General features: G+C 61.1%; 210 protein-coding genes and 17 pseudogenes (2 of these 227 running past the window's edge). 98 read left to right on the plus strand and 129 right to left on the minus strand.

Annotation, left to right across the window (positions count from 1 at the left end):
• From MKZ91_RS11655 to MKZ91_RS11730, 16 genes and pseudogenes are all read left to right on the plus strand, one after another.
• Positions 1-223, plus strand: the 3' portion of a protein-coding gene (locus MKZ91_RS11655) for a BMP family protein (protein ID WP_336171049.1). The gene continues 803 nt to the left of window position 1, outside the view; 223 of the gene's 1,026 nt are visible here — the last part of the coding sequence; the start codon falls outside the window, past its left edge; it ends in the stop codon at positions 221-223.
• Between the two features lie 130 nt (positions 224-353).
• Positions 354-1,883, plus strand: coding sequence for an ABC transporter ATP-binding protein (locus MKZ91_RS11660; RefSeq protein WP_336171050.1), 1,530 nt, complete (start codon positions 354-356; stop codon positions 1,881-1,883).
• Positions 1,873-2,922, plus strand: a complete 1,050-nt coding sequence (locus MKZ91_RS11665; RefSeq protein ID WP_336171051.1) for an ABC transporter permease — start codon at positions 1,873-1,875, stop codon at positions 2,920-2,922. Before MKZ91_RS11660 ends, MKZ91_RS11665 begins: the two co-directional genes overlap by 11 nt.
• A 1-nt stretch (position 2,923) precedes the next feature.
• Positions 2,924-3,865, plus strand: a complete 942-nt coding sequence (locus MKZ91_RS11670) for an ABC transporter permease (RefSeq protein ID WP_336171052.1) — start codon at positions 2,924-2,926, stop codon at positions 3,863-3,865.
• Positions 3,866-3,894: 29 nt separating this feature from the next.
• Positions 3,895-4,277, plus strand: a pseudogene (locus MKZ91_RS11675) (amidohydrolase family protein); the annotation flags it as partial.
• 519 nt (positions 4,278-4,796) lie between these two features.
• Positions 4,797-5,045 carry a hypothetical protein gene (locus MKZ91_RS11680; RefSeq protein WP_336171053.1) on the plus strand — a complete coding sequence of 83 codons (249 nt, stop codon included), beginning with the start codon at positions 4,797-4,799 and terminating at the stop codon, positions 5,043-5,045.
• A gap of 200 nt (positions 5,046-5,245) precedes the next feature.
• Positions 5,246-6,286 carry an ABC transporter substrate-binding protein gene (locus MKZ91_RS11685; RefSeq protein WP_442892254.1) on the plus strand — a complete coding sequence of 347 codons (1,041 nt, stop codon included), beginning with the start codon at positions 5,246-5,248 and terminating at the stop codon, positions 6,284-6,286.
• Positions 6,287-6,298: 12 nt separating this feature from the next.
• The gene (locus MKZ91_RS11690) at positions 6,299-7,177 is read left to right on the plus strand and encodes an ABC transporter permease (protein WP_442892255.1); all 879 of its coding nucleotides are present in this window, start codon (positions 6,299-6,301) and stop codon (positions 7,175-7,177) included.
• 15 nt (positions 7,178-7,192) lie between these two features.
• Positions 7,193-7,996, plus strand: coding sequence for an ABC transporter permease (locus tag MKZ91_RS11695; RefSeq protein ID WP_336171054.1), 804 nt, complete (start codon positions 7,193-7,195; stop codon positions 7,994-7,996).
• Positions 7,993-9,081 (plus strand): ABC transporter ATP-binding protein, encoded by a 1,089-nt coding sequence (locus MKZ91_RS11700; protein WP_336171055.1) that lies wholly within the window; start codon positions 7,993-7,995, stop codon positions 9,079-9,081. The genes MKZ91_RS11695 and MKZ91_RS11700 overlap by 4 nt, the downstream gene beginning before the upstream one ends.
• Positions 9,082-9,205: 124 nt before the next feature.
• On the plus strand, positions 9,206-10,066 hold the full coding sequence (locus tag MKZ91_RS11705; RefSeq protein WP_336171056.1) for a TauD/TfdA dioxygenase family protein: 861 nt from the start codon (positions 9,206-9,208) through the stop codon (positions 10,064-10,066).
• A gap of 34 nt (positions 10,067-10,100) precedes the next feature.
• Positions 10,101-10,748, plus strand: a complete 648-nt coding sequence (locus tag MKZ91_RS11710) for an RraA family protein (RefSeq protein WP_336171057.1) — start codon at positions 10,101-10,103, stop codon at positions 10,746-10,748.
• Complete coding sequence (locus tag MKZ91_RS11715) at positions 10,748-11,722, plus strand: carbon-nitrogen hydrolase family protein (RefSeq protein WP_336171058.1); 975 nt, start codon at positions 10,748-10,750, stop codon at positions 11,720-11,722. Before MKZ91_RS11710 ends, MKZ91_RS11715 begins: the two co-directional genes overlap by 1 nt.
• A 13-nt stretch (positions 11,723-11,735) precedes the next feature.
• Positions 11,736-12,647, plus strand: a complete 912-nt coding sequence (locus MKZ91_RS11720; protein ID WP_336171059.1) for an MmgE/PrpD family protein — start codon at positions 11,736-11,738, stop codon at positions 12,645-12,647.
• Entirely contained in the window at positions 12,599-13,105 is a 507-nt protein-coding gene (locus tag MKZ91_RS11725; RefSeq protein ID WP_336171060.1) for a hypothetical protein, read from the plus strand. The genes MKZ91_RS11720 and MKZ91_RS11725 overlap by 49 nt, the downstream gene beginning before the upstream one ends.
• A 96-nt stretch (positions 13,106-13,201) precedes the next feature.
• Positions 13,202-13,409: pseudogene (locus MKZ91_RS11730) on the plus strand (integrase); the annotation flags it as partial.
• Positions 13,410-13,414: 5 nt separating this feature from the next.
• Here the strand turns inward: MKZ91_RS11730 and MKZ91_RS11735 are convergent.
• A pseudogene (locus MKZ91_RS11735) lies at positions 13,415-13,637 on the minus strand (type II toxin-antitoxin system RelE/ParE family toxin); the annotation flags it as partial.
• Positions 13,638-13,890: 253 nt separating this feature from the next.
• On the opposite strand from MKZ91_RS11735, the gene MKZ91_RS11740 reads away from it, so the two are divergent.
• On the plus strand, positions 13,891-14,964 hold the full coding sequence (locus tag MKZ91_RS11740) for an ornithine cyclodeaminase (RefSeq protein ID WP_336171061.1): 1,074 nt from the start codon (positions 13,891-13,893) through the stop codon (positions 14,962-14,964).
• A gap of 33 nt (positions 14,965-14,997) precedes the next feature.
• A complete protein-coding gene (locus tag MKZ91_RS11745; RefSeq protein ID WP_336171062.1) occupies positions 14,998-16,347 on the plus strand; it encodes an MmgE/PrpD family protein in 1,350 nt (449 codons plus the stop codon).
• A 183-nt stretch (positions 16,348-16,530) separates the two neighbouring features.
• On the opposite strand, the gene MKZ91_RS11750 is transcribed toward MKZ91_RS11745, so the two are convergent.
• The 4 genes from MKZ91_RS11750 to traI all read right to left on the minus strand — a co-directional run bounded on the left by MKZ91_RS11750 (position 16,531) and on the right by traI (position 19,839).
• A complete protein-coding gene (locus tag MKZ91_RS11750; protein ID WP_336171063.1) occupies positions 16,531-16,800 on the minus strand; it encodes a hypothetical protein in 270 nt (89 codons plus the stop codon).
• A gap of 118 nt (positions 16,801-16,918) precedes the next feature.
• Positions 16,919-18,274 carry an amidohydrolase family protein gene (locus MKZ91_RS11755; protein WP_336171064.1) on the minus strand — a complete coding sequence of 452 codons (1,356 nt, stop codon included), beginning with the start codon at positions 18,272-18,274 and terminating at the stop codon, positions 16,919-16,921.
• A gap of 35 nt (positions 18,275-18,309) precedes the next feature.
• The gene (locus MKZ91_RS11760) at positions 18,310-19,071 is read right to left on the minus strand and encodes a winged helix-turn-helix transcriptional regulator (RefSeq protein WP_336171065.1); all 762 of its coding nucleotides are present in this window, start codon (positions 19,069-19,071) and stop codon (positions 18,310-18,312) included.
• Positions 19,072-19,212: 141 nt separating this feature from the next.
• The gene (gene traI / locus MKZ91_RS11765; RefSeq protein WP_336171066.1) at positions 19,213-19,839 is read right to left on the minus strand and encodes an acyl-homoserine-lactone synthase TraI; all 627 of its coding nucleotides are present in this window, start codon (positions 19,837-19,839) and stop codon (positions 19,213-19,215) included.
• 253 nt (positions 19,840-20,092) lie between these two features.
• Between traI and rctB the strand changes: the two genes are divergently transcribed.
• The 3 genes from rctB (at position 20,093) to MKZ91_RS11780 (ending at position 21,431) form a co-directional block, all read left to right on the plus strand.
• On the plus strand, positions 20,093-20,410 hold the full coding sequence (gene rctB, locus MKZ91_RS11770; protein ID WP_336171067.1) for an SMa0974 family conjugal transfer regulator: 318 nt from the start codon (positions 20,093-20,095) through the stop codon (positions 20,408-20,410).
• A gap of 401 nt (positions 20,411-20,811) precedes the next feature.
• The gene (locus MKZ91_RS11775) at positions 20,812-21,045 is read left to right on the plus strand and encodes a type II toxin-antitoxin system Phd/YefM family antitoxin (RefSeq protein ID WP_336171068.1); all 234 of its coding nucleotides are present in this window, start codon (positions 20,812-20,814) and stop codon (positions 21,043-21,045) included.
• On the plus strand, positions 21,042-21,431 hold the full coding sequence (locus MKZ91_RS11780; protein WP_336171069.1) for a type II toxin-antitoxin system VapC family toxin: 390 nt from the start codon (positions 21,042-21,044) through the stop codon (positions 21,429-21,431). The genes MKZ91_RS11775 and MKZ91_RS11780 overlap by 4 nt, the downstream gene beginning before the upstream one ends.
• Before the next feature lie 137 nt (positions 21,432-21,568).
• On the opposite strand, the gene traA is transcribed toward MKZ91_RS11780, so the two are convergent.
• Positions 21,569-26,191 (minus strand): Ti-type conjugative transfer relaxase TraA, encoded by a 4,623-nt coding sequence (gene traA, locus MKZ91_RS11785; RefSeq protein WP_336171070.1) that lies wholly within the window; start codon positions 26,189-26,191, stop codon positions 21,569-21,571.
• Between the two features lie 222 nt (positions 26,192-26,413).
• Here traA and MKZ91_RS11790 point away from each other — a divergent pair, with 222 nt between their 5' ends.
• From MKZ91_RS11790 to traG, 3 genes are read left to right on the plus strand one after another with little or no spacing between them, the layout of a single operon-like run.
• Positions 26,414-26,701, plus strand: a complete 288-nt coding sequence (locus MKZ91_RS11790; protein ID WP_336171071.1) for a TraC family protein — start codon at positions 26,414-26,416, stop codon at positions 26,699-26,701.
• Entirely contained in the window at positions 26,691-26,930 is a 240-nt protein-coding gene (locus tag MKZ91_RS11795) for a conjugal transfer protein TraD (protein ID WP_336171072.1), read from the plus strand. Before MKZ91_RS11790 ends, MKZ91_RS11795 begins: the two co-directional genes overlap by 11 nt.
• Positions 26,921-28,840 carry a Ti-type conjugative transfer system protein TraG gene (traG, locus tag MKZ91_RS11800; protein ID WP_336171073.1) on the plus strand — a complete coding sequence of 640 codons (1,920 nt, stop codon included), beginning with the start codon at positions 26,921-26,923 and terminating at the stop codon, positions 28,838-28,840. Before MKZ91_RS11795 ends, traG begins: the two co-directional genes overlap by 10 nt.
• A gap of 34 nt (positions 28,841-28,874) precedes the next feature.
• Here traG and MKZ91_RS11805 read toward each other — a convergent pair whose 3' ends face one another.
• The 3 genes from MKZ91_RS11805 to MKZ91_RS11815 all read right to left on the minus strand — a co-directional run bounded on the left by MKZ91_RS11805 (position 28,875) and on the right by MKZ91_RS11815 (position 30,012).
• Entirely contained in the window at positions 28,875-29,084 is a 210-nt protein-coding gene (locus MKZ91_RS11805; RefSeq protein WP_336171074.1) for a hypothetical protein, read from the minus strand.
• Positions 29,085-29,172: 88 nt separating this feature from the next.
• The gene (locus MKZ91_RS11810) at positions 29,173-29,340 is read right to left on the minus strand and encodes a hypothetical protein (protein ID WP_336171256.1); all 168 of its coding nucleotides are present in this window, start codon (positions 29,338-29,340) and stop codon (positions 29,173-29,175) included.
• 348 nt (positions 29,341-29,688) lie between these two features.
• Complete coding sequence (locus MKZ91_RS11815; RefSeq protein ID WP_336171075.1) at positions 29,689-30,012, minus strand: DUF736 domain-containing protein; 324 nt, start codon at positions 30,010-30,012, stop codon at positions 29,689-29,691.
• A 665-nt stretch (positions 30,013-30,677) separates the two neighbouring features.
• On the opposite strand from MKZ91_RS11815, the gene MKZ91_RS11820 reads away from it, so the two are divergent.
• Together MKZ91_RS11820 and MKZ91_RS11825 are read left to right on the plus strand one after the other, a co-directional pair.
• Positions 30,678-31,163: a DUF2384 domain-containing protein gene (locus MKZ91_RS11820; protein ID WP_336171076.1), complete on the plus strand. Its 486-nt coding sequence runs from the start codon at positions 30,678-30,680 to the stop codon at positions 31,161-31,163.
• Positions 31,160-31,668 (plus strand): annotated as a pseudogene (locus tag MKZ91_RS11825) (RES family NAD+ phosphorylase). Before MKZ91_RS11820 ends, MKZ91_RS11825 begins: the two are co-directional and overlap by 4 nt.
• 106 nt (positions 31,669-31,774) lie before the next feature.
• Here the strand turns inward: MKZ91_RS11825 and MKZ91_RS11830 are convergent.
• The 5 genes and pseudogenes from MKZ91_RS11830 to MKZ91_RS11850 all read right to left on the minus strand — a co-directional run.
• Positions 31,775-31,996 (minus strand): annotated as a pseudogene (locus tag MKZ91_RS11830) (type II toxin-antitoxin system prevent-host-death family antitoxin); the annotation flags it as partial.
• Between the two features lie 151 nt (positions 31,997-32,147).
• Entirely contained in the window at positions 32,148-32,777 is a 630-nt protein-coding gene (locus tag MKZ91_RS11835; RefSeq protein ID WP_336171077.1) for a plasmid pRiA4b ORF-3 family protein, read from the minus strand.
• A 101-nt stretch (positions 32,778-32,878) separates the two neighbouring features.
• Positions 32,879-33,820, minus strand: a complete 942-nt coding sequence (locus tag MKZ91_RS11840; protein WP_336171078.1) for a DUF2493 domain-containing protein — start codon at positions 33,818-33,820, stop codon at positions 32,879-32,881.
• Positions 33,821-34,197: 377 nt separating this feature from the next.
• Entirely contained in the window at positions 34,198-35,241 is a 1,044-nt protein-coding gene (locus tag MKZ91_RS11845) for a DUF7146 domain-containing protein (RefSeq protein WP_336171247.1), read from the minus strand.
• Positions 35,242-35,246: 5 nt separating this feature from the next.
• On the minus strand, positions 35,247-36,053 hold the full coding sequence (locus tag MKZ91_RS11850) for a hypothetical protein (protein WP_336171079.1): 807 nt from the start codon (positions 36,051-36,053) through the stop codon (positions 35,247-35,249).
• Between the two features lie 569 nt (positions 36,054-36,622).
• Here MKZ91_RS11850 and MKZ91_RS11855 point away from each other — a divergent pair.
• Positions 36,623-37,813, plus strand: coding sequence for a DUF1173 domain-containing protein (locus tag MKZ91_RS11855; protein ID WP_336171080.1), 1,191 nt, complete (start codon positions 36,623-36,625; stop codon positions 37,811-37,813).
• Positions 37,814-37,959: 146 nt separating this feature from the next.
• Here the strand turns inward: MKZ91_RS11855 and MKZ91_RS11860 are convergent, their stop codons facing one another.
• The 3 genes and pseudogenes from MKZ91_RS11860 to MKZ91_RS11870 all read right to left on the minus strand — a co-directional run.
• Positions 37,960-38,577 carry a PIN domain-containing protein gene (locus MKZ91_RS11860; RefSeq protein WP_336171081.1) on the minus strand — a complete coding sequence of 206 codons (618 nt, stop codon included), beginning with the start codon at positions 38,575-38,577 and terminating at the stop codon, positions 37,960-37,962.
• Entirely contained in the window at positions 38,578-38,934 is a 357-nt protein-coding gene (locus MKZ91_RS11865) for a hypothetical protein (RefSeq protein ID WP_336171082.1), read from the minus strand.
• 57 nt (positions 38,935-38,991) lie between these two features.
• Positions 38,992-39,492 (minus strand): annotated as a pseudogene (locus MKZ91_RS11870) (DUF932 domain-containing protein); the annotation flags it as partial.
• 210 nt (positions 39,493-39,702) lie between these two features.
• On the opposite strand from MKZ91_RS11870, the gene MKZ91_RS11875 reads away from it, so the two are divergent.
• Entirely contained in the window at positions 39,703-40,158 is a 456-nt protein-coding gene (locus MKZ91_RS11875) for an NUDIX hydrolase (protein ID WP_336171083.1), read from the plus strand.
• Positions 40,159-40,393: 235 nt separating this feature from the next.
• Here MKZ91_RS11875 and MKZ91_RS11880 read toward each other — a convergent pair whose 3' ends face one another.
• The 10 genes from MKZ91_RS11880 to MKZ91_RS11925 all read right to left on the minus strand — a co-directional run bounded on the left by MKZ91_RS11880 (position 40,394) and on the right by MKZ91_RS11925 (position 46,202).
• The gene (locus MKZ91_RS11880; RefSeq protein ID WP_336171084.1) at positions 40,394-41,317 is read right to left on the minus strand and encodes an ArdC family protein; all 924 of its coding nucleotides are present in this window, start codon (positions 41,315-41,317) and stop codon (positions 40,394-40,396) included.
• Positions 41,318-41,530: 213 nt separating this feature from the next.
• The gene (locus tag MKZ91_RS11885; RefSeq protein WP_336171085.1) at positions 41,531-41,971 is read right to left on the minus strand and encodes a hypothetical protein; all 441 of its coding nucleotides are present in this window, start codon (positions 41,969-41,971) and stop codon (positions 41,531-41,533) included.
• Entirely contained in the window at positions 41,968-42,282 is a 315-nt protein-coding gene (locus MKZ91_RS11890) for a hypothetical protein (RefSeq protein WP_336171086.1), read from the minus strand. Before MKZ91_RS11890 ends, MKZ91_RS11885 begins: the two co-directional genes overlap by 4 nt.
• 202 nt (positions 42,283-42,484) lie before the next feature.
• Positions 42,485-42,700, minus strand: a complete 216-nt coding sequence (locus tag MKZ91_RS11895) for a DUF3991 domain-containing protein (protein ID WP_336171087.1) — start codon at positions 42,698-42,700, stop codon at positions 42,485-42,487.
• Entirely contained in the window at positions 42,667-42,855 is a 189-nt protein-coding gene (locus MKZ91_RS11900) for a hypothetical protein (protein ID WP_336171257.1), read from the minus strand. The genes MKZ91_RS11895 and MKZ91_RS11900 overlap by 34 nt, the downstream gene beginning before the upstream one ends.
• A gap of 134 nt (positions 42,856-42,989) precedes the next feature.
• Positions 42,990-43,172 carry a hypothetical protein gene (locus MKZ91_RS11905; protein ID WP_336171088.1) on the minus strand — a complete coding sequence of 61 codons (183 nt, stop codon included), beginning with the start codon at positions 43,170-43,172 and terminating at the stop codon, positions 42,990-42,992.
• Between the two features lie 363 nt (positions 43,173-43,535).
• Entirely contained in the window at positions 43,536-43,961 is a 426-nt protein-coding gene (locus tag MKZ91_RS11910) for a hypothetical protein (RefSeq protein WP_336171089.1), read from the minus strand.
• A gap of 117 nt (positions 43,962-44,078) precedes the next feature.
• Entirely contained in the window at positions 44,079-44,525 is a 447-nt protein-coding gene (locus MKZ91_RS11915) for a universal stress protein (protein ID WP_336171090.1), read from the minus strand.
• Between the two features lie 182 nt (positions 44,526-44,707).
• Positions 44,708-45,025, minus strand: coding sequence for a hypothetical protein (locus MKZ91_RS11920; RefSeq protein WP_336171091.1), 318 nt, complete (start codon positions 45,023-45,025; stop codon positions 44,708-44,710).
• A gap of 73 nt (positions 45,026-45,098) precedes the next feature.
• A complete protein-coding gene (locus MKZ91_RS11925; protein WP_336171092.1) occupies positions 45,099-46,202 on the minus strand; it encodes a DUF475 domain-containing protein in 1,104 nt (367 codons plus the stop codon).
• A gap of 456 nt (positions 46,203-46,658) precedes the next feature.
• Here MKZ91_RS11925 and MKZ91_RS11930 point away from each other — a divergent pair, with 456 nt between their 5' ends.
• On the plus strand, positions 46,659-47,567 hold the full coding sequence (locus MKZ91_RS11930) for a DMT family transporter (RefSeq protein ID WP_336171093.1): 909 nt from the start codon (positions 46,659-46,661) through the stop codon (positions 47,565-47,567).
• Positions 47,568-47,651: 84 nt separating this feature from the next.
• Positions 47,652-47,982, plus strand: a pseudogene (locus MKZ91_RS11935) (VOC family protein).
• 683 nt (positions 47,983-48,665) lie between these two features.
• Here the strand turns inward: MKZ91_RS11935 and MKZ91_RS11940 are convergent.
• Positions 48,666-49,157: pseudogene (locus MKZ91_RS11940) on the minus strand (IS5 family transposase); the annotation flags it as partial.
• A 297-nt stretch (positions 49,158-49,454) separates the two neighbouring features.
• On the opposite strand from MKZ91_RS11940, the gene MKZ91_RS11945 reads away from it, so the two are divergent.
• From MKZ91_RS11945 to MKZ91_RS11955, 3 genes are all read left to right on the plus strand, one after another.
• Positions 49,455-49,724 carry a hypothetical protein gene (locus MKZ91_RS11945; RefSeq protein WP_336171094.1) on the plus strand — a complete coding sequence of 90 codons (270 nt, stop codon included), beginning with the start codon at positions 49,455-49,457 and terminating at the stop codon, positions 49,722-49,724.
• Entirely contained in the window at positions 49,725-49,919 is a 195-nt protein-coding gene (locus tag MKZ91_RS11950; RefSeq protein ID WP_336171095.1) for a nucleotidyl transferase AbiEii/AbiGii toxin family protein, read from the plus strand. It begins immediately after the preceding gene.
• Between the two features lie 156 nt (positions 49,920-50,075).
• Positions 50,076-50,405, plus strand: a complete 330-nt coding sequence (locus MKZ91_RS11955; protein WP_336171096.1) for a hypothetical protein — start codon at positions 50,076-50,078, stop codon at positions 50,403-50,405.
• A 24-nt stretch (positions 50,406-50,429) separates the two neighbouring features.
• Here MKZ91_RS11955 and repC (MKZ91_RS31590) read toward each other — a convergent pair whose 3' ends face one another.
• The gene (gene repC / locus MKZ91_RS31590; RefSeq protein WP_442892266.1) at positions 50,430-50,654 is read right to left on the minus strand and encodes a replication initiation protein RepC; all 225 of its coding nucleotides are present in this window, start codon (positions 50,652-50,654) and stop codon (positions 50,430-50,432) included.
• Positions 50,648-50,836 carry a hypothetical protein gene (locus MKZ91_RS31595; RefSeq protein ID WP_442892269.1) on the minus strand — a complete coding sequence of 63 codons (189 nt, stop codon included), beginning with the start codon at positions 50,834-50,836 and terminating at the stop codon, positions 50,648-50,650. The genes repC (MKZ91_RS31590) and MKZ91_RS31595 overlap by 7 nt, the downstream gene beginning before the upstream one ends.
• Positions 50,837-51,263: 427 nt before the next feature.
• On the opposite strand from MKZ91_RS31595, the pseudogene MKZ91_RS11965 reads away from it, so the two are divergent.
• Positions 51,264-51,611 (plus strand): annotated as a pseudogene (locus tag MKZ91_RS11965) (transposase); the annotation flags it as partial.
• A 722-nt stretch (positions 51,612-52,333) separates the two neighbouring features.
• Here MKZ91_RS11965 and MKZ91_RS11970 read toward each other — a convergent pair.
• Complete coding sequence (locus MKZ91_RS11970; RefSeq protein ID WP_336171248.1) at positions 52,334-52,828, minus strand: YciE/YciF ferroxidase family protein; 495 nt, start codon at positions 52,826-52,828, stop codon at positions 52,334-52,336.
• A 962-nt stretch (positions 52,829-53,790) separates the two neighbouring features.
• Between MKZ91_RS11970 and MKZ91_RS11975 the strand changes: the two are divergent.
• From MKZ91_RS11975 to MKZ91_RS11985, 3 genes and pseudogenes are all read left to right on the plus strand, one after another.
• Positions 53,791-53,919, plus strand: a pseudogene (locus tag MKZ91_RS11975) (VOC family protein); the annotation flags it as partial.
• 129 nt (positions 53,920-54,048) lie between these two features.
• Positions 54,049-54,828 (plus strand): ABC transporter substrate-binding protein, encoded by a 780-nt coding sequence (locus MKZ91_RS11980; RefSeq protein ID WP_336171097.1) that lies wholly within the window; start codon positions 54,049-54,051, stop codon positions 54,826-54,828.
• Between the two features lie 199 nt (positions 54,829-55,027).
• On the plus strand, positions 55,028-55,777 hold the full coding sequence (locus MKZ91_RS11985) for an SDR family oxidoreductase (protein ID WP_336171098.1): 750 nt from the start codon (positions 55,028-55,030) through the stop codon (positions 55,775-55,777).
• A 15-nt stretch (positions 55,778-55,792) separates the two neighbouring features.
• Here MKZ91_RS11985 and MKZ91_RS11990 read toward each other — a convergent pair whose 3' ends face one another.
• On the minus strand, positions 55,793-56,656 hold the full coding sequence (locus MKZ91_RS11990) for a LysR substrate-binding domain-containing protein (protein WP_336171099.1): 864 nt from the start codon (positions 56,654-56,656) through the stop codon (positions 55,793-55,795).
• 111 nt (positions 56,657-56,767) lie between these two features.
• Here MKZ91_RS11990 and MKZ91_RS11995 point away from each other — a divergent pair, with 111 nt between their 5' ends.
• Positions 56,768-57,178, plus strand: a complete 411-nt coding sequence (locus MKZ91_RS11995; protein WP_336171100.1) for a tautomerase family protein — start codon at positions 56,768-56,770, stop codon at positions 57,176-57,178.
• A gap of 105 nt (positions 57,179-57,283) precedes the next feature.
• Here MKZ91_RS11995 and MKZ91_RS12000 read toward each other — a convergent pair whose 3' ends face one another.
• Entirely contained in the window at positions 57,284-58,294 is a 1,011-nt protein-coding gene (locus tag MKZ91_RS12000) for a PAS domain S-box protein (RefSeq protein WP_336171101.1), read from the minus strand.
• A 480-nt stretch (positions 58,295-58,774) separates the two neighbouring features.
• On the opposite strand from MKZ91_RS12000, the gene MKZ91_RS12005 reads away from it, so the two are divergent.
• Positions 58,775-59,044, plus strand: coding sequence for a hypothetical protein (locus tag MKZ91_RS12005; RefSeq protein ID WP_336171102.1), 270 nt, complete (start codon positions 58,775-58,777; stop codon positions 59,042-59,044).
• 271 nt (positions 59,045-59,315) lie between these two features.
• Here the strand turns inward: MKZ91_RS12005 and MKZ91_RS12010 are convergent, their stop codons facing one another.
• From MKZ91_RS12010 to MKZ91_RS12025, 4 genes are all read right to left on the minus strand, one after another.
• Positions 59,316-59,504 carry a hypothetical protein gene (locus MKZ91_RS12010; RefSeq protein ID WP_336171103.1) on the minus strand — a complete coding sequence of 63 codons (189 nt, stop codon included), beginning with the start codon at positions 59,502-59,504 and terminating at the stop codon, positions 59,316-59,318.
• Between the two features lie 221 nt (positions 59,505-59,725).
• Entirely contained in the window at positions 59,726-60,529 is an 804-nt protein-coding gene (locus MKZ91_RS12015) for a polysaccharide deacetylase family protein (RefSeq protein ID WP_336171104.1), read from the minus strand.
• Between the two features lie 2 nt (positions 60,530-60,531).
• Entirely contained in the window at positions 60,532-62,700 is a 2,169-nt protein-coding gene (locus MKZ91_RS12020) for a glycosyltransferase (RefSeq protein ID WP_336171105.1), read from the minus strand.
• 8 nt (positions 62,701-62,708) lie between these two features.
• Positions 62,709-63,503 (minus strand): glycosyltransferase family 2 protein, encoded by a 795-nt coding sequence (locus MKZ91_RS12025; protein ID WP_336171106.1) that lies wholly within the window; start codon positions 63,501-63,503, stop codon positions 62,709-62,711.
• Between the two features lie 770 nt (positions 63,504-64,273).
• On the opposite strand from MKZ91_RS12025, the gene MKZ91_RS12030 reads away from it, so the two are divergent.
• The gene (locus MKZ91_RS12030; protein ID WP_336171107.1) at positions 64,274-64,573 is read left to right on the plus strand and encodes a hypothetical protein; all 300 of its coding nucleotides are present in this window, start codon (positions 64,274-64,276) and stop codon (positions 64,571-64,573) included.
• 49 nt (positions 64,574-64,622) lie between these two features.
• Here the strand turns inward: MKZ91_RS12030 and MKZ91_RS12035 are convergent, their stop codons facing one another.
• Together MKZ91_RS12035 and MKZ91_RS12040 are read right to left on the minus strand one after the other, a co-directional pair.
• Positions 64,623-65,534 (minus strand): NAD-dependent epimerase/dehydratase family protein, encoded by a 912-nt coding sequence (locus tag MKZ91_RS12035; RefSeq protein WP_336171108.1) that lies wholly within the window; start codon positions 65,532-65,534, stop codon positions 64,623-64,625.
• 220 nt (positions 65,535-65,754) lie between these two features.
• Positions 65,755-66,774 (minus strand): 2-dehydropantoate 2-reductase, encoded by a 1,020-nt coding sequence (locus MKZ91_RS12040; protein ID WP_336171109.1) that lies wholly within the window; start codon positions 66,772-66,774, stop codon positions 65,755-65,757.
• 314 nt (positions 66,775-67,088) lie between these two features.
• Between MKZ91_RS12040 and MKZ91_RS12045 the strand changes: the two genes are divergently transcribed.
• Positions 67,089-68,204, plus strand: a complete 1,116-nt coding sequence (locus tag MKZ91_RS12045; protein ID WP_336171110.1) for a hypothetical protein — start codon at positions 67,089-67,091, stop codon at positions 68,202-68,204.
• A gap of 196 nt (positions 68,205-68,400) precedes the next feature.
• Here the strand turns inward: MKZ91_RS12045 and MKZ91_RS12050 are convergent, their stop codons facing one another.
• From MKZ91_RS12050 to MKZ91_RS12095, 10 genes are all read right to left on the minus strand, one after another.
• On the minus strand, positions 68,401-70,710 hold the full coding sequence (locus MKZ91_RS12050; protein ID WP_336171111.1) for a tetratricopeptide repeat protein: 2,310 nt from the start codon (positions 70,708-70,710) through the stop codon (positions 68,401-68,403).
• 56 nt (positions 70,711-70,766) lie between these two features.
• Entirely contained in the window at positions 70,767-72,935 is a 2,169-nt protein-coding gene (locus tag MKZ91_RS12055) for a tetratricopeptide repeat protein (RefSeq protein ID WP_336171112.1), read from the minus strand.
• A 158-nt stretch (positions 72,936-73,093) separates the two neighbouring features.
• On the minus strand, positions 73,094-74,767 hold the full coding sequence (locus MKZ91_RS12060) for a hypothetical protein (RefSeq protein WP_336171113.1): 1,674 nt from the start codon (positions 74,765-74,767) through the stop codon (positions 73,094-73,096).
• Between the two features lie 209 nt (positions 74,768-74,976).
• Complete coding sequence (locus MKZ91_RS12065) at positions 74,977-77,433, minus strand: phosphotransferase (protein WP_336171249.1); 2,457 nt, start codon at positions 77,431-77,433, stop codon at positions 74,977-74,979.
• Entirely contained in the window at positions 77,430-78,263 is an 834-nt protein-coding gene (locus MKZ91_RS12070; RefSeq protein WP_336171114.1) for a glycoside hydrolase family 16 protein, read from the minus strand. The genes MKZ91_RS12065 and MKZ91_RS12070 overlap by 4 nt, the downstream gene beginning before the upstream one ends.
• A gap of 541 nt (positions 78,264-78,804) precedes the next feature.
• The gene (locus MKZ91_RS12075; protein WP_336171115.1) at positions 78,805-79,854 is read right to left on the minus strand and encodes a hypothetical protein; all 1,050 of its coding nucleotides are present in this window, start codon (positions 79,852-79,854) and stop codon (positions 78,805-78,807) included.
• A gap of 792 nt (positions 79,855-80,646) precedes the next feature.
• Positions 80,647-81,381, minus strand: coding sequence for an aspartate/glutamate racemase family protein (locus MKZ91_RS12080; RefSeq protein WP_336171250.1), 735 nt, complete (start codon positions 81,379-81,381; stop codon positions 80,647-80,649).
• Complete coding sequence (locus MKZ91_RS12085) at positions 81,381-82,037, minus strand: flavin reductase family protein (protein WP_336171116.1); 657 nt, start codon at positions 82,035-82,037, stop codon at positions 81,381-81,383. Before MKZ91_RS12085 ends, MKZ91_RS12080 begins: the two co-directional genes overlap by 1 nt.
• 585 nt (positions 82,038-82,622) lie before the next feature.
• On the minus strand, positions 82,623-83,819 hold the full coding sequence (locus MKZ91_RS12090) for an amidohydrolase (RefSeq protein WP_336171117.1): 1,197 nt from the start codon (positions 83,817-83,819) through the stop codon (positions 82,623-82,625).
• 25 nt (positions 83,820-83,844) lie between these two features.
• Positions 83,845-85,221 (minus strand): amidohydrolase family protein, encoded by a 1,377-nt coding sequence (locus MKZ91_RS12095; RefSeq protein ID WP_336171118.1) that lies wholly within the window; start codon positions 85,219-85,221, stop codon positions 83,845-83,847.
• Positions 85,222-85,387: 166 nt separating this feature from the next.
• On the opposite strand from MKZ91_RS12095, the gene MKZ91_RS12100 reads away from it, so the two are divergent.
• From MKZ91_RS12100 to MKZ91_RS12125, 6 genes are all read left to right on the plus strand, one after another.
• Complete coding sequence (locus tag MKZ91_RS12100) at positions 85,388-86,962, plus strand: ABC transporter substrate-binding protein (protein ID WP_336171119.1); 1,575 nt, start codon at positions 85,388-85,390, stop codon at positions 86,960-86,962.
• A 162-nt stretch (positions 86,963-87,124) separates the two neighbouring features.
• A complete protein-coding gene (locus MKZ91_RS12105) occupies positions 87,125-88,090 on the plus strand; it encodes an ABC transporter permease (RefSeq protein WP_336171120.1) in 966 nt (321 codons plus the stop codon).
• Positions 88,090-88,986: an ABC transporter permease gene (locus tag MKZ91_RS12110; protein ID WP_336171121.1), complete on the plus strand. Its 897-nt coding sequence runs from the start codon at positions 88,090-88,092 to the stop codon at positions 88,984-88,986. Before MKZ91_RS12105 ends, MKZ91_RS12110 begins: the two co-directional genes overlap by 1 nt.
• Position 88,987: 1 nt before the next feature.
• Positions 88,988-90,706 carry an ABC transporter ATP-binding protein gene (locus tag MKZ91_RS12115; RefSeq protein ID WP_336171122.1) on the plus strand — a complete coding sequence of 573 codons (1,719 nt, stop codon included), beginning with the start codon at positions 88,988-88,990 and terminating at the stop codon, positions 90,704-90,706.
• A 342-nt stretch (positions 90,707-91,048) separates the two neighbouring features.
• Positions 91,049-92,245 carry a cyanate transporter gene (locus MKZ91_RS12120; RefSeq protein ID WP_336171123.1) on the plus strand — a complete coding sequence of 399 codons (1,197 nt, stop codon included), beginning with the start codon at positions 91,049-91,051 and terminating at the stop codon, positions 92,243-92,245.
• Positions 92,246-92,471: 226 nt separating this feature from the next.
• Positions 92,472-93,176 (plus strand): GntR family transcriptional regulator, encoded by a 705-nt coding sequence (locus MKZ91_RS12125; protein WP_336171124.1) that lies wholly within the window; start codon positions 92,472-92,474, stop codon positions 93,174-93,176.
• A gap of 177 nt (positions 93,177-93,353) precedes the next feature.
• On the opposite strand, the gene MKZ91_RS12130 is transcribed toward MKZ91_RS12125, so the two are convergent.
• The 3 genes from MKZ91_RS12130 to MKZ91_RS12140 all read right to left on the minus strand — a co-directional run bounded on the left by MKZ91_RS12130 (position 93,354) and on the right by MKZ91_RS12140 (position 96,800).
• Positions 93,354-94,751, minus strand: coding sequence for an amidohydrolase family protein (locus MKZ91_RS12130; protein ID WP_336171125.1), 1,398 nt, complete (start codon positions 94,749-94,751; stop codon positions 93,354-93,356).
• Positions 94,752-94,901: 150 nt separating this feature from the next.
• Entirely contained in the window at positions 94,902-95,759 is an 858-nt protein-coding gene (locus MKZ91_RS12135; protein ID WP_336171126.1) for a LysR family transcriptional regulator, read from the minus strand.
• A gap of 591 nt (positions 95,760-96,350) precedes the next feature.
• Positions 96,351-96,800 carry an Rrf2 family transcriptional regulator gene (locus MKZ91_RS12140; RefSeq protein WP_336171127.1) on the minus strand — a complete coding sequence of 150 codons (450 nt, stop codon included), beginning with the start codon at positions 96,798-96,800 and terminating at the stop codon, positions 96,351-96,353.
• A 105-nt stretch (positions 96,801-96,905) separates the two neighbouring features.
• Between MKZ91_RS12140 and MKZ91_RS12145 the strand changes: the two genes are divergently transcribed.
• Together MKZ91_RS12145 and hmpA are read left to right on the plus strand one after the other, a co-directional pair.
• Positions 96,906-97,571: a DUF1971 domain-containing protein gene (locus MKZ91_RS12145; protein ID WP_336171128.1), complete on the plus strand. Its 666-nt coding sequence runs from the start codon at positions 96,906-96,908 to the stop codon at positions 97,569-97,571.
• Positions 97,572-97,595: 24 nt separating this feature from the next.
• Positions 97,596-98,810 carry an NO-inducible flavohemoprotein gene (gene hmpA, locus MKZ91_RS12150; protein ID WP_336171129.1) on the plus strand — a complete coding sequence of 405 codons (1,215 nt, stop codon included), beginning with the start codon at positions 97,596-97,598 and terminating at the stop codon, positions 98,808-98,810.
• Here the strand turns inward: hmpA and MKZ91_RS31600 are convergent.
• On the minus strand, positions 98,751-99,092 hold the full coding sequence (locus MKZ91_RS31600; RefSeq protein WP_442892256.1) for a hypothetical protein: 342 nt from the start codon (positions 99,090-99,092) through the stop codon (positions 98,751-98,753). The two genes, hmpA and MKZ91_RS31600, sit on opposite strands and share 60 nt — an antisense overlap.
• Before the next feature lie 89 nt (positions 99,093-99,181).
• On the opposite strand from MKZ91_RS31600, the pseudogene MKZ91_RS12155 reads away from it, so the two are divergent.
• The 3 genes and pseudogenes from MKZ91_RS12155 to MKZ91_RS12165 form a co-directional block, all read left to right on the plus strand.
• A pseudogene (locus MKZ91_RS12155) lies at positions 99,182-99,382 on the plus strand (DUF433 domain-containing protein); the annotation flags it as partial.
• The gene (locus MKZ91_RS12160) at positions 99,379-99,600 is read left to right on the plus strand and encodes a hypothetical protein (RefSeq protein ID WP_336171130.1); all 222 of its coding nucleotides are present in this window, start codon (positions 99,379-99,381) and stop codon (positions 99,598-99,600) included. The pseudogene MKZ91_RS12155 and the gene MKZ91_RS12160, both read left to right, overlap by 4 nt.
• An 800-nt stretch (positions 99,601-100,400) precedes the next feature.
• Positions 100,401-100,736: a hypothetical protein gene (locus MKZ91_RS12165; RefSeq protein ID WP_336171131.1), complete on the plus strand. Its 336-nt coding sequence runs from the start codon at positions 100,401-100,403 to the stop codon at positions 100,734-100,736.
• A 220-nt stretch (positions 100,737-100,956) separates the two neighbouring features.
• Here MKZ91_RS12165 and MKZ91_RS12170 read toward each other — a convergent pair whose 3' ends face one another.
• From MKZ91_RS12170 to MKZ91_RS12180, 3 genes are all read right to left on the minus strand, one after another.
• A complete protein-coding gene (locus tag MKZ91_RS12170) occupies positions 100,957-101,223 on the minus strand; it encodes a hypothetical protein (protein ID WP_336171132.1) in 267 nt (88 codons plus the stop codon).
• A gap of 296 nt (positions 101,224-101,519) precedes the next feature.
• Positions 101,520-101,732, minus strand: a complete 213-nt coding sequence (locus tag MKZ91_RS12175; RefSeq protein ID WP_336171133.1) for a hypothetical protein — start codon at positions 101,730-101,732, stop codon at positions 101,520-101,522.
• A gap of 1,552 nt (positions 101,733-103,284) precedes the next feature.
• Positions 103,285-103,485, minus strand: coding sequence for a hypothetical protein (locus MKZ91_RS12180; protein ID WP_336171134.1), 201 nt, complete (start codon positions 103,483-103,485; stop codon positions 103,285-103,287).
• A 493-nt stretch (positions 103,486-103,978) separates the two neighbouring features.
• Between MKZ91_RS12180 and MKZ91_RS12185 the strand changes: the two are divergent.
• Together MKZ91_RS12185 and MKZ91_RS12190 are read left to right on the plus strand one after the other, a co-directional pair.
• A pseudogene (locus tag MKZ91_RS12185) lies at positions 103,979-104,104 on the plus strand (integrase); the annotation flags it as partial.
• A gap of 100 nt (positions 104,105-104,204) precedes the next feature.
• Positions 104,205-105,371 carry an ATP-binding protein gene (locus tag MKZ91_RS12190; protein ID WP_336171135.1) on the plus strand — a complete coding sequence of 389 codons (1,167 nt, stop codon included), beginning with the start codon at positions 104,205-104,207 and terminating at the stop codon, positions 105,369-105,371.
• A 101-nt stretch (positions 105,372-105,472) separates the two neighbouring features.
• On the opposite strand, the gene repC (MKZ91_RS12195) is transcribed toward MKZ91_RS12190, so the two are convergent.
• The 10 genes from repC (MKZ91_RS12195) to MKZ91_RS12240 form a co-directional block, all read right to left on the minus strand.
• Positions 105,473-105,997, minus strand: a complete 525-nt coding sequence (gene repC / locus MKZ91_RS12195) for a plasmid replication protein RepC (RefSeq protein WP_336171136.1) — start codon at positions 105,995-105,997, stop codon at positions 105,473-105,475.
• Positions 105,998-106,410: 413 nt separating this feature from the next.
• On the minus strand, positions 106,411-106,833 hold the full coding sequence (locus MKZ91_RS12200; protein ID WP_336171137.1) for a hypothetical protein: 423 nt from the start codon (positions 106,831-106,833) through the stop codon (positions 106,411-106,413).
• Between the two features lie 237 nt (positions 106,834-107,070).
• On the minus strand, positions 107,071-108,063 hold the full coding sequence (locus MKZ91_RS12205; RefSeq protein ID WP_336171138.1) for a HupE/UreJ family protein: 993 nt from the start codon (positions 108,061-108,063) through the stop codon (positions 107,071-107,073).
• Positions 108,060-108,950 carry a peptidylprolyl isomerase gene (locus tag MKZ91_RS12210; protein WP_336171139.1) on the minus strand — a complete coding sequence of 297 codons (891 nt, stop codon included), beginning with the start codon at positions 108,948-108,950 and terminating at the stop codon, positions 108,060-108,062. The genes MKZ91_RS12205 and MKZ91_RS12210 overlap by 4 nt, the downstream gene beginning before the upstream one ends.
• Positions 108,947-109,552 carry a HupE/UreJ family protein gene (locus tag MKZ91_RS12215; protein ID WP_336171140.1) on the minus strand — a complete coding sequence of 202 codons (606 nt, stop codon included), beginning with the start codon at positions 109,550-109,552 and terminating at the stop codon, positions 108,947-108,949. Before MKZ91_RS12215 ends, MKZ91_RS12210 begins: the two co-directional genes overlap by 4 nt.
• Positions 109,549-110,166, minus strand: coding sequence for a HupE/UreJ family protein (locus tag MKZ91_RS12220; RefSeq protein ID WP_336171141.1), 618 nt, complete (start codon positions 110,164-110,166; stop codon positions 109,549-109,551). The genes MKZ91_RS12215 and MKZ91_RS12220 overlap by 4 nt, the downstream gene beginning before the upstream one ends.
• A 9-nt stretch (positions 110,167-110,175) precedes the next feature.
• Complete coding sequence (locus MKZ91_RS12225; RefSeq protein WP_336171142.1) at positions 110,176-110,370, minus strand: hypothetical protein; 195 nt, start codon at positions 110,368-110,370, stop codon at positions 110,176-110,178.
• A 75-nt stretch (positions 110,371-110,445) separates the two neighbouring features.
• A complete protein-coding gene (locus MKZ91_RS12230) occupies positions 110,446-110,811 on the minus strand; it encodes a hypothetical protein (protein ID WP_336171143.1) in 366 nt (121 codons plus the stop codon).
• A 16-nt stretch (positions 110,812-110,827) separates the two neighbouring features.
• Complete coding sequence (locus MKZ91_RS12235) at positions 110,828-112,771, minus strand: DUF3604 domain-containing protein (RefSeq protein WP_336171144.1); 1,944 nt, start codon at positions 112,769-112,771, stop codon at positions 110,828-110,830.
• A 493-nt stretch (positions 112,772-113,264) separates the two neighbouring features.
• Complete coding sequence (locus tag MKZ91_RS12240) at positions 113,265-115,352, minus strand: carboxy terminal-processing peptidase (RefSeq protein ID WP_336171145.1); 2,088 nt, start codon at positions 115,350-115,352, stop codon at positions 113,265-113,267.
• Between the two features lie 348 nt (positions 115,353-115,700).
• On the opposite strand from MKZ91_RS12240, the gene MKZ91_RS31605 reads away from it, so the two are divergent.
• Complete coding sequence (locus tag MKZ91_RS31605; RefSeq protein ID WP_442892257.1) at positions 115,701-117,551, plus strand: flagellin N-terminal helical domain-containing protein; 1,851 nt, start codon at positions 115,701-115,703, stop codon at positions 117,549-117,551.
• Between the two features lie 63 nt (positions 117,552-117,614).
• Here MKZ91_RS31605 and MKZ91_RS12255 read toward each other — a convergent pair whose 3' ends face one another.
• Positions 117,615-118,295: a helix-turn-helix transcriptional regulator gene (locus tag MKZ91_RS12255; RefSeq protein ID WP_336171146.1), complete on the minus strand. Its 681-nt coding sequence runs from the start codon at positions 118,293-118,295 to the stop codon at positions 117,615-117,617.
• Positions 118,296-118,584: 289 nt separating this feature from the next.
• Between MKZ91_RS12255 and MKZ91_RS12260 the strand changes: the two genes are divergently transcribed.
• Positions 118,585-119,583, plus strand: coding sequence for a GlxA family transcriptional regulator (locus tag MKZ91_RS12260; RefSeq protein ID WP_336171147.1), 999 nt, complete (start codon positions 118,585-118,587; stop codon positions 119,581-119,583).
• Between the two features lie 126 nt (positions 119,584-119,709).
• Here the strand turns inward: MKZ91_RS12260 and MKZ91_RS12265 are convergent, their stop codons facing one another.
• The 10 genes from MKZ91_RS12265 to MKZ91_RS12310 form a co-directional block, all read right to left on the minus strand.
• Positions 119,710-120,648 (minus strand): XdhC family protein, encoded by a 939-nt coding sequence (locus MKZ91_RS12265; RefSeq protein ID WP_336171148.1) that lies wholly within the window; start codon positions 120,646-120,648, stop codon positions 119,710-119,712.
• Positions 120,649-121,230 (minus strand): UbiX family flavin prenyltransferase, encoded by a 582-nt coding sequence (locus tag MKZ91_RS12270; RefSeq protein WP_336171149.1) that lies wholly within the window; start codon positions 121,228-121,230, stop codon positions 120,649-120,651.
• Between the two features lie 3 nt (positions 121,231-121,233).
• Positions 121,234-122,607: a UbiD family decarboxylase gene (locus MKZ91_RS12275; protein WP_336171150.1), complete on the minus strand. Its 1,374-nt coding sequence runs from the start codon at positions 122,605-122,607 to the stop codon at positions 121,234-121,236.
• 60 nt (positions 122,608-122,667) lie between these two features.
• On the minus strand, positions 122,668-123,612 hold the full coding sequence (locus MKZ91_RS12280) for an amidohydrolase family protein (protein WP_336171151.1): 945 nt from the start codon (positions 123,610-123,612) through the stop codon (positions 122,668-122,670).
• 18 nt (positions 123,613-123,630) lie between these two features.
• Positions 123,631-124,554 (minus strand): amidohydrolase family protein, encoded by a 924-nt coding sequence (locus tag MKZ91_RS12285; RefSeq protein ID WP_104663760.1) that lies wholly within the window; start codon positions 124,552-124,554, stop codon positions 123,631-123,633.
• Between the two features lie 400 nt (positions 124,555-124,954).
• Complete coding sequence (locus MKZ91_RS12290) at positions 124,955-126,085, minus strand: CobW family GTP-binding protein (protein ID WP_442892267.1); 1,131 nt, start codon at positions 126,083-126,085, stop codon at positions 124,955-124,957.
• 2 nt (positions 126,086-126,087) lie between these two features.
• A complete protein-coding gene (locus tag MKZ91_RS12295; RefSeq protein WP_336171153.1) occupies positions 126,088-128,394 on the minus strand; it encodes a xanthine dehydrogenase family protein molybdopterin-binding subunit in 2,307 nt (768 codons plus the stop codon).
• Positions 128,391-128,873, minus strand: coding sequence for a (2Fe-2S)-binding protein (locus tag MKZ91_RS12300; RefSeq protein ID WP_336171154.1), 483 nt, complete (start codon positions 128,871-128,873; stop codon positions 128,391-128,393). Before MKZ91_RS12300 ends, MKZ91_RS12295 begins: the two co-directional genes overlap by 4 nt.
• Positions 128,870-129,733 carry an FAD binding domain-containing protein gene (locus MKZ91_RS12305; RefSeq protein WP_336171155.1) on the minus strand — a complete coding sequence of 288 codons (864 nt, stop codon included), beginning with the start codon at positions 129,731-129,733 and terminating at the stop codon, positions 128,870-128,872. Before MKZ91_RS12305 ends, MKZ91_RS12300 begins: the two co-directional genes overlap by 4 nt.
• 63 nt (positions 129,734-129,796) lie before the next feature.
• Positions 129,797-131,188, minus strand: a complete 1,392-nt coding sequence (locus tag MKZ91_RS12310; protein WP_336171156.1) for a nucleobase:cation symporter-2 family protein — start codon at positions 131,186-131,188, stop codon at positions 129,797-129,799.
• Positions 131,189-131,348: 160 nt separating this feature from the next.
• Between MKZ91_RS12310 and MKZ91_RS12315 the strand changes: the two genes are divergently transcribed.
• The 8 genes from MKZ91_RS12315 (at position 131,349) to MKZ91_RS12350 (ending at position 140,462) form a co-directional block, all read left to right on the plus strand.
• The gene (locus tag MKZ91_RS12315; protein ID WP_336171157.1) at positions 131,349-132,245 is read left to right on the plus strand and encodes a LysR family transcriptional regulator; all 897 of its coding nucleotides are present in this window, start codon (positions 131,349-131,351) and stop codon (positions 132,243-132,245) included.
• A 196-nt stretch (positions 132,246-132,441) separates the two neighbouring features.
• Positions 132,442-133,230, plus strand: coding sequence for an aldolase (locus MKZ91_RS12320; RefSeq protein ID WP_336171158.1), 789 nt, complete (start codon positions 132,442-132,444; stop codon positions 133,228-133,230).
• A 220-nt stretch (positions 133,231-133,450) separates the two neighbouring features.
• Positions 133,451-134,746, plus strand: a complete 1,296-nt coding sequence (locus tag MKZ91_RS12325; RefSeq protein ID WP_336171159.1) for an amidohydrolase family protein — start codon at positions 133,451-133,453, stop codon at positions 134,744-134,746.
• A 55-nt stretch (positions 134,747-134,801) separates the two neighbouring features.
• A complete protein-coding gene (locus MKZ91_RS12330) occupies positions 134,802-135,791 on the plus strand; it encodes a BMP family protein (protein ID WP_336171160.1) in 990 nt (329 codons plus the stop codon).
• Positions 135,792-135,860: 69 nt separating this feature from the next.
• Positions 135,861-136,955, plus strand: a complete 1,095-nt coding sequence (locus MKZ91_RS12335; protein WP_336171161.1) for an ABC transporter permease — start codon at positions 135,861-135,863, stop codon at positions 136,953-136,955.
• A gap of 82 nt (positions 136,956-137,037) precedes the next feature.
• Positions 137,038-137,970 (plus strand): ABC transporter permease, encoded by a 933-nt coding sequence (locus tag MKZ91_RS12340; RefSeq protein ID WP_336171162.1) that lies wholly within the window; start codon positions 137,038-137,040, stop codon positions 137,968-137,970.
• 5 nt (positions 137,971-137,975) lie between these two features.
• Entirely contained in the window at positions 137,976-139,508 is a 1,533-nt protein-coding gene (locus MKZ91_RS12345) for an ABC transporter ATP-binding protein (protein WP_336171163.1), read from the plus strand.
• 57 nt (positions 139,509-139,565) lie between these two features.
• Positions 139,566-140,462 (plus strand): LysR family transcriptional regulator, encoded by an 897-nt coding sequence (locus tag MKZ91_RS12350; RefSeq protein ID WP_336171164.1) that lies wholly within the window; start codon positions 139,566-139,568, stop codon positions 140,460-140,462.
• A gap of 108 nt (positions 140,463-140,570) precedes the next feature.
• Here the strand turns inward: MKZ91_RS12350 and dtd are convergent, their stop codons facing one another.
• From dtd to MKZ91_RS12365, 3 genes are all read right to left on the minus strand, one after another.
• The gene (gene dtd, locus MKZ91_RS12355) at positions 140,571-141,014 is read right to left on the minus strand and encodes a D-aminoacyl-tRNA deacylase (protein ID WP_336171165.1); all 444 of its coding nucleotides are present in this window, start codon (positions 141,012-141,014) and stop codon (positions 140,571-140,573) included.
• A 163-nt stretch (positions 141,015-141,177) separates the two neighbouring features.
• A complete protein-coding gene (locus MKZ91_RS12360) occupies positions 141,178-141,780 on the minus strand; it encodes an AbrB family transcriptional regulator (protein WP_336171252.1) in 603 nt (200 codons plus the stop codon).
• A 336-nt stretch (positions 141,781-142,116) separates the two neighbouring features.
• A complete protein-coding gene (locus MKZ91_RS12365) occupies positions 142,117-142,419 on the minus strand; it encodes an alkylphosphonate utilization protein (protein WP_336171166.1) in 303 nt (100 codons plus the stop codon).
• Positions 142,420-142,900: 481 nt separating this feature from the next.
• On the opposite strand from MKZ91_RS12365, the gene MKZ91_RS12370 reads away from it, so the two are divergent.
• The 3 genes and pseudogenes from MKZ91_RS12370 to MKZ91_RS12380 all read left to right on the plus strand — a co-directional run.
• Complete coding sequence (locus tag MKZ91_RS12370; RefSeq protein ID WP_336171167.1) at positions 142,901-143,173, plus strand: helix-turn-helix domain-containing protein; 273 nt, start codon at positions 142,901-142,903, stop codon at positions 143,171-143,173.
• Positions 143,174-143,251: 78 nt separating this feature from the next.
• Positions 143,252-145,030, plus strand: coding sequence for a SulP family inorganic anion transporter (locus MKZ91_RS12375; RefSeq protein WP_336171168.1), 1,779 nt, complete (start codon positions 143,252-143,254; stop codon positions 145,028-145,030).
• Positions 145,031-145,348: 318 nt separating this feature from the next.
• A pseudogene (locus tag MKZ91_RS12380) lies at positions 145,349-145,731 on the plus strand (IS110 family transposase); the annotation flags it as partial.
• A 398-nt stretch (positions 145,732-146,129) separates the two neighbouring features.
• On the opposite strand, the gene gndA reads toward MKZ91_RS12380, so the two are convergent.
• From gndA to MKZ91_RS12435, 11 genes are all read right to left on the minus strand, one after another.
• On the minus strand, positions 146,130-147,554 hold the full coding sequence (gndA, locus tag MKZ91_RS12385) for an NADP-dependent phosphogluconate dehydrogenase (RefSeq protein WP_336171169.1): 1,425 nt from the start codon (positions 147,552-147,554) through the stop codon (positions 146,130-146,132).
• 114 nt (positions 147,555-147,668) lie between these two features.
• A complete protein-coding gene (locus tag MKZ91_RS12390; RefSeq protein ID WP_336171170.1) occupies positions 147,669-148,700 on the minus strand; it encodes an L-idonate 5-dehydrogenase in 1,032 nt (343 codons plus the stop codon).
• 9 nt (positions 148,701-148,709) lie between these two features.
• Positions 148,710-149,657 (minus strand): 2-hydroxyacid dehydrogenase, encoded by a 948-nt coding sequence (locus MKZ91_RS12395; RefSeq protein ID WP_336171171.1) that lies wholly within the window; start codon positions 149,655-149,657, stop codon positions 148,710-148,712.
• The gene (locus tag MKZ91_RS12400) at positions 149,657-150,232 is read right to left on the minus strand and encodes a gluconokinase (RefSeq protein WP_442892258.1); all 576 of its coding nucleotides are present in this window, start codon (positions 150,230-150,232) and stop codon (positions 149,657-149,659) included. The genes MKZ91_RS12395 and MKZ91_RS12400 overlap by 1 nt, the downstream gene beginning before the upstream one ends.
• Positions 150,201-150,968, minus strand: a complete 768-nt coding sequence (locus MKZ91_RS12405) for an SDR family oxidoreductase (protein WP_336171172.1) — start codon at positions 150,966-150,968, stop codon at positions 150,201-150,203. The genes MKZ91_RS12400 and MKZ91_RS12405 overlap by 32 nt, the downstream gene beginning before the upstream one ends.
• Positions 150,969-151,021: 53 nt before the next feature.
• Positions 151,022-151,696, minus strand: a complete 675-nt coding sequence (locus tag MKZ91_RS12410) for a 4-carboxy-4-hydroxy-2-oxoadipate aldolase/oxaloacetate decarboxylase (protein ID WP_336171173.1) — start codon at positions 151,694-151,696, stop codon at positions 151,022-151,024.
• Positions 151,697-151,796: 100 nt separating this feature from the next.
• Entirely contained in the window at positions 151,797-152,633 is an 837-nt protein-coding gene (locus MKZ91_RS12415; protein WP_336171174.1) for an ABC transporter substrate-binding protein, read from the minus strand.
• A 133-nt stretch (positions 152,634-152,766) separates the two neighbouring features.
• A complete protein-coding gene (locus MKZ91_RS12420) occupies positions 152,767-153,534 on the minus strand; it encodes an amino acid ABC transporter ATP-binding protein (RefSeq protein ID WP_336171175.1) in 768 nt (255 codons plus the stop codon).
• Positions 153,531-154,295 (minus strand): amino acid ABC transporter permease, encoded by a 765-nt coding sequence (locus MKZ91_RS12425; protein WP_060583873.1) that lies wholly within the window; start codon positions 154,293-154,295, stop codon positions 153,531-153,533. Before MKZ91_RS12425 ends, MKZ91_RS12420 begins: the two co-directional genes overlap by 4 nt.
• A complete protein-coding gene (locus tag MKZ91_RS12430; RefSeq protein WP_336171176.1) occupies positions 154,292-154,999 on the minus strand; it encodes an amino acid ABC transporter permease in 708 nt (235 codons plus the stop codon). The genes MKZ91_RS12425 and MKZ91_RS12430 overlap by 4 nt, the downstream gene beginning before the upstream one ends.
• Positions 154,996-155,766: an SDR family oxidoreductase gene (locus MKZ91_RS12435; protein ID WP_336171177.1), complete on the minus strand. Its 771-nt coding sequence runs from the start codon at positions 155,764-155,766 to the stop codon at positions 154,996-154,998. Before MKZ91_RS12435 ends, MKZ91_RS12430 begins: the two co-directional genes overlap by 4 nt.
• A 146-nt stretch (positions 155,767-155,912) precedes the next feature.
• Here MKZ91_RS12435 and nac point away from each other — a divergent pair, with 146 nt between their 5' ends.
• The 3 genes from nac to MKZ91_RS12450 all read left to right on the plus strand — a co-directional run bounded on the left by nac (position 155,913) and on the right by MKZ91_RS12450 (position 157,372).
• Positions 155,913-156,821 carry a nitrogen assimilation transcriptional regulator NAC gene (gene nac, locus MKZ91_RS12440; RefSeq protein ID WP_336171178.1) on the plus strand — a complete coding sequence of 303 codons (909 nt, stop codon included), beginning with the start codon at positions 155,913-155,915 and terminating at the stop codon, positions 156,819-156,821.
• A gap of 70 nt (positions 156,822-156,891) precedes the next feature.
• Positions 156,892-157,149: a type II toxin-antitoxin system ParD family antitoxin gene (locus MKZ91_RS12445; RefSeq protein WP_336171179.1), complete on the plus strand. Its 258-nt coding sequence runs from the start codon at positions 156,892-156,894 to the stop codon at positions 157,147-157,149.
• Positions 157,142-157,372, plus strand: a complete 231-nt coding sequence (locus tag MKZ91_RS12450; protein WP_336171180.1) for a type II toxin-antitoxin system RelE/ParE family toxin — start codon at positions 157,142-157,144, stop codon at positions 157,370-157,372. The genes MKZ91_RS12445 and MKZ91_RS12450 overlap by 8 nt, the downstream gene beginning before the upstream one ends.
• Positions 157,373-157,452: 80 nt before the next feature.
• On the opposite strand, the gene MKZ91_RS12455 is transcribed toward MKZ91_RS12450, so the two are convergent.
• The 9 genes from MKZ91_RS12455 to MKZ91_RS12495 all read right to left on the minus strand — a co-directional run bounded on the left by MKZ91_RS12455 (position 157,453) and on the right by MKZ91_RS12495 (position 166,358).
• Positions 157,453-158,655 carry a pyridoxal phosphate-dependent aminotransferase gene (locus MKZ91_RS12455; protein ID WP_336171181.1) on the minus strand — a complete coding sequence of 401 codons (1,203 nt, stop codon included), beginning with the start codon at positions 158,653-158,655 and terminating at the stop codon, positions 157,453-157,455.
• Positions 158,656-158,704: 49 nt separating this feature from the next.
• Positions 158,705-159,472 (minus strand): LamB/YcsF family protein, encoded by a 768-nt coding sequence (locus MKZ91_RS12460; protein WP_336171182.1) that lies wholly within the window; start codon positions 159,470-159,472, stop codon positions 158,705-158,707.
• A 9-nt stretch (positions 159,473-159,481) separates the two neighbouring features.
• Positions 159,482-160,474 (minus strand): biotin-dependent carboxyltransferase family protein, encoded by a 993-nt coding sequence (locus MKZ91_RS12465; RefSeq protein ID WP_336171183.1) that lies wholly within the window; start codon positions 160,472-160,474, stop codon positions 159,482-159,484.
• Positions 160,471-161,181: a 5-oxoprolinase subunit PxpB gene (gene pxpB / locus MKZ91_RS12470; RefSeq protein ID WP_336171184.1), complete on the minus strand. Its 711-nt coding sequence runs from the start codon at positions 161,179-161,181 to the stop codon at positions 160,471-160,473. Before pxpB ends, MKZ91_RS12465 begins: the two co-directional genes overlap by 4 nt.
• Positions 161,178-161,645: an acetyl-CoA carboxylase biotin carboxyl carrier protein gene (locus MKZ91_RS12475; RefSeq protein ID WP_336171185.1), complete on the minus strand. Its 468-nt coding sequence runs from the start codon at positions 161,643-161,645 to the stop codon at positions 161,178-161,180. Before MKZ91_RS12475 ends, pxpB begins: the two co-directional genes overlap by 4 nt.
• On the minus strand, positions 161,632-163,029 hold the full coding sequence (locus MKZ91_RS12480; protein WP_336171186.1) for an acetyl-CoA carboxylase biotin carboxylase subunit: 1,398 nt from the start codon (positions 163,027-163,029) through the stop codon (positions 161,632-161,634). Before MKZ91_RS12480 ends, MKZ91_RS12475 begins: the two co-directional genes overlap by 14 nt.
• The gene (locus tag MKZ91_RS12485) at positions 163,029-163,616 is read right to left on the minus strand and encodes an acetyl-CoA carboxylase biotin carboxyl carrier protein (RefSeq protein WP_336171187.1); all 588 of its coding nucleotides are present in this window, start codon (positions 163,614-163,616) and stop codon (positions 163,029-163,031) included. Before MKZ91_RS12485 ends, MKZ91_RS12480 begins: the two co-directional genes overlap by 1 nt.
• 139 nt (positions 163,617-163,755) lie before the next feature.
• A complete protein-coding gene (locus MKZ91_RS12490) occupies positions 163,756-165,258 on the minus strand; it encodes a pyridoxal phosphate-dependent decarboxylase family protein (RefSeq protein WP_442892261.1) in 1,503 nt (500 codons plus the stop codon).
• A gap of 11 nt (positions 165,259-165,269) precedes the next feature.
• The gene (locus tag MKZ91_RS12495) at positions 165,270-166,358 is read right to left on the minus strand and encodes a PLP-dependent cysteine synthase family protein (protein WP_336171188.1); all 1,089 of its coding nucleotides are present in this window, start codon (positions 166,356-166,358) and stop codon (positions 165,270-165,272) included.
• 79 nt (positions 166,359-166,437) lie between these two features.
• Between MKZ91_RS12495 and MKZ91_RS12500 the strand changes: the two genes are divergently transcribed.
• Both MKZ91_RS12500 and MKZ91_RS12505 read left to right on the plus strand, forming a co-directional pair.
• Complete coding sequence (locus tag MKZ91_RS12500) at positions 166,438-168,453, plus strand: transcriptional regulator (RefSeq protein ID WP_336171189.1); 2,016 nt, start codon at positions 166,438-166,440, stop codon at positions 168,451-168,453.
• Between the two features lie 125 nt (positions 168,454-168,578).
• Positions 168,579-169,022: an MEKHLA domain-containing protein gene (locus tag MKZ91_RS12505; RefSeq protein WP_336171190.1), complete on the plus strand. Its 444-nt coding sequence runs from the start codon at positions 168,579-168,581 to the stop codon at positions 169,020-169,022.
• 162 nt (positions 169,023-169,184) lie between these two features.
• On the opposite strand, the gene MKZ91_RS12510 is transcribed toward MKZ91_RS12505, so the two are convergent.
• The 6 genes from MKZ91_RS12510 to MKZ91_RS12535 form a co-directional block, all read right to left on the minus strand.
• On the minus strand, positions 169,185-170,066 hold the full coding sequence (locus MKZ91_RS12510) for a dihydrodipicolinate synthase family protein (RefSeq protein WP_336171191.1): 882 nt from the start codon (positions 170,064-170,066) through the stop codon (positions 169,185-169,187).
• A gap of 28 nt (positions 170,067-170,094) precedes the next feature.
• On the minus strand, positions 170,095-171,714 hold the full coding sequence (locus tag MKZ91_RS12515) for an ABC transporter ATP-binding protein (protein WP_336171192.1): 1,620 nt from the start codon (positions 171,712-171,714) through the stop codon (positions 170,095-170,097).
• A complete protein-coding gene (locus MKZ91_RS12520; protein WP_336171193.1) occupies positions 171,707-172,630 on the minus strand; it encodes an ABC transporter permease in 924 nt (307 codons plus the stop codon). The genes MKZ91_RS12515 and MKZ91_RS12520 overlap by 8 nt, the downstream gene beginning before the upstream one ends.
• An 11-nt stretch (positions 172,631-172,641) precedes the next feature.
• Positions 172,642-173,556 carry an ABC transporter permease gene (locus MKZ91_RS12525; protein WP_336171194.1) on the minus strand — a complete coding sequence of 305 codons (915 nt, stop codon included), beginning with the start codon at positions 173,554-173,556 and terminating at the stop codon, positions 172,642-172,644.
• 99 nt (positions 173,557-173,655) lie between these two features.
• On the minus strand, positions 173,656-175,125 hold the full coding sequence (locus tag MKZ91_RS12530) for an ABC transporter substrate-binding protein (RefSeq protein ID WP_442892268.1): 1,470 nt from the start codon (positions 175,123-175,125) through the stop codon (positions 173,656-173,658).
• 57 nt (positions 175,126-175,182) lie between these two features.
• Complete coding sequence (locus MKZ91_RS12535) at positions 175,183-176,055, minus strand: DMT family transporter (RefSeq protein WP_336171196.1); 873 nt, start codon at positions 176,053-176,055, stop codon at positions 175,183-175,185.
• A gap of 232 nt (positions 176,056-176,287) precedes the next feature.
• Here MKZ91_RS12535 and MKZ91_RS12540 point away from each other — a divergent pair, with 232 nt between their 5' ends.
• From MKZ91_RS12540 to MKZ91_RS12550, 3 genes are read left to right on the plus strand one after another with little or no spacing between them, the layout of a single operon-like run.
• Complete coding sequence (locus MKZ91_RS12540; RefSeq protein ID WP_336171197.1) at positions 176,288-177,484, plus strand: sialidase family protein; 1,197 nt, start codon at positions 176,288-176,290, stop codon at positions 177,482-177,484.
• On the plus strand, positions 177,481-178,437 hold the full coding sequence (gene pdxA / locus MKZ91_RS12545) for a 4-hydroxythreonine-4-phosphate dehydrogenase PdxA (RefSeq protein WP_336171198.1): 957 nt from the start codon (positions 177,481-177,483) through the stop codon (positions 178,435-178,437). Before MKZ91_RS12540 ends, pdxA begins: the two co-directional genes overlap by 4 nt.
• 4 nt (positions 178,438-178,441) lie before the next feature.
• Entirely contained in the window at positions 178,442-179,560 is a 1,119-nt protein-coding gene (locus MKZ91_RS12550) for an iron-containing alcohol dehydrogenase (protein ID WP_336171199.1), read from the plus strand.
• Positions 179,561-179,617: 57 nt separating this feature from the next.
• Here MKZ91_RS12550 and MKZ91_RS12555 read toward each other — a convergent pair whose 3' ends face one another.
• Together MKZ91_RS12555 and MKZ91_RS12560 are read right to left on the minus strand one after the other, a co-directional pair.
• On the minus strand, positions 179,618-180,319 hold the full coding sequence (locus MKZ91_RS12555) for a FadR/GntR family transcriptional regulator (RefSeq protein ID WP_336171200.1): 702 nt from the start codon (positions 180,317-180,319) through the stop codon (positions 179,618-179,620).
• Positions 180,320-181,351, minus strand: a complete 1,032-nt coding sequence (locus MKZ91_RS12560) for a four-carbon acid sugar kinase family protein (RefSeq protein WP_336171201.1) — start codon at positions 181,349-181,351, stop codon at positions 180,320-180,322.
• A 325-nt stretch (positions 181,352-181,676) separates the two neighbouring features.
• Between MKZ91_RS12560 and MKZ91_RS12565 the strand changes: the two genes are divergently transcribed.
• Positions 181,677-184,577, plus strand: a complete 2,901-nt coding sequence (locus MKZ91_RS12565; protein WP_336171202.1) for an ATP-binding protein — start codon at positions 181,677-181,679, stop codon at positions 184,575-184,577.
• Here the strand turns inward: MKZ91_RS12565 and MKZ91_RS12570 are convergent.
• The gene (locus MKZ91_RS12570) at positions 184,574-185,716 is read right to left on the minus strand and encodes an MFS transporter (protein ID WP_336171203.1); all 1,143 of its coding nucleotides are present in this window, start codon (positions 185,714-185,716) and stop codon (positions 184,574-184,576) included. The genes MKZ91_RS12565 and MKZ91_RS12570 overlap by 4 nt on opposite strands.
• A gap of 216 nt (positions 185,717-185,932) precedes the next feature.
• Here MKZ91_RS12570 and MKZ91_RS12575 point away from each other — a divergent pair, with 216 nt between their 5' ends.
• The 6 genes and pseudogenes from MKZ91_RS12575 (at position 185,933) to MKZ91_RS12600 (ending at position 190,447) form a co-directional block, all read left to right on the plus strand.
• On the plus strand, positions 185,933-186,787 hold the full coding sequence (locus tag MKZ91_RS12575) for a VOC family protein (RefSeq protein WP_336171204.1): 855 nt from the start codon (positions 185,933-185,935) through the stop codon (positions 186,785-186,787).
• A gap of 89 nt (positions 186,788-186,876) precedes the next feature.
• The gene (locus tag MKZ91_RS12580) at positions 186,877-187,305 is read left to right on the plus strand and encodes a putative quinol monooxygenase (RefSeq protein WP_336171205.1); all 429 of its coding nucleotides are present in this window, start codon (positions 186,877-186,879) and stop codon (positions 187,303-187,305) included.
• 97 nt (positions 187,306-187,402) lie between these two features.
• The gene (locus MKZ91_RS12585; RefSeq protein WP_336171206.1) at positions 187,403-188,122 is read left to right on the plus strand and encodes an SDR family NAD(P)-dependent oxidoreductase; all 720 of its coding nucleotides are present in this window, start codon (positions 187,403-187,405) and stop codon (positions 188,120-188,122) included.
• A 233-nt stretch (positions 188,123-188,355) separates the two neighbouring features.
• Positions 188,356-188,868 (plus strand): annotated as a pseudogene (locus MKZ91_RS12590) (GAF domain-containing protein); the annotation flags it as partial.
• An 887-nt stretch (positions 188,869-189,755) separates the two neighbouring features.
• Complete coding sequence (locus MKZ91_RS12595) at positions 189,756-190,052, plus strand: type II toxin-antitoxin system HigB family toxin (protein WP_336171207.1); 297 nt, start codon at positions 189,756-189,758, stop codon at positions 190,050-190,052.
• Positions 190,052-190,447, plus strand: a complete 396-nt coding sequence (locus MKZ91_RS12600) for a helix-turn-helix domain-containing protein (protein WP_057210918.1) — start codon at positions 190,052-190,054, stop codon at positions 190,445-190,447. The genes MKZ91_RS12595 and MKZ91_RS12600 overlap by 1 nt, the downstream gene beginning before the upstream one ends.
• A 187-nt stretch (positions 190,448-190,634) precedes the next feature.
• Here MKZ91_RS12600 and MKZ91_RS12605 read toward each other — a convergent pair whose 3' ends face one another.
• Entirely contained in the window at positions 190,635-190,703 is a 69-nt protein-coding gene (locus MKZ91_RS12605) for a WGR domain-containing protein (RefSeq protein ID WP_336171254.1), read from the minus strand.
• Between the two features lie 74 nt (positions 190,704-190,777).
• Positions 190,778-190,960 (minus strand): annotated as a pseudogene (locus MKZ91_RS12610) (transposase domain-containing protein); the annotation flags it as partial.
• A 3-nt stretch (positions 190,961-190,963) separates the two neighbouring features.
• On the opposite strand from MKZ91_RS12610, the gene MKZ91_RS12615 reads away from it, so the two are divergent.
• Positions 190,964-191,740: an NAD(P)/FAD-dependent oxidoreductase gene (locus MKZ91_RS12615; RefSeq protein ID WP_336171208.1), complete on the plus strand. Its 777-nt coding sequence runs from the start codon at positions 190,964-190,966 to the stop codon at positions 191,738-191,740.
• Positions 191,741-191,940: 200 nt separating this feature from the next.
• Here MKZ91_RS12615 and MKZ91_RS12620 read toward each other — a convergent pair whose 3' ends face one another.
• Together MKZ91_RS12620 and MKZ91_RS12625 are read right to left on the minus strand one after the other, a co-directional pair.
• Entirely contained in the window at positions 191,941-192,267 is a 327-nt protein-coding gene (locus tag MKZ91_RS12620; RefSeq protein ID WP_336171209.1) for a hypothetical protein, read from the minus strand.
• A complete protein-coding gene (locus MKZ91_RS12625) occupies positions 192,264-194,558 on the minus strand; it encodes an FdhF/YdeP family oxidoreductase (RefSeq protein ID WP_336171210.1) in 2,295 nt (764 codons plus the stop codon). Before MKZ91_RS12625 ends, MKZ91_RS12620 begins: the two co-directional genes overlap by 4 nt.
• A gap of 92 nt (positions 194,559-194,650) precedes the next feature.
• Here MKZ91_RS12625 and MKZ91_RS12630 point away from each other — a divergent pair, with 92 nt between their 5' ends.
• From MKZ91_RS12630 to MKZ91_RS12645, 4 genes are all read left to right on the plus strand, one after another.
• Positions 194,651-194,776: a hypothetical protein gene (locus MKZ91_RS12630; protein ID WP_336171211.1), complete on the plus strand. Its 126-nt coding sequence runs from the start codon at positions 194,651-194,653 to the stop codon at positions 194,774-194,776.
• Positions 194,777-194,987: 211 nt separating this feature from the next.
• Positions 194,988-195,464 carry a hypothetical protein gene (locus tag MKZ91_RS12635; RefSeq protein ID WP_336171212.1) on the plus strand — a complete coding sequence of 159 codons (477 nt, stop codon included), beginning with the start codon at positions 194,988-194,990 and terminating at the stop codon, positions 195,462-195,464.
• A 613-nt stretch (positions 195,465-196,077) separates the two neighbouring features.
• On the plus strand, positions 196,078-197,976 hold the full coding sequence (locus MKZ91_RS12640; protein WP_336171213.1) for a potassium transporter Kup: 1,899 nt from the start codon (positions 196,078-196,080) through the stop codon (positions 197,974-197,976).
• A gap of 49 nt (positions 197,977-198,025) precedes the next feature.
• Complete coding sequence (locus MKZ91_RS12645; protein WP_336171214.1) at positions 198,026-198,991, plus strand: magnesium and cobalt transport protein CorA; 966 nt, start codon at positions 198,026-198,028, stop codon at positions 198,989-198,991.
• 34 nt (positions 198,992-199,025) lie between these two features.
• Here MKZ91_RS12645 and MKZ91_RS12650 read toward each other — a convergent pair whose 3' ends face one another.
• From MKZ91_RS12650 to tauA, 11 genes and pseudogenes are all read right to left on the minus strand, one after another.
• Complete coding sequence (locus tag MKZ91_RS12650; RefSeq protein WP_336171215.1) at positions 199,026-199,877, minus strand: DUF4118 domain-containing protein; 852 nt, start codon at positions 199,875-199,877, stop codon at positions 199,026-199,028.
• Positions 199,878-200,422: 545 nt separating this feature from the next.
• Complete coding sequence (gene dapA, locus MKZ91_RS12655) at positions 200,423-201,349, minus strand: 4-hydroxy-tetrahydrodipicolinate synthase (RefSeq protein ID WP_336171216.1); 927 nt, start codon at positions 201,347-201,349, stop codon at positions 200,423-200,425.
• Positions 201,350-201,673: 324 nt separating this feature from the next.
• Positions 201,674-202,018 (minus strand): annotated as a pseudogene (locus MKZ91_RS12660) (SDR family oxidoreductase); the annotation flags it as partial.
• An 83-nt stretch (positions 202,019-202,101) separates the two neighbouring features.
• Entirely contained in the window at positions 202,102-203,112 is a 1,011-nt protein-coding gene (pta, locus tag MKZ91_RS12665) for a phosphate acetyltransferase (RefSeq protein WP_336171217.1), read from the minus strand.
• On the minus strand, positions 203,112-204,149 hold the full coding sequence (locus MKZ91_RS12670; protein ID WP_336171218.1) for a YeiH family protein: 1,038 nt from the start codon (positions 204,147-204,149) through the stop codon (positions 203,112-203,114). The genes pta and MKZ91_RS12670 overlap by 1 nt, the downstream gene beginning before the upstream one ends.
• A gap of 74 nt (positions 204,150-204,223) precedes the next feature.
• Complete coding sequence (gene xsc / locus MKZ91_RS12675; protein ID WP_336171219.1) at positions 204,224-205,999, minus strand: sulfoacetaldehyde acetyltransferase; 1,776 nt, start codon at positions 205,997-205,999, stop codon at positions 204,224-204,226.
• Between the two features lie 35 nt (positions 206,000-206,034).
• Complete coding sequence (locus tag MKZ91_RS12680; RefSeq protein ID WP_336171220.1) at positions 206,035-207,435, minus strand: NAD(P)/FAD-dependent oxidoreductase; 1,401 nt, start codon at positions 207,433-207,435, stop codon at positions 206,035-206,037.
• A 17-nt stretch (positions 207,436-207,452) separates the two neighbouring features.
• Positions 207,453-207,839 (minus strand): nuclear transport factor 2 family protein, encoded by a 387-nt coding sequence (locus MKZ91_RS12685; RefSeq protein WP_336171221.1) that lies wholly within the window; start codon positions 207,837-207,839, stop codon positions 207,453-207,455.
• Between the two features lie 111 nt (positions 207,840-207,950).
• Positions 207,951-208,778: an ABC transporter permease subunit gene (locus MKZ91_RS12690; RefSeq protein WP_336171222.1), complete on the minus strand. Its 828-nt coding sequence runs from the start codon at positions 208,776-208,778 to the stop codon at positions 207,951-207,953.
• The gene (locus tag MKZ91_RS12695; RefSeq protein WP_336171223.1) at positions 208,771-209,583 is read right to left on the minus strand and encodes a taurine ABC transporter ATP-binding protein; all 813 of its coding nucleotides are present in this window, start codon (positions 209,581-209,583) and stop codon (positions 208,771-208,773) included. The genes MKZ91_RS12690 and MKZ91_RS12695 overlap by 8 nt, the downstream gene beginning before the upstream one ends.
• Positions 209,584-209,667: 84 nt before the next feature.
• The gene (gene tauA, locus MKZ91_RS12700; protein WP_336171224.1) at positions 209,668-210,684 is read right to left on the minus strand and encodes a taurine ABC transporter substrate-binding protein; all 1,017 of its coding nucleotides are present in this window, start codon (positions 210,682-210,684) and stop codon (positions 209,668-209,670) included.
• Between the two features lie 156 nt (positions 210,685-210,840).
• On the opposite strand from tauA, the gene pdxR reads away from it, so the two are divergent.
• From pdxR to MKZ91_RS12740, 8 genes and pseudogenes are all read left to right on the plus strand, one after another.
• Positions 210,841-212,340, plus strand: coding sequence for a MocR-like pyridoxine biosynthesis transcription factor PdxR (gene pdxR / locus MKZ91_RS12705; RefSeq protein ID WP_336171225.1), 1,500 nt, complete (start codon positions 210,841-210,843; stop codon positions 212,338-212,340).
• A 748-nt stretch (positions 212,341-213,088) separates the two neighbouring features.
• A complete protein-coding gene (locus tag MKZ91_RS12710; RefSeq protein ID WP_336171226.1) occupies positions 213,089-214,648 on the plus strand; it encodes an ABC transporter substrate-binding protein in 1,560 nt (519 codons plus the stop codon).
• A 429-nt stretch (positions 214,649-215,077) separates the two neighbouring features.
• Positions 215,078-215,524 carry a hypothetical protein gene (locus tag MKZ91_RS12715; RefSeq protein ID WP_336171227.1) on the plus strand — a complete coding sequence of 149 codons (447 nt, stop codon included), beginning with the start codon at positions 215,078-215,080 and terminating at the stop codon, positions 215,522-215,524.
• A 42-nt stretch (positions 215,525-215,566) separates the two neighbouring features.
• Positions 215,567-215,908: pseudogene (locus tag MKZ91_RS12720) on the plus strand (efflux RND transporter permease subunit); the annotation flags it as partial.
• A gap of 356 nt (positions 215,909-216,264) precedes the next feature.
• On the plus strand, positions 216,265-216,654 hold the full coding sequence (locus MKZ91_RS12725) for a hypothetical protein (protein WP_336171228.1): 390 nt from the start codon (positions 216,265-216,267) through the stop codon (positions 216,652-216,654).
• A gap of 72 nt (positions 216,655-216,726) precedes the next feature.
• Positions 216,727-217,230: a DUF3833 family protein gene (locus tag MKZ91_RS12730; RefSeq protein ID WP_336171229.1), complete on the plus strand. Its 504-nt coding sequence runs from the start codon at positions 216,727-216,729 to the stop codon at positions 217,228-217,230.
• Positions 217,231-217,242: 12 nt separating this feature from the next.
• Complete coding sequence (locus MKZ91_RS12735) at positions 217,243-218,562, plus strand: MFS transporter (RefSeq protein ID WP_336171230.1); 1,320 nt, start codon at positions 217,243-217,245, stop codon at positions 218,560-218,562.
• Positions 218,563-218,653: 91 nt separating this feature from the next.
• Entirely contained in the window at positions 218,654-219,439 is a 786-nt protein-coding gene (locus tag MKZ91_RS12740) for an SDR family NAD(P)-dependent oxidoreductase (RefSeq protein WP_336171231.1), read from the plus strand.
• A gap of 6 nt (positions 219,440-219,445) precedes the next feature.
• Here MKZ91_RS12740 and MKZ91_RS12745 read toward each other — a convergent pair whose 3' ends face one another.
• The 3 genes from MKZ91_RS12745 to MKZ91_RS12755 are packed head-to-tail and all read right to left on the minus strand — an operon-like array spanning position 219,446 to position 222,814.
• Positions 219,446-220,663, minus strand: a complete 1,218-nt coding sequence (locus MKZ91_RS12745; RefSeq protein ID WP_336171232.1) for a cyclopropane-fatty-acyl-phospholipid synthase family protein — start codon at positions 220,661-220,663, stop codon at positions 219,446-219,448.
• 13 nt (positions 220,664-220,676) lie between these two features.
• On the minus strand, positions 220,677-221,459 hold the full coding sequence (locus MKZ91_RS12750; protein WP_336171233.1) for a DUF1365 domain-containing protein: 783 nt from the start codon (positions 221,457-221,459) through the stop codon (positions 220,677-220,679).
• Entirely contained in the window at positions 221,456-222,814 is a 1,359-nt protein-coding gene (locus tag MKZ91_RS12755) for an NAD(P)/FAD-dependent oxidoreductase (protein WP_336171234.1), read from the minus strand. The genes MKZ91_RS12750 and MKZ91_RS12755 overlap by 4 nt, the downstream gene beginning before the upstream one ends.
• Before the next feature lie 89 nt (positions 222,815-222,903).
• Between MKZ91_RS12755 and MKZ91_RS12760 the strand changes: the two genes are divergently transcribed.
• Genes MKZ91_RS12760 through MKZ91_RS12770 form a run of 3 tightly spaced genes read left to right on the plus strand, consistent with a single transcriptional unit; the run spans position 222,904 to position 224,712 of the window.
• Positions 222,904-223,617 (plus strand): sigma-70 family RNA polymerase sigma factor, encoded by a 714-nt coding sequence (locus MKZ91_RS12760; RefSeq protein ID WP_336171235.1) that lies wholly within the window; start codon positions 222,904-222,906, stop codon positions 223,615-223,617.
• Positions 223,614-224,285 carry a ChrR family anti-sigma-E factor gene (locus MKZ91_RS12765; RefSeq protein WP_336171236.1) on the plus strand — a complete coding sequence of 224 codons (672 nt, stop codon included), beginning with the start codon at positions 223,614-223,616 and terminating at the stop codon, positions 224,283-224,285. The genes MKZ91_RS12760 and MKZ91_RS12765 overlap by 4 nt, the downstream gene beginning before the upstream one ends.
• Before the next feature lie 22 nt (positions 224,286-224,307).
• Positions 224,308-224,712, plus strand: coding sequence for a DUF2177 family protein (locus tag MKZ91_RS12770; RefSeq protein ID WP_336171237.1), 405 nt, complete (start codon positions 224,308-224,310; stop codon positions 224,710-224,712).
• Positions 224,713-224,755: 43 nt separating this feature from the next.
• On the opposite strand, the gene MKZ91_RS12775 is transcribed toward MKZ91_RS12770, so the two are convergent.
• Positions 224,756-225,526 carry an ABC transporter ATP-binding protein gene (locus MKZ91_RS12775; RefSeq protein ID WP_336171238.1) on the minus strand — a complete coding sequence of 257 codons (771 nt, stop codon included), beginning with the start codon at positions 225,524-225,526 and terminating at the stop codon, positions 224,756-224,758.
• A gap of 23 nt (positions 225,527-225,549) precedes the next feature.
• Positions 225,550-226,241 carry the 3' portion of a succinylglutamate desuccinylase/aspartoacylase family protein gene (locus MKZ91_RS12780; RefSeq protein ID WP_336171239.1) on the minus strand. 427 nt of this gene lie beyond the right edge of the window, so 692 of the gene's 1,119 nt are visible here — the last part of the coding sequence; its start codon lies off the right edge, out of view; the stop codon is at positions 225,550-225,552.

Consider the following 226,241-nt stretch of genomic DNA (forward strand, 5'->3'; position numbering starts at 1 on the left):
GCTCGACAAGGCGATCAGCGAAGTGAAGGCAGGCACCTTCAAAGCCTCCGACTACGGCATCTATTCCTTCATGAAGAACGGCGGCTGTTCGCTGGCGCCTTTCGGCACTTTCGATAGCAAGGTTCCGGACGCCATCAAGGCCAAGGTCTCGGAAAAGGAAAAAATGATCAAGGACGGCTCGTTCATCGTCGAGATCAACGACGCCGAGCCGAAGTCGACCTGACCTCCTTCCTCGCGTCCATGGGAGAGATGTTCGGCAGTGCCGGACGAAGGGCTACGCTTCGCCAACAGCGACCCTTCTCTCCTTGGACGGGAAAGGACGCTCTCCCGCAACGCCACTTCCGGTCGCCGACGTGTCAAGCAAACCCGCCCTTCGTCTTTCCGGCATCAGCAAGCGTTTCGGCCCGCTCAGGGCCAACGAGGCCATTTCCTTCGAGCTGAAGCCGGGCGAAGTCATGGCGCTTCTCGGGGAGAATGGTGCCGGCAAGACGACGTTGATGAACATTCTCTTCGGCCACTACGTCGCCGACGAGGGAACCGTCGAGGCCTTTGGCAAGCCACTTCCGCCAGGAGATCCGCGCGCAGCCATTGATGCCGGCATCGGCATGGTCCATCAGCACTTTACCCTCGCAGACAACATGACGGTGCAGGAAAACATAGCCCTTGGCACGCAAAGCCTTTGGCGCCTGCGGCTCGACCGGGCCTCAGCACGGCAACGCATCGAGCAATTGTCCGCCGATTTTGGTCTGGCCGTCGATCCCGGTGCCACCATTTCCAGCCTGTCAGTCGGTGAGCGCCAGCGGGTCGAGATCCTGAAGGCCCTTTATCGCGAAGCCCGTATCCTGATCCTGGACGAGCCGACGGCGGTTCTAACGCCGGCCGAGACCGACGCACTGTTCCGGACGCTGAAGCTGCTCGTCGCCAAAGGCCTGTCGATCATCTTCATCTCCCACAAGCTGCACGAGGTGATGGCCGTCAGCGATCGTGTGCTGGTGCTGCGCTCCGGCCAGCTCGTCGGCGAACGTGAAACAGCCTCGACCGATCGCAAAGAACTGGCGGCCCTCATGGTCGGCCACGAGGTCAACCCGGCGGAGGTCAGCCCGGCGAAGCTAGGAGCGCCGCTGCTGTCACTCGAACGCGTCTCGACTTCACCGTATAACGGGGCCGGCCTCGATAGCGTGTCGCTCACGCTCACAGCCGGTGAAATCACCGGCCTTGCTGGCGTTGCCGGCAACGGCCAGGCTGTCCTTGCAGCCCTCATCGCCGGCATCCGGCATCCGACCAGCGGAAGCATGTCCATCGCCGGCCGGGAAATCGCCGAGTGGTCACCGCGCGCCGCACTCGCCCATGGCGTGGCCCGGATTCCGGAGGATCGACACGCGATCGGCAGCATCGGCGACATGAGCGTGACGGAGAATGTCATCGCCGAACGCTACCGAAGCCCGCTGTTCAGCCGCATGGGCTTCCTGAACTGGAAGGCCGCCGGACGCTTCGCCGAGAAAATCATTGCCGACTACGATGTCAAATGCCCCTCGCCCGGGGCCTGCATACGACTGCTCTCGGGTGGCAACATGCAGAAGCTTATCCTCGGGCGGGCCCTTGATCCCGACCCGGCGGTCATCCTTGCAAGCCAGCCGACCCGCGGCCTCGATGTCGGCGCCGTCGCCTATGTTCACCGCATGCTGCTTGAAGCGCGAGACAGGGGCGCAGCGATATTACTGATTTCAGAGGACCTCGAGGAAGTCCTGAGCTTGTCCGACCGCATCATCGTCATATCCAAGGGGCGCCTTTCGACATCGTCTTCCCGCGGCGAGCGCAGCATTCGGGAGTTGGGAGAGCTGATGGCTGGCCACGGCGGGGAGCACGGCAATCATGCGGCTTGAGCCGAAGCCCGCCCCTTCCCTCGCGGCCACCTTGCTGTTTCCGCTGGCAGCCATCGCCGCGACGCTGATGCTGACGTCGATCCTGGTTCTCGCCGCTGGCGCTTCGCCACTCTCCGTCTTCTATCTGGTGGCCAAGGGTGCCGCCGGCTCGCAGTTCGCGTTGCTGGAAACCTTGACCCGCGCGACGCCGCTGATCTTCACGGGCCTGGCGATCGCCGTCGCCTTTCGGGCCAAGCTCTGGAACATCGGCGCGGAAGCCCAGCTCTACATCGGCGGCGTCGTCACCGTGGTGCTTGGAACCGGCGCACTACCACTACCTTCGGTCATTCTGATCCCGGTAATGATGGTCGCCGTCATGGCCGCAGGCGCTTTGCTTCTGCTCGGCCCCGCCGTTCTGAAGACCCGCTTCGGCGTCGATGAGGTGGTGACCACGCTGCTGCTCAACTTCATCGTCCTGTTGTTCGTGTCGATGCTGCTCGAAGGTGTGCTCAAGGATCCGATGGGGCTCGGCTGGCCGCAATCGCAGAAGGTCGTGGCCGAAGCGCAACTACCGCGCCTCATCCAGGGCAAGCGCATGCACTACGGCTTCGTCATCGCCCTTGCTTCGGCCATTCTCGTGTGGCTCGTCATGAAGAAGACGGTCCTTGGCTACGAAATGCGCGCCGTCGGCCATAACCCGGAAGGCGCGCGGTTCGTCGGCATCCTGGTCAACCGCACGCTGATGAAGACGGCGTTGCTTTCGGGCGGTCTGGCGGCACTCGCCGGTTTTTCCGAAGTCTCGGGGCTCAAGGGCAACCTGACGCTCGACCTGTCTCCGGGCTACGGCTACACCGGCATCGTCGTCGCGATGCTCGCCATGCTCAATCCGCTCGCCGTCATCGCATCGGCCATCTTTGTCGCCGGCATCTTCGTCGGCGCCGATGCCATGAGCCGAGCGGCAAAGGTGCCGAGCTACATAGCGGACGTCATGGTCGCCACCTCGCTTCTGACGATGGTTGTCGCGATCCTTCTGACGCGTTTCCGGATCAGATGGAGGTGACATGGACGCGCTCGAAATCCTCTTCACCGCCTCCTTCTGGGTTGCCGCCATCCGCATAGCGTCCCCCCTGATCTTTGCGACCATGGGCGAATTGATCTGCGAGCGCGCCGGCGTTCTCAACCTCGGCATCGAGGGGATCATGACAGCAGGCGCTTTCGCCGGCTGGTTCACCGTCTACTCCGGCGGCGACCTTTGGGCAGGTGTGCTGGTCGCGGCTCTTGTCGGCGCCCTGTTCGGGCTCTTGCACGCCACGCTCACTGTGCCGCTCGGCCTGTCACAACACGTTGTCGGCATCGGCGTCACGCTGCTTGCCACGAGCCTGACCTATTTCACCTATCGGCTCGTCTTGCCCGAGGTGACCTCGCCTCCAAAGATCGAGCCGTTCCAGCCCCTGCCGATCCCGGGCCTGTCCGGCATTCCCATCGTTGGCGAGGCGCTGTTTGCCCAGACGCCGCTGACTTATCTTGCATTCGTGTCGGTCGCAGCTGTTGCGTGGATCCTCTATCGCACGCCTGTCGGCCTTGCCGTTCGCGCTGCCGGCGAAAACCCATCAGCGGTTGAGGCGCAGGGCATTTCAGTCACTGGCATCCGCATGGGCGCGGTCGTCGTCGGCAGCGCGCTGATGGCGGTCGGCGGCGCTTTTCTCACCACCTCGGCTTTCAACTCATTCTTCTTCCAGATGATCAACGGACGCGGCTGGATTTGCATAGCACTGGTCGTCTTCGGCTCCTGGCGGCCAGGAAAGGCGTTGATCGGCGCCATCCTCTTTGCCGCCTTCGATGCCTATCAGGTTCGTCTGCAGCAAATATCGGGTGGCATCGTGCCCTATCAGGTTTTCCTGATGATGCCCTATGCGCTGTCGATCCTGGCGCTGATCCTGGTCGCACGCCGCGCCACCTATCCCAAAGCTTTGATGATCCCGTACCAGAAAGGCGAAAGATGAGTTTCGACCTGATCTAAAGAGGCGGCACGTTGCCCGACGGAACCGTTGCCGATGTGGGCATCAAGGGCGATAGGATCGCCGCGATCGAGGTCAGCATCGATGCCGAGGCCGGTCGCGTCGTCGATGTCTCAGGCAAATCTCGTCAGTCAGTCTTTTGTCGATCCACATTTCCATACGGACGCAACAACTGTCTTATGGCCTGCCGCATATCAATGCCTCGGGCACGCTCCTCAAGCGCATTGCGCTGTGGGGCGAACTCAAACGGGCTCCTGCCCCGAGGCCGTCCAGCAGCGGGCGTTAGCCTATTGCGACTGGGCAGTATCGATGGGCCTCGGCGTCATCCACACCCATGTTGATACCTGCGATGACCGCCTCCTTGCGGGAAGCGCTGCTGGAGAAGATCGCGCCCTATGGTGCAATGGGAATACGGCGGCACCGAACGAACGATTCCAGCGCGCAAGCTACAGGACGCGTTCCACTACTTATGCCTTCCTGACCCAAAACATCCTTGCATTTCTGGAAACAAAATCCATGAACCCGAGCATGATCAGTCAGCAGCATCGTTTTCCCGCCTGATTGTAAATTGCTTTCGTCCGTATCGGCGATCGCTTTTGATCTTGCCGCTCGCATCGAACTTTCAGTCGCTCGGCATGGACTTCCTGTGGCAAACGCAAGTGGCCGACCTCCACTTGCCCCCACTCGCTCCATGTAATCTTGATGATTTCCCGATGCGAGACTGTCATTTCTCCCTCCAAAGATGATGCAAAGAGATCGCACTGATGTCGGCTCAGAATTTTCGACTTCACCTAGAGCGGGAATTCAGTTAAGATTCAACCTATTCGACATGACCGTGTGTTTCCGGATGACGCGACCTTCGCTCTGAGACCGTCCGGCCACACTTCTTCCGCCGGACTCTCAAAGGAGAGTCACCATGTCGAAGCCATTGAAGAATGTACTGCAACCGTCAAACGAGGCGGATGCGCAACATGACGTCGCGGTGGCAGCGGCTGTGGAACTTGCAATGGAGTTTTACGGCTGCGACGCCGTGACCGCCGCGGCCAAGCGCGCGTTCGAGGCCAGGGACCTCAATCGTGAAAGCCATTACCGGTTCTGGCTTCATATCTTCAAATCCCTGAAATCCAATCCAACGCTGATCAACGAAATCTGCCGGCCGGGGTGATCCAGCGGCTGCCTGTGGCAGCGCGCATAAATCCAATGCTCGGGATCTAAAACCGAATCCGATGCAAGCCGTCCGCCAGTTCAGCGAGTGCGACACAATTGATATGATTTCCGTATGAATACGAGGAAATCAATATTGGAGATCGCAACACTGGCGGGCGCAATGTCACCGAACCGACAACACCAACAAAGGGGATCGTCATGAGGTACACCGCGCTGTGCGCACCCGCGATCGCATCAATGGTTTGGGCTGCAAACGGCAACGCCGAAACGCTCATCGTCAACAGCTATGGCGGGCCGTACGAAACCATCATTCGGGAGCGGATCATTGAGCCTTTCGAGAGCAAATTCGGGATCAAGGTGATCTATGACGCCGTCGGTTCGGCCTCTCAGGATTATGCCAAGATCAAGGCCACCAACGGCCGCCCCGGCTTCGACGTCGTCGTAATGACCGCTTCTCAATCGCTCGAAGGATGCAAGGAGGGCCTGCTTGATGAACTCTCGCCAAAGGAGGTTCCCAATCTGGCGCATCTGTCATCGGTGATTGCCGGCGTTGCTGGTCCCTGCGGCGCGGTTCACGAAGTGCAGTACCTCTCGCTTCTTTACCGGACGGACAAGCTGGCAGAGCGTCCGAATTCCTGGAACGCACTCTTGGATGATGGCCTCAAGGGCAAGATCATCCTGCCGACATTTCAGAACGTGATGGCCGCCTACCTGCTGGAGATCTACTCGGTCGCCCATGGTGGCGATCTGCTCGAGAACGTCGATCCCGGATTTGCCGCCGTGGCCAAGCTCGCCGAGCAGTCGATCGGGTTTGAGCAATCATCCTCCGTCATGGAAACGTACATCAAAGGAGGCGACGTCTGGGCCATGCCCTTCTGGAACGGGCGCGCACAGTTGCTCGTCGATGGCGGTCTGCCGGTCGACTATGTCCTGCCGAAGGAAGGCTCGATCCCCTTGGTTGCAACCCTAAACGTGCCGAAGCACGCAGCGAACCGAGACGCAGCTCTCAAGTTTGTCAACTTCTTTCTGGAGAAGACCAGTCAGGAGGCGTGGGTCACAGGCTACAAGGTCGGCAGCGGTAGGATCGACATCGAGGTGCCCGCCGATATTCGCGCCAAACAAATCACCACCGAGGCGGACCTGAAGGCCCTTCTTTTGCCTGATCTCGCTGCGGTCGCGACGCGGCTCTCCGCCTGGGGAGAACGATGGGAACGTGATGTCGTCGCGGCGGCCAGGTGAGGAAGAACGATCATGGCCGTCATAACTTGTTCCACTCCGACAAAGCCCCTGCGCGCTGTGCCCGCCGGGGGACTTCTGCCTCTGATCGCTCCGTCGATCGTCCTGGCGCTCTTCTTCGCGATACCGATGGGCATGATGATCGGCATCAGCTTCCAAAGCCAATCTGCGGGCGGACTGACGTTTGCGAGCTACAGCCGCTTCTTTGGCAACGACCTGGTGCTTGCCGGCCTGGTTCGAACCGTCATAATGTCGGGCCTGGTTGCGGTCTGCGTGACCGTCCTAGCCTATCCCCTCGCCTATTATCTGGCACGCGCCACATCGCGCTGGCGAACAGTCATCTTCGCGCTTGCTATTGCGCCGGAATTGGCCGGTGTCGTGCTCCGGACCTATGGTTGGCTGATCATTCTCGAAGATCGCGGCTTTATCAATTCCGCGCTGATGTGGACCGGACTAATCTCGGAACCTTTGCCGTTGTCGAAGAACCTCTTCGGCGTGGTGGTCGGGCTTACTCACGTCATCCTCCCGTTCGGCGTGCTGTCGCTTCTGACGAGCCTCCAAAGTATCAACCCCAATCTTGAAAGGTCTGCGCAGATCCTCGGTGCATCGCGCTTGGCCGTCATACGCCACATCATCCTGCCGCTCTCAGTGCCGGGAATCGTTAGCTCGCTCTTGATCGGTTTCACCATGGCCGCAAGCGCTTATGCAACCCCTGCCCTCCTCGGCGGCGCCGGCTTCAAGGTCATGGCCACCATGGTCTACGAACAGGTGCTTTTCTATCTCGACTGGCCCTTCGCGGCGGTCATGGCGAACGTTCTCCTCGTTCTGATGCTGGCCGCCGGCTTCGTCGGCTCCAGGCTGGAGTCGCGCCTTCACCAGAAACTACACATCTAGTATCGGGAGGCTCCCATGAACCGACTGCTCACGTACCTGTTCAGGGTGGCGCTTGCTGCCATTCTTGCCTTCATCACCCTTCCGCTCGTGGTCGTTTTCGCGGCCTCCTTCAGCCCAACGTCCGCCGTCACGCTCCTGCCAAGCGAATGGACCTTGAAATGGTATGCGGCGCTTTGGGACAGGCGCTGGCTCGATCCGTTTCTGCTCAGCGTCGAGCTGGCCGTCATCGTGTCGCTCGCCAGCGGACTGCTCGGCGTCCTTGGGGCATACAGCGTCGCCTATGCGAAATGTCCGGGGCACACTGCCATAATGGCGTTCCTCTTGTCGCCCATGTCGGTCCCGCAGATCGTCAAAGGCGTAGCGATCGTCCTGTTGTTGTCCTCGGCGGGACTTTACGACCTGCTCGGAACGCCCGGGCTTGTCATGGCTCACGTCATCCTGACATTGCCTTACGTCGTTCGCATGGCGGCGACAGCGATGTTCGGCTTCGACAAACGCCTTGACCGCGCCGCACGCATACTTGGAGCCAGTGTCGCGCAGAGGATCAGGTATGTGCTCTTGCCGCTGATACGCGCCGGCCTCTTCTCTGGGATGACCTTCGCCTTCATCATTTCCTTCAACAACATCCCTCTATCCGTCTTCCTGGTCAGACCCGGCCAGACGACGCTCCCTATCACCGTCATCAACCATCTTGAATACAGCCTGGATCCGGTGCTTGCGGCAGTGAACGTCGCGTCACTCATCTTCATCCTCGGCGCAATCGTCCTTTTCGAAAAGATCGGCGGCTTCTCCGCCCAGATCCACGGAGGCAGCAAATGACCACCATCGACATCGAACTTCTTTCGGTCAGCAAGCAATTTGGTTCAAGCCACATCGTCGACGATATCAGCCTTGCCATCCCGAAGGGAAAATTCGTCAGCATTCTTGGCCCCTCCGGATGTGGTAAAACGACGACACTCAACATGATCGCTGGTTTCGAAGCGCCCTCGAGCGGACTGATCCGAATTCGCGGCCGCGATCAGACGGGCGTCCCGCCCGAAGCCCGGAAGATCGGGCTGGTCTTCCAGAACTACGCACTCTTTCCGCACATGACAGTCGCCCAGAACGTCGGGTTTGGCCTGCGGATGCAGGGTCGCCGGCGCGAGGACATCGCCGAGGGCGTGTCACGGGCCTTGAAGAGTGTTCACCTGGAAGGCTTTGAGGATCGATATCCGAAGGCCCTGTCGGGAGGGCAACAGCAACGGGTTGCAGTAGCCCGAGCTATTGCGCCCTCCCCGTCCGTCCTGCTTCTCGACGAACCGCTCTCGAACCTTGACCTCAAGCTCCGAGAAACGATGCGCGTCGAGTTGAAGGAGATCCAGGAGGATCTCGGCATGACTTTCGTCTATGTGACACACGATCAGGAAGAGGCGATGGCCATGTCCGATCGGATTATCGTCATGCAAGGCGGGGTGGTGGCACAGGAAGGATCGCCGGCGGACATTTACGGCAGACCGAGAACTTCTTTCGTCGCGGACTTCATCGGCAAGTCCAATATCCTGCCGATATCCGCAGTGGCCGAACCCGATCGGAGCCTGAGGGTGTACGTAGGCGCGGCAAAGGTGGCGATGAAGGCCGTGGCGGTAAATAACCTCGCGCCTGAGAACGCGCGCTTCTGCTGCATCCGGCCGGAGGCCGTTAGGCTGGCCGATGCAGCAGGGGCACTCGATGAGCCCGTAAACCGAATGACCGGCACCGTCCAGAAGGTCGTCAACCTGGGTGCCTATCTCGAAGCCTGGATGCTCATTGATGGCGACATCATTTTGAAGTCCATGATCCGCTCGACCCGCATCGATAAGCTCACGGCCGGCTGCCGCGTAGAGCTCGCCGTCGCCCATTCCGCTGTTCAGCTGCTGGAGCAATAGCCTGGATTAATCCATCCCCAATATCAATCTCGAAAAATTGATATTGGATATCGGATTTATCACTCCACTAAGCTTGATCCGATCCCAAAGCCGGGATCTTCCCACACGGAGGCGAAAGACACACATGAAAACAAAAGTTTCGGCAATCCAGAACGACAGCAACGTTTGCGCAGACATCGTCGGGTTCGATTTCACCGGGTACGACGACGCTGACGTTGCCGCAGTTCGGTCCTACTGGCTGCAGTACGGTGTCATCCGCTTTCGGGCGACCGAAATCACCGACCAGCAGCAGGTCGACTTCTCCCGTCACTTCGGTGATTTCGTCATCCATCCCAAGCAATTGCAGGAAGGTGGACACCCCACCCACCGCGAAATCCTGGTGATCAGCAATGTGATGAAGGACGGCAAGCCGAGCGGCGCGCTCGGCAACAGCGAAGCGACGTGGCACACAGACACCTGGTTCTACGAGCGCCCGCCTGCCGGCGCCATCCTCAAGGCGATCGCGGTTCCCCCTTCCGGCGGCGACACGTATTTTCTGTCAACCTACCAGGCTTTCGACACGCTCCCCGCGGAGCTGCGCAGGGCCGTTGAGGGGCGGCAGATCTTCTTCCAGAATGTCTACGACAAGACGGGCAAGTTGCGCCTCGGGAAAGGCGAACCGACGAGCACGGATTTTCGCGAGTGGAGCGGTGTCGTTCACCCGCTGGTCAGAACCCATGGCGAAACGGGTCGCAAGGCGCTTTATATCGGCGGGACGTCGGAAGGGTCGTGGATCGTCGGCATGCCGCTCGATGAAAGCAACGATCTGATCACACGGCTTTGGGAGCACACTACCAACACGCCTGAAGTCTTCGTTCAGAAATGGGGCGTGGGCGACATCGTGATGTGGGACAATCGTTGCACGATGCACCGGCGCGATTCATTCGACCCGAACACGATCCGGATTATGCATCGAACGACCACATCCGGCGAGCGCCCGGTCTGATTTGTGAACAAGAGGACAGATCGGAGTGTCGTCGATGACCCAGCCTTACAAGATTGAGAAACTACCGGAAGCGATCCCGGACGCACTGCGAACCCTGCTCAAGGGTGTCGAAACCGCAACCATAGGTCACTTCGAATATCTTGGATTTGCTGGCGCAGGAATTGTGCCGGTCTTTCCGGCCAAGGCAATTGGAACGGCTGTCACGGTCGCCGCGCCCGGCCGCGATGGAGCCGTCATCTATACGGCAATCGATCTGCTCCGCCCGGGAGATGTTCTCGTCATCTCCCGGGTCGACCGGGACGACGTTGCCTGCGTCGGAGGGGGTGTCGTTGCTGCTGTCCGTGCGCGTGGCGCTGTCGCCATTATCGTCGACGGTCCTTGCACCGATATCGAGGAGATCCGCGCCAGCCGCTTCCCCGTCTGGTGTCGCGGGGTCTCGTCCAAGACGACCAGCCGTCGACACCAGATCGGCGGCGCCATCAATGTCCCGATCGCCTGCGGCGGGGCGGCCGTGCTGCCCGGGCACGCAATCCTTGCAGATACAGAGGGTGTCTTTGCTGCCGATCCCTCCGATATGCGCTGCATCGCCGACACTGCCCTCGAGCGCCAACAGCGCTCCCTTAAGCTGCGGCCCTACCTTGAGGCCGGCCATTCCATCTTCGAATTGGATCGGATCGTATGATGAAGATTTCCCTCGTCCAGATGAACTCCCAGCCCGACCGCGACAGCAACTTGCGCGTGGCCGAGAGCCTGATGCTGCAGGCAGTCGCGCGCGATACACCCGACTTCATCGTTCTTCCGGAACATTTCGACTGGTCCGGCGGCACGGTAGCGGAAAAACTGGCGGCAGCCGATCATATGCCGGGCGGCGACGCCTATCGCATGTTGCAGGCGTTCGCCGCCCGGCAAAAGGTCTGGATCCACGGCGGCAGCTTGCTCGAAAGGATCGACGGAAGTTCGAAAATCTACAACACAACGGTCGTCTTTGACCCAGAGGGAAACGAGGTCGGCCGCTACCGCAAAGTTCACCTCTTCGACATCGAGGCGCCAGATGGCAAGATCTATCGGGAATCCGCCACCGTGGCGCCTGGAGAAAACCTGCTCGTCTACGAAGCCGGCGGTTTCAGGATCGGCTGTGCCATTTGCTATGATCTTCGCTTCCCCCGGCTCTTTGACGCGCTCGCAAGCGCCAGCGTCGATGTCGTCATTCTACCCGCCGCTTTCACGTTACAGACCGGCAAGGACCACTGGGAAGTGCTCTGCCGGGCACGCGCGATCGAACACCAGATCTATTTCGTCGCCTGCGGTCAGTGGGGAGGCTACACTGCCGCAGAAGGAGATCGCCGCTTCACCTACGGCAACTCTCTCGTCTGCGATCCGTGGGGGCAGGTCATAGCCCGCGCCGTCGATGAGGTCGGCGTGGTTTCCGCACACCTCGATCTCGATCGTGTGGCAGCAGTTCGCAAGCTCATTCCCGCCGCGTCGCATAAGGTTTCGTTTGTCGATAAGGCACGCGCCTACCGAGGTTGCAGCCACGGCGAGCGCTGCAATTCCTCCTGCAGCTCGCCTGTGCAGACCTTCGGGGCACCAACTTCTTCTAGTAGCACGCAACCAAAGCAACCTGAAAATGGACCTTCAATCTCCATCCTCGGGTAATCGGACGCCAGATATGACCGCTTTTATCACGCAAACGCTGGGCAGCTATATCGCCGAGGAAGCACTCGCTCGTGTTCCCGGCGACGTCATCGACAAGGCCAAGCTCTGCTTTCTGGACTCGCTTAGCTGCCTGTTCGGAGGGCTTCAGCTGCCGCTGGCTGGCATGCTGGAGCTACTGCGAATGGACAGCCAGGTCGCCCCTGCCTGCGTCGGGTCCGTCAACGCCCGCAGGGGGTCGGCGACAGCTGCCTTCGCCAGGGCGACCCTCATCAACGCGCTTGACTTCGACGACATATATGAGAAGGGCCACCCGGGAGCCACCGTTGTTGCTGCAGCCTTGTCGGTCGCTGAACACACGAGGTGTTCGGGCAGAGAATTGCTCGAGGCCGTGATCACCGGCTACGAGGTGAGTTGCCGCGTTGGCCTCTCGCTGGCTCACGTCCAACCCAGAAAGGCCATTCACGGCCATGGGACTTGGCAGATATTCGGTGCAGCAGCCGCGGCCGCGAAACTCATGCGTCTCGACGCCGGGCAAGCGGCGCATGCAGTGGCGATTGCCGCTGCGAATGCGCCAGTCGCCTCCGTCATGAAGACCGTCTACGGAGACACGCCATCGATGGCGAAGAACAACTTCGGCATGGCCGCGCAAATGGGCGTCTTGGCCGCGCGCCTTGCCGCTGCCGGCTACGAGGGCCCCTTGGATGTCTTCGAGGGAGAGACAGGGTTCTGGCGGATGGCGGGCGCCGACGAGTGCCGTTTCGATAGACTGACCAAAGGCTTGGGTGGCGCCTACGAAATTCTCCGGGTTGGTTTCAAGCCTTTCAGTGCTGTCGGCTCATCCAAAGCAGTGTCCAAGCCAGCCGCGACGTCGTCCGCATGGCCGGCATTGATCCCGCCGACGGCTTGCACGCCAAGCTGGTCGTGACCGCCCCCCCGATCGTGTGCGAACCGCCATTTAGCAAAGCGCGCCCGCGGCACATGTGGGCAGCGCAGTTCAGCGCACCGCACGCCATCGCCATGGCCGTATTCGGCGTTGAGCCGGGTCCCGACTGGTTCTTGGATCATTGGCTTGGTGACGAGATCGCCGGGCGGTTTCAAGACAGTATCGAGCTAGTGCCACATACCATCCACGCCTCAACTCGGGGCACTCACGCCGCAAGCGCTTGGTTAAAGCTGCGCAACGGGCAGACCTTCGAAAGGCGTGTAGACGTTGCGGAGGGAGAGGCGAGCAATCCCATGCAGAAATCATCTCTCGAGGGTAAATTCTTACGACTCGCGGGCCCTCTCGTCGGAGACAGCGGTGCTTGCGAAGCCATTGAACACGTGTACGCACTGGACAGAGAGGAATCGCTCCGGCCGCTCCTCCGCTTATTGGCCAGTTGATACCGACTTACTCCTGTATGACGGCATTTTACTCGCAAGCCCAGCCCGCAACCGCAAATCCACGCTGTGGGCACCGAGTTTCCCCACAGTCCTCCCGCTGACCCGCATGGCGACCTCAGCGAAAACGGGCGGGCAGCAGATGCTCCAATCATTTCGGTGCGCGCCGGCCTGACCTCCTTGGCCGAAGTCGACGAGCGGCACGTGCAACAAGCAGCTTGGCCATTCGAGTGCCGAAATGAACCGCAGGTACCACCGCCGACGCGACCGATTTAGGGTCAATCTGACGAAAGCCTCGGGGCTGTAGGCAACTTAGTCCGCCAACATACGTGCGAGCATATTTCTGATGTGGTCCAACGCGCCGTAGAAAATTGCCGCGATAACGATTGCGCGGCTATGCTCCACCGGAATAAGCCCAACAGCTGCCGTGTCGAAGACACCGGATCCTGGGATGAACATCGATGCGCAGAGGCCCGAGATAGGGCGTCTCGTCGAGACGATGATCCGCCAGGCCAACAAAGACGCGCAGTCGGCGCGGATCATCTCAAGGACCAGAACGTAGGGCACTTATCGAGCGACCTATCTCACCAATGCGTTGGTTTTTTTGCGCCCATCCTTTGCTCGCGGCGCAAAATCGCCAGTCCACGATCCAAGGCCCGGCTCTCAGCAGCAGGGATCGTTCATTTAAAGACAACAAAAATGTATCCGAACCTTTCCTTTAATCCCCCCTCTCGGAATGCGAAATTGCTTCCCGTCGCATGATGTCGGCAATTCCACGGAGAACGGCGATGGAGAGTACACCCAGATACATTTCGCTCGCGGAAATGAAGCGCCACGGCGTCCGCCTCGAGGCATCCGCGCTTCATAATGCTGCAAGGGCTGCATGGTCCGATATCCGTTTGGGCCGGGCACATGGCTTGAAATCTGTCCTGTCCTTTCCAGAGGCCGCCCTGTGGGACCAACCCCAGTTTGAGGCTTACCGAGATGCGTTGCAAGGCGAACGACTAGGTTGGAAGCTTTCCGCGCTCTCCAGCGTCGGAACCAGATACGCAGCCGTCAAGGTGGTCGGTGCCAATGCGATCAACCGTCGACTGGGCCAGCCCCGTTCGACCTCCACGATCCTGCTGCTCGACAACTTCACACTGCGCCCGCTTTGCTTGATGGACGGGACCGATATCTCTGCAGCAAGAACGGCAACCTATGCCTCAATGGCCCTTGAACTTTTCTTTCCCAAAACAGAAGAACTCTCCGTCTTCCTCTTTGGAGCGGGCCCCATTGGCGAGCAGATTGTCAGAGTGCTCAGTCATTTTGGAGCCGGTATCATCTCAAGAATCTTCGTACGTAGCCGCTCAGGCACTTCCGCGCACCAACTCGTCATAAGGCACGAACAGTCACGTGGAACCCGGCTTGAAGCTGTCGCAGATAATCAGAGGCTGCGTGATTGCCGCTTTGTCATCACCGCTTCCAACGCCAGCGCACCGGTGTTTGATAGCACAGAGATCTGCTCTAACGCCGTTGTCCTGCATCTCGGCGGAGACGAGACACCGTCCGGCTATATCCAGAACGTTCTTCGGTCCGGTCTGGCGCTCTGTGACGACATTTCCATGGTGTCGCGACGAAACTCGCAAAGCCTGGCGCTTCACTTCTCACGCAAAGGAACGACGCTGGAGCAGCTTGGGCCGGTGCTCGGTATCTTGAACTTAAAGGACTTCTGCGACGCAGGCGGCGGATCGGAATTCCCGATCCTCATCACATGTGTTGGTCTGCCTATGCTGGACCTTTATGTCGCCGCTCATGTTTACGAAACCTGGTTCTCGCCAGATGGCACGGCGACATCCGTCCAGTCATCCAGCACGAACTGACGCCCGGGGGGCCAGACTTTACGGAGGGTGCGGATGTATGCCACCGAAATCCTCGCAGAGTATGTGGCGAACTATCCTTCCAATGCTCTGCCGCCCGATGTCAGGTTAAGTGCCACCTGCTGTATTGTGGATGCAGTCACTGCCTATGTCGTCGGCTGCGATGTGCCAAGTGCGCACGCAGCCCGTGCGGTCGCCCGGCACGATTTTGGAACTGGCCGAGCTCCGGTCTGGTTGACGGGGGAATGTCTCGGAGTCACTGCTGCGGCTTTCTGTAACGCTGCGTCAGCCTCCGCACTCGATTTCGACGACGGCCACCGCGGCGCGCGCGGTCATCCCGGTGCGGCTGTGATACCCGTAGCACTCTCCGTGGCATCTTCGATCGGCGCGTCCACCGACGACCTCCTGACTGCAATCGCTCTTGGATACGAGATCGGAATTCGCGTAGCCGTCGCGCAGAACCCGCAGGCGATCAAAAGTCGGCAATCGGGACGCTGGACTGGCTATGCTGCTGTGGCCACGGCCGGCCGCCTCTACAGAACCGATCCCCCTGCACTCGCACACGCACTCGCTGTAGCCGGAGTGCTGGCACCAAACCAGGAGGCAAATGGCAGCTCCGGCTATGCCAACCTCACGGGGAACGACGTCAAGGAGGGTATTCCCTGGAGTGTCATGACGGGCCTGACCGCATTGCGCCTGACGGAGCAGGGATTTACCGGACCTCAAGATTTGCTCGATCATGCGTCGCACTTCGACTGGCAGAGCATCACCGCGGACATGGGTCATCCAACTGAGATCTCGAGGGTCTATTTCAAACCCTATTCCTGCTGCCGCTACATCCACCCCGCTCTTGATGCCTTTGCGGCGCTTTCGGAGGTCGCGGACATCAGAATCGAACAAATCGCATCAATCGAAGTTCAAACCTTTCATTGGGCCCTTCGACTCTCAAACAGCTTGTCTCCCAGGACATTGACGGAGGTCCAATACAGTCTGCCCTATTGCATGGCGATTGCCGTTGTCGATGGGCTTGCGGCCCTGGCGCCAGTCGGTCATGCGCAGCTGGGTAGGCACGACCTCCACGAATTCGCCCGCAAGGTTCGTCTCTCGGTCAGTCCTGAGATCGACGCACGGTTTCCGACAGAGACCCTTGCGCAGGTATGCCTGCAAATGATTGACGGCAGATTGATCACCTCGAAGGTGACCTCGCCGCGCGGGGACAGGCCGCACCCACTAGACTGGGAAGATCTCATCAATAAGTTCTTGGCAGCGACGGGGGGTAAGCTTTCCCCCAAGGCACAAAATACTGTCCTGCAGGCTTTTGAGGCACTGAGAAATGGTGATGCTGTTCCCCTCCTCCAGCGCCTAAGGATGCGATTGATCGACTGACATGTCCGCAATTAGGTGGCAACTGCCACCAACGAAATCACCTACCCGCGACATTTTTCTTGGGGCGACCACCCTTTAAGCCATTGAGTCTCGATGAAGCGGCCTTCGCGCCGGATTTTGCTTTCCCACCAGTGGCCCCCAATTGCGCTGCCATCCACTTTTTGGACCCCAAAATTCCGTCCATCAGAGCTGGAACATAGAGATCGCCATCGATATCCGGCCAGTGAAGCCCAAGACCCTTGGCCTCGACAACGACGTTGTCAATTGCGAAGCGTTAGCACCTTGAAGCCCTTGCAGTTTCTCGACGGGAAAACCGATGAAAGAGCCGTTGTTAAGCACCACAACGATGGCGTCGTGCTCTTCGTCGTAGCGGGCCGACGTGGCGTATGGCCCCAACTGCGGCTTCATTCCGCGCATGTTGGCCATGTCGAATTCAAGATCAGAAATCTCCATGGATGCGGTCCTCCACTGCTCCATGCGTCAGTCGGATCCCGTCCGAGACAAGATCGCTTAATTCCGGTCACGGCTGAACATTGGCTTCGGCGCGAGAGACGGTCTCCAGCTGAAGGCGTCAGACAAGCCGGCCATTCCTGACGACGATACAACCTGCGATCACGACATGCCTGACGCGGCTCAGATTTACGTGGTCGACAACGATCAGGTCTGCACGCTTGCCTTTTTCAATCAGCCCGCGGTCACCAGCCATTTGGGTGAAGACACGTGCGACATTCCCGGTCGCAAGGGCAACGGCCTCCGCCGCAGACAATTGTTTCTTTCTGACCATCCGCTGGATCGCTTCAAGAATTCCATCCCAATGGCCGCCGGCAAAATCGGTCGATATCGTATCGACACAGCCCGCATCGATCAGTGCGTCGAGGTTGGCGGGATCATTGCGCCAGCGCGTCCCGATACAATCCAATGTCGAAACATCGATGATAGCCCCCTTTCGTCTCAGATTCCGGGCAATCGAGACTGCCTCGTTCGGGAGGAAGCTTGGGTGATTGCTATGGCCTGCGACGAAACGTGCCTTCGGGTGCTTCTCGACCACCGCAATCAAACGCTTCGCAGATGGCGCCGCGTTGTGGAAGATCGCGGGATATTCGACCCGCTCGGCTTCGCGGGCGATTTCATCGAATCCGGCCAGCGAGAGGGCAACCGAAGGCATCACCGATCGCGTAATGATGTCGCGAACGCGATCCGCTTCGGTGATCTCGGAAAGACCGCAACGCTCCAGCTCGTCGGTCAGTTTCAAATTCGACAGGCCCTCTGCCGGATCGAGATAGCGGCCAAGGACGGCGTTCTTCAAGCGCCTCGCGGCTGCAGGCGTCACCTCGACCCCGAGTTCCTGCAGTAGCGCTTGCGGGATGAACCTGTATTCTTGTGCGCCACCACCCAGTGTCTGCCCGCCGCCTGCCTCGCCAAGCGCTATCGCGCCGGAGGCCAAAAGTTCATCTATCGTCGCGCTCAAGTGCCTTATTGAAAGTCCCGTGCCATCGACCGCAAGCGCCGCGTCTATGTTTTTCGGAGTGTGAGCCGTGGAAATCCGGATATCCATGGGGTGAGGTGCTGCCTCGCCGATATCTACTTCGTCGGCCATCGCCAGGCCGCAGACGTTGAGAAGGGTCGTTGTTCCCTGAAGAAGATGGCGATTTCGGAAATAGGCAACATCTTCACCTTCAAATGGCCTCGAGCCGCTGGGCATGGAAGGCCCTCGAATACAGCCATGCGCATGCGCATTGATGAGACCTGGCATAACGACGCCGCCGGTCGCATCGATGGTTTCTCGCGCCGCGATTTCGGCGCCTGCGGTGGCCTCTGCGGCTTCCACACCGGCGATCCTTCCCTTCCGGACATACACGGCAGCCTGCTTATGAAACGTCTTGCCGTCGCCGGTAATGAGGCCTCCATTTCGAATTACCAGATCCATGATAGCTGCTCCTTCTCGGCAACCGGGATGCTGTCCTAGTCGTCCGTCTCTTCGCCCGGCCGGACAGGTTCGTGCTGCGATCGCTCCTGGCTGGAACCATCGAGCATGTAGCCGGACGATCGAACCGTTCGGATGAGATCAGGGCCACCGGCCAGGCTCAGCGCCTTGCGCAGTCGACCGATATGGACATTGACCGTCTTGGCGTCGACGAAACGGCGCTCGGGCCAACCAGCTTCGATGAGTTGTGCGCGACTGCACGCCTGCTCGCGGTTCTCCATCAGGAACTGGAGCAACCGGAATTCGATCGGTCCGAGATGGACGTTGATGCCGAAATGCCTGACGCTATGCCTGTTGGTATCCAGCTCCATTCCTGCATAGGCGATGATATGACCGTCGCTCGCCATTGGACCGGACGCGTGCGGAAGGATGATACGGTCGCGAAGGAAGCTGAGCAGCTTGGAAGGAGCGATCGGTCTTACGAAATTCTCGTCAATACCCGCCTTCAGCAGACCGATAAACCGACTTTCCGCACCAGGTCCAATCAACCCAACCGTCGTGATCCCGAATGTCCGCGGCTCCTGCTTTAGCTTTGCGCAGGCTGCGGGGGCCCAATCTTCTCCCGACCGACAATCAAGAAGGATGGCGCCGACATCGTACTCGCCTGCAAAATGGACGATCTCCTCCACCCCGGAACCAAGAATGACCTGATACCCCTCTGATTCCAGAATATGGACGAGAAGGAGATAGTAATCTGCATCGGTCGAACCAATCAGGATCTGGGGGCTCGCGGAATTCAAAGTCCTCTCCTCTTCGGCGCGGCGTCTGTTTTGTTCTGATCCCTGGTGAGGACTTGCTTCGTTCTCAATGGGCGGCGCAGCCGATTGCGCTCGATTGATGGAAGATGCTGTTCACGACCTCTCCCGGCACCGGATTCCGCCTCAAGCAGCGGTGTTGTGCTGCATGCGAGACCCCGGCCGATTGAACGCAGCGCATATTCGATCAAGGCTCGCGACGTCGGCAGGAAGAACGCCAGCGACAGCCATGGTGCTGCCAATCGGGCACGGCCGGCCAAGGCGCTGCATCGGCCAGCCGGCGCGTTTCAGAATGCGCTCGAAGCGCAGGTCAGTTGCCGTGGCAATCTCGTAGTAGCCGTTCGCCATCGACCACTCGATAATGCCTGCGAACATCTTAAGCGTCGTCCCATGAAGAAGCCCCCGAGACCTGCCCCCGTCGAGCGAGGTGTCGACGCAAAAGCGCGAGCTTTCAATCATGCCCGCGTGAGCATCCAACCGCCCCGATGAGAGGAGCTGAGGGAAGGTGTTGGCGAGCATCGTCGGCCCGGCAGCAGGGAGAAGCCGCGCGCAGCCCGCCACCGCATGCGTGGCCGTGACAGCCAGGATATAGGTCGGATTGAAATGATCGTAAGCATCGGCTTCAAGACCCTCCCTTATGTCTACGTCCCAGCCCAGCCTGCCGCCAAAGACGCGGGCTCGCAGCCGATGCATCTTATCGATCAGGTCCGCAAATTCTCCGCGCGCTGCGGCCGATACAGCGAGTATCTCCATCTCCGTTCTCCGAAGAAATCCTGCTTCAGACCACTGGACACGAGTTTCGCCGCTCGGGCGACTAATAGAATTAGTAGTCGAACGCTCGACCAAAGCGTGCATAGGTATTTCATGCTTGAGTTGTACGATGTCGAGCGAAGTGTCGCGAACGCCGGAATAGAGACGGATCCACGAGCATGGAGCAACAAGGCGCGGAACCGGGGATGGACCAATTCCGGGCTTTGATGGCGCTGATTGGAGGCCATGTATTTCAATGTACAAGCACACGGCCGAAGCCTGCATACCGGTCCCGCACCCGGAACGGGTCGCGAAAAAGCTCTGCGCGCGTTCCGCAGACTATTGCCGCTCGATCGACGATATGGGCGCCGACAAATTGCTCGACTTTGGCGACGCGCGTGCGCTCCTAAGGCTGACGGATGATGGTCTGCGCCTCCAAGTGGACGCTCAGGACACCATCACCTTCTATGGTATCAGGACACTTCTGCTGGGAATCCTGTGCGCCGTCGCGAAGTTCTCAGGTGAGCACGCTGAGTGGCACTCGGCCGGCAGCGAGCCTGTCGGCTCGATGTAAGGATGCCTCTGAAGCAGTGGCCCGCCCTGGACCTTGCGGATACCTTTCAGTCGCTCAGCATGGTTGTCAAACTGTTCTTCGCGCACGGGTTCGCAGTTCTGGCAAAGGGGCCCTTTCCCGAATGGTCCGGTTTTGGATGCGCGACCACCGACGATATCCTCGCTACCGTAGGGCAGTTCTGCGGCCGTAGAACTAAGAGGGATGGTGCTAATATTAAGCTACGATCGCCTCACGCTGATGTAATGTGCAACTCGATGAGAAAGGGCTTGGCTGCCAGTAGCGCGCACGGCATCGGGTTCCAATGAATTCGTAGCCTCACTCGCCCCAGGCGCTGAGACTGGATTCTTGGAGGGAAATGCATTACGTATAGCCAATAGCCAAGTTAGCTAAGCGGGACGCCCATGCAGGTTACTATCCATAACGCCAAAACGAATCTGTCCAAACTCATCGAGGCAGCAAAGGCTGGCGAAGAAGTTGTCATCGCGAAGGGCAAGACCCCTGTTGCCCGGATCGTTGCTATTCCACAAAGCAAGTTCACAATTGGGCTGCTGAAGGGCAAGGTCACAGGGCAGGGACCGGATTTCTTCGAGCCGATGAGTGAAGATGAACTCGCCCTTTGGGAAGGCGCAGTGTGACAGCTGTACTTCTAGATACCCATGCTTGGGCATGGTCACTAACGGGCGATATGCGCCTGTCCACCAAGGCAACCACTCTCATCACTGAGGCTGATAGCGTTTTTGTCAGTCCCATCAGTTTCTTCGAGATCGGGCAGAAAGTCCGCATCGGCAAGTGGCCGGAGATGGAACCGTTCGTCAATGACTTGCCGAGCTTGCTGGCTGAACAGGGTGGCAGAGTTGCGGCATTGGCGCCGGAAGTGTGCTTGAAAGGGGCAACCCTCGCCTGGGAACATCGCGACCCATTCGACCGATTGCTGGCGGCGACCACGCTCGCTCTTGGAATGCCCCTGATTTCAGCGGACGAGATTTTCGACACCCTGCCGGACATTAGCCGTTTGTGGTGACTTCTGCCTTGGACGTCTCTTGTCCGATGGTACGCCTCCAAACATGATCACATCTGACCCTTGATGACCGCTCGGTGGCGATCCCAGTGCGGACGATCACTGATAGGAGGGTTCATGTTCAGCCTTGCGCTTCTACTTCAATGCGCTCCAGTGATTCCGCGGGCGCGGTCGATGACGCGCCGCTCACGCTTTGAAATGATCTCCTGACTGCTCTGCACGCGAACCGTCTGCTGCAAGACCTGCAGCCGTTCCCGCATCGCCTCCAGCGCGCGGCGCTGCGCTGGCGACACGTAGTTGGTGACGTCCTTGTCCCCGCGTAGGAACGCATTGCGGCCGAAGCGCTCGTCCAGCGCGCGACTGACGGCGACGAATTCTTCGGCGACGCGCGGATCGATCAGACCCATCGCAACGTCGAGCTTACCCTTCTTCTTCATCTCCCTCGTCAACTCCCGCAGCGCATCCTCAGCCTTCTGCGATAGACCGGGAATGGCGACCGCCATCCGCCGTCTCTCTCCGTCGACAACCTGGGTTTCGGCCTCCAACGCGGCGGCATAAGACGCGCCGAGAGAACGGATGCGGCTTGTCGCTTCCAGCAGAGCCTGAAGCGCCGCCTTCCGCTCCCGGCCGACAGCAAGCAACTTGTCCATGAGGCGGTCGGAGCCACGCAGCGCGCCATAGGCGGCCGGATCGTTGCTGACCGCGGCAGCAATTCGATCGCTGGCAAAGCCCTTCGCGACAAGCTCCTCGATCTGGGCGACCGCACCGGCCGGATCGCGCCAAATGCGTGTCGCCGCCTGCACGAGGGCGGCGCGATGATGATTGTAATGAGGTACGGCAAGCGCCCTTTCCCGCGCTTCATCGGCGATTGGTGTCTTGAACTCCGTGACGGCGGCAAGCATGGGCAACATGGGCGCAGCCTCCTTTTCGAACTCGATGCACGCTCCGGCAACGATTTTTGACCGGTCCTGTCTTTCTGCGAGATGCTGCTCATCGCTGAAACGCCTGATCACCTCGAACAGGCGAGCCAGCTTTTCACGCTGGTCGGTGGCGAGATTTTCCGGCATGCGCTCGGCAACATTTCGCTCGGCGATCGGATCGGCCTTCGCGGTGAAGGCAGACCAGCCGAAGCGTGCAGTTAACGCCTCGTTGACGGCCTTGACCTCCTGAACCAACGAACGGTCCTCGGCTGCATAGGCGAAGGCCGTCTTGTAGGCATCGGCCCCGCCACGCTCCCGGACCGTCTCGACTTCGACGAGACGCGCCATCGCCTGTTTCGAAAGCGCGGGGATGGACAATGACATGTAAGCTCGCCGCTGCCGCTCGCGAATGGCGAAGCGCTCCGCCTGCCTGCGGAACTCGGTTGCATGCGCGCGCGCCAACGGCGGCAGTTCCCGTAAGGCGGCCATGGCAGCGTTGCGCACGTCGAGGGCGGCGCGGCCATCGACTATGAGACCAGAGCCGCGCAATCGGCCAAGACGTTCGGGCGCAAGGCCGAGATCTGCGGCAATCTTGCGCGGCTCGACGCCTGCACTTGATGCCAGAGCGTTGAGCGCCGAAAGAGCGCCATCCGGGTCGCGGTAGATTTTCTGCAGCAATGCTCGGATTATTTCCTCCCGCGCCTTCCACGGTTCCGAGGCGATCTGCGCGATGCGCGCATCCTCTTCAACGCTGCGGGTGAACTCGGTCGCGGGCGGGATCAAATAGCTTCCTCCCACTGGGATGCCGCCAAAAAAGGATTCTTGGCGTTCCTCGCGGTACGAAGCGCTCCGTTCCCGTTCGATCGCAAAATCGAGTGAAATGCTCGCCCGCTCCCAGAGCTTGGCCAACTGCGATCGCTTTTCCGCAAGCCACGCCAGCCGTCGCGCCACGCCCTCCTCCAATTCCATGGTGACCCGGGCGAGCGTGTCGATGCCGCGCCGTTGGGCAAAATCACGGGCATGCTCCCGATAGCCTTCCTCGCTTTCGAAATCGAGCGTCGTCGTCTTGGCGCCGGACCGCCCAAGGCGCTCAACAAGCTGTTTGAACACAAGCGGCCGATGGCTTTCCTGCTCGATCCTCGCCTTGCGCGCATCAGCAGTTTCGACTTGGGTACCGGTCCAGACGTTGCGCTCGACCTGACGTTCCTCGAGGCGCTTCTTGCCGGTCTTTTCATTCCTGACGGGCACCTTTACCGTGACCGTTTCGACGCCATCCTTGCGGAGCGTCACAGTATCTCCTGTCGATATGCCACCCTCCACAAGTGCCTTCGGCAAGCTCACGCCCCAAAGTCGATGAACGGATCCGTCGTCGGTCCGCACATCGGCGTAGGGGCTTTCCTTGGCATCATCATCCTGCGGCCGGAAATTGGCCCACCCGGTGCCCACCAATTCACCGGTGACGCCGACTGCATGGTCGACACGCGCCCTGCGCCCCCATTCCGGCTTCGGTTCAAAACTCTCCCGCGCAGCGTAAAGATCGGCGCGGTCACGATGCCTGGTCATCGCCACATAAGTCAGATGCTGATCCATCATTCCGGTGGCGAGCACGAAGGTCCGGTCGATGGTCGAGCCTTGAGATTTGTGGATGGTCGCGGCATAACCGTGGTCGACATTGTTGTAGATGTCCTCGCTGATCACGACGTCGCGGCCATTGTCGAGATGCACCGTTAGCAGCGCGTTTGCCCGCTTGTCGCCGGATGAAACGACCGTGCCAAGCATGCCGTTCTTCACATATTGGGGACCAAGCCGCCTTGCCCGCGGCTCAAGGAAGCGGGCATTTTTAAGGAAGATGATCCGGTCTCCAGCGGCGAAATCACGAAGCCCGCGTGCCGTGCGGAATTGACGCGCACCTGTCAGCGCGCCCTCGTCAATCATGACCTTGCGCAGGGCCTCGTTCAGCTTCCAAACGTCATCATTGGTGTGGGCAAGCACAAGCAGTTCGTCGCCGCGAAGACGTCCCGAATGCTCGCCGCCGGCAGGTTTCTGAAGCAGGTCACGACGGGCATCGGCCCAATCGGCGACAATGCGGTCGATGATCTCGGCTCGGGTTTGGGTCTCGACAATGCGGCCCTTCTGCGCATAGGCACTAAGGCCCTCTTCGACCTTGCCCCGCGCGAAGAGACGGGATGCATCGCGCGCCCACGCATCACGCTGTCGCCGCACGCCGGCAAGTTCCGCGAAGCCGATCCGCTCGGCAATTGCCCGGAACGCCGCACCCGCCTGGATCGGCTGCAGCTGCATCGCGTCACCGACCAGAACGGCTTTTGCGCCTGCGTCCTCCACCGCTTTGAGGGCGCGCGCCAACTGCTGCGAGGAGATCATGCCGGCCTCGTCGATCACCAGGACATCGCCGCGACCCAACTGTTCTCGCCCGCCGGCCCAGGCGAGCTCCCAGGAGGCCAGCGTGCGCGACCGGATGCCGGAACTGTCTTCCAACCCTTCCGCCGCCTTGCCGGCCAGGGCCGCGCCAATCACCCGCCGCCCGGCGCTTTCCCAGGCAATACGCGCGGCAGAAAGCAGCGTCGACTTGCCCGCCCCCGCAAGACCAACGACGGCGGCGATGGCATTGTCGCCCGTCAGGTGACGTACCGCATCAACCTGTTCCGGATCGAGCCTGAAGGACTTTTCCGGATCGGCCGTTTCGACGCTTCGGACGGCGGCGGCGCCCCTGGCGCCGGAGACGCCGAAGCCCTTTCGCATCGACAGAACCTCGGCTGACTGCGCCATGTCATATTCGATACGCAGGATTTGCCGCGTCGTGAACACCGCCGGCTCTGTCGTCTTTCCCGTTTGGGTATCGGCCTGCTGCGGTTTTAGCAGCACGAGATCATCCGAAGCCATAAGCCGCGCACGGATATTGGCGAAGTCCGCTGGATCATCGACATAGCGGTGCAGCGCCTTTGCGATATCGCGCTCGTCAAAGGTGGAGCGTTCGTTGCCGAGCTGCTTGAGGAGAAGCTCCGGATTGGCAAGCAGCCGGTCTGCCATCTCCTGCCGCCGCGCCAGATCGGCCGGCGTGAAATACAATTCGCCCCCCTTGCGCGCGAGCGCCGCCTTCTCCGGGCCAAGGTGTTTCTGTGCGATCCCATCTCGGCCTTGCTCAACATAGGAGCGGCCGTCGAGACGGATCTCATGGCCTGCCAGCGCCAGGTATCGGTTGACCGTTTCCGCCCACGCGACCTTCCATGCCTTCATGGTTTCCTTGTCACCGGCCCAAAGCTTGTAAACGATTTTGCCATTCGGTCGGTCCGGCGTAGCCACACGCAACGCCCCCCCGTCTTCGCCAAGCACCGGAACCTTCTTCGGCCCGAACCCGTCCTCCGTCACGGGCCTCAATGTGGTCATCAGGTGGATATGGGGATTGCCGTCCTTGTCGTGATAGACCCAGTCGGCGACCATGCCTATGGACGTAAAATTGACGCGAACGAATTCGCGGACCAACGCGATGTTTTCCGTCCGGGTAAGCTCTTCCGGCAAGGCGATGATCAATTCGCGGGCAAGCTGTGCGTCCGCCCGTGTCTCGAAAGCGTCAACCGCGTTCCAGAGCGCCTCGCTCGCGCTGGCGACAGACTTGCCGTCGACGGCCGCCCTCAGCCATGTCGGAATATGGTCGGGCAGCGCCAGCTCCTCATGCACCAGTTCCGACGCTCCGCCGCGATAGCTGAAAGACGTCCCGGCCTGCTCGTCCATCATCCGCGCGCGATGGCGGTAGGCGGCGGCCGAAACGATGCTGCGTCCCGCTCCCCTGCTGATCACCTGCGCTCTGACGAACATGATCGCCACGACCGTTTCCAAACCTTCCCGAGCACGTCGCGCCAGCGACGTATATTGCGCCCTCAAACCAATCGGACCGCAGGGCCGATGCCGCTTTTCCGGAAGGCGGCCCACGGCCGGAATTCCGGCTGCGACGTTTTCGGGATAATGCACACTAGTCTAGTTTACTATCATTTTATAGATAGTATAATTGACCCAGCGCAGATCACTCAAACGACAAAGGATACAGGGATGGCCCCAAAAACATCGATCTCAGACATCGATGCCCAGATCGAGAAGCTGCGCGAGCGCCGACGATCACTGATAGTAAAATCAGCTGAGCGGTTTGCGCGCGCCGCGACCAAATCGGGTCTGGCGGAGATGGAGATTACCGAGGAGGAACTCGACCGGATCTTCGAAGAAATCGCCGTGCGATTTCGCAAAGAGGAAAGAAGGGGCACTGCTGGTGCAGTTGCTTCGTCGCGTCGACGCCCAAGCGGCGGGTCTGGAACGCCGCAGGAGGTTTCTCATGACGGCTGACCGCAAGCGCGAGGCGCGGGAGAAATTCCTGCTCGGCGGCATCGTCGTCAAGGCAGGCCTGTCGAAGGTGGACCGGGCGTTCTTGCTTGGCGGCCTCCTCGAACTGGCGAAGATCACGCCGGGCACTGCCGAGCATCGGCGCCTGCGCGACATTGGCGAGGAGGCCTTCAAGGCTGCCCCCCTGGATGGCGGACCGACGGGCATGGCGGAGACAGCGGAATGGTACTGAAGGCAAAACCGCATCCGAGCCTGTTGCTCATTTTCTTGCCCGTCGCCGCCACCGCGTTTGCTATCTATGTCGTTGGCTGGCGCTGGCCGGGGCTCGCTGCCGGCATGTCGGGCAAGACGGCATACTGGTTCCTTCGGGCTTCGCCCGTGCCAGCACTCTTGTTCGGGCCGCTCGCCGGCCTGTTGACCGTTTGGGCTTTGCCGTTGCACCGGCGAAGGCCCGTCGCAATAGTGAGCCTTGGCTGTTTTCTGACGGTCACCGGGTTCTACGCGCTCCGTGAATTCGGCCGACTGTCCCCTTCCGTGGAAAGCGGCGCACTATCATGGGACCGGGCGCTGTCCTTTCTCGACATGGTCGCTGTCGTCGGCGCGGTCGGCGGCTTCATGGCGGTGGCGGTAGCAGCGCGCATCTCCACCGTCGTGCCCGAACAGGTGAAGCGCGCCAGTCGCGGAACCTTCGGGGACGCCAACTGGCTGCCGATGTCGGCGGCGGGAAGATTGTTTCCGCCGGACGGCGAGATCGTGGTTGGCGAGCGCTACCGCGTCGACAAGGACATCGTCCATGAAATGCCCTTTGACCCGAACGATGCCGGCACCTGGGGGCATGGGGGCAAGGCCGCGTTGCTGACTTATCGCCAAGATTTCGATTCCACGCATATGCTGTTTTTTGCCGGGTCGGGTGGATACAAGACGACGAGCAATGTGGTGCCGACGGCGCTTCGCTACACCGGGCCGCTGATCTGCCTCGATCCTTCCACCGAGGTCGCGCCCATGGTGGTCGAGCACCGCAGCCGCGAGCTCGGCCGCGAGGTGATGGTGCTCGATCCGACGAACCCGATCATGGGCTTCAACGTGCTGGACGGGATCGAGGCGTCACGGCAAAAGGAAGAGGACATCGTCGGCATAGCCCACATGCTGCTGTCTGATAGCCTACGCATCGAAAGCTCGACGGGCTCCTACTTCCAGAACCAGGCGCACAATCTCCTGACCGGACTGCTCGCGCATGTGATGCTGTCGCCCGAATATGCAGGACGGCGAACCTTACGCAGTCTTCGCCAGATTGTCTCAGAGCCTGAGCCGTCAGTACTCGCCGTGCTGCGCGATATTCAGCAGCACTCGCAATCGGCCTTCATCCGCGAAACGCTGGGTGTCTTCACAAACATGACCGAACAGACCTTCAGCGGCGTCTATTCGACCGCTTCGAAAGACACTCAGTGGCTGTCTCTCGACAGCTACGCGGCGCTCGTCTGCGGCAGTGCCTTCAAGTCGAGCGACATCGTGACGGCCAGGAAGGACGTCTTCCTCAATATCCCGGCATCGATCCTGCGCTCCTATCCAGGCATCGGCCGCGTGATCATCGGTTCGCTGATCAATGCCATGATCCAGGCCGACGGCGGCTTCAAGCGCCGGGCGCTGTTCATGCTCGATGAGGTCGATCTCCTCGGCTACATGCGCGTCCTGGAGGAAGCGCGCGATCGCGGCCGCAAGTACGGCATCAGCATGATGCTCATGTACCAGTCCGTCGGCCAGTTGGAGCGGCATTTCGGGAGGGACGGCGCAACGTCCTGGATCGACGGTTGCGCCTTCGCTTCTTATGCCGCGATCAAGGCGCTCGACACGGCGCGCAATGTTTCGGCGCAATGCGGAGAAATGACGGTAGAAGTAAAAGGAAGCTCCCGAAATGTCGGCTCGGATACGAAGAACAGCGGACCGCGCAAATCCGAGAGCGTGAGTTTCCAGCGCCGACCGCTGATCTTGCCGCACGAAATCACCCAATCGATGCGAAAGGACGAGCAGATCATCATCGTCCAGGGGCGCGGCCCGATCCGCTGCGGCAGGGCCATCTACTTCCGGCGGAAAGACATGAACAAGGCTGCAAAGGCCAATCGTTTCGTCAAGCCGATCCGGTGAAGGCCGCTAGCGTCACGCGGTGAAAAATTGCCTATCAATCGAAACGGCGATACCGGTCAAACGGGTCTTCAGCCCCAGGCGGCGTGAACCAGTCGAGGAAAATCGTATAGCCGATCGCCAGGGCAACAAGCCCCAGCGCCATCAGAGCGAACGCCCAGAAGGGTATGCCGTTCGCCGCGTCTGGATGGGCGTAGACCACAATCGAGATTGGCACCATGCCCGCAGCGCGCATGTTCTGAGCCATGGCGGTGATCGTTGACAGCAAGCGGGGCTTTGGGTCGACGCGACCGGTCGATCCGGGGCATCGACCCATGCTAGAGGGCAATGCGCCCTCAGAAGGGCGGCGCGGCGTCGAAGGTGCCGTCCTGTTCAGCAATCGCTACCGCCAGTTCGGCCTCAGCCAGATCCAGCTCAGCTTCGATCTGGCGGCGTTCGGCCGGATCGGCATTGGCCAATTCGCGACGCAGTTCGTCAACCTGAATTTCGAGTGCAATCGTCATCGTCGTCATCTCCTTTTTGGTGTGAAAGACGACGCCCGGGGTCGTGAGGATCGGGCCGGGTCAAGGATCGCGTCAGCGACCGCCGGAGGCGGCGAGCGGAGGAGCCGATTTTCTGACGGTGCCCTTCAGGGCAGCGGCTGAAAATTGGAGGGGCCGCGATGTCCTTGAGGCGGCGCGATCCTCACGGCAGACTTGGCGATCTAAGCAGACAGGCTTTTGTCTCGTGTGGCACGGCAGGAGGAGCAAATGCGGGCTCGATGCCCGTATTTGCTCCCAATCCTGCGCGAAACGATCAACTCCATGAACGACGAAGCCGGCCCCGATTGCTCGGGGCCGGCCGCTTACTGTTCAGTTCGGATTGTTCCAGAGGATCACCTTCTTGCTCGGATCGCCGCCGGGTGCTGGTGCGAGGTTGCCGAAGATCACGCCGATCTCGGGGGCCTCCAGCTTGACAGAAAGGTATTCCTCGCCGGTTTGGCGGGCGACGCGGTGCCAGGCTGCGCCGATCTCGAAGCCGGTCTTGCGGTGGATGACGCGGTAGTCAGGCGCTTCTTCGCTTGCCTTGCCGGCGTTCGGGACGATGGCGATCGGGGCGTTGACCCGGATGGTGGCGAAGACGCCTTCGAGGATGCCGTCGGTCTTCTGCGTCAGAGTTGCGATCGTGGTGGCCATGTGACTTACTCCTTCGGTTGCTCGGGACCATTCCCGATGGCGCACGAAGAGACGGCCGGCCTGCTGCGGTCAGCTCGGCCGAAATTTTTGCAAAATTCTATTTTCCGCCAGATCAGAAGAACCGAAATCGAATTTTGCAAAAACTTCGGGCGGGTCTTACCCCCTCAGGGGTTGGCCGCGAAAGCAGGCGGTCGTCTATACGACGACATAAAACGGGAATGGTTCGGGGCAACCGAAGACGGGGCAGACCATCCTGGCCGCCCGGTCCAACACTGCGGGGTATCCGCCGCGCAATCCTGGAGCGCTTCGCCGCCACGCCGGTCAGTGCCATGCTTCTTGCTCGCGCCCCGCTGCCGAAACGGTGAACGTCACCCGCTGCTCGCACAATCCGTCGTCGGTTGTGAAGTTGATGCGGCGACAGTCTTGCCGCCTGCCGACCCCGCGGCGCTACCATGTGCGGGGTTTTCCGCCGGGACCGCGCGACCTTTGGCCCACCCGCTCGCCACCCGTCGGCCATCCGGGCCGTCGGTGTTGGTCAGGCACACCGCCGTTGGCGCGCGCGGCTAGGAAGCAATCGCGCCGACTTCGTCAGAGAAATTCCTGACCTTGAACGCAGTTGCGACAAGCGGCATATTCTGAGCGGCAGATGACGCAGGAGCGGGATATTGGCCGCCGCAGTAAAAGCACCATCGTCACCAGCAAGCCATGGTGAACTGCAAAAAATCGTAGCATTGCTCGGCGGCTCGCGCATCCTAACGCGGCGCCTGACCAATGCGCTCGACGCCCATGAACTGCTTTTGCATGGCCTGCCCGCATCGGCGCTGGACCACCTTGTCGGTAATCTCGTCTTCATTCGCAAGAACGAGTCGCTCGAAAAGGCCGTCGGAATGAGTCTCAGGACGTGGCAGCGGCGGAAGGACACACCCTCCAAACCGCTCAGCCTGGAACAAAGCGGTCGTGCGTGGAAATTCGCCGAGATCCTCGCAAAGGCGACTGACATTTTCGGATCGCAGGCGGAGGCTGAACAATGGCTGGAGCGGCCGGCAGTCGGACTTGACCAGCGCCGTCCCATCGATCTTCTCGGGACGCCCGCCGGTGTCGAACTGGTCGAGGATCATCTTGAACGCTTGGAATACGGCGTCTACGCATGACCTTCCTGCCAATCGCGCTCGGCGGGACCGAGTTGCTTGCGTGGCGGCTCGGTCAAGCCATCCATGCGCCGACTTGGGATAGCGGCGAAGGTTCTTATCGCGTGGGCGGCCGCTGGAATAGTAAGGGGGTCCGCGCGGTCTATTGCTCGCTCGACCCTGCGACGGCAATCCTTGAAGTCGCGGTCCATAAGGGCTTTCGGGCGCTCGACACAGTGGCGCATATGATGACGGCGGCCGTGATTGCCGATGTCGGCGATATCCATGTGGTCTCCCCAGAAACGGTCCCCAATCCTAACTGGCTACGCCCGGGTATTCCCGGCGCGGGACAGCAAGCCTTCGGGGATGATCTGCTTCAGCCGCACCGTTTCGTTGCGGTTCCAAGCACGGTCTCGCGGCATAGCTGGAACCTGATCTTTCTCGCGAGCCGCGCGGCCAGCGCTTATGCTCTGAAGTTTCAGCAGAGTTTCGCGTTGGACACGCGGCTGCATATCCACCCACGGCATGATGCCCGCATCGCGTCACCGCGAACTGCGCGTGGGTGTGATCAGAAACCACGCTGCAGCTGCCATGTCCAAAGGCATGGATATGCAATGGCAGGAAATTGACGACCTATCGTCATATCCCTCGCCGCGCGCCAACTGATCGATTTCCTCCCCGAAGAGTGCCTTGTGTTCTTCCGGCATCTCGGAAACACGATGGCCGCGTCGAGGATCTCCACCGGCTCGCATTCGCTCGTAATGCTCGTAGCTCATCAGCACGAACCGAGATTTCCCATGCCGGGTGAGCACGACGGGAGGGCAAGCGAAAGCCCGTGGATTGACACTCGGTACCAAGCCGGCAAGTTCAACCGGGTTGAAAACCTGCAGGTCGAGGACTGGTCGCTCTGAACCTGGCTGCTTCGGGGCTACTCAGCGACTTTGTCCTTGATCGTCAAGATTGAAAGCCAACGGCGGAGTGATGTGGCCGACCGTGGCAATGCAATGCTTATGCTGTCGTCGGTTCGCCACGCTTCGGCTTCGGCTGATAAAGCCGACGCCTCACGTTCGGGCGCAGTGCATTGCGGACATCCTTGTCCGTGATCGCGAGATCGAACCATTCGGGATCGAAATGCCCGCCACACCACCGTTTGGTGTCAGCGTGTTCGAGGTCCTCTCTGTCCGAGATGATTTCGAGGAACCGTTCGTAACCGGGTACGCCGCCCACGTCCTCGGGCGGTCTGGCGCGAGCACCATCCACGCAAGTCCCGGTCTTGGGAATGGTATCCAAGGCCGTGAATTCCTCGATCTCGACGGAATGGCGCCAACTATCGCCGAAGTCATAGAGGTAGTTGAACATGGCTCCCTGCTCGAAGTCGCGAAGGCGAACCTCACGAAAATCGAAGACGCGAGGATCCCCGTCGAAGGCATCCTCGGTCAACAGTTCCACGTCGCCGTAGCGCAAGCCGCCGATATCGAATTCATGGAGGTGGTAGTTCCACCAGTTGAAGGCGGCCTGAATGGCAAGATGCAGCTGCTCAAGATTCCAGTGCGCCGGCAAAACCAGTCGACGCCAGACCTCCGGCTCGATCTCATCGAGTGACACACGAATCTGTACTGCGTTGATGGGTTTGAACATGCCGCAACTCAACAGGGTGAAGCGGCAAAGATCAAGTGACGTTGCTGGGGTTCCATGTCAAAGGCCATGCGGCAAAGCCGCATGGCCTTTGGATAGGACCTTCAAGCGCCATCCCCCGCCGCCTGCCAGACCGGGATGCCGAGCCGGCGGGCCTTGTCGGCAAGATTGTCGGTGATGCCGGAGCCGGGAAAGATGATGACGCCGGTCGGCATGACCGACAGCACATCGTCGTTGCGGCGGAAGGGTGCCGCCTTGGCGTGCTTCGTCCAGGCCGGCTTAAAGGCGATTTGGGTCACTTTGCGCGCCTCGGCCCAGCAGGCGGCGATACGTTCGGCTCCCTTCGTCGCGCCGCCGTGCAGGAGGACCACGTCGGGGTACTTGGCGAGAGCCTGATCGAGTTTTACCCAGATCCGTTCGTGATCGTTGTAGTCGATGCCACCGCCGAAGGCGATCTTGGTGCCGGCCGGGATCAAGACCTCGGTCTCGGCGCGGCGGCGGGCGGACAGGAAATCTCTTGAATCGATCATCGCCGCAGTCATGTTGGCATGGCTGACCTTGGAGCCGGTGCGCGGCCGCCAGGCGGATCCGGTCTGCGCGTCGAAGAGGTCGGCTGCGTAGTCTCGCATGAACTCAAAGGCATTACGGCGCTCGAGAAGCGTAATGCCTTCGGCGATGTGACGCTCCAGTTCGACACTCTTGGCCTCGGAGCCGTCTTGCTCACGCTGGCCGGCGCGCTGGGCGTCCTCGTTGCGCTGAAGCTCGCGCTGGATGCGCTCGCCGGCACGGTGGAAGAGATTGACCGTCGACCAGAGCAGGTCCTCGAGATCGGGCTCCAGCCGCGTGGCGCCGAGCATCTCGAACATGGCGTCGAACATTGCCCTCAGCGCCGACTGGACCACTGGCTCTCCAGGCAGTGGGCGCGGGTCCGGCTCATCCTGGAAGGGGCGATGGCCGTAGAGCTGCATCTCGTAAATGAAGCGGTCGGTCGGGGAAGAGGCGTGGTGCGGCTCGAAGGCGTCGTCGATGGGAAGGGGCAGGGTCATGATGGTCTCCGTCTGTTTGGGCCGCGCCTCTCGCGGCCTGACGGCGATCCCTCTCCATGCGGTGACGGGCCGGAACCGCGGCGCATGAGCGCCGCGGCCCAGCGCAGCGCCGGGCCGCTGAGGGAGGGTATCTTGGCTCGCGAGAGCGCCGGCCTCAGCATCGGCCCGAAAAGCGGGAACCGGTTTTCGGAACAGCCGATGCCTCAAGGAAGTGCCGGCGCAGGGAAGAAACCCGACCGACCCGCTGAAGGGCCCGACGGCCGCATGGTAAGGATCGCCTTTCGGCAGGCCCGCGGGCGCGCCTAACGAGAACAGCGACCGGCAGGTCCCGGCCCTCCTGCCAAGCCGCGCCCGCTCCGCCTTCCCGTCCAGCCACATCAGGTGGGCAGGAAGGCCTGGGCGTCTTCCGGCGCGAGTTGGGCTCTCAGATGCACAGTGAGCCGTTCGGGTCCGAGCCGGCGCAGATCCTCGTTGAAGTCGCCGAGTTCGGGTGCAAGCACGAGCGGCAGGATCCCGAGCGACTGCGCACGGCGGCTCAATACCTCGCTACTATGCCGACCAGCCGCATCCGCGTCGGCGGCGATGTAGAGCCGCTGACAGCCATCGGGCAGCCGAAAAGCGGCGAGGTGATTGGCCGTCAGCGCCGCGACCATAGGCATGCCGGGCATCACGTGTGCGAGCGACAAGATGCTTTCCAGCCCCTCGCCCGCGACTGTCACGGGCACGGGCGCATGCGCAAGTGCATTATGGGGAAAACGAAAGCGCACCGCGTTTCCGAGCAGCCTGCCGAGCGCGCGGCGGGGATCGTCCACCTTTGCCTTTCCGTCGCCCCCTGGATCGAGCCAGGTGCGATGCACGCCGGTGATGGCGCCGGAGGGATCGGTCACGGCTGCGATCAAGGCGGGATAGCGATGCGTCCGACCCGTCGCGAGATCCCGATAGTAGCAGGACGGATGGAAGCGGAGCGCGGGATGCAAGGGAGCCCGCAGGACGCCCCGCTCGCGCAAATAGCTGTCGGCCAATGTGCCAATGAGCGGCTGCGTCATGCGGAACAGGCGTCTTGCGCGTACGCCTGCCGGCCTACCGACCGGCGGGTCGGTGTCAGCATCGCCCGTGCGGGCCGACGCCGGGTTGGGAAGGCTTAGGAAACGGCGCACCTCATCTGCGACATCACGGAAGTCCACCAACCCGCAGGCCTCTCGAACGAGGTCGAGCAGATCGCCATATTGAGAGGTTGCTGCATCTGTCCAGCGCCCCGCACGCGGGCCGGAGAGATGGACATAGAGGGACTTGCCCTTGCTGTTGGCGACGTCGCCGACGATCCAGTAGTTGCCGGCGCGATGGCCGGCTGAGAGGTAATGACGGCACACTGCCTCTGCGTCGCGTGCGAGACGATCAGCCAACTGAGAAGCGGACAGCATGGTGATCACGCCTGTCCAGTGACATCAACAATCGGATGCCGGCGAGAGAGGATCACCGATCCTTCCTCGGATGCCGGAATGAACAACCTGACCTTCCAGGCGATCATCTCGGAAAACAGACCCATGGATTTGAGCCCGCCCTGCGCATGCGCGAGTTCGGCAAAGATCGCCAAAAGGCCGGTCCCGGCGGACGGTTCGAGCACGGTATCGTCCGCCTTGGGGCCGGCGGCACGTGCGGCGACATCGGCAAACGGTATCAGCGTGGAAAACTGCTGAAGTTGCTCGCTTTCCTGCGAGCGGCGCGTATGGGTCGGAATAAGCGACGCGACCTTGGTCAGCGCCGCCTGCGTCGCCTGCCGCGCGTTCGCGCGAGCGGAAATCGCCGCGCCGAACTGGCGCTGGAACAAGTGCTGCGCAACCACGGTTGCCTCATAGGCGCCTTTCCATGCCCAAAAACCTTCGGCGTCGTAACCGCCGAAGATGTCCGTGAGGATGGCGCGCAGATCGGCTGCGCCCATCGCTTGGCCGCGTTCGAGGAACCGCAAAAGCAAATCGCCGGCGTGGAGAATTTTTCCTGCACGGTCGGCGGGAGCGATCAACGTAGCGATTGCGTTCGGGGCGCGAAAAGAGGTCATGTTCATGGGAAATCCTGTCGAGAGCGGATAAGACCGGCCCGACCGAACGCTCTCCAACCCCGGCAGGCCGCTCCTCTCCGGCCCCTCTCTGCCTCCCGGGCGGGGCAGCCTGCGCGCAGCTTTCAGCCGGGTGCGAGCCTCACCTTGACGAACGCCGTAGCGCCGGCGACCGACCACTCATGCAGAACGGCCTTGCCGCCAGCGGCAATCCAGTCTGCCGCCTCTTCTGCGCCAAGCTGATGGACGTGGACGAAGTGGCGCTCGGCATTTGCGCGCTATCGCTGAAAAGAGCTCCTGGTCCGCGAAGGCGTAGAGCGTATCGCCCGGGCCGCCCCAATAGACGCGCGCAGAGCGGACAGGCCTTACGACCTTAGAGCGGAAGTTAAAGAAGACCGGCGCGGCGGCGCAGTGTCGATTAAATGCGGGCGCAGTGAAGTTCTCTCCTCAAAATGCGGAAAGGCCGGGCGCCCCGTTTCGAGCACCGGACCTGACTGGGCAAGATGAAGTCAGATTGGCGGGGTGTGGACTGGGGTATCGGGGCGAGCACCGAACGCCTCTCCTTCGCTGCCAATCTACCGTCCCCTCGCGCCCCGTCTCTTCCGTGGCGCTGTGCGCGGGCATCCGTGGAGAAGATGTCGACTGCTCAACTGCTGAACGGACCGACACCAATGCCTTTACTGTCTTTTTTTCGATAGTAAAGGCAACACCACCCGTGTAATGTTCAACCACTCAAGAGGGGGACAGGCGTGCAAAACATCACGATCGGCGGTCGGACAGTGGATGCGTCTTCGCCCGAGCTTCGGGCGCTGCTTCCGCGCGCCTATGAGCAAAAGCTTCGTCCGATGTGCATGTGCAAAGAGCCGGCGGTCCCGATGTACATTGCGCGCCTGGACGATCAGCATCTCATCAAACGCATGCCGCTTTCGGGGCGCGACCACGATCCTGCATGCCCTTCCTATGAACCGCCCTACGAGCTATCCGGCCTCGGTCCCCTAATCGGCAACGCGATCCAGATCGATGCCACCGGAAAAGCCGACCTGAAGCTGGACTTTTCCCTGACAAAACGCGGGACACGTTCCTTTCGGGGCGCACCGGCGGAAGGAGCGGAGCCGGGCATCCGCAGCGAGCCCAAAAAGCTGTCGCTCAGGGCGATGCTGCATTATCTCTGGGAGGCTGGCGAACTGACGGAATGGTGCTCAGCATGGGCGGGCCGACGGGGCTGGGGCCGGGTGCGCACGAGCCTCATCAACGCTGCCTCGCAGATGACGGCAAGGGGCGGTCCGTTGAGCGACATGCTCTTTGTTCCTGAGGTGTTTCACGCCGACGACAAGGACGGCATCGCTGCCCGGCGCGCCGCCGCGCTCAAGGGTGTGCACGCAACAGGTTCGGGGCCGCGCAAGTTGATGATGATCGTGGCCGAGGTGAAAGAATTTTCCGCGGTCCGCGCGGACTACAAGATTGTCGTCCGGCACCTGCCCTTCCCGCTGATGATCGAGGATGGCGTATGGCGGCGTCTCGCAACCCGATATGAGACCGAACTGGAACTGTGGCGCTCGAGCGAGGCGTTCCATCTGATCGTCATCGCCACTTTCGGTATCTCGACCGCCGGCATCGCGTCGGTCGAAGAGGTCGCCTTGATGGTGGTCAACGAGCATTGGCTGCCTTTCGAGGATACCCACGAGCTACGGCTCTTGGAAAAGCTCAGCCACCTCAAGCGAAAGAGCGTCAAGGGCCTGCGTTTCAACCTGCCTCGCGATGTGCCGATCATAACAGCTACATTGCCGGAACAGAAACCCGTCCCCGTCGCGATGTTCATCGTGCCAGCGAGCGCCGGAGATGAATACGAGCAGGCACTCGCCAATGTGATAGACGCAACACCGGAGATCACGCCTTGGATCTGGAGGGTGGCCGAGGGCGAGATGCCGCGACTGCCTTGACAAGGGAATACAGAACTGTGTGGGCGTTGACAGGGCGAGACGAATAAGAACGCCTGCGGCATTGATATCTATCGTTTTTTTGAGTTTGGCCATCGGCTGGCCGATAACGTTCCTTATCGGCTAGAGGGTATCGGCTAGAGGGAACGTCATGGCTTTGGCGGAGCGGGCTGGTCCTGGATGGAACTCCAGAGTTTGTCAGGAGTGAAATCAAGGCCGAGCCGCATCCAGTTCATAACGTCGAATGGATGAGCGACGATGAGCTCTGTGCCTGCCAGCGAATATCTCAGTGCCATCAGCGTTCGATCACCTGAAGCGGTGGTTGATATGACTTGCGTCTCGATGACATCAGCCTCTTTCGTTACGAAATCTCGAAGATTGTCCGTAACGATTATATCAGCGCGACCTCCGACTGCTGTGGCCAAGACACCCGCATCTTCCGTGTCCGACATCGGGAAACGTTCCTCGCCACCTAAAATCAGATACGGGTCAAGCGCCTCTGGACCATACCGCATGAAATCCATGATGGATTCGCAGTAGGCGGCGATGCGGTCAGGTTGCACTCCGCGGCGGCGGAGAACCGTCTCGAGTGTGTTTATCATCTCAAACGAGACGATCAACTGCGACTTGTCACTGATACCCCATCTTTTGTTGCTTACCATGGAGACGAGCGTCTGGCTTGCTGTACCCTTACAGGCGCGGTCGGTGGCCAAGACATTGCTGACCCAGATGTTGACATCGAGCAGAACCCGCAGAGGCCGATCCATCTACGACCGCCCAAGCGCTGATCGCGTCAGGGCGGTGGCTTCTTCCATTAGATCGATTTCGCTCGACTGGGCGGCTGGGCCACCAAAGCGCTGTTCCGAGGCAATGTCCGCAGTAGCCTTTTCAAAACGGACCCGCGCGGCGGCTGCCATCATTTCCCGACCCAGTTTGTTGATTGTTTCCTCATCGTTCTGGGCATTCAACTCGAGGAGAAAATCGCGCACACCTTTCGGCAAGCCGACGAATACCGTGATCGCGCTCGAGACTGCGTTCGATACAGACCTGTTCTCAAGCGATGCCACTACCTTCAGTTTCATCGCTGTGCCGTTATCGACATTGGCTGAAATCGTGGAAGCCATTGCGAACTCCTATAGAAATACCGTGTTTCTATATAGCGCATATCGAGGTTTTTAACAAACGGCCGGGGTGGCTTCATGGGCAAAACGCTGCGCCGCGAACTTCGAGTGCCGGATCGTGATTTCCTCGAAATTTTCGGTGCCCCACAAATTTCGATTGGCACAAACCGCCCGCAGATAGAAGGACGCGATGCCGAGCGTCTTGGATCCGACCGCGGAGTTCCAGGCATAAAACCCGCGGAAGTAGAGATCCGGCTCGCCGTTCGGCAGCCGACCAGCCTCGATCGGGTGCGTGTCGTCGACGATGAAAAGAAACACATCGCGATCGCTGGCATAGAGGGTGGTCGTATCCTGCGTGATATCGATGAACGGATTGTGGGTCATCGTCGACCAGTCGAGCACGCCCGGCACCTTCCAGATCGTGTCGCCGGTTCCGTTGCCGGCGATGCTCATCACGGCGGCAACCAGATCTTTATCCCAAATGCGCCCATATTCGGGGCCGGTGACCGCCCGGAGCTCAAGGCGGCCGTCATCCATCTCCAGTGTTTTGACCAGTTCGGCAACTTATCTGAACAGTCAAGCTGTCTCACGAACGTGCCGCAACTGAGAACGTGCTGATTCCTCGCGCTATTTCCATGGCACATTGCCCTGAGACAGTTTCGACGCTTGAGCGCTGAGTCATTTGGTGGATCATCTGCGCTGACCAGGATTGTGCGGCATTTCCGGCCGTCGAGATTTGTCGAACCTGAGCAACAGCGCTAAAACCAAGCGATGATAGCAAAGATCAAGAAATCCGATGCTACAATTGAGCCAGCTCTTCGACTGCAAGTCGCAGCGCTGCCTTATCGCATTGCGGTGTCAGGCGCCGTCGAAATTCTGATGATCACGTCGCGCGACACAGGTCGCTTTATCATACCGAAGGGCTGGCCAAAGAAAGGCTACAAGAAGCCGGAAGCGGCCGCCATGGAAGCCTATGAGGAGGCGGGGGTCGCCGGCAAAGTGAGCAAAAAGCAAGTCGGCCGCTATACGTATTGGAAGCGTGGTGTGGGCGAATTTGAACGCCTACAGGTAGTTGTCTACCCGCTTCAGGTTACCAAGCAACGCACAGATTGGCCCGAGAAAGGGCAGCGAAAAATGGCGTGGCTGTCGGTTGAAGATGCGGCACTGCTCGTTGATGAGCCCGAACTTGCTTCTCTCATCCGCGACTTCTCAGGCGTTCCACATTGACGGCCAGCGGCCGGGGTGGTTTTACGCTGGCGCGCAGCGGCCTTATCACACCGATCTCGCAACCTGCGGGTCGGTGAAGACGATGACAGGCACGGCGCTATTGTCATAGCGCCGGCTATCGTCGTTGAGGCGCATTCTGGGCCGCGAGTTCAGCGGGCGACGACACGTTCCCGATTGCGCGCTGAGCGAAACGCTGCTCCCGGAGCGATCTGTCTACTGATCGGGTTGACGGGGCCTATGCGGCACCCCGGACCTCGTGCTGCAGACCGCCGGTCTGCTGCGCGTGCATCCAGTCGGCAATCTGCTGCGCCTTGCTCGCGGCGGTGAAGATGGCGCGCGGGTCGGAACGCAGCACCTCGAGCCAGGAGGCGATGTAGCGGGCATGGTCGGGTCGCGGCTCGACGCTGAGATTGAGATCGGCGCAGATCATCGCGCTCAAGAGTTCGACCGTGCATTCCTCCATCGCGTAGGCGGCCGAACCGAACCGTCCGGAAAGATCGCGGTCGAGGCGATGCTTGGCGCCGGAAGCGTGGCCGCATTCATGGAGCAGCACGGCGTAGTAGGCGACAGCGTCGCGGAAGCAAGCAAACTCCGGCATCTGCACATGGTCGGTCGATGGGCGGTAGTAGGCCTGTGATCCGCCGTGGCGGATGTCGATACCAAGGGCCGCGCAGAAGCGTTCGGCCTGCTCGATCCGCTCGGCCTCGGGCAGCGCTGGCATCTCCGGCGGCGTGTAGCCGTCAACCTGGGCGCAATTGAATACGGTGTAGCCGCGGGCGAACATACGGCAGGCGGGCTCGTCACGATCCTCGTCGCCGTGTTGGGCATCCGCCGCGTCACGATCGATAGTCTTCCAGAACACGACCAGATGGCCGTGTTCGCCCTTGCGAACCTGGGCGCCGAGCGCCTGCCATTGGCGGTAGGTGCCCCAAATGCCGGCAGGATAGCCGGCCGCGTGCGCCGCAACCCAGAGTGAGAGGATGTTGACGCCGCGATAAGCCTTGCTTGAGGCGACGTTGACGGGCGTGGTGATGGCCGATCCGTCGTGATGCCAGGGCATGCGGTAGTCGCCGGCGCCGGCCTCGATGGCGGCGATGATCTGGCTGGTGACGCGTTCGTAGATATCGGTCGGGGTCTGGCGGTTGCGATCTGTGGTCATGGGTGCCTCCTTGAGCTCGCCCTCTCCGTCGAGGGCGAGGCGGCAGGGGCAGACGCGGGAGGCCGGCCCGTCACACCCTGTTCTCGGTGCTGGTGCGGAACAGGGTTGACGGGCTGGCAGCGTCTGCCACACCCGAGCCCTGCCTCGACGGGCGAGCTGAAGGAGGCGCCGAGCATGATCGGCGCGCCCGGAGCGGCCCGGATGATGCGCGCTTCAGCCGGTGTCGTCTCGCGGCGAGCGCTTCAGGGGAACAACCCGGGCGTTACCAGATCGGTCCAGTTCCTGCTGCAGACCCTCGATGACGGCATCCCGCTCGGCGACCTGCAACGTCAGCACCTGGTTGTGCTGGGCGAGCGTGCGGACAAGGCCGCGCAGTTCTGCGGTCTCGGCGCCGCGCACGGCGCGCAGCTCGGCTTCGAGTGCACGGACGCGCTCCTTGAGGGCCCTCGGGGAGGATCGCCGGTGACGCGCTTCGGCCACCCGGAACTCGGCGAGAAGATCGGCCGCACGGTTCGCCGTCGCCCGGCTGACGCCGGCCTCGCGCTCCAGATTGGAGACGGTGAGCGCGCCATCGGTGCGCTCGGGGCGGCCGTGGAGCAGCCGCGCCATCGCCGCCCGCAACGCCGCCTCGCTCTTGGCGCCGAGCGCGCTCATACTCCGCCCTCTAACTGGGAAGCGATGAGCCGGCGCTTGCGTTCGTTGTCGCGCGTGATGGCTTCGCGTTGCAACGGCGACAGGCGACCTCCAGCAAGCAGCGCGTCGCCCTCGGCGATCGAATCCTGCCACGGCTCGCGATGCCGGGTGGTCAGACAGGTGTTCGGGCAGCGATCGGGACTGCATCGCGACAGGACCGGCGCCGTTCGCACGGCGCCCGGCGCGTCGTTGAGGCAGAGGGCGGTCGCAGCATCAAAGAGGCAGTCGTTGAGGAAGCCGACGTGCAGCGTCCGTCCGAGATGGGCAAGCATGGTGCGCAACCGCCTGCGGTCCATGATCCGGCCGGGAGGATCGCCGAGCTCGTCCTAGTCACAGTCCCCGATCTCGGTGATGCCTCGCAGCCGATCCGCGAACGCTTCCCCCCTGCTCGTTGTCATCCCTGGCGGCGACGTGTTGAGCCCCGGGACGTCCGGCGAGGGCGCGCAACGCCGCCTCGGTCGTCGGAGGCCCGCCTCACCCGGTTCTGAGATAGAGGCTTCCTTCTCGTAGGCCCTCCAGCGCGGCAAGGTCACGGCGTCGATCGCCGCCTCGGTGACGCACAATTCGCAAGGCCTCCGACCGCCCCAACCGGAACAGGACCTGCGAACCGCCCGTCGAAAAGCGGCGCCGGTCCGGTCCCTGCTCCTCCCAACCCGTCACGACACCACGGTCATCGACAGCGGCGCCCACATGCCGCCGCGCGGTCCTTCGCGCAGCACGTCCTGTCGCTTCGTTGCATGGAAGACGACATCGGCAAGGGAACGCCCGTTGCTCAGGTAACGCCAGGGCTTGCGCCGGGCGTGTCCTGTCCGTTTCCTCTTTTCCCACAGTTTGCGGGGCCGCATTCGGAAAGCCCAGAAGAGCAGAGGAGGCAAGGGCGGGCCGGCCAGGTGCATATCTGCACCTTGTCGAACTGGCCGTGCCAGCGGCGACGAAGCTTCCCTTGCCGCCTGCCGCTCGCGAGCGGCATAAAGCCGGCTCAACGAGCCGGCCCGATTTCGAAGGGATCGAATTCGGCAATGGTCTCGACCTCGCCGTCATCGAGTTCGTCGCTCGGCAGGACGCAGAACTCGTCGCCCGACCTGAAGAGCGTGACCGGAACCATGAGGGTCCGGGCGAGTGCTAAAGCGTGGCGTTGAGCGAGTGCCAGATCCTGTGCCATGTGAGAAACCTCCGTTCTCCGGAGCGGGCCTATCCCGCTCGATGGCTCCTCGAAGGATCAGGGACTGTCGCGATCACCGCGTGGGCAAAGCCAAGCGGCCGCAGCTTGCTAGCGGACCCTCAACGGGTTGATCGGCGGAGACCCGGACCTGGTCCAGGACGCCATCCATAAAGAGCGGGATTGGTTTGCCTGGCGGGCGACCGGTTTTTCGGCACATACCTTCCAGCTTGGCCACAACGGCAGCTTCGCCCTGCTTCTGCCGCCATGCGCCATTCAGGAGTTGGCAGCGACCGAGAGCCAGAGCTCCGACTAAACAGTCGAAGCGACTTTGCCCTGTGGGCAATCGAGCGAGCGCTGCAAGTCCTAACGTCCGAGCTCTTTTGCGATGGCGGCTTGCGATATGGACGAGACGGCGCGTGCGAGTACGGCTGTTCGGCAAGGCAACCAGCGATGCGATGTTGGAAGAGTTTGACGGCCTGATAGGTGAGCAACGCCTGGTGGTGCGAAGCTCGACCGTTCGGCGAAATTGCTTGACGTTCTTGCCGAACATTGCGGGCAATGGGTCAACCATAGCAGCTTTGGTGCAGCGCTCGGATTAGCTAAGCTAGCGCTATGGCCCAGAAACTTGTGGCGATTGGAGCAAGCTTGCATTTCGTCGATGGCGCGGTCGGCGCACCGAATGAATTCGGTCGGGTCGGATTTCGCGTCGCGCGGTGTAACCGCGTCATCGAGCGTGATGTGGTTACGATGGGCATCCGCAAACTGACGGGCAAGCGTCGTTTTGCCCACCTGACGCGGACCCGATATGAGAACAACACGCGTGTCCGCTAGCGCCGTTTCCGTCCGGCCTGATCAAGGACGGACGGATTCGTGCGATTTGCCAAAGACGCGTAGGCCCTCGATGCTTCATGTCTTCGCGCGATAGATCAATACCGGTATCGTCGAATGCGCCAACACCTTGGCAGCCACGCTGCCGAGCATCAGGGTTCCAACGCCACTTCGACCGTGCGACGCCATGATGATGAGGTCGGAACCTTTCTGTGTGGCCATGTCGATGATTGCGCGATAGACCTCGTGGTTGCTGACCTGCTCCGTTTGGCACGCCACACCTCCTTCCCGTGCCTTGCGCGCAAGGGAAGCGAGCATATCGGCAGCGTGCTTGCGGGCGAGCGCCTCATAGTCGCTGCGCGTTCCCGCCAGTTGTTCGGCATCGACGGTAAAGATGTGGTATGGCTCGGTGACAGCAAGAATGGTCACATTCGCACCGACCTCCTTCGCGAAGGTTACGCCAGCATCGACGGCGATCGTTGCCAAGGGTGAGCCGTCGGTGGGTATAAGAATGTTGCGAAACACGGGGATCCTCCTCTTCCACGTTTCAGGTCGAGCCTAGCGCAAGTTGCGACTTCTTCCTTGATCCCGATCAACGTTCTTCAATCCAGCGCAGACGCCTTCATGCTTGAGGCGCGCCTCGTGATCTCCGGCATGAAACGGCCCGCGATCGCGAGAGCGCCTTGCCGTTGTGTCGTTGGGATCGCTCAGTGATCTCTGCTGAAGAAAAGCAGGTCCCGCAGGCGTCTGCGTAAAATGTACGACCAGGGCACGTCCGCATCGATTGCCTGGTAGCCGGCCTGCGTCAGCGAGAATTCGACCTGGCCGCCGCCGACTTCTCGTCGTGTGATGTATTGCATGTTGAGTGCACGGAAGACTGCCGCATGCAGTTCCTTTGGCCAATGAACCTGATCGGCCGGCACCCGATAGGCGCCCGCCTCATAAAGCTCTTCAAGCACAGTTTTCAGATCGCCGGCCAGCATTGGACGTTTATCCGGTGCGGCGCGCGATTTGGCAATGCGCAACGACCGCCTCGCTCAACGAAAACGGCCCGGCGTGGCCGCCGGGCCGTTTTCAGATTGTTAAGGAGTTCGCCGCTCAGGCTTCGGCGCGAACCCGTTCGCCTGCGTGCACCTCGGCGTCTTCCTCCGCACGTTCACGCTTGTTGTAGCGGATCGACGACCACAGCGAGATACCGATCAGCGCCGCACCACCGAGACCGGTGATCACTTCCGGAATGTGAACCAGCGTCTGGAAGTACATGACCACAGACAGGATCAGGATCGCGTAGAACGCGCCGTGTTCCAGGTAGCGGTACTCGGCGAGCGTTCCCTTCTCCACCAGCATGATCGTCATCGAGCGCACGTACATCGCGCCGATACCGAGGCCGATCGCAATGATGAAGAGGTTCTGCGTCAGGGCGAAGGCGCCGATGACGCCGTCGAACGAGAAGCTGGCATCAAGCACTTCGAGGTAGAGGAAGGCACCAAAGCCGCCCTTTGCCGCCGCGCTCATCGTTTCCTGCGAGGCATCGAGCAGACCGCCGACCACCTCAACCACGAGGAAGGTCAACAGGCCGTAGATCCCCGAATAGACGAAGGTATGCGCCTCGGCCGGGTCAAGCAGCCTCGAGAAGGCAAGGATGAGGATCAGAACGAAGGCAATTTCGATGCCCTTGATGGTCGCAAAACGCGCCATCTTGCTCTCGACCCACTGGATCCAGTGCACATCCTTCTCATGATCGAAGAAGTAGGTCAGGCCGACCATCATCAGGAAGGTACCGCCGAAGGCGGCGATCGGCAGGTGCGCGTCGTTCATGATGCGCGCGTATTCCTCGGGCTTGCTTGCCGCCAGAACGACCGCTTCGATCGGCCCGATATTCGCGGCGATGACAACGATCAAAAGCGGGAAGACGATGCGCATGCCGAAAACGGCGATGATGATGCCCCAGGTCAGGAAGCGATGTTGCCACTCGGGCGTCATGTCCTTGAGCTTGTTGGCATTGACGATGGCATTGTCGAAGGACAGCGAGATTTCGAGCACCGCAAGCACGGTGCAGATGAAGAAGACCGAGGCCATTCCACCGATGGTTCCGGTCGACTGCCAGCCAAGCCACGCGCCGAGCACAAGGCCCACCGCCGTGACAATGAAGGCCCATTTGAAATAGCCGAGCGCGCTTGCGTGCGATTGAGGCTGGCTCATCGACGGGCCTCCTTCGCTCGGATCACACCGGATTCAGTGAAGAAATGTGGTTTCAAAACGGAAATGCGCACGGCCGTAGGGGCACATGCGTGAGGCATGAGATCAGTTTTCATTGGAGCTAATCCGCCGGCTAATTTGCTGGCGGTACCGACATCACGAGAGCGCCGTAAAAACTCTCGCCAGAGGGGCCCGGCACCAGTGTTCATCCCGCGGTCCGATGTCTGAAGGGCGGGAGCGACTTTCTAATTAGCACCGTGCTGCAGAACGTCAAGGGGCAGTTGCACGCTTTGATCGGGGTTCGCCGCACATGCTCTTCCCGCGCCCAGGCGGGCCGCGACGCGGCGCCTGACGCCGCACAATTCATTCGTAAAACTTATGGTTCCATGCGCATACAGCGATGGATCGACAGGATGGAATGTGGCATGGGATCGCGCAACGCACCAAAGGCCTCCGCACATGACTGTCATTACCTCCCCGATTACCGCTCCGAATGCCGCCCGGACCGGTGTCCTCATCATGCTGCTTGGCATGTTGATGTTTTCCTTGAACGACGTCATGGGCAAATGGCTGGTGGCGACCTATTCGGTCAGCCAGTTGATGGTGATCCGCAGCGTTGCGGCCCTTTTGTTCCTGTCGCCCTTCATCCTCAAGCGTGGGCTCAGCTCGATGTTCAAGGTGGAGCGGCCGTGGCTGCAGGCGCTTCGTTCGCTGCTCTTTGCGATCGATGCCTCCGCCTTCTACTTCGCCGTCGCCTATATGCCGCTCGCAGACACCATGACCTATTGGCTGGCAGCGCCGATCTACGTTGCAGCCGCTTCGCCGTTCCTGCTTGGCGAAAAGGTTGGCTGGCGGCGGTGGACGGCAATCCTCATCGGGTTCGCCGGTGTCTTGATTGCTCTTGAACCCTCTAAGGAAAGCCTGGGTCTGCCGGCGCTGATTGCGCTTGTCGGCAGCACTGCGTTTGCCTTCGCGCTGATGCTTGGGCGCACGCTGCGCTCCACCCCGGACACCACACTTGTCTTCTGGCAGATCATCGGCGCACTGATCTTTTCGCTGGTCGGCGTCGCGGCCAACCCGTTCGGTTGGGCACCGGTCAATGGCGAGGCGCTGCTACAACTCGGCATGCTCGGTATCGTCGCCATGTTGGCGCATATCCTTGTCAATCGCGCGCTGAAACTGGCCGATGCGGCTACCGTCGTGCCGCTGCAATACACGCTGTTGTTCTGGGCCGTCGTCTTCGGTTGGTTCTTCTTTGGCGACACGCCCCGTCCGACAGTCATCATCGGTGCGGCATTGATCGTCGCCTCGGGCCTTTTCATCTTCTTCCGCGAGCAGCAGTTGAAGAAGCGTCAGGCGAAAGCCTGACCGGGGCTGCCAGTGGAATGCAGGGTTTCATTGGCCGCCACTCTCTGCTAACCCGCTGGCGCCAAACGACGAAAGGAAGGGCAGATGGCCAAGGCGATCCACTCGATGATCCGGGTTCTCGACGAGAAACGATCCGCCGATTTCTATCGTCTTGCTCTGCGGCTCGAAGTTGCCGAGCGGCTGGATTTCGAGACCTTCTCAGCAATGCTGCAAGCGAATTCGAGCTCGAACTGACGGTCAACAAGGACGCACCGAACCCTAAGTGCTCGGCGACGGTTACGGCCACCTGGCGCTCTCGGTCGACGATCTTGAGGCGGAGTATCAGCGGCTCACCGAAGCCGGACTATCCCCGGGCAGTTGCGCGAAAAATTTTTCGACTCAACGACTTAATCGCAGGTCTTACCTTGGTACGTGAGGTTGCTCCCTGATTTCGCACACCTGGGATGGCCCGACGCGCACATTTGATCTTTAGCCATTCCAGCCGTCGGCCGGAGTGATAGGGCCTGTCCCGTCTCTTGGCGACAATGACTTCGAGGCCGAGCTCGCACGCCGCCCGGAAGAACTCGGCGCCATCGGCGTTTCTCTTGCGAGAACAGTATAGCGCCAGGCGTGCCCGAGCTCTCGCGGCTCGGCGGACGATCGGCCCGAACTTCTTTGTCCAGTCATAGCCGCCGCGCGTGACCGTCCCACCTCTCCTGCATCGACATGGACAGCCAGCCGGTACCCATTTCACCTCGAAAGCCCACTCCGTACCTTTTGGCGGCGCGCCGACGAGCGTAACGACGCATGGCTCGACGCGGCGCGGCATCGGATCTGCCAGCGGTGCTGGTTTCTCTCGTGGTGTTTGAGCTATCGCGCAATAGCGCCTGAAACTGCAAACTCAAAAAAAATTGAGGAACCTTTCGAGCTTCTCGCTGTTCTTACCGTTCCGGTGATCCCAGCCCCCGCGGATCCGAGGACAGGCCCACCTCCCCCGCGGTGCGGTCTGATGCAACTGACCCCGCCGGAAACGACGGGGTCATTTTTCCACCGGAGGAACATCTTTGCACCCGCCGGGAGATCAGCAGAATTGCCTCGACTTGCAGATAGAGGCCGTCGCGCGAAGGAGCCCTGGCGATTACTCTTCAGCGGGATGTTGGCCCAGGCCTTTCGCTCGGCGGCCTTAGCCCAGCCCGAATGGCATTCGTGTCATAACCCTTGTCGGCCAGCAGGATGTCCCCCTCGCCAAGCTCCTCCGTCAGCGCGTCAGCTTCGGCACAGTCGGCGATCTGTCCACCAGTCAGACGCAGATTGACCGGGCGACCGTCGGCATCGACAAGCGCGTGGATTTTGCTCGTAAGCCCGCCGCGGTAACGTCCCATGCCACCATCGTCTCCACCGCTTTTTTCCCGTGGCCGCATGTTGGTGAACGCGGACACAGGTCGAGTCGATCATGACAATGTCGCCATCGTAGGCCTTGAACACCGCTTCAAGAAGCCGATCCCATGCCCCGGTTTTGCGCCAGCGGACGAAGCGGTTGTAACAGGTCGTCGGCGGGCCATAGCGTTCCGGAACTTCCGCCCGAGGCGAGCCCATTCGAAACCGCCAGAGGTCACTGTCTTCACTTGTCGAGCGAAAGCACCCCTGTTGCGGTAAACCCCACAACACGCCTCTGCGCAATGACTGACACTAGCGCTTCCTATGGATCGAAGGCGGCAAACTGTGTCGATGAAATCGCAATTCATCGACAGATTTCGGCAACATCTCGTCGGCAGCGACATAACGGCAAGTAAGTTGAACCGGTGTCGCAGCACACCGCTGTGGCGCATCCGGGAGCGTCGATCCTTGTTTCGCCGACCTCATCGGGATATATAAAGACTTTGAGAGTTCTGCGGTCTAGCTAGGAAGATGACGATCGTTTCAGTGAAGGTTTTGTCGACTGTCAACGCCCCTTATGGGACGGCCCTGTCGGCTGAGCAACTGGCGTCCAAGATATCAGACCCTGCCAGCGCTCTTTCCTTCGATGCCTCTGCATTTTCCTTCTTTTCCGAGGTAGACGAGAAGCTTCAGGTCTCTTTCCTGGACGAGATGCACGTTGATCCGGCGATCGCCTCGGATTTAGCACGGAAGTTCTCGGCCCTTGCGGGCTATCCCCTTCCGTTGGCGCGGGCGGCGTAGTTGGACGACCTTCCAGCCAGCAAATGGGCTGACCTGTTTGATCAGGCTTGTCGCATCATCGATCAGGCGAACTCCTCACTCACATTGATTGACACCTGGACCTTTGGGGGCGGTACGGCCCTGATGCTTCAGATCGATCACCGTGAAAGCTTTGACGTCGATATCTTTCTCGACGATCCGCAGCTTCTGCCATAACTGAACCCGCGGACCCAGGGCTACGAGCTCGATATAGAGCCTGACGGCTATGAGACCGACGGATCGAGGACGCTGAAGATCGTCTTCGAGAATGTCGGCGAGATCGATTTCATTTGCGCGCCCAAACTGACCGCCAGTCCGACACTGAAAGCACAAGTGCGCGGTCGAGGGGTTCTGCTTGAGACTCCTGCGGAAATCATCGCAAAGAAGATCTACTATCGCGGCGCCGCGATGCAGCCACGTGATATGTTCGACATCGCCTGCGTTGTAAGGACCCATGGCCTGGAATATCTCAATGCGGCGCTCACGCCCTTCCGCGGTAAATGCGAGGCCGCTTTAAAAGTCGCTCGTCAAATGAATCCGCAGCTCGCGGAGACCATCATGGCGAAACTGCTGTACCGAGCTGGTTTTTCCGATATTCGGCGCCTGGCCCAATCGATGACGATCGAGGCCCTGGATTCCATCTGCACAGACGCAAAGACCTAACATGTGAACCCCCATTCCTTAACGCTACGAAGCTGCTCCCCGGCAGCCGTTCGCCCGCATCAATGACATCACCATCGGCTCAAGTGAAAATTCCCTACGCTCGGCCTCTCGCTTCAGAACGCGCAGGTAGCCGCCGGCCGAATTGATGTGCCCTGCCCTTTCGAGAATGCATGCCTCACGGCGGCGGCATTCTCCGCCCCCGGAATTCCGCAGGGCATCCTCATAGGCGCTCGGACTGAGCCCTAGCATCGATTGAACCACGACGGCGCCGACAAAAGGTCGCGCCAGCTCTCGACCACACCGTTCGGATCGTAATTGCGGATCTTCGGGCAGGCCTGCAGCACCGTACCCAAAGGAAGCGCCTCTATCGGCTCCTGGCGATTGTCGATCATCTTGCCGGTCGCCTGACGCCGACGCGTCGAGGACGGCATTCATGCCGCCGATCCGGGATTGGGTCAGGCGGCCGCCAAAAGGCGCGCCTCACATAGGCGGGGAACGTCGTTTCGTTCATCGTTATATTCTTGTTTTCTAAAGATATTTAAGATTCTAGGGGTGGTGTAAGAGCGCCACGCCGCGAAAGGCGGACGCGCGAGCGCGTTAGGAGCCTACTGTGAGTGACGGATCAGATTTCGAATTCGCAGACGAAGGCGAGCTCCTACAATCTAACCTGCATTCCGGGTCGGACGAGCGCGGTTAAGGCTCGCGCTGCCGCACGATCGTGAACGTCTGCTCGAAGTTCACACCGTCGCTTTCCGAAGCCCATGCAAGACCTACGCGACCGCAGCGTATTGATGGTCGGCGATCTTCGCAGAGAGGATCCATGCCGGCGCGAATTGCTGAAAGAGTACGTACCGCGACACAGCCGTCGATGCGCCGGAGCGCTTCCGCTCCTCGCGCGCCGTGGGGCCGCACTTCGGATTGACGCCGAAGCAATATCAATCGGGCGAGACCGATCATAGCAGTCGCATCTCGAAGATCGGCGATGGGAGCGTGCGCACCGCGCTCTACGAGGCGGCCAACGTCATCCTGACGCGACCGGTCAAAGGTTCCGATCTGAAGTGCTGGGCACTGGCGGTCGCCAGACGTGCGGGTCCCAAAAAGGCGCGTGACGCGCTGGCCCGCAAGCTGGCGGTGGTGTTGCATCGCATGCTCAGGGACGGAACCAATTTCATTCCTCGTAAGGTAGCGCCAGCCATGGCGGCTTGATGGGAGGAGACAACAAGACAAGTTTCGGGCGGGCACTACCATCAGCCCACCGGAGCAAAGTCCCTTCGCCGGGACGATGGAGCGGATAGGCCGCTGAAGCGCAAGCAGCACAACGGTGACTGCGCACCCTTAGATTGGCCAGCCGGTCCTCAGCAGACCCCATAGAGCAGCGGCAAAGCTCCAACTGCGGACAGAAGCAAGCACTCGGCGAGGGGATTAAGCTCAAAAGGGATTGACTCGGGAAGGCCCGTTACAGAAGACCTTCAAAGGTTATCGGGAACACGTCCAGAACATCCACAGGACATATGGAGTTCTTCTAATCCGGGTTAACTCGGAATAGCCACGAACGAATTGCAACCAACTTGTTGGAGTTGCCCGGCTTCCCTCCCGGCTGACAGCTGGACCTTGGCGGCGTCACCCTTGGGTGACCATGGCTCCTGATGGTTCAGGGCTGCAGCGGGTTCTCCTCGTCTCCCGAACTGGCTGTCGGATTCATTCACCTCTCCGGCGAGAGGCAAAGGTCGCCATTGGCCAGGCACTGGGTACGGTCGGCAAGAGCAGTTGCCTACTGGCGCGACGCTTGACGCCGCTTCTAATCCTTAGCCTTACTAACATCGTCAGGCTATGCATCCAGTTGAGGGCGACCACCCTAGGCAAAGACGGCGGTCCTCGGATGGTCACCGAAAACAAAAAATGGGCGGCAGATACCGCCCTTTTTGTAGCTATGCCGCCTTTGCACGCGTAGAAGTCTTGTTGATCGTGGTGACGGCTAAGTTGGTGAGCTTGTTGTTGGTCGCCTTTTCCTGGTCGAGGATTTCGCTCAAAAGCTTGTGTGCCTCATAGTGACCAAGGTCTTTTGCCCATTCACGAAGCGAGCCATAACGAGCGATCTCGTAATGCTCGACAGCCTGGCAAGCGGCCAGAAGACCGGCGTCAAGCGCCGTTCCTTGAGCTTCTTTCATCAGCCCATCGGCCTCTTTGATCAGGCCCTCGATGGCGTCGCACTTTTCGCCAGATGCCGTCTTTCCGATCGACTTGAATACCTGGTCCAACTTCTTGATCTGCTCTTTGGTTTCCGACAGATGATCCTCGGCCGCCTTTTTCAGGTCAGCGTTTTTCGCAGCGTTGGCCACCTTTGGAAGCGCCTTGGTGAGGGCGTTCTCTGCGAAATAGACATCCTGCAGTGTGTGCTCGAAAATATCAGACAGCGATTTCATAAAGATTTCTCCATTTGCGTATGAATGCAGAGGAGAAAGCGCCCAACGGCAGATTCGTTCCAGTTGGCAACGAAATACCGGCCTATCAATCGGGCACACCACTCAAAAATGGGTAGTATTTTTGCTATCGGGGGAGACGGTTTAAGCCCCCCAGCGCCCAGCGAGTACTCCCTCTAATCGAGGTATGCGTTCAGGACGACCTGGATATCACCAAACGATGCAATGATTCTAAGCAATTTTCTCGATTAGATCAGGCGGTAGATCGACATGAACGAGCCCACAAAGCATCTCGACCACCGCTTTGACCGTGTTGCGCGGGTGACGTCGAGGAACGTTGTCAGCATGCCGCCGCCCATGCGGTGTTCCGGCACGATCCGGACCCTCATGTCTTCCGGAAACTCCTCCTATGCTGCTTCTTTCGGGCGTCGCGCTCGCGCTGCAGCCGGCCATAGCCTCGGCGTCGCGAATGCTTTCCACGTCGAAATCGGAGATCCCGGTCGGATATCCGAAATCTAGGGCCACGCTCAAAGGTCGTGGTTTTGCGAGCACGCGGTCCCCAGAGAGGAATGGGGAGGCGGACATATGAACCTGTCCAACCTCCCTGCAGGCCCGCCGCCTGTGTCGCTCATTGTGACGCCGTCATCGGCTACCTCAAGGTGGAAGATGCCCACTCCGTGGTTAGGCACAGCGATTCCAGAAGCGGTGAGGGATTTCTGCGACACTCGCGCCGTTGGGTCGCGCTGAACCCATCTCGTCGCAAAGGCTTATCACCGGTCCCCGCCCGGCTCAAGGAGGAGAAGAATGACGGCAAGAGCAGCACTCAAGGCGGCCGACCTCCAGTCTTCAAGCAACTGGGAACCGGTCGAAGAAACGCCGCCCGGAGATCTAGCGTTTCTGATCACCTCTACCCCGTTTAGCTCAGCAGCGTCATTCGGGACTCGGTTCGCGAAGCAGTGCAAGGTGGGCAGCCTGCCGGACGTTTGCAGAGCGCACGGGAGCGCAATGGCGCCCTCATTGCCCGCTTCTTTTTCCTCATCGATCCCGACGGCTACAAGATCGAGGTCTTGCAACGTTACGGCCGCTACAAGTGACGGCCGGCTGCCTCACCGCAATCAATCAGAACAATAGCGATTATCGCGCCTATCTATTTCGCTTATAGGCTCGCGCGACTTAGTCTTCCCTGGAAGCATCAAGAATGATGCACAACAAGGGGAACGCAAATGAAGAGACAGATTGCAGCAGCTATGCTTGCCATCCTGGCATCAACCGCTTCGGCAGCACACGCCGCTGACAAGATCAAGATCGGCACTGAAGGCGCCTATCCGCCCTTCAACTTCATGGACCCTTCCGGAAAAATCGCAGGCTTCGACGTCGATATCGGTCTTGCGCTTTGCGAACGCATGAAAGTCGAATGCGAAGTGGTCGCTCAGGATTGGGACGGCATTATTCCCGGTCTGCTTGCCAAGAAATACGACCTGATCATCGCCTCGATGTTCATCACCGAAGAGCGCAAGAAGCAGGTCGCCTTCACCAATCCCTACTATCTGGCCGCCATGACCCATGCCGCACCGAAGGGCGCAGGGATAACGGTGTTCACCAATGAAGCGCTCAAGGGCAAGGTGATCGGTGCACAGTCCGGCACAACGCAGGCCGACTACATCACTGCCACCTATCCCGACGCCGAGATCAAGCTTTATCCGACCCAGGACGAGGCAAACCTCGACATGGTCAATGGCCGCCTCGACCTCCAGGTTGGAGACATGCTGCCGCTGCTTGACTGGGTGACGAAGAACGCGGATGGCAAAGGCTGCTGCGAACTGATCGGCGAGCCGATCACCGACAAGAAGTTCGTCGGCGAAGGCGTCGGCATCGCGGTGCGCCAGGAGGACAACGATCTGCGTGAGAAATTGAACAAGGCGCTCGAAGAAATCCGCGCCGACGGCACCTACAAGAAGATCAACGACAAGTACTTCACGATCGACGTCTACACGATGAAGTGAGACGCCCGCGCGTCGAGCTGGATCAACGTTTTGACGTGCTAGCATCGGCCGCGCCCGAGCGCGCGGTCGCTTTCTTGCATGGTGACCGTCCGTGAGCCTCACAACATTCGCAGTTGGCGGGCGAAGAGGCACGCGCTAGATCCTCTAGTCAGATTTTGAGGCGGTATCGGCAAGAAAACAGCGAGGCATCGGTAGGCAAATGTTCGATCTCAGCGGAAAGACGGCCTTGGTTACCGGCGGCGGTCGTGGGCTCGGCCTTGAAATGGCGAAAGCGCTTGCCAACGCCGGCGCCGCGGTCGTGATCAACGGTCGCAATCGCCAGGCGCTCGAGGCAGTCCGCGCGCAAAGCAGCGATACTGGCAGCGCGCTCCGTATTGCCCCGGGCGACGTTTCCACCGAAGCCGAGCAGATCGTCGCATCCGTCGTCGAGCAGACCGAGCAACTCGATATCCTGATCCACGCGGTCGGGGAACGCGACCGCCGCGGCACCGATGACATGGACCCTGTGGCCTTTGCCGCGCTTGTCCACACCGATCTCAATGCCGCCTATGGGATGGTCAAAGCAGCCCTTCCCCATCTCCGACGCTCATCCTCCGGGCGACTGATCTTTGTGACGTCTATCGCCGCCTTTGCTGCCCGCGCCGGCGATCCGGCCTATACGGCGGCCAAAGGCGGCCTTGACGCCCTCACGCGCTCGCTGGCGGTCGAACTCGGATCTGACACAATGACTGTCAACGCCATTGCACCCGGCTGGTTTGCGACCGAAACGAATGCTGCACTTGCAGCTGATCCTGCTCTCCAGGCGTTCGTTGATGTGCGGATCCCCTTGAAGCGTTGGGGCAGGCCGGAGGAAATCGCACCGGCCGCCGTGTTTCTGGCCTCGCCGGCTGCCAGTTTCGTCAACGGTATTACGCTCACCGTCGACGGTGGCATGACCGTGCAGATGTAATCGCATAAAGAAATCTCAGAGCCAGTCTGCCCTGGCCGGCAAACCCAAGGCGAGAAGGTCCGCCAGGCTTACGGCCGCCTTGTCCGCCGCGGGCCTGAGGCGCAGGCTGAACTCAGCATTCGGCAGCGCTGGCAGCGCGAGCGCCTGCGGCGCAAGCACTACGCCCTGCCCCATGAACCGAGCGGTCCGCGCTGTCACGGCAATGCCGCTGCGGACCGCTGCCCGCAAGCCCGAAAGACTGGGGCTCGTCGCGGCGATGCGGTAGGCGCGTCCCGTGTGGTCGAGGGCTGCAGTTGCCGCCGAACGAAAGCCACAGGGTGGATCGAGCACTGCGATCGGCAGTTCACCATCGACCGCGGCCGGCGTGTCGGCAGCTGCCAACCAGAGCATCGGCTCGCTCAGCACGGCAACCTCATCCGGCGGCGTTCCCTCCCGCATCACAATCAGCACATCGATTGCCCCCTGATCGTAGCCCGTGGTCAACTCCCGAGACCGCCCAACCCTCAAGTCCAGCCGCACGCGCGGATGGGTGCGTGCAAACAGGCGCAAGAGGTCTGGCAAATTGCTGTCGGCAAAGTCCTGGGTGCAGCCAAGCGCCAGACGGCCATCGGCCTTCGCACCTTTCAGGCTCAGCCAGGCGTCTCGGTTGACCTCGAGAATACGCCGCGCATGGACGACCAGTTCCTCTCCGGCCGGTGTCAGAACCCGCCCTCTTCCCGATGGCGCGAGAAGCGGTTCGCCAATGATCGCCTCGAGACGCTGCATCTGCGCCGTCACCGCCGAAGGCGTGCGACCGACCGTTACAGCCGCATGCGCAAGCGATCCGCCTTCGGCAAAAGCGAGAAAGGTGCGCAGGAGATCTGGATCGAAAGCTTCCATATATTCAATGTAATCGAATTATTAATATCAAACAATTCGATTTTACAGCACCTTTTGATGTGGCAGATTGACCTCAACAGGAAGACAAAAACACCCAAAAGGAGCGTTCACATGCCTATCATCAACGTCACGGTCAGCGGCAAAGCCGACGCAACCTTTTCCGCCCGGGTTGCCGCTGCAGTCAGTGAACTGACAGCCCAGCACCTGCGCAAGGATCCGACGATCACCGCCATTGTCGTCACCTATGTCGATCCTGCCCATTGGTTCGCCGGCGGCAAGTCTTTGGCAGAGCAGGACCTGAACAGCTTCTGGCTCGACATCAAGGTCGTCGACGGGACCAACACCAAGCCGGAAATGGCCGCCTACCTGGAAGCCATCTATGGCCGCTTCGAACAGCTTCTCGGCAGACTGCACTCGGAAAGCTACATCCTCGTTCACGAAGTTCCCGCAGCAGCCTATGGCTATGGGGGCAAGACACAGGAGTTCCGCTACATCAGCGGCAAACTCGAGCCCAGCGTCTAAGGGAGCTCGCCTTCCTCCGTCAGCACCGGCACAAAGCGTCTCTATGGCGCCGCCCCACGCCGGGGCGGCTTGCAAGTTGCACGCGCACTGAGAAGCACGAGGCGATCAAACGTCATCGAAAGCGTGCATCGCCACTTCGTTCTGACGCGGCTCGAGGAAACGGTCGGCGGGGCCTGTCAACTTCCAGCGCAGCATCCCGTTGCCGCGCGCGATCTCCACGGTCGCCCCCAAAGCCTGCGCCACCGTTCGCCCCAGCACGACGGCGCCAAAGCCGGAGCGTGGAAACCGTGGACCTCTGCCCCCGTCGAGCGCCCGCTCTTCCCAGATGATCGAGAAGCCACCCGTCGACGCCTGTTCGACGAGCGCCCACCGAACTGAAATCGCTCCCGCGCCACCCTTCAAAACACCGTTCCGCAAGGAATTCAGCGCCAGTTCGTGGATTGCCATGCCAAGATTCTCGATCGCCACCGGCGCAAGGGCCAGCGTGGGACCTGCAATCTGGCAGATATCGCCGGGATGAAAGGGGGCCATCTGCGTTTCGATCAGGCCACCGAGGTCAGCGCCCCGCCAATCGGCAGACGCAATCAGGTCATGGGAGGCCGCAAGCGCCCAGATGCGCTCCTCTATGCGCTTTTGAAACGTCGCCGCGGTCAAGGATTCGCTGCGGCTCTGCCGGATCATCGCGAGGATGATGGCATACTGGTTTCGGACCCGGTGATTGACTTCGCGCAGTAGCAGGCGAATTCGCCGTTCCTTCTCCTTGGCCGGAGTAATGTCGCGGGCGACCTTGGAAGCGCCAACAATCTTGCCCGCAGCGTTTCGGATGGGCGAGATCGTCAGCGAAATCGTGACATAGCTTCCGTCCTTGTGTTGCCGCACGGTCTCGAAGGGTTCGATGCGTTCACCTTGGCTGAGCCGGGCAAGCAACCTCACCTCTTCTTCATGCAGGTGCGGCGGGATGATGGTGAAAATCGACTGCCCCACCATATCCTCGGCGGTGTAACCGAAGAGGCGCTCCGCCGCCCCGTTCCAACTGCGCACCGTCCCATCCAGGCTCTTGCTGACGATGGCATCAAACGAGGATTCAACGATCGCGGCCAGGTGGGCCCGCAGCACATCCTCGGCGATCGCCTCCGTGTCGTACTTGCGTGACGGCATTGGTCTGCTTGCTCCGGCCAGGTCACCCCACAGAGATTTGTTTCTGCCTGACAAGCTACTACGTCCCGACGACGGAAAATGTTCCGTCCCTGGGCATAGCCGGGCGTAAAACCATCGGGCCGACGCAGAAGGTTGCGCGCCAATCCCGCACAAAACAAAGGAACCCAATCAGCAGCCACGTTCCGCCGTCATCAGGCCCAGATCACGCTCAATGGCGGGCACCACTGGCCTAATCTGAAGAAGAGGTATAGATTGCGTGGCCCGGTCCTTGGCCCAAGCGCCGACCACCGGAAACGACTGCAAGGACGGCCGGGCGAGAGAGCCCGGACCATCCGACGAAGTCCGCAAGGCCGAAGCTGGCTTCAGCGACGTCTTGCGCGAAACTGACAGGGTCAACTGGACGATGGGCCGAGCATCGCGGCCGCCAGGGAGTTTTCAATGCAGTGGGCAGTCAATGATCCCAATGGGCAGTGGAATTCAACCGAGCTCGAAATGCTTCAGCGGACCTTCGACAGGGTCTGCCTGTGGCAGAACATACCACCGAACAGCCTGCGTGCAGGACGATTGGTTCGCTACCTGTCCGATCAGCTTCGCGGCGGCATTTGCGACGAGGGCACCTTGTTTGAAAATGCAATGATGCTGGAGCGTTCGCGTTCGGAGGGGACATCCTTCCCGCGGCGCGGCGCACCGATGCGTGTGCTTAACTAACAACCGTCGATAAACCGGACCAGAACGTCCTAAAGCGCCGCGCGTCTTACCAGGCGCGCAACGCTTTTTGCGGCACTTTGAATGATTGCATGTTCCGTCGTTTGATCGGTGACGGTCGAAGGAAACAGGCGGCATGTGGTCGGGTGCCGCGTGCTGCGCGCACGCTAGGCTCTATCTGCCGATGATGTGTGGCAACCAGGCCGGTATTGGGCGAGATCGGAAACGGTTCGTCGCGGTATCGTCGCATACCGCGGCCCTCATTCGTCCGCCTTCAGCGCACGCGCGTTTGCGCGCGCACGATGTTGATCTGAAGTTCGTGGCTCGTGGCATACTTGCCGAGCACTTTGATCAGACGCTGCTCTTCGGCCTTGTGAACGCCGCTTCGCCGGCAATAATCCGCAACGTCCCAGACGTGCTTGGTGCGGGCGCTATCGACCGATCGAATATCCGTGTGTTTCATTCTGCACCTCCCCTTGCCGTAAGCGTTAAGTCCCAAGAGCCGCATGCCCAAAAAATGTTGGTTTCTGATAACGTCGGGGGTCGGGTCCGGTTCCATCCTTTCGGGAGACCCAATCGCCCGGAGCAAATCAACCGCAATCCCCGGCGACGATCATCATCGACGGCCAAAGACAGTCCATTTGCGATACCGGCACTCAATCCGCCACCGAACCGGCCTGCCGCTCAGTGCCTGCCAAAAACCGAGCGGTGCAGCGCCCGCATGCGTCGCGCGGCTCGCCACCCGGTGGCGATCAACCGGTCGGCCGGCGGTGCGACGGGCAATTGCGGCCCCTCGATCAGGTCCACGAGCATCTCCGGTGTCACCTCGCTGGTGATCACGATCCGCGAGAGCGCAAAGAGGTTCTCTGTTTCGTCACTGAGTGCATGGCGTACGCGGCAGGCTGCCAGATATCCGGCATCCTCGGCGATCCGGCGGGTCGTGCGGGACGCATAACCGTGCGGATAGGCAAAGGTCGTGACCGCACGACCCAGACCGTCTTCCAGCCTCTTCTTGCTGTCGCCAAGCTCATGTGTCGCGTTCGCCCACGACAGTGTGTCGAGCTCTGGGTGACTGACCGAATGCGCACCGATGTCCACGCCCGCCTGCTGCAGGTCGCGCAATGCGGCCCAGTCGAGCATCGGCCGATCGCCCTCGCCAAGATCGGCTAGCCACCGGGCAGTCGCCCCGACAAGGCCGGAGACGACATAAAGGGTCGGGCTCACACCGCGAGCGGCCAGCACCGGCATGGCGCCATCGGCGAAGTCACGAAGGCCATCGTCGAAGGTGATGACGCATGTGCGTGGTGGTACCCGCTGCCCGCTGCGGCGCAGGAAAGCCAGATCGCCAGCCGTGATCGAGCGGTAACCGCGCTCGGAGAGTATCTGGAGATGCGCGTCCAGTTCCCTCTGCGTGACCAACCAGCGCCTGTAGTCTGGAGCGCAATCCGCGCCGACGCTATGATAGACCAGAATGGGGATCGATTGCATGGTCAGACCTCTCCCTCGGCATGACGCCTTGCAGCAAGACCGCCTTGCGGCCGGTCATCGCGCCGGCGTTTGGCCAGACTGCGCAAGTAACCCGGCACGCCCGCAAGGATGCCCAGGCGCTCCATCCAGATGAGCCGGCGCGGATAATCGGAAGGAAGCCGCGCGGTCTTCTCGGATGTTGGCCCGGCCATGTGCAAAATGCCGGCGGGAAACGCCGCGGCGAGTTGCAAGGCCCGGCGTGGCTCGTCGACAACAATTTTCGTCAGATAGGCGCCAAGGCCCATGCCATAACAATAGGCTTGGCGGCGCATGCCCTCTTCGCCACGACGGTGATAGTGCCAGATGATGCCCTCGGGCTGATAGACCAGCCGGTAGCCACCGGCAACAATCGCAAAGAATGCGGCAAGATCGTCGCCGCCGCGCGCCAGTGTTCCCGCACCCAATGCCGAGTCGAAACCGCCGACCCGCCGCAGGGCGCTGGCGCGAAACGCCATGTTGGCCCCGGAGCCGAACTGGCCGGCCGTGAAGGGAAAGAGCACGCTCTTTGGCCGATTGGCGTTGAGATCGTAGACCCGGCGCTGCAGCCCCTTGCCGAAACCGCCATGTCGCTCCGTCCAGACCTGCGCCCGTGTTTCCAGTTCTGCCGGCAGGATCAGGCCGGTGACACAGCCGACCGCGCTGTCCTCCTCCATCGGCGCTGCCATCGCAGCGACCCAATGCCGATCGAGCACGACGTCGTCATCGGTGAAGAGGACGATATCGCTCGAGACATGACGCAGGCCCGTGTTGTGGGCCCGGCCCAGGCCAGGCGTTGGCTCAAACGCGTATTTGACACGGCCGCGATACTGCGTCGAAATCAGCTCGGCCGTCTCGGTCGTGGCCGGCGCATTGTCGACGACGACGACCTCATCCGGCACACGTGTCTGATCGAAAAGCGAAGTCAGGCAGCGGTTCAGACTGTCGGCTCGATCGCGCGTGGCGATCACCACCGCGACCGTCTCCTTCGGGCCTTCCCGAACCGCCGTCACCGGCGGCAACGACCGGAGAGATGCGATCTTGGCGAGCAAATCCGCCGGGTCGACCACCGGTCCGGCATGTTCGAGTTCGACGATCGCGAGTGGCCGCACCCCGGAGCGCACGAGGCAGAACAGGCTGCCATAGGAAACGTCGCCCGGCCGGGTGAGGTCGATGGGCGGAACCGGCTTTGCCTGATCGAGACTGACGATCTTGATGGGGCGGAATGCAGGCGGGCTCCTGGAGAACTTCGCCGCGACATAGCTTGTCACGGTGTAGGCGAGACCGGCGACAATCGCGCCTGCGCGCATCGGGCCACCAACATCCATCCGGATTACCATGTCGAGCAGGCCGCGGGCGACGCCTACCGGCAGCGTCCGGGCCACATAGGCCCGCTCGGATCCCAGCTTGTTGGTCGCGCCGATGGCCTTGACCACGGCATTCTTGGAGCGACCTTCCGCGCGGCAGCGCCGGCGGAAATAGTCCCACCGCGTCCGCTCGGGTGTCACCTGATGGTGCACCATTGCCTCCGGATCATAGAGGATTATCGAATCCGGATAGCGCTGGCGCGCGCGGATGCACCATTCTGTCTCTTCGCAGCCGGCTGCGTCCTGGCCACTACGGCCCATACCTTCGCGAAAACCGCCCACGGCGTCGAAGACAGACCGCCTGAAGGACATGTTGCAGCCAATCGGATTGCGGACCGGACCCAGCGTCTCAGGCATGCCCCGATAGCTGCAGCCGACGACCCATTGGAATTCTTCCGGGAACCACCGTGGACGCCCACCCTGCCAGAGCGGCAGCACCTTGCCGCCAACCCCGATGACCCTTGGATCGGCATAGTGGCTCGCCAACCGCGCAAGCCAGTCGGGCTCGGCAACGGCGTCATCATCCAGAAAGGCGATGACATCCGCCGATTTTGCGGCGCGCACGCCTGTATTGCGCGCGCCGGACAGGCCCTGTGCCGCGTCATTGGCAATCACATCGGCTCCTGGAAAGGAAGCCTGAATTGCGCGCAGCAGGCCCTCGTTGTGATCGATGACGACGACGACCCGATCGGGGCGCCGCGTCTGGTTCAGGACGGATCCGATAGCCGCACCAAGCTGCTGGCGGCGCTCATCGGAATAAGCGCAGATAACAACCGCAATCGAAGACATGACGGGCCTCAACCCATCCGCTGGGGTCGGTTCCTCACGATCGCAGGTGCAGGACCACCGCGCCAACTCATGCCAAGACGCGTGATTGTCTTGAGCACGCGCCATCCATCGGGGAAAGTGCGAAGATTGCTGACACCGTGGATGCGAGCATACTCGCGGCTTGGCAGTTCGGCGATGGTCAGGCCGGCCTGAAGGGCACGGACGTTCATCTGCGTCTCGATCTCGAAGCCCGTGGCGGACTCGACCCTCAGATGCGGCAGCACATCGCGCCAGAAGGCGTTGTAGCCGTAGCAAAGGTCGCTGTAGCGGCCGCCGAAACGAAGGCGAACCAGTTGCAGCAGTCCCCAGTTCCCGAGGCGTCGATACCATTCCATGTCATGCGTATCGCCGCCTTGCAGGAAGCGCGAGCCCTTCACGAAATCTGCGCCCGCAAGCAGTGCGCCGACAAATCCGGCCATTTCAGCAGGGTCGGCCGAGCCGTCGGCATCGAGGGTCACGAGGATATCGCCACGTGCCGCCGCAAATCCGACGGCCAGCGCAGCCCCTTTCCCGAGACGGGGCTGTTCGATGACGACAATATCCGGCATGAGCTCTCGTGCGATCGCAACCGTCCCATCGGATGAATTTCCATCGACGAGGACGACTTCGTCGACCCAGGCAGGAATGCGCGGCAGGACGTGTGGCAGGTTCTTGGCCTCGTTCACCGTCGGCACGATAACACTAACACGCGGAACGGAAATTGCTCGGCCCATGGCGGCCGGGCGGAGCGCAGCTCTTAATGGATTCTGAAATTGTTCACCCATCTTACTCAAATTCCTCCAGCCTTATAAAAAATGAAAACAAAAAAACTTCCGGCCCCGGTCATGTTTCTGACCTTGGAAGAGAAAAGCCTGTATTACTTGTACATATTCAGTTTTATTACAATATTCTAACTTTGTAAACTACCGCGTCTTTTCCTTGAAAATCATCATCTTAGAGAATAATCGCATATTTATGCTGAGTCAGCGGAAGTTATTCTCCTAATGACGATTTTATGACATGTATAGCTTGACGTATAATTCACACAATTCGGGAGACCCCGTAAAATCCTCGGTAATAAATTCTTAAGAATCCGTCGATTTTCTATCGGATCTATCTTGCCATCCGTCATTTTTTATTGGAAATTCGCGCAATCGTCCTCTTTTATAACGGTCGCCTGCGCTCTATATATGAGCAGCATCTTAATTAAAAATGTTTTGCCACAACGCAAGGCAGCAAGCGCTCACGACGCCGGGAAGCCTGCAAAGTACCATTATATAAGTGTGCCCTCAAACGACCCTTGCGCAAAGCCTTAAATAGCGCCGAACCAGAAATGAGCAGAACAATTGTCCGCCGTGCGCGACAATAGTCCTGCCGTTTCACAGTCCCGGATAATGGGCTAACCTTTTGAAATCACACAATTTCGAAGAGAGGAGCGCCGCGCGATCATCCCTGAAGTTGCGAGATTGATAGCATGCGGCGAGGGAATCGCGTATTCTCCCCGCCAAGGCCTGGCTCGATCAGGTCACGATGACTTCAAGGGCAAGCGAGGCCGATGCAGCCGGAAGAACAGATCGCAAAGGCGCCGTCTACGGACCCAGTGAAGCGTTGGGCGGACTTGATGGCAGAGTGGGATACTCTCACTGCGGAACTTGGTGAAGCTCGCCGCGCCATTGAACAATCGCCTGCACCGGACGCCGCGTTGGTGGAAACCGAGGCTGCGCTCATCGCAAGGTCACGCTTGCTCAAGGACGAGATCGACGTGGTTTTGGCGGAAGCCGCCAGCCAGCGTCAGCCCGTCAATGGCCCCCTCATCGTCGGCACATTGATTACGCCGAACAAGGGCAAACGCTAGAAGACACGCAGCCCGTGACCGAGAATGATCGCGCGTCAGTCTATCGACCTCAGCCAAGAAACCGTCTGAGGCCGGTGCGCAGGTCGGTCTGGCACTGATAGCCGAGTATCGAGTGAAGTGCCTGTGCGGATCCCTTAGATCGCCTCACTTCCCCGAGCAGGCCATCAACGTGTTCGATGCTGCAACTGGAGTTGGCCTCCTCGATCATGATTTTCGCCAGGTCATTGATCGTCGTCTCGACGCCGCTACAGACGTTGACGACCGTGGCGCCCTCCCTGTTGCCGCTCACCGCACGGATCAAAGCCTCGACCACATCGTCGACATAGACAAAGTCGCGGGTCTGCTCGCCGTCACCATAGATCGTGATGTTCTCGTTGTTTTTCAGACGCTGGGCGAATTTGGTGATCACACCGGAATAGGGCGAGGATGGGTCCTGTCCCGGCCCGAACACATTAAAGAAGCGAAGTCCGGTGGTGGAGAGGCCATAGACCTCGAAGGCGGCGCGCGCATGCAGTTCACAGGAGAGTTTGTCGGCGCCATAGGGCGACAGCGGGACACAGCGGCCGCTCTCCGATAGCGGCAGATCCTGGCTTGCCCCGTAAACGGCGGCTGACGAGGCATAAACAAGCGGGAGCGCTCGCCCGGAGCTAGCGAGCGCCTCAACGATCATCAGGAAGCCGGTTATGTTGATCTGATGGGAAGACGTCAGTTGCCGATTGCAGCGTTCCACGGAGGCGACTGCCGCCAGGTGAATACAGGCGTCGACATCGGACAGCGCTCTGCGAACGGCATCCCGATCGAGTATGGACCCTTCGATGAAGGTGGCGGTGCCAGGAATGTTGCCGAGCTTGCCGGAGCTCAAATCGTCGAGAACGACGACGTCATGGCCGAGCTGCAACAACCGCTTCGCGACATGCGCGCCGATGAAACCTGCTCCACCGGTAACCAGGATCCTCTTCAAGTCGCTCTCCCTGTTGCTAGGTGACTTCGATGAATGGCATCAGAACAAATCGGCGACGGGCAACGGGCTGCAGTACCGTCCCGGAATGAAAGCTGATCGCGCCTTGCGACAAGAATGTGCCGTCGCCCCCGCACCAATCCTCCATTTTCGTGCCCGTGCCGTCAAGGCTCGGCAGCCTGCCGGATTCTTGCCCGCTGGTGTCCGTTCAGGAGCGCCACTCCTATGCGTCGTCGGCGGCCTGCTTGAGGTCTGCGAGCAGCGCAACTGGCGCCCAGGCCCTAGCCTTCGAGACGGCTGCCCCTTTGATCAACGTGCAAAGCCGTTTGTTCACGGGGGCCTTTCGGCCAAGCCTTGCGGCAAGAGCGACCACTTCGCCATTGATCCAATCGACTTCGGTGACCCGTCCGGCATCAAGGTCATCCGCCATCGAGGAGCGCGCAGTGGCGTCAATCTTCAGCATGTTGGCAGCGATGACCTTAAACAGGATATCCGGCAGACCAAGCACAGGCGGCAACCAGCGTGTCGGAAGCGGGGTGAGCCGTGCCGGTCGAATGCGCCCCTCTGCGGCCAGGAGAGCGAGCGCCTCGCGCTGGGCCAGGGCCAGGCATAGACGGAAATCCCTCGTCGCAAGCTGTTCGCGCAAGGGCAGTCCGGAAAGCGCATTGACCGCGTTGTTGAGATTCATGAGCAGTTTTGCCCATTGCACCGCTTCGATATCGCTCGAGAGGTCGAGCCCCAATCCCGCAGCCTTGAACAATCGCTGGGCCGCGACCAACACCGGGTCGTCCTCGACAGCGATAATCCCTTCCGTCGCGCGATGCAGATGGGCGGGTCCGGGCGATGTCACATTGAAGGGGACCATCCCCCTCAGGATATTTGCCGACGGCAGTAACTCCTGCAGGGTGGCGCCGTTCCGGATACCGTTCTGGAGGCTGAGAACGGGCGTGCCCGCGCGCAGCACCGAGGAAAGCGCTTGGGCAGCCTCGGCCGTCTGCCCTGACTTGACCGTCAACAGGATCAGGTCGCAATCCGCCAGACTAGAAACCGTTTGGGAATACTCAATCCGTTCAGGCGGGATGTGATCATCGCGGCCATCGAGGTCGGTCAAACGCAATCCGTCGCGCTGCCACGGGGCGCCGCGCGTGGCCCTTCCCACGAAGGTCACCTCGGCACCGCCCGACAAGAGGCACCCGCCGACAAAGCCACCGATGGCGCCGGCTCCAAATACCCCGATCCTCATGACATCCGCGCCCGCATCCCATGAGACTATAGGCTGGAACTGGTGCATTCCAGCCATCATCGTGGAGGCGACGCGCGCCCCGCCGTGGCTGCCCTCGCGATGGCGAGGCCAAATCCGCCGCCTTTCCCCCATCGATATCGTGAATTAAATATTACCATTTGCTTACGAAGCCAATGATGATACAAGTTCAGCATTATCTGATGCCAGTTGTCGACGGAAGTTTTAGGCCGCCAGCCGCAATTCGCGGACTGAGGCACTCGATCGATTTTTCGAAATAAGCCATTGTTAATACGAGATTGCCGAGGCTTCTCCCGATGCCTGAAATCCGCCCGCTGCAGGCCAACGATCTGCCCGCCATCGCCGCCATGTTCCAGCGCGAATTGCGCAAGCGGCGCACGCCCGCACCGCCACCTCTGGCAGGCTATCTCAAACGCCTTTATCTCGACGCGACCGACGGCGACTGCGGATCGCCATCACTGGTGCATGTTGCCGACAACGGCAGTGTCTCGGGATTTGTCGGCGTCACGTCCATGCCCATGCGCTTTGCCGGCAACAGTGTGAATGCTTCGATCTGCGGCTCGCTGATGGTGGACGCGGCACAGCGCAGTGATCTTGCGGGCGCCAGGCTGCTGAAGGCTTTCCTTGCCGGCCCGCAGGATCTCTCTTTCAGTGAGACGGCAAGCGAGGAAACGGCGAGCATGTGGACAACACTCCGCGGTTCGATCCTGCCCCAGTACAGCCTTGACTGGGTCAAGATCATCAAGCCTGCGAGCTTTGCCGTTGCCGGTGCCAAGGCAAGAATACCGATGGTGCAGCTGGCCGGTCCGCTTGCCCGCCTGGCGGACGCGGGCCTCGGGCGATGGAGACGGGGCGAGTTCTCGCGCTGGTTCGGGGCTGGTGATTCTGCCGCACTGCTTGCGCGCTACAGGCTGACGAATGTTGACCAGGAAGGGTTCTCAAAGCTGGTCGACAACTTCACGTCAAAGTTCGTCGTCCACCCTGCCTGGAACGAGGCATTGCTCCTGCGCGTCATGTCGGACGCCGCGAGCAAGCAGGATTTCGGCGAGACGGTACGATGCACCGTTTCGGCCCGAAGCGGCCCCACGATCGGCGCCTTCATGTATTTCGGGCGCGCCGGTGGTATCGGCCATGTTCTGCAGGTTCTGGCTTTGCCCGGACAAGCCGGAACGGTCATCGATTGCCTGATCGCCCACGCGGCCGCAGCGGGGCTTGCCGGTGTCAGGGGACGGACCCAACCGGCACTGCTTGAAGCGATGCTTGGCCGGCGGATCTTCTTTTTCAACGTCAACTCGACCGTGGTGCATGCGCGCGACCCGGAACTCGTCCGCCAGTTCCAGGCCGGAAACGGCTTCTTCAATGGACTTGTCGGTGAACATTGGAGCCGCATATTCGGCGATCGGTTCGACTGAGGGCTTCCTCAAGCCTGAAACAGGCGCGCGATCAAGGCGCCGCATTTGCCTATTCCTCCGATCGCTCCTGGCTTCTGCCGTCTTCCAGCCATTCCTAGAGCGCCGTGCGTTCATGGGAACGCTTAAAGGACGCTCTAGGACTTTGATTCTAGAGCATCTTTCTTCCCTGACGTGATTCCAGTTGAAGGCAGGAGCTCTAGAAGGCGTAGGAAAGAACGTCGCCGGCCTGACTGCTCATCGGTCCGTACCGGCAGGCGCTCTGCATCGATTTCGACGCGCAATAGCGATTGACGGCGCGCGTCGTGGCACCGGTGAGGACACCGTTTATTGGGCCCGTATAGAAGCCGATCTCCTTAAGGCGATGCTGGGCGAGATAGATGTAGGCGTTCTGATGCGTGGTGCGCATCATGCGAATGAGCGACTGGCGGGACTCCATCGAGAGCTCAGGCATACGGTCAACGATCGACTGATAGTTGCGCCTGGAATTGGCCGCAGAGAACAACATTTCCTCGACCAGCAGGTCACCGCGCGACAGCCGAGGGGAGACCTCGATGAACAGCTCCTGGGCGCGATCCATATCGGCATTGAAATAGGTCGACCGCCCAAAGCGGCGACCGTCGCGATAGTAACTGATCAGATGGCGAGTAGCTGCAATGTTGCCATTAGCTGAGGCCTGCTCGAGCAGCGCTGCCGCCCCTTTGGGGTTGCGCTTCGTGCCCATGCCGTAGAGCATGGCGTCTGCAAGGGCAACGACTGCGTCGTCCAGCCCCTTGGCTTCGGCTTCCCGCAGCGCTGCAACGCCGTCGGCCGGCCGGCCGACACTGCGCAACTGGCTTTCTGAAAGGGTGGTTCCAAGGATGAGCAAGCCATAGGGGTCGCCGGCTTCGGCCGCCTGCCTGTAGTATCCGACCGCACGCCGGCCATTGCTGGGCAACAACTTCCTGTCGCGGTACAGATCGCCGAGCCGGATCAAGCCCTGGGTCCAACCGAGCGACGCGGCCTCGTCATACTGCTTGATCGCCGCCGAAACATCGGGCTTACCGGCGTCACCACGGGTCAAGAGGTCGCCCATGACGACATAGGCTTCGCCCTCACCGCTTTCCGTGGCCTTTTTCACCATGGCACGGCCAGTCTCCACGTCCTGTGTGGTGCCATGCCCGCGCGCGATCATGGCGCCTGCACGAACAGCGCCGATGGCACTGCCCTTTTCCGCTGCCTGCCGATAATAGTCGAGCGCCTTCGGCAGATCGACAGCGACTGTGTTGCCATCGCTGTAAAAGTCGCCAAGGCGCACCAGTGCTTCCGTTTCGTCAAGGCCTGCGGCACGCTCGTAGGCGGCAACGGCGCCGACACCGTCGACATTGCCCGATTGCGGTTCTCGCAGGAGATCGCCGAGGCTGATCAGCGCGGCCGCATTGCCGCTGTCGGCAATCCGCCGGACGATGCTGCGCCCGGCCTCCACGTCGCGCGGCGTGCCAAGGCCATGCGCTGTCATTTCGCCGAGCCGCACCATGGCATGGCTGGCACCGGCATCAGCGGCGCGCTGATAGTAGCCGAGCGCCTCTTCCGGGTTTGACGCAACGGGTGCCGAGATTGCGCCGCTGAACGCGTCGCCGAGGAACGTCAATGCCTCCGGGTCACCTGTATCAGCGATCGACTTGATCGTGGCCAGCCCACCTTCGACATCCTGCTGCGTCCCGCGCCCGCGAAAGGTCAATTGGGCGGCACGCAACCGCCCCAGCGGCACCCCTGCCTCGGCTGCCTTGTCGTAGAATTCGAAGGCTCTCACATAGTCAGGCTTGCGACCGCGCCCGCTGCCGACGAGGTCCCCCAGCAGCAACAGCGCGTCGGTTCTCCCAAGCGCTGCAGCTTTCGCATAGGCCGCTTCTGCACCGTCGATATCGAGGGGGCCCGCGTCGCCCCCGCTCAACAGATCGCCGAGAGAGACAAGGGCATAAACGTTTCCCTTGTCGGCGAGAGAACGCACGGCGGCCCGGCCGGCTTCTACATCCTTTGCGGTCCCCTCTCCGCGCGCCAGCATCTCGCCGCTGCGCAGAAGGCCGGTCGTGTTTCCGACAGCCCCGGCACGCTGGTAATAGTCGTAGGCGCGGGGAAGATCGAGCGGGACTATCCCTGAATCGGCGTGGCTGTAGAGGCCGCCAAGCACGGCTAGAGCGTCACCGTCACCGCTGGATGCCACTTCTTCGATCAGCGACAGCCCACCCTCGACATCCAGTTTGGTGCCCTCCCCATTGAGGCGCATCACCCCGACACGCACCTTGCCGGTGGCGCTGCCGGCATCGGCCGCCTGGCGGTAGAAATCGAGCGCCTTGGCAAGGTCACGATGGGCATTGCCGGCATCGCTGTAGAGGTCTCCAAGCCGCAGCAGCGCGTCGGCATTCACGGCGCGCTTGGGTACCGCGGCATTGCTGGAAACCGTGGGTCTTCCAGACTTTGATGTGGCCTCAGCGCACCATGCCGTACCCGTCAGGACCAGAACGGCCACCGATATCACCAGATGACTTTTCCACCACAACGCCAACGCCCTTGTCCCATGCCTGTTCAATGCTGGACGCCCTCGCCCGGCATCAATGCCGTCAAATCCCCAACTTCCACCGCTTTCAGATAGTACTCGGCCGCTTTCGCGCCGTCCGCAGGCACACCCTTGCCGTCGCGATAAAGATCCCCCAACCGAAGCAGCGCGTCAGCTCTGCCGAGCTTCGCAGCGCTCTCATAGGCCGCCACGGCGGCCTGGCCATCCACCGGCCCGGCAACACCCGAAAGGTGAAGATCGCCCAGCACCACATAGGCATAGGGGTCACCGGCGACGCCCACCTGCTTGACCATCGCGAGCCCGGCGCCGATATCCTGGGGCGTTCCTTCGCCGCGGGCCGTCATCTCGCCCTGCCGCAGCTTGCCCGTCTCGTCGCCAGCAAGTCCGGCCCTGCGGTAGTAGTCGAATGCCTTGCCAAGGTCTGCAGGCGTCAATGCGCCGATACGATAGATGTCGCCGATGCGGACCAGTGCGTCCGGTCGACCGAAGGCTGCAGCCCGCTCATAAGCCCGCACGGCCTCCGCTATATTGGCGCTGCCGGTCGAGCCATCAGCCAAGAGCTCTCCCAGCGACACAAGCGCAACGCTATCGCCGGTGTCTGCGGCCTCGCGTACCAGCGCGAGACCGGCGGCAGCATCCTTGGCCGTCCCTTCACCACGGACCATCATCTCGCCGGCACGCACCTTGCCTTCCAGGTTCCCGATGCCTGCAGATCTGTTGTAGTAGCCGTAGGCGCGGACGGGATCGGCCGGTAGTATGCCACCGACGCCGCGTTTGTAGAGCCTGCCCAAAAGATTGAGCGCATGGGTGTCGCCATCGTCGCCAAGCGCATTCATTTGAGCGAGCCCGGCGTCAACGTCGCGTTTGGTGCCCTGTCCCAATAGGGTCATCTCGCCGACACGCAGCTTGCCGGCTATGTTCCCGGCCTTCGACGCCCTGACATAATAGGCATAGGCCTTGGCCAAGTCAGGCTTCACCGAAGGGCTACGGCTGTAGAGATCGCCAAGACGGTTCAACGCATCGGAATGGCCAAGCGACGCCGCCTTCTCATACGAGGCGACCGTGGCAGGCAGATCGACCGGCGCCACCGTCACATCACTCAGCAAATCGCCAAGCGCAATCAGTGCAAACGCGTCGCCGTGATTGGCAAGATCCGTCAGCATGGCCCGGCCGGCCTCATAGGACTGGTTGACGCCGCGCCCGCGCGCGAGCATTTCTCCGGTGCGCAAAATGCCGGTCTCATCGCCGCTGTCGGCCGCACGGCGGAAATAGCCAAACGCCTTGACAAGATCGACCGCGATGACGCCGCCTTCCGAGCGACTATAGAGGGAGCCAAGCAGGACGAGGCCTGCGGGGTTGCGCGTACGCGCCACCACTTCCTCGATCATCGCCACCCCGCCATCGACGTCCTTTGCTACCCCTTGGCCCAAGGCGGTCATTTCGCCGATCCGCAGCTTTGCCGGCTCATAGCCCAGTCCCGCCGCCTTCCGGTAGAGATCCAACGCCTTGACCGAGTCCAGGGCGACTGTGCCTTGGCTGATCGGCCGGTAAAGGTCTCCGAGCAGCACCAGCGCTTCCGGGTTGCCCGATCGGGCCAAGGACTCGATTATTGCGAGCCCCTTGTTGACATCACGTGCGACACCCCGTCCGCGCGCCAGCATTTCGCCGACACGCAGCTTGCCATCCTCGCTTCCGACCTTTGCAGCCTGTTCATAAAAGTGAAAGGCGCGTTTCTGATCGGCAGCGACGACCCTGCCCTCGCTGTAGAGATTTCCAAGCCGCAGCAGCGCTTCCGCACTGCCCATGGCGGCAGCTTCCAGATAGAGTTTCGACGCGGCGAAGGGATCCGCCGGAGCGCCCTTGGCCAGGCCGATCAGGTCAGCGGGCGCGATGATCGCATAGACAGCCTCCGGTTGGCCCGGATTACGCAGCCCACGGTAGTAGGTAAGGGCGGCATCAGCCGCCGCGACGGTCGTCTTCCCGTCTCGATAAAGGTCGCCGAGCGCGATGTAGGATCCGGCGAGCGCCTTCACGAAACCATCAGGCTTTTTCAGTTGCCCGATATCCCGTTTCTGGAAGACCAGCGACTGCGTCGCGAAACTCCCTTCATCGGGACTGGCCTTCGCCACCATTCCCGATGTCAATGCGCTGGCAATACACAACCAACCGATACGCATGGCCCAAAACTCCCGACAGCGCGCGGGTTGCAATTAAGAAAATGTAACTCAGCTAATATGAAACAAGCACTTCACCTTTCCGGCAAGCAGATTCTGAACTTTTTGCGTGCACTGCGACTGCTTTTGTCTGTCGCGCCCACCGGCCGGAACCATTCCTTCTAATTCACCCACTCTCCCATCCTGATGCCCGCATCATCTGGAGCAAAAACGCTGGCGTCCGACGTCGCCCGCACCAGTCGGAACCGGGGCGACGCGCGCAACGCGTTCTCGATCGCACTGAGCGAACCTTTCGGCATAATGCTCAAATCGTCGATGTAAGCCTTCTGGCTTCGCGTGATAATGATGAAGGTCGTACCGGGCGGCCTCCCCCGCATCCAGCGGGACAGTTCCGCCGCAGGGTCGGCAAGCACCGCTGTGATGGACTGACTGCTCTCCGTCGAGATCGGCACATAGATGAAGCGCTCGTAATTCATGAATTGCTCGGGGTAATTTGGCGCCCCTTCGATCAGCATCGAACCGATCGGCGCATTCGCGTAGAGCCATTGCGAGACTTCGACCTCGCCGCGCGTGAAGCTGTACTGTCGGTCCTTGCCATTGTTGGCAAGGACGAACGCAACCGAGAGCAATGTCCCAAGACACCCAAGAGTGTATCTGGCAATCGCATCGCGTTGCCGGTCCGGCGAAGGGAAGAAGAGCGCCGCAGCGAAGAATGCCAGGAACGGCAGAGCAAACAAGTAGACGCGAAAGGCGATCTCACCACCATAGGACGTCGCCACCAGCAGGAACCCCGGCGCAAGCGTCAAGACCACGGCCGGACCGTCGCGGTAGCCGGCGATCAGCCGCCGCAACCCGCCAAGCAGGGCAGCGAGTGCGATCACACCGGTCAGCGTGCGAGATGCCCACGATACCACCACCTGTCCGGGGCTGACGATCGACGTGTCGACCAGGCGCTCGCTGATCTCGGTGGAAGTGTCGCCGAAACGTTGAACCAGCTCGGGCAGGACCAGAGCCAGATAACCGTCGGCGTAGAACATCAGCCAGGCAATCTCGACCAACAGGGCAAACAGCAGATAGCCGACACTGAGTTGCCCCAGGAACCACAGGCCGCCGAGCGCCACCAGCACGACCATCGGCGTCAAGGGATGGGTGGTCACGATCGCGACAATCAGCAGCATTGCCGCGATTGAGGCTGCCACACGCACCGACGGCGCGAAGGAGGTCGGCGGCAGTCCGCGCGACGCAAAGGCGAAGTAGCGACCGAAAACCCCGGCTGCTCCTTGACTGCCAGGATCGGCCCAGGCGTGCTCCATGCGAAGCGGACCGACACAAAGCGCAATGAGCATCAGGTAGAACAGGAGCGCCACGCCCTGCGGCGAGAAATAGTCTTGTCCAATCCAGTTCCCGACCGCAAAGAACCAGACAGAACCCCAGATAAGGCGCGGGTCCACTGTGAAGCGGCGAAAAATCTGTGGAAGCACGAGAATATAGAGCAGGTTGAGGACCAGCGGGGAAAACCGCACGATATTGGCCAGTTCGATGGGCGTGATGTCGAACAACGAGGCAACCGCAGCGCTGACGACAAACAGACCGGGCCAGTTCCTGTAGGCGGCGAGGAACGGGGCCGTGGGATCAATCTGCCCATACCGTTGCACATAGTCGACGACGCCGACATGTTTCCACGCCCAGGCGTAGCGCAGCGCGTCGTAAACGATCGCCGGCGTTCCGTGCAGCAGCAAAACCAGCATCGCTATCTGCAACAGCGGGATGCGGGTCTCTCGAACGCCGGACGCCAAGCTCAAAGCGAAACCCATGCCGACGGCCGCATAGGCCATCCAGATCGTGGCCGGCAGGACCGAAAACAGCCCGTAATCGTCCACCCCAGCCGGATCGGTGCGGTATAGGCTGATGACCCAAAGCACGAATGCCATGCCGAGACAGGCCAGTGAAAGACCGACGGAGCCGAATGAGCCGCGAATGGAGGCTGTCGCTGGAGGCGACTGGTCCGACGGTACGCTGCCAAGGTTTTCGGTCGCCGCCATTTTCAATTCGCCCCCTTGCTGGACGAGACGATGCGCAGGACGCGATCGACGTTGGAGGCGGCCCAAAGCCGACCGGCGCCCTCGATGTGCCCTATGCGCCCGCTGGCTTGATGGAGCCAGACCAGCCCAACCATTGCCGCAGTCGCGGCGGCATCCTTGCTCCAGTCTAGCTCATTTCCTGCAGCGCCAGCAAACCAGGTTTTTTCGCCCTCATGCCATTGCGGCAGCCAAAGCAGATCGGCAACAATCGCACCGACAGGCTCCGCTGAGCCCCCCATGCGCAGGGCAATCGCCAGGCCGCACGCGTCATAGCCGGCAGGAGCATCCGAACGGGCGTTACCCCATTCCAGGATGCCGGCCAACCCGACGGCGCCGCTTGACCTGATGAAACGCAGATTGTGCGGTCGCAGGTCGCCATGGCACCAGCCGAGCGGTAGTTTGCGCCCAAGCCAATAGCTCCGTTGCCGGGCGACGAACAGATCGAGCGCTTGCTCTCGCCTGCTCCTCGACAAAAGCGCGCCGTTCAGCAACCGCAATTGCGCCGTCGGCCGCTCGACCCAGTCCTGGAACCAGGTCTCGTCGATCTTGCGCACCGATGACGTTCGCCCGTGCAGAATGGCGATCGCACGCGCAGCAGCCGTCAAACCGGATTGCAGATCGGCTGGATTGTTGGACAGTCCATGCGCGTCTTCGCCACGAGACACCGCCTCGATACAGTCGAGACCGCCTTTCGTGTGTCGCACTGTCAATCGGGCCGGCAGCATCGGGTGGATCTCTTTCAGGCGCGGGTTCGCGTGCAACCGATCGAGATTGTCGATGTGCCGCTCGACATAGCCGATTGCGGCCAGATTACGTGCGCGATGAAGTATGGCGCGCATCTCGTGTCCGGTGTGGCCATCAGCCCTTTGCGCGCCGAGAGAGACGGTGACAGTGCCTTCGGGGCCAGGTTCCGTGGCGTAAGCCCGCCAGCTTGGCGCGTCGGCCTTGCCGGTCGAGGCCAGTAAGGGACCGAGATCTGCCTCTGTAGGCAGCAGGGCCGCAGGGGGCCGCCCCAATGGCACGAAGTGGGAGACGAACCGCTTTGATGAGAAAGCGAGTGCCAGCCCCCAGTCGTAGCCGCTGTAGCGGCGATTGGTAAGAAGGGCGAACACGCCGACCCCGCACGTGACCACGAGCATCGCCAACAGCCAGGCTATAGCCATGCCGATCGGGCCCTGGCTTTGCACCAGGAAAACGCCTGCGACAAGCGCCAGGAGCATCAGCGAGACATCGACGGCAGCTACCGACCGCATCCATCCCTTGGTGCGGGCAATCGACAGGTATATGGACAACACCGCCGAGACAACGCTGGCGACCGCCAGGATCCGCAGGATGGAAGCGCCTTCGTCTGCATAGGCGGGTCCGAACACCGCCATGATCGGGTGCGCCAGCACCAGGATAAAACCGACGAGGCCAACGAGCGGAAGGATCGACATCACCGCCGCATCTGCGGCGAGCGAGCGCAACCGGCGACTGTCGCTGGCGCCTTCAGCCAGGAGCGACAGTCCCATGGAGTCACCGAAATAGTTGAGAGACGTGAAGATGGTCCATGCGACGAAGAAACTTGCGCTCTCGGCCGCGCCAACCAGATTGAGCACGATCAGCGGCGCTGCGGTCCAGGCCGCCATCATGCACACGGAGCCAATGTAATCCCAGCCGAAGAAGTGGACCATGGCGCGCCGATGGACAAGGTGTTCATCCACGGGAAGGTCATCGTCCTTCGGCACGAGCCGCCTGAAAATCAGCAGATTGACGGCAACGATAAAAACCACGACCGGCGCGGTCCAGGCCAGAGCAATCGCGCCCCAGCCGAAGCCGAAGAATGCAAGCAACACGAGCATGGCAATCTTGACGAGTTGGTACGTCGTCTTGGACACCGGCACCCAGATCGACTGCCGCAAGCCCGAAAGCGCGCTGTCCTGGAGCGCAAAGACGGACCACAGGGCGACGGTCGCTACGAACCAGGCGATAACGCCGACATTGTTGGTCAACACCTCGAGCTTCGGCATGAACGCGCCGACGACCAGCAGGAAGACTGCCGCCACGAGAACAGAGACGACAACTGACACCGCGTAGGCAAACAGGATGAGCTTGCTCGCCCGGCTGCCGATCGTCGGGACGAAGCGAACAAGAAGGTTGCTGAAATTGAGCTGGGCCGCATTTGAAAGGTTTACGATGGTGGCGGTGATCGCGCCGCCGAGCCCGACCGCCTCCTGCGAGCAAAGGTGGGCGGCCAGAAGCCAGAATACCAGGCCGAGGACCGCGCTCAGTCCGCTGTTGGCGATCAGGGCGTACCCGTTGCGCATCAGCGACGACGCCATCAGGCCCGCCGGCACAAGCGATCGCCAACCTCCCCTACGCCGCTTGACCTGCATCTGCGCCGGAGCGGAATGCTGGATGGTCGGCGGGTGTGCGTTCATGGGCCGGTGCGCCGCCAAACGCGGACGTAATCGATGAGGAACTCGGCGGGAAACTTGGTTTTGGCGTTGGGCGAACCCGGCCAGTTGCCGCCCACGGCCAGATTGATGAGCAGGTACATCGGCTCCTGGGAAATGCCCTCTGCCTTGGTGTAGCGCCACAGTTCCTTGCCATCGAGGTACCAGATGACGGCGTCCTTGCGCCACTCCAGACCATAGACATGCCAGCCTGCGGCAAGATCGGCGGTCTTTGCGCTCTTGCCAGCGCTCTGCCACCCCCCTTTGATGTAGTGCAAATGCATCTCGTAGGTGTTTGTCGCGTGGCCAAGCACCTCGAGAATGTCTATTTCGGGGCGCGGCTCCTGCGTCGAGGGCAGCAACCAGATGGCGGGCCAAAGGCCCTTGCCCCTCGGCACCTTGGCGCGGATTTCAAAATAGCCGTATTTTGTGGCAAAGCGGTCGCGTCCCGCCCGCTCTTCGTAGTGGCGGCCGGTTGTCACCATGCCCGACGTGTAGTTGAACGTCCGCCCCTCATGGCCGATAACCTTCTGGGGCCGTGCCGTCAGCCGCAGATGTCCGCCGCCGACGCTGACGTTCTCGGGCCTGTACCACTGCAGTTCCTTGTTCGCCAGGTTCGTGCAGCCGTTCTTGTCCCACCAGTAACATCGGGTCCATTTTCGGCGGTCAAGCTTGCTTCCATTGAACTCTTCGCTGAAAACCCGCTCCCATTGCCCATCTGCGGGTGGTGAAGCCTGTGCCGGCACGCTCGCGCTTGCGATCCAAAACGTGCAGGCTAGCCCCAAAAACGCGGCGCCAAAAAATCTCATACCCATGCAACATCCCGCTCGGTCCGACTACTTGGCTCGCCGCAAAACGCACAAGTCTGCAAATTACCCGAGTGTTTTCGCAAGTGAGCGGATTGCGCACATTTGCCACGGTATCCGGCAGTCTGTCGCTTACGTTTAATTAAGTATCACTGATCAAGACGCACAACGTCAAGCAGTACTGGAATACGAATAACGCGTTATTATCCGAAGACGAAGATCTCATGAACAAAATGCAATCACGTAAATTTGAATCCACAGAGCCCCATACGCACTTCGCATGGCTTATCGCTTGTTTTGATTACCCAATTCTTCCGAAATATAATTATATTGGATTACGATCACTTAGTACAAAATAGGTAGACTTAACGCCAGGACTGATCGTCGCGAACTTCCAGGAAACACAAAGCAAAAAGGCTCAGCCACTCTCTCTATGGCTGCAAGGCACAATTCTCGAAACGACGCTGCAACCCGGAACTGGTCGTGAATTCCGAATTGTATGCACGCGACGGGACAATTGACGGCCGTCGTCAGGATCTGACCTGGCCGATCAGCCGGGCACCGCCAGCAGCAGCAACCGGTGGGTGCCCATAAAAAAGGCGACTGCAAGCACAAGAATGGTGATTGCTTCGAGCCACCACGGCCAGCGCGCGCGTCCCACAGGCAGAGCTGCGATCCAGATCTGGCGAATGGCGATCATCGCAACGCCTGAAATCATCGCGGCAAACACAAAGCGGTAGATGCCGGTATCATCGGCAACGCCCACCTGCTCCTCTTCGATCTGCACCTTAACCTGCACCTCGCCGTTGCCATCAACCTTGTCGGCGAGCGAGACCCTTGCCGCCCGGATCGCCGGATGAGCGACCAGCGCTTCACGAAAGCGCTCGAGAACCCGCGGGCTAAATGCCTCGCCCTGCTGGAACGGCTGCAGCCGGACCAACTCGTCCTTCTTGAGCCCGACCATGCCGCTGTAGGTCACCGCACCGAAGTTCGCAATGTCACCCGGAACGACTTCTATACGCACCCTGGCAAGCGCCGTACCGGGCATCTGCGACAGGTCCCGTCCGGCCACAGTGGCAAGCGGATAAGACGCACTGCGAATGCGCCAAAGCACCTCGTCCTCCAGCAGCGCCAGCGCATTGCCGCTTGCCGCTTTACCGGCTGCCGCCGCCATCTGGTGCGCGACGTCGTCGCGAACGGACTGCGCGACCTTTCCCAGACCGTCAACTTCAACCAGGCCGACGCGATAAAGCGGACCTGGCTTGGGTTTAAAGACGATTTCGGCCGAAGGATCACGATCAACATTGCCGGTGACTTCTATGCGCGCATCGAGATAGCCCATGCCGCGCATGATCTCCTCCAGCCGGCGCTCTTCGGCCGCGACAAGTGACGCGCCTGAGACCTGCTGGTTCTGCTCGGCGTGAAGGCGTTTCAATTCACCGGCGTTCATGGCCGCCGCCAGGGTGCTATCGAGGGCCGCATCCGAGGTCGGTGCAAGCACGATGGCTGGAAAGTCGGCAGCGACCCCCGTGCCGACGAAAGACGAAATTATCGCGACAGATGCCATTGTCAGGACAATGGCGATCAGAACCTTGCGCATGATGTTTCTCGCATTACAACGCACTACTCAACAACCGCAACTGCGCGGATGAGATCCAACTTCACCAAGCTTCCATCGCGCCAGAAGGCGCACATTGTCTTGCCGCACGCAACATCCATCGGCGGGCAAGGCAAAGAATCGTGCCTTTTCCCGACAATGCCCATTCACGGGATATTCGCGATCTGCCAATCGAACGCCGGCTGTGCTCGTAACACCTTTTGCAGCCAAGCCTGCGTGCTCGGCACGCTGCCGTTTTGAAAACGGGGCGATATCGATCGCGGCTGAATCGGGAGTTCGATCGGGCAGTCGCAATCTGGGCACCTTTACTCCCTTAACAATGCAGGCATCCGGCTCGCCGGGGCGGTAACGCGCCCGGATCCCGCCGATTGGCATCCAACTGAGCCAGGACGACGTGAATTCAAGCTGCGACTATACAACGTATGATATAATTTTCGGTTTCACTAACAGACTTCGAAGCGGCGACCTGAGGCAAATGAACCATTTCGTTGCTGGAGGCGTCGATCAGCCCCAACAGTCCACGCGCGACCCTGGCTCCGCTCGACCGGACGCAGGGGCGGTCGCCCCCCCAAAAAAAGCCCCGCTCGAAGGCGGGGCAGGCGCGCATCCCCAGCTTGCAGGATGCGAGGGAACTTGAGGGTCGGCGGCGAAACACTGTCTGTCTCTGACGCGCCGCCGCATAACCGGACAAAGGCTGCTACCCGTGCTCATTCCAATCCACGTGAACCGAAGCCGTCACGTTTGACGCGCGAACTCTAAAGGTGTTGGCGGCGATCAACGGTGAGAGCGACAGGCCGTTTCGAGATCACCCGACTTGTCGCGGGGGGTGGCATAGGCTCCCGCCTTCGAGGTGCGAAAGCCCGCACTTGCAAGCGCCTCGGCAAGTTTGACGGCTGCTGCCACGCCATCGACGACGGGCACCCCGGTTTCTCGAGAAAGCCAGGCACACAGCTCCGCCATGCCGGCACAGCCAAGCACGATGGCGTCGACGCCGTCCTCCCTTATCGCCGCGCGCGCTTCATTCAGCAGTTTCATTCGCGCGCTTTGCGGATCGGCTTCGAGCGCCAGGACCGGCAGGTCGACCGCCCGCACACGGCGGCAGCGCGAGCCAGCGCCGTAGTGAACGACCAGATCCTCGATCACCGGCACGGACCTCGGCAGGGTGGTGATCACCGCAAAGCGGGTCGCAACAGTCATGGCAACCTGCACCGCCGCTTGGCAAATGCCGATGACCGGGCCGCAAGCGACCTCGCGCGCAGCGGCAAGTCCGGGGTCGTCAAAACAGGCGATCACGTGCGCCGAAGCGCCCCGCTCCTCGACTGATCGGATCGCTGCCAACATCGCCGGAACGGCCATCGCCTCATCGCAATAGCCCTCGATTGAGGCCGGCGTGTCCGCTGCCGTTTGCGCATCGATGACCGAGCCTTCGGAGCGTGCCGCCTCGGCCGCGCGCGCAATCTGAGCGGTCATCGATACTGTCGAGTTCGGATTGATAACGTGGATGCGGATCATCGGGCAGCGCCTTCAGCCCTGGCATTGACCTGGTCGAGCTCGAGAGGCAGCAACTCCTCCGGCTTCTTCAGTTCAAACTGACGATCTGACGTGATGTAGTTGTCCGCATGCAGCCGCGCGATCGGCTGATAGGTCTCGGGGTTCGCATATCGCCCCGCGGGATCGAGGCACCGGTCTTGGATATGCATGTGCACGACCCTGCCGATCACCAGCACACGCTTGTGATAGTCGAGAATCTGCTCGACCGTGCATTCGAAACTGCAGGGACTTTCGGCGATACGGGCCGCATCGATCTGGTCGCAGGCTATTGGTGTTAGGCCGGCGAAATCGAGTTCATCGACTTCCGAGGCGAAATTGACACCACAGACGATCATCGCGTCGGCGAGCGCCATGTCGACCATGTTGACAACGAACTCGCCGGTGCGACGGATATTGGCGACAGTATCCTTTTCGTCACCATTGCCACGGTTCTGGATGCCGAGCACGACCAGCGGCGGCTCATGGGAAAAGACATTGAAGAAGCTCATGGGCGCAGCGTTGTTATGCCCGCCGATCGATCGTGTCCCAACGAGCGCGATCGGCCGCGGCCCAATGAAATTCGTCAACAATCGATAGCGGTCGGGAGGTGGAAGCGTGGTGAAATCGATGTTCATGTCCAGTTCTCCTGCATATCTGTCAAAACGGCGACCACAGCGCTGAGGCGCACGACCAGGCCTCCAATGGCGCAACACCGACCATGGCCGCTTCCTTCATCAAGAAAGGATATGCGTCCCGATCCCAGGCCATTGCACGAACAGCAATGTCCGGCTCACCGCCCTCCCGGCGCCAACCGTCTCCCATTTCCATGTATATATTGCATCCCTTATACGGTCAATATTGCATGCAATATGGAGTCGCAACATACTTAGAATATCAGCCGCGCTGAGGCTCAACGCGACAGGGTCCCCTGGCATTCGTTCCAGTCCAGGGAGGGCGGTTCTGTGGAAGCAATCAATCACCTCATAGACTTGATGGAGAGTAAACCAAACGCGAACAGACGACGCTCATGGGCTGTTCCCTTGTCCGTCAAGAACGCGGCATTGCCCCCAGAGGCAAATCAAAGCGTCCGATACTGAAACCCTCTGGATCAAAACTCACCAAAACTGCATACCATCAATGCAGGACATCGCATTCCTTCGGGATCGCCGCCGTGCGTACCGATGCCCAACCGATCATGCCCACAGCTCAGGTCAGTGGCTTCATTCTATTTCAGGCAAGTCGCCAGCCAGTTTTCCGCCGTCGACGACCACGCGCCCGCGCCGGATGACGGTTCGCCTCAGCGGCGTCAGGGCGACGGCCTCCGCCAAGGTCCGTGCCGGGACGAGCACCAGGTCACCGAAGCACCCTTTCGAGAATCCGTATCCACCAAGGCCGATGCCATCGGCACCGCCGAACGTGCAAATCCGGACGGTCTCTTCGAGGTCGACGTCGCTGGCCATGCCGTTTCGTTGTGCCAGATACTTGGCCCGCTCCAGCATGTCACCACTGCCAAAGGGATCCCAGGTCCCTTGGATGCCGTCCGATCCGGACGAAACGGTGAGGCCGGCCTGGCGCATCAGTCGCAGTGGCAAGGCGGGCGCCGAGGGACTGCCAACCGTCATCACCGCGATGCGCTCTTGCGCCAACGTGTCGATCAATGCGCTCTGTCGCGCGACATCGAGCATGCCGAGGCAATAGGCATGGCTCACCATCACCTGCCCCTGCAACGACAGGGCGCGGGTCCGCTCGGCGATCAGCTCCAGGCAGAAAGCGCCGAGTTCGCCCGGTTCGTGCAGGTGGATGTCGACGGGTTTTCCATGGCGATCCGCCAGCGCAAAGATCGCATCGAGATGGCGTATCGGATCGCGCTCGATCGTGGCGGGGTCGATGCCGCCGACGATGTCAGCGCCGGCCCTCAGCGCCGCATCCATCAGCTCAAGCGTTCCTTCGCGCGGCAGCATGCCGCTCTGCGGGAAGGCCACGACTTGCACATCCACCAAGTCACGCATCGCTTCGCGCGTTTCAAGCACGCCGTCGATGTTGGCAAGGCCAATCTCGGTGTCGACGTCAACGTGGCTGCGAATGCTGAGGACACCATAGACAAGCGTTTGAAGGATCTGACGGGCCGACTGCCGACGGGCACTGATGCCGAGTTCCCGCTTGGCATTGCGGTCAGCCAGAATTCGGTCGTTGCGCGTCGGACCCACCCGGTTTTCGAACCAGTCCATGCCGATGAGCGTCTTGTCGAGATGCGTATGCGCCTCGACAAGGCCCGGCAGGGCGATGTGTCCGGCCGCGTCAATTTCGACGACCGGCCCGGTGCGATCGGGCGCTACGAACCGGCCGTCGCGGATGAAAAGGTCTTCGACCGGACCGCCGAACGGGCGGGCGTTGCGGATGAGCACGTCTGCAGTCATCTTTGGTCCTCGCTTGCCCAATCGCCTAGGTACGGTCGTTCAGGCCGGCGCGAGCCATGGCCCGCTGAAAGGCACTGTAGGCGCGGTCGAGGATGGCGTCTTCGTCCTGGCCGACGAGGCGTCGCCCGCGCATCAGAACGCGCCCGCCAACGACGGTCGTGTCCACATCGGCCCCATTGGCATAGCGGGTTAGGCGTTGCACCGGATCATGCGGCGGCCAGAGATGGGGCTGGCGCATGTTCACGAGGACGATATCGGCACGCTTGCCGACCTCGAGCGATCCGAGCTCATCCGCCATCATCAAAGCACGCGCCCCTTCGATGGTCGCCATCTCCAGCAACCGCAGCGGCGGCAACACGGCATCGTCTGCGAAGTGTCTGGCATGGTAGCGATGCGCCTGGAACATGTTGCGAAACATATCGAAGGGCCGATCGGGTGCGGCAGCGTCAGTGCCAAGAGAAACCACCACACCGTCCGCCATAAGCTCCAGCGCCGGGCAACGGCCGTAGACAGACATCAACGCGCTCGGATTGTGTGCAACTTTTGCGCCGGTTCGCTTCAGAACCGCCCGGTCCTCCGCGGTCAGATCGATACAATGCGCCAGCAGCGAGCGCTCGTCAAACAGGCCAAGTCGAGCATCATTGGCAGCGATGGAGCCGTTTCGATGACCGTCCTGCACCAGCAAAACTGCTCTTTCATGCGCACGATCGCGTATTTTGCATGCAATCCTGTGGGTCGCTTCGTCGCGCAGTTCCTGCGCATCGAAAACGGGCAGAGAAAAGACAACCCGCAGCCGGTCGTCGCGCCTGGCCCAGGCATCGACCAGTTCCGTGGCGACGTCTATCTGCCGGTCCGGGGAGACGACGATGTCGTTGTGGGATGTGTCCGAATACTGGCGGTACACGTGGTCTTTCCCGGTCCGGTTTGGCCCGACGGCCAGAACCTCGCGAACCCCCATGGCGGCAATCGCGGTGAGGTGCGCTTCCGCCGCCTCCGGTGCCTCGCTGCGCATGACGTCCGGACCGCCACCAAACAGCAGCGCCGCAGTCGTCGTGCCGCACTTTATCCTCTCCAGCGCCGACAGCGCCGCCTCTGCCGCCCAGAATTCCGGATCGGTGGCGGTCGCATAGATGCGGCCAGTCACCTCCATCCAGTCCTCGTCCTCGCTGCCAAGCCCCTTGGTCAGCGTGTGTCCGGCGTGGGCGTGCGTGTCGATCAGCCCCGGCATGGCGACCATTCCCGCGGCCTCGATGCGCTCACCCTGCCAATATCCGGCAAAGCCCCCCTCGCCGAGGCCGGCGATGCGTCCGTTCTCCACCTGAATATAGCCGCGCTCAAGAACGCGTCTCTCCTGGTCCATCGTAACGATCGTGGCGTTTTCAATCAGCAGTGCATTCGTCATTGAAGCTTCCCTTTCAGGCTGTCGGATCGGCGTTCTTTTTTGACAAAAGCGCCGCCAAAACCGCTTTTGGGCATCTTGATATTGTTCCTAACAAATGTACACTATTTATGGGAATGTTCGTATTCAATATAGAAGATAATATGTATACGCCAACTGGGAGAAACCAATGAAGACCTCGATCAAGACCCTTTTGGCAGGGCTCGCCCTGCTGACACCGCTGTCCGCCCCCGCGCTCGCCGAAACGCTGCGATGGGCCTCGTCCGGCGACGTCATCTCCTACGACCCGAACGCGCAGGTCGACAGCTTCACCCAGAGCGTTCACCACATGGTTTTCGACCCGCTGGTACGCCGCAACAAGGATCTGAAGCTGGAGCCGGCGCTCGCCACCTCCTGGGAGGTGGTCGAGCCGACGCGCTGGCGCTTCAAGCTGCGCCAGGGCGTGAAATTTCATGAGGGCCAGCCCTTCAACGCCGACGACGTCGTGGCGACGATAAAGCGCCAGATCGACCCCGGCGCACGCAATCGCGAAAACCTCTCCACCGTTGTCGGCGTCGAGAAGGTGGACGAGTACACCGTCGACCTCATTTTGCGGGCACCTTACCCGCTGCTGCTCAACGACCTCGCCGCCATCTACATCATGAGCAAGCCCTGGATGGAGGAGCATGACGCGCTGAAGCCAGGCAACGCGTCGACCGGCGTCGTCACCTATGCCAGCAACCATGCCAACGGCACGGGCGCCTTCAAGCTGAAGGCCTACGAGCCGGACTCGCGTTCGGTCTTCGAAGTGAACAAGGAGTGGTGGGATAAGCCGCAGCACAATCTGGACGAAGTCGAGTTCCGTCCGATCGCCTCTGACGCTACCCGCGTTGCGGCGCTGCTGTCCGGTGAAGTCGACATGATCGCGCCGGTTCCGCTGCAGGACGTCGACCGTATTGCCACAACCGACGGACTGAAGGTCGTCGAAAACCCGTCGCTGCGCACCATCTTCTTCGTCTTCAGCTACCGTCCGGAACTGCATGCAACCCCGGGCCAGCCCAATCCGCTGCGCGACGTGCGCGTGCGCCAGGCCCTTTGGCATGCAATCGACAGCAGCACGATCCAAAAGCGCCTGATGCGCGGCAAGTCGCGCACCGCAGGCATGCTCGTTGCACCGGCAGTCACCGGCTACGACGAGGACATCGACGTTCCGCTGCCCTACGACGTTGAAAAGGCCAAGGCGCTTCTCGCCGAGGCCGGCTATCCGGATGGCTTCAAGACCGGGCTTGCCTGCCCCAACGACCGTTACATTGCCGACGAACAGATCTGCCTGGCGGTCGCCTCCATGTGGGCCCAGATCGGCGTGCAGGCCAATGTGAGCGTCGAAAGCAAGACGACCTACTTCCCGCGCACCGACAAGGGCGAGTTCGACGCCTATCTTCTCGGCTGGGCTTCGCTGCCACCGATGGACGGCTTCAGCCCACTGCAAGCGCTGCTGGCGACCAATGACGGCACCTTCGGCGGCAGCAACGCCGACGGTCTGTCCAACCCCGACATCGACAAGCTGGCCTATGCCGCTGCCGGCGAACTCGATGAGACCAAGCGCGTCGAGATGTTGAAGGAAGCGTTCCGCATCACCCATGACCAGGTGCTGTACCTGCCGCTGCACCAGCAGCCGGTTGCCTGGGCGATGAGCAGCAAGGTCGACATGCCGCAGTTCCCGGACGAATACGTGCGTCCGTGGTTCGCGCAGATCAAGAAGTAATCGGGATTCTCCCAAGTGCAGTCCCGGTCGGCGAAAGCAAGCCGGGACTGCGCCGCAAACCGGGCCAATCCCTCCGTGCGCCGCTTTCGGCCGGGAGGACGCGGGAGCGCAAGCGCCGGTTTTCGCCTCCGGGCAATGTCGCTCCCTCGCAAGGACTATCCGATGATCAGACTCTTTTCAGTCAGGTTGCTTCAGGCCATCCTCGTGATGGTCGCAGTCACCGCCATCGCCTTCGTCATGTTCCGTTTCGTCGGCGATCCCGTCGCCTCGATGGTGCGCGAGGGCGCGACCCAGGCGGAAAAAGACGCAGTGCGCGTCACCCTCGGCCTCGACAAGCCGGTCGCAATGCAGTTCGTAAGCTTCGTCGGACAGGTGTTGACCGGCGATCTCGGCACCAGCTACCGCTACCAGCAACCGGTAACGACCCTTTTGCTCAGCCGTCTGCCCGCCACGCTGGAACTCGTGATCGTCGCGACCGTGCTGGCGCTGGCCGTCGGCATTCCGCTCGGCGTTCTCTGCGCGCTGAAGCCGCATGCCTTTTTCTCCAGGCTCACCCAGTCGGCCACACTCGTCGGCATTTCCATGCCGACCTTCGTGACGGGCCTGCTGCTGATCCTTGTCTTTGCCGTCAACCTGCGCTGGCTGCCGTCTTCGGGACGTGGCGATCTCGTCGATATCGGACCGTGGCAGACCGGCTTCCTCTCGCTTTCCGGGCTGAAGTCACTGATCCTGCCGTCGATCACGCTGGCGCTCTTCCAGCTCACCCTGATCATGCGGCTGGTGCGTTCGGAAATGATCGACGTCTTGTCGTCTGACTACATCCGCTTTGCCTTCGCCCGCGGCCTGTCGCGCACCTACATCTACGGCCGGCTCGCGCTTCGCAACGCGCTGATGCCTGTTGTCACCGTTACCGGCCTGCAGATCGGCCAGCTCATCGCGTTCGCAATCGTCACCGAGACGGTGTTCCAGTGGCCCGGAATGGGCCTGCTCTTTACCAATGCCGTCGGCTATCCCGACGTGCCGGTACTGGCCGCCTACCTTCTCTTCGTCGGCTTCCTGTTCGTCATGATCAACATGATCGTCGACATTCTCTACACCTTCATCGATCCGCGCCTGAGGACACGATAATGGCCACGCAATCCCTGATGCGCCGGCTTCCGCCGGTTTCCGTTGTCATCGCCAGCCTGGTGCTTCTCATCATGCTGATCCTCGTCATCTTCGCGCCGCTGATTGCGCCAATGGACCCGCGCGACGTCGCCTCCTATTCGCTGATGGACATGGAAATTCCGCCTGCCTTCATGGAAAGCGGCGATCCCCGCTTCCTGCTTGGCACCGACAACCAGGGCCGCGACCTCGTTTCGGTCATCCTGTTCGGCTTGCGGATCTCCGTCGTCATCGGTCTCGGCGCGGTCATCTTTGCGGCCATGCTCGGCGTCGTGCTCGGCCTTGTCGCCGGCTTCTTCGGCGGCGTGGTCGACGGCGTCATCATGCGCATTGCCGACATCTTCGTCAGCTTCCCCACCATCCTCGTCGCCTTGCTGATCAGCGGCATCGCCCGCGCGCAGCTCAGCGCCGAAACCATGCTTGCCTGGGCGCCGCTGGTGTTGATCTTCTCGATCGCCATCAACGAATGGGTCCAATATGCACGAACCGTGCGCGCCTCGACGATGGTGGAAATCGCACGGGATTATGTGCGCGCTGCCAAGATTATCGGCCTGCCGTCGTCGCGCATCATGGGTCGACACATCCTGCCCAATATCATGAGCTCGGTGATGGTGATTGCCACGATCAACCTTGCAGGCGCGATCCTGACGGAGGCGACGCTGTCCTTCCTTGGCGCCGGCATGCCGCCAACCTACCCGTCGCTCGGCACACTGATCCGCATCGGCAACCAGTTCCTGTTTTCCGGTCTCTGGTGGATCGCGGTCATGCCCGCGACCGTGCTCGTCATCCTCGTGCTCGCCGTCAACGTGATCGGCGACTATCTGCGCGACCACTTCAACCCGAAACTGATGGCTCGATGAGATGACCGACAAAACGCGCCCCGTCCTCGACATCCGCAATCTTCGTGTCGAATATCCGCTGGCCAACGGCAACACGCTTGTCGCCGTGAAGGACATCGACCTCACGATCCGGCCCGGCGAAATTCACGCCCTTGTCGGTGAATCCGGCGCTGGCAAGACGACCGTCGGCAATGCGCTGATGGGCCTGTTGCAGGCCCCCGGCAAGATCGCTGCAGGCTCGATCGTGATCGCCGGCAAGGAAATCGACCTGCGCACCGGCCGAACCGAAGGCATCGTGCCCGGGCGCGATGTCGGCGCAATCTTCCAGGACCCGATGACGAGCCTCAATCCGCTCTTTACGGTGGGAAGCCAGCTCTGCGAAGGCATGCTCACCCACTTGAAGCTCTCGTCCCGTGAAGCGAAGGCCCGGGCGCTGGAGCTGATGAAGGCCGTCGGTATTCCGGAACCGGAACGCCGGCTCGGCAGCTATCCGCACCAGCTTTCCGGTGGGCAGCGTCAACGCGTCGTCATCGCCACGGCCCTTGCCTGCAATCCGCAGCTGATCGTTGCCGATGAACCGACCACCGCTCTCGACGTCTCGGTGCAGGCGCAGATCCTCAAGCTCATTCGCGATCTGGCCGACGAACGGGACGTCGGCGTGCTGCTCGTCACCCACAACATGGGCGTCGTCGCCGAGATCGCCGACCGCGTCACCATCATGCAAAACGGCGTGGTCGTGGAAAGCGGCTTGACGCGCGAGGTGCTGACGGCGCCGAAGGCGCCCTACGCCCGCACCTTGATCGCCGCCGTCCCCCCCATCGATGCGCGTCTCGACCGCTTGCCGGTGCCGAGCGAGGAAACGCAGGTAACTCTTGACGCCCGCGCTGCCGTGCGCCGCAAAAGCGCCAGGAGTGAGATCGGCAGCCGCGATGACGTGGTGCTCTCAGTGCGCGACCTTGCCGTAGAGTACGGGGGACGCTCGCTGCTCCCCGGCCGCAAGACTTCGGTCTTCAAGGCCGTCAAGGGCGTTTCGTTCGACGTCCGGCGCGGCGAGATCTTTGGCCTCGTCGGCGAATCCGGTTGCGGCAAGACCACCGTTGCCAACACCATCGCCGGTCTCGTCACGCAGAGCGCCGGCTCGATCGATTTTCAAGGCACGGCGCTCGGCGCCCGGCGTGAGAAATCGATCCGACAATCCCTGCAAATGGTGTTCCAGGACCCCTATTCGGCGCTCAATCCGCGCTTGCGCATCAACGCCGCCATCGCCGAGCCGATCCTGTTCTACAAGCTCGCCTCGAACGCGGACGAGGCAAGGCAGGACGCCAGCACCCTGCTCGAGGCGGTCGGGCTCCCCGCAGATGCGGGGACGCGTTTTGCCCACGCCTTCTCCGGCGGCCAGCGTCAGCGCATCGCGATCGCTCGCGCGCTCGGGCCGCGCCCGTCGCTTTTGATCTGCGACGAGCCGACCTCGGCGCTCGATGTCTCGGTGCAGGCGCAACTGCTCAACCTCCTGAAGGACCTGCGCGATCTCGCCGGCCTTTCCATGCTGTTCATCAGCCACGACCTCGCGGTCATCCGCCAGATGTGCGACCGCGTCGCCGTGATGAAGGCGGGCGAGATCGTTGAGCTTGCGGAGACCCAAACCCTCTTCACGGCGCCGAAACACGAATACACGCGCGAGCTGCTGCGCCTCGCGCCCTCGGTGGAGCGCATCTTCGGGCGGGAACTGGCGTCGGCGTGAGAGCAGAAGCCAGACGCCCCCACAGAGTGTTCCGCCAGTCTCCTTGCTCGACCAAGGAGGTCGGTGAAAAGCAGACCAACGGCACGGCACACGGAACGGTATCGCCCCTGCTGGGGCCTGATCGAACAGCGCGCACATGATCAATCCGGAAGCCATGGCGCGGTTGAAACAACCGTGCACCCTCCTTTACTCGGTCGGGACGCGCAATGGTGGGGCGGCTTTTCCGGAGCCGCTTCCGTTTCGAAAGCTGGAGTTCTGTCTCCGGTGACAACTCTGCGCGCAACGCGGACGCCCCCTCCGGGCCACAGGAATAAGAAGAAGACGTAAAGGAAACACCCGATCATGACCAAGAAGACCCAGCCTCAAAAGGGCCGGCAATGGTTGCTGCTCGTTCTCGTCGTGATGGTCGCGATCAATCTGAGACCATTTCTCACGGCGCCGGGTCCTGTGCTGTCAAAAATCGTCGCCGATACCGGCATGGGATATGGCAGCCTGGCGCTTCTGACGTTGCTGCCGATGATGCTGATGGGTGTGGGCGCCTTCCTATCGCCGTCCCTGCAGGCGCTAATCGGCACGCGGCGCGGCATCCTCATCGCTTTGCTCGTGCTGGCTGCCGGCTCCCTGTTGCGGCTCGTCGCGCCGGGAGGCGTGGCATTGGTGATGACCGCGGCCCTTTGCGGCGCTGGCGTCGCCTTCATCCAGGCAGCGTTCCCCGGAATCATCAAGGCGGAATTTCCTCGCAGCATTCCCGTTGTTACTGGCCTTTACTCCGCGATCCTGATGGGTGGGGGCGCACTGGGCGCGCGGTTGACGCCATTGCTCGTCAACCACGGTTTCGGCTGGCGCCCGGCGCTTGCCTGGCTTGCAGCCCCGGCATTTGTCGCTTTCGGTGCTGCGTTTCTCATCCTTTCGGATTCGCGCAGCAACAGCCCGGACAAGGCTCTGACCGGACGGCTGCTTCGGCGGCCACGGACCTGGACGCTTATCCTCGCCTTCGGCCTGGTCAACGCCGGCTACTCCTCCGCCGTCGCCTGGCTCGCGTCCTATTACCAGTCACTCGGCTGGAACAGCGGCGACAGCGGCAATCTGGTCGCGCTGATGGCCCTATGTCAGGCAGTTGCAGCCCTCGCTTTGCCCGTCCTGGCTCGCCGCAACATCGACCGTCGCGCATTCCTGCGCCTGACGCTGGCGATGCAGGCAATCGGTTTTGCCGGTCTCGCCTTTCTTCCTGAGGCCGCGCCCGCGGTCTGGGCGGGCCTGTGCGGCGCCGGCCTCGGTAGCAGCTTTTCGCTGGCAATCGTCACCGCGCTCGATCATCTGCCGCGACCGGAGGAAGCAGGCGTTCTGGTGGCGTTGATGCAGGGAGGTGGCTTTCTGATTGCATCTCTCGGCCCCTTTGCCACGGCATTCCTGCACGACATCAGCGGCAGCTTCGCCCCTGGCTGGACGCTGCATCTCGTCTGCGTTGCCGGCGTGTTCTTCCTCTATATGCGCTTCAACCCCTCACGCTACGCCCAGGCCATGCAGTCACCGGCTTGAGACGACGACTGGTGCTCGCCTCCTTTCCTGTCTGCGGGCGAGGATGCCGTTTTGCCCGTCCGGACCACTTAACGGGAAGAGATGTGGTGGCCATCGGCTGGCGACGAGCCCCAGCGTTTCTGCCGGCGAACGAGACCCGGCGTCTGCCGCGCAAGCAAACCACTGGACATTTTGCCATCTTGTATGCAATTCGAGGAATTAATTGTTACGAGTTGGAGTGATCGGAATGGCGAAAAAAGAGAGCGACGGGGGCGGCGGCCGCGCCCAGGCCGTCCATCGCGTTCTAAAACGCGCAATCCTCGACCAGGCGCTGTCTCCGGGATCAAAGCTGCCGGAGGACTCGATCGGCGAAAGGCTGGGCGTCAGCCGCACCCTCGTGCGCGAAGCACTGGTCAGGCTCAGCCAGGAAGGACTGGTCGAACTGAGGCCGAACAAGGGGGCAATGGTTGCCCGACCAACCCTTGAAGAGGGCCGCAACCTGTTTCTGACGCGAATGGCGTTGGAACGCCTGGTGGTGGAGACACTTTCAGGCAAGCTGACGCGTGAACAGATCGATACGCTTTCCGCGCATATTGCCGCCGAAGAGGCTGCGATGAAGGAGCGCGCACCGTCGATCCGGCTGGCGGGTGAGTTTCATACGCTGCTCGCGCAGATGACCAACAACACCAGCCTGATGCGCTATGTGAACGAGCTGGTTGCCCGCAGTTCTCTGATCCTTGCGCTTTATGGACGACCGCACTCATCGGAATGCGCGGTGTCGGAACACCAGGAGCTTCTGGATAAGCTGGTTGCCGGCAAGACCGACGAGGCGGCAGCGCTGATGGCCCACCACCTCGATTCAGTCACGACGCGCGCATTGCTTCCTCAGGACGGGGAGAGAAACATCAAGGAGGTCCTGGCCGCCTACGCAGTGGCTGAGGGCCTGGCCTAGGGTACTACGCATTCAGGAAAACGCGCGAAGGGCGTGCGCGACGCGCCGGCGCGCACGCCTCCACATTAGGGCATCCGTGCCACCCAACTCTCGACAACCCCGACGTTCGACACGACACCGCCTTTTACCGGTGCGCGATGCCGAACGTCTTGCCGGTCATGCAAGCGGAGACCTTGATCAGGCCTGCGCAACCTCGCCCGAAACCAAACGGCCCTGATGGAACGTGGCGCTCCTTGCCGGCACGCGGGCGACAGCCTCGGCCGAGCAGCTCGCCGGTACAAGCGTAAACGAAGCCGCATCGCCAACGTTCGGCCAGGCGCGTTTGCCCTGATCATCAAGCGGCAAGATGCCGCCCGTGGCGATCGACAGGGACCGCGACAGGCGGAATTCGTCCGACCCCCGATAAAGCTGCGCATAGAGATACGCCTTCTCCAGCATATCGCCGCTGCCAAATGGCGACCAGTGATCGATGACGCTGTCAGTTCCGGTCATGACGAAGACACCCTTCTGGGTGAGCTGCGGCAACGGCATCATCAGGGCGCCGATCGGCACCGTCGAAGCGATCGATATTTTCTGTTCGGCCAGACGCATGGCCGTTTCTTCCAGTTTTTCCGGAGCAAGGGTAGTCAGCGCAAAGGCGTGGCTGATCGTTACCTTGCCGCGCAACGCCGGGTTCTTCTCCACCGTATCGATCATGTAATTGACCGCCGCGACGCCGGCCGGGCTGGTTTCGTGCAGATGGATGTCCACGCCCTTGCCCATGTCGAGTGCGATCTGGAACATGGCATCGAGTGATTTTTCCATGGCACCGTCGACATTCGTCGGATCCAGGCCGCCGACATACTCGACGCCCATCTGCATGGCCTCGCGCATCAGTCCATCGACCTTGGAATGAAGCAAGCCGTGCTGGGGGAAAGCGACGATTTCGCAAGAAAAGTCGTCACGATGATTTTCCAACGCCCGCTGCAGGTGCTCGAGGCTCTTGAGGCCGCTGACCGGGTCGATGTTGCAATGGCTGCGGGCCACCGTGCTTCCCTTGGACTGCAACAGGGCGATCAGGCCCTCTGCGCGCTCCTGCGAAGTCGGCAGCAACTGGGGAAGCAGCTTCTCCTCAAGCGCAATCATGTCCATGATGGTCTTGCCCTGGCGCGGACGAGGCGCCTGCCACGGGCCGCCATAGAACGTCTTGTCCAGGTGAATGTGCATATCGCGCATCGTCGGCAGCAGCAGTTGTCCATGTGCCTCGTAACGCGGCACCCCCTCGGGCAGGCCAGCCGCTTGCGGGTGCAGGGCAACGATCGCGCCGTCCTTGATCTCCAGAGCATAAAGGGCAGTACGGGTTGCGACCACGATGTCGTCGTCATACTCGAACCCCTCTTCCAGCCGCACGCCAGTCAACAGGTAGTGGCGATCGGCGAAGTTCTTGATGCCCGCCTCACCGGCGCTGACACCGGTACCTGCCGAGGCGGCACGCGCCGCCCCGCCGGAAAGCCCGGCGACTGCACAAGCGGTGGTCAGCATTCCCGTCTGGCTGAGAAACGCCCGGCGGCTTTGCGGTAGCATCTGTTCCAACATCTTTGCCTCGTCATGGATTGGGATAGACGCCAATCTAACCAACGCCGCCATGGCATGGCAGCGACATTTGTGAATGCTGATCATTCGATTCGCCAATGACCCTGCGCGTTTTCTGCGCATTTATCGATGACCGCGAGGCGGAGACTCCTGTCAACGCCGCAATCCGCAGTACTCGATGAGCCGCTCGGCAAGGGCGAGCGTGGCGGGGCTCGCATTGTCGCGATAAAAGAGCGCGAGTTCAAAATCGTCGACGGAAGGCAATTGCTCGGCAGTGCCCAGCACCCGGTGGGACGGCAGCCGGCAGCTCGCGGGAAGCAGACTGACGCCGAGGCCAGCCGCGGAAGCGGCCGCAAGTGCCGCCAGACTGGCGCTGCTGTAACTGATGCGCCAGCGCATGCCGAGACTGTCGAGTGCCTGACACAGCTCCTCGCGGTAGAGACCGTTGAGCGGAAACACCGCCAGTGGCACAGGTACTTGTTCGATCGCCGGACGCACGAGACTGTCCAGCCACAGAAGCGGTTCCGGCCTCGCCGCGCGCGGCTGTTGCCTGCGACGCTGCTTGACGAGGATCAGATCGAGTTCTCCGTCGAGATAGGAACGCTGCAGATCCGCGCTCAGCCCGCTGGTAACATCCAATCGCAAGTGCGGATGCTGGCCGTTGAAGGATGCCAACAGATCGACCGTCGGCACAGTAAAGTCCTCAGGCATTCCCAAACGGAGCACACCATCGCGCCAGGGACCGGCCAAGGCGTCATGTGCCTCTTCGTTCAGAGCGATGATCCGGCGGGCATAGCTCAGGAGCTTGACGCCCTCTTCCGTCAGTTGCACCAGATGGGATGTGCGCTCGAAAAGCGCCTTGCCCAGCATCTCCTCCAGCCGGCGAATTTGCTGGCTGACTGTCGATTGGGAAAGGTTCACCCGCTCTGCCGCGCGGGTGAAGCTGTTGCTCTCGCAAATAGCCACGAAGCTGAGCAGCAGTTGCGGATTAAACATTGGATAACGGCTCACATGTCTCCCCAAATGCGCTTGAGCTGATGGTCAAATGGATGAGCGGTCGCGGATTGGTCGCCGAGCGATGGCATTGCGAGGGCTGCAGACCGCAGCCAGACCCACCCTCGTCTGCTAGCGGGCGCCGATTGCGAACCGTTGCTGAGCGCTCCGAAGCGGCCCATCCAAATTGAAAGCGTTCTTCTACTGCATCGCATACAGTTCGTACACATCAGATCAAAAGAACAGGAAGACGCCGCCATCGTAGCTCGGATCTGCGACACCGGAACTCTGCCGCATGTCGTTAGCCCTGTTGACCGGGTGACGTTTTGGCGATCGGCTTCCAGCGCCGCTACGATCTGTACAACCTCAGCGACCGCGACAGCTATTCAGCGCTCCAGGCGCAGATCGCCCCGCGAGCGGGGTGCCCTTGGCTCTGGCCTCGCGCCGGTTTGTCAACTTTAACAAGGTTGGTGCAACGGGCATCAGTCTCTACTGATCGATCTGCACGGTGAGAAGACGCCCTTATCACCGTTGCGCCCGGCTCCGCCCAATGGTTCGCGACGTTAGACTCGACGCTGCGGGCCGGGCGGGCGCCATTTCTGAACGGCCTTACAAAACCGCATCACCTTGACGGTCCTCGGTTCCAAAACCCAACAATGCGCCGAGCGCCGAGCGTCCCCTGACGAGATCCGCCAGGCTATACTTCTCGAACACCGCGACGAAGGCGGCGGTGGCTTCGGAAAGCACGACCGGCAAGGTGCAGGCTGGCGCGATGCGACACCCCTCGCAATCAATGAGGTCGGTCAACTCCTCGGTCTGTCTCAGCAGAGCTCCAAGGTTTATCTCGTTTGCCGGTCGCGCCAGCCGAATGCCGCCGTTGCGGCCGCGAACGGACACAAGGAATCCGGCATTCGCCAGATCCTGCACAACCTTCATCATGTGGTTCTGGGAGATGGAGAACGCCTCCGATATCTCACGGATCGAGCTCAATCCCTGCGGTCGCGAACCCAGATAGATCATGAGGCGCATGGCGTAGTCGGTATATTTCGTCAGCCTCATCGTCGGCCTGCGTCAAAAGGTCCAGTCCAAATACATGCATTTCAGTAGCATCTTTTCGCTCGAACCAATAGAGGTATTTAATATGCATGTTTAAGGATGAGCCAGATGAAGACCCGAGCGATAACCGACGCCGAGATCAGATTGGTGGTCGATCGCTTTTATACCGACGTTCGCGGCGACAGCAGCCTGAACGCAGCCTTCGCCGCGGTCACGGACTGGGATGACCATCTTCAGCGCATGACCGAGTTCTGGAGCTCGATGCTGCTGGCGACGGGCCGCTACAAAGGCAACCCCGTCGCCATGCACCTCATCCACACAGCAAGCATCCGACCAGAAATGTTCAAGCGCTGGTTGGCGCTTTGGCACAAAGCGACCTCGGAAGCGCTCCCAAGCGATATTGCCGGTGAGTTGCAGCTGAAGGCAGCGCGAATTGCGTCGCGCCTGTCGAGCGCCCTTTTCGGACCGGAAAGCGTCGATCTCCGCTCGGTGCACCCCGTGCCGGTCTCGCAGCCCTTTCGAAGCACGCCTGTTTTCAACGAGCACACGATCCCGGCGCCGCTACGGCAGGCCCACAGCCTTCGCCCGGGTGCCTGGGCGAAGCTCAGCGTGCTCGAGGGCGTGCTGAAATACTGCCTCCCCCCTCAACCGGCAGCCGAACTCGCCGCCGCCACCAGCGTTGTCATCCCGCCGGAGCTTGCCCACCACCTAGAAATCGTGGGCCCGGTGCGTTGCCAGCTGCACTTTTACGATCACGAACCCACCACCGCCTGATCCATCACATCGAAAGGAAAGATAATGCCGAAATCACTCTCACCGGAGACTATCCAGATCGTCAAGGCGAGCGTCCCGGCGCTAGCAGCGCACGGCACTGACATCACCAAGAGCATGTATGCGCGTCTCTTTCGCGACGATCATATCCGGGAGCTGTTCAACCATGCCAATCAGGGCGAAAGTGGCTCACAGGTCAACGCACTGGCGGCCGCCATTCTGGCTTACGCTCAGAACATCGACAATCTTGGAGCGCTTGGCTCTGCGGTCGAGCGCATCGCCCATAAGCATATCGGCTATCACATCCTGCCTGAACATTACCCCTATGTGGCAACGGCGTTGCTTGCCGCCATTGAAGACGTGCTCGGGAGCGCCGCAACACCTGAACTCTTGAACGCCTGGGGCGAGGCCTACTGGTTCCTGGCAGATATCCTGCTGCAACGCGAAGTCGAAATCCGTGACGAACTCCTGAAGCGTTCGGGCGGCTGGAACGGCTGGAGAGATTTCATCATCGCTTCGAAGGTTCGCGAAAGTGACGTCGTCACATCCTTCATCCTGAAGCCGAAGGATGGTGGCCGCGTCGCCCGTCACAAGCCCGGCCAATATCTCACCCTTCGTTTCAAGCTGGACAATGGCGTCGAGATGAAGCGGAACTATTCGATCTCCAGTGGTCCGAACGACAGTTTCTACCGCATCTCGGTCAAGCGGGAAGCGCAGGGACAAGGTGGGTCACGCTACCTCCATGATGAAGCGACAGTCGGCACGCTGTTGAAGGTCACACCACCTGCGGGTGACTTCTATCTGCCGGACATGCCAAAGGCCCCGGTCGTGCTGCTGTCGGGCGGCGTTGGCCTCACACCGATGGTCAGCATTCTGGAGACAATCGTTGAAGAGCATCCGGATCTCGAAGCTCACTTCGTCCATGGCGCCTTGAACAGCACAACACATGCCATGGACCAGCATGTTCGCACCCTTGCCAACGCCCATGGCAAGATCACGATCAGCAGCTTTTATAGCGAACCAACGAGCAAAGATGCGGCGGGGTTGTCGCACGACTTCGACGGCTTCATCACCGCGGACTGGCTGCGCGCCAACACTCCGCTTCACCAGGCAGAATTCTACCTCTGTGGCCCCAAACCGTTCCTTCGCGCGCTCGTTCCGGCTCTCGCACGGGAAGGTGTTTCAAGCGAACGCGTTCACTTTGAGTTCTTCGGACCGTCGGACGAACTGCTCGCGGCATGAAGTAGAGCAACCCTCGGAGCGCTTGGACGTTCTCACCCCGGCAAGATCGGCGCTCGCGCGCCGATCTTGGAAAAATGCCGCCGATGAACAGGGCAGCACTGCGGAGCTCAATCGGCCCTTGCAAACTGGACTGCCTAGAATGCGGCGGTCATAGACATAGGTGTCGCTGCCCGTTCCGCCATTCAGGGCATCGTTGTCACGGCCGCCGGAAAGAAGATCGGAGTTTGCGGTACCCGTGATTATGTCGTTACCCGCCGTTCCGGCTTGAGTGAGCAGTTTCACACGGATGTCGGCGACGGCTTCCGTGCGATCTATGGAACGGCTTGGGCGAAGATCCTCTCGCTCTTTGCGGTCGCCGGCCTGATAGAAAGACCCTAGTCGCTGCCGGTCATTCGGCGGAGCGCATTCTAGAAGCCTGGCCTAGCCTGGACGCGGAAAAGATAAGGCTTGCCTCAATCTACGCGGAAGCGAACCCATTGCGCGGTCGACCTCGCGCCTTTGGCGACCTTCCCAAAGGCTCCGTCATCGTCACAGACCGCCGCGTCCCCCGTCGTCGCAGGAAGTCGGGATGAAGTTTCTGATCGACCAGTGCCTCAGTCCGGAACTGGCAAAAATAGCAATCGAAAAAGGCCATGGCGAAACAAGCCATGTGGTCTGGATGAAATTGGGTGGCTTGAAAAGCTGCGTTGAACGGCAAAACCGCAGCCGGTGGGTTGACTGCGGTTCCGGGTGCCGTTGTGAGGTGAAGGGACAATGGCTACCGACCACAGATTGCATTTCGTCAGGTTAATTTAGCGTTGACCTGCGAATTTCCCGGCAGATCTGCAGAACATCCTCTTTTGCCAAGCTCCTGACAGTCCAGCACACGGAGCACTGAATCTGCTCTCCCGTCTCCACCTCCGAGAACGAGGCGCTCGCGCGCCGCAGTTTTGGCACTGAATTTCAAAGCTGTCGGAGCAATCCATCGCTGCCTCGCGCGCTTTCCCAACACTCCCACAACTGATCCACTCAAGGGGAATTTCAAGATGACCTACCGCCTACCGCTGGACTGGCTCCAGCCGGGGACCATTTCGCTGACAAGGCAACGAAAAAGGGTGAAGCGCCCATAACTCTTTGGTTCGCTTCACCCTTTAGATCCGTACTAATCGCTGTGCGTCATGGGCTGAAACATATCAGCTACATTTGATCGCGGGCAAATCACCATGTCGCGAGCATCTCGTGACGGCGTGAGCTACATCCCATCGTCAAACTCTACGGCCTGTCCCTGCGATAGGAACTGGACGAGCGCCGACAGCAGTGACTCCGCCCCATGGCGGTCCATTAAAACCTCGAACGCCGTATTCGTCGACGTTGAAAACTCGAAGACGCCCAAGAGCGGATCTCTCGATAAAGTGGTGAAATTGCCCAGGAATTGGGCGCGGATTGTTGTCCCGCCAAGCTCCATAGTTGCCCCCTGAAATGCTTCGGTTCTGAAAATCGCAAGGCATTCGTTCAAATATATAAGAAAACAGTAAAATACACGGTTTTGTTCAATCGGGGAAGCCGGGCCGGCGACGAACGAACATTCGCCCAACTCATAAGGACATCGCTATGAAATACCGCCTACCGCTGGAATGGCTCCAGCCGGTGAAGATGTCGCGTATCATCGCGCATTGGAGTGCCGGCGCTTACAAGGCATCCGATCTCGACAAGGAGCACTACCACTTCATCGTCGAAGGCTCCGGCAATGTGGTCCGCGGCGACCACACCATCGCTGACAACGTGAACACGGCCGACGACAACTACGCGGCCCATACTCGGGGCTGCAACACCGGCTCGATCGGCGTTTCGCTCGCGTGCATGGTTGGCGCTATCGAGAGCCCGTTTCATGCCGGCAAGTTTCCGATGCCAAGAAAGAGTGTGCAGTTCGCGAGAAACAAGCATTAATGAAGCCCCGCAGGGGAACGCGGGGCCTCATCCTTGGAGGTCGTCAAACAAACCATGCAAAACGCAATGCGTGCATTAAAGCAGTGGCCGCACGGCAATGAATACACAACCATGGATTAGTTCTGTTGTGCAGCCACGGTTGCATCGTCGTGCTGATCGAGCGCAATCATCCTAGGGGGTTAGGTGCGTACTCAAATTGGGTTAGGCAAAGCCGGCTGAGTCAGTGCCGCGTGCCTTCGGACGCAATGTCTACATATCGGCCGATCGACCAAAGGTAATTTACAATCTCCTGCTTTAGCGGATCGCGGTTCCCGTACTTTTCTCCGACGCGGTCAAGCTCCTCGATCGCGGCGTCCTGTTCTTCGATATCGCCAATCACGCAGCTCTCGTGCCCGACGGCGCTGATGTCGCAGCCGACCTCGATCACGTCGACGACGAATGCAGGTATCTCGCTGGCCTTCATATGGCGGCGCCCGGTCTTCGTCATGTTCGCTCCTCCCGAGAATGGGATGGGGGAAGTACGACGGCGGAGCCATCTAGGAGGCCTTTAAATGGGCTGCTACGCGGGGAAAGGGATTACTACATGGAGCCTGCTGGCTCTTGCGTGCCCTCAAAACTGCTGTCTCGATAAGTGGTTCCGGCGCTGAGAAAAAAGACGGCCCAGTCAGGGGGTGATCGAGGCCTGAGGACAGCATAGCGCAAATGGGCTCCATTCCGGGGACTAGCGTTGGAGCTCAGCCTCGAATCCGGGGGGTGGACCGTAGGCTAGATCTTAACGCGCACTCACTGAAATGGTTCCGCTATGCCGGCCGGTTGGCCCTGGTGGCCTTCATTATTGCGCGCCTCGCGGCGGGCAACCAATTCGCACGATGACACGATCGGCTCCGACGATGTCCTGAGCCAGCCGCCGAACAAATTCGTCGCTTCCAGGCTCGGCAAGTTTGCCTTCGATAACAACCCTGCTCCCGAGAGACCTGAAACATAGACCTCGCGCATCGAACGGAGCCTCGCCGGCTAACGCATACTTGATGGAGGCGATCAGACCAGAGGCATCAGAGCCTTCACCACCTCTGCAGCCAAACTCGGGCGGAATCAAAATCATCGCCAGAACTCTCCTCATGAAGGTTCCAACTCAAAGGCCTCGTCGTCCTGGGGCGACGAGGCCAGTGGCTTCATTAATGATGAAGCGCGAATGCGCTTTCAATCCCCGGAGGGCGGGGAAGAATATGCGCAGCGCCTTATTTAGTGTGGGACCGTTCTTTTGCTAGTACTCGGATGAAAAAAGACGGCCCCGAAAGGCGCAACGGGGCCGAGAGTGTGCTGTGCAACTGGGCTCCAGGCGGGGGAAGGCTACTGGAGCCTGGTCGAATAACGCGCGGTTTTCAACATCGTTCCGGGCCGTTCTTTCACGTTATGACGGAAAGGACGACGGCCCCATGCCGCGATACTCCGGCTGAAAGAACGTGCATTCATGTCTGGAAGTAAGGGCGGTCAGCAGCACATTGGTGATCGTTCGCTTGGCAGCGTCCCTCTTGTTGGCGTCAATGCCCACCAATTCCTTTGCTATCGCCTCTGGTACGTTCCAAAGCTCTTCCGCCAGCAGGTCGATGACCTCGGCATCTGGTACGGCTGTTCCATATCGTTCGATCCGGTGAGATGCGGATCGCCTTCACTATGTCGGTCGCGATCCAATGCGCGCTGGGTCGCTCGCGCCTTCGCGATTGCCCCGTGCCGGCAAGCGCCCGCTTTGACGGTGCACGCGCTATGGTGAGGTGGATATAGATTGCCTGATCGAGGCTGTCGTGATCGGACACAGGTCTTCTCCCTGGCAACGATGCTGCCGGTTGGTGTGATGTGCCGCACTGTCGAACAAGAGCGCTCCCGCCCGGCGCCTGGTGATTAGGCTTGCTTTGACGGCGGCCAGATCGTTGGCCGATGCTCGAAACAGAACCAGTTCGGCGCGGCCCTCCCGCTGGCGAAGCCAAAGCCGCCCCACTTCTTGCAGGCTGAGTGCTCACAGAGATGCGTGACAGGGCCACTTTCGGTCTTCTTTCGCTGCGCCGCTTTCGTCGCTCATGTCCGGTACCTCGCTTGGATGTTCTTACTATGTTCTCATAGTCGCGAGCGTCAATGAGACGATTCCGGGGAACTGTGCGTTAATGGCTTCATGGGCAGAACCACGAAGCCGAAACCTCCGCCAGCGCCGCCGGCAGAATCGATGCCGCGGCGTGTCGAGCCGTGCGTCGCAACCCTCGTCGAAAAGCCGCCGAAAGGTCCGGAGTGGGCCTTTGAGGTCAAGTGGGACGTGTGTGGACGCCCCGGAAGATGCAAGCGGAATCTTACTTCGGTACAGGCATGTGGTCAGGCGCTGACGTGTGTCCGGCCTCATGTGGCGAGATCGAGACGCCGCGGGCCTTTATGGAGTTCGTGGATCGGAACCAAATCGGATACGCGTGCTTGTGAGCGCTCATCCCACTACTGGTTTCCGATTTCGGGTGCAAGATTTGGTTGAGCGGATCGGCCTGCAGTGCGGCGCATCCATGACGATCTACTGGGTCAGCAGGAAACCGCTTTGGGATTGGCTGCTCTCGATTTCGTAAATCTCGCGCTTCAGACGCGCAATGTGCTCATACGAATACTGCGCATCCTCCAACAGCATATAGGCTTGGTCTTCCGCGTATTTCGCATGGCGGCGATGAGTATCGATCTGCGCCAGCTTTTGTTTGATCCGAGGATCGTCCCTGTGCATTCCAGCCTCCTGGAAAGCCCCGCTTAAGCTGGGTTTGATCTTCAGAGTTAAAATAGCAGCCACTGAACTTCAGCGCCAGTTGCTCACGTGAGCTACGCCAAAGGCAGGAGCAATCGGGCGGCGTGACCTCTCACGTACTCCCATTTCGTTTCGCTCCTCTCGTTTACCTCCGGGAGCGCTGAGCGGTGAGGGGTAAGTCTAAAATTTCTCAAATGATTCAAAGGGACTTAACCACCCCTCACTTCTCCCGCTAAGTGTTGATTTCGTTGATGAAATAGGCATATCTTGCATTCCTGCAGGGACCACCATACCGCCAAACTGAGCCCCAAGCTGCCACCAGCACGCCTTACTCTCGGTCGCAAAAAGCTCTTGCGGAAAAAACCAAGGCCTCCGGGCTTTGAGAAGCCCCTCCCCTTCCTCGGCATGAAGCCGTTAGGTAAAAATCGAGGGGCGAAATTTCGGCTTTGCGTTTCAATTGAAATCGCTAAGTAAAAGCCACAGCGGCATTCCCCTTCCCGAAGCCATGCAGCAATCGCTGCACAAGTCGGTCACGCAGGCCGCTCGATACTATAACGAGACAGAACGAAAGCTGGGACGAGCGACGCGATTGGTCGTCTGAGCCTTCAGGTCGACCATTTTCCAGCCCTCACGAGCGACGGAAAGCAATCTACTCCCATCTTTACCTTGCATTTCTGGAATTGAGCTCCATAAATGCAAGGATGATTGAGCGCCAGATCGCCACGACGTTAACAGAACTCATCGACACGAACCCCGCCGTCGCGCTCATTGGACCGCGCCAGGTTGGGAAAACGACGCTCGCACTCTCTATCGCTGAGCAGCGCCAATCGATCTATCTTGATCTTGAATCCGACGCCGATCGCGCCAAATTGAGCGAACCGGAGCTCTATCTCGAGCAGCACACGGACAAGCTTGTCATCCTTGACGAGGTTCACCGCCTACCCAACCTCTTTCAAAACCTGCGTGGCCTGATCGACCGAGGGCGGCGAACAGGCAGACGGTTCGGGCAGTTTCTCCTGCTGGGCTCAGCGTCTATCGACCTGCTGAAGCAGTCCGGCGAAACTCTTGCCGGCCGCATCGCTTACATCGAGATGCATCCGATCGATGGTCTCGAGGTAGCGGAAAAGGATATCAACGCTCTTTGGGTTCGAGGCGGCTTCCCGGACAGCTTCCTCGCCGCCAACGATCGTGCCAGCTCTCGCTGGAGGCAGGACTTCATCCGAACATATCTGGAGCGCGACATCCCGCAGTTCGGGCCTCGAATACCGGCCGAAACCCTCAGACGGTTCTGGACAATGCTGGCCCACCATCAGTCCAGTCTCCTAAACGCTGCCGAGTTCGCTCGTGCGCTCGGGGTCGATGGCAAGACCGTTGCGAGCTACCTTGACCTACTTGTCGACCTCCTGCTGGTTCGCAGGCTGGAACCTTGGCACTCCAACGCCGGCAAACGCTTAGTGAAATCGCCGCGCGTATATGTTCGCGACAGCGGCATAGCTCACACTCTTCTGGGTTTGACGAACCTGGAGCAGGTCCTTGGGCACCCCGTCGCTGGCGCGAGCTGGGAAGGTTTCGTCATAGAAACTCTCTCCGCAGCCGTGCCCTATGGGACCCAAATGAACTTTTACCGGACAGCCGCCGGCGCCGAGATTGATCTCCTCATAACTCCACCTGGCGGGCGTCCCTGGGCTATAGAGATCAAACGCAGCCTCACTCCAAAACTCGAGAAGGGGTTTTATCTCGCCTGCGAGGCGATAAGTCCCGAAAGACGAATGGTGATCTATCCCGGCACTGAAGCGTACCCTGTGAGCGAGCAGGTCGATGCCATACCGCTTCCCGTCGCTGGAAAGCTCTTTCGCGATCTCGCCTAACCCTTTTTCAAGCGATACGTTTTGCAAGGGACCCTGACGATCCGTCAGATCGGTCTGCCTCATCGAAATCACCCACCGCGGGCCACCTCACTGCGCCAGCACTATGAAGCCAGTCGTCCTGACCCACCATTTGCCCGCATAAGCGCCATCAGCATTGGTCCAAGCGAAAACTCCCCTTGCGGTGCCTTTGCCGTCAGATCCCGCAGATAGCCGCCGGCAGAGTTGATGTGTCCTGCCCTTTCAAGAATGCAGGCGATTGTCGCCGCGGCATTCTCAGGTCCCATGACCTCGCAGGCATCCTGATAGGCGCTCGGGCCCACCCCAAGCATCGATCGAACAACGACGGCAGCCGCCATAAGATCGCGCCAGCTCGAAACCGCGCCGCCTGGTCTGTACATCATGATTTCCGGGCAAGCCTGCAGCACCAACGTCAGCAATGCGTCGAGGACGGCTAGGCCGCGATCCTGGATGCCGAGAAGCGCCCTCGCCTGCGAGGCGTCGCGAAACACCTTCCACTTGTCGGCTGTCTTGCCAGACTTGATTTCGGCTGTAGTGAACTGCCTTTTGACCAAGGCAAGCGTCATAGGCCGCCGCCCGAAGGGCGTCGTCACATTTCCAACCTGCATTTTTCTTCACCTCTTCAGAAGGCAAAAGGAATCTGTTCGCCAAAACGGCGCCGAAGACTCTTGATGAAGATTCGTGGAAATGCGATTCTCGACCTTGCTAGAAATCTGAGGAAGGCTTCCACGACGGAAACGTTTGGGGCCTTTTTCTTTTGCGGTCTACTCTCCTTGTTGATCCTTCTGGCTCCGATAGGACTGATACAGGTGACTCAGGTTCTCAGCGATGTAATCGCCGAAGCCCGCTGCATCCTTTGCCTTGAGAGCAAGTGTGTATGTCTTGCCGTCGCTCATCAGATCGGCTGACACGAACTTGTCGCCCGAGACCCATTTCTGAGTTTTTCGCCGTCTTAGACCGGGGCTGCTTCCCGATCGATTTCTCGTGGGTCAGCAGCGCATTGAAGCGGTCGTCTCCGACCTTAGCCCTGAACCCATCCGTTTCGGCAAAGGCTACCGCCTTTTCGAGGGTCGATGGCCGCTCTAGGAATTTTAAGTTCATACCAGCGATCTCGACCAATTTCCTTGGCCGCCCCGACGCCATCAAGGACATCCCTTGGGATGGTCGAGACCGCAAGCATCCTCGAGAAGGTGGCGCGGTCGGTGAACAATGCGGAGAGCGTGATCGCGTTGTCACAGTCGAACGGACGACGGGCGATCTCGGCCGCGAATAATTCCTTCTCTAGGAACGACAGATTTGCCCGTGCGGAGTTCTCTTGACCCTGAGCGACAAGGTGATCCTGGTCATTCAAGTCTTTGACGACCGCGCGGACCTTCCGCTTGAGCGCCTTGGCAGAGGGTAAGCACCGAGCATGGGGGAGCAAGCGCGGGAAGCTGCGGCGCATGTTCGACGGCGCAGGCACCTTGTCGCGACGGCCGCCAGTTTCATCACTCTTGTCCTGGTTTCCCTCGATCTGTGGAGCCCGTTGCAGGACGCGGTTGTCATTCTCTACATCATCGTCATTCTCCTCGTCGCACGGATCAGCACGACCGCGCCGGCGATCTTGCCAACGTCAACCCGTCCTGCGCCTCGGTGCGTCCGGCACAATGGGTCCCGATGATCCTTGCATGGTTACCGGCGATCAGCCACTGAACCCGGCAATACGCTGTATGAACCACGTCGCTGATAAAGAGCCGATTGCATAGGCCATCAGGAGTCTGGGTCGTTGGGAATGGAAGTCGAGCAGGAGCCTGAGGCTGGCGATCGCAAGAAGCACCGCGGCGACAAAAAGCAACTGCCCCGCCTCTACGCCCAGATTGAAGCTGAGAAGCGCCAGCGGCACATCCCTTTGCGGCAGGCCGACCTCCTGAAGGGCGCCGCCGAAGCCGAGGCCGTGCAGCAGGCCGAAGAGGAACGCGACGATCCAGGGGTAGGTGCTGGCAAGATCCTCCTGCCCGCGTTCCCGGCGAACGATCTCCGATGCAACAAGCACGATACTGAGCGCCACCAATGCCTCCACCAGCGGCTGTGGCGCGACCACCAGCCCGAGTGCCGCAGAGGCCAGGGAGATCGAATGGGCGACGGTGAACGCCGTGATGGTTTCCACCAGACTGCGCGGCCGGCGGATCAAAAGCAGCAGCGCCAGGATGAAGAGCAGATGATCCAGACCGAGAAGGATGTGCTGGACGCCGAGCAGGAAATAGGTTCGCGCCGTATCGGCAGCGGTCGGTGCTGCGGCGATGACGAGATCAGGAAAATCCGGTGTCAGCCGCGCCGTCTGCATGGTGCCGTCGGCGCGCGTGATGCGCGCAAGTGCATCCGTATAGGTTCCGGCCAGCCCATCAATGGTGATCGTCCTGCCGGCAAGTCCGCCGGCGCAATGCACGCGCCAGCGGCTGGTCCAGGCGGAATCAGCCATGGTCGATGCCGGCGGCACGAGTTCCCGACAGTTTTGCGGGAACCTGAGATAGAGCGACAGCCGGTACTCCCCGCGCCCTGGCACTTTCCAAAGCACATCATAGGCCTCGGCAGCCGTCTCGGTGATCTCGACATAAGCAGGCCGAAGTTCGTGGCCCTGCGCCCGTCCAACGCTGATCGATACCAAAAGCAAAAAAAGGAGCAAACGCAGGCTCATCGTGGCTGCTCCGCCGACGAGATCTCGGAAATCTTCGTGGGATCAGGCACGTCCACGATCACCTGATAACCCGCCCGCAGCCGGCGATAACGGTCCTCGGCGATCTCGCGGCGCTTCCTGTCCTGCCAGTCACGAAGCACTGCGGCGCGCACCTCCTCAAGTGGCGGCACGTGGGGGGCCGTTCGCTGATCAACCATCACCAGATGCAGGCCGTAGGTGGAACGGACCGGGCCACTCCAGCGCCCGATCGCGGCCTGCTCCAGCCCCGTGGCGAAGGCGGCGCCGAAGTCGGACTCGATCCGGTCGATCCGCGTCAGCGACATGGCGGGTGGGAGCAGGGTCGCGTCGCCGATGTCCCCAGGACCTGCGGCAGCGTCGTTCGCGTTGAGGGCAGCAAGTGCGGCAAGCGCATCCGCTTCCGCCGCCAGCCCCCGCCTTGAAACGTCGAAGAAGAGCTGCCTGAAGGCAAGCGTTGCCGGCACCCTGTAGGCTTGCGCATTGGCGTCGAGATAGGCCTGAAGGTCTGCTTCATCAGGCGTCATCTCCGCTTCGCTCGGCTCGATCAGAAATTCCATCTTCTGCTGGATGCGGCGGCGAAAGACGGTGTCATCGCGGTCGAGCCCGATCTTGCGTCCTTCGCGATAGAAGATCTCCTCCTTGACGAAGGCGGCAATCAGGCCGTCCATTTCCAGTGGAGTTGGCGGCCTTTGCCAGGCGCGCTGAAACGTCTCCGACAATTGCGCAATCCGCCCCGGTCCGACCTCAACGATGGTGTCACCGGCTATCGGCGGCGAGCGACCGACCATGGAGTAGAGGCCGGCCACGACCGCGCCGATTACAAGGAACTGGGCAAAGGGTTCGCTAAGAATGCGGAGCAGACGTTTCATGCGGGCGACCTGCCACTCATCAGATCAAGCGTGAGCACGAGAAGCGCGCTGGCGGCAATCCACGAACCGACCGCCCGAACGGCAATCCTTTGCCATGGCCGATGGAACCAGGCTGAAAGTCCACCGCAGTAGATTATGATCAGCGTTGTTCCGACCGCCGTCCCCGAAAGTGCCACCCATGCTCGCTGCGGCCCGGTGCCGTCAGGCGCCGAATCGAGGCCGACCAAGATCGCGGCAAGCAGCGAAAGAACGATAGGCAACAACAGCCCACCGGACCAGGAAGCGGCAATGGAAAGCCCCGCGATCAGCGCCAAGGCAAGTATTGGCCATTGTGGCAGGACGGGATCGGCCAGTGCCGTCACTGCCAGCGCCACCGCAACGGCGCCCATGAAGGCTGGCAACGACAGCCTCCCGGCGCCCGGCGCATGCTGGCCGATCAGGAGGCCGACGGCCACCAGCGCGAGCAGATGGGCCGGCACGAGCAGCGGATGCAGCATGCCATTGTAGAAGCTGCCGATACCCTTGATCGGACTGTGGGCAAAGGCAGAGCCGGCCGGCCCAGCGGCAAACACCAAAAGAAAGATGGAAAGCCGCCTGATCATGCGTATCCCGTCAGAAAGGCAAGCCCGGCTACAGCGATCGCCCCGCCGACCGCACGGACCGCCACTTTTCCAAGGTCCCATTTGGTCGCGAGACCAAGCGTAATGCCGATCGCATGCAAGATCCCCGTGCCGACGACAAAACCAATCGCATAGGAAACGGCATCGGCGGCAGCGGGAAGCTCGGTGCCGTGCGCATGACCGTGGAAGATCGCGAAGGCCCCGACGATCCATGCGGCGATCCAGATCGGCGGTCGGGTACCGAGTGCCACGACGATGCCGAGCACGACGGCAGAGGCGGCGATGCCGGTCTCGACGCCCGGCAACGGCACACCGGCAACGGCAATCGCGCCGCCAAGAGCCATCACCAGCGGAAACACGATCGGCAGCAGCCAGATCGCCGGAGCGCCGAGAACTGCGCCCCACAGACCGACCGCAACCATGGCAGCGACATGGTCCCATCCAAGAATCGGGTGCATGAAACCGGCCAAAAGCCCGCCCGCCACCCCTGCCCCTTCATGAGCAAGGGCCGGAGACGCAAGGACAAGCAGAATGCTCGTCGCCAGGCCCCTTGCGCCAACACCTGCCAAACTGCACCTGCCGAAAACATGCCTCATGCGCGCCCCCTAGAATGTCGAATTGACGTGTCCGATCGCCTCCGGCGCGGCGCCCCTCACCAGGGCGCGCCTCAGCATGCGGCGCAGTTCAGTCTGTCGCCTCGCGTCGCCGTAGAGCCGGACAAGACCCAGGCTTTCCGCCTGCGAAAATCCGACAGCGCCGTCCACCAGCGCTCGCACGACCTTGTCGGTCGTCACGATCACAACATCGCCCTCGGTCGGACCGCTCGCATGCGGCTCGACCCGGACATCGCCGCCTTCGGCAGGTGCAAACCCCGTTCACATCACTTGCGGAATGAGGACAACCGAAAAATGAAAATCGTTGCCGCCAGCGTTCTCGACCCGCGCACCGAGACCATTCAGGCTGTCGACGGCGCGACGAAAGCCCAGACTGAAGAGATCCTTCTCAGGCTTCGTCTCTCGCGGCGGCAGGACGCCCGCATCCTCCGCCTGCCAGACGGCCGTGCGAACATAAAGCGACTTGGGATAGACCCAGTTCATGACCCCAAGCGCGACGCTCTGCGGGTTCTCATAGCCGCAGGCAAGCGCGCTGCCGGCAAAGAGCGCCGTAAGCAGGGTCGCTGCCGCGAGGGCTCTTGGCTCTCGACGGCGCCGCTTCGGAGTTGCAGCCGTGGCGCTCCCCATCTCGGCCTCCCCTCGATCAGCCGCCCGGCGTGTACCAGATCGGCGATGTGAACGCCCGCTCCTGCGTGACAAGCGGCACCTTGGGATCCATCTTCACGCCGAAGCGCTTGGCGTCGTAGGCGGTCCAGCGCGGCGTCGGGATCTCGATGACGCGGGCATAGTAGACCGACTTGAGCGTTGGATCGAACTCCGGGTCGGTCCAGACGGTGGCAAGTTCCGGATCGCCGATCGTGTTCGTCCAGGACGCATCGGCGATGTCGACCGTCGAGCCGACCGGCGGTATCTTGCCATCTGCGCCGGGCTTGCGTTTGTCGGCATCGCCCCAGACGACGTCGAAGATCTTCTCCTGTGTCTTGCCGTCCCGGTCGAGCCAGCCCTTGATGATCTGGATACGATCAAGATTACCGCCGAGCGGGTCCTTGAGGGCGGCAACGAGGAAGGTCGGCGCCTTGCCATCCGGCGCCTTTCTCAGGTCGCCGCCCATCGGAACGCCCTTGGCGTAGCCTATCTCCGCCGGTGTGCGGCTGGTGGCATCCGCCGCGACGAAGTCGAAGCCACCGAAGAAGCGCACGATCATCCGCGTGCCACTGGTCGAATAGGTCTCCTTGCGCTTCATCGCATCCCAGAGCGCCGCACGCGTATTTTCCGTTGCCCAGACACCGGTGTATCCGGCCGCCGTCACCTCATAACCCTTGACGACGCGGTCGCCGAACTTCATCGCGTCCTCGCTCCAGCGTTCGGGCCGCGGTTCGCAACTCACGAACTTGCAGAAGTAATTGTCCTCCTCCATCGCCGTCATCCCGGTATGGGCGTCGCTGCCGGAAACAAAGCCGTATTTGAAGGGATTGGCGCCAACGTCCTGCTCTATTTTGAGGCCGTTTTTCAGCGCCTCGCGGACGTATTCGTGTTCGATCATGCCGGGTTTCTTCGGTACGAGGTTGAGGTTGCCCCGGTCCCACAACTCGTAGCCGGCGACAAACTCGTCGTTCGGCGACAGCGAGGGATGCGCCTCACTCTGCCCCTTGGTCTGGATCACCTCAAACAGCGGTTCCCAGCGGGCGCGATCCTCGGCCCACTGCTTGGTCAAAGGCCCTCCGGTAAAGGTCTGGAGCTCGAACATGCGACCATTGGACAGGTTGCCGTTGTGCGGGATGGCGAGCAGTGAGCCGCCGGTCTTTTCCTCCCAGTTGGACATCCATTTCCAGAGATCTTCAGGATTCTCGCTCTGGAAGGTGGTGTAGGGGATCATCGTATCGGCCTTGTCGCTGGCGTCGCGATAGATGACGTTGCGGTGCAGGTTATCGCCGCCACCGGCATTCGACGTCCATTCGTAGGCGATGAAGGCCGTGAAGCGGCCGGGCTCGTTATACTTCTCCATGATCTGATTGTTCTTCTGCCAGACCGAATTGGCGAACTTCGGGTCCATGATCGCCGGCGGCAATTGTTTGTTCGACTGCGCCTTGATCAGTTCCATCGTCGCAGCAGCCGCCTCCTGCGGCCCTTGCTGCATCATGTCGTGCCAGCGTTTCAAGGTCTGGTCGGCCATTAGCTCCGGATTGCCGTCCTTGAGTTCGGAAATCACGCCCATGCCGTCGGAATGGTCGGTGACCGCGATCCAGTCGAGCGGCCGGCTGAGTTTGACCGGCTGGCCGGTATTGGAGAGGATTTCCTCGCCCCGCGCGAAACGCACCGCGTCCTCGGGCGTCAGCGTTGCGCCCGTCATGCCGGCATCGACGGACCAGGCGGTGTGCAGATGCTGGTCGCCGAAGTAGGGACGCGTCGGATAGTTGCGTCCGGCATAGGGCGAATAGCCCGGCTTCTTGAAGAATTTCGCTACGGTTCCCGGGTCGATCTGCCCGCTATCCATCAGCGCTTCCTGTGCGATGGCCGGTGCGGCAACGGTCGACACGGCAAGCGCAGTCGCGCCGAGCAAGCTCTTGATCGTCAAGCGGATAGTCATGCCATGCCTCCCTCTCAAGATTTGAACTCTCAGTGAAGCAGAACATTCTCGATGCGGGTCTGGCGTCAGACACCGGAAGCTACCAGATCGGAGCGCTCTGGGCCCGCTCGGTGGCTTCATCGGGCATTTCGATGTGGAATCGCACGAACAGCATATTGGCAGCCCGGCACGGCGTCGGGTTCTCGACGACGCATCCTATGCCGCAAAGGAACGGAACGACCCGCGCTCGACACCCCATAGCCTGCACTCCAGCGTCGTTAAAAGCCGACCGGACCTATTGTAGATGGAAAGATCCGCAACGGGTATATGCGCAACTGTTGAATCTTTACTTTCGCACGACCCAAGCGGATCTTCTAGCAGAATACCGCTCGAAACGTCTGCGCATGACCAGGCCGTCGCTGTGATCACGCCACAGCGACGAAACCGCATGATCGCAGGCAACGCATCTTGTTTCGACGGTCGGGTCCGCTTGTTCAGCGTCCGTGATACCCGTTTATTTTGTCGCCGCCTTCACGACGCCTTGCTGCAAGTCTTGCTCATCGGCGACGATGGCAGCGGCCTCGTCCAGAAGGACGTCCTTCGCATTCTTGCGGGCGTTCTCCAAGGCAATATCGGCACTCAAGCTGCGCTCGTTCGCGTTGAGGCCATCATCTGTGACGTCGGCGCCGGCTGCTTGTGCTCGAGACTTCAGGCGATTTTCGCGCGCCGTCATCTCTCGACGGCGTTCCGATTCATTGAGGGAGACAACCCCTTTCTCGCGTTGTGCCTTGATCTCCGCGATGTCTTTCAGAAGGCGCTGGAAGTCCTGATTGCTATCGACCCGCGCCTCATGGCGGCTTTTAAGGATCGGCAGCAAGGTCATGACCGTTCCGATCGGCGCATATTTTGCAGGCTTGATCTGCGCCCATGGCAGAGCATTGTCATAGCTCGTCTCGCCAAAGGTTGCCGGATCAGAAAATCCCGGCAGGCTGATATCGGGCGTGACACCGCGCAGTTGCGTCGTACCGCCGTTGATCCGGAAGAACTGCGCAATCGTCACCTTCAACTCACCGAACGCGGGTTTGCTGTTGCGGGCCATCTGGTCGAGATCGACCACCGTTTGAACGGTGCCCTTGCCGAAACTGGGTTCACCAACGATCACGCCGCGACCGAAGTCCTGGATTGCTGCGGCAAAAATCTCCGAAGCCGAAGCCGACCCGCGATTGATCAGCACTCCCAACGGGCCTCCCCAGACGGGTGCTGGGAAATGAGCGCTTCTGAGCGCGACCTTGCCGTCGCTATCGCGCTGCTGAACGACTGGACCTTTGCCGATGAACAGGCCGGTCAAGGCGATTGCCTCGTCCAGCGAGCCGCCGCCGTTGTTGCGCAGGTCAATGAGAACGCCGTCGACGTCGTCCTGCTTCAGTTCACCGAGAAGCCTTCTGACATCGCGGCTTGCACTCCGGTAGTCCTTGTCTCCTTTGCGCCGTGCTTCAAAATCCTCATAGAATGTCGGCAAGGTGATCACACCAATTTTGCGTGTGACCTCGCCTACCTTCACCGGCAGCACGGATTTCTGTGCCGCCTGCTTTTCGAGACTGATCTTGTCGCGCACCAGGTCGACAACGCGATGGGTGGCATCCGCCCCGGCATCCGCCGGCAGGATATCCAGACGCACGACAGAGCCTTTTTCACCTCGTATCAGTCGCACGACCTCGTCGAGGCGGGTGCCGACCACTTCCTTGATCGGCCCGTCCTTGCCTTGGCCAACGCCGGTAATGCGGTCACCGACCGCGAGCTTGCCCGACAGCTGTGCCGGGCCGCCAGGCACGAGCTCACGGATTGTCGTGTAGTCGTCGCGCTCCTGCAGCACCGCACCGATACCGACCAGCGAAAGCTTCATCGAGATATTGAAGTCGTCGGAAGCGGTCGCGCCGAAATAGTCCGTGTGTGGGTCCGTCGACGTTGTGTAGGCGTCCATGAACAACTGGAACACGTCATCGCTCTTGTACTGGTAGGCGCGCTCGAGGGCATTGGCATATCGCTTGTCGAGCGTTTCGCGAATGGCTGAGTCAGACTTTCCGCCCAGCTTCAACCGCAGCCAGTCGTTCTTTACGCGCTTGCGCCAAAGCTCGTTACTCTCGGCTTCCGACTGCGGCCAGGGCCCTTTGTCGCGCAGCACGGAATAGTTTTCCTCAACGGTGAAGTCGAAGTCTTTTTTGAGCAAGTCGCGCGCGTAGTTCATGCGGTCGACCACGCGGTTGCCGTAGACCTGGAAGATCGTAAACGGAATCTTCAAGCTCCCCCGCTTGATCGCGTCATCGATCTCGCTGCGATTAGACATGAAGCCGTCAATGTCGGCTTGCAGGAACAGCGCGCGGTCCGGATCAAGGGATTTGATGTACCGGTCCATGATCTTGGCCGACAAGGCATCGTCGAGCGGAACGGGCTGGTAGCTGAATCGCGTCAGAAATTTTGCACTCAACTGAGCGGCTTGCGCCTGTTGCTTGACCGGCTCCAGAACAGGCGGCGCGGCGACTTCAGCGTAGGCGGACTGCGCGATTGCAAGAAATGCACCCAGGAAGACGTATGAAATGCGCATTCAGCGTTGACCCAATTCTTTTATGCCAGTTGTCGATGCCTGATCTAGGTGAAGCAATTATGGTTTTTTGGCAACCGCATCGGTCACATGTGCTTCCAATGATCCTCACTTCAGGGTGATCGACAAACAATTGTTTTGACCGGCCCGCCTGCTGCGGCACAACGATGCCGCCTGTATAGCTGGCCGAGGTCGGCGGGCCTTTGACCTTGCCGCGGGTATTTCTACCCTGCCAGCCAGACGCTTCCGTTAACACTTTGCAAACCATAGTCAGCGCGCGGCTCATGCAGCCCGGCTGGCATCATGAGGATCGCCGTTCATTTTATAAATTGATAGAATCGGCCCCGTTTGATGACAAGCATTCTGACGAACACGTCCGCAAGCTCCGCAATTCAGGTTCTTCGGGCGATCAATTCCAACCTTGCCGCGACCCAGGGCCAGGCCAGTGCGGGGCTGCGTATCCGTACCGCCGCCGACAATGCGGCATACTGGTCAATCTCGACCACCATGCGTTCGGACAAGATGTCGATCTCCGCCGTGGCAGACGCGCTCGGTCTCGGCGCGGCCAAGGTTGATACGGCCTATGCCGGGATGGAGGCTGTCATCGATGTGTTGCGAGAATTCAAGGCGAAGCTCGTCGCGGCCAAGGAGCCTGGCGTCGACAAGGCAAAGGTCCAGTCTGAACTTGATCAGCTCAAACAGATGGTCGTAAGCATTGCCACGTCTTCCGGATTTGGCGGCCAGAACTGGCTGAACACGGATATCGGCCAGATTTACGATCTCAAAGCGAACAAGGTGTCGCTCGTATCGTCATTTTCCAGATCATCAGGCAGCGTCTCGATCGGCACGATCGATCTTCATCTTGATGAGATCAGTCTGTTCAACACCGCAGGCGGCGGCTTGCTCCAGGCCGACCCCCGCGATGTCAAGACAATCGGGGGCATGCGGTACGGCACCGTTTATCCTGAAAGCGGCTCGTCCACGATCTACTACACCGAAACAGGATCGAGCTGGATGAACCCAACGTGGAATTCCGGGGCAGCGGGAACATTCTCCTTCAACTTTCCGCATGGATCACCCTTGGATTTCAATAGTCCGGGCGCTGAAATCAAGTTCGACATTATCCTGGACAGGGAATACGACCCTTCGGGCGATACCGGGATCACGGCGGAACTTCGCGATCTCCCAGGCCCGTACGACCCTGGACATACGAAGACGATAACGATCACCAAGGCGCACGTGGATGCCTATGACGCCAGTCTAGGGGGCATCATCTCCACAAACACCCAGTTCGCCGGCCTGCTGAATACGCTGCTGAACCCAGAGGGAGCCCACGTCAACGCGAACTACGGCCACTATCAGCCACCGGGGTCGAACAATTGGATCCACGACGACGTCCTCATGAGCGTTGAAACGCGCCAGATGCATGGAAACGGCTCCTACGTTGAGATTGCCAATCTGAGCAGCGTTGGGGTCAGCACAGGGGGCCTGACACAAAAATCCGACTACGGGGAGCGAGGGTCAGGGCTGTCGCTGCAATTCGATCCGTTTACGCTTCATATCGACGGGGACACCCCTGACGGCGTCGAGGTGAGTTTTCAGTTTTCGATAAACGGAGCCCCCTCCAAATCGTACGAGTTCAATCGGACCTACGTGAACAACCTTCTTGGCAAGGACACAGGTGCCATCGAAACGGCCGACGAGATGGTAACGCTGTTGCGATCCCTGCTTGATGCGGACTGGCCGGACACGGTCATCCAAGTGTCGAGTGCCGATCCGAGCAAGATCATCGTCAAGTCAGACCCAGCCGTTGACCGCAAATGGGGCGCTGGAACGCGCGCGGGGTTTTCGGACATTGTCGTCAGTATCGAGCCGCTTCCAGCGATCAACTTCCTCAACATCGACATCAAGCAGAACCCTGATCTGATCGACCACTACTTGAACTACATCGAAGTGGCGGGGCAGCGGGTGGTAGACGGTGCCGCAGTTCTCGGCGCCCTCAAGCAACATATCGACATGCAGTCAGAATTTGCAAACAAGCTCATGGACACCATCGACAAGGGTGTCGGTCGCCTCGTCGATGCCAATATGGACCTGGTGTTGACAAGGCTCAAGGCGCTTCAAACGCAAGAGCAGCTCGCGATCCAATCGCTGCATATTGCCAACAACAACAACGAAGCGATCTTGCAATTGTTCAGATGATCCCGGTTCTCTCGTCTCCGCCGCCACGGATGCCGAGCCTTGCGCAAGGCGACCTCTATGGCGCTAGCTTCGTCCGCGTTCGAGGTGCGTGGCGATCAGCATGGCGACGAGATGCACGGTGTTCCTGGCTCCGAATCTTTCCTTCATCCGCTCCAACCGGTGTTCGACGGTGCGATGCGAGATTGAAAGCGCCGCGGCGATCTCCTTTGCGGTCGCCCCCTCTACCAGCAGTTGGATGATCGCTTCGTCAGCGACGTCCATTTGCTCGAGCCGCCGTGGCGGACTGAGCAGAAACTGCGCATAGGAGGACGAAATGATCCACTTTGGACGATCGATGTTTCGCTGGGGCAACAGGATGCGATCATAGCCGACGTTGACGCCGAAGAGACGCGTCTTGACGAGCTCCATGGAAGGTTGCTGACTGGACGTCACCTGCAGAAGCCGCGGTATAACCGCTTCCTCCATGTAGCTCTGATCCTTGAAATCACCAATGTAAGCGTCGGCGAAGATCTTGTTTATGTTAAGGATGCGCGACGTGAAGCCGGAATGCCGGATGGCTTTCATGAACCATCGCTTGGGATCAATGCCCTCAACCGTAAATACAGTCAGACGCATTTTGATCGACAGCATATCGACGATGTCGCGATACACGGTTTCTGGTGAAGTCGGCTGCTCGGGATCGGTCTGAAGCCAGTTGTCGAGCATTTTGCGCGCGACTGCGCTGAAGGGGGTCTCTCTCGCCATTGCCATGCTCGTCAATTACATCGGCGCACGAATACAATCTAAAGCAGAGCAGCCGCAATAGGGTAAAAATACCCTAGGCTTTCGGTGGGATCGTCGGTCACGACACGATCTTCGTGGACGAATGCGACCCCTTGGCATACGGTTTTCAAATAAGGTAACGGTTCGGATTGGGCTGCTCAGCTGGCGCGATTGCGCGTGCCAATCCGAACAAAACGCTGGCAAGCACCCCAGGTGCCTTTAACACATCTCGACCGCGCCAATCGGTGCCCGGGCAACGAGGTAGCTCTCGATGAGGACGAACGTGAAATCCAACGAAGCGCCGGCGACGGGCCGTCTCAAGATCGGTTTTGTACTTGCCCGGTCCTTCACCCTTTCTGCCTTCGCGCTCTTCGTCGACACGCTTCGGCTCGCGAGCGACGAACTCGACAAGTCCGGCCGCATCCGCGCCGACTGGCAGGTGCTCGGCAACACGCGGCACCTCATCACCTCCAGTTGCGGCGTGCAAGTGGCGCCGACTTCGGGCCTCGTCGACCCCGCTCAATTCAACTACATCGTCGTCGTCGGCGGCCTGCTCAACAGCAAGAGCCCGATCGACGACGAGACCGTCAGCTTCCTCAAGAAGGCGGCGGCGAAAAAAATCCCGTTGATCGGCCTGTGCACGGGAACTTTCGTTCTCGCGGATGCGGGCCTGATGGCGGGGCACAATGTCTGTGTCAGTTGGCTCCACTACCAGGCATTCCGTGAACGCTTTCCCGATCTCAAGGTGCGCTCGGATCGCCTGTTCAATCTGGAGCGCACGCGCGGATCATGCGCCGGCGGCAGCAGTGCTGCCGACATGGCCGCCCATATCGTCCGCCTTCACATCAGCAAGGAGGCGGAGCGGAATGCGCTTGAAGTCCTGCAGATCGACAAGGCGCGCTCGCATCTTCATGTCCAGCCGAGAAAACCGCTCGCGATCGAGAGCAACGATCCCCGGTTGAACGCTGCGCTCATCATCATGGAGCAGCACACCGAAAACACCATCTCGATCCCGGAACTGGCGGCGTCGGTCGGATTGTCGCGACGCCAACTCGAGCGGCTGTTCATGGACAAGGCCAAGATGTCGCCTGCGCTCGTCTATCGCAAGTTTCGTCTGGAGCGCGCCAAGCATCTTCTCACCCAGACGAACGCATCACTGATAGAAATCGCTCTCGAGGTCGGCTTCGAGAGCGCCGGCCACTTCTCGAGGATTTTTGCCAAGACTTATGGCCAAACACCGAGCAGGCTCAGGGCGCAGCAGTCAATGTGAGCCATCCAGGGGCGAAGAGCAACACTGCGATCACGGCAAAGGCAAAGCGGGTTGCGGCGCTCATGTCAGCCTCCATGGCAACACCAGAGTGTAGGCTGAAAATCCGACGGTTCAAGCGGGCGCAGTTTACATCCAATCCAACCGCATCCGCGCGTGCGCGATATCGGCGACGACCGAAACCGCGAGTGCGCGCGCATCCCTTGTTTTGTCAAAGATGCCGATCGGCGCCTTGATGCGGGCAAGCATACTCTCCTCTCGCCCGCAATCACGAAGGGCCTGGCAGCGTTTTGCATGGGTGCGACGGCTGCCGAGGGCACCGATGTAGAATGCCTCCGAGGCGAGAGCGACGTCCAACAGCGGCAGTTCGCGATCGATATCATGAAAGAGCAGCGCAACGGCCGTGTCGGCGTCAAGGTCGTTCGGCGATGGCACTTGGCCACGCTCCAATGCGACGGTTTCGTAGCCGGCCGCGACCGCAACCCGGGCAACCGCTTCGAGTTCCAGCGGCGTACCGGCAACGACGATCCGTGGCCTTGGCCGATATGCGCGCACGAAGGTCTCGCCATCCCAGCCGCTCGCGCCCTCCCCGTGCTGCAAGACGAGTGAGCGCCCGCCCGGATGGTAACGCAGGCATACCGGCGCGCGGCGATCAAGGGCGTCCAGCGCTTCGCGCAAGACTGCGGGATCCTTCAACACATGGATTGCAAGCGTAATGCCGCCGCCGCAGGGCAGAACGATATCGAAGAACGGCGAGCCTTCACCGAGGCGAAGACTACGGTCCATGCCGCGTTGCAGGGAACTGATGGCCTCGGCAGCCACGGCAGTTTCTGTGCAGCCGCCGGAAACGAAACCACAATACCGGCCGTCCTCGCACACGACCATCTGGGCCCCGAGGGCGCGGGCAGCACCGCCGCGAATTTCGACGAGTGTGACGAGGGCTGCCGCGTAGCCTTGCTCGAACACCTGAGCGGCGAACGCAAGGATGTCAACCGCATCGTCCGACAGGAAGGCGGCTCGGGGTTCTGGCGCAAGCAGTTCCGGGGCGCGGGCGATGCGGGCGGACATTCATTCGCCTCCTTGCGTTCCCTGCCACCGGCGCACGATGCCCGGATCGAGGTCGAACAGGTCGAGGACCCGGCCGACCGTGTGATCGACCATGTCCTGGATACTTTGAGGTTTCGCGTAGAAGGCCGGCACGGGCGGATAGATGATGCCGCCCATTTCGGTCACCTGCGCCATGTTACGGATATGGCCGAGATGAAGCGGCGTTTCTCTGAGCATCAGCACGAGGCGGCGGCGCTCCTTCAACACCACGTCGGCCGCACGGGAAATGAGGTTGTCCGTCGTGCCCGTGGCGATCTCGGCCAACGTCTTGACCGAACAGGGCGCGATGATCATACCAAGCGTCCGGTAAGAGCCGGAGGAACAGACGGCACCGATATCCTTGTTGGAATGGGTCGTCGTCGCGAGCGCCTCGAGGTCCTGTTTCGAAAAGTTCGCCTCGGCCGCAAGCGTGATGCAGGCGGCGCGCGACATGATCAGATGCGTCTCGATCTTAAGATCACGCAGCAGTTCGAGGATGCGCTTGCCGTAGACCACGCCGGACGCGCCTGAAATGCCGACAATCATGCGTTTTGGATGGGTCATCGCCTATACCACGCTTTTGAGAAGGGTCGCGGCGCGTGCGCATGCCTCGTCACTGATGCGGGCGCGCACGCCATGGAAATTCGGACCGCGCGTTGCATCGAGCCCCATCCTTGAGGTCGTACCGATGCCGCTCGCCGAGGGATCGAGCGCGTTGCCCGGCAGGCCCTCGATGATGACGACGTCCTTGTGTGGCTGGAAATGGGTGGCAAGCGCCCAAAGCACCTCGCTGTCGCGGGTGATATCGACATCAGCGTCCACCACGACGACGGTCTTCAGGTACTGGTCCCAGCCGAGAAGACCGAGCATGACCTGCCGGGCCTCCCCTTCACGCGTCTGGTTCATGGCGATATAGGCGTGGAAATGCGTGCCCGACGAGGGGTAGTGCACGGCGGTGATCGAGGGAAAACGCGCCTTCAATTTCTCCACCACTTCCGCCTCGCGCGGGACACGGCCAAGGTTCAGGTGTTCGGCCGAATTGCCGCCGGCCACGCTGACGAGCATGGCATCGCGCCGGCGCATGACGGTTTCGACGGTGAAAAGATTGTTGGTCGATCGGTCGGAGGAATAGCCGGTGAACTCGCCGAACGGCCCCTCCTCCACATGCGCCTCGGGATCCAGCACGCCTTCGAGCACGATCTCGGCATGGGCGGGAACCCGAATACCGTATTTCGGCGTGCGCACCACCTGAAGCGGTTCACCCATCAGGCCGCCGGCAACGTCGCGCTCGTCTTCGCCGAAGGCAAGGCGGGCAGAGGCCGCGATCATGAAGAGCGGATGGCCGCCGATGACCATGGCGACCGGCATCGGCCTGCCCTTTTCCTTCGCCATGTTCATCAATCGCCAGAGGTGGCCGCGCGAATGCAGCGATGTCGCGAGCGAATTCTTCGAATGGATCATCGCGCGATGGTAGCTGAGATTGCCGGCGCCGGTTTCCGGATGCTCGCCGATGATGATGCCGCTGGTGATGTACTTCGCCCGGTCGGTGTCGAAGTGCTTGAGCATCGGCAGCGCGGTGAGATCGACGGCATCGCCCGAGATGATCTCTTCCGTCACCGGGCCGTGCTCCAGGAGCTCCGGTGTGAACGGCCGGTTGGCGCGTACCTGATAGGCCTCGTGCAGTCTGTCGGCCGTAGAACCGAGAAGGCGGCCGATGCGGTCGCGCGAGGCAAAGATGTTGCAGAGAACCTCGCTGCCGATGCCGGCAACGTTCCTCAAGTGCAGCATGGGGTGCTGGCCTCTGTCGGCCAGATTCCAGATCAGCGCCGTTGCATCCTGGTCGTCCGAAACCGGCTGATCGATGGTGATGACGTCGTCTGGATGTTCCGCGCGGTAGTCGGCGAGGAAACGGCGGACATCTTGCTTGTGGTACTGGGTCATGGTTCGGCCTCGACGCGACTGGAGGGTGACGGCGCCCGAACTGGGCGCCGTCGTCTTTTATCAGGCAAATTCCTTGTGCTTGCCCGTGGCCCGGTCGACGCCGGCATAGCTATCCGTCAGACGCGCCTGGGCGTCCTTCAGGTCGCGTGGCGGCGGCGACGGGTCGATACCGACGAGCTTGGCGATGTTGTTGCCGAGATAGCCTTCGAGATCGTCCTCGGAGAGGTTGATGCCGTGCGGCGGATCCTTGCAGAGAACTTCGAGCTCGCGAAGCCACATGCCCGGATCATTTGGCGGGCTGTCCGTGCCGAAGACGATCTTGTTCTTCGGCAGTTGCTGGGCGAATTCCACGATGCGCGACTGGAAGCACCAGCCGGATTCGCAGTAGACGTTCGGCGTATCCATCGCCATCCAGAAGGATTCGAACGAGTAGTTGCCGCCCGTCTGGATGCCGAAGTGACCTATGATGAAGTTGACCATCGGGAACTCGCGGATGATCGGGTAGAACATCGTCGGGATGGTGTACGGGCCGTCGCCGGTGTGGATCAGAACCACCACGCCGAGTTCGGCGCACTTCTTCATCGCCGGACGCAGCCAATCGAGCGCGCGGTCAGGACGATAACCGTGCATGTTGGCGTGCAGTTTCAGCATCTTGAAGCCGTATTCCTTGACGTGGAATTCCAGCTCCGCCGCGCCGTTTTCAGGTCCCCAGCGCGGATTGTAGTTGAAGTTGCCGATGAAGCGGTCCGGGTACTTCTGGCAAAGCTCGGCGCAATAGGCCATGTAGTCGCGAATGCCGTCGCGGCCCTTGCGGTTACCGTCGCGGTAGCCGGTGTTGCCCGGTGGCGGCTGGATGAAACCCATGTCGATCCGGCGCGGCTTGCCGTTGATCATGTAGGGGCCGTCCATCAGCTTGAGCATGCGCTCGCCGGTGAAGGGCTCGCCCGTATGACGCCACGCCTCGTCGACGAGGTTGGTCGGGTGAAGATGGGTATCGATGATCATTGTTCACTCCGTTCAAATTTACGCGGCAAGGGCGACGCCGTGCTGGCGCAGATACGCCTCGGCTTCCTCGACGGTGGCCGGCGGCTTCGTTGCTTCCAGGCCGATCATGCGGGCGACGTTGTTGCCGAGGTAATCTTCGAGCGTATCCTCATCGAGGTTGAGGCCCTGCGGCGGCTCGTGGCAGAGAACCTCCAGGAGGTTGATCCACATGCCCGGTTCGTTCGGCGGCGTATCCGAGCCGAAGAGGATCTTGTGCTTGGGCAGAACCTTGGCGAATTCGACGATGCGCGACTGCAGGCACCAGCCGGATTCCACGTAGACGCTCGGCGTGTCGAGCGCCATCTGCATCGGCTCGAACACATAAACGCCACCGGTCTGGACGCCGAAATGCGCCAGGATGAAGTTCACTTCCGGGAACTCGCGGATGATCGGGTAGAACTCCGTCGGGATCGAGTACGGACCGTCACCGGTATGCACCTTCACCATCAGGCCGAGGTCGGCGCACTTCTTCATGGCCGGACGCAGCCAGTCGAGCGCACGGTCCGGGCGGTAGGCGTGCATGTTCGCCTGCAGTTGCACCATCTTGAAATCGAACTCCTTGGCGTAGCGTTCGATTTCTTCGGCGCCGTTCTGGGTGCCGTAGCGCGGGTTGTAGACGAAGCAGCCGAGGAACCGGTCGGGATGCTCGGTCACCATCTTTTCGGTGTAGGCCATGTACTGGCGGATGGCGGCCTTGCCTTCCAGATCCATCACCTCATGGGTGTAGATGGTGTTGCCTTGCGGCGGCTGAATGAAGGCCTTGTCGATCCGGCGCGGCTTGCCGTTCACATAATACGGGCCATCCATCATCTTCAGCAGTTTATCGCCGGTGAACGCCGGTCCGTCGTGTCGCCAAGCCAGGTCCACCAGATCGGTGGGATAGCAGCTCAGGTCAATAATCATAGGTTTCTCCTGTCGTAGAGGGTCCGGTCGATGCGGGGCCGCGCGATGAACGCCATGCCGGCCGAAGCCAGGCGTGGATCCGCGATCTCAGGAAATGCCGAAGACGGAGGGAACGGGCCGGCGCATAAGTTCCCAGGGCGGGGCAACCGGGCGTTCCTTTTGTGATCAGCATCGACATCGCAGCCTCATCTTCCAACAGACGGTGAGCAATTGTCGGTGCTTCTACTCGCCTTCAAGGGAACCATTCCGCGTGATATCTGTCAACCCGAAAATAGATCTAAGTTATTATTTTTACATAGCTTTTTTCAAATCAAGCGGCAGCAACCGCCCGCGCTGGAGGGGCGCGGGCGGCTCAGACAGAAAGGCTTACGCAAGCGCCGTCCGGCGGGGAGACACGCTGCTAGGGCACCAGGCATGCACGCAAGTTTCTGTCGATGCTGTCACGGTCGAGATTGCGGCCGATGAACACGAACTTCGACTTCCGCTTGTCTTCACCCCAGGCGTGGTCCGGGCGGAAATCGACGAGCTTGTGCACGGCCTGCAGCACAAAGAAGCGGTCATCGCCGGCAACGGAAACGATGCCCTTCGTGCGAAAAATGTCGCCGCCGTGTTCTGCGAGATAGTCTTTCAGGAACCCTGCGAGCTTCTCGCCGTCGAAGGCTTCCGGATAGACGAAGGAATGCGAGTTCACGGTTGCGTCATGCTGGTGCGGCCGTAAGGCCGGCGCGTGCTCGCGTCCATGGTCATGATGATGGTGGTGCCCGCGGTCGTGATGCGGATGGTCGCAGCACGGCTCGTGGCAATCATGATGATGGTGGTGCTCGGCGTCGTGATCGTCATCCATGTCGATGTCGAGGATTTCCGCCCTCTCGCGCACATAGGACGGCCTGAAGCCCTTGACCCCGAGGATGTTGGCAAGATCCACCTTGCCGTAGCTGGACCTAAGGATCGGCGCCGTCTGATTGAGCTTGCGCAGCGCGTTTTCCAGCGAGCCGAGGGCCACCTCCTCGGCGAGGTCGATCTTGTTGACGAGGATGCGGTCTGCCGCGACGATCTGGTTGACCGCCTGGTTGTCGCTGCCGTCGAGCACGGGATCGTAGAGATGCTGGTCGATATGCATCGCATCCACCAGCGTCACGACGGCGTCGAGCTCCACTTCATCGGCCACGCTGCGGTCGACGAAGAAGGCGGTGGCGACCGGCGTCGGATCGGCAAGGCCCGAGGTCTCGACGATGATGTGGTCGAACTTGTCCTTGTGGCTCAAGAGCTTCTTCATCACGTCGATCAAGTCGTTGCGCACGTCGACGAAGCAGCAGATGCAGCCGTTCTGCATCTGGAAGATTTCCTCGTCGGAGGCGAGCACCAGGTCGCTGTCGACGTCCACCTCGCCGTATTCGTTCTCGATCACCGCAATGCGATGACCGTGCCGCTCAGTAAGGATGTAGTTGAGCAGCGTCGTCTTTCCCGATCCGAGAAACCCGGTGAGGATCGTGATCGGGAGTTTCTGCTGGCTCGCAGGCTCGATATGCATGTTCATGCGCCCTTCTCCCTCAAGGCTTTCAGGATGTCTTCCGGCGTGATCGGATAGTGGTGGAAGCGGACGCCGATGGCGTCGTGGATGGCGTTGGCGATGGAGGGGCCGATGGCGATGATCGGATCTTCGCCGACACCCTTGGCGCCCCAGGGGCCGCCCGGATCGGGTGCTGCCTCGAGGATGATCGTCTCGATGTCGGGCATGTCCATGGAGAGCGGCATCTTGTAGTCGACGAGGCCCGCATTGAGCGAGCGCCCGGTCTTCTTGTCGATGACGTAGTCCTCGGTCAGCGTGTGGCCGATGCCCTGCTGGATGCCGCCCTCGATCTGGCCCTGCGCCGCGATCGGATGGATGACCCGACCGACGTCGTGCACCGGCACGACGCGCTTGACCTCGACGATGCCCGTTTCGATATCGACGTCCACCTCGGTGAAATGCGCGGCGAAGGAGTAGGATTTCGTCGGCTCGTAGGTGCCGTTGGCGACGATGTTGGCGGCTGGAATGCCACGCGAGGGGCCCATGGCCTCCGACACGGTCATAGAGCGATCGGGCTCGGCAATGAGGAAGACCTTGCCTTCGGAAAGGTCGATCGCTTCCGGCGAGACCTGCAGCTTCATCGCGGCCCTGGCGAGCACGGCGGCGCGTACCTTGCCGGCCGCCATCTTGGCGGCCGTGCCGACCAGATAGGTCGTGTGGCTGGCAAAGGCACCGATGTCCCATGGAACCACGTCCGTATCGCCATGGATGACGCCGACGTCCTCGAAGCGAACGCCGAGTTCTTCAGCAACGATCTGCGCCAGCGCCGTATGGGCGCCGGTGCCAAGCCCGGCAGCACCCGTCAGCAGCGTCACCGTGCCGTCCTCGTTGACCTTCACCGTGGCGTTACCCTGCTCCTTGATCCCTGGATAAGCCGACGAGCCGTGCATCTCGCAGCCGATGCCCCAGCCCTTGCGGATATGCGGGCGCTTCGGATCCGGCGTCCGGTCACGGTTCCAAAGCGCCTTCCAGTCGAGCACGTCGATACCGTGCTGAAGGCAGATTTCGAGCCCGTGGCCGATGATCGGGTGGCCGGAGGGGGCGATGTCGCCGGCCCGCACCACGTTCTTCAGCTTCAACTCGGCCGGATCCATGCCGAGCCGTTCGGCGGCTTCGTCCATCTGGATGTCGAGCGCGTAGTAGCTCTGCACCACGCCGTAGCCGCGGAAGGCGCCGTTGATTGGGGTGTTGGTGTAGACGCAGCGCCCTTCCAGCCGCACGTTCTCGCAGCGGTATAGCGAGGTGGCGGCGGTGGTTCCGACGATGGTCACGCCCGGACCGTGCGACCCGTAGGCACCGGAATCGTAGACGAGCTTCATGTCGCGGGCGACGAGCGTGCCGTCGTTCTTGAAGCCCTGCTTCAGCCAGATCTTGCAAGGGTGGCGCGACCGGCCGGCGACGAAGGTCTCATGGCGGGTGAACTCCATCTTCACCGGGCGTCGGGTTTCCTTGGCCAAAAGCGCGCAGAGAAACTCGTGCTGGAACAGGTCCTGTTTGGCGCCGAAGCCGCCGCCCATATGGTCGACGAGCACGCGCACCTTGGTGAGCGGCAGGCCGAGCACCTCGGCAAGGATGCCGCGGACCATGAACGAGGTCTGGGTCGAGGTCCAGAAGGTCAGCTTGTTGGAGCCATCCCAGTCGGCCACACAGACGTTCGGCTCCATGTAGGCCGGATGCGGTCGCCCGCCGGCAAAGGTGCCCTCGAGCACGAAGTCCGCTTCGGCAAAGCCCTTGTCGACGTCGCCGCGGTTGACGCGCACCGGGTCGAGCACCAGGTTGCCGCCGGGGCCGACGTCGTGGATCAGCGGCGCGCCAGGTTGGGCCGCGTCCTCCGGTTCGAAGACGGCCGGCAAGGCTTCATATTCCACCTCGATCAGGTCGAGCGCCTCGTCGGCGATCTCCTCGCTGATCGCGGCGACGGCGGCAACACCCTCGCCCCAGAACCGTACCTTGTCATCGAGGATGTACTGGTCCTTGGTGCAGGAGGCCGAGCGTGGATGCGGCGAGCCGTAGTGCAACACGCGCGGCACGTTCTCATGGGTCAGCACGGCCTTGACGCCCGGATAGGCGAGCGCCTTGCTGACGTCGATCGACTTGATCCGCGCATGGGCGATCGCCGCGCGCTTGATCTTGCCGTGCAGCATGCCGGAGAGCTTGACGTCGCCGGTATACTGCGCCTCGCCCGTTACCTTTTCGAGCACGTCGTCACGCTTGACGCTCTTGCCGACGATCTTGAATTCGCGCTGTTCGATGGGGGTTGTCATGTTCATGGTCTTGAGGCCTCCATCTCGCGCGCAGCGGATTTGATCGCGTCGAATATCTTCGTGTAGCCCGTGCAGCGGCAGATATTGCCGGAGAGTCCGAAGCGGATGTCCTCGTCCGTCGGGCGCGGATTGTCGTCGAGCAGCTTCTTGGCCATCATCAGAATGCCTGGCGTGCAGAAGCCGCATTGGGAGGCGCCGTGCCGCATGAAGGCGTCCTGCAGGGGATGCAGCGTATCGACACCCGGCTGGAGGCCTTCGACCGTCTCGACCGAGCGGCCCTCGGCCTCCACGGCGAGCATCAGACAGGCATTGACCGGCTCGCCGTCGACAATCACGGTGCACGCGCCGCAATCGCCGACGTCACAGCCCTTTTTGGTGCCGGTGAGACCGACATCGTCGCGCAGCGCATCAAGCAGGGAGCGGCAGCCATCAACGGCCATCTCGCGCGCCTCGCCATTCACGGTGAATTCAACCATCCGTTTCATGCGAAAGTCTCCAATGCCTGTTTGATGGCGCGGCCGGTCAGGACACCGACCATGTCACGGCGGTAACCGGCGCTGGCGCGAACGTTGCTGATCGGCGTGCATTCCTCCATCGCCTTGTCGGCGGCGTTCCTGACCGTGGTGGCGTCGAGCCTGGTGCCACGCAGCATGGCTTCGGCTTGCGGCGCGCGCAGCACGGTCGCGCCCACGGCACCAAGCGCGATGCGGATGTCGCTGCAGACGCCATCGTCCATCGCGAGGCTGACGGCGACGCCGACGGTGGAAAGCTCCATCGCCTTGCGCCGACCGTGCTTGAGGTAGGCTTTTCCGGTATTGTCCCCGGCCGGCGGCACGGTGATGCCGGTGACGATCTCGCCCTTGGCAAGAACGGTCTTGCCGGGGCCTGTGAAGAATTCGGCGATCGGCACGACGCGCATGTTGGTGCGGCTGTAGATGTGCACGAAGGCGCCGTCCGCCACCAAGGGCGGTATGGTATCGGCCGACGGCGAGGCGCGACAGATATTGCCGACGACGGTGGCGCGATTGCGCACCTGGATGGAGCCGAGCGAGGCGAGTGCCGAGCGCAGGTTCGGATATCGCTGGCGCACCAGCGACAGACCCTCCAGCCGACCAACGGTCACCAGCGCGCCGAAGGTCAGGCCGAGCGTTTCGTCATAGGTGACTGCCGACAGGCCCGCAATCTGCTTGATGTCGACGACGTTGCGCACACGGCGCAGCCGTTCACGGATCTCGACCAGGAGGTCGGTGCCTCCGTTGAACAGAAATGTGTCGTCGCCGAGTTCGGTGAGAAGACGGGAGGCGTGCTCCAGCGTTTCCGCCCGATGATAGTCGAACCGTCTCATGGAATCCTCTTGGGGTTCGGGGCTCCGGCGGCGCGGGGGCCGCCGGACTAATCGTGGTGTTCTCTAGGCGGGCTCGACAGCCGGCGCGCCGTCGGCAAGTTCAGCCTCCTCCGGCTCTTTCGCTGGCACACCATTGAAGAGAATGTTGAGCAGCGCTGCCGCGAAGGTGCCGACGAGCACGCCGCTGTGCAGGAACTTCTCGATCGCCGCGGGCAGCTGATCGAAGATGTTTTCAGCAACGACCGGCACCATGGCGAGGCCGACGCTGACGGCGACGATGTAGAGGTTGCGCCGATTGGCTACGAAATCCACCTTCGACAGGATTTTCACGCCTGTCGCCGAAACCATGCCGAACATCACGATGGCAGCACCCCCGACGACATAGCTCGGGATCGAAGCGCTGACGAAGGCAACTTTCGGCAGCGAGCCGAGCAGGATCAGGATGACGCCGCCCGCTGCCACCACGAAGCGGCTGAGCACGCCGGTGATCTGCAGCAGCCCGACATTCTGCGCATAGGTCGTATAGGTGAAGGTGTTGAGCAGGCCGCCGATGATGTTGCCGACACCGTCGGTTCTTAAGCCCCGGGTCAGTTCAGCCTGTGTGATCTTGCGACCGGCCATGTCCCCGACCGCCAGGAATTGTCCTGTCGATTCGATCATCATGACTGTCATGACCGCACAGAGCGACAGGATCGACCAGAACTCGAAGATCGGCCATCCGAAGGCAAGCGGGTGAATGATGCGCACCCAATCGGCATCCGCAACGCCGTGGAAATCCACCTTGCCGGCGGCAATCGCGATCACGAAACCGACCCCGATGCCAAGCAGGACCGCGAGATTGGCCATGAAGCCCTTGAGAAGGCGGGTGAGCAGCAGGATCGACAGGAGCACGATGGCTGCGACGGCGAGCGCGAAGGGCGCTCCATAGGCAGGATTCTGGATCATGCCATCCGGGCCCTTGATCATCGGTTGGCCACCCGCCGCCCAGTTGACCCCGACGCGCATCAGCGAAAGGCCGATGACCAGCATGACCGTGCCGGTAACAACAGGCGGGAAGAAGCGCACCCAGCGACCGAAGAACGGGGCGACCAGGATTGTGAACACACCGGAGCCTATGACGGCGCCGATGACGCCTGGCATGCCGAGTTCGGGGTTGGTGCCCGTCGCGATGATCGAAGGCACAGCGGTAAAGGAGATCCCCATCATGATCGGCAGGCGAATGCCGACGTTCCAGATGCCGAGCGCCTGGATGAGGGTGACGATGCCACAACAGAACAGGTCCGCGCTGACGAGCATCGCGATCTGTTCCTTGGGCAAGTGAAGCGCGCTGCCGACAATGAGCGGCACGGCGACCGCTCCGGCATACATGACGAGAACGTGTTGCAGGCCCAGAGCCATCAGGCTCGGGATAGGGTACTTCTTTTCGACTGGATCACTCGTATCGGAATTCCGCATTCGCTTTCCTCCCAGCGAACAGCTTCCGGCGCGGTGGGGCATCTTGGCCTCATGATCTTTTAACCGCACGCCGTACACCGAGGATCATGCGGCTGGCCAAATCAGCAAACAATCGGCATAATTAGATTTATTCATACAATAATTGAATGAATGGATCGCGATGGACATTACGCTGAAGCAACTTCGGGCCTTCGTCACCGTAGCCAATCTCGGACAATTCACCCTGGCAGCCGACAAGCTCGGCTCGTCGCAGTCGGCCGTCAGCACGCTCGTGCGCCAACTGGAGCAGAATCTGAACCTGCGCCTGTTCGACCGTCACACGCGACTTTTGCGCCTCACAGAGGCGGGCACCGACATATTGCCGGTTGCGGCACGCGCCGTGGCCGACATCGAAGGCATGGTGGAGAGCTCGCGTGAACTGAATGCGCTCAGGCGCGGCAAGGTTTCGATTGCGGCCGGGACCGTGCAGGCGGCTTTGATGCTGCCGCAGCGCGTCAACGCCTTCAACAAGCTCTACCCCGAGATTGCCGTGGCTCTGCACGACGTCGCGGAGAAAGCCGTATTGGAACAGGTCACCAACAGCTCGGTGGATCTCGGTATCGGCACGGTACCGGAGGACGACAGCGAGCTCATGGGCACCCGACTCACGATCGACGAGTTCCTCGTCGTTCTTCACCCGGACGATCCGCTCGTCAAACAGCCCGAGCTCCGCTGGACCGACCTTGTCGACCGCAAGCTGATCGGTCCGCAGCGAGGCAATCCGATCCGCGATCGTCTGGAGAACGAATTGGCGCGCAACGGGATCGTCCTGCCATTCGACAAGACGATGCAGGAGGTGGCGTTGCCGCTGACAATCATCGGCATGGTCGAGGGCGGCCTCGGCGTCGCGATCATGACCTCGGCGGTCACGCGCCTTGCGACCTCGATGGGCCTTGTGGTGCGCACGCCAACCGAACCGCACATCAAGCGGGAAGTGAGCCTGATCCAGAAGCGCGCGCGTTCGCTCTCGCCAGCCGCGCGCCGGTTTCGCGACTTCCTGCTGAAATCCGTGCACTGAGCCTGTGTTGAAAGGACGTCGGTTGCGCGTCCCTGGGAGCACCGGATCGCAATTGACCAGGCAAGGGTTCGAGCGTTATCTGATGGCGCTGCTGGACCGCGACGTCGCGGGCAGGCAGGGCGCAGCGGTTCGCCGCTGCGCGCGGAGGCCTCCGGGCCAGCCGCCGCTCCCAGCCCACACAAGACCAGGAGCACCCATGGCCCACTCCCTGAAGAGCCACAGCGATTCGCACCGCCTCAACCGGCCCGACCTTTCCACCGACGTGATCCGCACGGCGAAAGAGGACCTTGCGGCCTGTTTCCGCATGGCAGCACGCAACGGATTTGAGGAGGGTATCTGCCACCATTTTTCGGCCGTCGTGCCTGGCCATGACGACCTCTTCATAGTCAATGCCTACGGCTATGCCTTTCGCGAGCTGACCGCGTCCAAACTGCTCGTTTGCGATTTCAATGGCACCGTCGTCGACGGCGAAGGCGAACCGGAGGCGACGGCCTTCTACATCCATGCGGAGATCCACCGCCGACTGCCGCGCGCAAGGGTCGCCTTCCACACCCACATGCCCTATGCGACCGCGCTTTCCATGACAGAGGGTCAGCCGTTGATCTGGGCAGGACAGACGGCGCTGAAATTCTACGGCCGCACCGCAGTCGACGAAAACTACAATGGTCTGGCGCTCCACCAGCGGGAGGGGGCGCGCATCGCTGCGGCCGCCGGCGACGCGGACATCGTTTTCCTGAAGCACCATGGCGTGCTGGTTCTGGCGCCCACGATCGCAGAAGCCTGGGACGACCTCTACTATCTCGAGCGGGCGGCCGAGGTGCAAGTGCTCGCCATGTCCACCGGCAGAGCCGTCTTGCCGGTCGATCCCGCAATTGCAGAGGCCGCCTACCGGCAGACGCGCGAAGGCGATCCCGAATCTGCCGCGGCCCATCTCGCTGCCATTCGCCGGCAGCTGGATGTCGAGGAACCGCAATATCGCCACTGATTTTCAGCGGTTCGCTTGCTTGGGCGATGGGCATCAGCGCCTGCCATCGCCGCCCCAGAGTATTGAGTAGGCTTATTTTTCTCTTTGGGCGCTTCTGGCCGAGAGACTTCTGGATGCCAGCGATTATTGCTGTTTGTTTATCAAACAATTGAAATAATGAATTTGTTTGAATTAATCGCTCGTGCTTAGTTTTCTGCCACAACAACAAGGTGGGGACGAAATGGCACGTGACAATCCAACTGCGTCGCTCGCGAGACTAACCCCGGGTCAATTCTTTGCTCTTACGGGCGGAACCGTCATAAACGAGGACGGCTCACAGTCGGTGAGCGACATCATTGTCGGCGCCGACGGGCGTATCACCGTCGTCGAACCCTTTCTCGAGACCGGCTCCTGCGGCGCCTGCGTCGACATTTCCGGCATGCTCGTTTCGCCGGGCTTCGTCGATGCGCACCAGCATCTCGACAAGACCGGCGTGCTGCGCTTTACCCCCAATCCGTCAGGCACACTCCAGGGTGCCCGCGAAGCCTTCGCGAAATATGCCCGCACCGCCGGCCCTGATGACATTCACAAACGTGCAACGCGCACGATCGGGCGATGTCTTTCCCGCGGCACGACCGCGATCCGCAGCCATATCAACGTCGACAAGGATGCCGGTTTCCACGGCATCGAGACGCTGGCTGCCATTCGCGATGCCGAGAAGCACCGCATCACGCTTCAGCTCGTCGCCTTCATGACCCCCCATCCCGGCCAGGACTTCGAGTGGCTCGGAAACAACGTCGACGGCGCCGTTGCGCTCGCCGACGCAGTCGGCGGAACGCCCGCCGTGTCCGAGGACCCGCCACGTTACCTCGACATCCTGTTTTCCGCCGCAGTGAAATCCGGCAAGCCGGTCGACCTGCATCTCGACGAGCATCTCAATGCCGGGGTGCATCTGCTCGACGCCGCTCTCGATCGCGTGGAGCGCTTCGGCATGCAGGGGCGCACGGTCTTCAGCCACGTCTCGGTGCTGAGCGCCCTGCCCCGCCGGGAGTTCCAGCGGATTGCCGAGCGCCTGCACAAGCTGAATGTCGGCGTCGTGACGCTGCCGGCGGCAAACCTTTACCTGCAGGGCCGTGACTACGAGATGCTGCCGCCGCGCGGGCTGACCCGCGTCGCCGAACTCTATCGTGCCGGAATCACCATCGCCACCGCCTCGGACAACATTCAGGATCCGTTCGTTCCGACCGGCTCGGGCGACATGCTGGAAATCGCCCGCTGGACGCTGCTTGCCGGCCACCTGCGCGGTGACGAACTCGCAGCCGCGCACAGCATGATCACGTCGGCGCCCGCCCGCCTGATGGGGATCGGCAAGGACTATGGCCTGAAGCCCGGCGCACGCGCCGACTTCGTGGTCACCGACTGCATCGATACCGACACGCTGGTTGCTGGCGGGCCGGATCGGGCTTTCGTTTTCTCGAATGGCCGCCTGGTCTCGCAGAGCACTACTGAAAATATCCGCCTGGAGGAGAACGCATAAAAGGGAACGGCTGCTCCGGGGGGGATTGGAACTTCAATCTAATGGGAGGAATGAAATGAAGACTGCTATTTCACGTCGTTCGCTGCTTGCGTCCACACTCGGTCTCGCCCTTGCCGGAATGCTCTGGCAGGACCACGCGCGCGCCGAAGACTTCAAGATGGGTCTGCTGGTGCCCGGTAGCGTTTCCGAAGAAGGATGGAACCGGATCGGCTACAACGCGCTCAAGGGCGTGGAGGAACAGCTTGGCGCCAAGATCAGCTATGTCGAGCTGCAGCAGAACCCGGCGTCCTTCGAAAAGGCGTTTCGCGATTATGCCAGCCAAGGCTACAAGGTCATCCTCGGCCACGGCTTCGAGTTCCAGGACGCCGCACGCGACGTCGCACTCGACTACCCGGATACCTACTTCCTGATCTCGTCGAGCGCGATCCACGAAGGCAACGTCATCGGGCTCAACACCGATACCAGCCAACCCTTCTATCTGATGGGCGTCATCGCCGCGAAAATGGGCGGCAAGGCCGGCCTTGTCGGCGGCATGGAAATCCCGCCGATCCAACAAGCTTTCGCCGGCTTCAAGAACGGCGCAAAAAGCGTCAATCCGGACTTCCCGATCAGCGAAGCCTATATCGGCAACTTCACCGATACGACAGCCGCCAAGGAAGCGGCGCTGAGCATGATCTCGCAGGGTGCGGACTTCGTCGTGCCGAACGCCTCGGGCGCTACGGTGGGCGGCTACCAGGCCATCGCCGAATCCGGCCCGGATGTGCGCTCCTTCTCGATCTTCAGCGATTTTACCGAGGTTGCGCCCAATAACATTCTGGGCCTCTACGTCGCCGACTACGCGCAAGGCGTGGTCGAGGTGGTTCGCTCGATCAAGGACGGCCACGCGCCGGCGGAGAACGTCGTGTTCGGCCTCAAGGACCCGAAGGTTATCTCCTTCACCTTCCGCGACGACGGCCCGGTCTCGGTGCCCGAGGATATCCGCGCCGAGGTCAAGGCGATCAGCGAAAAGATCGCTGCCGGCGAGATCAAGACCGGCGGAGAGTAACCGGCTCCATGCTGCGGCAGGTTTTCCGGCCGCAGCCCTCCCGCGTCACACCAATATCCGGACGGACCCATGGCTGAGATAAACCAGGGAGTGCGTGAGACCGTGAATTCTCAAGCAGCCCAAGCCTTCACCCGGACGCTCTCGCAAGCCGCGATCAGCGCCCTGACACCTATCGCGGCGGTTCTCGTCGCTCTCGCTTTCGGCGCCGCCCTGCTCTGGCTCAACGGCTTCAATGGCAGCGACGTCGTCACCGTCATGGTCTTCGGCTCGTTCCAGGACATGCGTTCTGTCGGAGAAATTCTCCTGAAGGCGACGCCGCTGATCCTGATCGGTGCCGGTCTCTGCGTCGCCTTCCGCTGTTCGATCTGGAACATCGGAGCCGAAGGCCAGCTCTATGTCGGCGCAATCGCCGCAACTCTCGTCGGCACCAGCATCGACGGCCTTTCCGTCTGGGTGCATGCGCCGCTCGTGATGCTGGCCGGGGCGCTGGCGGGTGCCGCCTGGGCCGGCATTGCCGGCTACCTGAAGGTGCGCTTTCAGGCGAGCGAGATCGTCACCACGATCATGCTCAACTACATCGCCCTCATCCTCACAAGCTATCTCGTCACCGGTCCGATGCGCGATGCCAGCGCCGCCTATCCGCAATCGGCAAGGCTGGTGCGTGAAGCCTGGACGCCACGCCTGGTGTCCGACCTGCGGCTTCACATCGGCATCCTTGTCGCGGTGGTCCTGGCGGTTGCACTCTACATTTTCCTGCGACGAAGCAGCCGCGGCTTTGCGCTGCGCGTCGTCGGCCTCAACCCGCATGCCGCCCGCTATGCCGGCATGAACGTTGCGCGAAACGTGATGATCGCGATGTGCATCAGCGGCGCGATGGCCGGGCTTGCCGGCGCTTTCGAAGTGGCAGGTGTCACACGCCGGCTCTATCAGAACATCTCGCCCGGCTATGGCTTCGAAGGCATCGCGGTGGCGCTTTTGGCGGGCAACAATCCGTTGGCAGCGATCCTCTCAGGCGGGCTTTTTGCAACGCTTCGCTCCGGCTCGGAGGTCCTCCAGATCACGTCGCAGGTCCCGCAGGTCCTCGTGCTGGTCATCCAGGGCATTGTCATCCTCTCGGTCGTCGCCTTCGCCAAGCTGCGCGGCATCCTCAGGATCGTGGCTTGAAAGCATGGAAACTCCCGCCCGCGGTCCTGTGCCGCCTGCGGGAAAACAAAACCTTTGGCGACATTCCTAGAGGGTCGAACCCATGGACGACATGATTTCTCTCACCTTCCTCGCGACGCTCGTCGGCGCCGCCTGGAGACTTGCCACCCCCCTCATCTTCGCCTCGATCGGCGAGGTCTTTTCCGAGCGCGCGGGCGTACTCAACATCGGGCTCGAAGGCACAATGCTCGTCGGCGCACTCTGCGGCTTCGCTGCGGCCTCGGCCACGGGCAACATTCCGCTCGGGCTTTTGGCCGGTGTTGCCGGCGGCATGCTGTTCGGGCTCGTCTTCGCCTTCTTCACGATCACCATCAAGGCGGACCAGATCGTGGTGGGTGCGGCGCTCAACCTGCTCGGTATGGGCCTCACGGCCTTCCTCTTCCGCACCTACTACGTCTCGACGGGCAAGGGCATCGAGATCGCCCAGCCGGTCCACATACCGTGGCTGAGCGAACTGCCTTTTCTCGGGGAGGCATTCTTCCGGCAAAACCTGATCGTCTACTCGACGATACTCGTCGCCATCCTCGCCACTCTCGTGCTCTACCGCACCTCCTTCGGGCTGACGCTTCGTGCCGTCGGCGAACATCCGAAGGCCGTCGACGTCGCCGGCCGCAGCGTGCTTGGCTACCGCTATGCCGCCGTGCTGGTCGGTACCGGGCTTGCGGGCCTTGGAGGCGCATTCCTGACGCTTGGCCACTCCAACCAGTTCGTCGAGGGCATCACCTCCGGCCGCGGCTTCATCGCCCTTGCCGTCGTGGTCTTCGCCCGCTGGTCGCCGGTCGGGGCCTTCTTCGTCTCGCTGCTCTTCGGCCTCTTCTACGCCCTGCAGCTCATGCTCCAGGCGCAGGCGTCCATCGTCGTGCCCTACCAGGTGCTGCAGGCGCTTCCCTACATCATGACGATCGTCACGCTCGTCGTGTTCCGCGGCAAGGGTGCCGCACCCAGCAAGCTCGGCCAGCCCTACGAGATGAGGTGATCGACATGTCGACAAAACCCTTCCTGCGCATCGACAATATCCGCAAACGTTTCGGCCCCATCGTCGCCAGCGACGGCGTGTCGCTCGAAATCGAGGAGGGCGAGATCCACTCGCTGCTCGGCGAAAACGGCGCCGGCAAGAGCGTGCTGATGAGCATGATATGCGGCATGGTACGGCCGGATGGAGGCGATATCGTCTACAAGGGGCAACCGGTCACCTTCAACAGCCCGCGCGAGGCGATCCGCCAGCGCATCGGCATGGTGCACCAGCACTTCATGCTGGTGCCGAACCTCACGGTGGCGGAAAACTACATCCTCGGCCAGGGTTCGGCACTTCGCGTCATCAGCGACATGGACAAGGTCCATGCAAAAATCCGCGCGCTTTCCGAGCGTTACGCCCTGGATGTGCGTCCTGATGCACGCGTTGAAGATCTCTCGGTCGGCGAGCAGCAACGAGTCGAGATTCTCAAGGTGCTGTTCCACGGCATCGACCTGCTCATCCTCGACGAGCCGACCGCCGTTCTCACCCCGCAGGAGACCGACCGTCTGCTCTGCCTGATGGGCGATCTCGTGAAGGATGGAAAGACCGTCGTCTTCATCTCGCACAAGCTGGACGAGGTGATGCGGGTCAGCAATCGCATCAGCGTCATGCGCGACGGGCGCGTCGTGCACACGGTCAAGGTTCAGGAAACGAATGCGCGGGAGCTCGCCCGCATGATGGTCGGCCGTGACGTTCGCATGGAGCTGCCGCGCAGCCCTAAGCCCGCCGGTCGTACGGTGCTTTCGGTTGAAAACCTTGCCTGCCGCTCTGAAGCCGGCCTTCCGGCAGTGCGCGGCGTGAGCTTCGACGTGCGCGCCGGCGAAATCGTCGGCATCGCCGGCGTTTCCGGCAACGGCCAGACGGAACTCTCGCTCGCGCTCTCCGGCCTGCTGCCGGTCGAGGCCGGCCGCGTCGTTCTCAACGGAAAGGATATTACCGGGCTCGACCCCGCCGAGATCAATGCCAGGAGTTTTTCCCACATTCCGGAGGACCGGCACAAACACGGCATCGTGCTGCCGCTGTCGCTCAGCGAAAATACCATCCTGCAACGCTACGACCAGAAACCCTTCGCGACAGGCGGCATCTTGAACCGCCGGGTGATTGGCGAACACACCCGCGACCTGATCAAGCGTTTTCGCGTGAAGAGCCGCGACGAGAACCAGCCGATTGCGGCGCTATCAGGCGGCAACCAGCAAAAGCTCGTCGTCGCGCGGGAGCTGGCGCGCAATCCCGATTTCATCCTCGTCAATCAGCTCGCGCGCGGGATCGATATCGGCGCGATGGAGTTCGTGATGGAAGAGATGCTGCGGCAGCGCGACAGCGGCCGCGCCATTCTGTTGATCTCCACGGAACTCGAGGAGCTGTTTGCCATCTGCGACCGTATCCTCGTGATGTTCCACGGCGAGATCCTTGGCGAACTGCCGCCGGATCGCACCCGCCTCGACGAACTCGGCCTCCTGATGGCGGGCGAAAAGCAACGACCGGCACTTGCGGGCTAGACAAGGCGAGATGCGGCAGGCTTTGATGGAGGCCGGACAACAGGAGGCTGCGCGTACATGAACATAACCCTGCGGCAACTCAGGGCCTTCATCGCGGTAGCCGAACTGGGACAGTTCAATCTCGCCGCTCGAAACCTCCACCTCACGCAGTCCGCGGTCAGCATCCTTATCCGTGACCTGGAAACGGAGATCGGTGCGCGCCTCTTCGACCGCCATACGCGTATGGTTTCGCTCACGCTCGTCGGCCAGGAGTTCCTGCCCCAGGCGCGCAAGATCCTGAAGGACCTGGAACTTGCCGTCGGCGACGTACGCGACAACGCCTCGCTGAAGCGCGGTCAGGTGACGATCGCCGCCGCGATCGTGCTTGCCGCCACGGTGGTGCCACCGATTATCGCCAGGTTCCTGAAACGGTATCCGGAAATCTCCGTCAACATTCGCGACATGCCCGAGGAACAGATCAGCCCGGCGCTGAAGCGCAACGAAGTCGACATCGCCGTCGGCACCCTTTCAGAGGACGACCCCGAAATCGCAGCAACCCCGCTGCTGCGCGACAAGCTGATGTTGGTCTGCCGGGAGGACCACCGGTTCGCGAAGCGCAAGTCCGTGCGGTGGGCCGAACTGATGGACGAGACGCTCATTACACTCGCTGCCTCCAACCCGTTGCGTAACATCGTCGAGCACAATCTCATTCGCGTCGTGCCGAACTACCGACCAAAGTACGAAGTGCGTTTTTCGACGACAGCCATCAGCATGATTGCCGCCGGGATGGGCGTTTCGGTGCTACCGGAGAATTCCGGGCAACTCGCCTCAGCCGTCGGGGTAACCACAGTCGACCTCATTGATCCGGTCGTCATGCGTGACGTCTCGCTTCTGCAGCGTCGTCATCACAGCCTTTCACCCGCCGCCGAGCATTTGAAGGCCGCCTTCATTGCCAGTGTTGCGAAACAAACGTGAGCGCAGGCGAGACCTTGGGATGAAAAACGCGGTGGTCTTTGCGGGGGTGTTCGCAAAGGACTGATAGTGGCTGAGTGTCTTCGTGGAGCCGGTTGGTCCGGGGGCAGGCTAGCCGGACGTCGTGTCGAGCCAGATCGTTACAGGACCGTCGTTTACCAACTGCACACGCATGTCGGCGCCGAAGACGCCGTTCGCAACGGCAATGCCAAGGGCCGAGACGTTGGCGGAGAAATTCTCATACAGTCGTTTGCCCTCCTCCGGCGGCGCAGCCGTCGAAAAGCCCGGTCGGTTTCCTTTCGTCTCGGCGGCCAATGTGAACTGGCTGACGATGAGCGCCGAGCCGCCGATATCGACCAGCGAACGGTTCATGCGATCTGCATCGTCCCTGAAGATGCGCAGGTTGACGATCTTGCGCGCCAGCCATTCGCTTTCCTTTTCTGTGTCGCCCTTCATCGCACAGACGAAGACCAACAAACCATTGCCGATCTCGCCGGTAACCGCATCGTCGACGCTCACGCGCGCAGATGAAACGCGCTGGATAAGTGCTCTCATGGCGCCGATTCTCCCTTTGGCTTCCCGCTCTTATCGGCTCCGAAGCGGCACAAGCAAGCTTTGTCCATAACCCTGCGCCAAAGCAGGACACACCCGAACGCCCCGCAGCTTCAGGCGTCGGTTCGTTCGGGACGTATCGAGCTGCCACTTTGGAGCAGCTCATTCATTGTTGTTTGCGCCCCATGGCGCGAAACACTGCCGCCGATCCCGCGACCACAAGGAAGACGCGGACGATGTGGTGAAGGACGACGAAGGGCACGTCTATGCCGAGAGACAAGGCGATGAGGCTCATCTCCGCGACGCCGCCCGGCGAGTAGGCGAGCACGAGCGCAATGAACCGGTCGCCAGTCAGGCAGGCAAGACCAGCGGCGAATGCGAGCGACACGCACATTAAAAGGGCGGTGGAGCCGATCGAGAGGGCCACGACCCTCACGATCAGCCTCGGCGAAGCCATGGCGAAGCGGCAGCCGATCGTGGCTCCGATCACCACCTGCGCCAGGCCGAGAGCCACGCTCGGCAGCACGAGCTCGGTCAACCCCGCAAGATGCATGATGGCGCCGAGCGTCACCATTTCGACGAGCCCGCCGGGCATTGCGGAGAAGAACGCCGTCGGATGGTCGAAGCCAGCGACGAGGCGAAAAGAGGCACAGACCGATGCGCCCGCGACCGCGATGAAGACCGCAAGGCCACCAAGCGAAAACAGCCACAAACCGGCATGCTCGAAGTTCGCCGGCGAGAAGGACGTTCCGAGCATCGCCCCAACGATCGCGGTCTACCGATCTCCCAGAGGTAGTCGTCGCGCGTACCCCGGATCACCTTTATTCGAGAAACTGAGCTAGGAGCGCAACCGCCCAGAATCTATGAGAGCCGACAAAAAGCTCATTGAATACATGGTGATAGCGTTGATCATCTTGAGAATCCCGACACCTCGCTTCTCAAATTAGCTGCCAAACCAAGCCGAAGCAGGCGCGTTCTCACATTTATCTGCCAAGCGACACCAGAGTGCTCGCCTAGCTCATACGGAGTGTCCTACTGCCCACAGACACCGCAGGTTGAGGTGACACGGCGAACTGACTGAGAATGCGGCGCCCGATGTTGTTGGTTACCGTCTGCGAACGAACTCGGTGCGCAGGACCAGTCCCTTGATCGCTTCGTGGCGGCAGTCGATCTCTTCCGGGTTTTCGGTGAGCCGAATCGACCTAATAACTGTACCCTGCTTTAGGGTTTGGCCGGCACCCTTCACCTTTAGGTCTTTGATCAGTACCACGGAGTCTCCGTCGGCAAGAAGGTTACCGGAGGCATCCCGAACCTCCGAGGCCTTTGCGGCTTCCGCGGCGATTTCCGAGGCCGGCCGCCATTCGCCGGTCGCCTCATCGTAAACGTAGTCATCGCTCTGGTCACTCATGTTCACTCCGCTGTAGTACCCAATTTGTCTAGTCTGATTGTCGAAATGCTCTCGGCAGCGACTGCCAAACCCATATGTGCCTCTATCCCCGTTGCCGCGCGAAATCAAATCGCAGTTTAGTGCCGATGGAAAGTCGAGCCCTTCTAGCCCACCTACCAGTTTAACGATCGAGCAGATCGGTTTCTCCAACCATCGGGCTTACGCGAGTCGTCACCAGCATCGTTTGGTTCAAGGGGTCGCTGTCGTTCGGCTGGCTGACCGGAACTCGCCCAGCAGGCAGACAGGCCCGACTGCCGCGCGCCGCCTCCCTCGTCCTGCAACTCGTGCGATGCACGTATCCCCACTTAGCCGACCGCTGCCAGGCAGGAGCGATCAGTTGGCAACCATTTCTGCCGTGTCGTCTGGCACCACGGGAATTACGGTTGAAACATGAACTTCAATGCGCCACTAATTTAGATTAACGGCTATGGGACATATCGGCATGATCACTGCTGCACAGATGCGAGCCGCCCGAGCTCTTGCCGGCATCGATCAAAAGACGCTCGCAAAGCTGGCGGGCGTGTCCGTGCCGACAATCCAGCGCATGGAGGCCAGCGAAGGCATTGTACGTGGCGTGGTCGAAACGTTAACGCGTGTAATCGAAGCGCTCAATGCTTGCGGCGTAGAGTTGATTAGCGACAACCAGGCGAGCGAGCGCGGCGGGCGCGGCGTCCGCCTGGTCCAGCCAGGATCCTCCGGCGATGCGAAGCGGTGAAACGCAGAGTGCTCATCAACGGCGGCAGTCGCCGGACATCGACGCCCCGTCGCCATTAACGAAGGGTGGGGAGGACAAATGGGGACATCACGGCAAGCGAAGACTGCACTCACGGCCAGCGGTCCGACGACGACTCAATTTTCCACTCCAACGTTCGGGGAATTGTACACACCCAAACTCTTCACTGTGCTTCGCGAGGGATACGGCTGGTCACAATTGCGCAGCGACACCGTCGCCGGGCTGACCGTCGCGATCGTGGCCCTGCCGTTGTCCATGGCGATTGCCATTGCTTCGGGCGTCTCTCCCGAACGCGGCCTCTTCACCGCGATAGTCGGCGGCTTCCTGATTTCGGCCCTTGGCGGCAGCCGTTTCCAGATCGGTGGACCAGCAGGCGCTTTCATCGTGCTCGTAGCGGCGACAGCGCATCGTCACGGACTCGAAGGCCTGCTTCTGGCGACAATGATGTCGGGCGTATTCATGTTGACCGCTGGCTACATGCGGCTCGGCACATATGTCAAGTTCATTCCCTATCCCGTGACCATCGGTTTTACGGCCGGAATCGCGGTCATCATTTTCGCCAGCCAACTCAGAGAACTGTTCGGCCTGAGATTGTCGGGCGAGGAACCAGGCGAGCTTTTGGCGAAGCTGACCGCACTGACTGCAGCAGCGCCCACGCTTAGTCTTCCAGCACTTGGCGTGGCAATACTGACAATCGGCACAATCCTTACCCTGAAACGTTTGCGGCCGGGCTGGCCAGGCATGCTGCTCGCCATCGCCGCTGCATCGCTCGTTACAGCAGTCTTCGCCTTACCTGTGGATACCATCGGGACTCGCTTCGGCGGCATTCCTCGCAGTCTACCACTGCCGACAATGCCTGCGATTAGAAGCGATCTTTTGCTTGCCGTTTTGCCGGATGCTATCGCCTTCGCCCTGCTGGGCTCGATCGAGTCGCTCCTTTCAGCGGTCGTTGCCGATGGCATGACAGGACGGCGCCACCGTTCCAATTGCGAGCTTGTTGCACAGGGGGTGGCCAATATCGCATCGGCACTGTTTGGCGGAATCTGTGCGACAGGCACGATCGCACGCACGGCGACAAATGTTCGAGCCGGCGCCTACGGCCCGGTGTCCGGGATGCTGCATGCCTTGTTCCTCCTCGGATTTATGCTGCTAGCCGCGCCGCTCGCGAGCTACATTCCGCTCTCTGCGCTCGCCGGCCTGCTCACGGTCGTTGCTTGGAACATGATCGAGACGCAGTCGGTGGCCGCCCTGCTGCGCTCCTCGCGGGGTGACGCGCTGGTACTGATCGTCACTTTCCTGCTTGTTGTTTTCCGCGATCTAACGGAAGGCATCGTCGTCGGTTTCGCGCTTGGCGCAGTGCTCTTCATCGACAGGATGTCGAAGACGATCGCGGTCGAAGCTCATACCCCTTCACCGGTCGACGACATCGCCGATGAAGCAAATGGTGGGCGCCAGCCTTATCATGCGGAAGTTGCCAGTGATCCGGACACGGTCGTCTACCGCATTTCCGGCGCCTTCTTCTTCGCCGCCGCCTCGACGGTCGGCGCGATCCTCGATCGCATTGCTGACCAACGGCGAAACTTCATTCTCGACTGCTCGGCTGTCCCATTTCTCGATTCTACTGCTGCGAGCGTTATTGAAGGCACTGCGCACAAAGCTGGGCGTGCCAAAGTGCGCTTCTTCATCACGGGGGCCTCTGCGCAGGCTCGCCGCATGTTGTTTGCACATAATGTGCGGCCGCCGCGCGTGCGATACAAATCCACGATCGAAGGGGCACTGAGGCAGATCGAGCAAGAGGATGGGTCTGTTGGAGTATCGCACAAATGGCATACTCTATGACTTCCCTAGACCAAGCTGCCCGAGCGTACCTCTGCTGTAACGAGGTCCTCCGGCACATAGGCGATGCCGCAACAGCCACGGCAGCATCGTCCATGGCATAGAGACACGAATCCGAGTCTCGGTCGTCCTTGGCAAACTCCCAAGCGTACAGGCCGATGGACCCGCCTGACGATGGTTGATGCAATTGGGCCCGACCAGTCCCTGCAGCGTCTCGGGTACCGGGTGTCGGGCGAAGTACTGAGGCGTTCCGACGGCCACCAGTCAGCAATCATAGATAGCCGCCATCAGATCCGGCGCAAAGCCGATACCAAGGCCAAGGTGGAAGCCGCGTCCATTGCCATGCCTCGCCGTCATCGCCGCGCAAAGACGGACCGCATCGATGGCGAAACATTGATACGCGCCTTGATGGCCTGAAGACGCGACGAGCCGCGTGCTTGCTCAATGGTCAAGTTGCTTACGCCGGATGCGGAAGACATCCGCAGGCTTGGACGGGAGCGAAAAACCCTGATTGCGGAACGTGTTTTCCACGTCAATCGCATAAAGGGCTGCTCTTTACGCAAGGAATACGAGAGTACGAGCCCTTGCGTCGTGATCGCCGTCAGCGCCTGGATGAGCTTCGAACCGGAGATGGCCGGATGCTAGCGAAGCACCTGAGAGCCGAGATCTGCCGAGAACTCGATCGCCTCGGATTGCTGCTGACATAGATCAAGGCTGTGGAAGCAGAACGGGATGCGTTGATAGCTCGCGAGCATGAAAACCGCCTGAATCACAAAAACAGCCATCGAACGCAGAATACTCATCCTCAGGACCCGATCAGTCCTGACGGATCCAGGTGAACGGACCGGGAATCCTTTTGGCCTTAACCGCCGATCTTGAGTTTGGCCCCGATCTCCTGAGCCGTGCCCGTCGAAAGCGGGATAATGGTGCAGCCGTTGAAAGCGGCGACCGGATGTGAGGTTGTATAGGCCCGCGAACGGGCCGGTAATCGCTATGGGCTCAGACCGTGGATCCGGATGCGAAGGAGAACTCGATGGCATCTGAATGAACCATTGACAAGAATCCTGATGTGAGGGATTCGAACCGCAACAGTGGATGCCGGCTAAAAGCCGCTGCCCCACGGGCCATGATGGCTGTCAGCGCCATCGATACGGTCGAAGCCATGGGCGCCGAAGAAGTCGCGCTGGGCCTGGATGACATTGGCCGTGCCGCGGCCGCGGCGGTAGCTGTCGAAATAGCCGAGCGCCGAGGCAAGGGCCGGAACCGGCAGGCCGCCGAGCACGGCTGCCGAGACGACGCGGCGAAGCGCTCCGTCGGTTTCCTTGACCATGGCGGCAAAGGCCGGCGTGACGATCAGGTTGGCGGCGTCCGGCGCCTTGGTAAAGGCGGTGGTGATCTCGTCCAGGAACTGCGAACGGATGATGCAGCCGGCGCGCCAGATCTTGGCAATCGTCGGCATCGGCAGGCTCCAGTGGAACTCCTTCGATGCCGCCGACATCACGGCGAACCCCTGCGCATAGGCACCGATCTTTGAGGCCAGCAGCGCGCTTTCGAGATCCTTGATGAAGGCAGCCTTGTCGGCGACCTTGAACTCACCAACGGCTGGCAGCCCGAGGATCTTTTCGGCCGCCTCGCGCTCGTCCTTCATCGAGGAGATGCTGCGGGCTGCAACCGCCGCCTCGATGCCGGTTGCCGGCACGCCCATGTTCTGCGCCTCGATCACCGACCACTTGCCGGTGCCCTTCTGGCCGGCCTTGTCGAGGATCAGGTCGACGATCGGCTTGCCGGTCAGCGGATCGGCAGCCTTCAGCACCTTCTCGGTGATCTCGATCAGGTAGGAGTTGAGGCGGCCCTTGTTCCAGGCGCCGAAGACTTCGCCGATCTCGCTCGCCGACATCTTCAGGCCGTCGCGCAGGATGCCGTAGATTTCGGCGATCATCTGCATGTCGGCATATTCGATGCCGTTGTGGATCGTCTTGACGAAGTGGCCGGCGCCGTTTTCACCAAGCCAGGCAACGCATGGGTCGTTGTCGTATTTGGCAGCGATCGAGGTCAAAACGGTCTCGACGCGCTTCCAGGATTCTTCCTTGCCGCCGACCATGATCGACGGGCCGTGACGCGCGCCCTCCTCACCGCCGGAAACGCCCATGCCGATGAAGGTGAGGCCACTGTCCTTCAGCGCCTCGAAGCGGCGCATCGTGTCGCGGAAGTTGGCATTGCCGGCATCGATCATGATGTCGCCCTTGGCCAAATACGGCTTGAGGATTTCCATCTGCTGGTCGACCGGTTCACCGGCCTTGATCATGATGATGATCGGGCGCGGCGGGCGGATGGCGGCGACAAATTCCTCGATCGTGTCGCAGGGCACGATCTGGCCCTTGAGCTCGCCCGCTTCCGCGTAGAACTTGTGCGTCGCTTCGACGGTACGGTTGAACACCGCGATCTTGTTGCCCTTCTCAGCGATGTTGAGCGCCAGGTTCGAGCCCATGACGCCGAGACCGATTAGGCCGATTTCCGCCTGTGACACGTGATTGACTCCTTGAGGAGATGGACGCGAGCTTAATGTTTTTCAGCGCGGGTGATTGCGGCTCCATCGATCGGGGGGAACCGGCCGATGGAGCCCCAAACCGAGCGATGAAGGCTAGAAGGCAAGTTGCACCTTCATCGAGCGACTGCGGTCGCCGGCGGTCTCGAAGGCGGCTACAGCGTCCTCCAAGGGGAAGATCCCGGTCAACAGCGGCGTCAGGTCCACCCGGCCGGCATTGATGAGATCGACGGCAAGGCCAAACTCCTCATGGAACCGGAAGGTGCCGCGCATCTCGATCTCTTTCGCCACCACCAGGTTCTGCGGGATGGCAACGTCACCCCCAAGCCCGAGCTGGACGAGCACCGATCTCGGCTTTAGAACGTCGAGACCGGAGCGTACCGCTTGCGCATTGCCGGAGGCCTCGAACTGCACGTCGAAACTGCCCTTGTTGGCCGCATAGCCTGCGAGCTGATCGGGATCGTTGGCAACGTTGATCACCCGGTCCGCGCCAATCGATAGCGCCTTCTCAAGCACGCCATCCATGACGTCCGTTGCGACGATCTCGCGGGCGCCATGGGCACGCGCGGCGATGATCGCCAGCGCGCCGATCGGCCCGCAGCCGGTGACCAGGACCCGCTTGCCAAGCAGAGAGCCGGCACGCGAAACGGCGTGAAGCGTCACCGCAAAGGGTTCGGCCATCGCCGCTTCGTTGCTCGAGACACCATCAGCGATCTTGTGGCACTGCCACGCCTCGGCGACGAGTCGCTGCCGGAACGCCCCCTGGATATGCGGCATCGGCATGGCGCTGCCGTAGAAGCGCATGTTCAGGCAATGGTTCTGCTGCCCGCGCTGGCAATAGTCGCAAGCCCCGCAAGGGCGGCTCGGAGATACCGCCACCCGGTCGCCGACTGCAAGCGTTGAGACGCCGGCGCCGAGCGCCTTTACCGTGCCGGCAACCTCGTGGCCGAGGATCATCGGCTCGCGCAGCCGCACCGTGCCGAAGCCGCCGTGGTTATAGTAGTGGAGATCCGATCCGCAGATGCCGCCGGCCTCGATCTGGACCTCGACCTGGCCCGATCCCAAGGCTTCGAGCTCACGATCCTCGATCCGCAAATCCTTGGCGGCATGAATGACAACGGCTTTCATCTTATGGCCTCAGACGACGGGGGTGGGCAGGGCTTCGCCGGCAAAATGCGCAGCGAGATTGTCGCGCACGAGCTTGCCCATCGCCTTGCGGGTTTCGATCGTGCCGGAGGCGTGGTGCGGCTGCAGCAGGACGTTGTCGAGCTTCAGGAAACGGGGATTGAGCTTCGGCTCACCTTCAAAGACATCGAGCGCCGCCGAACCCAGTGCACCGCTTTCGAGCGCATCGAGCAGCGCATCCTCGTCGATGTTGGAGGCCCGCGAGATGTTGATCAGCATACCTTCCGGTCCGAGCGCCTCGATCACTTGCTTCGAGACGATGTGGCGCGTCGCGGCAGAGGCTGCGAGCGTGACGAACAACACGTCGGAGCGCTCCGCCAGCGCGACAGGATCGGCGACGAAGGTCATGCCGTCCGCATAGGGCTTCTCGGAGACGTCGCTATAGGCGATGTCCATGTCGAAGCCCTTGAGGCGCTTGGCGACCTCAAAGCCGATGCGACCGAGGCCGAGCACGCCTGCCTTCTGCCCCCAGACCCGCCGCTTCAGCGGATAGAGGCCCTTGGCTGCCCAGCTTCCGTTCTTGACCCAGCTTTCGGCACCGATCATGCCGCGCGACTGGCACAGCATCATCGCGACGCCGAGATCAGCAACGTCGTTGGTCAACACATCAGGGGTGTTGGTAACGCGAATGCCGCGCTCGCGGCAAGCGACGAGATCAACGGCGTCATAGCCGACACCGTAGACGGAGACGATCTTGACTTGCGGCAGCCGGCCGATCAGGTCCGCCGACGCACCAATCTCGCCTCGAGTGGCGATCGCCTGGATCTTGTGCCCATGTGCTCTCAGGAAGGTATCCCGATCCTCGGCCTCGTAGATCTTGTGGACCGCATAGCGCGCTTCAAGTTCGACCAGATCCCAGTCCGGATAGGGACCCATCAGCAGGATGTCCGGTTTCGTCATCAGTTTCCTCCCGTGGTTTGTTCACCGGCGGCGCGACCCGCGCGGATTGCCAGCGTGTTCATCGCCAGCGCAACGATGCGCTCCAGCGACTGATCGATTTCGATGGTAACGACGTCCGCCTCCCCCGATGGCAGTTCGAGGGTGGCAAGCTGACTGTCGAGCAGCGACAGCGGCATGTAGTGGCCCTTTCGCTCTCCCAGCCGCGCCGCGAGTAGCGCCCGGGTCCCCTGCAGGAAGACGAAGGTGATCGGCTGCCAGGCGACTTCCCTCAGGCGTTCGCGATAGGCGCGCTTCAACGCCGAGCACGACACGACGGTCGCGGCAGAACTCGCCAGCCGGCCGCCGATCTCGTCGAGCCAGGGCCAGCGGTCAGCATCGGTCAGCGGGATGCCGCTGCGCATCTTTTCGACATTGGCCGCCGAGTGCAGGCTGTCGCCCTCGATGAAGCGCGCGCCGAGGTAGCTGGCAAGCCGTTCGCCGACCGCCGACTTGCCGCAACCGGATACGCCCATGACGACGACCGGGCCGAAGCCGTGGCAGAGTTCAGAGGCTGGTCGTGATGCCGCCATCGACATAGAGCGTGTGTCCGTTGACAAAGGAGGAGGCGTTGCTCGCCAGGAAGACCGCGGCCCCCACCAGTTCTTCGACGTTGCCCCAGCGAGCGGCCGGCGTGCGCTTTTCCAGCCAGGAGGAGAACTCGGCGCTGTCGACCAGCGCCTGGTTCAACGGCGTCTTGAAGTAGCCGGGCGCGATCGCATTCACCTGCAATCCATACTTGGCCCAGTCGGTGCACATGCCGCGCGTCAGGTTCTTCACCGCACCCTTGGTCGCCGTGTAGGGGGCGATCGACGGACGCGCGAGCTCGCTTTGCACCGAGGCGATGTTGATGATCTTGCCAGAGCCGCGGCCGATCATGTGCCGGGCGACCGCCTGGCCGACATAAAAGACGCTGGAGACATTGGTCTTCAGCAGTTGTTCCCAGCGATCGACCGGGAAATCCTCAAGCGGCGTGCGGAACTGCATGCCGGCGTTGTTGACGAGGATATCGATGGCGCCGATATCCTGTTCGATCTGATCGACACCGCTCTTCACAGCTTCCGCATCCGTGACGTCGAAATCGGCGACATCGACCAGGTGGCCAGCATCCTTCAGTGTGGCGGCGGCCGCCTCCAGCTTCAAACGGTCGCGACCATTAAGCACAAGGGAAGCACCGTGTTCGGCGAGACCGCGCGCCAGCGCAAGCCCGATGCCCTGCGACGAGCCCGTCACCAGGGCGCGACGGCCTTTGAGGTCAAACAATGGGAATGACAAACCTGTTCTCCTTCACCGCCGGGCGCCTCGCACGAGACGCCCCGGCTCATGGCTCAGCCTTCGACCACGAGCCCTTTTGCCTTCAGCACCGGCTCGAGATTGCTGACTTCGATGACCGACTTTCCCGCCTTGTATGCGGCGATGTACTCGGCTTCGGCATCTTCTCGCGATTGCGACAGCTTGGCGACCTCGAATGCTTCTTCACGCCGCACCACGACCAGGCCGTCAGCGTCGCCGACGATGATGTCGCCGGGATGGACAACCTCTCCACCGATGATGATCGGATCGTTGGTGGAGGTCAGCGTTTCCTTGACCGTGCCCTTGATGCAGACGCTGAGCGAAAACACCGGGAAGCCAAGTTCGCGCAATTGCATTGTGTCACGTACGCCGCTGTCGGTCACAAGGCCGCCAATGCCCTTGGCGAGGCACGCGTTGGCCAGCACGTCGCCGAACGATCCCGCCTCTTCGTATTCGCCCGCCGAAACGACGATGATGTCGCCCGGCTGAGCGTAGTTGATTGCAAGCTGCAGCATGATGTTGTCGCGAGGTGCGCAACGGACCGTGAAGGCCGGACCGCAAAGCCTCATGCGGTAGTCGACAGGCTTGATGCGGGAAGACAGTGCCCCCCGGCGTCCCTGTGCCTCATGGATCGTCGCCGGCGAGAACTTGGCGACCGCTTCCACTTCGGCGGCACTCGGGCGAACGGGCATTTTCTTGATATGCGTCATGATTTTTCCCACGGGTGGTCGCGGCGGGCGCAACGCCCGCCGTTTGCGTTGTTCAAGAGATTCGGAAAAACGGGGGTCGCTTACGCGAGGCCCGGCCCCATCAGGGGATCGGGTCGAACTTCAGTTCGGAGAGCGGTGCAACCTTGTCGGTACGAGCCATCTTGTATTCGGTGTTCGGGCCGAGCCATTTGTCCCAGATCTTGTTGATCTCGCCGCTGTCGTCGAGCTTGCGCAGCACTTCGTTGATCTTGGACGTCAGTGCCGGCTGATCCTTTGCCATGCCAATGCCGATCGGCTGGAACAGCATCGGCTCGGGGATCATGCGCATTTGCTTGCCACGGGTCTTCGATTCGTTGACCAGCTTGGTGGTGGTCATGGTGTTGGCGACCATACCGCGCGCCTTGCCCTGCTGCACGGCGAGGTAAGCCGATGCCGTGTCCTGGAAGGTAAGCGGGTCAGACTTGTTGAGCTTGATCGACATCTCCGAAGTCGAGCCCTTGGTGGAGGCCAGGCGCTGGCCGACATAGTCGGTCTTTGCCTTACCGGCATCGTCCGCCGGCACGATCAGCATTTCCTTGGCCAGATAATAGGGATCGCTGAACTGGATCTGTTCGGCACGGCTCTGGGTATAGGCAAGGTTGGCGACGGTGATATCGACCCGACCGAGCTTGACCTCCGGCACGCGGGCTTCGACCGAAACAGGCTTGATCTCTGCCTTCACGCCAAGTTCACGGGCGATCGCGCCGCAAAGATCGACGTCGAAGCCGACCATTTCGCGTGTGTTTGAGTCTGGGGCGGCAAACGGGGGCACGTCTGCGAAGGTCGCGCAACGCAGTGTCTTGTTCGCGATGATCTCTTCTAGCTGATCGGCCTTGGCGGGACCTGCGAGCGCCGCTGCCGCAACCGTCATTCCGAGGATAAGATGCCTGCACTTCATTGCTGTTCTCCTTCGTTGTTGGTTATTGCGTGGTCTAGAGCGCCGTGCGTTCATATGAACGCGCAAAGGACGCTCTAGCACTTTGATTTCAGAGCATCCTGCCCCCAAGTGGTTCACTTGGGGGCAGGATGCTCTAGTGGCGCAGGTCGGCAAGGAACCGTTGCGCGCGCGGATGCCTGGGGTTCTTGAAGAACTCCTCAGGCGTCGCGGTCTCGATGATCTGGCCTGCGTCGATGAACCAGATGCGGTCAGCGACATCGCGGGCAAAACCCATTTCGTGGGTGACGCACATCATGGTCATGCCTTCGGCGGCGAGCGACTTCATGACGTTCAGCACTTCGCCGACCATTTCAGGGTCAAGCGCGCTGGTCGGTTCATCGAACAGCATGACAGGCGGCTCCATGGCGAGCGCACGTGCGATCGCCACGCGCTGCTGCTGCCCACCGGAAAGCTGGCCCGGATAGGAGTTTGCCTTTTCACGAAGGCCGACGCGATCGAGCAGCTTCAGCGCCTTCTCGTGTGCCTCCGCCGGAGCCACCCCCTTCACCCGGATCGGGGACATCGCGACATTGTCGACCGCGGAGAGGTGCGGGAAGAGATTGAAGCTCTGGAAGACGAAGCCGATGCGGCTGCGCAGCCGGTTGAGGTCCCGCCCGCTCATCTGTGCGTGCACGTCCTGCCCTTCAAAGAAGATCGAACCGCTGTTGATCTCCTCGAGCCGGTTTACGGTGCGGATCAAGGTAGACTTGCCCGAGCCCGAAGGGCCGCAGATGACGACCACTTCCCCGCGCGCCACTGTCGCGTCGATCCCTTTCAGGACGTCATAGTCGCCATAGCTCTTGCGGACATCGGCAAGCCGGATCGCCTGATCCTTTGCAGAGGTGGAGGTTGACGCGGTCATGGCTGCTCCGTGGCGTTCGGTGTCAGGGAAATCGGCAACTGCCCACGGCGCTTCGGGGCAACAAGGCCAGCGCGCCGGCGCGTAATGCGCCGCTCGACAACGTTGGTAAGCCAGGTGAGCGACCAGCAGATCACGTAGTAGGTCAGCGCCAGGATGAGGAAGACCTGGAAGGGCTGCGTGAGGAGCTGGTTGTTGACCTGGCTGGCAGCGAAGGTCAGGTCCGGCACGTTGATGACATAGCCGAGCGTCGTGTCCTTGATGGTGGCCACGAAGGTCGACAGCATGCTCGGGATCATGTTGTAGAGCGCCTGCGGCAGGATCACGTAACGCATCGCGCTGAAGTAGCTGTGACCGAGCGCACGAGCCGCATCCATTTGCCCCTGGCCCAAGGCGACGATGCCCGCGCGGATGATCTCACTTAAGAACGCCCCCTGGTAGACGACCAGGGTCGTCAGCATGGTGAGGAAGCTCGGCACATCGGCGCCGGTCAAAAGCGGCACGAGGAAGTAGCTCCACAGCACCAGCATCAGGAGCGGCACTCCACGAGTGACATAAACGAGCACGGTCACAGGCCAGCGCAGGATCCGATACTTGGAGAGCCTTGCGAAAGCGAGAAGGATCGCAAACGGGAAAGCAATCGCGATGCTGAGCGCCGAAAGGATCAGCGTGTTGGCAAGGCCGCCGAGCGGACCGTTCGGGTACTGTCCGATCAGGAGCAGCAACCAGTATTGGTCGACGATGGCGATCAGGTCATGGATCATCGTCTCGCTCCATTCGCCGGATCAGCACGCCAAGTGAGGTAGGCACCGGCAGCCATGATTATCAGGGTGAAGAAGAGATAGAGGACCGTACCGATCAGGTAGATTTCGAAGGTTCGGAAGGAGAGGTTCTCGATCTCCTTGACCGCATGGGTGAGCTCCGGGGCGCCGATCACGATGGCTAGGCTGCTGTTCTTGAAGAGCGAGACGCTATGGTTGACGAGCGCCGGCAAGGCATTGCGAACGCCCTGCGGGATCAGCACGAAGCGCATCGCCGAGAGATATCCGTGCCCAAGGGCACGCGCCGCCTCCATCTGGCCGGGATTGACCGAGCGCAGGCCGGAGCGCAGATCCTCGCTGAAATAGGCCGCCTGGCAGAGGCCGAGCCCGACGATGGCAAAGATCATTTCCGCCGAATGCGCAGAAAGCCAGTCGGACAGGCCTGAGGGCAGGATGGCGTAGATACCGAAATACCAGAGCATGAGCTGCACGAGCGTCGGCACATTTCGGTGGTAGGAGACGTAAGCCGCCACCACCGCGTTGCCGATGCGACCGGGAGAAAACCGGATTGCGAGCAGGATGACTGCGAGCGCCATCGCCAGGGTCCACGAGCACACGGCGATGATGAAGGTCATCTCGATGCCATGCACCAGCATGGCCACGTATTCCGGGTTCCCGAGGATCGCGGCGAGTTCGAAGCCCTTCACGACCGTGGTTCCTTCGGTTCGCCTGCCGTCTCAGGCTTGGCGGTCTGCAGGCCACCCATGACCTGAAGCGTCGGGGTGATTTCCATGTGCCCGATATTGACGGCGACGGGTGCGGCGATCGCAAAAGCGATTGCATCGGCGATGTCGCTCGCCTGCGGCAGTTCAAAGCCGTCGATGAAGCGCTCGCGGATAGAGGGATCGTTGCCGTGCACATGGTTGAAGATGTCGGTCGCGACCCGGCCCGGGCAAATCTCGGTTACGCGCACGCGCTTGCCGAAGGTATCGATGCGCAGCTGGTTGGAGAGCATGCTGACGCCGGCCTTGGTCGCGTGGTAGGTGGAATTGCCATTGAAGTTGTAGTTGCCGGCAATCGAGGAGATGTTGATGACATGGCCGCGGTCACGCTCAGCCATGCCCGGCACGATCAGCCGGCAGAGATGAAGAACCGCGCGCAGGTTGACATCGACAAGGAGGTCGATGTCGCCATCCTCGGCTTCTAGAAACTTCTTGGGGCGGTCCACGCCGGCATTGTTCACCAGAATGTCGAATTCGACTTCGCCGGCAAGCTTTGCCAGAGAGGCGCGGTCCGTTACGTCGATCGCATGGGAGATACAGCCCGTTCGCTCGGCAAGTGCCTTCAGCGCATCGGCGCTACGGGCAACCGCGTGCACTTCGAGGCCCTCGCGGCGGAGCCGCTCGACGACCGCAGCACCGATCCCGGAGGAAGCGCCGGTCACGAGTGCGGTTCTGTAATCGGAAAAGGACATTTTGGTTCCCCTGTTGTTGAAAGAGAGAGTAGCGAAGCTTTTCAGGTCTGAATAAGACCGTTTGAATCTGGATGGATAACGAAGGCTTATGACTTGCGGCGAACCCGCCGGGCTGCAACATTTGGGCGAAACAGCAGGCAGGGCACATGGATACCAGGCGTCTCAAATCCTTCATCGTCATCGTCGACACCGGGAGCATCACGCGTGCGGCCGACGTTCTTCACATCGCCCAGCCGGCCCTCAGCCAGCAACTTGCGGCCCTGGAGGACCATTTCGGACAGAAACTCCTGATCCGCAGCCAGCAGGGGGTCTCGATGACGGAGGCCGGCAAGGCCGTCTACCGTCATGCCCAGATCGTCCTTCGCCAGATGGACCAGGCGCAGGCAGACGTGAAGGCAGCCGGCGCCTCGCTTGTCGGGCGTGTCTCGGTCGGTCTTGTGCCATTTTCAAGTGCTGCCACGCTCTCGGTCGACCTGTTGACAGAAACGCGCAAGCGGCATCCGGGCATCCTGTTGCATCTGACTGAAAGCGTCGGCCAGACCTATAGCCAGATGATCATGAACGGCCGGCTGGAAATGGCGCTGATCCATGGCACGGGACCGATCAAGGGCGTACGGTTCGAGCCGGTCTTTGTGGAGGAGTTCCATCTCGTGGCGCACCGCGATTTCGGGATAGAACCGGGCGATACGCTGCTTCCGTTGAGCGCGCTGAACGATGTTCCGCTGCTTCTTCCTCCGCCCTACAACTTCGTGCGCCGGGCGATCGACCTTTCTTTCACACGCGCGCGCCTGTCTCTGAATGTCGTGGCTGAGGTCGAGATCGTCCGCACGCTCGGGCGCGCCGTCTCAAGTGGCGTCGGCGCAACCATCATGCCGCGCGCAATCGCCGAACGGATCGTTGCTGAGTCCTCCGAATCTCTGGTTTCGCGCATGGTGACACCCAAGATTGAGGAAACCCTGTCGCTCTGCGTTTCCGATCAAAGCGAACTGTCGGAGCCGGCACTGGCGGTAAGATCCATTCTCATGGAGCTCACCGCTCGTCTAAGTTACCGTTGAATGCCTGTCAGGTTTTATTTGCCGAATTTATCAAAAATTGATAACTTCGGATCGAATGAAAGGACACACCATGCCAGCCAGTTATAGCATCGGCGCACACTACGAGGGCTTTGTGCGGCAACTCGTCGATAGCGGCCGCTATACCAGCGCAAGCGAGGTTGTGCGCGACAGCCTGCGATTGCTCGAACAGCGCGAGGAAGTCCGCGCTATCGAGCTGGAAAACCTCAAGCGTGCCTACGCCGAAGGCAAGGCTAGCGGCCAGCCTGAGAATGTTGACCGGGTTTCGTTCCTGAAAGACCTGAAAGCAGAACGCTCTGTCCGTGGCTGAGTATCGTCTGACGCCTCGCGCCCAACGCGACTTGCGCGACATTTGGCGTAACATTGCCATGGACAACGAAAGGGCGGCTGACCAGCTTGTCAACAAGCTCTTTGACAAGTTCGAGCTTGCCGCCGCTCACCCGGAATTGGGGGCAGCCCGGCCGGATATTGCCGCGACCGCCAGGTTTCTCATCGATGGCCGATTGATCGCCATTTATGAGCCAACACCTTAAGGGGTGGAGATTGTGGCCGTAGTTCACGGAATGCGCGATCCAGTCACTTGGCTCTAGCTAAAGGCTTAAAGGCTGAACGTTTACCGCAAGCCGACGCAGAATTCGGAGATGCGGTCGCAAGCCTCGCCCAGCTGTTCCATGCTGGTTGCATAGGAAATACGGAAGAACGGGCTCATGCCGTAGGCCGCGCCCTGCACGGTCGTCACGTGATGTTCGTCGAGCAGCGCCAACACGAAATCCGTGTCGTTCTCGATCCGGCGCCCCTTCCTGCTGGTCCGGCCGATCAATTCAGCAATGTTCGGGAAAACGTAGAAAGCGCCTTCCGGCTTGTGGCAGCGGATGCCCTCGATTGCGCTCAGCCGCTCAACCACGAAGTCGCGCCGCTTCCTGTAGATCGCCGCCCGTTCCTTGAGGATGTCCTGTGGACCATCGAGCACGGCGGCAACGGCGGCCTGGGTAATCGTCGAGGTACCGCCGCTGTTCTGGCCGTTGACGTTGCTGATCGCCTTGATCAGGTCCTTCGGGCCGCCGCAGAAGCCGAGACGCCAGCCGGTCATCGCATAGGCCTTCGATGCGCCGTTGACCGTCAGCACGCGGCCCTTAAGGCGGGGCTCGACTTCGGCAATCGTGCAGAATTCGAAGTCGTCGTAGATCAGGTGCTCGTACATATCGTCGGTCATGATCCAGACATCCGGGTGCCGGAGCATCACTTCGGCAATCGCCTTCATTTCGGAACGCGAGCAGGCAGCACCGGTCGGGTTGTTCGGGAAGTTCAAGAACAGCCACTTGGTACGCGACGTGATCGCGGCTTCGAGGTCTTCGGCCCTGAGCTTGAAACCGTTCTGCTGCGGGCAATCGACCGGAACCGGTACCGCGCCGGCGAACTTCACGATATCCGCATAGCTGATCCATGAGGGCGAAGGGATGACGACCTCGTCGCCGGGATTGCAGGTGGCAAGGACCGCGTTGAAGATGATCTGCTTGCCGCCGCCGGCAACGACAATCTCGGAAGGATCGTAGTCGAGATTGTTGTCCCGCTTGAACTTGCGCGCGACAGCCTGTCTCAGCGCCAGAGTGCCATCAAGCGGCGGATACTTGGTGTCGCCGGCAAGGGCTGCGGCATGGGCGGCCTCCACGGCGTTGCCGGGCGTCGGAAAATCCGGCTCGCCGGAGGAAAGGCTGATGACCTTTATGCCGCTAGCCGCAAGATCGCGGGCGCGCTGGGTCATCGTGGCGGAAGCGGAAACGGAAACATTCTTCAGGCGGTCGGCAATGGCGGGCATGATCGTTGCTTTCGATAGGGGACGGATAAGGTTTTGTAAGCGGGCTGGCTCAGCCCAGCAGCTTGGAGACGGGCGTGACCACGCCGCCTGCCGCCTCGATTTCGCTGCGGACGGTACGGGCAAGTTCAAGCGAACCCGGCGTATCGCTGTGCACGAGGATGGAACGGGCCTGCATCGGGATCACGGTCCCGTCGATAGCGGTGACTGTGCCTTCGATCAGGAACTGCCGCACCCTTGCGCGCAATCGAGGCTCCTCCTTGACGAGGGCACCGGGTTGCCCGCGGGGCACGAGCTTGCCCGCGGCGTCATAGGCACGGTCCGCAAGAAAGAGGGTGAGCGTCTTCAGCCCGGCCTCGAGCGCTGCGCGTTCAATGATGCTGCCGGACGTGCCAAAGACGATCAGATCGGGATCGACGGCACGGATCGCCGCCATCGTCGCCGCCGCCAGGCCCGGGTCGCGATTGACCATGTTGCCCATGGCCGCGTGAAAGCTGACATGGGAGACGCGAACATCTTCCACGCGAGCGATCGCGATTAACGCGCCAAGCTGGTAGAGCATCTGCTGGCGCAGTTCATCCGCGCCGATCGGCAGTTCGCGGCGGCCAAAACCTTGCCGGTCCGGCAAGCCCGGATGGGCGCCGACATCCACGCCCCTCGCCCGTGCAAGACGAACCATCCGGGCCATTGTCTCGGGGTCGCCGGCATGAAAGCCGCAGGCGACGTTGGCGGAGGTCACGACATCCATCATCGCCTCGTCATCGCAGAGCGAATAGGGCCCGAAACCCTCGCCCATGTCGGAATTGAGGTCCACCTTCATGAAGATCTCCTAAGCCATTGCGACGAGCGCCTCGCGGACGAGGCGCGCAGTACTTCTGATGTCTTCGATATAGGCAGCGAGCGCTTTCTCGATGGCCCGAGCCTCGGCGTGCGTGGCGGGCACGAAGCGCAGCGTCGAACCGATGCGAGCCTGCCCCATCCGCCAGAGATCCGCCTCGATGACGCCGGCGATCTTCGGATAGCCCCCGGCCGTGTTGGCATCGCTCATCTGCACGATCGGTTCGCCTGCCGGAGGCACCTGGATGACACCGGGCACGACGCCGTGCGAGCGCATCTCCACTACCTCTATCGGGTGGATCGGATCACCGCTGAGGCGATATCCGGTGCGGTCGCTGCGCGCCGAGACCTTCCACGGCTGACGCCAGAACCGGTCCGCATCGGCCCCGAAAAGGTCATGTTCGCCGGCCGGCAGCGCGCGAACGCGAAGCGCCCCATCTTCGTCGACAGGGAACATATCCCTCAAGGCAATAGCTGGCGGCACGACGCCGAAACCGCCTTTCGGCAGGAAAACAGGCTCAACCGCACCGGACGCGATGCCGTCGCCGACGGCAAGTGTCCGCCCCGAAAACCCGCCGAAGCTTCCACGCAGCGACGTGCTGCGCGATCCCATCACCTCTGCCACGTCGGCCCCGCCAGCCAGGCTCACATAGGCTCGTGCATCGCGAAGTGGCGGGGAGAGTTCCAGCACCTGACCAGCCTCAGCTTCCGCTGCCCACCACGGCGGCAGGGCGACGCCGTCGAGCTTCGCCCGGCAATCGGCACCCGTCAGCGCGAATGCGCCGCCTTTGGTAAAAGACAGCCGGAAGGGGAAAGTCTGGACCTCGATGACGGCAACGCCCCTCTGGTTGCCGAGGAGAATATTGCCGATCTCCATGGCCAGGGGGTCCATTGCGCCCGAAGCCGTAACCCCGATGCTTCGATAGCCGGGACGCCCCAGATCCTGGATGGTGTTCAGCGGGCCGGTTTCGATGATCTCGATCACAGCTCGATCCTTTCAGGGAGAAAGCGAACGGTGTCGCCAGGCGCCATCAGGGCGGGCGTTGCGGCCTCAGGATCAAACATCTGAAGTTCGGCAAAGCCGATCGAATTCCATCCGTTCGGGCCGGTCAGCACGGCCACACCGGTCTGCATGCCGCCGATCGTGACGCAGCCGCGAGCCATCTTCAGCGAGGGCACGGTCTTTCGCGGCATGTGGATGCGTGGATCAAGGCCGTGCAGGTATCCGAAACCCGGCGCGCTGCCGAGCGCGAAGACGCGATAGATGCCTTCGTGGTGAATGCGCACGACTTCGCGGTCGCAAAGCCCGCTGAGATTGCAGAGCGCCGGCAGGTCGGTCGCATGCTCGCCGCCATAGGTGACGGGGACTTCAATTTGCCGGCCGGCGAGATCGATGCCCTGCGCTCTCCGCCATTCGTGCTGTAGTTGCCGGACGACCTCTTCCGGATTGTCCGGGGTCGCCTTCAGGATCACAAGCACGTTCGTCATACCGGGAACGATCTCGGCGACGTCGCCGTGTGTCGCAAGCGCATGCGAGAGCGCCCAGATGCGCTTCTGGTTCGGTAGGTCGAAGTCACCGGGTGCTTCAAGGAGAAAGGCACGTGTGCCGATGAAGGAAATCTTCGCCCACCCCTCGGTGTCAGGAACGATTGAGACGGGCGACGGGAACGGGGCCTGTTGCAGGACACTCATTGGGCATGTTCCATCATGAATACCGGATCGCCATAACCAACCAATTCGCCCGCACGGGCCTGAACGCCTGCGACGATCGCGGCTTTCGGCGCGATGACTGGAAGCAGGATGGGCCCGACTTCCACAAAACCGGCGATCTCGCCCGCCTCAAGCGTGCTGCCCTCACGGGCAAGCGGTGAAGCATCGACGCCGCCGGGATGTCGATCCCGAAACACCCCGGCGAGTGGCGCCTTGACGGCCCATCCCTCCGTCACCGGCGCAGCGGCATCCTGAGCCGCGTCATGAGGCTTCACGTAGCTGACGTCGGGGGCCAGCACGATCTTCAGGGCGTGCCCCTCCGTCGTGCTGATCTCCAGTTCGCTCGCGCCGGATGCGCCAAGCCAGGTGGTCAAAGTGGAGATGAGCGCCGGATCGGAGAAATCGCCGATCCCGGATCTCACCGACGAGCGATCACGCCTTGCCATTGGCTTCTTCCCTCAAACGTTTTTCAAGATGATGGATATCGACGCAGCCCCGCACGAAATCCGGATCGGCAAAGATCCTTCCGTGCAGCGGAAGATTGGTGGAAATGCCCTCGATCCTGGTTTCCGAGAGGGCGACCTGCATGCGCCGGATCGCCTCGCCGCGGGTCGGCGCATGGACGATCAGCTTGGCGATCAGGGAATCATAGTATGGGGAAACCCGGTAACCGGCCGAAACATGGGTATCGATGCGAATGCCCGGTCCGCCCGGAAAATGAACTGCTGAAATGCGACCGGGGGCAGCCACGAAAGTGGTCGGGTCCTCCGCATTGATGCGGCATTCGAAGGCGTGTCCTCCTGCCTCGCCACGAAAACGGTTCGTGTCGAGCACGCTGCCCTGCGCTGAACGCAACTGTTCGTGGACCAGGTCGACGCCGGCTGTCGCCTCCGTCACCGGGTGTTCGACCTGCAGCCGGGTGTTCATCTCGATGAAGTAGAACTCGCCGCGCTCGTAAAGGAACTCGAAGGTCCCAACTCCGCGATAGCCGATCTGCCGACAGGCCTCCGCGCAGCGCGCTCCGACCCTCTCTGCGAGGTCCGGCGCGATGCCGGGTGCGGGTGCCTCCTCGACGACCTTCTGGTGGCGCCGCTGGACGGAGCAATCGCGATGACCAACCCAGACGGCGTTGCCGTGATTGTCACAGAGCACCTGGAACTCGATATGGCGCGGGTGCTCCAGGAACTTCTCCATATAGAGCTCAGGCTTGCCGAAGGCGCGGCGCGCCTCCTCGCGCGTAATTGCAACCGCATCGGCCATATCGGCACCGTCGCGCACGACGCGCATGCCCCGCCCGCCGCCACCACCGGCCGCCTTGACGATGACCGGATAGCCAATTTCCTCGGCGATTGAGCGCACGGCCTCGAAATCATCCGGTAGAGGCTCGCCAGGTCCCGGCACGCAAGGGACCCCGGCAGCCATCATGGCGCGTTTCGCAGCAATCTTGTCGCCCATGATGCGGATCGCCGAAGCCGAAGGACCGATGAAAACCAGCCCGGCCCTTTCGACCGCTTCGGCGAAGTCGGCGTTCTCCGAAAGAAACCCGTACCCCGGATGGATCGCCTCAGCACAAGTCGCGCGCGCTGCAAGCAGGATCGCCGCCTGGTTGAGGTAACTCCTTGTCGGTGCCGACGGCCCGATCGACAGGGGGCCACCTTCGCTCGGGGTCGCCGCTCCGGCACAATCTGCCTCGGAAGCAACGCGGATCGCACGAAGGCCGAGTTCTTTGCAGGCCCGTTCGATCCGGACGGCGATTTCTCCACGATTGGCGATGAGGACGGACTGGAATGGACGGCCGAGTTTCCGGGCTGCCTCGAAGGACGCGTCCATCAGCCGATCTCCACAAGCGGATCGCCGAAAGAAACCTCCTGCCCATCCTCAAAGAAGATGCGCTTGACGATGCCGCCGAGCGGGGTCGAGATGGTCGTGAAGACCTTCATCGCCTCCACGATGCAGAGAGCCTGCCCCACCTCCACCTGGTCGCCTTCCGCAACCATTGGAGCGGATCCGGGGCTGTTTGACTGATGCACGATGCCTGCGGTCGAAGCGCGAACAAGCTGCCCTTGCGCCTGATCATCCAATTTTTCCGGTTCCGCCGTTGAAGGCGTTGCCTGCGCCACGGTCAGGCGTTCCGGGTTGGCGGCAGCTTCACGAACCGGGTTGCGAATGATGACCGTCGTGTCCGCATCGCTGACTGTCAGCTCAGAGACACGCGAACGCCCGACAAAATCGAGAAGCGTCTTGATCTTTTGCAGATCCATTGTTTTCCCCACGGAACGAAGGGCACCGGGACGTGGCCATGAGAGCCTTGGCCCGTCCGGTGCGAGTTGGGGAAATCTTACACAGCATCCCGTTTGATGGGGGCAGACAAACTTTGAATAGAGAGCCGCCACCGGATGGGCAAATGCAGGCGCCAAGGGACGGCCTCAACGGCGGCAGGCCTGGACGCCTGCAGCGCGATAGGTCAAGGGCTGGTGCGAAAGGGCTCAGCTAGAAAAGGCGATGATCGCGCGCAGCAGAGCCTGCACGGAAAGCCGCCCTGCCGGTGCAAGGCGATCATGACCGCGCAACCTCCCTGCCAAGCCGCAATACCTCAGCGATGAGCAGGCTGAGGTCTTCTGCGCGGGTGCGATGGTTACAGATCGCCGCGCGCAGGCAGTGTCTCCCCCGGATCGTCGTGTCGGAGAGCGCTGCCACCCCGGTTTCCTGCAGGCGCAGCATGATCTCGAGATTGATCTCTTTCAGCCGCTCCTCGCTCAGACCTTCCGGCGCATAGCGGAAGCAAACGATGTTGATCTCGGGCTCGGTGATAAGCTCCAGCGGCGGATGCGCGCGCACCAGGTCGGCGAGGTAAGTGGCCTGTGCGATGTTCTGGTCGATCAGCCGACCGAACTTGGCAACGCCGTGTTCCATCAGCGCCATCCAGACCTTGAGCGCCGAAAAGCCGCGGCTGGTCTGCAGATTGAATTCGTGAAGCCACGGACCGGAGGCGATGCCGCGCGGCATGCCCTGCAGGAATTCCGGCGACACGGCGAAGGTCTCCCGATGCTTCGTCCGGTCGCGGACGAGCGCAAAACCGACCTCGAACGGGGCATGCAGCCATTTGTGCGGGTCGAGCGCGACGGAATCAGCGCGTTCGATGCCCTTGACGCGCCAGGCGTTCTCAGGCGCGATCGCCAGCAACGCGCCGATACATCCGTCCACATGGAACCAGAGATCCTCCTTAGCGGCGATCCCGGCCAAGCAGGTGAGATCGTCGACCGCGCCGGAATTGACCGTGCCAGCCGTCCCGATGACACAGGCGGGTCTGAAGCCTCGCGCGCGATCCTCGGCGATTGCTGCGCGCAGAGCCGCAAGGTCGATCCGGTAGCGGCTATCGCTCGGGATCCGTCGCAGTGCCTTGTTACCGAGGCCGAGCGTTTCGACCGCCTTGCGGTGGCAGGAATGAACCTGCTCTGAAGCGTAGAAACGCAAGGGCTGCTTGAGGGCTGCAACCCCCTCCTCGCGCAGATCGATCCCCGCCATGGCGTTTCGAGCGACCGTGAGCCCAATGAGATTCGCCACCGAGCCGCCACTGACCAGCGTCCCGGTCGCCGTTTCGGGAAAGCCGATCATGTCGCGCAGCCACCCGACGACCTGCTGGTCGACGAGGGCTGCGGCATGGCGGCCGCCGCCAAGGTTGGAACCCTGGATCGCGGCCAGGAAATCGCCGAGCGCGCCGGTAAAGTTGCCCGAGCCCATGTACCAGGACCAGAACCGTGGGTGGATGTTGCCCATCGGATAGACGAGCACCGTGTCCTTGACCAGCCTGTATACGTCCTCGATCGGCGTCGGTCCGTCCGGGACCGGCGCCCGGAACAGTGCCTCGGCCTCCTCCGGCAGCGGCCGCCAGACCGGACGCTGACGGACGTGGCCGACGTGGTCGACGGCGTCGTCGACCACCCGGTGGGCGAGCGCCGCAATGGACGCCCAGTCCGGCGGGTCGAGGGTTTCAGCAGGGGGCAGATTTTCCGGCCGCTTCACCGATCCGTCGCTCCAGTCCAGGGATTGCGCTTCCATTGCTTCCTCCTCTACTCGGCTGCGAGCTGGAAGCCGGGCGTGGAGCGCGACAGTTCCATCTCCTCGGCACCCATGTCCGCGGGGATCGTTTCGAACAGCGGCGTCGACAGGTAGCGCTCGCCGGTGTCAGGCAGCATGCAGAGGATCACCGAGCCTGCCGGCGCGCGCTCCGCGATCTGGCGCGCAACACCGAAGGTTGCGCCGCCCGAAACACCCGTGAAGATGCCCTCCTTTTGTGCAAGCGCCTTTGCCCATTCCATCGCCTTTGGACCGGCGATCGGGACAAGTTCGTGATAGTAGTGGCGATCGATCGCCTCCTTGAGGACATCCGGGATGAAGTCGGGTGTCCAGCCTTGGATCGGATGTGGCTCGAAGGCCGGGTGGCTTGCTGCCGGGCCACCGCCCGTGCCACGCTGCTGCACATGGCCGCTGCCGAGCAACTGCGCGTTTTCGGGCTCGGCAAGAACGATCTTCGTCTCCGGCCGTTCGCGCCGCAGAACGCGGGATACACCGACGAGCGTGCCCCCTGTGCCGTAGCCGGTGACGAAGTAATCAAGGCGGGATCCGGCAAAATCGTTGACGATCTCCCGGCCGGTCGTCGCTTCATGGATCGCGGCGTTGGCCGTGGTCTCGAACTGCCGGGCGAGGAACCATCCGTTCTTCTCGGCGAGCTCCGCCGCCTTGCGATACATGCCGAGGCCCTTCTGCGCGCGCGGCGTCAACACGACCTTGGCGCCCAGAATGCGCATCAGTCGGCGACGCTCGACGGAGAAACTATCGGCCATCGTGACGACGAGCGGATAGCCCTTTTGCGCGCAGACCATCGCCAGTCCGATACCGGTGTTGCCACTGGTCGCCTCGACCACGGTCTGCCCGGGCTTCAGCTTGCCGCTGCGTTCGGCCTCCTCGATGATCGCAACCGCCAGCCGGTCCTTCACCGACGACGCCGGGTTGAAGAACTCAGCCTTCACATAGATGGTTGCGTTGTCGACGCCGAGATTGTTGACGCGGATCGACGGCGTGTCGCCGATCGTCTCCAGCACGCTGTCAAAAAGCCGCCCGCGGCCGCTCGTGGTTCTCTGTCCTGAATTCGTGGGCATGGGTTCTCTCACTCTTCCGGATGCCAGGTTACGCAAGCGATGCTAAAGTGCGGGCGTGGGAGCCCGCGTGGGAGTGCGCATGGAAACGGATGGCCCGGACGTGGATTTTTCGGCGCCGGAGCTGGAACTGCGGCTCCTCGGACCGATGAAACTCTTGCGCCGCGGCGTGCTCGTGACCCTGCCGCCGTCGCGCAAGGTCCGCGCGCTGCTCGCCTATCTGGCCCTCACGCCCGGTCCGGTATCCCGTGAGCGGCTCTGTAATCTGCTCTGGGACGGGCCGAGCGATCCGCGCGGAGAATTGCGCTGGAGCCTGAGTAAGCTGCGATCGCTCATCGACGCCGATGGCCGCAAGCGCGTGATCGCCGCGGGCGACGAGATTTCGCTCGACCTTGGCGACTGCGATGACGTCGACGTTCGGCGCCTCAAAGAGGCAAGGCGGAGCGGGATCAACAACCTGGACCTGCCTACGTTGCGAACGATCGCCGAGCGATGCGGCGGCGACCTCCTTGAAGGCGTCGACATCGACAACTGTCCCGCCTTCGCACACTGGCTGACGTCGCTGAGGAGCGAATTTCGTCTTTACGCGCTGGAGATTGTGGCAGAGATCGGCAGGAGAACACCTGTCGGTAGTGAGGACGGCTTGCCGGCGGCACTGCAATGGCTCGAGCGCGCGCCGCTCGACCCCGGGGCCAATATCCGTTTACTTTCGGAACTGATCCACCGGCGAATGACCGACGCCTGCGATCGGCATCTCCATGCCGCGGCACGCCTCTTTGCCGATGAGGGCGAGGACTTTCAACCGGTCCACGCGGCATGGGTGCATCTCCAGCGCCCGGCTCGGCAATCGGCCGTCACGATCATTTCGGAAGGCAGCGGACCGGTCGAGCCCGTTCAAATGGCGGCCTCGCGCCGCGCCTCGATCGCCGTCATGCCGTTCCGCGATCTTTCCCCTGGCCTGGCGGGCAAGAACGATTTGGGCAGCGCGATCGCGCATGACGTCGTCAGCAAACTCGCGCGCTTGCGCAGCCTTTTCGTCATTGCCCGTGGCTCTGTCTTTGCCATCGCAGACGAAGGGCTCGAACTGCAGGAAATCGGTCGCCGCCTTGGCGTCGACTACATCGCGACCGGCTTCCTCGAGCGACACGATCACGGAATAGGCGTGACGGTGGAGGTTGCCGAGGCGGCAACCGCCCATATCATCTGGACCGAGCGCTTCGAGGCCCGCTCTGCCGAGCGCTTCGCCCTCGTCGATGAGGTCGGCAACAGCATCGTCTCGTCCATCGCCGCCGAAATCGAGAACGAAGAACGCAACCGGGCGATCCTGAAACATCCGGACTCGCTCGATGCCTGGGAGGCCTATCACCGCGGGCTCTGGCACATGTTTCGCTTCACGGCCGAGGAAAACGCCCGCGCTGCCGCGTTCTTCCGCCAGTCGACCCGCCTCGATCCGACCTTCTCGCGCGCCCATGCGGGGCTCTCCTTCACCCATTGGCAAAGAGCGTTCCAGCGCTGGGGCGACCGCGAAGCAGAGACCCGGGAGGCGCTCAGGGCCGCCGGGCAGAGCCTGCTGGTCGACGACCAAAACCCGGCTGCGCACTGGTCGATGGGGCGTGCCCTTTGGCTGACCGGCGATCACGACCAGGCAGTGCGCGAACTGGAGCACTCCGTCCATTTGAGCCCCAACTTCGCACTTGGCCACTATGCACTCGCTTTCGTGCATTCGCAGTCCGGCGACCCTGCAGCGGCGATCGCCGCTTCCGATCATTCACGTCTCTTGAGCCCCTACGATCCCCTGCTCTTCGGCATGCTCGGCACCCGGGCGATCGCCCTCATCCGGCTCGGTGCCTTTGAGGAAGCGGCCAATTGGGCCGTCAAGGCGGCCGCCCGTCCTAATGCACATGTCCACATCCTCGCGATCGCCGCCCACTGCCTCGCACTCGCCGGACGCATCGGCGAGGCCCGCAGCTACGCTGCCCGCATTCGCCTCCAGAACCCGAACTACCGAACGGACAACTTCCTCGACACCTTCCACTTCACGCCCGACGTCATCGCCCGATATCGTGAGGCGGCGGCCTTGATCGGGCTTGCGACCTGAGTGATCGGACAGAACGGGGTTGAAGGACCAGGGGCGGCTATCGCCTGCCTGCGGATCGAGTATTGTTCGGCGACCTCCAAGGTAGGATTCGGGCACCTGCAGAATGCCACTGGGGAACGGAATTGATGTCGGATCATGATGCGCAAGAAATCGGCCTGCTGCTCATTGCAAGCTTTCGACAACTGACGGGCCGAAACCTGATCGACCCGGCGGCGAGTAGCAGATGGCTCTACGAGAGCGCGCCGTTTGCCGTCCTTGCGCACGATCGATCCGATGATCCTCGCTTCATTTACGCCAACAAAACCGCCCAGGATTGCTTCGAGTATAGCTGGGACGAAATGGTAGGGATGCCTTCGCGCCTTTCTGCGCAAGCCCCTGAGCGCGAAGAAAGGCAGCGCTTTCTCGACAGCGTTTCTTCCCAGGGGTTCATCGACAATTATCGCGGCCTTCGCATCGCGAGATCCGGGCGCCGGTTCTGGATCGAGGAGGCGACCGTCTGGCAACTTGTGCGCCCCGGCGGCGAATACTTCGGTCAGGCCGCCGTCTTTCATAGGTGGAAAGACCTGTAACGCAGCACCTAATCTTCGCCACGGGACGGCGGCGCTCCTTCAAGGAAATCTACAGGCTCGGGGCGCCACTCTTGTGTGATTGCCGCTGGCGGGTTCATCGGCTCGCGGACTAAGCGTTAGACTTAGCGTCAATTCGGACTTTTCCCCTACCTTCGCCGACCTTCACAGAAGGCTGTAGCGCGCAAGGATTTCGGCGATCTGGTCGTCCTGTTTCTTGTTCGGCAGAAGCGCCGGCTGACGGCTCGCGCCGACCGAGGCGTCCTGCAGAAAGAGGGCTCGCTTGACCATGGCAGGGGCAAAGCCCAGCGCATAGAGATCCGTTCGAAAGGCGGCAAAGGTCGCCTGTTGTTTCTCTGCCTCGGCCGTGTCGCCGGCATTGAAGGCCTTCAGGATGCCTGAAAGCACCTGCGGCATGGCATTGCCAAGGCCCGAAATGCAGCCGGCGGCTCCGTTCTCAAGCGCCCAGAGCACGAGATGATCAGGACCGGAATAGACTTCAAACCCCTCAACCTCCTTGGCAACCTTCAGATAGGCCTCGAGCGTCTCCTTTGCACCACCCGAATCCTTGATGCCGGCGATGTTGCCGTGACCCGCGAGCGTGCGGGCGGTCTCCGGTTCAATGTGGTTCTGCGTGCGAGCCGGAATGTCGTAGAGGTAGACCGGCGTCTTCACCGCATCCGCAACGGTCGAGAAGTGGCGGATAAGACCATCCTGCGTGCAGGCGATGAAGAAGGGCGTGATCACGGCAATGCCGTCGACGCCGATGCGGTCGAATTCGCGCGCGAGCTTCAACGTCTCGAATGTCGCCGGCATGCCGGCGTTGACGATCACCTTCACCCGGCCGCCGACCTCGTCCACCACTTCCTCGGTGAGGCGCACTTTTTCCTCAAACGTGAGCGCGGAGAAGTCACCGTTGGTGCCGGCGCACATGATGTTGTTGCCCGCCTCCACCTGCCGGCGGACCTGGGCGCGCGTCGCCTTGTAATTGATCGTTTCGTCTTCGTTGAAGCAGGTGACGAGGGCGACATAGGCTTTTCTGGTCATTCGATAGTCCTTTGAATAATCTCGTGCCTCAGGAGGCGCGTCGGAGACGGGCGGCGCGGTGCTCGGCCTGAACGTCGGGATCCGGGTCGAGGCCGGCGGCAAGCAGCGCGCGCGTATAGTCCTGGCGCGGCGTCTCGAACACGTCGCGCACGGTACCGAGTTCCACGACATTGCCCTTTTGCATGACCATGACGTGATCGGCGAAATCGCGAACCACCGGCAGGTCGTGGGCAATGAAGATGAACGCGATGCCCATTTCCTTGCGCAGCTTGTCGAGCAGCGCGATCACCTGCGCCTGCACCGAAACGTCGAGCGCCGAGACCGCCTCGTCACAGATGATCAGTTGCGGTTCGAGCGCAAGTGCGCGAGCAATCGCAATGCGCTGGCGCTGGCCGCCGGAGAACTGGTGCGGGTAGCGTCCCATGTGTTCCGGGCCAAGCCCCACCTGCACCAGCAGTTCGGCCACGCGCTCACGCCACCTGGCCTTGGGCAGAATATCGGGGTGAATGACCCAGGCCTCAGAGATCAGCTGGTAGACGGTCATACGCGGATTGAGCGATTGCGTCGGATCCTGGAACACCATCTGCAGGTCGCGCCGCAGCTTGTAGAGTTCGGCCGGCGACATGGTGAAGAGATCGCGGCCTTTCCATAGGGCTTTGCCGCTGTCCGGCTCGTCGAGACGCAGCAGGATACGCGCAAGCGTCGACTTGCCGGAACCGCTTTCGCCAACGACAGCCATCGTTTCTCCGGGCATGAGGTCAAAGGAAATGCCCTTCAGCGCCTCGAAGGAACCATAGCGCTTGCGCACGTCGTGAACCGACAGGACGGGCTCTACCCGGGCGGCTGGCGCGTGCATGTCGCCCTTGCCCGGTGCGGCGGCAATCAGCTTTTTCGTGTAGGGATGCTGCGGGTTCTTGTAGACCTCGCGCACGGTACCGGTCTCGACCAGCACGCCCTTTTCCATCACCACGACGCGGTCGGCGACTTCCGCGACCACACCGAGATCATGGGTGATGATGAGGATCGCCATCCCGGTTTCTTGCTGCAATTCCTCGAGAAGTGCCAGGACCTCGGCCTGCACGGTGACGTCGAGCGCCGTCGTCGGTTCATCGGCAATCAAGAGGTCCGGGCGAAGCGCAAGCGCCATGGCAATCATCACGCGCTGACGCTGGCCGCCCGAAAACTCGTGCGGATACTTGCTGAGCGACCTTTCTGGGTCAGGAATGCCGACCCGTGTCAAAAGGCGCAGCGCTTCCGAGGCAGCCTTGGCGGCATCGGTTCCGTGGGTGGTGAGCGCCTCGCGGATCTGCCAGCCGACGGTATAGACCGGATTGAGGTGGCTGAGCGGATCCTGAAAGATCATCGCCACGCGGCGTCCGTTGATCCGGCGTCGTTCGTGCGCCGGCATCGTCAGCAGGTCGACACCGTCGAGCAGGATTTCTCCCGAGCTGATCCGCCCTGGCGGCATGTCGATCAGGTTCATGATCGCCGACGAGGAGACCGATTTTCCCGACCCGCTCTCGCCGAGGATCGCCAGCGTCTCACCGCGGTCAAGGTGATAGGAGATGTTGCGGACCGCCTTGACCACGCCAACGGCGGTGTGGAACTCGACCGAGAGATTGCGGACTTCCAGCAGATGGTCAGCCATTCTTGTGACCCTTCATTTCGAGGCGCCAACGCTGCACCGGATCGAGCGCGATGCGCAGCCAGTTGGAGAGCAGGTTGAGCGACATGGTCGTGAGAATGATGGCAAGGCCCGGCCAGAAGGACAGCCACCACGCATTGGTGAGGTATTGCCGTCCCTGCGAGATCATCAGACCCCAGGTGATTTCCGGCGGCTGGATGCCAATGCCGAGGAAGGACAAAGCGCTTTCGGCGAGCATGACGTAGGCGAAGTCGAGCGTCGCAAGCGTCGTCAAGGTCGGCAGCACCACCGGCAGGATATGGCGAAAGAGGATGCGGTTCTTCGATGCGCCCATCACGCGTGCGGCCTGGACGAACATGCGTTCGCGGATTTCCAAGACCTCAGCGCGGGTCGTGCGGAGGTAGACCGGGATGCGGGTGATCGCGAGCACCAGCATCAGGTTGAGGATCGACGAGCCGAGGATGTAAAGCACGATCACTGCGATCAGCAGCGACGGGAACGACATGATGACGTCGGCAAGGCGCATGATCACCTGATTGACGCGCGGCGAGGAAAAGCCGGCAATGAGACCGAGGAAGGTGCCGGCAACTGCGGAAAGTGCGACGGCACCGGCTGCGACCATCAGCGTGTTCTGCGTCGCAACGATGATGCGGGCAAGCAGCGGCCGGCCGAGCGCATCCGCCCCCATCCACCAGACCCAGCCGCGCTCCCAGTCGAAGGGGGCGGCGTTGCGTCCGCGCAGGTTCTGCTTGGTTGCGAGATCACCGAGCCAGCTTGGCCCGATGATCGCAAGGATCAGGATGAAGATGAGGAAGATCACCGCGCAAAGGGCAAACTTGTCGGCGAGCAGCATGCGCCACATCCGCCTGGCGAAAGACGGCTCTTCGAGGATGACGCTGTCGTTGGTCACAAGGGTCATGGGCCGTCTCCTCAATGCCTTATGCGCGGATCGAGCAGCGCATAGGCAAGGTCGATCAACAGGTTCATGACGAAGATCGCCAGCGCCGTGACAAGGATGGCGGCGAGCACGACATTGAAATCGCGCTGCAGGATGGAATCGATCATCAGCTTGCCGACCCCTGGAAACCCGAAGATGGTTTCGACGATGACAGCACCGTTCAACAGGCTCGCAGCCTGGTCGCCAAGCACGGTGATCACCGGCAGCATGGCGTTGCGCAAGGCGTGCACGAAGATGATCGGACCGGATTTGACGCCTTTGGCGCGGGCCGTCTTTACATAGGCCGAGGAAAGCGCGCCGATCATCGAGCCACGCACCACCTGCACGATGATGCCGAAAGGCCGGATGAACAGGACGGCAATCGGCAGGATCCAATGGAGCAGCGACCCCGTACCCGAGGTCGGCAGCCAGGCGAGATTGACCGAGAAGACGACGATCGCGACGATCGCGATCCAGAAATCGGGAACCGAGGCGCCGATCAGCGAAATGACGGAGGCGAGCCGGTCGAAGAAGCCGCCAGCGCGGAAGGCGGCAAGCGAACCGACGACGATGGCAGCACCCGCGACCAGCGTCATGGTGATGACGGCAAGCCAGAGCGTCCAGGTGAAAGCTTCGAGCACCACGTCGAGTGCTGGGCGCGCCTTGCGCAGGGACTCGCCGAAATCGCCGGTGACGACGTCGCCGACATAGCGCGTGAACTGCACCAGCAGCGGATCGTTCAGACCGTGCAGCTCGCGAAACTGCTCCTTCATTTCGGCGGAAGCCTCGACCGGCAGGAACAAAGCCGCCGGATCACCCGTCAACCGCGACAGGAAGAAGACCATGACGAGCAGCCCGACGAGCGAGATCAGACTGGCCACGGCGCGTGTTCGAACGAATTTCAGCATGGCGCCCTCGAAATCCGGCGGTGGGATCATCCCACCGCCTTGATTGCTGTTGGTCTGGCGAACGTCGTTCGCCAGACCAGTTGACTTGCCAGAGCCAGTTTACTTGATCTTGATCTCGGAAAGCTGCAGCGTTCCGTTGGTCGCCATTGTCGGCTTGAAATCCAGCCGTTCGGAGACGCGGGAGAAGCCGACCATGTGGAACAAGAGGACGTCAGCGACGACATCGTCATGCACATAGGCGATCAGTTCGGACCAGAGCTTGGCGCGTTCGTCGCCGACAGCGGCTGACGCGCGCTTGATCAGATCGTCAACCTTCGGATCGGAAAAGCCGGACTGCGTACCGTCGGTCGCGTATTTGAAGAACATCGAGAATGACGGATCGCCCTTGGAGTTATCATGCATGGCAGCGACAATCTGCGGGCCGCGGCCTTCCTTGAACGGCTTCGAGTAATACTGCTCGTGCTCGGCGACCTCGACGAACTTCAGATCGACCTTGAAGCCCACTTCCTGAAGCTGTGCCTGGATGGCTTCCATGATTTCGGTGACGTTCGGGAAGTTGGCCGAGCGCGCAATGATGGTGATCGGCGTTTCGACCTTCACGCCATCGGCCTTGGCTTCCTCGAGCAGCTTCTTGGCGCCTTCCGGATCATAGGGGAAGACCTTGACGTCGGGGTTCCAGCCGAGCGTCGGCGGCGGCACGATCGCGGTGGCGAGCAGCGCACTGTCGGGAACAAGCGTTCCGAGGAACGCCTGACGGTCGATCGCGATGTTCAATGCACGGCGGACGCGAACGTCGTTCAGCGGCTCGATGTTGTGGTCGATGCGCAGGTAGACGGTCTCGCTGTCGAGATAGGAGAAATCCGTTGCCGGATTGGTGGCATCGAGCTGCGAGATCGACGGCGACAGGTCGGCCTCGCCGGTCTGCACCATGGCGGCGCGCACCGATGGATCGGCGCGGAAGAGATAGGTCGCTTCCGTGACCTCGGGCTTCGTACCCCAATAGTCGTCGCGGCTCGTCAGCACGATCTGCTGACCCGGCGTCCAGTTGGTAAGCTTGTAGGGGCCTGTGCCGACGGGCTCGCGGATGAACTCAAGCGGCGTTTCCTCCGGCACGATCGTGACGAGCGACATCAGGAGCGGCAGGATCGGCTGGACCGGATCGGCGCTGAAGTCGATCGTATAGTCGTCGACGACGGCCGGGGTCACCGTGATGCCGCCGAAATAGCGACGCGACTCGCAGGTGTTCTTTTCGCTCATGATGCGATCGAAGCTGTGCTTGACGTCCTTGGCGTCGAAGGTCGTGCCATCGGAGAACTTGACGCCCTGGCGCAGGTGAAAGCGCCAGCTGCCGTCTTCGTTCTGTTCCCATTTCTCGGCAAGGCGCGGCATGACGCCCTTGTCGCCGCGAACATCGAGCTCGGTCAGGGTTTCGCTGACGTTCTGCATGATGACGCGACCAATGTTCGAGCGCGTGGCCATGCACGGTTCGAGCAGGTCAGCTTCTTCGGCCAGCACGATCTTGATCGGACCTGAACCTGCGAAAGCCGGCGACAGGGCAGAACTCAGCATGAGCGCACTTAGGACAAACAGTTTCTTCACGGCATTTCCTCCCTAGTGAAATTCGTTTCAGCCGGATGTTGCTTTTCCGGATCGGGCGGCGATCAGCGCCGCAAGGCCAATAAGTCCACCGCCGCATAGCGTGGTGAGGGCGACGTTTTCGCCAAAGAGCGCAAAACCACCGAGCGCCACCAGCGGCAGCCGCAGGAAATCGACCGGCGCGATGATCGTGGCGGGGGCGAGCGAAAACGCATGCGTCATCATGCCCATGCAGGCCGTGCCGACGACACCCTGGAGCGCCAGCAGAGACAATTCCTTGGCGCCCGGCGTCACCCAGAACGGAAGGGCAAAGGCAAATGCGATCGGGACGGTCAGAAGCAGATTCCAGACGACGAGCGTCGAAGTTGAATCGCCCTTCGACATCGATTTCAGGATCAGTTGAATGGCGGACTGCAGCACAGCGCCGATGAGGGCGAGCAGGATAGCGAGACTGAAACCGGCCCCCGACGGCCCGACAATCAGCATTGCGCCGGCAAAACCAAGCGCAACGGCACCAATCATCACCGGCCCCGGCCGCTCGCCAAGCGTGAGCGCCGCGCCCAGAAGCACGAAGATTGGCGACGTAAAGGCGATCGCCGTCACGTCGGCCAGCGGCCCCCAGCTGAAGGCTGCAAAGAACGCGACCATGGCCAGAAGCTTGAAGCCGGCGCGCACCGCATGCTGGCGCAACGGATGGCTTGAACGCAGGACGGACGGGCGCAAAACCACCCAGGGCAATAAAATGACAGCGCCGAAGAAGGCGCGAAAGAAGCCGATGACGAAGGGGTGCACGACACCATTCAATGCGCGCACGATCACAGCGTCGGCTGCCGCAAGGGTCGCAGCGCCTATCGCAAAGATCACGGCCACCCTAGCCCCATGAGGGCTGCCGGCTCCCGACATACCAACCTCCTCCCCGGCATCCTCTTGCCGGCTTGCCAAGACCATCTCCTTTTCGAGCAAATTTGTCAAATGATTTCACGATGTAAAAATCAATAAAAGCTTTTCTCTCAATTTAATCACGGTTTTTCAATGTATTACAAAACAATTCTGCTTATTGCGCTTCAATCACTGACATAATAGAACTTGACAACTTTGTAAATTCGTCGATTTTCAGACCAATCAGGAGGAGCCAATGACCCCAGAGGAAATAGCTCGCAACATGAATGGCGCGCTTCAATCCACGTCGCCCACGCGGCAGGAAGCCTTGTTGCCGTCGCCCATGGTGCAGAACCACGCCGCATTCCTGCATCTGCTTTCGGATGGTGCGCTTGCCTGCGCCTGGTTCGGCGGCACGCTCGAAGGCAAGTCCGACATTTCGATCTTTGCCTCCGTGCTTCAGAAGGGTGCGAAGACATGGGGACCACCCCAGCGCCTGAGCTTCGACCCTGATCATTCGGAACAGAACCCGGTGCTCTTCACCGCGCCGGACGGCAGACTTTGGCTCTTTCACACCTCCCAACCCTCCGGCAATCAGGACGAGTGCCGGATCCGGATGGCCGAGATCCGACGCGACCCGTCCGACCCATCGACGCTCATCTCTGCGGAAGGTCGCTATCTCGATCTGCCGCGCGGCTGCTTCGTCCGCGCGCCTCTTGTGGTACGCGAAGACGGTGCGTGGCTGCTGCCGATTTTCCGCTGCGTGCAGCGTCCCGGGCAAAAGTGGAACGGCAGCCATGACACTGCTGCGGTCGGCATTTCACTCGACCAGGGAGAAACGTGGCGGCTCGAAGAGCTCGATCATTCGATCGGCTGCGTACATATGTCGCCAGTTTCCTTCGGTGAAGGACGCCTCGCCGCGCTCTTCCGCCGCCGACAGGCCGACTGGATCTACCGGACGGAAAGCCTTGATGGCGGCCGCACCTGGTCGGCGCCGGAGGCGAGCGATGTGCCGAACAACAATTCCTCGATCGCCGCCATCCGTCTTGGTGATGGCCGGATTGCAACGATCTGCAATCCCGTCAGTGCGGCAGAATTCACCGAGCGGCGCGCTTCGCTTTACGACGAACTCGGTGAGGACGATGGCCGCCCGGATGCCGACCCGGAAGGTGGCTGCGCGCCGGTCTGGGGCGTGCCGCGCGCGCCCGTCGCGCTCTGCATCTCCGAGGACGGCGGCAAGACTTTTCCTGTACGGCTCCTGATCGAAGACGGCCCCGGAACCTGCCTTTCCAACGACTCGACCGACGGCCGCAACAGGGAAATGTCCTATCCCTGGCTGCTTGAGGGCCCGGACGGAACCATGCACCTCGCCTACACCTATCACCGGCGCGCCATCAAATATGTCCGCCTAGCCCCTGGCTGGGACCACGCCGACGCACGGAGACTTTCATGAGCAATATCATCGGCATCACCATGGGCGACCCGTGTGGCGTCGGCCCGGAGATTTCAGTCCGCGCGCTTGCGGAAATGTCGCCGCAGGAACGCGAGACGATCCGTATCTACGGCAACCTTGCAACGCTTGAAGCAGCCCGAACAGCGCTCGGCATCGACATCGACCTCACGCCTTACGTCGTGGATCTGCCAGTCGAAGGCGCGCCGCTTGACTGGGGCAAGCTCAGCCCCGTTGCCGGCGATGCCGCGTTCCGGTTCATCGAGAAGGCAGTGCGCGATGCCGAAGCCGGTATCATCGGCTGCATCGTCACCGCGCCGATCAACAAGGAAGCACTCAACCTTGCCGGCCATCACTATGACGGCCACACCGGAATGCTGCGCAGCCTGACCGGTTCCAAGGCAGCCTACATGCTGCTGGCCTCCGAGCGCCTCAAGGTCATCCACGTCTCGACGCACGTGTCGCTTCAGGAAGCGATCCGGCGATCGACGACCGTGCGGGTGCTTGCCACCATCCGGGCCGGCGATGCGCATCTGAAGCGCATCGGCTACGCCGCACCCAAAATCGCTGTCGCCGGCGTCAACCCCCATTGCGGCGAAAACGGCCTTTTCGGCACCGAGGATGACGATGAGATCGCGCCGGCCGTCAAGGCCGCCCGGGCGGAAGGCATCGACGCTTACGGCCCGATCTCGGCCGACACCGTGTTTCACCGTGCCTATTCGGGTGGCTTCGATCTCGTCGTCGCCCAGTATCACGACCAGGGGCACATCCCGGTCAAGCTCGTTGCCTTCGACACCGCCGTCAACGTGTCGGTGGACCTGCCCATCGACCGCACCTCGGTCGATCACGGCACGGCCTTCGACATCGCCGGCAAGGGCATTGCCAACCACGGCAACATGAACTCCGCGATCGCCTACGCCCGCAAGCTGGTGTCGGGCGCAGCCAAGCGAGGATGACGCCATGACCATCGCTCAGATCACCCTTCATCAACCGCGCCGCCTGGTCGTCGGCGCCGGCACAATCGCAGAGGTCGGCACCTGGGCCGCCGACGCCCAGACCATTCTCGTGATCGCAACGCCGATCACCGCAGGCTTTGTCGATCGACTGAAGCTCAAGGGGCGCGTTGCGGTCTTTGACGCCATACCCGGCGAACCCGACATCGCAACACTGAACGCCGCGATTGAGACTGCGCGCCAAGAGAAGCCGGACCTGATCGTCGGCCTTGGCGGCGGTTCGGTTCTCGACGTTGCCAAGCTGGTTGCCGTGCTTTGGAACTCGGAGCAGACGCTTGCCGATGTTGCCGGACCGAACAGGGTCGCCGACCGCAGCACACGCCTTGCCCAGGTTGCCACCACCGCCGGCACGGGTTCGGAGGCGGGTATCCGCTCGCTGATCACGGATCCGGAAAAGGGCAACAAGATTGCGGTCGAAAGCCCGCACATGATTGCCGATATCGCCGTCCTTGATCCGGAACTTACCTATTCGGTGCCACCGGCGGTCACCGCAGCGACGGGTGTCGACGCCGTGGCGCACTGCGTCGAGGCCTTCACCAATCGCCGCGCCAATCCGATGATCGACGGTTTTGCCCGTATGGGCTTCAGGCTCGTCGGAAAATATCTCGCGCGCGCCGTCAAGGACGGTACCGACACTGAAGCGCGCGAAGGGATGATGCTTGCGTCCTACTATGGCGGCATCTGCCTTGGACCGGTGAACACGGCGGCCGGCCACGCCATTGCCTATCCGCTTGGAACCAGGCTTGGCCTGCCGCACGGCTTGGCAAACGCCATCATCTTCCCGCATGTACTGGCCTTCAACCAGACCGTTGCAACTGGCAAGACGGCGGAAGTCGCGCAGGCGCTGGGGCTTGGCGACAACCTCGGGCCCCGCGAACTGCTGGCTGCTGCCCGCGGCTTCTGCCGCGATCTCGGGATCGAAATGTCGCTTGCAGCCCACGGCGCGAAGACGGATGACCTGCCGCTCTATGCGAGCGAGGCTCATGCCAACCGCCGCCTGATGGACAACAATCCGATCGACATGAGCGTCGACGATGTGCTGGCCGTCTATAAGGCGGCTTACTAGGGCACCCCACTGCCGAAGCAGAACCCCGGCCCTGGGCCGGGGTTTATGTTTTTAACGCTACTTCGTTGCCTGAAACAGGCGCTCGCGCGAACCGGAAAGGTGCTCGTGCATCAGCTGTTTCGCCTTGGCGGCCTGACGTGCGGCAATGGCCTCGGCGATCGCCTCGTGCTCGGCAAAGACCCGCGTCAGGCCTGACGTCTCTCGCTTGACCGAGGCGCCATGGAACCGCATGCCGACGGCGATGTGATCCTTCAACGCTTCCATCGCCGTGTAGAAATAGCTGTTCTGTGCGGCGCGCGCGATCGCGAGATGAAACTGGAAATCTGCGTCCTCGCGGTGAGATTGGCGATTGGTCGCATCCCGCATCAGTTCCAGCGCTTGACGAATGGCGGCCAGAGAACCTGCGTCATGGCGCTCGGCCGCAGCGGCCGCCGCCGCCGGCTCGACGGTCAAGCGAAATTCATAGCAATTGAGAAGATCGGCAACATTCTCCAGTTGCCCAAAGCCAAGCGGCTCACGCATGCCGACGGCGCGCACGAAGCTGCCTGCCCCACGGCGCGAATAGATGAATCCCTGTTCGCGCAGCCGGCGCAGAGCTTCGCGAATGATCGGGCGGGACACCTCGAACTCGCTTGCGAGATCGTGTTCGGTCGGCAGGCGCTCGTCAGGCTTGTAAGCGCCGGATTTGATCGCACGATGCATGCGCTCAAAAACGAGATCGCCCAAACTCTTGCGCGCCGTTCCGTTCTCCAGTCCCATTTATCTTCCCATCTTGCGCAGCGTCGCCTCCGCGATCTGCTTCAGCGTGTCCGGCGCCCCGAATCCGCCGGATTTGGCGATGATGCAACGTCCGTCGATCTCAGCCAAGCCCAGGCCCGGCAGGCATTCGCCGAGCAGACGAAAACGCTGGATGTCCATCCTTCGCAAGACCGCCTCGGCCGTGGCGCCGCCGGAGAGGAGCATCGTGCCCGAAGACCGCGTGAGGTTCGGGCAGACGCTCTCGGCAAGCGCCTCGGAAACCTCCTCCGACGAGACCTCCCCTTCACCTGGGACGGCCTGGACCAAAGTAATCGCGCTGCCGTCGTCCTTCGGTTCCGCAATCTGCCCATTGGGTGCCGCCAGATAGCGCGCCGTGACCGAGCGGCGCAGCACGTCGATTTGGGCAAGCGTGATGGGGTCCCGGGATCCGATGACGAACAGGACCGGCCCGACGGAGATTTCGGCGGCCTTCGCGGCCGCATCGCCGGTCATGCGTTCGGCAAGCGCCTCAGCAAGGCCACGCGCCCCGATCAAAAGCTCGACGCCATTGCGCTCTGCGTCCTCGAGCGCGGCACGCATCTCGGCCGTGGTGGCAGTATCGGGGATCGTGCACCCGTCCGCATGCTGACCCAGCCTTTCACGAACGGGAATTGGCGCATCGACGCCAAAACCGCTGACACATCCGCCTGTCACATATCGACCAAATGCGGGAATGGCCGGAGCGACCAGAGCCGAACGAAACGACATTCCGTCGAGCTCGGCGGCAATATGCCCTTTCAGACGGGAGTCGACCTTCTTGAAGATGCGGGTCTTGGGCGGAAGGGCAGCAAGGGCAGCCGCCGCGCGCCGTCTTGCGACTTCGCCAGTCAGCTCTCGTGAACCGATGTTGATTGAAAGAACGTCAGGTTTTTGGCGGAGTGCACCTTCGATTGCCTCGTTCACCAAAGCGACCTCGACATGCATGCCCCGCGCAGCGAACGGCGCGGCAGCATCGAGGGCACCTGTCAAATCATCAGCGACAATGGCCAACATGGTAGCAGTCCAGAAATTTGTTGTTATCTTTATAACTACAACAGACGTTGAAATGTCAATGTTTTTTGACGATAAATTACAAATTTATGCGAAGTGGCGCGATACTGACAAGACTGCCGGCAGCCCGTCGATACCGTCCCACGGACGGCCTTGCCGGGTCAAGCAATGCACACTCACGAACGCATCTCAGCGGTGCGGAACGATCGCCTTTATCAATCCATCTTCGCTTTGTTTGGCGACGGACAGCAGGTACTATCCAGCAAGCCATGTGAAACGATTGTTCACCGGCCAATGAAGCTTGTCCGTTTCACCTGGAGCTTCGATCGTGCCGTCCTATTCCTTTGGGCCGTTTGTCCTTGTTCCAGAGCGCCAGTCGCTCCTGCGAGATCAGGTGATCGTTCGCGTGGGTAGCCGCGCCTTGGAAATCCTGGCGGCGTTGGTTGAACGCCCCGGTGAAGTGGTCAGCAAAACGGAGCTTGTTGCGCGTGCCTGGCCGGATACCTTTGTCGAGGAAAGCAACCTCAAGGTAAATGTTGCAGCTCTCCGTCGAGCACTTGGCGATAGCGCCAATGACACGCAATACATCGCGACGGTCAGCGGCCGCGGTTACCGGTTCGTGTCTCCCGTGCGCGTGTCGGTGTATGGCGACATCCAGCCTGTCGAGCGACCCCAGCCCACCCGCCGACACAATCTGCCGGCTTCAACGACCCGTTTGCTGGGAAGAAGCGATGCTTTAGACGCGATCCAGGGCGCTCTCGATATGTCCCGTCTTTTGACGATCGTCGGTCCCGGGGGCATCGGCAAGACGAGGTTGGCTCTCGCGGTTGCCGGCCAACTCACTCCTGCTTACGCCCACGGCGTCTGGTTTGTCGATCTGGCTATGGTGTGCGACGCCGCCCTCGTGCCGACGTCGATCGCCGCAGCTATTGGCCTTAGAGTGCATTCCGCGAACATCGAAGCCGCGCTGATCGCTTTTGCGGCCGATCGGGAATTGCTGCTTGTTCTTGATAATTGCGAACATCTCATCGAAGCCGTAGCCACCTGCACGCAGACATTGCTGACGGCCGCAGTCAGGGTGCGAATACTGGCCACGAGCCGCGAACCGATGCGAATTCCCGGCGAACACGTGTATCGGCTACCGCCACTCGAAACGCCTCCCAAGGCGAGCGGACTGACGGCAGCCCAGGCCCTGGCGTTCCCGGCAATCGAGCTTTTCGTCGAGCGCGCGGCCAGCAGTCGCAGTGGGTTCGCGCTCAGCGACGACAACGCACCCATCGTGGCGGAAATCTGCAGGCGCCTCGACGGGCTGGCACTCGCGATCGAACTCGCCGTACCGCGGCTGGACGCGTTTAGCACGCGTGAACTCCTCGATCTTCTCGCCGATCAAACCCAGGTGTTGAGCAATATGCGCTGCGGTGACCACCGCCATCAGACGCTGGCCGCGACACTCGACTGGAGCTACGGCCTTCTCGCCGAGCCCGAGCGACAGCTTTTGCGGCGCCTCTCGGTTTTCGCCGGCGCGTTCAGCCTCGAATCGGCCTGCGCCATCGCGGTCGACAACGACGGCCCTCGCGCCGACTGTACCCGCCGCGTCGCAAACCTCGTTGCCAAGTCGCTCGTCTCGACCGAGCGGGGAGATCTCGGGACACACTACAGGCTGCTCGACACGACCCGCAGATATGCCCGCCAGAAACTGGACGAGAGCGGCGAGCACGATCACCTGCGTCAGCGACACGCCGACCACCTGCTCGAACTTGCCAAACGCGCCGAAGCCGAATGGAAAATCAGACCGACCGACCAGTGGCTCGCCGAATACGGGTGCAAGGTCGACGATATCCGCAGCGCCCTGAACTGGGCGTTCTTGGACAACCGCAGCATCGCCATGGGCATTGCGCTTACAGTCGCAGCAATCCCGTTCTGGGAACATCTCTCCCTCATGGACGAGTGCCGGGCCAGGGTCGAGAGAGCCATCAGCGCTTCCTTCGCCAAGTACCGTAGTGCCCGCGACGACATGAAGCTGCATCTGGCGCTTGGTACCACCCTGCTTCATACGCGCGGCCCGCTCCCCGAGGTCAGAGCTGCCTGGAACACAGCGCTGGGCTGTGCCGAAGTGCTTGGCGACATCGAATACATGCTTCGGTGTCTCTGGGGATTGTGCGATTACTTCACCTGGACCGGCGAGCATCGATCTGCCCTGGCGATCGCGGGCAGAATAAGAATCCTGGCAACCGACTGCCGGGACGTGGATGCATGCAACAATGTCGACCGACAGACCGGCACCGCGCTGCGCTATCTGGGAGACTTTGCAGAGTCGCGACGCCACCTCGAGCGCATGATTTCCAGGTATGTTCCTCCCGTCACCCGTTCGGATATTGCCCGTTTCCAGCTGGATCCACGATCCGCGGCAAGGGGGACCCTTGCAAATGTATTGTGGCTGCAGGGACAGCCCGACAAGGCGGTGACCATGGCGCAGCGTCAGTTGGAGGAGGCACGGGCCGCGCACCACGCCCTCGCGCTCTGCAATGCAGTCGTCCACACGACCTGCCCCATCGCAATGCTGACGGGCGATTTTGCCGCCGCGGAGCGCATGCTTGTCGGCATCCAGGCGCATGTGGCCGAACATGCGATGACGATCTGGAGTGCCATGGCCCGCTACCTGCGCGGCGAATGGCTCTTGCAGAGCGGAGATGCTTCGGGCCTGACCATCTTGAAAGCCGCGCTCGATGAGCTTCTTGAGGTGGGTTTCCGCATGCGCTGCCCCTTCTACATGGGCGTCTACGCGGCAGGGCTCGGCGATCACGGCGACATCGATGCCGGGCTGGTGGCGATCGACGAGGCGATCGCGCTTGCGGCATCGACCGGCGAAATCTGGTGCGTTCCGGAACTGCTGCGTATCAAGGCGGGGCTCTCCCTCAAGGACGGACGTATTTCGGCGGACGCAGAAGCCCTCTACATGCAGGCAATCGAACTCGCGCACCGGCAGGGTGCACAGTCCTGGGAGCTGCGCGCCGCAACGACCCTCGCCGAAAGCTGGCTCCGCTCAGACAAGGGTGAAAGCGCTGCAACGCTGCTCGCACCGATTTTTCAACGCTTTGGCGAAGGGTTCACCACGCGCGATCTGCTGAGGGCGCGCGCAGTACTCGATGCCCTCGAGGATCCGGGCAAGAGAAGCGCCGCTGTTTCCCGCCGCGCACGGCGCAACGGGGCCGCGCACCCGTTTTCCTAGCGTTTTAGCGAACGCGTGCGCCCATCCAGCATCAGAAGGATCGGTGCAATCACAGCAATGCCGGCAAAGATCATGAAGGTCTCGACATATCGCGTGCCGCCTGAGGCCATGATGTGCAGGCATGCCGGGCCAAGGCCGGCGCCCATCGTCAAACCCATGTAGTTGATGCCGAAGAGCTTGCCGAAGCTTCGCATTCCGAAGCGTTTCGACAATAGGTACCCGATCGCGTCGCCCTCTGCTCCGGTGGCCAGGCCAAAAAAGACGGCGCTGACATAGACCGGCACCAATCCCTCGGAGCTTAGCAGGATGCAGTGACCGGCAACGGGCGACAGAAAAGCCAGGCTGGTCAAAGGGATCGGGGGAAACCGATCGAGCAACGCCCCGAAGCCGAGACGCATGACGATGAATGACAATCCCACGAAGCTCATGACCAGGGCCGATCTTGCTGTATCGGCACCGCGATCCGCCAGCACCACAGGAAGGGAAATGGACCCGGCGGCGGCGGCGAAATAATTGAGAAAGAATGCCGCGAGCATCAGCCAGAAGCTTGCAGTCCTCACCGCCTGGGGGACGGTGCATCCCTCCGCCCTCAGGCGATCGCCCTTCTGAACCACTGGTGGGTCGCGGATAGCAAACAGCGCGACCGGGAGGGTGACTGCCATCGAAACCAGGCCGGCCGCCACGAAGGCAAGGCGCCAGCCCCATTGCGAGATGAGGAACGCAAGGAAGGGAGGGACCGTCGCGATCCCAAGCCCCACAAAGGAAAGCATGATCCCGAGCGCGAGCCCCCTCCGGGCCGAGAACCATCCGACCACCACATAAGTGTATGGCACGCCGGTCTGCGCAGCACCCATGAGGCTCGCGACGGCGACAGCCGCGATGAAAGCGGTGAGGCTCTGTGACAGGATGCCCACGCCGATCAATCCGACCGCCATCGACACGGAGGATACCGTGAGCACCCGGCGCGGACCGAAGCGATCCGTCAGCGCTCCCACCACAGGCGACATCAGGCCGTTTACGATGGCTATCGGTGCGACAACGGCGGCGACGACGGTTCGGTCCCAGCCGGTATCCTCGGCGATCGGCACAATGAAGACGCTGAAGCCGTAAATCAGCACGATGCCGATGCTGAGATACATGCCGGCACCGGCGCCCAATACAATGGCTATTCGCCGCGCCAGCCCAATTGTCGTGTCCATGTCCCAACGATGCCCTTGTTAGCGCTGCTTCGCAGAAGCGCCGCGACTTGATTGGCTGGCAGCGCGTTTCACCAGATTTCACCGAACTTAACGAGCCCGGCAACTGCGCCGGCGTTAGGATCGGTCCAATCACCACGTGATCGATAGGAAGCAGCCATGTCTCACGAACAAAAGCCAGCCATCCATTTGGGTGACCCTGACCGCCGCACCATCCTGCGCGCCGCCGGAGGTGTTGCCATCGGCGGGATCGCAGCCGCCCTTTCGGCCGATGCGACTGCATCCGCGCAAGCGACACCTGCACCAGCCCGCGACCCCAATTCACTGGGCGGTCGGCTCCAAGGTGTCCAGCATTTCGGCCTGACCGTTCAGAACATGGAGCGCGCCTATGAGTTCTACACCGGCGTCCTCGGCGGCACCGAGGTCTTCCGCCACGGTGACTTCCAAGGCGACGCTGTCCAGAACACCTTGCTTGCCGACCAGGAAATCCTGGCCAACCAGCTTGGCGTCAATCCGCGAACGATCGGTGTGCCCGACCTCAGGGGCGGGGCGCAACGGCTCGATGTGCGGTTCATTCAGTTCGATAACGTCGTGATCGAACTGCTGCAGTATCGCGACGCCGACCAGCCGATGGGCGGCCCCAAGGCCTTCGCCGAACCGGTCGAGCACATGAGCCCGGCCTTCCCGCGCATGATGCACATCTGCTTCCACGTCCGCGACGACGTCGATTTCAATCAGTTCATCGCCGACCTCGAGGCCGAGTCCGCACGCCGCGGCATGACCCAGGTTCGGGCAAATCGCATCATTCGCGTCTCGACTGAAGAGGAGCGCAAGGCCGCTCCGATCGACACCAATACCAACAAGGTGACGGTTGCCCCATCAGACGGGTGGGAGCTGATCTACTGCAAGGGCCCCGAGGGAGAGCAACTCGAATTCGTGAAGGCGCTCGGGCCTGTGAAGAAGCGGTTCTCCGATGCGTTGGCGGCGCATCTGCAACTCGCAAGCGCCAAATAGTCACAACAGGCATCAGCATCGACGTTGCAAGCCGGCAGCCAGATCGGCTGCAGAGCCGCCTTGCGCTGTCGAAATCAGGAGAAACGGACATGATCACGCCAATGCGACTGCGGACTTCGCTTGTCCTGCTCGTGGGCCTCTTTGCGGCACCGGCTTTCCATACGGGCGCATCAGCACAGGAAGGCCCGGGCCAGGGCTACCGCAAGATCGCCAACGGCGCCTATTCGGTCGTTGCCGAAGTGCGCGCCAAGCCTGGCAAGGAAGCCGAGCTGCGCGCCATCACCCTCCCCCTCATCGACCTTGTGCGTGGTGACCCCGCGAACCTCATCTATTTTCTTCAGGAAAACCGCGAGAAACCCGGCCACTTCATCTTCTACGAGATTTTCGCCAACGAGGCCGACTTCGAGGCACACAACGCCATGCCCTATGTGCAGGAATGGTTTGCCAAGCTGCCGGACCTTGCCGAGGGAGGCGTGACCGTGATGCGAATGCAGGTGCTGACGCCGCCCGGAAACTAGCAGAACAAGTCAAACAGAGGCGGCGCGGCCAATCGTTCAAAGATCGAAACCTGCCCGCCTTGTGCGCGGCACCACGTGACCGGAAGGGAGTTCCGCTATGAGACTTCAGGGCAAAGTTGCATTGGTAACGGGCGCCGCTGGCGGTATCGGTTACGCCACGGCGGAACTGTTTGATCGCGAGGGTGCCATCGTAGTGGCGAGCGATATCAAGCCGCCACCAAAGAGCTATCCGGGCGCCATCGAACCGATGACGCATGACGTCACCAGTGAAGAGCAATGGGCGACGGTGGTTGCCGCGATCGTCAAGAAGCACGGTCGCCTCGATGTCCTGATCAACAATGCCGGCATCATTGCGTACGAGCCGTTGGACAAGCTGGAGATGAAGGAGTGGCTGCAGATGATCGCCGTCGATCAGACAGGCGTTTTCCTCGGCATGCGCGAGGCAGTGCGCGTCATGCGCAAACAGCAGGCGGGTTCGATCGTCAACATCTCGTCGATCTGGGGTACGGCAGCCGTTGCAGGCGCCCATTCCTATCATGCCGCCAAAAGTGCTGTCCGCAACATGTCGAAGAACGCGGCGATGACCTACGTCGCCGACGGCATCCGCGTGAACTCCGTGCACCCGGGCTTCATACACACACCGCTCACGGATGCGCAGGCACCCAAGCTCAACGAAGCCGTTATCGCGATGACGCCGATGAAGCGCGGTGGCAAGCCGCTCGAGATCGCCTATGGCTGCCTGTACCTTGCGTCCGACGAAGCCAGTTACGTGACGGGGATCGAGCTGAACATCGACGGCGGATATCTCGCTCAATAGCGCTGCTGGCACCGCGTACTCGAGTCGTCGCCTGGTGGCTTTGGCGGAGGTCCCGATCATGTCCTGATGCGGCACTGGTCTCATCCGCGTGGCGCACAGGCACGAAGGCACATGAGGATGGTCACCGAACGATGTGCGGTCACGGCACGTTAGCCGCCTCCCGATGCGCCACGCGTCGTTTGCTTGACGTTGCCGACGCGAGTGTGTCAGCTTTCCCGCCGGGAGGGCGATCGATGTCAACATCGCTATCGCATATTCGTGAGATAGAACGTGTCGCCTCTGGGGCGATGAGCCCGCGCGACGCACCCGTCATCCAGTCCTGGCTGCGCTGCCTCAACGACTACAAGCTGGATCCGACCATTGCGCAGGAAGCCTATATTGTTCCCGGATCGAAGCTGCGCGAGCACCGCGAGCAAGCCGAGGAGCTGATCCGCATCGGGCGGTCTGGCCTTGAAGGGCTGTTCAATCAGGTCGCCGAGCAAAACTATGTGTTGCTGCTCTCCGATGCGCGCGGCGTTACCGTCGATTTCATGGGCGACCCGACCTTCGACAACCAATTGCGCAAGGCCGGCCTCTACCTCGGCTCGGAATGGTCTGAAAACCGGGCCGGAACCTGCGCGGTCGGTGCCTGTATCGTCTCTGGGGAACCGGTGATCATTCACCAGGACGATCATTTCGACGCCAGCCACATCGGCCTGACCTGCACCGCAGCGCCCGTTTTCGACACGCTCGGCGACCTTACCGCACCGGCATCTGACCTACGTGGCGATGACGCGCCACCGCGATCAGGTACAGCTCTATGCCGGTCGTGATGAGCTGAAGGACATGAAGGCCCTTCGCGCCAGCATGAGCCGATCGGGGGCAAAGGAAACGACGCTCGACTACCAACAAATTTGCCGAGCGGCGGGGCTGGCGGAAGAGTTCGGCGTCGCAAGCGAGATCGCTGTCACCCTTTCGCCTGGTCGGGCGGACGAGCGGCTGGCACTTCGCTCCGGTGCTGGCGAGGAGCGTGCTCATTCGGCCGCCCCTCAGTCTCCAGCCATCGACGAGGTGCAGCGAACCGGGCAGAGTGTGGCGAGGGCGGTCGAAGAAGTTGAGCCGCTTGTGCCGGCGCTGGCGATATATTCCCGCAGCGTCGAGGACATTGCCCGGGAGAATGCCAGGCCACATCGCTCGCCGTCGCGCCGTGTATTTCGAAACTCTCCGTTTTTAGGGACGCAGGGGGAACCAGACGCAGAGCAACCGCTCCGCGTTTCAGCCATTCGTTCAACATTGCAAGCCACTTTTCTCGAAACATCCAACCGTTCCCAAGTTCGTGTGACGAGAGTACCGCGGAAAAGGTTGTCGCCACAAAGCACAGGTCCCGACCAGTCTGCGTGGCGTTTGGGTGCGTTAAGTGCGAACCGCGGTTTTTCGTGTCTGCGGTCCGCTTCGAGTGGGCACCGCGCAAATTTTCAGGGTTGAGTGCGATTTCGCATGTGCCCAGAAACATAATCGGTCGCCACGCCCACTCCCGATATCGCGTTGGACCGGTCCCGCGGGCGGTGGCAATCCACCGTGTGCATCGTCACGAAGGGGTTTGTGTATTGACAAATTTGTAGACTTGTTCCCAATATGGGAATACACATGACGCATGCAAATCATAGCGAAGTCCACGTTGAGAGCGTTCTGGGGAAAGCATCCCCAAGCGGAAGTACCCCTGAAGACCTGGTACGCATTGGTGAGCAGCGCGGCGTGGACGGGGCCGGCGGATGTGAAGACGGTGTTCGGTGCCAACATCGACTTTGTCAGCGATAATCGCATCATATTCGACATTTCCGGCAACAAGTATCGCCTGATCGTCCACGTTGCCTATCCATATAAGCGGGTGCTGATCAAGTTTGTTGGCACCCACAAAGAGTACGATCAGATCAACCCGGAGACGGTGTAATGGACAACATTCGAGCCATCAGGAATGATGATGACCTTGCATGGGCTATTGCAGAGGTCTCGGCATATTTCGAGAACCAGCCGGAACTCGGGACTGAAGAGGCTGACCGCTTCGACGTTCTATCGGCCCTCATCGAGGCATATGAAGACGCGCACTACCCGATAGAGGCACCTGAACCCGTTGAGCTCATCAAGGCCCACATGGAAATGTTCGGCCGCACGCAGGCCGATCTTGCCGTGATTTTAGGTTCGCGCTCTCGTGCCTCTGAGGTTCTGAATAAAAGGCGCGCTCTGACCGTGGAGATGATCCACCGGCTTCATAAAGCCTGGAATATTCCGTCCGACCACCTTGTGGAGCCGTATCATCTTGTCGGTCGCGAAAGAGAGGTAGCCTGACAAGGCGGGAGTGAAATCCTCACGCCGCTGATTGCGCAACAGGCAAAGCTACGCCTCGGATGTCGCTACACAGCGTCGATCTTTGAAGACTTGCGGTAGGCACGTAGCCCTTCGCGGTCTTCTGATGGGCGAATACGTGAAGGAGCGCCACTGCCTCAGTCTCGGACGCAAAACGGTGGCTTAGTTGCTAGCCAAGGGTTCCGACACGCCCCCACGACCGAATGAGGCAAATTTCACCAAACAGGTTTCGCTGTATCGAAAGCGCATACTAGCGCGCCATGTTTCGGCTTGGATCTATCGGTTGCAAGTACAGGCTGGAGCACGGCTGGGTCATGGTAAGCGGCTGACGGCGTCTGACCTGAAGTTCCAGGGCATGAGGGCTTCGATTTCGGATGCGGGCCAGCCTTGAGCGATGCGGGTCAAGGTCTGCGAGAGCCAGTCGAGCGGATCGACGTTGTTAATTTTGGCGGTCTGCAAGAGGGTGGCTACCGCCGCCCAAGTTCTCACATTTCCCAATTGGCACGCCTGCCGGAAACGCGCGCTCGCAATACCGTCGTCGTTGCCGGTGGCGGCTTCACTGGCATCGAAACGGCGGCCGAGATGCCGCATCGCATGCGCGCAGCGCTTGGTGAAAACGCCGACATCCGCGTCGTAATTGTGAAGCGTGCACCTGCGATCGGACCGGACCTTGGCCCCGGCCCTCGCCCGGTCATCGAGCAGGCGCTCTCGGAATTGGGCGTCGAGACGCTTCTGCTGTCCCCGATAATGGAGATTGATCACAACGGCGTCACCCTTAATTCCGGGGAGCGTATCGACGCCGCCACGGTGATTTGGACGGCGGGTGCTCGCGCCGATCCGATCATGGGGCAGATTGACGCAGAAAAGGATTCCTTCGGACGCCTTCATGTTGATCGAAACCTTAAGGTGATCGGCCACGCGAACGTCTTTGCCACCGGCGATGTCGCCTGTGCTGCAACGGATGATCGGGGCAATCGAACGATGATGAGCTGCCAGCATGCGCAGAACCTCGGGCGCTCTTCCGGTTACAACGTCGCCGCCGACCTTCTAGGCGTGCCCCCCATCCCTTACAGCCAGGAAAAGTACGTGACCTGCCTCGACTTAGGCCCGTGGGGTGCGGTTTACACCGAAGGGTGGGATCGTCAGGTAAAACTCTCTGGCGCAGAAGCGAAGAAACTCAAGACGACCATCAAGACGACATGGATCTATCCGCCGAGCGCCGATCGTGCAGCAGCTCTGGAGGCTGCCGATCCGCTTCGCGTCGTTATGGCCTGAAGATAAGGGGAAACGGCCCCTACCTGGTCCGGCATGACATGGTGTCTAGCGTTCCTGGTGGCATCAGCCGAACCGGCTTGAGTGATGGGTCCTACCTGACCGATCGCTCGAAGTCACTTTGGAGGAACCTGCCGCCTCCGCTTCCGCGTGACCAAGTTCCTACTTGCCAGATGTGAGAGGGTTCCTCTCGCGTGCGCGCTCTAAAGACGTGGAGCGAAACAACCGATGCCCCGCTCATCGCCATTGATCACGATGGTCCCCCGCCCGTTGAACACCTGGAAAACGGTTGAGCCAACTTCGTGACGCGGCGCGGTCGAAATGCCTGCGCGCAGACGATGAGATTCGCAGCGGATCGTTGACATCACGTCACCCCCGGTGGTCGGGTTGACGTAGCGGCTGTCGCCAGCAAGCCCGTGTCGTGCGGCAACGAGAAGTTCAGCCTGGATCGACGTCAGTTTCGGATCCAACTCTTGAGCTGCAGCGACAAGGTTCATGAATTGATCGACGTCAACGGCGTCGGGGATCATGCGGTTTTCCGCTGCTGAAACGAAACCATGATCGACTTTGAGGTCGGCGTGTCGCTGTCTGTGCCGGCACTTCCAAGCGGGACGAGCACGTTCAGTTCCGGATAGTAGCCGGCGATGCTGCCACGAGGGATGTCGTAGGGCACGAAGCGAAAATCCTCGGCGACACGCTCGATCCCATCATCGAATTCGCCAACCAGATCCGCCCGGTCACCCGCCTTCAGGTTCATCGCCTCCAGATCGGCGGGGTGAATGAAGATGACCCGTCGTTCGCCATAGACACCCCTGTAACGATCGTCGAGGCCGTAAACCGTCGTGTTGTACTGGTCGTGCGAGCGGAACGTCTGAAGCGCGAACCGCCCGCCTCCCTTTTTCGCCCGTTGGTGCACCGTCTCTTCAGGAAGCCTGTCACGGGAGAACGACGCTTTTTCATCGGGCGTATCCCATTCGCGGTGGGCTGCCGCATTGCGCAAATGGAACCCTCGTGGTTTGCGAAGCCGGTCGTTGTAGTTGTCAAAGCCAGGAATGGTCGCTTCGATATGGTCGCGAATGCGATCGTAGTTCTGAGCAAGGGCGGGCCAATCGACGACCGCATTCCCCACCGTTGCCTCAGCCATTCGCGCAACGATCGCGACCTCCGATAGCAGGTGCGGCGACGCCGGGCGGTTGATCCCGGCCGAGCCGTGAACCATGCTCATCGAGTCCTCAACGCTGATGAGCTGAGGCTCCCCTTCACCGTTGAGATCCATTTCGGTGCGGCCCAGGCACGGCAAGAGAAAGCAAATTTCGCCCGGCATCAGATGCGAGTGGTTCGGCTTGGTGGCGATGTGGACCGTCAACTTCAAGCGTCGGAGCGCCTGTTCGACCAGAGCGCTGTCCGGCGTGGCGCGCGCAAAATTCCCGCCGAGACCGATGAACGCCTTGGCCGAGCCGTCCAGCATGGCGCCGATGGCCGAGAGCACGTTGTGTCCGTGTGCACGAGGCGCTGCGAAGCCGAAATGCTTCTCAAGAGCATCAAGGAAGTCGTCAGATGGCTTTTCGTTGATACCGACCGTGCGGTCGCCTTGCACGTTGGAATGACCGCGAACCGGGCAGAGCCCGGCGCCGGGCTTCCCGACGTTGCCACGCAGGAACATGAAGTTCGCGATTTCGCGGATCGTCGCCACCGAATGGACGTGCTGTGTCACGCCCATTGCCCAGGTGCAGATGACGCGATCAGCATGCATGTAGACATGCGCCGCTTTCTCGATCTCTTCGCGGCTGAGCCCCGACTGATCCTCGATTTCGGCCCAGCTCGTCGCCTCCACGACCTTGCGGTACTCCTCGAAGCCAATGCAATGCTCGTTCAGAAACGCGTGATCGAGCACCGGCGGAAGACCGGCGGCAACCGCCGCGTCCTCGGCAGCCAGGATCGCCTTCGACATGCCGCGCACGGCTGCCATGTCACCGCCGAGCTGGGGCTGGAAATAATGGCTGGCAATCTCGGTCGAACCGCCCCGCAGCATTTCAATCTTGTCTTGCGGGTCAGAGAAACGTTCAAGCCCACGCTCGCGGATAGGATTGAAGACGACGATGCGCGCGCCGCGCATGGCTGCCCGTCGCAAATCACCAAGCATGCGGGGATGATTGGTGCCGGGGTTCTGGCCGATGACGAAGATTGCATCCGCCTCCTCGAAATCTTCGAGAAGCACCGTCCCCTTGCCCACGCCGATCGCTTGGCGGAGCGCGATGCCACTCGCCTCGTGGCACATGTTCGAGCAGTCGGGAAAGTTGTTCGTGCCGAAGACCCGCACAAAAAGCTGGTAGAGATAGGCAGCCTCGTTGCTGGCGCGGCCCGAGGTATAGAATTCGGCCTGGTTAGGGTCGTCGAGTTCCCGCAGGATATCCCCGATCTGCGCGAAAGCCTCTTCCCAGGCGACCGGAAGATAGCGGTCGCTCGCCGCGTCATAGCGCATCGGATGCGTCAGACGGCCGTTGAGCTCCAGTTCGTAGTCGGTCAACTCTCGCAGCTGCGAAAGCGTATGGGCGGCAAAAAAGGCCGGTGACGCTCTCTTTTCCGTTGCCTCCCACGCGACGGCCTTGACCCCATTCTCGCAGAACTCGAACGACGAACCATGCGCCGGATCGCCCCAGGCGCAGCCAGGGCAATCGAATCCGTCAGGCTGGTTTGCCTTCAGCAGGGTTCTCGCGCCGGAAACCGGCATGCCGCTTTGCAAGAGCCGCTTCCCGCAGCTTTTCAATGCGCCCCAGCCGCCTGCAGCTGCAGATTTCTTTCCAATGAAATTCGTTCTCATGCGCCCGTCTATGCCGGAGGCAGACAAGGCATCAAGGCCGCTGAACCAATGGATCGATAGAAAATATCTATCAAGCTGTCGAGGAGCCTCTGTTGGATGATGTCCAGGTTGCGATCAGCCTCATCGAGATTTCAAACCGGCCAGTTGGCAGTCTGATGGTTAATCCGCCCAAGCACGCGACGCGCGTCGTCTTCGATACGCGCGTCACTTTCAATTGATCAGTTCAAGACGGCGGCGACAGCAGACTTCCGATCAAAATCAAGAGGCAAATACCTGCAATTGCCTCCAAGTTGATTTTCGACGACACTATCCTTCAGGCGGGACCTGAAACAAATCGATGGGCACGCCTCTCGGTGCGATTACCGAGACTTCGGCAACAGTCTGGAAAACCTAGGTTCCTTCGCTCCCTCTAACAATGGAGGGCAACCGATGAAGCAGCAGCGATTTCTCCACGTTGTCGCGTGGACGCAGCAGAATGCCGATGACCCGATTTTTCTTTTCGGCGACCTGAGCGAGACAGAGCTCAAACGAAAATTTGTCACCCCTTACCGCACCGGAGGAAGGCTCCATCTCCAGCAGAGGATTCTCGACACCACGGAACTTACGGGGGTCAGGATAATCGAAACAGCCGAACCGAGAGCTGAGGTTCTCAAAGCCATGCAAGAGCGCAGTCTGAGGCAGATTGACGAGGTCAACCTCCATGCAAGCTGGGCGCCCCGAGTTTCGACAGGCTACGGTTGGGATGATGAGGACATTGTCTATGCCGATGACGACGTCACCAATCGATATGTCAGTGGCAAGCCCGGCTCCCCTGGCCTGCTGAGCCAAGCGACGCACAATCATTGGCTGAGGGTCGCCGGCGTCGGGCTTGTGTTCCTCGCGGCCGCCGCTTGGTTTGACATATGAGATCAGAGCGGCAATCGAGGCACCGAAAGCCTTCAAACGTTGCCGGTGCCATCGCGCTTTCGACCGCTCGCCGAACACAGTCGCAACTGAACCGGCGATACCGGACGCGCTCGGTAAATAGCGAGCGATGTGTTTTACCTCTTTGTGAGGAAAACACGCGACCATTCCATCGCGGCATGATGCCGGCTTGGGGGACATGATGGGCTATGACTGGAATGGCGCGCGCGGGCGCCGAATGAAGATTGCGCGATACGGAACGGCCGTCGCCCTTGCGGCCCTGCTGGTATCCGTCGCCGCTCAGGTCGTGAGCAGAACGATGTAGGATCGAAAAAGTCCCACATCGCCAAGAGAACGGTCCGGACATTTCCATCTGCGCGTCGAATCCCACAGACGCGCCATCGATTGATCTCAGGGGCTTCCATTCGACAGCAGCCGTGCGAGCCACAGGAGGTGGATTTGCTCATCGGTGACGCCGCGCAGGCGGCGCTTTCCACTGCTGTCCTGCCCGATGGAAACACCATTCGGCGAAGCTCGCAGGAAAACCCAATTGCCTGGCCTTTCGCAATGCAGCATATACTGGGGTTCGTTCTAGCGGCCCGATCCAGGAGACCCCATGCCCACTGCGCGAAGCGAAGTTTCCGAGCCTCAAACGGAGACGCGAAACTTCCTCGTTCTGCTGCTTGGATGCGTCGGTGTCGTCTATGGCGACATCGGAACCAGCCCGCTCTACGCGTTTCGCGAGGCACTGCGCCCCTTCTTGAGCGACGGTGCGCAGGCTGCCGAAGTGATTGGTCTCATTTCTCTCATGGTCTGGACGCTGACGATTATCGTGACGTTCAAATACGTGCTCTTTCTCCTGCGCGCCGACAATGACGGGGAAGGCGGCACCCTGTCGCTTCTGGCCCTCTTGATGAAGAAGACCGGCAGCTTCATGCCCGTGCTGTTTTTCGCGGGATTGATCGGGGCAGCACTGTTCATCGGTGATGCCATGATCACCCCTGCCCTTTCGGTCATGTCGGCTCTTGAAGGCATGAAGCTCGTCACGCCCGCCTTTTCGGACTATGTGCTCCCGCTTTCGGCGGCCGTCATGGTCTTGCTTTTCGCCGTCCAGTCGAAGGGTACGGAAGCGGTCGCCAAGTTCTTCGGGCCGATTACGGTCGTGTGGTTTCTCGCCATGGCGTGGGGCGGTCTCATCCATATTGGCGACGATTGGACGATCCTGCAGGCTTTGAACCCGATCAATGCCCTGTGGTTCATCACCCATGCAGGCTGGGCTGGCCTGGTCGTCCTCGGTGCGGTGTTCCTGACCGTCACAGGGGCTGAGGCACTTTATGCGGACCTCGGTCACTTCGGGCGAAAGCCGATCAGCACGGCCTGGTTTGCGCTTGTGTTCCCTGCGCTGGCACTAAACTACCTTGGCCAGGGCGCACTTGTCCTCAGTCACCCTGACGCCGTGCACAATCCCTTCTTCCTCCTCTATCCAGACTGGGCCCTGCTGCCGATTGTCATCCTCGCGACCATGGCGACAATCATCGCCAGCCAGGCCGTTATCACGGGGGCGTTCTCCTTGGCGCGGCAGGCGGTGCATTTGGGCTTCCTCCCTCGCCTGCTGATCAAGTTCACCTCCGAGACCAACACCGGCCAGATCTATGTGCCCGCCGTAAATGCGCTCCTGTTCGTTGGCGTCATCGCGCTGATTTTCTCGTTCGGCGACTCGGAATCTCTCGCCACCGCCTACGGAATTTCGGTGACGGGCGCGATGGTCGTGACGACGATAATGGCTTTCCAGTATCTCCGTTCCGTCTGGCGGTACTCCACGCTTGTCGCGGGGCTGCTGCTTGCGCCCCTGTTTGTCATCGAGAGCGTCTTCTTGCTCGCCAACCTGCTCAAGATCCATGACGGCGGCTGGGTGCCCGTGGCGCTTGCCCTGGCAATCATGGTCGTGATGTGGACTTGGACGCGCGGCTCCCAAATGCTGCGCGAAAAGACCGCGCGCAACGATATCCCGCTGGAGACGTTTATCCGGTCCGTCGAAAAGTCCAAGCATGCGCCCCAGACCGTGCGGGGGACGGCTGTCTTTCTAACGAGCGTGGGCGACAAGACGCCGGCCGTCCTCCTGCACAACATCAAGCACAATCACGTGCTCCACGAGCAGAACGTCATCCTGACCATCAGGACATCCGAGCACCCGTATGTCGCGGAGGAAGACCGCGTATCGCTGACGGAGCTTTCGGACCGATTTGCAAGGCTCGAACTGTGCTTCGGCTTCATGGACGAGCCGAACGTCTCGAAAGCGCTCTCGCTCTGCAAGAAGGCGGGCTTCAAGTTCGAGATCATGCAGACATCGTTCTATCTGGGGCGCAGGACCCTCATCAGTGATCCGAACTCCGGCCTGCCAGCCTGGCAGGACAAGCTATATATCGCGCTCGCGGGCCTCGGCATCGACCCGTCGTCCTACTTCAAACTGCCTGCCAACCGGGTTGTCGAAATCGGCGAGCAAGTCACGATCTAGTCTCCGGCAAGCGCCGCGGACACACCAAAGCAACCTTCGGAAAACAAGAATGGCAGTCGTCGCCTCCTATCTTTATCGTTCTGGCAAGCGCGCAGAGGAAGTACCGCTCACCGCCAAGCCGTTTGAGGCTTCGGGCAGCGATTTTGCCTGGATCGGCGTGACTGAACCGACCGCCGACGAGATGGCGGGCCTGCAGGCGATGTTTGCGCTTCATCCCCTGGCGGTAGAGGACGCGCTTAACGGCAACCAAGTGCCGAAGGTGGATATCTACGGCGACCAGCTATTCGTCATCGTCAAGACGGCCCACCTCGAGGGTGACAAGATCACCTATGGCGAAACCTGCATCTTCGTCGGGAAGCACCACCTGATTTCCGTTCGTCATGGTTCAGCCCGCTCGCACAAGGAACTGCGTCTGCAGCTCGAACAGTCCCCGCGGCTTCTTGAGCACGGTCCCGACTATGTCCTCCACGGCATCATCGATTTCGTTGTCGACGGCTACCTGCCGGTGGTGGAAACGCTCGAGGACAAGGTTCTGGAGCTCGAGAAACACGTCCTCGTGTCGTTCCTGCAGCCGGAGCAGATCAGGCGCATCTTCCGCATGCGCCGTCACGTGATCCGCTTCCAGCGCGTGCTCGGGCCGATGGGGGAAGTGGCGGGAAAGCTCACCCACCTCGAACTCCCCTGTATCGACGACAATGCCAAACCGTTTTTCAAGGACGTTTACGACCATGTGAGGCGTGTGGAAGGATTGGTCGGCGGGCTACGCGAGATAATGACATCCGTGTTCGAGGCCTCCAACCTGTTGGAGCAGCAGCGCCAGGGCACCATCACACGCCAGCTTGCGGCCTGGGCGGCGATCCTGGCCGTGCCGACCGCCATCGCCGGCATCTACGGGATGAATTTTGAAAACATGCCGGAGCTGGCGACCCGTTACGGCTACTTCGCCGTCCTCGCTGTCATTGCAACGCTTTGCGCCATTCTCTACTGGCGTTTCAAGAAATCTGGCTGGCTTTAAGGCCCTCGTCGCCCAATGCAGCGGGCGTTGTCCATCACGGTTTGCCTTTTGATTGTTGGGCCTCAATCGCCAGCGCCAGTATGTGCCGAACGACGTCGATGACCGTCTCTGGCGTTTCGGGGCGACGGTCCGGTTCGAATGCCAGACCGATCACCGCGCGCTGACCGGACGCCGTTTCCACGGGCCAAAATTCAAGGCGAGAATCCACTTCGGAATACACCTCGGCAAGCTGGTGGCTTCCCGTCGCCACCGAGGATCGTGCCGCGTCGAGTTCCGCATCTTTTAGGGCAATGTCTCCGGTAGTCTCACAGAAAGCCACCTTGCCCCCGGTAACGACCATGGCGACCGCGGGAACCTCAAAAAGTACGGCAAGCGCCTTGGACGTTATTTCGATCATCGATTTCGTATCGCGCGCTTTTACAACTTCGCGGCCGTAGCCTTTAAGCACCAATATCTGACGCCGCAATTTGGCCGCATCGCTTGCTCGATGGCGGGAGGTATGGGCAACGCCGCTGACGATGATCCCGATGACGAACAGGAGCGCGATCGCCCAAATGTTCGCGGGGTCGTCAACCATCAGCGTGTAGCGAGGCTCGGTCAGGAAGAAATTGTAGGCAAGAGCGCCTAGTACGGCCGAGCAAAGTGCGGGCCCTAAACCGAAGCCGACACCTGCAATGACCACTGGCACCACAAACACGAGCGAGAGGTTCGGGATCGAGATCCCATTGTCGACGCCGATCGCGACAACGGTCGCGATGCCGGTCATCACAATCGAAGCGAAACAACCAACTGCGACTGGCGGTACCGTCGGTACCGATACCAGGAGCGCATCGGGATCGAGGACAGGTGGCCCCTCCCGGAACATCTTCGACTTGACGCTAGCCATAGCTTCAACTCCTGCCACGCACGTGTGCCGTTCGACGCGAAAACACCTTGACGAGAGCGCGCATCCGGCACGGTCGTTCGCGGCCGAAAGCAGCCCTTTGATTATACGCCCGCTACATCGACAAGTAATCGGCCGGAAACGGAATGGTTCACGCGTTGACCGCGCTCCAAGTCGCGCAAGCGATATCCTTCGACACTACCGGACGAACTGCCTGACGATGGTGACGATCACACAAGTAACAACCGTCGCGACAACGACCGGAATCAGTCCGCGGCACTCTCTTGCCAACCCCTCGACCGTGGCGATTGCGAGAGCTTCTTTCCGAGCCCGTGGATCCGAATGCGTTCTTTCCATGCCCTACCCGGCTGCCTGCATTATCGGGCAAGCCGTCTCTCTTAATGATCAATGCCTGCCGGTCGGCAGCAAGTAATCAGCCACTCATGATGGCCGCCCCTGTGGCGCGGCCAGCGTCGGATATGGCTAACGTCAACGTGCCGGACAGCGGCAACCATGTAGTGATTTTGCCGTGGGTCGCCGCCGCTGCTTCATGCGACGATGCGAAACGCGGTGGCGTTCGTATCGCGGTCCTCCATCAGAGGTTCAAGTGCGCCGCGAATCTCGGCTGCTGTCTCAGGCGTAATGGCCGACAATGGCAAGCGGACCTCCGGGCTCGTGCCACGAAGGAAATGCAGAGCGTATCTGACCGGTCCCGAGTTTGTTTCGCGCTCAAGCGCCGAAATCAACGGCTGCAAGCGCTGCTGGATGGCGATCGCTTCTTGCACGTCTCGGCAGGCTATCGCCCTATGCATCGAAACCATCAGGCGGGGCACAACGTTGGCAGCGACCGAAATTGTGCCGTTGCCACCACATAGGTTGAAAGCAAGCGCCGTGGTATCATGTCCGGAAAGCAGGAACAGTCGAGCCTTGACGTCAGGCGTGGTCGAAAGATGCCGGCCGATATCGCCTGTGGCATCCTTGATCCCGACGATGTTCGGAAGCTGCGAAAGCCGTTCAAGTGTGCGCGGTGCAAGATCGACGCCGGTTCGCGATGGCACATTGTAGACGATGACAGGCAGATCAACGGCGCGCGTAATTGCCTCGTAGTGGCGATAAAGCCCCTCTTGTGACGGCTTGTTGTAGTAGGGGGTGACTATGAGCGCCGCATCCGCGCCGAGCGATTTCGCCTCGGCGGTCAGCTCAATGGTCGCTTCGGTGCTATTTGTACCCGTGCTGACGAGGACGGGAATTTTGTTGTTGGCGACATCGACGCAGCGGAAAATCACTAAGCCTCGCTCGGCGCGAGACAGAGTTGCAGCCTCCCCAGTCGTTCCGCAAGCAACGACACCCGAAACACCCAGACGGATTTGCCATTCGAGATGCGAAACCAAAGCATCAGTATCGATCTCTCCATCCTTGAATGGCGTAATGAGAGCGGTAATGGTCCCCTCGAGGCGAAGGTAGGAAACGGACATGGGTGACATCCTCTAACTTGGATGTCCAAAGATAGTCTCCTATCGGATCTGGAATCGATTCCGGCTGTCGGGGGTAAGCGTAAGGTTCCCGTAAAGATTCCCGGCTCGCGAGCGACGGCGAAGGCAATGCGTTGGAACAGCCTTCGCGAGACCCTCGACGGCCATCAGGTTCGCATCCTTTCTTTGCGCAGCGGCCTTGGCGGCAGTCGGATCTGTAGGTTGCGCTGCCAATCAGCCCGTAGGCTTCGAGCATCTCCTAGAAATCGCGGCGCAATTTGTGGCACTGCACGAGCCAGTCGCCCAGCCAACGCATCTCAGTTTGCATCATCGGGCCAGCCACCCGCCATCAACCGGGATCACCGCGCCATGCATGTAGCGTGATGCCGACGCCAGCAGAAAAACTGCGGCATCGCCGATATCGTCGGGCGTGCCCCACCGGCCGGCTGGGATGCGCTCAAGGATCGCAGCGTGGCGATCGATATCTGCGCGCAGCGCCTCGGTGTTGTTGGAGACGATGTAACCGGGGGCGATGGCGTTGACGTTAATGCCCTGACTTGCCCATTCGTTGGCAAGGACGCGGGTGATGCCGAGCACCCCGTGCTTTGACGCCGTGTAAGAAGCGACACGAATGCCGCCCTGAAAAGACAGGAGCGACGCGATGTTGACGATGCAACGGCAAGCTCGTCAGCGCCTTCTTCGACATCGCCCGCGGTCTTGCCAAGGCCGCGGGATGAGCGTTCGGTCTCGTCCGCCTATCCGATCGATTTCCCGCCGGAAGCCTGAACGACGGTGACGGCGATCATGTGAAAGACGTCGTCGGCAGTGCAGCCACGCGAAAGGTCGTTGGCCGGTTTGGCAAGCCCCTGCAGGATGGGGCCGATGGCCGTGGCGCCGCCGATCCGCTGGGCGATCTTGTAACCGATGTTGGCCGCGTCGAGGTTCGGGAAGACGAAGACATTGGCTTCTCCGTGAAGCGCCGAATTGGGCGCCTTGGCAGCACTGACGGCTTCGACGAAGGCACTGTCGAACTGCAACTCGCCGTCAATGACCAGACCGGGAGCTGCGGCATGCGCAAGCCTTGTCGCCTCCACCACCTTGGAAACCCGATCATGCGCCGCGCTGCCTGCGGTCGAAAACGAGAGCATCGCCACCTTCGCCGGCTTTCCTGCAAGCGCCTCGAAGGAGCCCGCCGATGTGACCGCAATATCGGCAAGGCCCTGAGCATCGGGGTCCACCACCAGTCCGCAATCGGCAAAGACGAAGGCGCCTTTCTTGGCGTGGTGCGGTGCGCAGAGCATCATCAGAAAGAAGCTCGACACCAACCCGACGCCAGGCGCGCGGCCGATGGTCTGGAGCGCGGCACGCACCGTGTCGGCGGTGGTCGCGACCGCCCCGCCGACCGTGCCGTCGGCCAGGTCTTCGCGCACCATCATCGCGGCAAAGACGAGCGGCGATCGCACGGTTTCGGCTGCTGCCGCCTCGTCGATACCCTTGCTTCGGCGCAACTGATGGTAGGCCGCAGCAAGGCGCGGGGTCAGGGGCGACGATGCCGGATCCTCGATACAAATTTCGTCTGATCGCGCGCCAGCGTCTGCCAGCCGTTCCTCAACGACATTGCGATTGCCGACAAGCGTGATTTCGGCAAGGCCGGCTTGCACCGCCCGCAAGGCACCTTCGACGATGCGCGGGTCCTCGCCCTCGGCGAGAACGATATGACGGGGTGCGGATTTCGCGGCTTCGAGGATGCGATCGAGCGGTTTCATCAGGCGTGCCCCAGATAGTGAATGCCAACGAGGATAAAGAGGGCGATGAAGACGGTTTCGGCGACGATGAGCGCCACGGCGTCGCCGCCGACGTCGAGAACGCGGCGAAGCGAGGTCCGCATGCCGACGGCGACGATGCCGGCAAGCAGCGCCCAGCGGGAGGTTTCCATGCCGGCCTTGGCCACCAGTTCCGGCACGAAGCCGAAAGAGTTGAGTGCCGCAAAGATCAGGAAGGCGACGACAAAGCCGGGCAGCAGCGGCGGGCGCTTGTCGGTCTCGCCCTCGGGCTGCGGCACCTTGCGCAGCGACAGCGAGAAGATGAGCACGACCGGCGCCAGCATGGTGACCCGGATCAGCTTGACGAGCGTCGCGGTCTCCCCCGCTTCCGGTGAGACCGAAAAACCGGCGCCGACGACCTGGGCGACATCATGGATGGTGCCGCCGAAGAAGATGCCGGTCGCGCGCGCATCGAGCCCCATCATCTCAGCGATGATCGGATAGCCGATCATCGCAAGGGTCGAGAGCACCGTGACCGAAAGCACGGTGAAGATCAGGTTGCGCTCGGAAAACTCGTTCTTCGGCAGCACCGCAGCGATCGCCATTGCCGCCGACGCACCACAAATCGCGACGGAACCGCTGGTGATCAGCGCCAGCCGCCAGCCACGGCCGAGCAGTTTCGCCGCGAGCAGACCGAAGCCGATCGTGGCAGCGATTGCAGAAATGAGAAGAAGGATGGTGCCGGCGCCGAGCCCGATCAGGAGGTCAACGCTGATGCGCATGCCGAGCAGTGCCACGCCGATCCGCAGCACCTTCTTGGCGCAGAAATCGATGCCGGCGACGCAGCGCCCTTCCTCGGACAGAAAGTGAAAGGCGATGCCGAGAAGAAGCGCCATCAGCATGGCCGGCGCGCCGTAATGGTCGGACAGGAACTGCGCGGCGACAGCAACCGCTGCGGTGACGGCGAAGCCCGGCCAATAGGCCGTAAAGCCGGAAGGCACGCTGCGGAAACGTTCGTGGACAGAGGCGGTGAAGGTCATGGGGTCATTCCGGTCGCTCGCGGGACGCTTTGCCCGCCCGGTTTTCCGGGCGGGCATCTGGCAATCGGGCAGGCTCAGGCCCGCTTTTGCGGACGCATGTCGGCGCGGTCGATGCCGGCAACCGGCACCGGCTTCTTCATCGCATCACGGCGGAAGGGCTCGCCGAGCTCCTGATTGAGGATGACTTCGATGAAGGTGGTCACGCCCTTCTTCTGATCGGCGATCGCCGTCGAAAGCGCCTCGGTGAGCGCCGTGGTGGTATCGACGGCAACGCCCTTCAGGCCGCAGCCTTCCGCCACCTTCGCGTAGGAGAGGTTGGGATTGAGTTCGGTGCCGACGAAGTTGTTGGCGTACCAGAGGGTCGTGTTGCGCTTTTCCGCACCCCACTGGTAGTTGCGGAAGATCACCATGGTGATCGCAGGCCAGCCCTCGCGGCCGATCGAGCCCATTTCGTTCATGGAGATGCCGAAGGCGCCATCGCCGGCAAAGCCGACCACCGGCACGTCAGGGCAACCGATCTTCGCGCCGACAATCGACGGGAAGCCATAGCCGCAGGGACCGAACATGCCCGGTGCCAGATACTTTCGGCCGGCCTCGAAGGTCGGGTACGCATTGCCGATCGCGCAATTGTTACCGATGTCGGTCGAGATGATCGCCTCCTTCGGCAGCGCTGCCTGGATTGCTCGCCAGGCCTGGCGCGGCGACATGCGGCCCGGCTCACGCGAACGGGCGCTCTCGTTCCATTCGGTGCCCGGATCGTCGTCCTCGTGGTCCATCGAGGAGAGCTGCTGCTGCCAGGCCGAACGGGTCTGGTGGATCGTCGCCTTGCGCTCCTCGCGGCCGGCATCACCCGCCGACGGCGAGAGCAACTCGAGGATCTGGCGGGCAACCTGTCTGGCATCGCCGCAGATGCCGACCGAGACCTTCTTGGTAAGACCGATCCGGTCGGCATTGATATCGACCTGGATGATCGCGGCGTTCTTCGGCCAATAGTCGATGCCGTAGCCGGGAAGCGTCGAGAACGGATTGAGCCTTGTGCCGAGCGCCAGCACGACATCCGCCTTGGAGATCAGCTCCATCGCCGCCTTCGAGCCATTGTAGCCGAGTGGGCCGACCGACAGGCGGTGGCTGCCGGGGAAAGCGTCATTGTGCTGGTAGCCGCAGCAGACCGGCGCATCGAGGCGTTCGGCAAGCTTCATGGAGTCCGAAATTGCATTGCCGATGACGACGCCGGCGCCATTGAGGATGACCGGGAACTTCGCCTCCGACAGCAGCTTGGCAGCCTCCGCGATCGCCTGCGGACCACCGGCCGGACGTTCGAAGCGGACGATTGCCGGCAGGTCGACATCGATCACCTGGGTCCAGTAGTCGCGCGGGATGTTGATCTGCGCCGGTGCGCAGCCACGCCAGGCCTTTTCGATGACGCGGTTCAGCACCTCCGGGATACGCGAGGGATCGCGCACCTCTTCCTGGTAGCAGACCATTTCCTCGAACATCGCCATCTGGTCGACTTCCTGGAAGCCGCCCTGGCCGATCGTCTTGTTGGCCGCCTGCGGCGTCACCATCAAAAGCGGCGTGTGGTTCCAGTAGGCGGTCTTGATCGCGGTGATGAAGCCGGTGACGCCCGGACCGTTCTGGCCGATCGCGACCGACATCGTACCTGTGGCGCGGCTGAAGCCGTCGGCCATCATGCCGGCATTGGTCTCATGGGCGCAGTCCCAGAACTTGATCCCGGCCTTCGGGAAGAGGTCCGACACCGGCATCATCGCAGAACCGATGATGCCGAAGGCATGTTCGAGGCCATGCATCTGCAGAACTTTGACGAAGGCTTCCTCGGTGGTCATTTTCATGGGGTGGTTCCTTTCCTGGCAGTGATTTCAGAGAGTTAGAGGATCTCGTCGCGGAGGTAGTACCAGCGGTACATTCCCCATTGCCCAAGCCTTCGGAACGGCGTCAGCAGCCCGTGGCCCGGCAGGGACGAGGTGAAAATCGGAAGATCGAGGCCGCCACCCTGGCCGGCGACCATCTGGGCCATGCGCCGGCCCGCCTGGGCGGAATACATGACGCCGTTGCCGCCATAACCCATGGCGTAGAACAGCCGCTGGCTCGGATCCGGCTGGAAGATGCGCGGCATCATGTCGTGGCTGACATCCACCCACCCCCACCAGGAGTAGTCGATGTCGATGCCGCGAAGGGCCGGGAACTTGCGGTAGAGGCCGGCAAGCAGCAGTTCGAGGTGCTTCGGGTTGCTCGCATCGCGCCCGGTAATCGCGCTGCGGCTGCCGATCTGCACCCGACCATCCGGCAGCATGCGGTAGTAATGGCGCAGCGTGCGGGTGTCGGTGAGCGGGATGCGCGCCTTGAAGTTCAGCGCCTGCCGTTCGCTTGCCGTCAGCGGCCGGGTGACGATCGAGTTCGACAGGATCGGCATCAGCCTGTGGCGGGTGAGCGTGTTCATGCCGGGAGACGTATAGCCGGCGGTGGCGATGCAGACGGCGCGCGCCCTGACCGTTCCACCGGGCGTCGTGAGGTAGTGCACGCCGCCGTTCGCGATGCACTCAAGCACCGGGCTTGAGGTGTGCACCTTGGCGCCCAGCCTGCGCGCAAGCTTCAGGTAGCCGAAAGCAAGTTTGGCCGCATGGATACCCATGCCATCGGGCTCGTACATCGCCCCGCGCGCTTCTTCGTCACGGACGAAATCGCGGTGGATCTCGTCGCGGGAAACCATGCGGGCGCGATAGCCGAAGGTGTCGTTGAGGACGCGCACCTCGCTTTCGAGCGTCGGCAGCATCTTGTCGCGGTGGGCGATATAGAGATGGCCGCCGTCCTGGGGGTCGCAGTCGATTTCGGGCTCGCGGATGAGCGAACGGAAGAGGTCGAAGCCCTCGGAAATCTCGGCGTGCATCTTGCGGGCGATGTCGACGCCCCAGCGGGCGATCCATTGCGAGCGCTTCAGCCGGCCGGCGCAAATCTGCGCCTGCCCGCCATTGCGGGTGCTGCAGCCCCAGGCGACGCCATTGGCTTCAAGCACCGTCGCCTTGATGCCGTGCTCGCGCGCCAGGTGGATGGCGCAGGAGAGACCGGTGTACCCCGAGCCGATGATGGCGACGTCGACATCGATGTCGCGTGTGACCGGGCCGTCATCCTCCGGTTCCGGCCCGGCCGTGCCGATCCAGTAGGTCGGCGCATAGTCCTTGCCCGTGCCGGGGCTGCGGGCATGGTTGGGGTCGTAGGCCGGATCGAACGGCTCTCTTGCGGGCTTCAGGGGAATGGCGCGCAGTTGCATGGCTTTCGCTCCAGCCGTCAGTAGCGGGGTTGCAGGACCGGGCGGTTCTTGCGGAACGCCTGCTTGCGCACGATCTTGCCGTTGCGGAATGTGAAGAGGTCGCAGCCCTCGGCCTCGATGCGGCTGCCGTCGGCGGCCGTGCCGGAGAATGTCCATTCGGACACGCCGCGATCGCCCTCGACGAAGTGGCTGTGGTTGCCCCACTCGGCATCCGGCATCGATGTCCAGACGCCGCTGAAGGCATCGGCTATCGCGTCTGTGCCTGTGAAGCGGTTGCCGTAGACCTCCGGGCCGCCGACCGCGTTGAACACGCAGTCCTCGGCGAAGAAGTGCATGACCCCATCGATGTCGTGCCGGTTGAAGGCATCGAACAAGGTTTTGAGATCGGTTGCAGAGAGTGTCATCGTCCTGTCCTTTGGCGTGGTCGCAGGGCATGGCTTCGCCGGAGACGGGAGAGCCCGTCTTCAAAGGCCGCCAGGCCGAGTAGAGATGAAGTGTCGAAACGGTCGCTTAGGTTAGAGGCGGCCTTTCCAGGGGATCAGCACCTTTTCGAGGTAGCGGATCAAAAGATCGAAGGCGAAAGCGAAGATGCCGATGATGAAGATGCCCATGATCACCGTGTCGCTTTCGAGGTTTTCCGCGGCATTCAGAACCATGAAGCCGAGGCCCCGGTTCGCGGCAACCATTTCGGCTGCCACCAGCGTGGTCCAGCCGACGCCGATACCGATCCGCATGCCGGTGAAAATCTCCGGCAAGGCCGCCTTCATGATCACCTGGCTGATGACCTGTCCGCGGGTTGCACCCATCGCATAGGCCGCATGGATCTGCTCGGTGGAGACCGAACGCACGCCTGCCCTTGCGGCAATCGCCATCGGCGCGAAGATCGCGAGATAGATCAGGAACACCTTCGGGAACTCGCCGATGCCGAGCCAGATGATGACCAGCGGCAGATAGGCAAGCGGCGGCAGCGGCCGGTAGAATTCGATGATCGGGTCAAACAGTCCGCGCACGACGCGGTTGACGCCCATCAGGATACCGATCGGCACCGCGGTTACCAGCGCCAGCAGGAATGCGCCGAAGACGCGGCCGATACTGGCAAGCGTATGCTCGATCAGCGTCGAATTCGAAACACCGTCGGTCAGTGCAAGAATGAACTTGTCCCAGACCGAAAGCGGCGACGGCAGGAAGAGCGGCTTGACCCAGCCGGACTCGGTCACCAGGAACCAGAGAGCGACGATCACGACGGTCGTCGAAAAGCTGATGAGGCCACTGCTGCCGTCACCGGGCGCGCCAAAGATCTTGCCGGCCTTTACGGGCTTGGCCCGCGTCACTCTGTCAAGCATGGGCCACCTCCGGGTTGCCGGACGCACGTTCGTCGCCATAGATGATGCCGAGCACTTCTTCGCGCATGCGGATGAATTCCGGGCTGGATTTGATCGCCCGCGCATTGCCCTCGGCGAGGAAACGCTTGTTGAAGTTGAGCTCGTAGGTGTGGGTGATGCGCCCCGGACGCGGTGACATGACGATCAGCCGCGAGCCGAGGAACAGCGCTTCCTCGACGCTGTGGGTGATAAAGAAGAACATCTTGTTGGTGAGCTGCCAGACCTTGAGAAGCAGCTCCTGGATCGTCTCGCGCGTCAGCGCGTCGAGGGCCGCCATCGGCTCGTCCATCAACAGCATGGCCGGGTCGCAGGTGAGCGCCCGCGCAATGCCGACGCGCTGCTGCATGCCGCCCGAGAGGTGATAGATCATATGGTGGTGGAAATCCTGCAGGCCGACCAGCGCCAGGTTCTTGGTGGCAAGCTCCCGCCGGGTCGCCTTGTCGACACCGCGCAGCTTGAGGCCGAACTCGGTGTTCTCGATGACGTTCAGCCACGGCAAAAGGGCATGCTTCTGGAAGACCACGCCGCGCTCCGCACCCGGTCCGTTGACCTGGTGGTTGCCTAGCGTGATGTCACCCTCCGAGGGGGCCATGAAGCCCGCCATCAGGTTGAGCAAGGTCGTCTTGCCGCAGCCCGAAGCTCCAAGGGCGACGACGAAGTCGCCGCTGTTGATGGTCAGATTGACGCCTTTCAAGGCGATGATCGCCTGATCCGAGTACAGGCCCGGGTAGGTCAGACTGATGTTCCTGACGCTCAATGTTTCCATGAGAAATGCCTCCCTGCACCTCGGTCACGGTCTATGATGATGCGCCGGCCGCTCCTCAACGGCCGACGCAATCGACGAATGGGCCTATTGCGCTGCCGCCTTGGCAAAGTCGGCGTTGACGTAAGGCGCGTAATCCTCGAGCGCGCTGCTGATCTGTTTCTGCTCGACGAGGAACTTGGCGCTTTCGGTCAGCGCCCGCGTTGCGCCTCCGCCGAGCCAGACCTCGGAGGCCTGCTCGTCCGCATTCGGGAACGAGAGCAGACGCAGGGCCTCGACCGTGCTCGGGCCATCGCCCCCGATCAGCTTGACGATGCCTTCCACCTGCGGTGATTCCTCCGTCCATGCAGCCTTGTTGGTGTTGTAGTCGGCATAGGCGTCCGCCAGGACCTTGGTGAAGGCCTCCATGAGTTTCGGGTTTTCCGCAGCCCATGCCTTGTCGACCACCAGCCCGTCAAAGGTCGGTACGCTTGCAGCACCGATCACCTCGGAATCCGAGATCGTCTTGCCGGTCTTCTGGATTTCGGAAAGTGCTGGCGGCCAGACATAGGCGGCGTCGATATCGCCACGCTGCCAGGCGGCAACGATCTGCGGCGGCTTCAGATTGAGGATTTCCACTTCGCGCGGATCGACGTTCCAGACCTTGTTCATGCCGACCAGCAAATGAAAGTGCGAGGTCGAGACGAAGGGCACGGCGACCTTCTTGCCCTTGAGGTCGGCCGGCGTTTCGATGCCCGATCCGTCGCGGGCGACAAGTGCCTCCGACTGGCCGATATTGTCGAGGATCCAGAAGAGCTGCAGTTCGACACCGCGCGTGGCGGCGGCCGCAGTCCCGGTAGACCCGAGAACGCCGATCGGGACGTCGCCCGAGGCGAGCGCCGTGGTGATGTCGCCGGCGGAACTGAACTGGCGCCAGTCGATCGCATAACCTGCTTCCTTGGCGGCGGCGTCGAAGCGTCCGTCGGCGATGGCGGCCACGAACGGGCCGACGATCTGCTGGTAGCCGACGACAAGCTTCGTCTCCGCGTAAGCCACGCCGGATGCGGCGAGGCTCGCCACGATGCTGGCGGCGGCGGCCAGTCGTCTGAAATGTCCATGTAGCATTCTTCGTCCTCCTCTTTGTTTATTCCCTTTTGTTCATTCCCTGGCCGTTTTTCCGGTCTTGCTCATGACGATACGGCCGAGATCCGGCTTGCGTTATATCCAGTATGGAAGTTGAATAGATCCAGATTAACGTCGTTGGGGGGCGGCGCCGTGCGGATGAACGTATCCGAAACCATCTTCTTCATCGACCGCGAAAGCGGGATCGGCCTGCAGGCGCAACTGCGCGAGACGATCGTTTCAGCCGTGCTTGCCGGCCGGGTGCAGCCGCACGCGCACCTGCCTTCCACGCGCAAGCTCGCCGACTATCTGCAGATCTCACGCATCACGGTAACGCTCGCCTATCAGGAACTGATCAACCAAGGCTATGTCGAAGCCGCCAACCGCAGTTCCTACCGGATTTCCGGCAACCCGCCCGGCACGGGTGTGGAGGGCAATCGCCCATCCGCAGGCGCAGATCCAGTGGACTGGAGCCGCAAGATCAAGATGAATTTCGAGGTGGTGCGCCAGGTTCCGAAGCCTCTCGACTGGCGGCGCTACCCGTTTCCCTTCCTCTATGGCCAGATGGATCCGACGCTGTTTGACCTCAATGCCTGGCGCGACTGCGCCCGCCGGGCCTTAGCGCGGGAAGACTTCGTATTGATGGCGAGCGATTTTGCCGCCGCCGACGATGTGCGGCTGGTCAACTACATCTGTTCCCGCACCCTGCCGCGCCGTGGCATTCATGCCACGCCGGACGAAATCCTCGTCACTGTCGGTGCCCAGAATGCGCTCTGGATCGTGACCCGGCTGATCCTGGACAAGGGCTCTGCCGCCGTCTGCGAGAACCCGTGCCACCCGGACATCAGCGCCTCGCTGCTCTTAAGCGGCGCCGACGTCACGACCGTCGACGTCGATCGCGAGGGCCTGTCGCCGGACGCGCTGCCGGAGAAAGTCGACGCCGTCTTCGTCACCCCGAGCCACCATTCGCCGACGGGTGCGACCATGCCGGTCGACCGGCGTACCCAACTGCTGCAGGCCGCCGAGGAGAAGGACTTCGTCATCGTCGAGGACGATTATGAATTCGAGATCAGCTTCCTCGCCCCGCCCTCACCGGCGCTGAAGGCCCTCGATCCCACCGGCCGCGTGCTCTACATCGGCAGCTTCTCGAAATCGCTGTTTCCCGGGCTTCGGCTCGGCTACCTCGTCGCCCCCGCGCCCTTTATCCGTGAGGCGCGGGCGCTTCGCTCGCTAATGCTGCGCCACCCGCCGGGACACCTTCAGCGCACCGCCGCCTATTTCCTGGCGCTCGGCCACTATGACGCCGTGCTGCACCGCATGCGGGCCGAGTACCACAAGCGCCACGTATTGATGGCCGAGGCGCTGCGCCGGGAGAACCTGACGATCGCCGGCTCCTCGGCCTTCGGTGGCACGTCCTTCTGGATGGAGGGGCCACAAGGGCTCGACGCCGACCGGCTGGTCAGCGAATTGCGGCAGGACGGCGTGCTGGTCGAATCCGGTTCCCCCTTTTTCCCAAGAAGCGACACGCCCTGCCGCTACTTCCGCATGGGATACTCCTCCATTCCGAGTACGAGCATCTCCGAAGGCGTCGCCCGCGTTCGCACCCGCATCGACGCACTTTCTCGCGGCGGCAACGACGAGAATTTCATTGCGAAGTGAAAGTTTCGGGCGACAAGCGACCAGTCGTTGAGTGGCAGCCCCAATCCCGAGCCGAACAAGCCACTGACTTTGCTAGCAAAATCGGGGTAAGCTGCCGGCGTACCTGCTCGTGCCGCTGTAGCACTTCAATATTGTCGACAATCATCAAATGTGTCGTATCCAAGATTGTCGACAAATACGTTGACAAATACTTCTGGCGTGCGATGGTTCCGATCAGCAGCAACGAGCTAGGGAGGAGCAGGTTGATGCAAGGCCTTTGGAAGACGGTGCGCCTGCGTATCCGCGCGACTTTCGGCGAAGAACGCCAACGCCGACCCGCGCCACCGGGCGAGCTAGCCTGACACCTCTACATTCGATCCCCGTTCCCACGTCCCAATTCGAACCTTGAGCGCCTCAACCGGACCCACAAAGGGTGCGTGGACGAGCCTGTGTCCAGGTGGTGCGTGTGCTGGCTTTCGAATGAGATGATCGACACCGGAACTTGGCGTTTCATGCATCGCCGGGATGCTTCGACTTGACTGCCTCGCCGGCCAGGAACGAGCGTTGATCATCACCCCCGCGCACGAACTGTCGATCGCCCGGGCGGCAACCGACAGATCGGGCAGGCCATGCCCGCGCCGACGACGGGCCGCGCCACTGCCGATCCGTATCTTGCGACCAGATGTACGGCCAGCAGGCCGTCCTTCCTCTTCAAGAAGAAGTTCCCCGCTCAAGGGGACAGATGACCTCAACCAAGGAGAACAGCAGAATGCTCAAGAAATTAATGCTCGCAGCCGTCATGTCGGCTGCGCTTTCCGCGCCGGGCCATGCGGAAACGCTCAAATGGGGCGCCTCGCGCGACATCTACTCGCTCGACCCCTATTCCTACGGCGACAGCTACACGCTGTCCTTCCTCAACCACGTCTATGAAGGGCTTGTCCGCTTTGATGGTGAACTGAAGATCGAGCCAGCGCTTGCGACATCCTGGGAGACCGTATCGGACACGGTCTGGCGGTTCCATCTTCGCAAGAGTGTCAAGTTCCACGACGGCGCCGATTTCAGTGCGGACGACGTGATTGCCTCCCTCACACGGGTCAGCGATCCGGACTCGCCGCTTCGCGGCAACCTTCCCGCCTACAAGTCTGCGAAAAAGGTCGACGACCATACGGTCGACATAGAGCTCACCGGCCCCTACCCGCTGCTTTTGAACGACCTAACGAACATCCACATTTTCGACGCCACCTGGCTCACCGACAACAACGCGCTGAAGCCGACGGACGTCGGCAAGAAGATCGAAGGCTACGCCACGTACCACACCAACGGCACCGGTCCGTTCAAACTCGAGAGCCGCGCCCCCGACAGCAAGACCGTTCTCATCAAGAACGACACGTGGTGGGACAAGTCGCAGTCCAACATCGATCGCATCGAGTTCACGCCCATCGTTTCGGCCGCGACGCGCGTCGCCGCAATGCTGTCGGGCGAGATCAACTTCACCGAGAACGCCCCCGCGCAGGATCTTCCGCGCCTCGTCGCGCAGCCGGATCTCAAGGTCATGGAGCGCACCGACCTGCGCACCATCATGATGGGCTTCAACCGCAAGTCGAAACTGGCCGACGGCGTCGACAACAAGTTCAACGACCTTCGCGTCCGCCAGGCCGTCGCGCACGCGCTCGACAAGGAACTCATCCAGAAGCGGGTCATGCGCGGCAAGTCGAGAACGGCGGGCGCGATCATTGCACCGGAAATCCCTGGATACAGCGAAGCGCTGGACAAGGTCGTGCCGTTCGATCCCGAACTGTCGAAGAAGCTCTTGGCGGAGGCCGGCGCCAGCGATCTGCCCTTCACGCTCGTCTGCACGAACGAGGCCTATGTCAACGAGGAGGAGCTTTGCCAGAGCATCGTCAACATGCTGAGCCGCGCCGGCTTCAAGCCGCAGCTTGACATCGGCCCTACGGCCGCACAAGCACCCAAGCGCACGGGTGGTCTCTCTGACGTCTACATCATCGGCTGGGCGAACGAGCCGATGCTCGACAGCTACTCGATCCTGCTCCAGATGATCGAGACGAGGAGCGACAAGGCCGGCGTCTTCAACTGGGGTGGCTGGAGCTATCCGGAGATTGACAAGCTGATCATCCAGGCATCGACCGAAATGGATCGAGCCAAGCGGCTCGAGCTGCAGAGCAAGGCACTCCAGATGGTCAAGGACGAAATGATCATGTTGCCGCTGCACCAGCAGCCCATGGCCTGGGTGATGAGCGACAAGATCGACCGGGTCGCTCAGCTGGCCGACAACAAGCCGCGCCACTGGCTGACACGTTTCGCGGAGTAAACCTCATGCATGGAGCCGGAGCGGCAGGCGTTCTGGCTCCTGCTCACTTTGCCAGTGGCGATTCCGACCAGCATGACCGCCCCCCCTATTCGCCGGCAAGGGCGTTGGTCCAGAAATCAAAGGAAGGAATTTCGTACCTCACCAGGCGGTGTGAAGCAGGAAATCGCTTTGCAAAATGCATAACATATATAGTCTATATGTGCTTCAAAGCGAACTTCCGTCGCATGACTAGGTCATTCCGAGGAGATCGTGCGCGAGACGCTTTCGACCATTCCCAGATCTGCTGATCTTCACCAGGGCCGGGCTTCTCGGGGACCCTGACAATCGCAACGCCCTTCCAGGTTGCTCCGCCTGTCCGTGCGCCGGTTTTCTCTTTCCCTTTTTCGTCTTGCGGCAGCTAAGGCCGGGCGCGACAGAGTGAATGTCGACATGGCTGTGGTCACCGTCGCCTTCGGTCTTGTTTGCGTCGCGTTGCCGCTCGCGGCCGAGGATAGCGCCCGACTGACGCTGGAGATCGAATTGGCCGACGGCACGAGCCAGGCTGCAATGGTCCGCAAATGCTGCGAGATCGCCGCACTCCTTGGCACAATTCCGGAGGTCACGCAGATCTACGCCTTTCGGCAGCCCGCGGCGGGCGACCGTTCGTGCACAAACGGTTTCGCGGTGCAACTGACGCTGTCGCACAAGTCCGAGCGGCTACGCAGTCAGGAGACAATCGCGGCGGAGATTGCCGCACGGATGACATCGGTCACCGATATTCGCAGCCATCAGTTGGGTCTGACCGGCGGCCGTCAATTCGCGTTCGCCCTTCTTGGAGACGACCTGCCGAGCTTGACCAGGCAAGCGAACTGTTGGAAGGCGCAATGCAAGACATGACGTTCTTTCGCAGCGTCACGTCATCGCGCGCATGCGCTTCGACCCGAGCTGCAAATTGTGCCGGACACGCAATTCATGGCCGAACTCGGGATCGGCATCGACCGGCTGTCGAATGCGGTGCGGGTCGCGACCATCGGCGAGATCGACCCCGAACTCGCTCTGCTCGAGGAACCGGGGCGCTCCGTGCCGATCCGCGTCGAGGTCGAAAAAGTTGACGGCTCCGATCTCGCTCTGATCGAGAACCTGCCTTTGCGGACTGCCAGCGGGGAAATCGTTCCGCTTGTGGCCGTGGCCGGGGTGGTTTCCGCTTTCGGGCCTTCACATATCCAACGCCGAGACGGGTTGCGTCGCATCGGGCTACGCGACACTCCACCGTGCCCATAAGACGCAGGGCGCCGAATCCGCCAGGCCGCGGGTTGGCTCATCCCCTGAGCCATCGGCCAGCCGCACTGAGGACAACGCCTTATCCGACTGCAGCTTCAAATCCTATTCAAGCTGGTGCTTCGAGCAGAACCTCGCGTGCCTGTGCGATTGAGGCGCCGCCGGGCCAAGCTCGCACGGGGGCGGTCCTGTCAAAGGACGAGAGCAGCGCGCCACCGGCTCCGGAGGAGGAGTAGAAGGCAATTTAAGACGCCGGAAGCTCACGAAATCCAAACAAGAACGGGTAGCAGAAATGATCCAACGCCACGTCCGGCTCGTATCGAACGCTGACAAAAACAACGGGAGCAGACGAACCAGCCATGTTGCGAACTGCAATTGGAATCGCAGCTTTGTCCGCGGCTACAGCATCAGGGGCTGCCGCGGAGCGATACAAGGCAAACGAGATCGAGGGAGAGATCGTCGGACGGCGCATCTTCCTTGCAGCTCCGCTCGGCGGGGAATTCCCACTGAACTATCGAAGGAGTGGCAGTGTCGACGGCAACGGCGAAGCTTTAGGCCTCGGTAGGTTCGTGAAACCCAAAGATACAGGCACTTGGTGGATACAGTCTGACCGCCTCTGCCAGCGATTTGGCACTTGGTACGAGGGGCGCTCGATGTGTTTCGAGCTCTATCGCGTCGATGAAGAGAGACTGAAGTGGATTCGCGATGATGGAAAGACCGGCATTGCCCGAATAGGTCCGGAGCTTTGAAGTCGCAGCGGGGGCAAGCAGGATATTGGGGTTGGTGATGATGCCGCGCAATGGATTTGACGGAGGACAAGCATGCACTTCTTCAGCGTTTTTCTCTCGATCATCGCCATGAACCTTGCATTGATTACATCCGCAGGCGCTGGATCTTTTTCGCTTGAGGGCTTCTTCACAGGCAGCTCGAGGGCCGAAGGTAGTTTTCGAAGCATCACCGGGGTGAAGAGGACCTTCAAGGTGCTATTGCTGGGAAAATGGGACGGCCGAACGCTGACGCTCAGGGAAGATTTCACCTTCGATGACGGCACTCGCGATCGCAAGACGTGGCGGTTCATCAAGGATGGACCCGGCAGATACAGGGGTACGCGCGAGGACGTGATTGGAGAGACTGAGGTGCAGATTAAAGATAATGTCGCGCGCTTCAGCTATGTGGTTTTCCTGGACCCAGAAAACCGCAAGAACAAGGTGCGCTTTCACGACACCATGACATTGAACAATGATGGCCGGGTACTCAATACTGCCTATGTGACAAAGTTCGGATTGCCAGTTGCCTGGACATGTGTCGAGTTCACGAGACTGTGACGGATGTGGCAAATGTCCCGCAGAAGAGGATCTAGGTCACGCTCCTCGACACTCATCCTCTATGCGCTACCAGCGATTCCGCTGGCAGGCCTGGCTTTGCCGCTTTTCGTTATCGTTCCAACCTTTTACTCCGAGGTCATGGGACTGCCGGTCGCGGCCGTTGGCGGCGTACTTTTTGCCATTCGTGTTCTTGATGCCGCGAGCGATCCGATATTCGGCTGGCTTGCCGACCGGTGGCATGGCGTCGGCGGTCGCCGGCGCGGCTTTTTTCTCGCGTCAATCCCGCTAACCGCGGGCGCCGCGTTCATGTTGTTCTGGCCGCCTCAAACCGTCGGCCTTGGCTATCTGCTTGTATGGGGTGGACTTTTGTCACTTGGCTTTACCTGGACCTCTCTTCCCTATACCGCCTGGGGGGCAGAACTTTCAAACGACTATACCGAGCGGACACGGATTGCCGCTTACCGCGAAGGTGCCACACTCATAGGAACTTTATCTGCAATTAGCCTCCCCTTCACTGTTGGGACGGCTGCGGCGAATGGCGTCGATGGGCTAGCGGCGGTAGCCGTTCTTGTCGCGGCGCTGCTTCCGATCACAGGCCTTATGGCTTTCGTTTTCGTTCCCGAACCGGTCAATCGATCGACGCGGGAGATTGGCTTGGTGCAAAGCCTGGTTTTCATGGCGAAGAACCGCCCGTTCCTGCGTCTCATCGCCGCTTTTCTTTTGAATGGATTTGCCAACGCAATCCCAGCTACTTTGTTTCTTTACTTTGTCTCAGAGCGTCTGGGCGCACCGGATTGGCGCGGCCCGCTGCTCCTTCTCTACTTCGCATGCGCAGTCCTTGGTGTACCGCTCGCAGTGAAGACTGCAAACCGCTTCAGCAAGCACAAGGCCTGGAGCGGAGCTATGCTGGCGACGTGCTCAATCTTTGCTGTATCAGGATTTCTTGGCGACGGAGACCTGGTCGCCTTTGGTGTGATTTGCGTGTGCACCGGACTTCTGCTCGGCTTCGACCTAGTTCTGCCGCCGTCCATGCAGGCAGACGTCATTGACAACGACACAGTTGTCTCAGGTTCTCAGCGTTCCGGGATGTATTTCGCCGCGTGGGCGCTTGCCACGAAGCTCTCTCTCGCAGCAGCCGTGGGGGTGGTATTTCCATTGCTAAGTGCGTTTGGCTTCGACCCGACTGAAGAACGTCCATCGGCCGACGCGCTCAAGGGACTTTCGATGCTTTACGCCTGGTTACCGATAGTTGCGAAACTCGCAGCAATCGGGTTCATGTGGCGTTTTCCGATCGAACGGCCGCCCCAACAAGGGTTTCTTGCCCGCATTTGAGAGGATTGAGGTTGTTCCAGACTGGAAGGGTTAATCATAAAGCCGCCCCTCTCGCTACCTGAGGCAGGTTCGTTATGACTGTGAGGCTCAAATGATCAACAATCACACGCTCAAGAAAGATGAACGAAAGGTGGCGTGGGTTACCGGCGCAAGCTCCGGCATCGGTAAATCGCTTGCAATCCGTTTGGCACTTGACGGCTGGACCGTCGCCGTAAGCGCGCGGAACACACTTGAGCTTGAGATGCTCGCACAATCGCCGGAAAACAGGATCCATTCTTTTCCCCTCGATGTGACCGACCGCGAAGCGACAGAAATCACCGTACGCGACATTGAAATGCGCCTGGGTCCAATTTCCTTGGCGGTTTTCGGCGCAGGAACGTACCGGCGCGATAGCCTGTCGGCCTTCGACGCCGCGGCGATCGGAGATATGGTCGGGCTCAACATCATGGGAACCGTGAACTGTTTGCAGGCGACCATGCCAGCAATGACCGCGCGCCGGTCGGGTCGGATTGCAGTAGTGGCGTCTGTGGCAGGCTACACCGGTCTTCCAGGTGCCGCGGGCTACGGCGCAACAAAAGCCGCGTTGATAAACATGTGCGAAGCTCTTTATCCGGAACTGGAAAGGCACGGCGTTCAGATGACAATCATCAACCCCGGATTTGTGGATACGCCTTTGACGCGTCAGAATGACTTCCCAATGCCCTTCCTGATCTCGTCAGAAAGTGCGGCGGCATACATCATGCGGGGGCTTGAGCGAGGGCAGTTCGAGATCGCATTCCCGTGGAGGATGAAAGTGGTCTTGAAGTTATTGAAGGCTCTTCCTCCAAGTCTAAGGTTCGCCATAACGCGCCGCATGTTGCGTGAGGAAGTTAACTGACCTCTCTCACTTCAATTCCAGGCGGAACTGGTGGACATCGATGGTACCGTTACGAAAGCCGGCGGCGCAGTAGTTGAGGTAGTAGAGCCACAAGCGTTTAAACCGTCCGTCGAATGCAGCGGATTCAATCTTGTTCCAATTGTCGAGGAAAGCACCCTCCCACATGCGCAGGGTTTTTTCGTAGTCGCGGCCGAAGGAAAATGCATCCCGCACGAGTAAGCCGGAAGCGACAGCTGTCTGCCTGAAGACTGCCGCAGAAGGCAGCATGCCGCCGGGAAATACGTAGGTTTGAATAAAGTCGGCGTTTTGCCGGTACCGCTCAAACCGCGTCTCGTCGATCGTAATGACCTGGACCAGCGCTTGTCCGCCTGGAGCGAGTTTCGCGCGCAGCTGCTCGAAGTATACCGGCCAATTCTCCTCTCCGACGGCTTCGAACATCTCTATTGAGACGATCTTGGTGAAACGTCCCTTGCAATCTCTATAGTCCTGCAGCCGAACCTCAGCCAACGGGGACAATCCCTTGCCTGCCAGCCGAGTTTCCGCAAAGCCGGCCTGTTCCTTGGACAAAGTCAGCCCGGTAATGCGACACCCTGTGCGCGAGGCGGCGTACTCCATAAATCCGCCCCAGCCACAACCGATCTCAAGAACATGATCTTCGGGACCGATTCGAAGCGCATTTAGGATCCTGTCATACTTAGCCCGTTGGGCCTCATCGAGTGACTGCCCTTGCCGCTCAAAGATGGCGGCAGAGTAGGTCATCGTCTCATCGAGCCATGCGCCGTAGAAACTGTTCCCGAGGTCGTAATGGAACGCGATATTTCGGCGGCTCCCGGCGCGGGAGTTTCGTCTGAACAGGTGCCGTAGGTAAGCGAGACGGCTGAAAATCGGACCAGACGCGAGCGCAGACTTCAGGTAGTCCTCGTTTACGAGCGCAAGATCCATAAGGGCTCCAAGGTCTGATGTCTCCCAATCGCCATCGAGATAGGATCGCGAAAACCCCAGGCTGCCGCTAGTGAGCATACGCCAGACCGGCCTTGAGTTCCTAAAAACGATCGCTGCAGTCGGACCGGGGACGTTGCCCTTGACCAAATCCACCGCCCCGCACGGGAACTCCGCGCGCAGCTGCCCGCGTTGGATACGGGCAAGCCAACCGCATACTATTCTCTGCCACAGCGGGCGGCCCGACGATATTGAGAACGCCGTGCTCTGATCAAGCTCGCTCATGCAAGGTGTCTTTCTATTCGAAACGGGAGACGATGGTCGTGTCAACCTGCGCAACCGCCGACCGATGGCGATGCACGGGCATGCCCTTTACCCAGATTTTGAGTGCCTCCCAATGGATCGCGCCGATGACTTTTAACGTCATGAGCGGATGTTTCAGGAAGGTCAGAAGAAGTCTTTTGTCCGAGATCTCTTCCCTTTTTCCGGAAAACACAGCCGTGAGAAGTCGCCCGTCACAATCGTCTTCGGTTATGCCGACGAACACGGTCTCCCCCGGCGGACGCAGGTTGAACTGATAGCGGCAATCCATGGGTACAAATGGAGAAACGTAAAGTTCTTTGACACACGACTGCCGGATCGCTCCGCCGTGGCCGTCGTTCACCGGAATGACATAGGTATGACGTTCGTGGAAGGTATTGCATACCTCATAGAGAACGGCCTGGACTTGGCCATCGCCTGCCTCACAGTAAAAGACCGTCAAAGGGTTGAAAACGTAGCCGAGTATGCGGGGGTAACATAGAATACGGACATGCAGCCCCTTCGCGTCGACGCCCGCCTCGGAAAGCTGCCGTTCAACCCAACTGCGAAGCCCGCCTACTTCGCCGTTGCCGTGATCGCAGTCACGAAAGCTGAACAGGGCCCAGCGATTATGGCCGAAGAGACGCAGCTTGCGGTCCAAGCATGCCAACTCATCCAGATCGAGAAGCAACGAAAAGACCCTGTAGGAAAACCGATGCCGGCGGGGCCGAAACCGAACGTGCCACACTTGCCCGCTGTAAAGAGCCGACCTCGACATCATTGAGCCGCCGCAAAACCGATCTCAGAGGGGATCCGGCCAGAATCGTCGCCGACCGACCATGGACGTCGCATGCCGGAGATGGCCTCGGCAACCGAAAGCCCGGACTGCAAGCCGTCCTCATGGAATCCACTGCCGAAGTGTGCCCCGCAAAACCAGACGCCGCCGCGTCCCTGGAGACGCCATAGCTCCTTTTGCGACACCAATGCTCGCTGATCGAACAGGGGATGGTCGTAATCGAATGTCGCGATTATCCGCTCACTGGCTATCTTTTGGTGCGGGTTCAGCGTCACAAAAAGCGGTGTCGCTGGATCGATGCCTTGCAATCGGTTCATCCAGTAAGTCACACATAGCTGGCGCTCACCGCAATCATCCGAGGCGCCAATGTAGTTCCAGCTCGACCACACATTTCGCCGCTTGGGCATCAATGAGGTATCGGTGTGCAGAACCGCCCTATTGCTCGTGTAACCGATCGCGGACAACAGCTCTCTTTCACGGGCGTCAGGCTCTGAGAGCATCGCCAGCGCTAGATCCGCGTGAGTCGCGATAACAACATCCGTGAAGGTGTCACGATTGCCCTCACGATCGGTTATGACCACCGTCCCCACCTCGCGACGGATCTCCTGCACTGCTCTTCCTGTTCGCAACTCGCCGGAATAGTCCGACATTAGCCTGTTGACATATTCTCGGCTTCCCCCGGTTACGGTTCGCCACCGAGGTCTGTCCGTCAAGGCAAGCAAACCATGACTGTCGCAGAATCGAATGAAGGCATGCAGCGGATAGTCTCGCATGCGCTTGGTCGTTGTGGACCAGATCGCAGCGCCCATCGGAAGGAGATGATCGGTAATGAAAGCGTGGCTATAGCCATTCTCGTCGAGATACTCACCCAGTGTCTTCCTAGCCAGCTTCCGGCAATTGAGGGCTTTGGGAGCGTCGCGATAGAAACGCAAAATGTCTGACAAAATTCTCCAGAAGCGCGGACGCAGTGCGTTGAAGGGTTGAGCAAACAAGCCCGTCAATCCAGAGCCCGAGTATTCGAATGCCCCGCCATCCAACGAAGCGGAGAACGACATATTGGAAGCTTGGGTCGGGACGTCGAGGTGGTCAAACAGCGCCACAAGGTTGGGATAGTTGCGATCGTTGTAAACAATGAACCCTGTGTCGACGGGAACCGGCCCAGAAGCCGTAGGGGCGACAACTGTATTGGCATGACCTCCGGGCTTGTCACCGGACTCGTACAGCACCACCTCCAAGCTTTTACCGAGTAACCAAGCCGCAGACATTCCCGAGATACCGGCGCCAATCACAGCGACACGCCTTTGCCCGAATTCACCCCTCATACCCCGATCAATTCGCATGTTGTCCCCTCAATCTGACGAACAATTACCTACGCACTACGAAAAAGTTGCCCAAGCGGATCGAACCTGATGCAAAATTTTGAACGACCATGATCCAAGAAGAAGGATGCACCGTAACTGAAGCCATGGAGACAATTCGTGCGATTTCGGCTACCGCTATCACCGATATTCCGTTTGTTCGAACGAGGCCCGTGGCGCCGGTTGAACTCGGAAGGCAGAAGAAGCGTGGACGCATGATAGAGCCGGCCGGGGAACTGAAGAAAGATGAAGCCTGCTTGCTGTTGGAGGCGGTTGGCCGCGACGGGGACATGGAATCCTTTGAGACACTGTTCCGGTATTACGGTCCGCGCGTTAAAGCCTATATGGTGCGCCTTACGCGTGATCCAAACGTTGCCGAGGAATTGATGCAGGAAGTGATGATCACCGTCTGGAACAAGGCGGGCCAGTTCGAGGCGAAACGCGGTAACGCAGGGACATGGATCTTCACGATCGCGCGCAACCTTCGCATTGACGTGTACCGCAAGAACCGGAGGCCCGATTTTGACGTCAATGACCCTGCCTTTGTCCCCGACGACGCCAAGAGCGCAGAAAGCGCGCTGGCGGAACAGCAGGATGCGGCGCGGTTGAAGGACGCGATGAAGGACTTGCCCCAGGAACAGATTCAACTGCTGACGCTATCGTTCTTCGACGATTGTTCCCACAGTACTATTGCAAACAAGCTGAATCTGCCGCTCGGAACGGTGAAGTCGCGAATTCGGCTTGCTTTTGCGAAGCTTCGAGCTGCGCTGGAGGACGGAAAATGAACATCCGTCACCACGTTAGCGACGAATTACTGATCGGATATGCATCCGGCACGCTCGAAGAAGGATGGCGGCTCGCTGTTGCGACCCACCTTGCTCTATGCCCGAACTGCCGCTCACGACTGACGTTGATGGAAAACGCGGCCGGCGAGTTGCTCGATAACATATCGCCGCTGCCGATTGAAACCTCGTCGTTTTCGCGATTGAAAGAACGCATCCGAACCGAGATCAAAGTAGCCAGCGCCTCACGCAGGCAGCCGACGGGAATCGCCAAAGTGGACTCGCCGCCGATAATCCCGGAACCCCTGCGTTCCTATCTTGGAGGAGATCTGACGGAGCTGAAATGGAAGTCTCTGGGACGTGGGGCCTATCATATTCCGATCAAGCTCGCCGATCGGTCGACGACGGCGCGTCTGCTTCGCATACCTGCTGGCAAACCGGTGCCTGAACACAGCCATGGAGGGCGCGAGTTGACGCTCGTGATCAGTGGTAGCTTCAACGACGGCGAGATGGTGTTCGCCCGCGGAGACCTTGAGGAGGCAGACGCGAGTGTTCAACACCAGCCCCTGGCGGCGCCAGGTCAGGATTGTATCTGTCTGGCCGTTACCGATGCGCCGCTCAGGTTCCGGAGTTGGATTATGCGATTGCTTCAACCTGTCCTTGGGATCTGATCGTAAAGCGGGCGTAACCGATATGACTTATGTAGTATCGTACCTTGTGACATGCGTCGTTTTTCTCGGTTTGGACTTTTTATGGTTGACGGGTTCGTCGAAATTCTATCGCAGCCATCTTGGCGAACTTCTGCTCGACCAACCGAATTTCGTTGCTGCAGGCGCTTTCTATATTATTTACGTGACCGGCATCTCGTTTTTTGCGGTCATGCCTGCAGCTAACTCTGGAAGTTGGCCCACAGCGTTGCTGTCGGGCGCTCTGCTCGGCCTTGTCGCTTTTGGCACCTACGACATGACAAATCTTGCAACCATTAAGGGATGGTCGTTGGAAGCAAGCATGGTGGACATGATGTGGGGTATCTTCATCACCGCGACGTCCGCTCTTGCCGGCTACTTTTCCGTTTTGGCGGCACAGAAGTTGATTTGACCGATTTCCGAATACCCGAACTCGCCGAGGCGCCCTGCTGGGCTCAACTCATATCTCGCGACGAAAGGAAACTGCGAAGGCGTTCAGAATGGGGGTTGCTCAAAACTTCACGTGGCTCGCCCTGCTCCTCGATCACGCCTTGACTGAGAAAGATGACATGATTGCCGACGTCGCGAGCAAATGCCATTTCATGGGTAACGACGATCATTGTTCTTCCCTCCTCGGCCAATCCCCGCATGACCCGAAGCACCTCGCCGACAAGCTCCGGATCAAGTGCCGAGGTGGGCTCGTCAAAAAGCATGATCTCCGGCTCCATCGCCAGCGCCCGGGCGATCGCCACTCGTTGCTGTTCTCCGCCCGAGAGAAAAGCTGGAAAGGCGTCGCGGCGGTGCGAGACGCCGACCTTCGCCAAGTATGCGTCGGCTCTTTCAGCTGCCTCAGCGCGGCTCACGCCCTGTACGCGCATCGGCCCCAGCATCACGTTCTCCTTCGCCGTCATGTGGCTCCACAGGTTAAACTGCTGAAAAACCATCGACAAACGGGACCGCATCGAAGCGAGCTTCTTGGCGTCCTGTACCATCAGGTCACCATTCGACGCCTTCCTCAGGGCAAGTTCTTCGCCCTGAAACCGATAGCTGCCCTCAGACGGTTGCTCCAGAAAATTGAGGCATCGCAAGAAGGTGCTTTTGCCGGAGCCGGACGCGCCGATCATGGAAATCACATCTCCGCGCCTCGCGCTGAGCGAGATGCCTTTGAGCACCTCAACCGTTCCGAACCTCTTTCGGATGTTGGTCACTTCGAGCATCGCCGTCATAGTCTGTCTCCGTGTCTTGGCGCTCATGGGCTTAAAAGTGGACCGTTGCGGAACACATCGTTGCCGGCGATCTTGCCGAGGCGTTTGCCTCGCTCGGCAATGCGGCTGTCAGCGCGTGCGTAGAACACGCCTGATGTCTGCGCCTTTACGGCTGTCACCGTGCCTGAAAGCGGGTCGATTATCTCAGCGATCACATCACCAGCGCTTACGTGATGGCCAAGGTCGAGCGCGTAGCTCACCACCCCCGCAGACGGTGAAATGACAGCTTCTGAACCTGCAAGCGGCGTGGGCTCGCACAGTCTGGCGGGCGCTTGCCCCGCCGAACCCTTGACGACCCCCAGATCGCGAAGGAACTCGACGATCGCCTGCGCGTCGCTGCGGGCACGTCGCCTATCGACATCGCTTCGACCGCGCAACTCAACGGTGGTCGATGCGCAGCCAAGCGGGATGTTCGCGTTGGGCAGCGCTCTTGCCAGGTCCAACCATGGGCGCACGAGGGCCTCGTCGAACGGATTGAGTCCCGAGATCTCAGCAAGCAGCACGGCTCTTGCGTGAAGGCGCGTCGCCAGGGACGAGAATGACTGGGCGAAATGCGGTTGAGTGTAGAGATGAACCTCAGCTTCCCCGTCGCAATGAAGATCCAGCACATAATCGGCGTCGATCGCGAGCTTCATGAGGCATTTGCGAACGTTGTCCGAAGGGGTGACAACGTTCC

Source organism: Ensifer sp. MJa1, assembly GCF_037026475.1.
In the GTDB taxonomy this organism is placed as follows: domain Bacteria; phylum Pseudomonadota; class Alphaproteobacteria; order Rhizobiales; family Rhizobiaceae; genus Ensifer.

Excerpts from the sequence above, each read along its gene's own strand:
- MKZ91_RS11680 (WP_336171053.1), top strand. The coding sequence starts at position 4,797 with ATGTCGAAGCCATTGAAGAATGTACTGCAACCGTCAAACGAGGCGGAT.
- MKZ91_RS11750 (WP_336171063.1), bottom strand. The coding sequence starts at position 16,800 with ATGGAGATTTCTGATCTTGAATTCGACATGGCCAACATGCGCGGAATG.
- MKZ91_RS12400 (WP_442892258.1), bottom strand. The coding sequence starts at position 150,232 with ATGTCGATGGCGGCATCACGACCAGCCTCTGAACTCTGCCACGGCTTC.
- MKZ91_RS12435 (WP_336171177.1), bottom strand. The coding sequence starts at position 155,766 with ATGTCCTTTTCCGATTACAGAACCGCACTCGTGACCGGCGCTTCCTCC.
- nac (WP_336171178.1), top strand. The coding sequence starts at position 155,913 with ATGGATACCAGGCGTCTCAAATCCTTCATCGTCATCGTCGACACCGGG.
- MKZ91_RS12350 (WP_336171164.1), top strand. The coding sequence starts at position 139,566 with ATGAACATAACCCTGCGGCAACTCAGGGCCTTCATCGCGGTAGCCGAA.
- MKZ91_RS12165 (WP_336171131.1), top strand. The coding sequence starts at position 100,401 with ATGAAATACCGCCTACCGCTGGAATGGCTCCAGCCGGTGAAGATGTCG.
- MKZ91_RS12625 (WP_336171210.1), bottom strand. The coding sequence starts at position 194,558 with ATGAGAACGAATTTCATTGGAAAGAAATCTGCAGCTGCAGGCGGCTGG.
- MKZ91_RS12280 (WP_336171151.1), bottom strand. The coding sequence starts at position 123,612 with ATGATCATCGATACCCATCTTCACCCGACCAACCTCGTCGACGAGGCG.
- MKZ91_RS11755 (WP_336171064.1), bottom strand. The coding sequence starts at position 18,274 with ATGGATCTGGTAATTCGAAATGGAGGCCTCATTACCGGCGACGGCAAG.
- MKZ91_RS12475 (WP_336171185.1), bottom strand. The coding sequence starts at position 161,645 with ATGGCAAGGCGTGATCGCTCGTCGGTGAGATCCGGGATCGGCGATTTC.
- MKZ91_RS12695 (WP_336171223.1), bottom strand. The coding sequence starts at position 209,583 with ATGGAAACATTGAGCGTCAGGAACATCAGTCTGACCTACCCGGGCCTG.
- MKZ91_RS11890 (WP_336171086.1), bottom strand. The coding sequence starts at position 42,282 with ATGCTTGCCCATCTCGGACGGACGCTGCACGTCGGCTTCCTCAACGAC.
- MKZ91_RS12375 (WP_336171168.1), top strand. The coding sequence starts at position 143,252 with ATGGGGACATCACGGCAAGCGAAGACTGCACTCACGGCCAGCGGTCCG.
- MKZ91_RS12325 (WP_336171159.1), top strand. The coding sequence starts at position 133,451 with ATGGCACGTGACAATCCAACTGCGTCGCTCGCGAGACTAACCCCGGGT.
- MKZ91_RS12045 (WP_336171110.1), top strand. The coding sequence starts at position 67,089 with ATGCCTGAAATCCGCCCGCTGCAGGCCAACGATCTGCCCGCCATCGCC.
- MKZ91_RS11775 (WP_336171068.1), top strand. The coding sequence starts at position 20,812 with ATGCAGGTTACTATCCATAACGCCAAAACGAATCTGTCCAAACTCATC.
- MKZ91_RS11700 (WP_336171055.1), top strand. The coding sequence starts at position 7,993 with ATGACCACCATCGACATCGAACTTCTTTCGGTCAGCAAGCAATTTGGT.
- MKZ91_RS11795 (WP_336171072.1), top strand. The coding sequence starts at position 26,691 with ATGACGGCTGACCGCAAGCGCGAGGCGCGGGAGAAATTCCTGCTCGGC.
- MKZ91_RS12420 (WP_336171175.1), bottom strand. The coding sequence starts at position 153,534 with ATGACCGCGTCAACCTCCACCTCTGCAAAGGATCAGGCGATCCGGCTT.
- MKZ91_RS12505 (WP_336171190.1), top strand. The coding sequence starts at position 168,579 with ATGTCGGATCATGATGCGCAAGAAATCGGCCTGCTGCTCATTGCAAGC.
- MKZ91_RS11670 (WP_336171052.1), top strand. The coding sequence starts at position 2,924 with ATGGACGCGCTCGAAATCCTCTTCACCGCCTCCTTCTGGGTTGCCGCC.
- dtd (WP_336171165.1), bottom strand. The coding sequence starts at position 141,014 with ATGAGAGCACTTATCCAGCGCGTTTCATCTGCGCGCGTGAGCGTCGAC.
- MKZ91_RS12015 (WP_336171104.1), bottom strand. The coding sequence starts at position 60,529 with ATGCAATCGATCCCCATTCTGGTCTATCATAGCGTCGGCGCGGATTGC.
- MKZ91_RS12520 (WP_336171193.1), bottom strand. The coding sequence starts at position 172,630 with ATGACCCTTGTGACCAACGACAGCGTCATCCTCGAAGAGCCGTCTTTC.
- MKZ91_RS11665 (WP_336171051.1), top strand. The coding sequence starts at position 1,873 with ATGCGGCTTGAGCCGAAGCCCGCCCCTTCCCTCGCGGCCACCTTGCTG.
- MKZ91_RS12340 (WP_336171162.1), top strand. The coding sequence starts at position 137,038 with ATGGACGACATGATTTCTCTCACCTTCCTCGCGACGCTCGTCGGCGCC.
- MKZ91_RS12580 (WP_336171205.1), top strand. The coding sequence starts at position 186,877 with ATGATCACGCCAATGCGACTGCGGACTTCGCTTGTCCTGCTCGTGGGC.
- MKZ91_RS12240 (WP_336171145.1), bottom strand. The coding sequence starts at position 115,352 with ATGCGCATTTCATACGTCTTCCTGGGTGCATTTCTTGCAATCGCGCAG.
- MKZ91_RS11710 (WP_336171057.1), top strand. The coding sequence starts at position 10,101 with ATGACCCAGCCTTACAAGATTGAGAAACTACCGGAAGCGATCCCGGAC.
- MKZ91_RS12395 (WP_336171171.1), bottom strand. The coding sequence starts at position 149,657 with ATGACGAAACCGGACATCCTGCTGATGGGTCCCTATCCGGACTGGGAT.
- MKZ91_RS12115 (WP_336171122.1), top strand. The coding sequence starts at position 88,988 with ATGACCGACAAAACGCGCCCCGTCCTCGACATCCGCAATCTTCGTGTC.
- MKZ91_RS11860 (WP_336171081.1), bottom strand. The coding sequence starts at position 38,577 with ATGGATCGGCCTCTGCGGGTTCTGCTCGATGTCAACATCTGGGTCAGC.
- MKZ91_RS12555 (WP_336171200.1), bottom strand. The coding sequence starts at position 180,319 with ATGGGACTGGAGAACGGAACGGCGCGCAAGAGTTTGGGCGATCTCGTT.
- MKZ91_RS12320 (WP_336171158.1), top strand. The coding sequence starts at position 132,442 with ATGGCCCACTCCCTGAAGAGCCACAGCGATTCGCACCGCCTCAACCGG.
- MKZ91_RS12750 (WP_336171233.1), bottom strand. The coding sequence starts at position 221,459 with ATGATGTCGAGGTCGGCTCTTTACAGCGGGCAAGTGTGGCACGTTCGG.
- MKZ91_RS12090 (WP_336171117.1), bottom strand. The coding sequence starts at position 83,819 with ATGACTGCAGACGTGCTCATCCGCAACGCCCGCCCGTTCGGCGGTCCG.
- MKZ91_RS12585 (WP_336171206.1), top strand. The coding sequence starts at position 187,403 with ATGAGACTTCAGGGCAAAGTTGCATTGGTAACGGGCGCCGCTGGCGGT.
- MKZ91_RS12425 (WP_060583873.1), bottom strand. The coding sequence starts at position 154,295 with ATGATCCATGACCTGATCGCCATCGTCGACCAATACTGGTTGCTGCTC.
- MKZ91_RS11980 (WP_336171097.1), top strand. The coding sequence starts at position 54,049 with ATGAAGAGACAGATTGCAGCAGCTATGCTTGCCATCCTGGCATCAACC.
- MKZ91_RS11925 (WP_336171092.1), bottom strand. The coding sequence starts at position 46,202 with ATGAGCCAGCCTCAATCGCACGCAAGCGCGCTCGGCTATTTCAAATGG.
- MKZ91_RS12175 (WP_336171133.1), bottom strand. The coding sequence starts at position 101,732 with ATGCGCGAGGTCTATGTTTCAGGTCTCTCGGGAGCAGGGTTGTTATCG.
- MKZ91_RS12335 (WP_336171161.1), top strand. The coding sequence starts at position 135,861 with ATGGCTGAGATAAACCAGGGAGTGCGTGAGACCGTGAATTCTCAAGCA.
- MKZ91_RS12295 (WP_336171153.1), bottom strand. The coding sequence starts at position 128,394 with ATGAACATGACAACCCCCATCGAACAGCGCGAATTCAAGATCGTCGGC.
- MKZ91_RS11985 (WP_336171098.1), top strand. The coding sequence starts at position 55,028 with ATGTTCGATCTCAGCGGAAAGACGGCCTTGGTTACCGGCGGCGGTCGT.
- MKZ91_RS12065 (WP_336171249.1), bottom strand. The coding sequence starts at position 77,433 with ATGAACGCACACCCGCCGACCATCCAGCATTCCGCTCCGGCGCAGATG.
- MKZ91_RS12735 (WP_336171230.1), top strand. The coding sequence starts at position 217,243 with ATGTCCCGCAGAAGAGGATCTAGGTCACGCTCCTCGACACTCATCCTC.
- MKZ91_RS12030 (WP_336171107.1), top strand. The coding sequence starts at position 64,274 with ATGCAGCCGGAAGAACAGATCGCAAAGGCGCCGTCTACGGACCCAGTG.
- MKZ91_RS12105 (WP_336171120.1), top strand. The coding sequence starts at position 87,125 with ATGATCAGACTCTTTTCAGTCAGGTTGCTTCAGGCCATCCTCGTGATG.
- MKZ91_RS12180 (WP_336171134.1), bottom strand. The coding sequence starts at position 103,485 with ATGCACAGGGACGATCCTCGGATCAAACAAAAGCTGGCGCAGATCGAT.
- MKZ91_RS12145 (WP_336171128.1), top strand. The coding sequence starts at position 96,906 with ATGAAGACCCGAGCGATAACCGACGCCGAGATCAGATTGGTGGTCGAT.
- MKZ91_RS11685 (WP_442892254.1), top strand. The coding sequence starts at position 5,246 with ATGAGGTACACCGCGCTGTGCGCACCCGCGATCGCATCAATGGTTTGG.
- MKZ91_RS12060 (WP_336171113.1), bottom strand. The coding sequence starts at position 74,767 with ATGGCCTATGCGGCCGTCGGCATGGGTTTCGCTTTGAGCTTGGCGTCC.
- MKZ91_RS12070 (WP_336171114.1), bottom strand. The coding sequence starts at position 78,263 with ATGGGTATGAGATTTTTTGGCGCCGCGTTTTTGGGGCTAGCCTGCACG.
- repC (WP_336171136.1), bottom strand. The coding sequence starts at position 105,997 with ATGCAGGTTGGAAATGTGACGACGCCCTTCGGGCGGCGGCCTATGACG.
- MKZ91_RS11900 (WP_336171257.1), bottom strand. The coding sequence starts at position 42,855 with ATGCGGCCCCGCAAACTGTGGGAAAAGAGGAAACGGACAGGACACGCC.
- MKZ91_RS31595 (WP_442892269.1), bottom strand. The coding sequence starts at position 50,836 with ATGCCGTCCTCGACGCGTCGGCGTCAGGCGACCGGCAAGATGATCGAC.
- MKZ91_RS12415 (WP_336171174.1), bottom strand. The coding sequence starts at position 152,633 with ATGAAGTGCAGGCATCTTATCCTCGGAATGACGGTTGCGGCAGCGGCG.
- MKZ91_RS11805 (WP_336171074.1), bottom strand. The coding sequence starts at position 29,084 with ATGGCTCAGAACATGCGCGCTGCGGGCATGGTGCCAATCTCGATTGTG.
- MKZ91_RS11815 (WP_336171075.1), bottom strand. The coding sequence starts at position 30,012 with ATGGCCACCACGATCGCAACTCTGACGCAGAAGACCGACGGCATCCTC.
- MKZ91_RS11740 (WP_336171061.1), top strand. The coding sequence starts at position 13,891 with ATGGAGAGTACACCCAGATACATTTCGCTCGCGGAAATGAAGCGCCAC.
- MKZ91_RS12315 (WP_336171157.1), top strand. The coding sequence starts at position 131,349 with ATGGACATTACGCTGAAGCAACTTCGGGCCTTCGTCACCGTAGCCAAT.
- traI (WP_336171066.1), bottom strand. The coding sequence starts at position 19,839 with ATGGAGATACTCGCTGTATCGGCCGCAGCGCGCGGAGAATTTGCGGAC.
- MKZ91_RS12390 (WP_336171170.1), bottom strand. The coding sequence starts at position 148,700 with ATGAAAGCCGTTGTCATTCATGCCGCCAAGGATTTGCGGATCGAGGAT.
- MKZ91_RS12110 (WP_336171121.1), top strand. The coding sequence starts at position 88,090 with ATGGCCACGCAATCCCTGATGCGCCGGCTTCCGCCGGTTTCCGTTGTC.
- MKZ91_RS12500 (WP_336171189.1), top strand. The coding sequence starts at position 166,438 with ATGGAAACGGATGGCCCGGACGTGGATTTTTCGGCGCCGGAGCTGGAA.
- MKZ91_RS11885 (WP_336171085.1), bottom strand. The coding sequence starts at position 41,971 with ATGAGCGCGCTCGGCGCCAAGAGCGAGGCGGCGTTGCGGGCGGCGATG.
- MKZ91_RS11945 (WP_336171094.1), top strand. The coding sequence starts at position 49,455 with ATGACGATCGTTTCAGTGAAGGTTTTGTCGACTGTCAACGCCCCTTAT.
- pdxR (WP_336171225.1), top strand. The coding sequence starts at position 210,841 with ATGAACGTATCCGAAACCATCTTCTTCATCGACCGCGAAAGCGGGATC.
- MKZ91_RS12285 (WP_104663760.1), bottom strand. The coding sequence starts at position 124,554 with ATGATTATTGACCTGAGCTGCTATCCCACCGATCTGGTGGACCTGGCT.
- MKZ91_RS12650 (WP_336171215.1), bottom strand. The coding sequence starts at position 199,877 with ATGGCTAGCGTCAAGTCGAAGATGTTCCGGGAGGGGCCACCTGTCCTC.
- MKZ91_RS12125 (WP_336171124.1), top strand. The coding sequence starts at position 92,472 with ATGGCGAAAAAAGAGAGCGACGGGGGCGGCGGCCGCGCCCAGGCCGTC.
- MKZ91_RS12265 (WP_336171148.1), bottom strand. The coding sequence starts at position 120,648 with ATGTCCGCCCGCATCGCCCGCGCCCCGGAACTGCTTGCGCCAGAACCC.
- MKZ91_RS11930 (WP_336171093.1), top strand. The coding sequence starts at position 46,659 with ATGACTGTCATTACCTCCCCGATTACCGCTCCGAATGCCGCCCGGACC.
- pdxA (WP_336171198.1), top strand. The coding sequence starts at position 177,481 with ATGAGCAATATCATCGGCATCACCATGGGCGACCCGTGTGGCGTCGGC.
- MKZ91_RS12275 (WP_336171150.1), bottom strand. The coding sequence starts at position 122,607 with ATGACCCAGTACCACAAGCAAGATGTCCGCCGTTTCCTCGCCGACTAC.
- MKZ91_RS12760 (WP_336171235.1), top strand. The coding sequence starts at position 222,904 with ATGATCCAAGAAGAAGGATGCACCGTAACTGAAGCCATGGAGACAATT.
- MKZ91_RS11720 (WP_336171059.1), top strand. The coding sequence starts at position 11,736 with ATGACCGCTTTTATCACGCAAACGCTGGGCAGCTATATCGCCGAGGAA.
- MKZ91_RS12085 (WP_336171116.1), bottom strand. The coding sequence starts at position 82,037 with ATGAACATCGATTTCACCACGCTTCCACCTCCCGACCGCTATCGATTG.
- MKZ91_RS12365 (WP_336171166.1), bottom strand. The coding sequence starts at position 142,419 with ATGAGTGACCAGAGCGATGACTACGTTTACGATGAGGCGACCGGCGAA.
- MKZ91_RS12310 (WP_336171156.1), bottom strand. The coding sequence starts at position 131,188 with ATGCGGAATTCCGATACGAGTGATCCAGTCGAAAAGAAGTACCCTATC.
- MKZ91_RS11880 (WP_336171084.1), bottom strand. The coding sequence starts at position 41,317 with ATGACCACAGATCGCAACCGCCAGACCCCGACCGATATCTACGAACGC.
- MKZ91_RS12235 (WP_336171144.1), bottom strand. The coding sequence starts at position 112,771 with ATGACTATCCGCTTGACGATCAAGAGCTTGCTCGGCGCGACTGCGCTT.
- MKZ91_RS11705 (WP_336171056.1), top strand. The coding sequence starts at position 9,206 with ATGAAAACAAAAGTTTCGGCAATCCAGAACGACAGCAACGTTTGCGCA.
- MKZ91_RS12710 (WP_336171226.1), top strand. The coding sequence starts at position 213,089 with ATGCTCAAGAAATTAATGCTCGCAGCCGTCATGTCGGCTGCGCTTTCC.
- MKZ91_RS12640 (WP_336171213.1), top strand. The coding sequence starts at position 196,078 with ATGCCCACTGCGCGAAGCGAAGTTTCCGAGCCTCAAACGGAGACGCGA.
- MKZ91_RS12745 (WP_336171232.1), bottom strand. The coding sequence starts at position 220,663 with ATGAGCGAGCTTGATCAGAGCACGGCGTTCTCAATATCGTCGGGCCGC.
- MKZ91_RS12055 (WP_336171112.1), bottom strand. The coding sequence starts at position 72,935 with ATGCGTATCGGTTGGTTGTGTATTGCCAGCGCATTGACATCGGGAATG.
- MKZ91_RS12370 (WP_336171167.1), top strand. The coding sequence starts at position 142,901 with ATGATCACTGCTGCACAGATGCGAGCCGCCCGAGCTCTTGCCGGCATC.
- MKZ91_RS12345 (WP_336171163.1), top strand. The coding sequence starts at position 137,976 with ATGTCGACAAAACCCTTCCTGCGCATCGACAATATCCGCAAACGTTTC.
- MKZ91_RS12620 (WP_336171209.1), bottom strand. The coding sequence starts at position 192,267 with ATGATCCCCGACGCCGTTGACGTCGATCAATTCATGAACCTTGTCGCT.
- MKZ91_RS12170 (WP_336171132.1), bottom strand. The coding sequence starts at position 101,223 with ATGACGAAGACCGGGCGCCGCCATATGAAGGCCAGCGAGATACCTGCA.
- tauA (WP_336171224.1), bottom strand. The coding sequence starts at position 210,684 with ATGCTACATGGACATTTCAGACGACTGGCCGCCGCCGCCAGCATCGTG.
- MKZ91_RS11810 (WP_336171256.1), bottom strand. The coding sequence starts at position 29,340 with ATGACGATTGCACTCGAAATTCAGGTTGACGAACTGCGTCGCGAATTG.
- MKZ91_RS12730 (WP_336171229.1), top strand. The coding sequence starts at position 216,727 with ATGCACTTCTTCAGCGTTTTTCTCTCGATCATCGCCATGAACCTTGCA.
- MKZ91_RS11970 (WP_336171248.1), bottom strand. The coding sequence starts at position 52,828 with ATGAAATCGCTGTCTGATATTTTCGAGCACACACTGCAGGATGTCTAT.
- MKZ91_RS12100 (WP_336171119.1), top strand. The coding sequence starts at position 85,388 with ATGAAGACCTCGATCAAGACCCTTTTGGCAGGGCTCGCCCTGCTGACA.
- MKZ91_RS12020 (WP_336171105.1), bottom strand. The coding sequence starts at position 62,700 with ATGTCTTCGATTGCGGTTGTTATCTGCGCTTATTCCGATGAGCGCCGC.
- MKZ91_RS12525 (WP_336171194.1), bottom strand. The coding sequence starts at position 173,556 with ATGCTGAAATTCGTTCGAACACGCGCCGTGGCCAGTCTGATCTCGCTC.
- MKZ91_RS12460 (WP_336171182.1), bottom strand. The coding sequence starts at position 159,472 with ATGAAGGTGGACCTCAATTCCGACATGGGCGAGGGTTTCGGGCCCTAT.
- hmpA (WP_336171129.1), top strand. The coding sequence starts at position 97,596 with ATGCCGAAATCACTCTCACCGGAGACTATCCAGATCGTCAAGGCGAGC.
- traG (WP_336171073.1), top strand. The coding sequence starts at position 26,921 with ATGGTACTGAAGGCAAAACCGCATCCGAGCCTGTTGCTCATTTTCTTG.
- MKZ91_RS11790 (WP_336171071.1), top strand. The coding sequence starts at position 26,414 with ATGGCCCCAAAAACATCGATCTCAGACATCGATGCCCAGATCGAGAAG.
- MKZ91_RS12190 (WP_336171135.1), top strand. The coding sequence starts at position 104,205 with ATGATTGAGCGCCAGATCGCCACGACGTTAACAGAACTCATCGACACG.
- MKZ91_RS11905 (WP_336171088.1), bottom strand. The coding sequence starts at position 43,172 with ATGGCACAGGATCTGGCACTCGCTCAACGCCACGCTTTAGCACTCGCC.
- MKZ91_RS12670 (WP_336171218.1), bottom strand. The coding sequence starts at position 204,149 with ATGACCTTCACCGCCTCTGTCCACGAACGTTTCCGCAGCGTGCCTTCC.
- MKZ91_RS12595 (WP_336171207.1), top strand. The coding sequence starts at position 189,756 with ATGCAAATCATAGCGAAGTCCACGTTGAGAGCGTTCTGGGGAAAGCAT.
- MKZ91_RS12010 (WP_336171103.1), bottom strand. The coding sequence starts at position 59,504 with ATGAAACACACGGATATTCGATCGGTCGATAGCGCCCGCACCAAGCAC.
- MKZ91_RS12290 (WP_442892267.1), bottom strand. The coding sequence starts at position 126,085 with ATGCATATCGAGCCTGCGAGCCAGCAGAAACTCCCGATCACGATCCTC.
- MKZ91_RS12755 (WP_336171234.1), bottom strand. The coding sequence starts at position 222,814 with ATGCGAATTGATCGGGGTATGAGGGGTGAATTCGGGCAAAGGCGTGTC.
- MKZ91_RS11715 (WP_336171058.1), top strand. The coding sequence starts at position 10,748 with ATGAAGATTTCCCTCGTCCAGATGAACTCCCAGCCCGACCGCGACAGC.
- MKZ91_RS12075 (WP_336171115.1), bottom strand. The coding sequence starts at position 79,854 with ATGCGCAAGGTTCTGATCGCCATTGTCCTGACAATGGCATCTGTCGCG.
- MKZ91_RS12535 (WP_336171196.1), bottom strand. The coding sequence starts at position 176,055 with ATGTCGGGAGCCGGCAGCCCTCATGGGGCTAGGGTGGCCGTGATCTTT.
- MKZ91_RS12530 (WP_442892268.1), bottom strand. The coding sequence starts at position 175,125 with ATGCTGAGTTCTGCCCTGTCGCCGGCTTTCGCAGGTTCAGGTCCGATC.
- MKZ91_RS12680 (WP_336171220.1), bottom strand. The coding sequence starts at position 207,435 with ATGCAACTGCGCGCCATTCCCCTGAAGCCCGCAAGAGAGCCGTTCGAT.
- MKZ91_RS12230 (WP_336171143.1), bottom strand. The coding sequence starts at position 110,811 with ATGGGGAGCGCCACGGCTGCAACTCCGAAGCGGCGCCGTCGAGAGCCA.
- MKZ91_RS12560 (WP_336171201.1), bottom strand. The coding sequence starts at position 181,351 with ATGTTGGCCATTGTCGCTGATGATTTGACAGGTGCCCTCGATGCTGCC.
- repC (WP_442892266.1), bottom strand. The coding sequence starts at position 50,654 with ATGCTAGGGCTCAGTCCGAGCGCCTATGAGGATGCCCTGCGGAATTCC.
- MKZ91_RS12255 (WP_336171146.1), bottom strand. The coding sequence starts at position 118,295 with ATGGCGAGAGAGACCCCCTTCAGCGCAGTCGCGCGCAAAATGCTCGAC.
- MKZ91_RS12025 (WP_336171106.1), bottom strand. The coding sequence starts at position 63,503 with ATGGGTGAACAATTTCAGAATCCATTAAGAGCTGCGCTCCGCCCGGCC.
- MKZ91_RS12210 (WP_336171139.1), bottom strand. The coding sequence starts at position 108,950 with ATGAAACGTCTGCTCCGCATTCTTAGCGAACCCTTTGCCCAGTTCCTT.
- MKZ91_RS12215 (WP_336171140.1), bottom strand. The coding sequence starts at position 109,552 with ATGATCAGGCGGCTTTCCATCTTTCTTTTGGTGTTTGCCGCTGGGCCG.
- MKZ91_RS12005 (WP_336171102.1), top strand. The coding sequence starts at position 58,775 with ATGCAGTGGGCAGTCAATGATCCCAATGGGCAGTGGAATTCAACCGAG.
- MKZ91_RS12040 (WP_336171109.1), bottom strand. The coding sequence starts at position 66,774 with ATGAGGATCGGGGTATTTGGAGCCGGCGCCATCGGTGGCTTTGTCGGC.
- pxpB (WP_336171184.1), bottom strand. The coding sequence starts at position 161,181 with ATGAGTGTCCTGCAACAGGCCCCGTTCCCGTCGCCCGTCTCAATCGTT.
- MKZ91_RS12205 (WP_336171138.1), bottom strand. The coding sequence starts at position 108,063 with ATGAGCCTGCGTTTGCTCCTTTTTTTGCTTTTGGTATCGATCAGCGTT.
- MKZ91_RS11835 (WP_336171077.1), bottom strand. The coding sequence starts at position 32,777 with ATGTTCAAACCCATCAACGCAGTACAGATTCGTGTGTCACTCGATGAG.
- MKZ91_RS12140 (WP_336171127.1), bottom strand. The coding sequence starts at position 96,800 with ATGAGGCTGACGAAATATACCGACTACGCCATGCGCCTCATGATCTAT.
- MKZ91_RS12480 (WP_336171186.1), bottom strand. The coding sequence starts at position 163,029 with ATGGACGCGTCCTTCGAGGCAGCCCGGAAACTCGGCCGTCCATTCCAG.
- MKZ91_RS12200 (WP_336171137.1), bottom strand. The coding sequence starts at position 106,833 with ATGCGCCGCAGCTTCCCGCGCTTGCTCCCCCATGCTCGGTGCTTACCC.
- MKZ91_RS12510 (WP_336171191.1), bottom strand. The coding sequence starts at position 170,066 with ATGACCAGAAAAGCCTATGTCGCCCTCGTCACCTGCTTCAACGAAGAC.
- MKZ91_RS12455 (WP_336171181.1), bottom strand. The coding sequence starts at position 158,655 with ATGCCCGCCATTGCCGACCGCCTGAAGAATGTTTCCGTTTCCGCTTCC.
- MKZ91_RS12645 (WP_336171214.1), top strand. The coding sequence starts at position 198,026 with ATGGCAGTCGTCGCCTCCTATCTTTATCGTTCTGGCAAGCGCGCAGAG.
- rctB (WP_336171067.1), top strand. The coding sequence starts at position 20,093 with ATGTACAAGCACACGGCCGAAGCCTGCATACCGGTCCCGCACCCGGAA.
- MKZ91_RS12130 (WP_336171125.1), bottom strand. The coding sequence starts at position 94,751 with ATGTTGGAACAGATGCTACCGCAAAGCCGCCGGGCGTTTCTCAGCCAG.
- MKZ91_RS12685 (WP_336171221.1), bottom strand. The coding sequence starts at position 207,839 with ATGACACTCTCTGCAACCGATCTCAAAACCTTGTTCGATGCCTTCAAC.
- MKZ91_RS12305 (WP_336171155.1), bottom strand. The coding sequence starts at position 129,733 with ATGAGACGGTTCGACTATCATCGGGCGGAAACGCTGGAGCACGCCTCC.
- MKZ91_RS11725 (WP_336171060.1), top strand. The coding sequence starts at position 12,599 with ATGGCCGGCATTGATCCCGCCGACGGCTTGCACGCCAAGCTGGTCGTG.
- MKZ91_RS12495 (WP_336171188.1), bottom strand. The coding sequence starts at position 166,358 with ATGCCCACGAATTCAGGACAGAGAACCACGAGCGGCCGCGGGCGGCTT.
- MKZ91_RS11745 (WP_336171062.1), top strand. The coding sequence starts at position 14,998 with ATGTATGCCACCGAAATCCTCGCAGAGTATGTGGCGAACTATCCTTCC.
- MKZ91_RS12575 (WP_336171204.1), top strand. The coding sequence starts at position 185,933 with ATGTCTCACGAACAAAAGCCAGCCATCCATTTGGGTGACCCTGACCGC.
- dapA (WP_336171216.1), bottom strand. The coding sequence starts at position 201,349 with ATGTCCGTTTCCTACCTTCGCCTCGAGGGGACCATTACCGCTCTCATT.
- MKZ91_RS31605 (WP_442892257.1), top strand. The coding sequence starts at position 115,701 with ATGACAAGCATTCTGACGAACACGTCCGCAAGCTCCGCAATTCAGGTT.
- MKZ91_RS12570 (WP_336171203.1), bottom strand. The coding sequence starts at position 185,716 with ATGTATCTCAGCATCGGCATCGTGCTGATTTACGGCTTCAGCGTCTTC.
- MKZ91_RS12330 (WP_336171160.1), top strand. The coding sequence starts at position 134,802 with ATGAAGACTGCTATTTCACGTCGTTCGCTGCTTGCGTCCACACTCGGT.
- MKZ91_RS12490 (WP_442892261.1), bottom strand. The coding sequence starts at position 165,258 with ATGGAAGCGCAATCCCTGGACTGGAGCGACGGATCGGTGAAGCGGCCG.
- MKZ91_RS11865 (WP_336171082.1), bottom strand. The coding sequence starts at position 38,934 with ATGGCTTCCACGATTTCAGCCAATGTCGATAACGGCACAGCGATGAAA.
- MKZ91_RS12300 (WP_336171154.1), bottom strand. The coding sequence starts at position 128,873 with ATGAAACGGATGGTTGAATTCACCGTGAATGGCGAGGCGCGCGAGATG.
- MKZ91_RS12635 (WP_336171212.1), top strand. The coding sequence starts at position 194,988 with ATGAAGCAGCAGCGATTTCTCCACGTTGTCGCGTGGACGCAGCAGAAT.
- xsc (WP_336171219.1), bottom strand. The coding sequence starts at position 205,999 with ATGAAAATGACCACCGAGGAAGCCTTCGTCAAAGTTCTGCAGATGCAT.
- MKZ91_RS12220 (WP_336171141.1), bottom strand. The coding sequence starts at position 110,166 with ATGAGGCATGTTTTCGGCAGGTGCAGTTTGGCAGGTGTTGGCGCAAGG.
- MKZ91_RS12715 (WP_336171227.1), top strand. The coding sequence starts at position 215,078 with ATGGCTGTGGTCACCGTCGCCTTCGGTCTTGTTTGCGTCGCGTTGCCG.
- MKZ91_RS12270 (WP_336171149.1), bottom strand. The coding sequence starts at position 121,230 with ATGACCCATCCAAAACGCATGATTGTCGGCATTTCAGGCGCGTCCGGC.
- MKZ91_RS11690 (WP_442892255.1), top strand. The coding sequence starts at position 6,299 with ATGGCCGTCATAACTTGTTCCACTCCGACAAAGCCCCTGCGCGCTGTG.
- MKZ91_RS12160 (WP_336171130.1), top strand. The coding sequence starts at position 99,379 with ATGAAGTTTCTGATCGACCAGTGCCTCAGTCCGGAACTGGCAAAAATA.
- MKZ91_RS11845 (WP_336171247.1), bottom strand. The coding sequence starts at position 35,241 with ATGCTGTCCGCTTCTCAGTTGGCTGATCGTCTCGCACGCGACGCAGAG.
- MKZ91_RS12600 (WP_057210918.1), top strand. The coding sequence starts at position 190,052 with ATGGACAACATTCGAGCCATCAGGAATGATGATGACCTTGCATGGGCT.
- MKZ91_RS12775 (WP_336171238.1), bottom strand. The coding sequence starts at position 225,526 with ATGACGGCGATGCTCGAAGTGACCAACATCCGAAAGAGGTTCGGAACG.
- MKZ91_RS12690 (WP_336171222.1), bottom strand. The coding sequence starts at position 208,778 with ATGCTTGACAGAGTGACGCGGGCCAAGCCCGTAAAGGCCGGCAAGATC.
- MKZ91_RS11875 (WP_336171083.1), top strand. The coding sequence starts at position 39,703 with ATGATAGCAAAGATCAAGAAATCCGATGCTACAATTGAGCCAGCTCTT.
- MKZ91_RS11990 (WP_336171099.1), bottom strand. The coding sequence starts at position 56,656 with ATGGAAGCTTTCGATCCAGATCTCCTGCGCACCTTTCTCGCTTTTGCC.
- MKZ91_RS12120 (WP_336171123.1), top strand. The coding sequence starts at position 91,049 with ATGACCAAGAAGACCCAGCCTCAAAAGGGCCGGCAATGGTTGCTGCTC.
- MKZ91_RS12725 (WP_336171228.1), top strand. The coding sequence starts at position 216,265 with ATGTTGCGAACTGCAATTGGAATCGCAGCTTTGTCCGCGGCTACAGCA.
- MKZ91_RS12095 (WP_336171118.1), bottom strand. The coding sequence starts at position 85,221 with ATGACGAATGCACTGCTGATTGAAAACGCCACGATCGTTACGATGGAC.
- MKZ91_RS12540 (WP_336171197.1), top strand. The coding sequence starts at position 176,288 with ATGACCCCAGAGGAAATAGCTCGCAACATGAATGGCGCGCTTCAATCC.
- MKZ91_RS12770 (WP_336171237.1), top strand. The coding sequence starts at position 224,308 with ATGACTTATGTAGTATCGTACCTTGTGACATGCGTCGTTTTTCTCGGT.
- MKZ91_RS12410 (WP_336171173.1), bottom strand. The coding sequence starts at position 151,696 with ATGACGCATATCAAGAAAATGCCCGTTCGCCCGAGTGCCGCCGAAGTG.
- MKZ91_RS12740 (WP_336171231.1), top strand. The coding sequence starts at position 218,654 with ATGATCAACAATCACACGCTCAAGAAAGATGAACGAAAGGTGGCGTGG.
- MKZ91_RS12445 (WP_336171179.1), top strand. The coding sequence starts at position 156,892 with ATGCCAGCCAGTTATAGCATCGGCGCACACTACGAGGGCTTTGTGCGG.
- MKZ91_RS12260 (WP_336171147.1), top strand. The coding sequence starts at position 118,585 with ATGAGGACGAACGTGAAATCCAACGAAGCGCCGGCGACGGGCCGTCTC.
- MKZ91_RS12550 (WP_336171199.1), top strand. The coding sequence starts at position 178,442 with ATGACCATCGCTCAGATCACCCTTCATCAACCGCGCCGCCTGGTCGTC.
- MKZ91_RS11840 (WP_336171078.1), bottom strand. The coding sequence starts at position 33,820 with ATGACCCTGCCCCTTCCCATCGACGACGCCTTCGAGCCGCACCACGCC.
- MKZ91_RS11995 (WP_336171100.1), top strand. The coding sequence starts at position 56,768 with ATGCCTATCATCAACGTCACGGTCAGCGGCAAAGCCGACGCAACCTTT.
- MKZ91_RS12765 (WP_336171236.1), top strand. The coding sequence starts at position 223,614 with ATGAACATCCGTCACCACGTTAGCGACGAATTACTGATCGGATATGCA.
- pta (WP_336171217.1), bottom strand. The coding sequence starts at position 203,112 with ATGAAACCGCTCGATCGCATCCTCGAAGCCGCGAAATCCGCACCCCGT.
- MKZ91_RS12515 (WP_336171192.1), bottom strand. The coding sequence starts at position 171,714 with ATGGCTGACCATCTGCTGGAAGTCCGCAATCTCTCGGTCGAGTTCCAC.
- MKZ91_RS11695 (WP_336171054.1), top strand. The coding sequence starts at position 7,193 with ATGAACCGACTGCTCACGTACCTGTTCAGGGTGGCGCTTGCTGCCATT.